At 72.7% G+C, this 226834-nt stretch carries 210 protein-coding genes and 2 pseudogenes (1 of these 212 cut by a window edge); 104 read left to right on the top strand and 108 right to left on the bottom strand.

Going from position 1 to position 226834, the window contains the following annotated elements; translation table 11 throughout:
* From ABD899_RS02545 to ABD899_RS02560, 4 genes are all read right to left on the bottom strand, one after another.
* On the bottom strand, window positions 1-565 hold a 565-nt coding region (locus tag ABD899_RS02545; protein ID WP_345201938.1), incomplete at its 3' end, for a response regulator.
* Window positions 562-2619, bottom strand: a complete 2058-nt coding sequence (locus ABD899_RS02550; RefSeq protein WP_345201940.1) for a sensor histidine kinase — start codon at window positions 2617-2619, stop codon at window positions 562-564. The genes ABD899_RS02545 and ABD899_RS02550, both read right to left, overlap by 4 nt.
* 43 nt (window positions 2620-2662) lie before the next feature.
* Window positions 2663-3343 carry a hypothetical protein gene (locus ABD899_RS02555; protein ID WP_345201942.1) on the bottom strand — a complete coding sequence of 227 codons (681 nt, stop codon included), beginning with the start codon at window positions 3341-3343 and terminating at the stop codon, window positions 2663-2665.
* Window positions 3344-3718: 375 nt separating this feature from the next.
* The gene (locus ABD899_RS02560) at window positions 3719-4153 is read right to left on the bottom strand and encodes a MarR family winged helix-turn-helix transcriptional regulator (RefSeq protein ID WP_345201945.1); all 435 of its coding nucleotides are present in this window, start codon (window positions 4151-4153) and stop codon (window positions 3719-3721) included.
* A 76-nt stretch (window positions 4154-4229) separates the two neighbouring features.
* Here ABD899_RS02560 and ABD899_RS02565 point away from each other — a divergent pair, with 76 nt between their 5' ends.
* The 5 genes from ABD899_RS02565 (at window position 4230) to ABD899_RS02585 (ending at window position 7338) form a co-directional block, all read left to right on the top strand.
* Window positions 4230-4859, top strand: a complete 630-nt coding sequence (locus ABD899_RS02565; protein ID WP_345201946.1) for a mycothiol-dependent nitroreductase Rv2466c family protein — start codon at window positions 4230-4232, stop codon at window positions 4857-4859.
* A gap of 18 nt (window positions 4860-4877) precedes the next feature.
* Window positions 4878-5558, top strand: coding sequence for a maleylpyruvate isomerase family mycothiol-dependent enzyme (locus ABD899_RS02570; protein WP_345201948.1), 681 nt, complete (start codon window positions 4878-4880; stop codon window positions 5556-5558).
* Between the two features lie 207 nt (window positions 5559-5765).
* Complete coding sequence (locus ABD899_RS02575) at window positions 5766-6680, top strand: tyrosine-type recombinase/integrase (RefSeq protein ID WP_345201949.1); 915 nt, start codon at window positions 5766-5768, stop codon at window positions 6678-6680.
* Between the two features lie 74 nt (window positions 6681-6754).
* Window positions 6755-6952 (top strand): DNA-binding protein, encoded by a 198-nt coding sequence (locus tag ABD899_RS02580; protein ID WP_345201952.1) that lies wholly within the window; start codon window positions 6755-6757, stop codon window positions 6950-6952.
* Window positions 6949-7338: a type II toxin-antitoxin system death-on-curing family toxin gene (locus ABD899_RS02585; RefSeq protein ID WP_345201953.1), complete on the top strand. Its 390-nt coding sequence runs from the start codon at window positions 6949-6951 to the stop codon at window positions 7336-7338. The genes ABD899_RS02580 and ABD899_RS02585 overlap by 4 nt, the downstream gene beginning before the upstream one ends.
* 35 nt (window positions 7339-7373) lie before the next feature.
* On the opposite strand, the gene ABD899_RS02590 is transcribed toward ABD899_RS02585, so the two are convergent.
* The gene (locus ABD899_RS02590; protein WP_425474935.1) at window positions 7374-8630 is read right to left on the bottom strand and encodes an IS110 family RNA-guided transposase; all 1257 of its coding nucleotides are present in this window, start codon (window positions 8628-8630) and stop codon (window positions 7374-7376) included.
* A 236-nt stretch (window positions 8631-8866) separates the two neighbouring features.
* Window positions 8867-10201, bottom strand: a complete 1335-nt coding sequence (locus ABD899_RS02595) for an IS110 family RNA-guided transposase (protein ID WP_345201958.1) — start codon at window positions 10199-10201, stop codon at window positions 8867-8869.
* Window positions 10202-10510: 309 nt separating this feature from the next.
* Between ABD899_RS02595 and ABD899_RS02600 the strand changes: the two genes are divergently transcribed.
* A complete protein-coding gene (locus ABD899_RS02600) occupies window positions 10511-11347 on the top strand; it encodes a helix-turn-helix domain-containing protein (protein ID WP_345201960.1) in 837 nt (278 codons plus the stop codon).
* A gap of 68 nt (window positions 11348-11415) precedes the next feature.
* Complete coding sequence (locus tag ABD899_RS18900) at window positions 11416-11844, top strand: SRPBCC family protein (RefSeq protein WP_425474932.1); 429 nt, start codon at window positions 11416-11418, stop codon at window positions 11842-11844.
* Window positions 11845-12109: 265 nt separating this feature from the next.
* Here ABD899_RS18900 and ABD899_RS02605 read toward each other — a convergent pair whose 3' ends face one another.
* Window positions 12110-12967, bottom strand: a complete 858-nt coding sequence (locus ABD899_RS02605) for an SDR family oxidoreductase (RefSeq protein ID WP_345201962.1) — start codon at window positions 12965-12967, stop codon at window positions 12110-12112.
* Window positions 12968-13671: 704 nt separating this feature from the next.
* On the opposite strand from ABD899_RS02605, the gene ABD899_RS02610 reads away from it, so the two are divergent.
* Window positions 13672-14139 (top strand): hypothetical protein, encoded by a 468-nt coding sequence (locus ABD899_RS02610; RefSeq protein WP_345201965.1) that lies wholly within the window; start codon window positions 13672-13674, stop codon window positions 14137-14139.
* A 98-nt stretch (window positions 14140-14237) separates the two neighbouring features.
* Here the strand turns inward: ABD899_RS02610 and ABD899_RS02615 are convergent, their stop codons facing one another.
* Window positions 14238-14867, bottom strand: a complete 630-nt coding sequence (locus tag ABD899_RS02615) for a GNAT family N-acetyltransferase (RefSeq protein WP_345201966.1) — start codon at window positions 14865-14867, stop codon at window positions 14238-14240.
* 178 nt (window positions 14868-15045) lie between these two features.
* On the bottom strand, window positions 15046-15660 hold the full coding sequence (locus tag ABD899_RS02620; RefSeq protein ID WP_345201967.1) for a hypothetical protein: 615 nt from the start codon (window positions 15658-15660) through the stop codon (window positions 15046-15048).
* 362 nt (window positions 15661-16022) lie between these two features.
* Here ABD899_RS02620 and ABD899_RS02625 point away from each other — a divergent pair, with 362 nt between their 5' ends.
* The 4 genes from ABD899_RS02625 (at window position 16023) to ABD899_RS02640 (ending at window position 19836) form a co-directional block, all read left to right on the top strand.
* Window positions 16023-16559, top strand: coding sequence for a SigE family RNA polymerase sigma factor (locus ABD899_RS02625; protein WP_345201970.1), 537 nt, complete (start codon window positions 16023-16025; stop codon window positions 16557-16559).
* Window positions 16556-17764 carry a hypothetical protein gene (locus ABD899_RS02630; RefSeq protein WP_345201972.1) on the top strand — a complete coding sequence of 403 codons (1209 nt, stop codon included), beginning with the start codon at window positions 16556-16558 and terminating at the stop codon, window positions 17762-17764. The genes ABD899_RS02625 and ABD899_RS02630 overlap by 4 nt, the downstream gene beginning before the upstream one ends.
* Before the next feature lie 301 nt (window positions 17765-18065).
* On the top strand, window positions 18066-19199 hold the full coding sequence (locus ABD899_RS02635; RefSeq protein ID WP_345201974.1) for a glycosyltransferase: 1134 nt from the start codon (window positions 18066-18068) through the stop codon (window positions 19197-19199).
* A gap of 184 nt (window positions 19200-19383) precedes the next feature.
* Window positions 19384-19836 carry a hypothetical protein gene (locus ABD899_RS02640; RefSeq protein ID WP_345201975.1) on the top strand — a complete coding sequence of 151 codons (453 nt, stop codon included), beginning with the start codon at window positions 19384-19386 and terminating at the stop codon, window positions 19834-19836.
* A 136-nt stretch (window positions 19837-19972) separates the two neighbouring features.
* Here ABD899_RS02640 and ABD899_RS02645 read toward each other — a convergent pair whose 3' ends face one another.
* The 3 genes from ABD899_RS02645 to ABD899_RS02655 all read right to left on the bottom strand — a co-directional run bounded on the left by ABD899_RS02645 (window position 19973) and on the right by ABD899_RS02655 (window position 22039).
* On the bottom strand, window positions 19973-20233 hold the full coding sequence (locus ABD899_RS02645; RefSeq protein WP_345201977.1) for a GNAT family N-acetyltransferase: 261 nt from the start codon (window positions 20231-20233) through the stop codon (window positions 19973-19975).
* Window positions 20234-20583: 350 nt separating this feature from the next.
* The gene (locus ABD899_RS02650) at window positions 20584-21117 is read right to left on the bottom strand and encodes a GNAT family N-acetyltransferase (RefSeq protein ID WP_345201979.1); all 534 of its coding nucleotides are present in this window, start codon (window positions 21115-21117) and stop codon (window positions 20584-20586) included.
* A 301-nt stretch (window positions 21118-21418) separates the two neighbouring features.
* Window positions 21419-22039 carry a hypothetical protein gene (locus ABD899_RS02655; protein WP_345201981.1) on the bottom strand — a complete coding sequence of 207 codons (621 nt, stop codon included), beginning with the start codon at window positions 22037-22039 and terminating at the stop codon, window positions 21419-21421.
* A 359-nt stretch (window positions 22040-22398) separates the two neighbouring features.
* Between ABD899_RS02655 and ABD899_RS02660 the strand changes: the two genes are divergently transcribed.
* The 3 genes from ABD899_RS02660 to ABD899_RS02670 all read left to right on the top strand — a co-directional run bounded on the left by ABD899_RS02660 (window position 22399) and on the right by ABD899_RS02670 (window position 25253).
* Window positions 22399-22935 carry a SigE family RNA polymerase sigma factor gene (locus ABD899_RS02660; protein ID WP_345201982.1) on the top strand — a complete coding sequence of 179 codons (537 nt, stop codon included), beginning with the start codon at window positions 22399-22401 and terminating at the stop codon, window positions 22933-22935.
* Entirely contained in the window at window positions 22932-24170 is a 1239-nt protein-coding gene (locus ABD899_RS02665) for a hypothetical protein (RefSeq protein ID WP_345201983.1), read from the top strand. The genes ABD899_RS02660 and ABD899_RS02665 overlap by 4 nt, the downstream gene beginning before the upstream one ends.
* 498 nt (window positions 24171-24668) lie before the next feature.
* Window positions 24669-25253, top strand: a complete 585-nt coding sequence (locus ABD899_RS02670) for a dioxygenase (RefSeq protein WP_345201985.1) — start codon at window positions 24669-24671, stop codon at window positions 25251-25253.
* Window positions 25254-25368: 115 nt separating this feature from the next.
* Here ABD899_RS02670 and ABD899_RS02675 read toward each other — a convergent pair whose 3' ends face one another.
* Window positions 25369-25917: a hypothetical protein gene (locus ABD899_RS02675; protein ID WP_345201986.1), complete on the bottom strand. Its 549-nt coding sequence runs from the start codon at window positions 25915-25917 to the stop codon at window positions 25369-25371.
* Between the two features lie 423 nt (window positions 25918-26340).
* On the opposite strand from ABD899_RS02675, the gene ABD899_RS02680 reads away from it, so the two are divergent.
* The gene (locus tag ABD899_RS02680) at window positions 26341-26877 is read left to right on the top strand and encodes a SigE family RNA polymerase sigma factor (RefSeq protein WP_345201990.1); all 537 of its coding nucleotides are present in this window, start codon (window positions 26341-26343) and stop codon (window positions 26875-26877) included.
* Window positions 26874-28112 (top strand): hypothetical protein, encoded by a 1239-nt coding sequence (locus ABD899_RS02685; RefSeq protein ID WP_345201991.1) that lies wholly within the window; start codon window positions 26874-26876, stop codon window positions 28110-28112. The genes ABD899_RS02680 and ABD899_RS02685 overlap by 4 nt, the downstream gene beginning before the upstream one ends.
* 216 nt (window positions 28113-28328) lie before the next feature.
* On the opposite strand, the gene ABD899_RS02690 is transcribed toward ABD899_RS02685, so the two are convergent.
* The 4 genes from ABD899_RS02690 to ABD899_RS02705 form a co-directional block, all read right to left on the bottom strand.
* Entirely contained in the window at window positions 28329-29438 is a 1110-nt protein-coding gene (locus tag ABD899_RS02690) for a hypothetical protein (RefSeq protein ID WP_345201994.1), read from the bottom strand.
* A complete protein-coding gene (locus ABD899_RS02695) occupies window positions 29435-29734 on the bottom strand; it encodes a hypothetical protein (RefSeq protein WP_345201996.1) in 300 nt (99 codons plus the stop codon). The genes ABD899_RS02690 and ABD899_RS02695 overlap by 4 nt, the downstream gene beginning before the upstream one ends.
* Before the next feature lie 400 nt (window positions 29735-30134).
* Window positions 30135-31346 (bottom strand): DUF480 domain-containing protein, encoded by a 1212-nt coding sequence (locus ABD899_RS02700; RefSeq protein WP_345201998.1) that lies wholly within the window; start codon window positions 31344-31346, stop codon window positions 30135-30137.
* Between the two features lie 1046 nt (window positions 31347-32392).
* Window positions 32393-33817, bottom strand: a complete 1425-nt coding sequence (locus ABD899_RS02705; protein ID WP_345202001.1) for a glycosyltransferase — start codon at window positions 33815-33817, stop codon at window positions 32393-32395.
* 915 nt (window positions 33818-34732) lie between these two features.
* Here ABD899_RS02705 and ABD899_RS02710 point away from each other — a divergent pair.
* Both ABD899_RS02710 and ABD899_RS02715 read left to right on the top strand, forming a co-directional pair.
* On the top strand, window positions 34733-35131 hold the full coding sequence (locus tag ABD899_RS02710) for a nuclear transport factor 2 family protein (protein ID WP_345202004.1): 399 nt from the start codon (window positions 34733-34735) through the stop codon (window positions 35129-35131).
* A gap of 284 nt (window positions 35132-35415) precedes the next feature.
* On the top strand, window positions 35416-35844 hold the full coding sequence (locus tag ABD899_RS02715) for a nuclear transport factor 2 family protein (RefSeq protein ID WP_345202006.1): 429 nt from the start codon (window positions 35416-35418) through the stop codon (window positions 35842-35844).
* Window positions 35845-35976: 132 nt separating this feature from the next.
* Here the strand turns inward: ABD899_RS02715 and ABD899_RS02720 are convergent, their stop codons facing one another.
* Entirely contained in the window at window positions 35977-36369 is a 393-nt protein-coding gene (locus ABD899_RS02720; RefSeq protein ID WP_345202007.1) for a hypothetical protein, read from the bottom strand.
* Between the two features lie 152 nt (window positions 36370-36521).
* Window positions 36522-37727, bottom strand: a complete 1206-nt coding sequence (locus ABD899_RS02725; RefSeq protein WP_345202009.1) for a S8 family serine peptidase — start codon at window positions 37725-37727, stop codon at window positions 36522-36524.
* A gap of 154 nt (window positions 37728-37881) precedes the next feature.
* Here ABD899_RS02725 and ABD899_RS02730 point away from each other — a divergent pair, with 154 nt between their 5' ends.
* Together ABD899_RS02730 and ABD899_RS02735 are read left to right on the top strand one after the other, a co-directional pair.
* Window positions 37882-38700: a DUF6299 family protein gene (locus ABD899_RS02730; RefSeq protein WP_345202011.1), complete on the top strand. Its 819-nt coding sequence runs from the start codon at window positions 37882-37884 to the stop codon at window positions 38698-38700.
* Window positions 38701-39180: 480 nt separating this feature from the next.
* Window positions 39181-40476 carry a serine hydrolase domain-containing protein gene (locus ABD899_RS02735; RefSeq protein WP_345202014.1) on the top strand — a complete coding sequence of 432 codons (1296 nt, stop codon included), beginning with the start codon at window positions 39181-39183 and terminating at the stop codon, window positions 40474-40476.
* A 185-nt stretch (window positions 40477-40661) separates the two neighbouring features.
* On the opposite strand, the gene ABD899_RS02740 is transcribed toward ABD899_RS02735, so the two are convergent.
* The gene (locus ABD899_RS02740; protein WP_345202016.1) at window positions 40662-41375 is read right to left on the bottom strand and encodes a hypothetical protein; all 714 of its coding nucleotides are present in this window, start codon (window positions 41373-41375) and stop codon (window positions 40662-40664) included.
* Between the two features lie 150 nt (window positions 41376-41525).
* Here ABD899_RS02740 and ABD899_RS02745 point away from each other — a divergent pair, with 150 nt between their 5' ends.
* Both ABD899_RS02745 and ABD899_RS02750 read left to right on the top strand, forming a co-directional pair.
* Window positions 41526-42704, top strand: coding sequence for a sensor histidine kinase (locus tag ABD899_RS02745; protein ID WP_345202018.1), 1179 nt, complete (start codon window positions 41526-41528; stop codon window positions 42702-42704).
* A complete protein-coding gene (locus tag ABD899_RS02750; protein WP_345202021.1) occupies window positions 42701-43354 on the top strand; it encodes a response regulator in 654 nt (217 codons plus the stop codon). The genes ABD899_RS02745 and ABD899_RS02750 overlap by 4 nt, the downstream gene beginning before the upstream one ends.
* Before the next feature lie 243 nt (window positions 43355-43597).
* Here ABD899_RS02750 and ABD899_RS02755 read toward each other — a convergent pair whose 3' ends face one another.
* A complete protein-coding gene (locus ABD899_RS02755) occupies window positions 43598-44209 on the bottom strand; it encodes a hypothetical protein (protein ID WP_345202022.1) in 612 nt (203 codons plus the stop codon).
* 384 nt (window positions 44210-44593) lie between these two features.
* Between ABD899_RS02755 and ABD899_RS02760 the strand changes: the two genes are divergently transcribed.
* From ABD899_RS02760 to ABD899_RS02770, 3 genes are all read left to right on the top strand, one after another.
* Complete coding sequence (locus tag ABD899_RS02760; protein ID WP_345202025.1) at window positions 44594-45337, top strand: L-2-amino-thiazoline-4-carboxylic acid hydrolase; 744 nt, start codon at window positions 44594-44596, stop codon at window positions 45335-45337.
* A gap of 418 nt (window positions 45338-45755) precedes the next feature.
* Entirely contained in the window at window positions 45756-47306 is a 1551-nt protein-coding gene (locus tag ABD899_RS02765; RefSeq protein WP_345202028.1) for a M20/M25/M40 family metallo-hydrolase, read from the top strand.
* 550 nt (window positions 47307-47856) lie between these two features.
* On the top strand, window positions 47857-49377 hold the full coding sequence (locus ABD899_RS02770; RefSeq protein WP_345202031.1) for a serine hydrolase domain-containing protein: 1521 nt from the start codon (window positions 47857-47859) through the stop codon (window positions 49375-49377).
* Between the two features lie 185 nt (window positions 49378-49562).
* Here ABD899_RS02770 and ABD899_RS02775 read toward each other — a convergent pair.
* Window positions 49563-50254, bottom strand: a pseudogene (locus ABD899_RS02775) (MmyB family transcriptional regulator); the annotation flags it as partial.
* A 56-nt stretch (window positions 50255-50310) separates the two neighbouring features.
* Between ABD899_RS02775 and ABD899_RS02780 the strand changes: the two are divergent.
* Window positions 50311-50418 carry an SDR family oxidoreductase gene (locus tag ABD899_RS02780; RefSeq protein ID WP_345202032.1) on the top strand — a complete coding sequence of 36 codons (108 nt, stop codon included), beginning with the start codon at window positions 50311-50313 and terminating at the stop codon, window positions 50416-50418.
* Between the two features lie 44 nt (window positions 50419-50462).
* Window positions 50463-51038, top strand: coding sequence for a cyclophilin-like fold protein (locus ABD899_RS02785; RefSeq protein WP_345202034.1), 576 nt, complete (start codon window positions 50463-50465; stop codon window positions 51036-51038).
* 15 nt (window positions 51039-51053) lie between these two features.
* Here the strand turns inward: ABD899_RS02785 and ABD899_RS02790 are convergent, their stop codons facing one another.
* Window positions 51054-51980, bottom strand: a complete 927-nt coding sequence (locus tag ABD899_RS02790) for an alpha/beta fold hydrolase (RefSeq protein WP_345202035.1) — start codon at window positions 51978-51980, stop codon at window positions 51054-51056.
* A gap of 106 nt (window positions 51981-52086) precedes the next feature.
* On the opposite strand from ABD899_RS02790, the gene ABD899_RS02795 reads away from it, so the two are divergent.
* Window positions 52087-52710 (top strand): class I SAM-dependent methyltransferase, encoded by a 624-nt coding sequence (locus ABD899_RS02795; RefSeq protein ID WP_345202037.1) that lies wholly within the window; start codon window positions 52087-52089, stop codon window positions 52708-52710.
* Window positions 52711-52865: 155 nt separating this feature from the next.
* On the opposite strand, the gene ABD899_RS02800 is transcribed toward ABD899_RS02795, so the two are convergent.
* Window positions 52866-53504 (bottom strand): transcriptional regulator, encoded by a 639-nt coding sequence (locus tag ABD899_RS02800; RefSeq protein ID WP_345202038.1) that lies wholly within the window; start codon window positions 53502-53504, stop codon window positions 52866-52868.
* A gap of 265 nt (window positions 53505-53769) precedes the next feature.
* On the opposite strand from ABD899_RS02800, the gene ABD899_RS02805 reads away from it, so the two are divergent.
* The 5 genes from ABD899_RS02805 (at window position 53770) to ABD899_RS02825 (ending at window position 58056) form a co-directional block, all read left to right on the top strand.
* Window positions 53770-54540, top strand: a complete 771-nt coding sequence (locus ABD899_RS02805) for a (Fe-S)-binding protein (RefSeq protein ID WP_345202041.1) — start codon at window positions 53770-53772, stop codon at window positions 54538-54540.
* Between the two features lie 95 nt (window positions 54541-54635).
* Entirely contained in the window at window positions 54636-56051 is a 1416-nt protein-coding gene (locus tag ABD899_RS02810; RefSeq protein WP_345202702.1) for a LutB/LldF family L-lactate oxidation iron-sulfur protein, read from the top strand.
* Window positions 56048-56704, top strand: a complete 657-nt coding sequence (locus ABD899_RS02815) for a LutC/YkgG family protein (protein ID WP_345202044.1) — start codon at window positions 56048-56050, stop codon at window positions 56702-56704. Before ABD899_RS02810 ends, ABD899_RS02815 begins: the two co-directional genes overlap by 4 nt.
* A 55-nt stretch (window positions 56705-56759) precedes the next feature.
* The gene (locus tag ABD899_RS02820) at window positions 56760-57698 is read left to right on the top strand and encodes an L-lactate dehydrogenase (protein ID WP_345202045.1); all 939 of its coding nucleotides are present in this window, start codon (window positions 56760-56762) and stop codon (window positions 57696-57698) included.
* 28 nt (window positions 57699-57726) lie between these two features.
* Entirely contained in the window at window positions 57727-58056 is a 330-nt protein-coding gene (locus ABD899_RS02825) for a YciI family protein (RefSeq protein WP_345202048.1), read from the top strand.
* A gap of 86 nt (window positions 58057-58142) precedes the next feature.
* Here the strand turns inward: ABD899_RS02825 and ABD899_RS02830 are convergent, their stop codons facing one another.
* The 3 genes from ABD899_RS02830 to ABD899_RS02840 form a co-directional block, all read right to left on the bottom strand.
* On the bottom strand, window positions 58143-58325 hold the full coding sequence (locus ABD899_RS02830) for a hypothetical protein (RefSeq protein ID WP_345202051.1): 183 nt from the start codon (window positions 58323-58325) through the stop codon (window positions 58143-58145).
* Window positions 58326-58512: 187 nt separating this feature from the next.
* Entirely contained in the window at window positions 58513-61290 is a 2778-nt protein-coding gene (locus tag ABD899_RS02835) for a helix-turn-helix transcriptional regulator (RefSeq protein WP_345202054.1), read from the bottom strand.
* 58 nt (window positions 61291-61348) lie between these two features.
* Window positions 61349-62113 (bottom strand): HD domain-containing protein, encoded by a 765-nt coding sequence (locus tag ABD899_RS02840; protein ID WP_345202056.1) that lies wholly within the window; start codon window positions 62111-62113, stop codon window positions 61349-61351.
* Between the two features lie 291 nt (window positions 62114-62404).
* Between ABD899_RS02840 and ABD899_RS02845 the strand changes: the two genes are divergently transcribed.
* Window positions 62405-63802, top strand: coding sequence for an alpha/beta fold hydrolase (locus ABD899_RS02845; RefSeq protein ID WP_345202058.1), 1398 nt, complete (start codon window positions 62405-62407; stop codon window positions 63800-63802).
* Between the two features lies 1 nt (window position 63803).
* Here ABD899_RS02845 and ABD899_RS02850 read toward each other — a convergent pair whose 3' ends face one another.
* A complete protein-coding gene (locus tag ABD899_RS02850; RefSeq protein WP_345202060.1) occupies window positions 63804-64154 on the bottom strand; it encodes a DUF8058 family membrane protein in 351 nt (116 codons plus the stop codon).
* Between the two features lie 424 nt (window positions 64155-64578).
* On the opposite strand from ABD899_RS02850, the gene ABD899_RS02855 reads away from it, so the two are divergent.
* On the top strand, window positions 64579-65994 hold the full coding sequence (locus ABD899_RS02855; protein WP_345202062.1) for a wax ester/triacylglycerol synthase domain-containing protein: 1416 nt from the start codon (window positions 64579-64581) through the stop codon (window positions 65992-65994).
* A 115-nt stretch (window positions 65995-66109) separates the two neighbouring features.
* Window positions 66110-67141, top strand: coding sequence for a hypothetical protein (locus ABD899_RS02860; protein ID WP_345202065.1), 1032 nt, complete (start codon window positions 66110-66112; stop codon window positions 67139-67141).
* Between the two features lie 121 nt (window positions 67142-67262).
* Here ABD899_RS02860 and ABD899_RS02865 read toward each other — a convergent pair whose 3' ends face one another.
* Complete coding sequence (locus ABD899_RS02865) at window positions 67263-68306, bottom strand: J domain-containing protein (protein ID WP_345202068.1); 1044 nt, start codon at window positions 68304-68306, stop codon at window positions 67263-67265.
* 387 nt (window positions 68307-68693) lie between these two features.
* Here ABD899_RS02865 and ABD899_RS02870 point away from each other — a divergent pair, with 387 nt between their 5' ends.
* Window positions 68694-69596, top strand: a complete 903-nt coding sequence (locus ABD899_RS02870; RefSeq protein ID WP_345202070.1) for a CPBP family intramembrane glutamic endopeptidase — start codon at window positions 68694-68696, stop codon at window positions 69594-69596.
* An 81-nt stretch (window positions 69597-69677) separates the two neighbouring features.
* On the opposite strand, the gene ABD899_RS02875 is transcribed toward ABD899_RS02870, so the two are convergent.
* The 3 genes and pseudogenes from ABD899_RS02875 to ABD899_RS02885 form a co-directional block, all read right to left on the bottom strand.
* The gene (locus ABD899_RS02875; RefSeq protein WP_345202073.1) at window positions 69678-70226 is read right to left on the bottom strand and encodes a flavodoxin domain-containing protein; all 549 of its coding nucleotides are present in this window, start codon (window positions 70224-70226) and stop codon (window positions 69678-69680) included.
* 239 nt (window positions 70227-70465) lie between these two features.
* Complete coding sequence (locus tag ABD899_RS02880) at window positions 70466-70813, bottom strand: J domain-containing protein (RefSeq protein ID WP_345202076.1); 348 nt, start codon at window positions 70811-70813, stop codon at window positions 70466-70468.
* 370 nt (window positions 70814-71183) lie between these two features.
* A pseudogene (locus tag ABD899_RS02885) lies at window positions 71184-71616 on the bottom strand (Hsp20/alpha crystallin family protein).
* Window positions 71617-71767: 151 nt separating this feature from the next.
* Here ABD899_RS02885 and ABD899_RS02890 point away from each other — a divergent pair.
* Window positions 71768-72139, top strand: a complete 372-nt coding sequence (locus ABD899_RS02890) for a MerR family transcriptional regulator (protein ID WP_345202078.1) — start codon at window positions 71768-71770, stop codon at window positions 72137-72139.
* Window positions 72136-72285 (top strand): hypothetical protein, encoded by a 150-nt coding sequence (locus ABD899_RS02895; protein WP_345202080.1) that lies wholly within the window; start codon window positions 72136-72138, stop codon window positions 72283-72285. Before ABD899_RS02890 ends, ABD899_RS02895 begins: the two co-directional genes overlap by 4 nt.
* A gap of 48 nt (window positions 72286-72333) precedes the next feature.
* On the opposite strand, the gene ABD899_RS02900 is transcribed toward ABD899_RS02895, so the two are convergent.
* A complete protein-coding gene (locus ABD899_RS02900; RefSeq protein WP_345202082.1) occupies window positions 72334-72969 on the bottom strand; it encodes a TetR/AcrR family transcriptional regulator in 636 nt (211 codons plus the stop codon).
* A gap of 97 nt (window positions 72970-73066) precedes the next feature.
* Between ABD899_RS02900 and ABD899_RS02905 the strand changes: the two genes are divergently transcribed.
* The 6 genes from ABD899_RS02905 to ABD899_RS02930 all read left to right on the top strand — a co-directional run bounded on the left by ABD899_RS02905 (window position 73067) and on the right by ABD899_RS02930 (window position 79346).
* Entirely contained in the window at window positions 73067-73516 is a 450-nt protein-coding gene (locus ABD899_RS02905; RefSeq protein WP_345202084.1) for a type 1 glutamine amidotransferase family protein, read from the top strand.
* Window positions 73513-74715: a low temperature requirement protein A gene (locus ABD899_RS02910; protein WP_345202087.1), complete on the top strand. Its 1203-nt coding sequence runs from the start codon at window positions 73513-73515 to the stop codon at window positions 74713-74715. Before ABD899_RS02905 ends, ABD899_RS02910 begins: the two co-directional genes overlap by 4 nt.
* A gap of 105 nt (window positions 74716-74820) precedes the next feature.
* A complete protein-coding gene (locus tag ABD899_RS02915; RefSeq protein ID WP_345202089.1) occupies window positions 74821-75990 on the top strand; it encodes a WD40/YVTN/BNR-like repeat-containing protein in 1170 nt (389 codons plus the stop codon).
* Between the two features lie 267 nt (window positions 75991-76257).
* Window positions 76258-77523 (top strand): DUF2786 domain-containing protein, encoded by a 1266-nt coding sequence (locus ABD899_RS02920; protein ID WP_345202092.1) that lies wholly within the window; start codon window positions 76258-76260, stop codon window positions 77521-77523.
* A gap of 102 nt (window positions 77524-77625) precedes the next feature.
* Entirely contained in the window at window positions 77626-78528 is a 903-nt protein-coding gene (locus ABD899_RS02925; RefSeq protein ID WP_345202094.1) for an ATP-binding cassette domain-containing protein, read from the top strand.
* Window positions 78525-79346 carry an ABC transporter permease subunit gene (locus ABD899_RS02930; RefSeq protein WP_345202097.1) on the top strand — a complete coding sequence of 274 codons (822 nt, stop codon included), beginning with the start codon at window positions 78525-78527 and terminating at the stop codon, window positions 79344-79346. Before ABD899_RS02925 ends, ABD899_RS02930 begins: the two co-directional genes overlap by 4 nt.
* Here ABD899_RS02930 and lysA read toward each other — a convergent pair.
* Window positions 79339-80661: a diaminopimelate decarboxylase gene (gene lysA, locus ABD899_RS02935; protein WP_345202100.1), complete on the bottom strand. Its 1323-nt coding sequence runs from the start codon at window positions 80659-80661 to the stop codon at window positions 79339-79341. The genes ABD899_RS02930 and lysA overlap by 8 nt on opposite strands.
* A gap of 13 nt (window positions 80662-80674) precedes the next feature.
* Window positions 80675-81655 carry a GTP pyrophosphokinase gene (locus ABD899_RS02940; RefSeq protein ID WP_345202102.1) on the bottom strand — a complete coding sequence of 327 codons (981 nt, stop codon included), beginning with the start codon at window positions 81653-81655 and terminating at the stop codon, window positions 80675-80677.
* Between the two features lie 184 nt (window positions 81656-81839).
* Between ABD899_RS02940 and ABD899_RS02945 the strand changes: the two genes are divergently transcribed.
* Complete coding sequence (locus ABD899_RS02945) at window positions 81840-83603, top strand: hypothetical protein (protein ID WP_345202105.1); 1764 nt, start codon at window positions 81840-81842, stop codon at window positions 83601-83603.
* A 19-nt stretch (window positions 83604-83622) separates the two neighbouring features.
* Here the strand turns inward: ABD899_RS02945 and ABD899_RS02950 are convergent, their stop codons facing one another.
* Window positions 83623-84852, bottom strand: a complete 1230-nt coding sequence (locus ABD899_RS02950) for a hypothetical protein (protein ID WP_345202107.1) — start codon at window positions 84850-84852, stop codon at window positions 83623-83625.
* 251 nt (window positions 84853-85103) lie between these two features.
* On the opposite strand from ABD899_RS02950, the gene ABD899_RS02955 reads away from it, so the two are divergent.
* Window positions 85104-85955: an alpha/beta hydrolase family protein gene (locus ABD899_RS02955; RefSeq protein ID WP_345202109.1), complete on the top strand. Its 852-nt coding sequence runs from the start codon at window positions 85104-85106 to the stop codon at window positions 85953-85955.
* Window positions 85956-86012: 57 nt separating this feature from the next.
* Here the strand turns inward: ABD899_RS02955 and ABD899_RS02960 are convergent, their stop codons facing one another.
* Window positions 86013-86516, bottom strand: coding sequence for a dsRBD fold-containing protein (locus ABD899_RS02960; protein ID WP_345202112.1), 504 nt, complete (start codon window positions 86514-86516; stop codon window positions 86013-86015).
* Between the two features lie 247 nt (window positions 86517-86763).
* Here ABD899_RS02960 and ABD899_RS02965 point away from each other — a divergent pair, with 247 nt between their 5' ends.
* The 4 genes from ABD899_RS02965 to ppk2 all read left to right on the top strand — a co-directional run bounded on the left by ABD899_RS02965 (window position 86764) and on the right by ppk2 (window position 90654).
* A complete protein-coding gene (locus ABD899_RS02965; RefSeq protein WP_345202115.1) occupies window positions 86764-87819 on the top strand; it encodes an alpha/beta hydrolase in 1056 nt (351 codons plus the stop codon).
* 242 nt (window positions 87820-88061) lie between these two features.
* Complete coding sequence (locus ABD899_RS02970) at window positions 88062-88529, top strand: SRPBCC family protein (RefSeq protein ID WP_345202117.1); 468 nt, start codon at window positions 88062-88064, stop codon at window positions 88527-88529.
* 4 nt (window positions 88530-88533) lie between these two features.
* Window positions 88534-89595 (top strand): serine hydrolase domain-containing protein, encoded by a 1062-nt coding sequence (locus ABD899_RS02975; protein ID WP_345202120.1) that lies wholly within the window; start codon window positions 88534-88536, stop codon window positions 89593-89595.
* A gap of 162 nt (window positions 89596-89757) precedes the next feature.
* Window positions 89758-90654: a polyphosphate kinase 2 gene (gene ppk2, locus ABD899_RS02980; RefSeq protein ID WP_345202122.1), complete on the top strand. Its 897-nt coding sequence runs from the start codon at window positions 89758-89760 to the stop codon at window positions 90652-90654.
* Between the two features lie 95 nt (window positions 90655-90749).
* On the opposite strand, the gene ABD899_RS02985 is transcribed toward ppk2, so the two are convergent.
* From ABD899_RS02985 to ABD899_RS03005, 5 genes are all read right to left on the bottom strand, one after another.
* The gene (locus ABD899_RS02985; RefSeq protein WP_345202124.1) at window positions 90750-91145 is read right to left on the bottom strand and encodes a VOC family protein; all 396 of its coding nucleotides are present in this window, start codon (window positions 91143-91145) and stop codon (window positions 90750-90752) included.
* 224 nt (window positions 91146-91369) lie between these two features.
* Entirely contained in the window at window positions 91370-93013 is a 1644-nt protein-coding gene (locus ABD899_RS02990) for a glycerol-3-phosphate dehydrogenase/oxidase (protein WP_345202126.1), read from the bottom strand.
* Window positions 93014-93254: 241 nt separating this feature from the next.
* The gene (locus ABD899_RS02995; protein WP_345202128.1) at window positions 93255-94166 is read right to left on the bottom strand and encodes an oxidoreductase; all 912 of its coding nucleotides are present in this window, start codon (window positions 94164-94166) and stop codon (window positions 93255-93257) included.
* Window positions 94167-94207: 41 nt separating this feature from the next.
* Window positions 94208-94633, bottom strand: coding sequence for a VOC family protein (locus ABD899_RS03000; RefSeq protein WP_345202131.1), 426 nt, complete (start codon window positions 94631-94633; stop codon window positions 94208-94210).
* 21 nt (window positions 94634-94654) lie between these two features.
* Window positions 94655-96013 (bottom strand): DUF429 domain-containing protein, encoded by a 1359-nt coding sequence (locus ABD899_RS03005; protein WP_345202134.1) that lies wholly within the window; start codon window positions 96011-96013, stop codon window positions 94655-94657.
* Between the two features lie 96 nt (window positions 96014-96109).
* Here ABD899_RS03005 and ABD899_RS03010 point away from each other — a divergent pair, with 96 nt between their 5' ends.
* Window positions 96110-97099, top strand: coding sequence for an NAD(P)-dependent alcohol dehydrogenase (locus tag ABD899_RS03010; protein WP_345202135.1), 990 nt, complete (start codon window positions 96110-96112; stop codon window positions 97097-97099).
* Window positions 97100-97214: 115 nt separating this feature from the next.
* Here ABD899_RS03010 and ABD899_RS03015 read toward each other — a convergent pair whose 3' ends face one another.
* On the bottom strand, window positions 97215-98717 hold the full coding sequence (locus ABD899_RS03015) for a beta/alpha barrel domain-containing protein (protein WP_345202138.1): 1503 nt from the start codon (window positions 98715-98717) through the stop codon (window positions 97215-97217).
* Window positions 98718-99025: 308 nt separating this feature from the next.
* On the opposite strand from ABD899_RS03015, the gene ABD899_RS03020 reads away from it, so the two are divergent.
* Window positions 99026-100654, top strand: coding sequence for a flavin monoamine oxidase family protein (locus ABD899_RS03020; protein ID WP_345202139.1), 1629 nt, complete (start codon window positions 99026-99028; stop codon window positions 100652-100654).
* A 199-nt stretch (window positions 100655-100853) separates the two neighbouring features.
* On the opposite strand, the gene ABD899_RS03025 is transcribed toward ABD899_RS03020, so the two are convergent.
* Window positions 100854-101060, bottom strand: coding sequence for a cold-shock protein (locus tag ABD899_RS03025; protein ID WP_324534528.1), 207 nt, complete (start codon window positions 101058-101060; stop codon window positions 100854-100856).
* A 209-nt stretch (window positions 101061-101269) separates the two neighbouring features.
* Between ABD899_RS03025 and ABD899_RS03030 the strand changes: the two genes are divergently transcribed.
* Window positions 101270-101734, top strand: coding sequence for a PPOX class F420-dependent oxidoreductase (locus ABD899_RS03030; protein WP_345202144.1), 465 nt, complete (start codon window positions 101270-101272; stop codon window positions 101732-101734).
* 34 nt (window positions 101735-101768) lie between these two features.
* Here ABD899_RS03030 and ABD899_RS03035 read toward each other — a convergent pair whose 3' ends face one another.
* From ABD899_RS03035 to ABD899_RS03045, 3 genes are read right to left on the bottom strand one after another with little or no spacing between them, the layout of a single operon-like run.
* Window positions 101769-102632 carry a hypothetical protein gene (locus tag ABD899_RS03035; RefSeq protein ID WP_345202145.1) on the bottom strand — a complete coding sequence of 288 codons (864 nt, stop codon included), beginning with the start codon at window positions 102630-102632 and terminating at the stop codon, window positions 101769-101771.
* A complete protein-coding gene (locus tag ABD899_RS03040) occupies window positions 102629-104425 on the bottom strand; it encodes an NAD(P)/FAD-dependent oxidoreductase (RefSeq protein ID WP_345202147.1) in 1797 nt (598 codons plus the stop codon). Before ABD899_RS03040 ends, ABD899_RS03035 begins: the two co-directional genes overlap by 4 nt.
* A 42-nt stretch (window positions 104426-104467) precedes the next feature.
* A complete protein-coding gene (locus ABD899_RS03045) occupies window positions 104468-104893 on the bottom strand; it encodes a hypothetical protein (RefSeq protein WP_345202149.1) in 426 nt (141 codons plus the stop codon).
* A gap of 127 nt (window positions 104894-105020) precedes the next feature.
* Between ABD899_RS03045 and ABD899_RS03050 the strand changes: the two genes are divergently transcribed.
* Window positions 105021-106040 (top strand): DUF5914 domain-containing protein, encoded by a 1020-nt coding sequence (locus ABD899_RS03050; RefSeq protein WP_345202150.1) that lies wholly within the window; start codon window positions 105021-105023, stop codon window positions 106038-106040.
* A 62-nt stretch (window positions 106041-106102) separates the two neighbouring features.
* Here ABD899_RS03050 and ABD899_RS03055 read toward each other — a convergent pair whose 3' ends face one another.
* From ABD899_RS03055 to ABD899_RS03085, 7 genes are all read right to left on the bottom strand, one after another.
* Complete coding sequence (locus ABD899_RS03055; RefSeq protein ID WP_345202152.1) at window positions 106103-107641, bottom strand: FAD-dependent oxidoreductase; 1539 nt, start codon at window positions 107639-107641, stop codon at window positions 106103-106105.
* Window positions 107642-107742: 101 nt separating this feature from the next.
* Entirely contained in the window at window positions 107743-108498 is a 756-nt protein-coding gene (locus ABD899_RS03060; protein ID WP_345202153.1) for a class I SAM-dependent methyltransferase, read from the bottom strand.
* Window positions 108495-108884: a lycopene cyclase domain-containing protein gene (locus tag ABD899_RS03065; protein ID WP_345202156.1), complete on the bottom strand. Its 390-nt coding sequence runs from the start codon at window positions 108882-108884 to the stop codon at window positions 108495-108497. The genes ABD899_RS03060 and ABD899_RS03065 overlap by 4 nt, the downstream gene beginning before the upstream one ends.
* The gene (locus ABD899_RS03070; protein ID WP_345202158.1) at window positions 108877-109218 is read right to left on the bottom strand and encodes a lycopene cyclase domain-containing protein; all 342 of its coding nucleotides are present in this window, start codon (window positions 109216-109218) and stop codon (window positions 108877-108879) included. The genes ABD899_RS03065 and ABD899_RS03070 overlap by 8 nt, the downstream gene beginning before the upstream one ends.
* A gap of 8 nt (window positions 109219-109226) precedes the next feature.
* On the bottom strand, window positions 109227-110756 hold the full coding sequence (idi, locus tag ABD899_RS03075; RefSeq protein WP_345202159.1) for an isopentenyl-diphosphate Delta-isomerase: 1530 nt from the start codon (window positions 110754-110756) through the stop codon (window positions 109227-109229).
* The gene (crtI, locus tag ABD899_RS03080; protein ID WP_345202161.1) at window positions 110753-112261 is read right to left on the bottom strand and encodes a phytoene desaturase family protein; all 1509 of its coding nucleotides are present in this window, start codon (window positions 112259-112261) and stop codon (window positions 110753-110755) included. Before crtI ends, idi begins: the two co-directional genes overlap by 4 nt.
* Window positions 112258-113370, bottom strand: coding sequence for a polyprenyl synthetase family protein (locus ABD899_RS03085; protein ID WP_345202164.1), 1113 nt, complete (start codon window positions 113368-113370; stop codon window positions 112258-112260). Before ABD899_RS03085 ends, crtI begins: the two co-directional genes overlap by 4 nt.
* Before the next feature lie 174 nt (window positions 113371-113544).
* Here ABD899_RS03085 and ABD899_RS03090 point away from each other — a divergent pair, with 174 nt between their 5' ends.
* Window positions 113545-114828 carry an NAD(P)/FAD-dependent oxidoreductase gene (locus tag ABD899_RS03090; protein WP_345202167.1) on the top strand — a complete coding sequence of 428 codons (1284 nt, stop codon included), beginning with the start codon at window positions 113545-113547 and terminating at the stop codon, window positions 114826-114828.
* Window positions 114829-114970: 142 nt separating this feature from the next.
* Here the strand turns inward: ABD899_RS03090 and ABD899_RS03095 are convergent, their stop codons facing one another.
* Both ABD899_RS03095 and ABD899_RS03100 read right to left on the bottom strand, forming a co-directional pair.
* Window positions 114971-116107: a baeRF3 domain-containing protein gene (locus ABD899_RS03095; protein ID WP_345202169.1), complete on the bottom strand. Its 1137-nt coding sequence runs from the start codon at window positions 116105-116107 to the stop codon at window positions 114971-114973.
* 48 nt (window positions 116108-116155) lie between these two features.
* On the bottom strand, window positions 116156-117124 hold the full coding sequence (locus ABD899_RS03100) for a TerC family protein (protein WP_345202172.1): 969 nt from the start codon (window positions 117122-117124) through the stop codon (window positions 116156-116158).
* A gap of 154 nt (window positions 117125-117278) precedes the next feature.
* Here ABD899_RS03100 and ABD899_RS03105 point away from each other — a divergent pair, with 154 nt between their 5' ends.
* Window positions 117279-117620 carry a helix-turn-helix transcriptional regulator gene (locus ABD899_RS03105; protein WP_345202173.1) on the top strand — a complete coding sequence of 114 codons (342 nt, stop codon included), beginning with the start codon at window positions 117279-117281 and terminating at the stop codon, window positions 117618-117620.
* Here ABD899_RS03105 and ABD899_RS03110 read toward each other — a convergent pair.
* Complete coding sequence (locus ABD899_RS03110; RefSeq protein ID WP_345202175.1) at window positions 117583-118866, bottom strand: endonuclease/exonuclease/phosphatase family protein; 1284 nt, start codon at window positions 118864-118866, stop codon at window positions 117583-117585. The two genes, ABD899_RS03105 and ABD899_RS03110, sit on opposite strands and share 38 nt — an antisense overlap.
* 190 nt (window positions 118867-119056) lie before the next feature.
* Between ABD899_RS03110 and ABD899_RS03115 the strand changes: the two genes are divergently transcribed.
* Window positions 119057-119482 (top strand): VOC family protein, encoded by a 426-nt coding sequence (locus tag ABD899_RS03115; RefSeq protein ID WP_345202177.1) that lies wholly within the window; start codon window positions 119057-119059, stop codon window positions 119480-119482.
* Here the strand turns inward: ABD899_RS03115 and ABD899_RS03120 are convergent.
* Both ABD899_RS03120 and ABD899_RS03125 read right to left on the bottom strand, forming a co-directional pair.
* Window positions 119468-120940, bottom strand: coding sequence for a WS/DGAT/MGAT family O-acyltransferase (locus tag ABD899_RS03120; RefSeq protein WP_345202179.1), 1473 nt, complete (start codon window positions 120938-120940; stop codon window positions 119468-119470). The two genes, ABD899_RS03115 and ABD899_RS03120, sit on opposite strands and share 15 nt — an antisense overlap.
* Complete coding sequence (locus tag ABD899_RS03125; protein WP_345202180.1) at window positions 120885-121706, bottom strand: esterase/lipase family protein; 822 nt, start codon at window positions 121704-121706, stop codon at window positions 120885-120887. The genes ABD899_RS03120 and ABD899_RS03125 overlap by 56 nt, the downstream gene beginning before the upstream one ends.
* Before the next feature lie 223 nt (window positions 121707-121929).
* Between ABD899_RS03125 and ABD899_RS03130 the strand changes: the two genes are divergently transcribed.
* Together ABD899_RS03130 and fumC are read left to right on the top strand one after the other, a co-directional pair.
* Entirely contained in the window at window positions 121930-122415 is a 486-nt protein-coding gene (locus ABD899_RS03130) for an antitoxin (RefSeq protein ID WP_345202181.1), read from the top strand.
* 126 nt (window positions 122416-122541) lie between these two features.
* Window positions 122542-123939: a class II fumarate hydratase gene (gene fumC, locus ABD899_RS03135; protein ID WP_345202183.1), complete on the top strand. Its 1398-nt coding sequence runs from the start codon at window positions 122542-122544 to the stop codon at window positions 123937-123939.
* Window positions 123940-124011: 72 nt separating this feature from the next.
* Here fumC and ABD899_RS03140 read toward each other — a convergent pair whose 3' ends face one another.
* The 7 genes from ABD899_RS03140 to ABD899_RS03170 all read right to left on the bottom strand — a co-directional run bounded on the left by ABD899_RS03140 (window position 124012) and on the right by ABD899_RS03170 (window position 133976).
* A complete protein-coding gene (locus ABD899_RS03140) occupies window positions 124012-127299 on the bottom strand; it encodes a DEAD/DEAH box helicase (protein ID WP_345202184.1) in 3288 nt (1095 codons plus the stop codon).
* 200 nt (window positions 127300-127499) lie between these two features.
* Window positions 127500-128744 (bottom strand): CDP-glycerol glycerophosphotransferase family protein, encoded by a 1245-nt coding sequence (locus ABD899_RS03145; protein WP_345202186.1) that lies wholly within the window; start codon window positions 128742-128744, stop codon window positions 127500-127502.
* A complete protein-coding gene (locus ABD899_RS03150; protein WP_345202187.1) occupies window positions 128744-130117 on the bottom strand; it encodes an aspartate aminotransferase family protein in 1374 nt (457 codons plus the stop codon). Before ABD899_RS03150 ends, ABD899_RS03145 begins: the two co-directional genes overlap by 1 nt.
* Window positions 130118-130249: 132 nt before the next feature.
* Window positions 130250-131731 carry a gamma-aminobutyraldehyde dehydrogenase gene (locus ABD899_RS03155; RefSeq protein WP_345202189.1) on the bottom strand — a complete coding sequence of 494 codons (1482 nt, stop codon included), beginning with the start codon at window positions 131729-131731 and terminating at the stop codon, window positions 130250-130252.
* Window positions 131732-131829: 98 nt separating this feature from the next.
* Window positions 131830-132351: a YbhB/YbcL family Raf kinase inhibitor-like protein gene (locus ABD899_RS03160; RefSeq protein ID WP_345202191.1), complete on the bottom strand. Its 522-nt coding sequence runs from the start codon at window positions 132349-132351 to the stop codon at window positions 131830-131832.
* Between the two features lie 331 nt (window positions 132352-132682).
* Window positions 132683-132958, bottom strand: coding sequence for an HU family DNA-binding protein (locus ABD899_RS03165; RefSeq protein WP_345202192.1), 276 nt, complete (start codon window positions 132956-132958; stop codon window positions 132683-132685).
* A 1-nt stretch (window position 132959) separates the two neighbouring features.
* A complete protein-coding gene (locus ABD899_RS03170) occupies window positions 132960-133976 on the bottom strand; it encodes a small ribosomal subunit Rsm22 family protein (protein ID WP_345202195.1) in 1017 nt (338 codons plus the stop codon).
* A 48-nt stretch (window positions 133977-134024) separates the two neighbouring features.
* Between ABD899_RS03170 and ABD899_RS03175 the strand changes: the two genes are divergently transcribed.
* Both ABD899_RS03175 and ABD899_RS03180 read left to right on the top strand, forming a co-directional pair.
* Window positions 134025-134747, top strand: a complete 723-nt coding sequence (locus ABD899_RS03175) for a response regulator transcription factor (protein WP_345202197.1) — start codon at window positions 134025-134027, stop codon at window positions 134745-134747.
* The gene (locus tag ABD899_RS03180; protein ID WP_345202198.1) at window positions 134744-135856 is read left to right on the top strand and encodes a sensor histidine kinase; all 1113 of its coding nucleotides are present in this window, start codon (window positions 134744-134746) and stop codon (window positions 135854-135856) included. The genes ABD899_RS03175 and ABD899_RS03180 overlap by 4 nt, the downstream gene beginning before the upstream one ends.
* Here the strand turns inward: ABD899_RS03180 and ABD899_RS03185 are convergent.
* Window positions 135835-136581: a DUF2202 domain-containing protein gene (locus tag ABD899_RS03185; RefSeq protein WP_345202200.1), complete on the bottom strand. Its 747-nt coding sequence runs from the start codon at window positions 136579-136581 to the stop codon at window positions 135835-135837. The two genes, ABD899_RS03180 and ABD899_RS03185, sit on opposite strands and share 22 nt — an antisense overlap.
* A gap of 295 nt (window positions 136582-136876) precedes the next feature.
* Here ABD899_RS03185 and trxA point away from each other — a divergent pair, with 295 nt between their 5' ends.
* From trxA to ABD899_RS19015, 4 genes are all read left to right on the top strand, one after another.
* Window positions 136877-137254, top strand: a complete 378-nt coding sequence (gene trxA, locus ABD899_RS03190; protein WP_345202202.1) for a thioredoxin — start codon at window positions 136877-136879, stop codon at window positions 137252-137254.
* A gap of 81 nt (window positions 137255-137335) precedes the next feature.
* Window positions 137336-137596, top strand: a complete 261-nt coding sequence (locus ABD899_RS03195) for a metal-sensitive transcriptional regulator (RefSeq protein ID WP_345202204.1) — start codon at window positions 137336-137338, stop codon at window positions 137594-137596.
* Between the two features lie 16 nt (window positions 137597-137612).
* Window positions 137613-138248, top strand: coding sequence for a class I SAM-dependent methyltransferase (locus ABD899_RS03200; RefSeq protein WP_345202704.1), 636 nt, complete (start codon window positions 137613-137615; stop codon window positions 138246-138248).
* A 60-nt stretch (window positions 138249-138308) separates the two neighbouring features.
* Window positions 138309-138470 (top strand): hypothetical protein, encoded by a 162-nt coding sequence (locus tag ABD899_RS19015; protein ID WP_487249864.1) that lies wholly within the window; start codon window positions 138309-138311, stop codon window positions 138468-138470.
* A gap of 75 nt (window positions 138471-138545) precedes the next feature.
* Here ABD899_RS19015 and ABD899_RS03205 read toward each other — a convergent pair whose 3' ends face one another.
* From ABD899_RS03205 to ABD899_RS03225, 5 genes are all read right to left on the bottom strand, one after another.
* Window positions 138546-139175 carry a class I SAM-dependent methyltransferase gene (locus tag ABD899_RS03205; protein WP_345202205.1) on the bottom strand — a complete coding sequence of 210 codons (630 nt, stop codon included), beginning with the start codon at window positions 139173-139175 and terminating at the stop codon, window positions 138546-138548.
* 14 nt (window positions 139176-139189) lie between these two features.
* The gene (locus ABD899_RS03210; RefSeq protein WP_345202206.1) at window positions 139190-139348 is read right to left on the bottom strand and encodes a hypothetical protein; all 159 of its coding nucleotides are present in this window, start codon (window positions 139346-139348) and stop codon (window positions 139190-139192) included.
* Window positions 139349-139352: 4 nt separating this feature from the next.
* Complete coding sequence (locus tag ABD899_RS03215; protein ID WP_345202208.1) at window positions 139353-140810, bottom strand: NAD(P)/FAD-dependent oxidoreductase; 1458 nt, start codon at window positions 140808-140810, stop codon at window positions 139353-139355.
* Window positions 140811-140909: 99 nt separating this feature from the next.
* Window positions 140910-141965, bottom strand: a complete 1056-nt coding sequence (locus ABD899_RS03220) for an alcohol dehydrogenase catalytic domain-containing protein (protein WP_345202211.1) — start codon at window positions 141963-141965, stop codon at window positions 140910-140912.
* Between the two features lie 370 nt (window positions 141966-142335).
* Window positions 142336-143715, bottom strand: a complete 1380-nt coding sequence (locus ABD899_RS03225; protein ID WP_345202212.1) for an MBL fold metallo-hydrolase — start codon at window positions 143713-143715, stop codon at window positions 142336-142338.
* A 117-nt stretch (window positions 143716-143832) separates the two neighbouring features.
* On the opposite strand from ABD899_RS03225, the gene ABD899_RS03230 reads away from it, so the two are divergent.
* Window positions 143833-144285, top strand: coding sequence for a rhodanese-like domain-containing protein (locus ABD899_RS03230; RefSeq protein ID WP_345202215.1), 453 nt, complete (start codon window positions 143833-143835; stop codon window positions 144283-144285).
* A 78-nt stretch (window positions 144286-144363) separates the two neighbouring features.
* Window positions 144364-145491 carry a LacI family DNA-binding transcriptional regulator gene (locus ABD899_RS03235; protein ID WP_345202217.1) on the top strand — a complete coding sequence of 376 codons (1128 nt, stop codon included), beginning with the start codon at window positions 144364-144366 and terminating at the stop codon, window positions 145489-145491.
* On the opposite strand, the gene ABD899_RS03240 is transcribed toward ABD899_RS03235, so the two are convergent.
* Window positions 145488-146732: a cupin domain-containing protein gene (locus tag ABD899_RS03240; protein WP_345202220.1), complete on the bottom strand. Its 1245-nt coding sequence runs from the start codon at window positions 146730-146732 to the stop codon at window positions 145488-145490. The two genes, ABD899_RS03235 and ABD899_RS03240, sit on opposite strands and share 4 nt — an antisense overlap.
* The gene (locus ABD899_RS03245) at window positions 146729-147058 is read right to left on the bottom strand and encodes a hypothetical protein (RefSeq protein ID WP_345202222.1); all 330 of its coding nucleotides are present in this window, start codon (window positions 147056-147058) and stop codon (window positions 146729-146731) included. The genes ABD899_RS03240 and ABD899_RS03245 overlap by 4 nt, the downstream gene beginning before the upstream one ends.
* A gap of 314 nt (window positions 147059-147372) precedes the next feature.
* Here ABD899_RS03245 and ABD899_RS03250 point away from each other — a divergent pair, with 314 nt between their 5' ends.
* Window positions 147373-149244 carry a putative nucleotidyltransferase substrate binding domain-containing protein gene (locus ABD899_RS03250; RefSeq protein ID WP_345202225.1) on the top strand — a complete coding sequence of 624 codons (1872 nt, stop codon included), beginning with the start codon at window positions 147373-147375 and terminating at the stop codon, window positions 149242-149244.
* A complete protein-coding gene (locus ABD899_RS03255; RefSeq protein WP_345202228.1) occupies window positions 149241-149954 on the top strand; it encodes an exonuclease domain-containing protein in 714 nt (237 codons plus the stop codon). Before ABD899_RS03250 ends, ABD899_RS03255 begins: the two co-directional genes overlap by 4 nt.
* Before the next feature lie 56 nt (window positions 149955-150010).
* Here the strand turns inward: ABD899_RS03255 and ABD899_RS03260 are convergent, their stop codons facing one another.
* The gene (locus tag ABD899_RS03260) at window positions 150011-150178 is read right to left on the bottom strand and encodes a hypothetical protein (protein WP_345202229.1); all 168 of its coding nucleotides are present in this window, start codon (window positions 150176-150178) and stop codon (window positions 150011-150013) included.
* A gap of 80 nt (window positions 150179-150258) precedes the next feature.
* Between ABD899_RS03260 and ABD899_RS03265 the strand changes: the two genes are divergently transcribed.
* Entirely contained in the window at window positions 150259-151173 is a 915-nt protein-coding gene (locus tag ABD899_RS03265) for a LysR family transcriptional regulator (protein ID WP_345202232.1), read from the top strand.
* Window positions 151174-151340: 167 nt separating this feature from the next.
* Here ABD899_RS03265 and ABD899_RS03270 read toward each other — a convergent pair whose 3' ends face one another.
* From ABD899_RS03270 to ABD899_RS03285, 4 genes are all read right to left on the bottom strand, one after another.
* The gene (locus ABD899_RS03270) at window positions 151341-152093 is read right to left on the bottom strand and encodes a sigma-70 family RNA polymerase sigma factor (RefSeq protein ID WP_345202233.1); all 753 of its coding nucleotides are present in this window, start codon (window positions 152091-152093) and stop codon (window positions 151341-151343) included.
* A 31-nt stretch (window positions 152094-152124) separates the two neighbouring features.
* Complete coding sequence (locus ABD899_RS03275; RefSeq protein ID WP_345202235.1) at window positions 152125-152331, bottom strand: YgaP family membrane protein; 207 nt, start codon at window positions 152329-152331, stop codon at window positions 152125-152127.
* Window positions 152332-152445: 114 nt separating this feature from the next.
* Entirely contained in the window at window positions 152446-155088 is a 2643-nt protein-coding gene (locus ABD899_RS03280; RefSeq protein ID WP_345202238.1) for an MMPL family transporter, read from the bottom strand.
* A gap of 106 nt (window positions 155089-155194) precedes the next feature.
* Entirely contained in the window at window positions 155195-155830 is a 636-nt protein-coding gene (locus ABD899_RS03285; protein ID WP_345202241.1) for a TetR family transcriptional regulator, read from the bottom strand.
* A gap of 93 nt (window positions 155831-155923) precedes the next feature.
* On the opposite strand from ABD899_RS03285, the gene ABD899_RS03290 reads away from it, so the two are divergent.
* Window positions 155924-157639 carry an aminotransferase class V-fold PLP-dependent enzyme gene (locus ABD899_RS03290; protein ID WP_345202242.1) on the top strand — a complete coding sequence of 572 codons (1716 nt, stop codon included), beginning with the start codon at window positions 155924-155926 and terminating at the stop codon, window positions 157637-157639.
* The gene (locus ABD899_RS03295; RefSeq protein ID WP_345202245.1) at window positions 157636-158472 is read left to right on the top strand and encodes a GNAT family N-acetyltransferase; all 837 of its coding nucleotides are present in this window, start codon (window positions 157636-157638) and stop codon (window positions 158470-158472) included. Before ABD899_RS03290 ends, ABD899_RS03295 begins: the two co-directional genes overlap by 4 nt.
* A 121-nt stretch (window positions 158473-158593) precedes the next feature.
* Here the strand turns inward: ABD899_RS03295 and ABD899_RS03300 are convergent, their stop codons facing one another.
* On the bottom strand, window positions 158594-159154 hold the full coding sequence (locus ABD899_RS03300; protein WP_345202246.1) for an NYN domain-containing protein: 561 nt from the start codon (window positions 159152-159154) through the stop codon (window positions 158594-158596).
* A 72-nt stretch (window positions 159155-159226) separates the two neighbouring features.
* Complete coding sequence (locus ABD899_RS03305) at window positions 159227-160600, bottom strand: galactose-1-epimerase (RefSeq protein WP_345202248.1); 1374 nt, start codon at window positions 160598-160600, stop codon at window positions 159227-159229.
* 37 nt (window positions 160601-160637) lie between these two features.
* Here ABD899_RS03305 and ABD899_RS03310 point away from each other — a divergent pair, with 37 nt between their 5' ends.
* Window positions 160638-161171: a GNAT family N-acetyltransferase gene (locus tag ABD899_RS03310; protein WP_345202250.1), complete on the top strand. Its 534-nt coding sequence runs from the start codon at window positions 160638-160640 to the stop codon at window positions 161169-161171.
* A 68-nt stretch (window positions 161172-161239) separates the two neighbouring features.
* On the opposite strand, the gene ABD899_RS03315 is transcribed toward ABD899_RS03310, so the two are convergent.
* Both ABD899_RS03315 and ABD899_RS03320 read right to left on the bottom strand, forming a co-directional pair.
* Window positions 161240-163327, bottom strand: a complete 2088-nt coding sequence (locus tag ABD899_RS03315) for an NAD(+) synthase (protein WP_345202252.1) — start codon at window positions 163325-163327, stop codon at window positions 161240-161242.
* A 125-nt stretch (window positions 163328-163452) separates the two neighbouring features.
* Window positions 163453-164427: an NADPH:quinone oxidoreductase family protein gene (locus tag ABD899_RS03320; RefSeq protein WP_345202253.1), complete on the bottom strand. Its 975-nt coding sequence runs from the start codon at window positions 164425-164427 to the stop codon at window positions 163453-163455.
* A 200-nt stretch (window positions 164428-164627) separates the two neighbouring features.
* Here ABD899_RS03320 and ABD899_RS03325 point away from each other — a divergent pair, with 200 nt between their 5' ends.
* From ABD899_RS03325 to ABD899_RS03340, 4 genes are all read left to right on the top strand, one after another.
* Window positions 164628-165854 (top strand): MFS transporter, encoded by a 1227-nt coding sequence (locus ABD899_RS03325; RefSeq protein ID WP_345202255.1) that lies wholly within the window; start codon window positions 164628-164630, stop codon window positions 165852-165854.
* 80 nt (window positions 165855-165934) lie between these two features.
* Complete coding sequence (locus ABD899_RS03330; RefSeq protein WP_345202257.1) at window positions 165935-166732, top strand: crotonase/enoyl-CoA hydratase family protein; 798 nt, start codon at window positions 165935-165937, stop codon at window positions 166730-166732.
* 68 nt (window positions 166733-166800) lie between these two features.
* Window positions 166801-168981, top strand: coding sequence for a molybdopterin-dependent oxidoreductase (locus ABD899_RS03335; protein ID WP_345202258.1), 2181 nt, complete (start codon window positions 166801-166803; stop codon window positions 168979-168981).
* A gap of 70 nt (window positions 168982-169051) precedes the next feature.
* Window positions 169052-169357 carry a hypothetical protein gene (locus tag ABD899_RS03340; protein WP_345202260.1) on the top strand — a complete coding sequence of 102 codons (306 nt, stop codon included), beginning with the start codon at window positions 169052-169054 and terminating at the stop codon, window positions 169355-169357.
* 396 nt (window positions 169358-169753) lie between these two features.
* On the opposite strand, the gene ABD899_RS03345 is transcribed toward ABD899_RS03340, so the two are convergent.
* Both ABD899_RS03345 and ABD899_RS03350 read right to left on the bottom strand, forming a co-directional pair.
* Window positions 169754-170251, bottom strand: a complete 498-nt coding sequence (locus ABD899_RS03345) for a hypothetical protein (RefSeq protein WP_345202261.1) — start codon at window positions 170249-170251, stop codon at window positions 169754-169756.
* 177 nt (window positions 170252-170428) lie between these two features.
* Window positions 170429-171022 (bottom strand): TetR/AcrR family transcriptional regulator, encoded by a 594-nt coding sequence (locus tag ABD899_RS03350; protein ID WP_345202263.1) that lies wholly within the window; start codon window positions 171020-171022, stop codon window positions 170429-170431.
* Window positions 171023-171062: 40 nt separating this feature from the next.
* Between ABD899_RS03350 and ABD899_RS03355 the strand changes: the two genes are divergently transcribed.
* The 5 genes from ABD899_RS03355 to ABD899_RS03375 are packed head-to-tail and all read left to right on the top strand — an operon-like array spanning window position 171063 to window position 176106.
* Window positions 171063-172400: an acyl-CoA dehydrogenase family protein gene (locus tag ABD899_RS03355; protein ID WP_345202265.1), complete on the top strand. Its 1338-nt coding sequence runs from the start codon at window positions 171063-171065 to the stop codon at window positions 172398-172400.
* Window positions 172397-173206, top strand: a complete 810-nt coding sequence (locus tag ABD899_RS03360; protein WP_345202267.1) for an SDR family NAD(P)-dependent oxidoreductase — start codon at window positions 172397-172399, stop codon at window positions 173204-173206. Before ABD899_RS03355 ends, ABD899_RS03360 begins: the two co-directional genes overlap by 4 nt.
* The gene (locus ABD899_RS03365; protein ID WP_345202269.1) at window positions 173203-174363 is read left to right on the top strand and encodes a phosphotransferase family protein; all 1161 of its coding nucleotides are present in this window, start codon (window positions 173203-173205) and stop codon (window positions 174361-174363) included. The genes ABD899_RS03360 and ABD899_RS03365 overlap by 4 nt, the downstream gene beginning before the upstream one ends.
* Before the next feature lie 22 nt (window positions 174364-174385).
* The gene (locus tag ABD899_RS03370; protein ID WP_345202271.1) at window positions 174386-175138 is read left to right on the top strand and encodes an SDR family oxidoreductase; all 753 of its coding nucleotides are present in this window, start codon (window positions 174386-174388) and stop codon (window positions 175136-175138) included.
* Window positions 175139-175140: 2 nt separating this feature from the next.
* On the top strand, window positions 175141-176106 hold the full coding sequence (locus tag ABD899_RS03375) for a 2-hydroxyacid dehydrogenase (protein ID WP_345202272.1): 966 nt from the start codon (window positions 175141-175143) through the stop codon (window positions 176104-176106).
* Here ABD899_RS03375 and ABD899_RS03380 read toward each other — a convergent pair.
* The 3 genes from ABD899_RS03380 to ABD899_RS03390 all read right to left on the bottom strand — a co-directional run bounded on the left by ABD899_RS03380 (window position 176087) and on the right by ABD899_RS03390 (window position 179700).
* Complete coding sequence (locus tag ABD899_RS03380) at window positions 176087-177580, bottom strand: glycerate kinase (protein WP_345202275.1); 1494 nt, start codon at window positions 177578-177580, stop codon at window positions 176087-176089. The genes ABD899_RS03375 and ABD899_RS03380 overlap by 20 nt on opposite strands.
* 115 nt (window positions 177581-177695) lie before the next feature.
* Window positions 177696-178133: a pyridoxamine 5'-phosphate oxidase family protein gene (locus ABD899_RS03385; protein ID WP_345202277.1), complete on the bottom strand. Its 438-nt coding sequence runs from the start codon at window positions 178131-178133 to the stop codon at window positions 177696-177698.
* A 271-nt stretch (window positions 178134-178404) separates the two neighbouring features.
* Window positions 178405-179700, bottom strand: a complete 1296-nt coding sequence (locus ABD899_RS03390) for a saccharopine dehydrogenase family protein (RefSeq protein ID WP_345202280.1) — start codon at window positions 179698-179700, stop codon at window positions 178405-178407.
* A 50-nt stretch (window positions 179701-179750) separates the two neighbouring features.
* On the opposite strand from ABD899_RS03390, the gene ABD899_RS03395 reads away from it, so the two are divergent.
* Window positions 179751-180980 (top strand): glucose-1-phosphate adenylyltransferase family protein, encoded by a 1230-nt coding sequence (locus ABD899_RS03395; protein WP_345202282.1) that lies wholly within the window; start codon window positions 179751-179753, stop codon window positions 180978-180980.
* Window positions 180981-180984: 4 nt separating this feature from the next.
* Here ABD899_RS03395 and ABD899_RS03400 read toward each other — a convergent pair whose 3' ends face one another.
* The 6 genes from ABD899_RS03400 to ABD899_RS03425 form a co-directional block, all read right to left on the bottom strand.
* Window positions 180985-182025, bottom strand: coding sequence for a zinc-dependent alcohol dehydrogenase family protein (locus ABD899_RS03400; protein ID WP_345202285.1), 1041 nt, complete (start codon window positions 182023-182025; stop codon window positions 180985-180987).
* Window positions 182026-182044: 19 nt separating this feature from the next.
* On the bottom strand, window positions 182045-183490 hold the full coding sequence (gene xylB, locus ABD899_RS03405) for a xylulokinase (RefSeq protein ID WP_345202287.1): 1446 nt from the start codon (window positions 183488-183490) through the stop codon (window positions 182045-182047).
* 72 nt (window positions 183491-183562) lie between these two features.
* Window positions 183563-184306, bottom strand: a complete 744-nt coding sequence (locus ABD899_RS03410) for an SDR family oxidoreductase (RefSeq protein ID WP_345202288.1) — start codon at window positions 184304-184306, stop codon at window positions 183563-183565.
* Between the two features lie 55 nt (window positions 184307-184361).
* Window positions 184362-185177: a carbohydrate ABC transporter permease gene (locus tag ABD899_RS03415; RefSeq protein ID WP_345202290.1), complete on the bottom strand. Its 816-nt coding sequence runs from the start codon at window positions 185175-185177 to the stop codon at window positions 184362-184364.
* Entirely contained in the window at window positions 185174-186118 is a 945-nt protein-coding gene (locus tag ABD899_RS03420; protein WP_345202291.1) for a carbohydrate ABC transporter permease, read from the bottom strand. The genes ABD899_RS03415 and ABD899_RS03420 overlap by 4 nt, the downstream gene beginning before the upstream one ends.
* Before the next feature lie 96 nt (window positions 186119-186214).
* Window positions 186215-187567 (bottom strand): ABC transporter substrate-binding protein, encoded by a 1353-nt coding sequence (locus ABD899_RS03425; protein WP_345202293.1) that lies wholly within the window; start codon window positions 187565-187567, stop codon window positions 186215-186217.
* Between the two features lie 271 nt (window positions 187568-187838).
* On the opposite strand from ABD899_RS03425, the gene ABD899_RS03430 reads away from it, so the two are divergent.
* Window positions 187839-189002, top strand: a complete 1164-nt coding sequence (locus ABD899_RS03430) for a helix-turn-helix domain-containing protein (RefSeq protein WP_345202294.1) — start codon at window positions 187839-187841, stop codon at window positions 189000-189002.
* Here ABD899_RS03430 and ABD899_RS03435 read toward each other — a convergent pair.
* Window positions 188924-190399 carry a mannitol dehydrogenase family protein gene (locus ABD899_RS03435; RefSeq protein WP_345202296.1) on the bottom strand — a complete coding sequence of 492 codons (1476 nt, stop codon included), beginning with the start codon at window positions 190397-190399 and terminating at the stop codon, window positions 188924-188926. The two genes, ABD899_RS03430 and ABD899_RS03435, sit on opposite strands and share 79 nt — an antisense overlap.
* A 275-nt stretch (window positions 190400-190674) precedes the next feature.
* The gene (locus ABD899_RS03440) at window positions 190675-191724 is read right to left on the bottom strand and encodes an SGNH/GDSL hydrolase family protein (protein ID WP_345202297.1); all 1050 of its coding nucleotides are present in this window, start codon (window positions 191722-191724) and stop codon (window positions 190675-190677) included.
* A gap of 183 nt (window positions 191725-191907) precedes the next feature.
* Between ABD899_RS03440 and ABD899_RS03445 the strand changes: the two genes are divergently transcribed.
* The 5 genes from ABD899_RS03445 (at window position 191908) to ABD899_RS03465 (ending at window position 197437) form a co-directional block, all read left to right on the top strand.
* Window positions 191908-193098 (top strand): ROK family transcriptional regulator, encoded by a 1191-nt coding sequence (locus ABD899_RS03445; protein WP_345202299.1) that lies wholly within the window; start codon window positions 191908-191910, stop codon window positions 193096-193098.
* A gap of 160 nt (window positions 193099-193258) precedes the next feature.
* On the top strand, window positions 193259-194347 hold the full coding sequence (locus tag ABD899_RS03450) for a substrate-binding domain-containing protein (protein ID WP_345202300.1): 1089 nt from the start codon (window positions 193259-193261) through the stop codon (window positions 194345-194347).
* A gap of 45 nt (window positions 194348-194392) precedes the next feature.
* Window positions 194393-195190, top strand: a complete 798-nt coding sequence (locus ABD899_RS03455; RefSeq protein ID WP_345202303.1) for an ATP-binding cassette domain-containing protein — start codon at window positions 194393-194395, stop codon at window positions 195188-195190.
* The gene (locus tag ABD899_RS03460; RefSeq protein ID WP_345202304.1) at window positions 195187-196485 is read left to right on the top strand and encodes a sugar ABC transporter permease; all 1299 of its coding nucleotides are present in this window, start codon (window positions 195187-195189) and stop codon (window positions 196483-196485) included. Before ABD899_RS03455 ends, ABD899_RS03460 begins: the two co-directional genes overlap by 4 nt.
* 55 nt (window positions 196486-196540) lie before the next feature.
* Window positions 196541-197437 (top strand): ferredoxin family protein, encoded by an 897-nt coding sequence (locus tag ABD899_RS03465; RefSeq protein ID WP_345202307.1) that lies wholly within the window; start codon window positions 196541-196543, stop codon window positions 197435-197437.
* 29 nt (window positions 197438-197466) lie between these two features.
* Here the strand turns inward: ABD899_RS03465 and ABD899_RS03470 are convergent, their stop codons facing one another.
* The gene (locus tag ABD899_RS03470; RefSeq protein ID WP_345202309.1) at window positions 197467-199608 is read right to left on the bottom strand and encodes a DUF998 domain-containing protein; all 2142 of its coding nucleotides are present in this window, start codon (window positions 199606-199608) and stop codon (window positions 197467-197469) included.
* 62 nt (window positions 199609-199670) lie between these two features.
* Between ABD899_RS03470 and ABD899_RS03475 the strand changes: the two genes are divergently transcribed.
* Window positions 199671-200345, top strand: a complete 675-nt coding sequence (locus ABD899_RS03475) for an HAD-IA family hydrolase (protein ID WP_345202312.1) — start codon at window positions 199671-199673, stop codon at window positions 200343-200345.
* An 11-nt stretch (window positions 200346-200356) separates the two neighbouring features.
* Window positions 200357-202030, top strand: coding sequence for an FAD-binding dehydrogenase (locus tag ABD899_RS03480; protein ID WP_345202314.1), 1674 nt, complete (start codon window positions 200357-200359; stop codon window positions 202028-202030).
* A 170-nt stretch (window positions 202031-202200) separates the two neighbouring features.
* Here the strand turns inward: ABD899_RS03480 and ABD899_RS03485 are convergent, their stop codons facing one another.
* The 7 genes from ABD899_RS03485 to ABD899_RS03515 all read right to left on the bottom strand — a co-directional run bounded on the left by ABD899_RS03485 (window position 202201) and on the right by ABD899_RS03515 (window position 208215).
* Window positions 202201-202845, bottom strand: a complete 645-nt coding sequence (locus tag ABD899_RS03485) for a bacterial proteasome activator family protein (RefSeq protein WP_345202317.1) — start codon at window positions 202843-202845, stop codon at window positions 202201-202203.
* A 130-nt stretch (window positions 202846-202975) separates the two neighbouring features.
* Entirely contained in the window at window positions 202976-203677 is a 702-nt protein-coding gene (locus ABD899_RS03490) for a class F sortase (RefSeq protein WP_345202319.1), read from the bottom strand.
* 122 nt (window positions 203678-203799) lie between these two features.
* Complete coding sequence (locus tag ABD899_RS03495; RefSeq protein WP_345202321.1) at window positions 203800-204630, bottom strand: DUF4397 domain-containing protein; 831 nt, start codon at window positions 204628-204630, stop codon at window positions 203800-203802.
* A gap of 146 nt (window positions 204631-204776) precedes the next feature.
* The gene (locus ABD899_RS03500; RefSeq protein ID WP_345202324.1) at window positions 204777-206024 is read right to left on the bottom strand and encodes an MFS transporter; all 1248 of its coding nucleotides are present in this window, start codon (window positions 206022-206024) and stop codon (window positions 204777-204779) included.
* A 322-nt stretch (window positions 206025-206346) separates the two neighbouring features.
* The gene (locus ABD899_RS03505) at window positions 206347-206709 is read right to left on the bottom strand and encodes a DUF1304 domain-containing protein (protein WP_345202326.1); all 363 of its coding nucleotides are present in this window, start codon (window positions 206707-206709) and stop codon (window positions 206347-206349) included.
* A gap of 158 nt (window positions 206710-206867) precedes the next feature.
* On the bottom strand, window positions 206868-207845 hold the full coding sequence (locus ABD899_RS03510) for an NAD(P)H-quinone oxidoreductase (protein WP_345202329.1): 978 nt from the start codon (window positions 207843-207845) through the stop codon (window positions 206868-206870).
* Window positions 207846-207876: 31 nt separating this feature from the next.
* The gene (locus ABD899_RS03515) at window positions 207877-208215 is read right to left on the bottom strand and encodes a hypothetical protein (protein WP_345202332.1); all 339 of its coding nucleotides are present in this window, start codon (window positions 208213-208215) and stop codon (window positions 207877-207879) included.
* Between the two features lie 128 nt (window positions 208216-208343).
* On the opposite strand from ABD899_RS03515, the gene ABD899_RS03520 reads away from it, so the two are divergent.
* Window positions 208344-209822 carry a PhoX family protein gene (locus tag ABD899_RS03520; RefSeq protein WP_345202336.1) on the top strand — a complete coding sequence of 493 codons (1479 nt, stop codon included), beginning with the start codon at window positions 208344-208346 and terminating at the stop codon, window positions 209820-209822.
* 116 nt (window positions 209823-209938) lie between these two features.
* On the opposite strand, the gene ABD899_RS03525 is transcribed toward ABD899_RS03520, so the two are convergent.
* From ABD899_RS03525 to ABD899_RS03535, 3 genes are all read right to left on the bottom strand, one after another.
* Window positions 209939-211525 carry a phytoene desaturase family protein gene (locus ABD899_RS03525; protein ID WP_345202339.1) on the bottom strand — a complete coding sequence of 529 codons (1587 nt, stop codon included), beginning with the start codon at window positions 211523-211525 and terminating at the stop codon, window positions 209939-209941.
* An 83-nt stretch (window positions 211526-211608) separates the two neighbouring features.
* Window positions 211609-212373, bottom strand: a complete 765-nt coding sequence (locus ABD899_RS03530) for an IclR family transcriptional regulator (RefSeq protein WP_345202341.1) — start codon at window positions 212371-212373, stop codon at window positions 211609-211611.
* Entirely contained in the window at window positions 212373-212825 is a 453-nt protein-coding gene (locus tag ABD899_RS03535) for a MarR family winged helix-turn-helix transcriptional regulator (protein ID WP_345202344.1), read from the bottom strand. Before ABD899_RS03535 ends, ABD899_RS03530 begins: the two co-directional genes overlap by 1 nt.
* A gap of 187 nt (window positions 212826-213012) precedes the next feature.
* Between ABD899_RS03535 and ABD899_RS03540 the strand changes: the two genes are divergently transcribed.
* From ABD899_RS03540 to hutU, 3 genes are all read left to right on the top strand, one after another.
* Window positions 213013-214806 carry an ABC transporter ATP-binding protein gene (locus tag ABD899_RS03540; protein WP_345202347.1) on the top strand — a complete coding sequence of 598 codons (1794 nt, stop codon included), beginning with the start codon at window positions 213013-213015 and terminating at the stop codon, window positions 214804-214806.
* Window positions 214807-214974: 168 nt separating this feature from the next.
* Window positions 214975-216669 carry a histidine ammonia-lyase gene (gene hutH / locus ABD899_RS03545; protein WP_345202349.1) on the top strand — a complete coding sequence of 565 codons (1695 nt, stop codon included), beginning with the start codon at window positions 214975-214977 and terminating at the stop codon, window positions 216667-216669.
* 99 nt (window positions 216670-216768) lie between these two features.
* On the top strand, window positions 216769-218424 hold the full coding sequence (hutU, locus tag ABD899_RS03550) for a urocanate hydratase (RefSeq protein WP_345202352.1): 1656 nt from the start codon (window positions 216769-216771) through the stop codon (window positions 218422-218424).
* 121 nt (window positions 218425-218545) lie between these two features.
* Here the strand turns inward: hutU and ABD899_RS03555 are convergent, their stop codons facing one another.
* Window positions 218546-218986: an aminoacyl-tRNA deacylase gene (locus ABD899_RS03555; protein WP_345202707.1), complete on the bottom strand. Its 441-nt coding sequence runs from the start codon at window positions 218984-218986 to the stop codon at window positions 218546-218548.
* Window positions 218987-219285: 299 nt separating this feature from the next.
* On the opposite strand from ABD899_RS03555, the gene ABD899_RS03560 reads away from it, so the two are divergent.
* The 7 genes from ABD899_RS03560 to ABD899_RS03590 all read left to right on the top strand — a co-directional run.
* Entirely contained in the window at window positions 219286-220548 is a 1263-nt protein-coding gene (locus ABD899_RS03560; protein ID WP_345202355.1) for an allantoate amidohydrolase, read from the top strand.
* Entirely contained in the window at window positions 220545-221870 is a 1326-nt protein-coding gene (locus tag ABD899_RS03565) for a formimidoylglutamate deiminase (RefSeq protein WP_345202357.1), read from the top strand. The genes ABD899_RS03560 and ABD899_RS03565 overlap by 4 nt, the downstream gene beginning before the upstream one ends.
* A 179-nt stretch (window positions 221871-222049) precedes the next feature.
* Window positions 222050-223285 (top strand): imidazolonepropionase, encoded by a 1236-nt coding sequence (gene hutI, locus ABD899_RS03570; RefSeq protein WP_345202709.1) that lies wholly within the window; start codon window positions 222050-222052, stop codon window positions 223283-223285.
* Complete coding sequence (locus ABD899_RS03575; RefSeq protein ID WP_345202360.1) at window positions 223282-224292, top strand: DUF2804 domain-containing protein; 1011 nt, start codon at window positions 223282-223284, stop codon at window positions 224290-224292. Before hutI ends, ABD899_RS03575 begins: the two co-directional genes overlap by 4 nt.
* Before the next feature lie 124 nt (window positions 224293-224416).
* Window positions 224417-225229, top strand: a complete 813-nt coding sequence (locus ABD899_RS03580) for an alpha/beta fold hydrolase (RefSeq protein ID WP_345202362.1) — start codon at window positions 224417-224419, stop codon at window positions 225227-225229.
* A gap of 115 nt (window positions 225230-225344) precedes the next feature.
* Window positions 225345-226307 carry an alpha/beta fold hydrolase gene (locus ABD899_RS03585; protein WP_345202364.1) on the top strand — a complete coding sequence of 321 codons (963 nt, stop codon included), beginning with the start codon at window positions 225345-225347 and terminating at the stop codon, window positions 226305-226307.
* Between the two features lie 4 nt (window positions 226308-226311).
* Window positions 226312-226834, top strand: partial view of a WS/DGAT/MGAT family O-acyltransferase gene (locus tag ABD899_RS03590; RefSeq protein ID WP_345202367.1) — the 5' end (the start) only. Its footprint extends 968 nt past the window's final position; 523 of the gene's 1491 nt are visible here — the first part of the coding sequence; its start codon is at window positions 226312-226314; its stop codon lies beyond the right edge, outside the window.

Consider the following 226834-nt stretch of genomic DNA (forward strand, 5'->3'; position numbering starts at 1 on the left):
GGCCCGCCTCATCCCGCGGACACGCCGTAACCCCACCAGTCACTTTCGTAACAGGCCCTAGCTCTCGGGCGATGTCGGTGTTGCTCCGTCCAGCCGCGATGAGGGCGAGGACCTGGGACTCTCGCGGCGTCAGGGTGCTCAGGACACCCAATCGGGGGGCGGTGAGCGCGCGCTCGGCGCCAGCCGTCCCGAGGAGCGCACCTCCCGAAGCCACGGTGCGCAGAGCGGCGAGGACTTCCTCTTGGGCAGCGCCTTTGAGGACGTATCCGCGGGCGCCCATCCGCAGCGCGGAGGCGACGGCGCCGTCGTCATCGACCATGGTGAGCACGAGCACTCCCGTCTGCGGGCGGTCGGCGAGGATGCGGCGGATCGCCTCGAGTCCGGGCATCCCCGGCAGGTTGAGGTCCATCAGGACGACGTCCGGCTCCAGCTCAGCCGCGCGCGCCACCGCGGCTTCGCCGTCGCCCACCGCGTCGAGCACCGTGACGTCCGGGACGGTGTCGAGCAGTCCGGTCAGTCCGTCTCGGAACAGTGGGTGGTCGTCGACGACGAGCACGGTGATCATTCGATGGCTCCTGCGGTCGTGCCGTCGTGGGACAGGGGCAGGCGCATGATCACGCGCGTGCCACGGCCGGTGTCCTGCTCACTGTGGACGGTGAGCGTCCCGCCGATCTCCTCGGCCCGTTCGCGCATGTGGACCAGGCCGAGCCCGCCGACGCGAGCAGCGCCTGGACCGCTCCCGTCGTCGGAGACTTGCAGGGTGAGTGCGTCGTCGTCGACGGCCAGGCGCATGGACGCGCTGACTGCCCCGGAGTGGCGGATGACGTTGGTGAGCGCCTCCTGGGCGATGCGATACGCGGCGACCTCGACCGCTGCCGGCATCGGCCCTGGGTCGTCCACGTCGAGGTGGACCACCAGCCCGGATCCTGCACTGACGTCATCCGCCAACCGGTGCAACGCCCCGTCGAGTCCGTCCTCGTCGATGGCGGGCGGGCGCAACCCTTCTACGATCCGACGGACGTCGATCACGGTCGACTGGATGCCGGAGCGCAGCCTGAGAAGCTCCGCCTCGAGGTCCAGACCGGATTCATCGGGAGTAGCCTTCGCCGTGGTGGCGTCCTGAGCGAGTCGGTTGCGCAGGGTGTCGACCTGCATGGTCAGCGCAGCCAGGGTCGGCCCGAGACCATCGTGGAGGTCCCGTCGCAGCCGTCGCCGCTCCTCCTCACGCGCCAGGGCGAGCCGCTCCTGTCCCTCGCTGATCGTGGTGAGCAGGCGGGCCGAGTCGACGACTCCGCCGAGCTGTCGGGCCACGTCGGCCAGAAGCGCCGTGTCAGACGCCCGCAGCCGCCGCGGGTCGTGCCGCAGTTCGCCGACCGGCACTCCGTAGGCCAGGAGGGGCCACACCACCTCCGGCTCCCCGACGGCCTCCTCGCGCCGCCCCGGCCCACGGCGGGCGAGGGTGCGGCCGTGGACGTCGACGATCTCGACGCGTACCAGCCGCAACCCGTCGCCGATCTGGTTGACGAGCGTGTCCAGCAGGGTCGGCACGTCGGTGGCGTCGGCGAGGCGGCGGCCGCTCTCGGCGAGTACCTCGGCCGGCTGGGACCACTGGCCGTAGGTGAGTCGGTTGACGGCGCGCTGCAGGGCATCGCGGATGGGCAGGAACGCCGCCGCCACCACTCCCGCGGCAACCCAGGGGAGCCAACTGGCGTCACTGTCCCTAAACAGGGCACCCACGAAGGCAACCGTGAGCGCGTACAGGACGGCGACCGCAGCCGAGAGCAGGACGTAGGTCAGAGTTCGACTCACGACCAGCTGAATGTCGTACAGGCGGCTCTGGAGCAAGGCGACCCCGACTGCGATGGGCGCCGGCAGCGTCACCGCCGCGAACATCCATGGCTCGGCCCACGACGTGGCAGCCACGGGGAGGATGACGATCGGTAAGCAGAACGCCACCGCAAACCAAAACAGCTGTTGCTGTAGCAGCTCGTCTCCCAACCGCCAGCGGTGGACCACTCCCGCGACCGCGAGCACGAGAGTGACTGCGGCCAGCACCAGAGCGGCGAGCGCGGCGAGGTCCGCGACGACATGCAGGGACTGAGGCAGTCCCAAGGGGTTGGAAACCGAACTCAGCCGCGTCTCCAGCGGTGTGGGGCTCACCAGGGCCGCCACTGCGAACATCGCGATGCTGGCCACCGCGAGTCGCACCGGGAGCCGGCGGCCCGGCCACGCCGGCTGCCCATCCGGAAACAGCAGTGGCACCAGCAGAGCGAGGACCAGCCAGCCCGCGGCGCGCACCGACGTACCGAGAACGCCAATCCCCGCGGCGTACGGCACGGACCCCGGGTCGCTCACGGCCCCCTGGACCCCGATCGCGAGGAGTCCCTCACCCAGCCCCCACGCCAGAACCCCCAGCATCATGAGGCGACCAACGGTGTTGCCAGGACGCGCAACGAGAATGACGGAGGCGACCACGGCATACGTGAGGATGACGAGCAGGATCGCGAGCCGACCCGGGTGACCCGCCTCCCCGAGTCCGAGCACCACGGACACGACCGCACCCGCCGACGCGGCTGCGCCGGCGAACACCGTCAGTGCGATCCGCCTGTTGCCGCTCACTGCAACCCCACGCCCACACTTTGACTCATGGCGACCCCTCCCGTCAGGCGGGAGCCGGCTTCCCACGCAGCATGGTCACCGCCAGGGCCACGAACCAGAGCATCCACAGCGGGAACCCGACCGTCCCGACCCCGATGGCAGCCAGTGGGCCGGTGAGCAGGGCAACGACACCGACCAGCACCCCAGCCCACCCGACCCAACGCGCCATCACGCCGTCGGCGAGAGCCGCGATCCCCGTCCCAAGGGCATGGACGCCGAGGAGCGTGGCCCCGGTGAAGTAGGTGAAGTTGCGGATGTTGTTCACGGCCAGAGCCGTGTCCAGGTCGAGTCCGTGCGCGGTGCCCCAGGTCGCGGCGGCACCGGCCGCGAACCCGGCGCCCGCGACCGTAACGACGTAGGCCAGTCCGGCAGCGCCCGCGGTCCGCGACGCCCACGCGCCGGCCTCGGTTCTGCCGATCGCGCGGGCCAGGAACACGACCACCGGGAGGAGGACGACGAAGGCCATGAGGTCCACCCACATGCCCGCCAGGACTCGCTCGAGCGGACCGGTCGACCACGAATGCTCGATGCCCTCCTGCCCTGGCACGGTCGTGGGAGCGCCGCGGATGATGATCCCGACGGCGAACAACGCGACGTGGGCGAGTGCCAGCGCCCCGGCGACTCGCCACAACCGTGGCGGGGTGGTCTGGGCCGCAACGGTGGTGGGGTGGGTGATCGCAGTCATGATGCCTCCAGGTGAGTCGCCGCGGCGTCAGGTTGCGTCGCTCCACCACCCTTGCCCGCAAGGCCGCAGGAGTCATCCGGCCCGTTCCCGAGTCACCAGGGAAGATCTCCCGTAGAGCCGGCAATCACCCGACCGGTTCATCCCTAGCATGGCCGGCCAACCCCGCCTCAAAGGTTCCGCTGTCCCCATCGAACTTGGGCCGACTGAGTGGTGTTGCCTGCTGCGCTTGTTGGAGAATGTGACCGGGCGGCGCAGGCCGCTGACCTGGTTGCGGTTGCCTCCACCTGCGTCTCTACGCCGCATCAGCGCAGCCCCGTTGAACGGCGTCCGGCTTCGAGGACCAGTTGCTGTTCTCGACATGTCAGCCGCAGGTGGTCACTGGTAAGAGTCGGTGATCGCTCGTAGGTCGGTGAGGGCCTCGCGGAGTTGCTGCATGCGTTTTGGGCCGAGGTGGGCGCGCCACTCCTGTTCGATGCGGTCCTCCTCTGCGCGGGCGTGTGGGATCGCCTCCTTCGCGCGTGAGGTCATCCGCACCAGGCGTGCGCGGCCGTCGGTGGGGTCGGTGACGCGTTCGACGTAGCCAGCGCGCTCGAGCTTGTCTACCAGAGCCGTCGCCGTCTGCTTGGCGATCTGGGCACGCGCGGCCAGCACACTGAGCCGGGTGCCTTCGGGGTCGACGCCCATCATCAGACGGGCCTGCGCGATCGTCACGTCGTCGAAGCCACGTTGCTGGAGCGCCTCGAAAATGCGGTTGGCGGCCGAGCGTGACGCGATGAACATCAGCAGACTGGCCGGCAGTTCGCGATCCATCGGATCCCTTCACAAAGTCCTACGATCGAACTACACTAGTCCGTCAGTGGGACCAGTTTAACGTGGGAGGCGGACGGTGGACGCGGCACATCACGAGGTGGTCGACTTCTGGTTCGACCCGGTGTGCCCCTACTCCTGGACCGCCTCGCGCTGGCTGCTCGAGGTGGGTGCGCGACGCCACCTGACGGTGCGCCACCATGTCATGAGCCTGTACCTGCTCAACCAGGACCGCACGGACGTCGCGGCGGACTATCGCCGCAGCGTCGAGGGCAGCCGCGGGCCGGCCAAGGTGGCAACGGGCGTGGCGGTGAGGTTCGGACAGCAGACGCTGGCGGACTTCTACACCGCTTTTGGGGAGCGGGTGTTCGACCTCTGGCGTCGACCCACCGCCGCGGAGTACCACGACGTGATCCGTGCCGTGCTGGCCCAGCTGCAGCTTCCCGCTGGCCTGGAGGACGCCATGGAGTTACAGGAATACGACACCCCCATGCGCCTGAGCCACGATGCCGGGGTGGCCTTGGTGGGTGGGGACGTCGGGACGCCGATCACCTCCATCGACGGGGTGGCCTTCTTCGGCCCGGTGCTGAACGAGATTCCGCGTGGAGACCAAGCGGTCGAGGTGTTCGAGGGTGCCCGACTGCTCGCCGGCTACCCACAGTTCTACGAACTCAAGCGAACCCGCACGCGACCTCCGGTCTTCACCTGAAGGACGAACATGCGACATTTGACGACCACCGACACGGACGCCCTATGGGCCGGTATCGACGACCAACGAGCCAGGACCGCCACGCTGCTCGACGGCCTCACCCCCGACCAGTGGGACCATCCCTCCTTGTGCGACGGCTGGACCGTGCGACACGTCGCCGCGCACCTCACCGGGCAGCAACAACGGGTACGTGACGCGTTGGGCTTCATCATCCGTCATCCCCGGATCCTGCGCAGCATGCCGCTGAACACCTTCATCCACGACGCCGTCGTCCTGCAGGCGGAAGAGCTGTCCACCGAGCAGATCGTCACGCGGATCCGGGACGGCATCGGCTCACGTCGACACAACCCAGGGCTCACCCCGCTGGAGACACTGACCGACATCCTCGTGCACAGCCAAGACATCGCCATCCCCCTCGGCATCGACCTGCCCATGCAGCCCTCACTCAGCGCCCTCGCCGCGACCCGACGGTGGGACACCCGAAACACCTGGCTCGCCACCGTCAACCGCCAGCTCCCCCTGAACAACTACCAGCTCACGGCCACCGACGCCGACTGGAGCCGCGGCCAAGGTCCCGACGTCGTAGGCGAGATCGGCGCCATCCTGCTTCTCATCACCGGCCGGACCGCAGCGCTGCAACAGCTCACCGGCGAAGGAGCGGACGCCCTGCGCCACGCCGAGGCCCGATCCGCGCAATAGGACGCCGCCGGCTCACGCTCTCCCGCAACGTTGGCCCCCCGCGTGGAGACCCGGCTCGCATGCCAAGCAACCTGCATTCCGCCGCGTGGTGGTCCACTGTCATCACCCGCAGGATCCGCTCTAACGTCGACAGGTTCGAGTGCCCGGTCGCGCTGGCGGCGGGCGTGGCGTGGGCCTCTTCCTTGGGTCGCCGCATGAGGTGATCCCATGTCCAGTACTACGACGCTGCTGCCGTTCCAGCCGGCCACGATGTCCACGGCCCAGCTGGCGGCGGTCTCCTTCCTGGCTCGCTACTCCGCGAGGACCCACCGCCTGTACCAGTTCCAGCTGCGGGAGTGGTTCGCCTGGTGCGAACGGAACGGGCTGGACCCGCTGGTCGGGGTACAGCGCGCGCATGTCGAGCTGTACATCCGCAGCCTGGGCGAGCGCGGCCTGATGGACTCCAGCGTGGTGTCGATGATGAACGGGGTGCGTGGCTTCTTCCGGTTCGCGCACATCGACGGCCTGATCCCGGCGGATCCGGCGGTGTACGCGCGGCTGCCGAAGGTGCAGCGCGACGAGTCCCGCACGCAGGGGCTGGACCGGCTCGAGCTGATCCGGTTCCTGCAGGTGGCCCAGACCATCACCGTGCACCACGGCGCGCTGGCGTACCTGCTCGGCATCAACGCCCTACGCGCCTCCGAGGCGGCCGGGGTGCGGATCGAGGACTACGCCGACACCCTGCGCGGGCACCGGGTCCTGCGTCTGGTCGGCAAGGGCAACAAGCCCGCGACGATGCCGGTCACCGTCCCGGTCCTCAGGGTCTTGGAGGCCTGCCGTGGGGAGCGCACCGAGGGCCCGCTGATCCTGCGACCGTTGAGCGGCCAACCCATCGACCGGCGCGACGCCTACCGGATGGTCGCCCGCATCGCCAAGGCGGCCGGCATCCCCCGCCACATCAGCCCGCACTCGCTGCGGCACGCGGCGATCACCAACGCCTTGGATGCCGGGGTGCCGCTTCGCGACGCGCAGATCCTCGCCCGCCACGCCGACCCAAGAACCACCGAGCACTACGACCGCGCCCGAGGCAACCTCGACCGGCACGCCGTGCACTTCCTGACCGCGTACGTCGCCGGCGTCTGAACAGCTGCACCCCCCCTGCCGCGTCACGAGCACGCAACCCCGACGGAGTGGTACCGCCGTAGTACCATGGGTGCATGGCGATGAACCTGCGGCTCACGGACTCCGAGAGCGAAGCCCTTCGTGCCAAAGCCGAGCAGGAGGGCCGCTCCATGCAGGAGGTCGCGAGGACCGCGATCGCCCAGTACGTCTCGGAACGCCCGCAGCGACTGCTCCACGCCATCCACCGTGTGCGCACCGAGGACGCCGAGCTGCTCGAGCGCCTGAGCAAGTGACCGACCCAGAGATCGACTACCTCTCGGTAGAGGACCTTCTCGAGATCGCCGCTGGCGTGATGGGAGAGGTTGGGGTCAGAGACGTCGGCTTGTTGGCTGCCGCCGCGGGACGCCCGCGGGTCACTGTCTTCGGTGATGACGCGTACCCGACGTTCACGGACAAAGCCGCGGCGCTGCTCCATTCGCTGGTCCGAAACCACGCCCTGGTGGACGGCAACAAACGGCTGGCGTGGTCAGCCACCCGCATCTTCTGCCTCCTCAACGGCCAAGACCTGACCTACACCGTCGACGAAGCCGAGGACATGATGATCGGCGCGGCATCCGGCCAACTCGACGTACCGGAGATTGCTGACTGGTTGGCAGCCCGCCTTGGACCAGCGTCATAGCGGCTCCCTAGTCCGAAAATGAAGGTGACCCCCCGTCAGGCGACGGGTTCGAGAGTGACTCGGTAGCCGAGGTGTTGGAGTTCGCGGACGTGGTTGCGCATCTTGCGGTTGAGGTTGACGCGGGCGTCGTAGTAGTCGGGGCCAAGGTCGTGGAATGGGGTGTTCTCCTGGCCGAGGAGGTGCCAGATGATGACCAGGATGGATCGGCCGACGGCGATGATGGCTCGTTTCTTTCCGCGCCGTCGAGCGATGCGTCGGTAGCGCTCGCCGAGGAAGGTGTTGGTGCGGCCGGCTGAGACGGCGGCCTCGCCCAGAACCCGCGCCAAATAGTGGTTGCCGTGCCCGGTGGCGCCGTTGCCCTTCTTGCGGCCGGCGGATTCCTTGATCCCTGGGGCGAACTTGGCCCAGGAGGTCAGGTGCGCGGGGGTCGGGAAGCGGGTCATGTCCAGTCCGACCTCGGCGATGATCGTCTGGGCGGCGGTGACGCCGATCCCGGGGATCTCATCGAGGCGGGCGACCGCTGCCGCGAAGGGGGCGATCTGGGTGCTGGTGCGCTCTTCGACGTCGGCGATGTCGGCGCCCAGCTGGTCGATGCGGGCGAGCATCTTGGTCAGCAGGAACGCGTGGTGGTCGTTGAACCGGCCGACGAACGCCTCTCGTAGCTGGGTGGACTTGTTGCGCATCCGACCGCGGGCCATGTCGGCCAGAGAGTCGGGGTCGCGTTCGCCCGCGATCAATGCGGCCATCATCGCCCGCCCGGAGACTCCGAAGATGTCCGAGGCCACGACCGAGACCTTGATCTGGGCGTCTTCGAGCAGCTTCTCCACGCGCTGCTTCTCCGCCGTCCGGGCGGCGATGAGGTCGACCCGGTATCGGGTCAGGTCCCGCAGCATCCGGATCGGCTCCGGTGGCACGAAGCTGGGCCGCAGCATCTGACGCTCGGCGACCTTGCACAGCCATACTGCGTCGAGTCGATCCGTCTTGGGACGACCCGGCAGGTGCTTGACGTCCTTGGGGTTGACCAGCCACGTTTCGAAGGAATCCTCCAGCAGGTAGAACGGCGGCTTCCAGTAGTCGCTGGTGGACTCCATCACCACCCTGGTCACTGCCAGGTCGGCCAGCCAGTCCGACATCGCCAGCAGCGACCGGGTCATCGTGGAGAAGGTGCGCACCTCCTGTAGCCGACGCCGGCCTGGGCCAGGGATCCGCACGCAGCACACCAGTTCGGCCTTGCCGATGTCCAACGCCGCAACCCGCTGGATGATCTCTTGATCGTCATGCTCGACTTCCACCACAGCCACCACCTTCGTCGTGAACTACAACAGGCGGCCGCTCGTAGGAGCTGCAGGGAACGGCGAATCTAGTCCGCGTGCTCGAAGCAACATGGAAGGGCCCACAACACAGCTCCCGGCGCCCCGACTCTGTTACGGCCTCAACAGGACCAAAGGGAGACGACGTAGACGGGCGGCCGGACCCCCATTTTCAGCCCGGAACGGGCTGCCCGCCAGGGCGAAGAATGACTCTGTTGTCAAGGGGCCGGGATCGGCTCTTTGGAGTGTGCGCCGGCGCTTGTCGCCGTCAAGGTCGTTCGTCCGGTGGGGCGCTCCACCTTGACGGCTCCGGCGCGTCGACGCGGCAGCTGGGGAGCCGGCCCCGGGAGGGGGTTCTCAGCGGTGCTGGTCGCGAGTAGCGTCGTGGGTGCGGGTCCGGGAAGTGGCTGATCCGAAGTGCCGGTGAGCGGGTGCGAGCCGGCCGCGCTGGATACAAGTGACGCCCCGCAGTGCCCTCCCGGACCTGCGTTCACGTGTTCGACCGTCGAGACCGTGGCGTCGGCGACCAGCTGTCGGTAGATCGCGTCGGAGATGCGGCGCTTGAGGCACCGCAGGGCCTCGAGGGGTTTCTTGCCCTCGGCTCGCTTGCGCCGGTAGTAGGCCCGCCCGTCGCTGTTCAGGCGGAGCTGGGTGACCGCGGCGATGTGGATGACGTGGTTGACCCGCCGGTTCCCGGCCCGGGACAGGCGGTGCCGGTCGTGCTCCCCGGAGGACGCGTCCAACGGTGCGGTGCCGGTCCAGGAGGCGAACCGGTTGCGGTCAGCGAACCGGGTGACGTCGCCGACGTCGGCCAGGACCCTGGCGGCGACGACCGGGCCGACACCGGGCAGGTCCATCAACGACGAGCCCCGGGCCAGGACGAGGATCTTGAGCTCGGCGGTGGACGTCTTGATCTTGGCGTCCACAGTGACCAGCTCGGCCAGCTCCTCCGCAGCGAGGCGGCGGCGGGTCTTCCCGGCGACGTCGCGGGGGCGGACGCTGGCAAGCATCTTCTTGGCCTGACCTGTGGTGATGTCCTTCTTGCCCTGCCCGGGCAGCAGCTCAGCCAACAGGGCGTGGAGCCGGTTCACGCTCTGGACCCGGCGCCGGCTCAACGCTTGACGGCGGTCGACCAGCATCCGCATCGCCTCGAGCTCACCGTCCACGACCAGCACCCGCAGGGTCTTGGTGCGAACGGCGACGATCGCGATCGAGTGCGCGTCGCGCGCGTCGGTCTTGCGGCCCAGCCCGGTGTCGAACAGCCGGACCCGGGCGGCGAGCTTGGCCGGAACGTCGACCACGTCTTCCCCGTCGGACAGCAACCGCTGCGCCAGCGGCCGGCCGGTGCCGTTCGCGCCCTCGACCGCCCAGGTCCGTCGCGGCCACGACTTGGCGTACGCACGCATCGCCGTGTACCCGGCCCGGTCGGTGCTGAACCGTCCCTGGCCGAGGAGTCTTTCGTGGTCGTCGACGACCTCGATCGTGACCGACAGCTTGTGGGGATCAACCCCGATGATCACCCGCTCCAGGTGCTGCTTCATCTGCTGCGTCATGTGCCGCTCCCGCCTGTGCTCGAACCGATGTGGTCGGCGAGGTGGGCAGTGCTACTGAGAGCAGGGCAGTCCCTTCTTGAGCCACGCCTCGTCACGGCGCCCGGCGGGCTGCAAACCGATGGAGAGCCACACCGGTCACGCTGGTGGGCAGCCGCTAGAAGAGCGTCCCGCCGAGCGCCTGGACCGAGTCTGGCCAGACACCGGCCCTACGACCAGTGTCAAGTAGCCGCCAGCCGCCGCAAGGTGGTTCTCGAGTGTTCTGGCATCGTGCGCGTGCAGCTGTTCGACGCTCGGGGCTACCTTGCATGGGTGTTCGAGTACGTGACACGTGAGCTGGGCGGCGAGACGGGCCGTCGCGTTGAGCTGATCTGGTTCGCCCGAGGCCGCATCACGGGAGTCAGCGAACGAATCGCGCCGACTGGCTCGACGGTCGCCGCAGTCGTTCTCAGGGACCCGATCCGACTGACCCCCAGCGGTGTGGGGTCTTCGTTCCTGGCCGAGCGGGGCTTCCTGATCGGTCCACACGACCGACCGGTCGTCAACGAGCCGCAAGGTGAGACCTACTGCGTGGGGGTCGTGACCACCCCCGTCGGATGCCGACCCAGTTTCGGGATCGCGCCCGCCCCGCTACGGGGGTACGTCGTGGACCTGATGGAGGCCTGGCCCGGTGCCACCTCCCTGAGGCTGGCGCTCGCCTCATGCCAGACACCGGCCGAAGCCCTCGACCTCGTGGAGTCCGCGCTACGCACCCCTGAGCCATGTGATCGCACCGCGTTCGAGCGATGTCATGCGGCGGTGGAGGCCCTCGCTGCGGACCCAGCCCGTCCTGTGGCTGACATCGCAGCGGGCCTCGGCATCAGTCATGGCCACCTCGATCGGCAGTTCACCGAGCAGGTGGGGCTGAGCCCGCGCACCCTCGCCCGCATTCTGCGGATGCGCCGGCTGCTCGACCACATCGACGTCTACGAGACGGTGGCGTGGGCCGACCTCGCTGCCGAGCTGGGGTGGTTCGACCAGTCGCATCTGATCCGCGACTTCCAGCGCCACACCGGAGTGGCGCCGGCCGAGTACGCGGCCGCACAACGGTCTGCGTACGACCGCCAGGAGGCCGCTGCATCCCCCGGCTTCGTCCCCGACAAGATGTGAAGTCCGTCCAATGCCGACCAGCGCATGAGGTGGGAGGGTGAGGCGATGACCGTCGACGGGAGCGCGAGATGACGACCGCATTCACTGCAGAGACCACTGTTGACCATCCCGTTGGCGCAGTGTGGGAACGCCTCGTCGACTGGGACACCGCGCCTCGGTGGATGCCGGGTGTCCAGACCGTGCGCGCGAATGGGCCCGTGGCAACCGGCTCAACCGTGACCTTCACCTCCCGGGGCAAGGAGCGCCTGGCGACCATTGCGGCAGTCGACCCAGGGCGCAGCATCACATTGCGGTCGGTCCAAGGCGCAGTGGTCGCCGACTACACGTACGAGTGCGCGGCCCATGGTCGCGGCACTCGCGTGGGATTGGTGGCCGACTGTTCCACGACCGGGCCAACACGGCTTTTCGCTCCCGTCATCAGATATGCCATTCGCCGAGCCGATGGCGGCCAGCTGGCAGCATTCGCCGCCACATTCACGACCGCTCCGCCTGGATGATCAGCTGCGGGCACCTATCCGGGCCCTGGTCATCTCAGCCTCCTGACGCGATGCCGGGACCATGGCCTCCACGACGCCCAGATGGCGCGAACGCCATCTCGCCAGCTCCCCAGTTCTGCTCGCCACGTCACACGCAGGGCGTGCGGACGGTGTTGCGTCACTACGCCGCGTATCGCGCGCCGTAGCGGTCGCAGAGCCCAGTTCGAGCTACGTGTCGCAGTGCGGCACGTAGAGTCTCGGTGGACGTGTTTCATCGAATGGCCGGTCAGTTCTCGGCGAGGAACTGTGCCAACGACATCGGCGGCTCACCGGTGACCGCGAGGACGTCGTCGGAGGCCGGCCCCATCTCCCCGTTGGCGACGGCCGTGTACGTCGAGACCCATGCCTCGACCTGCCAGTCGGGCGCGCCGTAGGACTCGCGGGACGCATGCGCCTCCTCGATGGTCTCGTCGACGAAGGTCACCTTCCGCCCGAGGTGCTTGCCGAGGATCGTGGCCATCTCGGTGAAGGTAAGCGCTTCCGGTCCGGTGAGGTCGTAGATCCGCCCGGCGTGGGCCGCCGGGTCCTTCAGCACGGTGGCCGCGACGCGCGCGACGTCTCGGCGCGCGATGACGGCTGCGCGGCCCTCGCCGGCCGGGCCCCGAATGACGCCGTCGTCGCCCACCATGAGCGGCAGGAAGTCGAGGTAGAGGCCGTCTCGTAGGAACGTCCACGCCATCCCGCTCGCCTCGATGTGACCTTCGGTGGCGGCGTGGTCGCGGGCGAGGGTGAAGGTGGCGGTCGGACTGGCGCCGAGGAAGGAGGTGTAGACGACGTGCCGGACGCCGACCGCAGCGGCCGCGTCGACGAAGGCGAGGTGCTGCTGGCGGCGGTGCTCGTTCTCGGCCGCCGACACCATGAACAGCGTCTCGACCCCTTCGAGGGCCGCGCGGGTCTGCGCGGTGTCGGCGTAGCTCGCCCGAAGCACCCTCGCTCCGGGCAGGTCGGGTGCGCGCTCGGGGGACCGAGCGAGGAGGCGTTGGGCAAGTCCCGCGTCGGCGAGCCGGCGCGCGACCATCCCACCGACCGCTCCAGTGCATCCGGTCACGGCCAGCGTGGGCAGGGTCGCGCGGTCGGAAGTCATGCGATGGACGGTAGCTGGCAGAAGGTCACGGGTCGAGGACGAGGCGCGGGCGTCCTGCCTCCGCAAGCGAGACGAAGACGAACAGCACGTCGTTGGCGGCTCGCTCGTCCGGTGTCAGAAGGACGTCGCGGTGCTCAGTGCGACTCTCGACGAGCTCGGCCTTGGAGGCCGCGGGTGCCCACGGGCTGGTCGAAGCCGATCACGGCCACCGTATCGATTAGCGGGGCCGGGACCTGCCCCGGCAACGGGACGAAGGTCAGCGGGGGAGCGCCGCTCACCGGATTGATGCTCCGAGGGCCGGGGTGACCCCGACGGCGCGCGCAAACACTTCGGGGTCGCTTCACGACGGGGTAGCCGCCGACCAGGCAGGCAACGCCGACGACCGCCAAGCTTGGAAGGCGCCCCACTTCGCCGCCAGTCGTCGGTCCCTATCAGCAAGGAGACCTGATTGCTGCCAGCGATCGTCGAGATGGTGCTCCCGGTTGTTCCTGGGTGCTAGGAAGAGTCGGTGCGGGCTCGATTGGCGATGGCGGTCGGGAGCTTCACCGCGCTGTTGATCACCCCTGCGTTCGCGTTGTCCTACTTCAGTGCGTACGCCGTGCCGGGCGAGTCCCCGAGCTCGTGGCTCGCTGCGTTGCAGGACCCGCTCGTCGGGGCCGGGCTCTTGGAGCCCGGCTCCACCACCGTTTACGACCGGTACGGGGTTGCTGTACCTCGCCGCTTGGGTGCTGGCCTTGGCCGGCTTGACGGCCCTGGTGCGTCCCCAGCTCCAGCGGGCCACGCCACGTCTGCGGCGTGCATGGGTCGCCGTGTTCGGCTGCCTGACCTTGATCGCGGCCGGGATTCTGGGTGACTACGCGATACCCAACGACATCGTTGGCGGCGTCGGGTTCGTCCTGACCGGCTTGGGATTCCTGGCAGCGGCCGTGGCTTTCGCGCTCCTGGGACACGCTATTCGTCGCTCGCTCGATCTCAGCCGGTGGGTGGCCTGGTCCGTCGGCGTTGTGGGTGTGGTCTCGGTTGTCGGGGGCACGGCCCTGGTCGGCCACGTCCCCTCCGGCCCTGGCTGCGGGTTCGCGCTGGCTGCGCTAGTCGTAGCAGCAAGCCCCAGCGCGAGCCGCGTCGCCTCGGGTAACTCCGGGCTCCTCCGCAACACCGATGGCCGCCCGTGATGCTGCGTCGCAGCCCGGCTACCCCGGCACCGAGGAAGCACGGGCGCGAACGCTGACATGCGTCACAACGCCGCGTGCGCAGGTCGTCGGGTGGGGGCCTACGGCCGCGGAGCGGGCCGAGCGAGCTCGTAAACCTCGTAAGTGGTGGGGTCACTCTCGTGCTGCGTCTGGCCACGGTGGCGCATGCCTAGCTTCTCGAGCGTGCGCAGCGATGCCTTGTTATCCGACGTCGTCAGCGCAACCAGGTGGTTGACTCCGGCTCGGGTGAAGCAATCCGATGCGACAAGGCCCGCAGCCTCGGTGGCGATGCCTTGGTTCCAGTGCGCCGGATGCACGATGAGCCCGACTTCGGTCTCGCCCGGGGAGATACCCGCCCAACCCGCGCCCATCGGGTCGAGCTCCACACGCCCCAAGCGCTCATCGCTGTCTTGATCGAAGATGGTCCAGGTCCCGAAGCCGTGCTCCTGCCACCGCTCGATCCACCCCTGTAGCTGGCGTTCAACCAGCGACCGCGGTTTGGGCTCTTGGTCGGCACGGGCGAGGATCTCGGGACTGTTGCGCATCTCGAAGTAGAAGTTCAGGTCCGATTCGCTCGCCGGGCGAAGCACGAGGCGCTCACTGACCAGTTCCACGCCGTCCACGGTAACGGCACCTGCAGCGGCGACTTCATCGTGCACCCGCGGTGACCGGTTCCGGCTCGCGTCGATCGGGCTCGTTGGTGTTCCCATCGGTAGCTGTCCTTTCCATCACCGTCAGCCGGTCCTGGCGTTTCAGCGCCGCAACCCGACCCTCGCGGTGAGCGATCACGTGGCTGCGAGGATGCATCGCAGCACACGAAGGCCGGTGACCGTGGCTGGCTTCAGGTGTCAGCCCAGCCACGGTGGCACCGGCTGGTTGGTTGGTTGGTTAGCAGCTGACGTCGGGGTTGAAGTCGGCGAACATGCCGGCGGGGTTCTTGGCCCAGATCCAGGCGTGGGTGAGGTAGAACGCGGGGCCGGGGGGTGGGACCAGGATGTGCATGGGCATGCCGAGCACCGACGGGGGCGTGGAGACCCCGGGTGGGTTGGACTGGGCGCTGCGCACGACCCATTCGACGGCGACCAGCTTGAGCCCGTCGGGTGAGGGTGCGTAGACCAGCACCTCGGGCTCCAGCTCGTTCACGGCGTTGTCGGCCATCAGTGCGGCGTTGAAGTAGTGGTATCCCATGGCTCCGGCGGTGGGGCTGGACACGCAGCCGGCGACGATCCGGTTCTCGGAGCCGTTGACCCAGCCGAGCTCGTACCCATCGGCGACGGCCGCCGCGACCCGGTGGTACTTGGCGGTGGCAGCCCGCACCTGGGCGAGCTGTGCGCCCATGCCCGCAGGGTGCGCCCCGTGCTCGTCGACGGGAGCGGTCTGGTCACCGACCGCGATCGTGGGGTGCACCGCCACCGCAGCCAGGACCGGGGCTGCCACGGCCAGTGCCAGCAGTGCCTTGCGGCGGTTCCGGCTGCGGTCCTTGCGTCCTGGTTCCTTCGGCATCGTCGCGCTCCTTCGTCGTGGTGCAGGGCGGTGGATCGGGGAAGGCTCCCCACCTCATTGACGCCGCGAACACCCCGTGGGGTTTAGGCGCCGCACCGGCCGGGTTTCCGACAGTGGGTCGCTGGGGAGGGCTTGATCAGCCCTACCGGCTTGGGACCGCTGGCACCTATACCCGACGTTCAGGGCACAGGCTGCCTGCCTCAACGGTCGTACTGGTGACAGCCAATAGACCTGAAGGTCTGGTTATCCGAAGTTGCCCGGCGCGAGACTAAACCCGGCGGCGCCCTCGATGCGTCGTTGAGGTAACAGACGCCTTCGCGCCGCACCGCTGGTGCGGGCGAGGGGGCGGTCAGGAGGCCGGTGTGCGGGCGCGGGAGGAGGAGCGGTACGTGCGGTTCGTCGCTGAGCGGCACGCCGGCCTGTACCGCACGGCGTTCCTGCTGACCGGCAACCACCACACCGCGCAGGACGCGGTGCAGTCCACGCTGGTGAAGGTGTACACGTCCTGGAAGCGGGTGCGGCGGGCGGACCGCCCGGTGGCGTACGTGCACCGGATGCTGGCCAACGAGGTGGCCTCGATGTACCGCCGCCGCTCCGCGGGCGAGGTCCCCACCGAGCGCCCGCAGGACCTGCCCGGCGCGCGCCGCCACGCGGGGCCGGAGGAGCGGCTGGTGCAGGCACCGGCCCTTTGGTGCGCGCTGCAGGATCTGAGTGAGCGGCAGCGGGCGGTTGTCGTGCTGCGCTATTACGCCGACCTGTCCGAGGCCGAGATCGCCGACACGCTGGGGATAGCGCCCGGCACGGTCAAAGCGCACGCCCATGCGGCGCTGGCCGCGCTGGGCGCCACCTTGCGAGCGACGGACCCGTTCGCGCAGACCCGGGTGGAGGAGGCGACATGAGCACCGAGCGCCTGGTCCGCGAAGCCCTGGAGAACAGCGTCAAGGACCTGGCCTGTCCCGAACCTAAGTTCGAGCAGCTCCTCGCGGCCGGCCGTGCGGCGCGGCGCCGCCGGGTCGCAATGGTCGCTTCGCTGGCTGCTGCGGCGGTGCTGGTGCTGGTCCTGGCCGGGCTCTCCTTCGCCTGGGCCGGGCGGGCCGGGCGAGCCTTGGAACCGGTGCCGGCCAACCCGACCACCACCGCGACGATAGGGGCGCCGCCATCGGAGTTGCACCAGTGGATCGACGCCCTCCCAGCCGGTGCCCCACCGGCAAGCCCCTACTGGCACGACGGAACCCTGTACGTCGACGGTCAGCACATCCCGGCTCCAAACAAACCCCAGAACATCGAGGTCGCCGGTGAAGAGGTTCTGGTGACCGGCGGCGAAACACCGGGGGCGCTGGTCCGAGGCGACCGGCTCGAACCACTGCCGGCGCCGGCCGGCGCTCAGGTGGGGCTGAGCGTAGACGGCCGAATCGCGTACTGGGTGGTGGGGACCAACGCACCTCGCACCAAGCAGTTCTTCACCTGGGACACCCAGACCAAGAGCGCCCTGGCCTCACGAACCGTGCAGGGTAGTCAGGTCGAGCTATGGGGCATCGACGCCGCCGGAAACGGCTACTGGCAGGCAGACGCGAACTCCGGCCCGTTCACCCGATGGGACGTCCGTGCCGACAAGATCACTGCGACCGACCTGTCCTACGACGAGCCTTGGGCCGCGCCGGAGGTGTTTGACGGGTTTGTCCCGTGGATGCACCCAGAGTTCGCGTACCGCTCCCCGGACGGCACCAAGACGGTCATCACTGACTCCGTGCCGAGAGAGAACCCGACGCAAGGCGTCCTGGGCGACTGGCGGCTGCGGGTTCGACGAGTCGGGCCGGACGATTCGGTCGCCCCAGAGGACGTCACCACACTCGCGGTTTCCAAAGAGTTCCCGCAAGATGCGCGCTTCGCATTGGGCGACGGCTTGGTGTGGTGGGAGTCAAACGACTCCGTGCTGTTCACGATTGACAGCGACCTGCGCACCTACCTGTTGCGCTGTTCGGCAAACGGTGACGCCTGCCAGCGCGTCACCGACCTTGGCCCCTGGAACACCCAAACACACCCTTACACCCCCAATTGGGAGAACGGTGCCTGGCAGTTCGCCCGCGCTCCGGTATCGCAGTAGCCAGCTGAGCACAGTCGGGTCGACCAATCCTCCCTGCCGGAGGGGCACGCTTGAGCCAGGGCACCTCGTTTTACGCCCAAGAGCACGAGCTTTGAACCTGCGTCACTACGCCGCATCAAGGCATGCTCGCGAATGTGTCTGCCCGGCACGGATGGCTGGCCTCGTCCCTCCTCGGCGTGCGCCCGACTCGGATCACCGGGTCCTTCGACGACCGATTGGCGACGGGCGCTGGACGCAACTGCTTGCGGCTGGGCTCTCCTTGGCGAAGGCTTGCTCGAGGGACAAGAGACGAGGAGGGCCGATGAAGATCCTCTTCAGCGCGTGGCCGGGGTACGGGCACCTGCTGCCGATGCTGCCGCTGGTTCGTGCGGCCCAGCGGGCTGGCCACGAGGCAGTCATCACAACCGGGCCGGACTTGGCGCCTTTCGCTTCGAGCCTTGGCGTTCGAACCGTGGCTGCGGGTCCCACTGCCGCGGATTCCTATTCGCACCTGCCGGGCGATGTCATGATCAGCCGGATGCCGGCTGCGGAGCAGAACGCGTTCGCGGCAAAGAACCTCTTCGGGGCTGCGGCCGCCGTGCGTGCCCGCGAGCTGGCGCCGTTCTTCTCAAGCTGGAAGCCCGATCTGGTGGTGCATGACCCCCTTGAGCTTGGAGCGGCGGCGGCTGCGTCGTGGGCCGGGACGGCCCACGTCACCCATGGCTACGGTCCCATGCACGCCGAGAACGACGAGATGATCACTGTCATCGGGTCGGCACTGGCCGACGCGGTGGGTGTAGACCCGACCGATTCGGTCTTCGCGGCGCCCTACCTGGACATCTGTCCACCCGCCATGCGCACGCGCGCCCAGATGCCCTGGCGTGACGTGCGTCCTCTGCGCCCATCGGCCGGCGAGCCCGGCGACGGGTCCATCGCGAACTCGATCGCCACCCTGCCCCATCCAGAAACGATCTACTTCACCCTCGGCACGGTCATGAACCAAGCCCGCGGGGTCTTCCGAGCAGTGCTCGAGGCAGCTGACGAACTCGACATCAACCTCGTGATCACAACCGGCCCTGACCTCGACCCAGCCACGATCGGCCCGCTCCGGGAGTCTGCGATCGCGTACCCGTTCCTGCAGCAGGCAGATGTGCTACCCCACTGTTCAGCAGTGGTCTCACACGCCGGGGCGGGAACGATGCTCGGCGCGCTCTGCTTCGGACTCCCACAGTTGTGCCTACCCCAGAGCACCGACCAACCGCTCAACGCTGCCAGCCTGGTCCCCACCGGCGCCGCTCTCTGCCTCCAACCGCACGAGACCACAACCAAGACCGTTGCCGCTGCCCTGCGCAAGCTCCTCCACGAACCGCCGTACCGAGAAGCAGCCACCCGCCTGCGCACCGCCATCGAGGCAATGCCCGACGCCGAGCGTGGGATCGGCGACCTAACGACATAGCCCGCGCATCGCCATCGAGCGACGACGCCCCCAGCACCATCTCCAAGGTGCGTCACTGCGCCGCCTGTCGATCAGTCGGCCCGAGCCTGATGCGGATCCCGCCGCCGACGCCCGGAGCCCGGCACCGTTCCTGGGACCGGACGGCCGCCTACTCCTCGCGCCGCTTGGGGAGCATGATGGAGCCATGACGAGGATCCTGGTCGTGGCCAACCAGACGCTGGGGTGCCCCGAGCTCGAGGAGGCCCTCGCGCCCTACACCGAGGGTGATGCCGAGATGATCGTGGTAGCACCGATCTCGGTCAGTGAGGGGGAGTCCCAGTGGGACTATCCACCCATCGACCGCTACATCCCCAGCGCTGAGCAGATCGCCCATGCGCTGGCCGGAGGCCGCCTCGAGCACGAGCTCGACAGGTTGAAGCGGCTCGGGGTGACGGCGCGTGGAGAGATCGTCGACCACGACCCAGTGGGCCGGGTACAGGAGCTCCTCGGCGAGTCCGAGTTCGACGCCGTCCTCGTCTGCACGCTGCCGACGCGGCTGTCTCGCTGGCTCCGGATGGACCTGCCCGGTCGACTGGCGCGAGCGGCGGTCACGGCCCCGGTCGTCCATGTGCCGGGTTCGGCGGGACCCTCGTTGTAGGCGCGGATCCTGCCCCGCACCGATTGCTGTGGGGCAGCGGCCAACCTCTCCCGCATCAAGCACGAGCGAGCGGATCGCACCAGCGTCACACCGCCGCGAGCCGGTCATCCTCTCGGATCAGCGATCAACACCCAGATCATGACCCGTCTTCTTCGCGGCCCTCGACCGGGGCGAATCCCTCGGCGACGTAGAGCGGGGTGGCGAAGTTGTCGGGCTCGATCGACAGGCTCAACCGGGCGATGCCTCGGTGGCGTGCCTTTGCCTGCAGAGCGCGCAGCAGGCCGCGCCCGACGCCAAACCCCCTGCTGGAGGGCGCGACCCACAGGCAGAGTCCTGGCGTGGCCTCGTCCACGAAGCCGTAGCCGGGATCTTCGGCTCCCAGGTACTGGGCCCACAACCAAGCCGATCGGCTCGTCTGCGCCTTCGGCGACGATGCCGAAATCGCCCCGTTGTGGCATGAGTTCCGTGTAGTGGCGGAGCTGCGGCTGGGTCTGGACGTCGTGCGGCGTGACCTGCTCTCCCGACCAGTTGAGAGGTTCCCCAGCATGGCCTGGGCGACCAGGGCCTCGTCCTGGGTCGAAAGAGGCCGCAACGTCCAACTCGTGCTCACTCCGGACAGTATGTCCGCAGCCTTCGGCACAGGACAGAGGCACCCGACGGCCCTGCAGCAAGGGTGAGGCCAGATCGTCACGTCGCCGGACAAGATCGGCGTCATCCGCGCGATGCGCAAGCCGCTGGGTGGGCTACCTACGGCCGCGGAGCAGGCCGAGCGAGCTCGAACACCTCGTACGTCGTGGCGTTACTCACGTGCTGGCTCTCGCCACGGCGGCGCATACCTAGCTTCTCAAGCGTGCGCAGCGACGCCTTGTTATCGGACGTCGTCAGCGCGACCAGTCGAATGAGTCCGGCTCGAGTGAAGCAATCCACCGCGACAAGGCCCGCCGCCTCGGTCGCGATGCCTCGGTTCCAGTACGTCGGATGGACGATGAGCCCGACTTCGATCTCACCCGGCGAGATGCCCGCCCAACCAGCGCCCATCGGGTCGAGCTCCACACGCCCCTGTCGCTCATCGCTCTCTCGATCGAAGACGGTCCAGGTTCCGAAGCCGTGCTGCTGCCACCGGTCGATCCACCCCCGGAGCTGGCGGTCAACCAGCGACCGCGGTTTGGGCTCCTGGTCCGGATGCGCGAGGATCTCCGGCCTGTTGCGCATCTCGACGTAGAAGTCGAGGTCCGATTCGCTCGCCGGGCGAAGCACGAGACGCTCACTGACGAGTTCCACGTCATCCACGGTACGGCAGAGGCCGCGGTGACTTGATGGTGCGCCGCGGGACCGAGTCCGGCTCGCGTCGATCGGACATGTTCGGGTTCCCATGGAGAGCACCCACCCATCACCGGGCAGCCGGTCTCGCGTCAAGGAGCCCCCCAGCGGTGCGTCGCACCGTCGGCAGTGGACCGTGGCGCTGAGTCCGACGTGGCTCACGAGTTGGTCCCATTGACTCGTCGCCGTTACGACGAATCCCCATGTCGTGGCGGACTCTCGGGCATTCGGCCTCCCGCGATGGCAGCCACCGGCCTGGCGGTCAGCAGCTGACTTCGGGGTTGAAGTCGGCGAACATCCCGGCGGGGTTGTTGGCCCAGACCCAGGCGTGGGTGAGGTAGAAGGCCGGGCCGGGGGGTGGGACGAGGATGTGCATGTCCATCCCGAGGACCGAGGGCGCTTCGGAGACGCCGACGGGGTTGGACTGTGCGCTGCGCACGACCCATTCGACGGCGACGAGCTTGAGCCCGCCGTCGGGTGCGGGGGCGTAGACCAGGACCTCGGGTTCGAGGGCGTCGACGTCGTTGTCGGCCATCAGGTCGGCGTTGAAGTAGTGGTAGCCCATGGCTCCTGCGGTGGGGTTCGAGATGCAGGTGTCGACGATCCGCTTGTTCAGGCCGTTGACCCAGCCGAGCTCGTAGCCGGCGGCTTCCGCCACCTCCACCCGGTGGAACTTGGCGGTGGCCGCACGGACGCGGGCGAGCTCGTCCTGAAGTCCCGCAGCATGGGCTGCGTGCTCGTCGACAGCGGGCGGGTCCTGGTCGCCGACGGCGGTGGGTGGGAACAGCGCCACCGCGGCAATGAGCGGTGCTGCCAGGGCGAGTGCGAGTAGTGCCTTTCGGCCGTTCCGGTTCTGCTGTGTGAGTTCTGCTTGGTTGGGCATGTCCGCGCTCCTGTCGTGTTGCAGGCCGGCTGCATCGGGGACGGTTCCCCGCCATCTAGACGCCGCGAAGCCACCCCGGGGTTTAGGGTCCCGTGCCCAGACGTTCTCGAGCAGGGTCGGACGCTGGTTCGGCGTGGCCGCATCCTGCTCGCCTCCACGGTCACGCCGGGTGGGCGCGATGGCACGATCGCGGCAGCAGCGCGCTTGTGGGCGACGGGTTCGGGAGCGTGGATTCGCTGGCGCGGGGAAGTTGGCCGGCGCGAGACTAAACCCAGCGGCGGTGTCGATGCGTCGTTGAGGTAGCAGGCCTTGATGCCCGCACCGGTGGTGCGGGGCGAGGTGGTGGTCAGGAGGCTCGGGTGCGGGCGCGTGAGGAGGAGCGGTACGTGCGGTTCGTGCAGGAGCGGCACGCCGTCCTGTACCGCACGGCGTTCCTGCTGACCGGGAACCACCACAGCGCGCAGGACGCGGTGCAGTCGACGTGGGTGAAGGTGTTCGCGTCGTGGTCGCGGGTGCGGCGTGCGCAGCGGCCGGTGGCGTACGTGCATCGGATGCTGGCCAACGAGGTGGCCTCGATGCACCGCCCACGTCGTGCGGGCGAGGTCCCCACCGACCGGCTGCAGGACCTGCCCGGTGCGGACCGGCAGCTCGGGTCGGAGGAGCGGGTGGTGGACGCGCAGACGGTGTGGAACGCCTTGGCGACGTTGAGTGAGCGGCAGCGGGCGGTGGTGGTGCTGCGCTACTACGCCGACCTGTCCGAGGCGGAGATCGCCGACACCCTGGGGATCGCCCCGGGCACGGTCAAGGCGCACGCACACGCCGCGCTGGCCGCACTGGGCGCCACCTTGCGAGCCGCCGAACCGCTCGCGAGCGACCGGGCGGAGGAGGCGACATGAGCACCGAACGCCTCGTACGGGCAGCGTTGGAGGACAGTGTCAAGACCCTGACCTGCCCCGAACCCGACCTCGACCAGCTGCTCGCGGCCGGACGTGCGGCGCGGCGGCGCCGGATGGTCTCGGTCGCGGCCCTGGCCGCCGCGGCTGTGCTGGTGCTCGTGTTGGCCGGGCTCTCCTTCGCCTGGGCCAGCGGGGCCGGGCGGGCGCTGGAGCCGGTGCCGGCCAACCCGTCCCCCACCAGTGCGACGACCCCGCCGGCGATCAGGTCGGAGCTGCAGCGGTGGATCGACGCCCTCCCGGCCGGCGCGCCACCGGCCACGCCGTACTGGCACGACGGGACCCTGCACGTCAACGGGGAGCGCATCCCGGCCCCATACAACGCGGTGGACATCGAGGTCGCCGGTGACACCGTCCTGGTGGGCGGGCACGAGGGCGACCCCAAGGACGGGGCCACGCCCACGACGTGGGCACTCGTTCGAGGCAACCAGCTCCAACCGCTCCCGGTCTCGGCCGACACCGGCGACGTGGGGTTGAGCGTCGACGGAAGGATCGCCTACTGGGTGACGAGCGTGCCAGGCACCAAACAGTTCTTCACCTGGGACACCGAGACGAACACCGCCCTGGCGTCGCGCACGGTGAGCGGCCGTCAGGTCGAGCTGTTGGGGATCGACGAGTCCGGAAACGGCTACTGGCAGACCGACGCGACCCAGCCGATCGACCCCGAGATCACCCGTTGGGATGTCCGCGCCAACACGGTTCACCCGAGCGACCTGACCTACGGGGCCCAGGCACCCGAGACATTCTTCGACGGGTTGCCACCGTGGATGCACCCAGGTGACTCCTACCGTTCCCCGGACGGCACCAAGAGGGTGTTCACCAACTCCGGCCCGTCGGACTCGCCGTCGGACTGTTGCACCTCCCAGTTGCGGGTGCGACCCGTCGGGCCGGACAACTCAGTCGAACCCGAGGACGTCATCACCTTGGCGCTGCCCAAGGCAGACTCCGTCACACGCATTCTCGGCGAAGGTGACGGGTACTGGGTGTGGTGGGAGTCCAATGAGTCGCTGCTCTTCCCCGTCGACGGCGACCTCCACACCTACCTGCTGCGCTGCTCGCCGACGGGCGGGGCGTGCCAGCGTGTCGCCGACCTCGGGACCGACACCGCCCCAACGGACTCGTCCTTCAAGGACTGGATGCGCGGCTGGGGATTCGCGCGCGCCCCGGTAACCCAGTAGAACGACCTGAAGTCATCCTCGACCGCCAACTGGTGACAGAGCGAACCTTCGCCCTATCGAGTTGATCACTGGCCTTGACGGGCGGGGTGGCGTGGCTGGCCAAGGTCGTGAACCGCCCCGGGTCAACTCCGAGTTGATGCTGAGAAATGCGGGGGGTTCTCTGGCCCCGATCGGACAGAGGCACCGTCTGTCGGCGGTGCGTCATAGCGCCGCGTATCGCTCGGTCGGCCGGACGGTGCCTCCACGACGGCGAGCCGTCGGTGGGGGCCGACCTCGGCATCCAGTGACCCGATCATCTCCGACCGGGCAATCGCGGCCCCCGCGACGACCCGTGTCCGTGTGTGGCCTGGGGGGGTGAGCCCGATGCGCGTTGACGCCAGAGTGTGACCAGCCGAGGAGCCCCTCGGCACCAGACCGCACCAGTCCTCCGGAGTGCGTTGGACCGGCCGGGCCCTCCCCGGCGCACCCCGGCGTTCCCGTCGAGCAGAGCAGGCCCCGATGACCTACGCCACCGAAGACAACATCACCGACCTCGCCGTCGACCGATGGGCGACGGCCCACGACCCCCGGCAGGCAGAGGTGCTGACCAGCCTCGTGCGTCACCTGCACGACTTCGCACGCGAGGTCCGACTCACCGAGGACGAATGGATGGCCGGGATCCAGTGGCTGACCCGCGTGGGCCAGATCAGCGACGACAAACGCGAGGAGTTCATCCTCGCGTCGGACGTCCTCGGGATCAGCATGCTCGTGGTCCAGATGAACAACCGCTTCGGACCCGGCGCCACGCCCGCGACGGTCCTCGGGCCGTTCCACATCAACGGCTCACCGCCCGCGCCCTACGGGTGGAACATGTCCGACGGGATCGAGGGGACCCCGTTCTTCATCACCGGCACCGTGCGGTCAGTGACCGGTGAGCCGATCGCCGGGGCCGTGCTCGACGTCTGGCAGGCCGACGCCGACGGCACGTACGAGGCACAGCTCGACGTCGACGAGGCACGGCTGCGCGCGAAGTACCACACTCGCGAGGATCCGCAGCATCGTCCCGCTCGGCTACGCCATCCCCATGGACGGCCCCGTCGGTGACCTCACGGTGAGTGATCATGTGGCTGGGTGGGTGGGGTCGCCGTCCACGAAGGCCGGTGACCGTAGTCGGGTTGAAGGGGTCAGCCCAGTGACGGTGGACCGACTGGTTCAGTGGTTAGCAGCTGACGCCAGGGTTGAAGTCGGCGAACATGCCAGCCGGGTTCTTGGCCCAGATCCAGGCGTGGGTGAGGTAGAACGCCGGGCCGGGGGGTGGGACCAGGATGTGCATGCGCATCCCGAGCACGGAAGGGGGCGTGGAGACCCCGGGCGGGTTGGAATCCGCGCTGCGCACGACCCATTCGACGGCGACCAGCTTCAGGCCGTCGGATGAGGGTGCGTAGACCAGCGCCTCGGGCTCCAGGGCGTCGACGGCGTTGTCGGCCATCAGTACGGCGTTGAAGTAGTGGTAGCCCATGGCCCCTGCGGTGGGGTGCGAGACGCAGCCGGCGACGATCCGGTTCTCGGAGCCGTTGACCCAGCCGAGCTCGTACCCGTCGGCCACAGCCTCCGCGACCCGCTGGTACTTGGCGGTGGCAGCCCGCACCTGGGCGAGCTGGGCCCCCATGCCCGCAGCGTGCGCCCCGTGCTCGTCGACGGGAGCGGTCTGGTCACCGACCGCGATGGTGGGGTGCACCGCCACCGCAGCCAGGACCGGGGCTGCCACGGCCAGAGCTAGCAGTGCCTTGCGGCGGTTCCGGCTGCGGTCCTTGGGTTCTTCGGCATCTCGCGCTCCTTGTCGTCGTGCGGGGCGGTGGATCGGGGAGGGCTCACCAACACATTGACGCCGCGAACACTGAGGCGTGGGGTTTGGGCACCGCACCGGCCAGCGTCGGGCAGCGGGTCGCTTGTGGGCCGTACGGGTCGACCTGGCGGGCGTGGGACCGCTGGCACCCGGACCTGGCGTCGTCCTTGGTGAAGGTGGCACGCGTCAATGCCTGCGTGGCGGGCGACAGATGCGCGGAGTGCTGGTCATCCGAAGTTGCCCGGCGGGAGACTAAACCCGGCGGCGCCCTCGATGCGTCGTTGAGGTAACAGACCCTTTGCGCCGCACCGCTGGTGCGGGCGAGGGGGCGGTCAGGAGGCCGGTGTGCGGGCGCGGGAGGAGGAGCGGTACGTGCGGTTCGTCGCTGAGCGGCACGCCGGCCTGTACCGCACGGCGTTCCTGCTGACCGGGAACCACCACACCGCGCAGGACGCGGTGCAGTCCACCCTGGTGAAGGTGTACCTGTCCTGGAAGCGGGTGCGCCGCGCGGACCGCCCGGTCGCGTACGTGCAGCGGATGCTGGCCAACGAGGTGGCCTCGATGCACCGCCGCCGCTCCGCGGGCGAGGTCCCCACCGAGCGCCCGCAGGACCTGCCCGGCGCGCGCGACCAGGCCGGACCCGAGGAGCGGCTGGTGGAGGCGCAGACCGTGTGGCAGGCGTTGGAGACGTTGAGTGAGCGGCAGCGGGCGGTGGTGGTGCTGCGCTACTACGCCGACCTGTCCGAGGCCGAGATCGCCGACACCCTCGGGATCGCGCCCGGTACCGTCAAGGCCCACGCCCATGCGGCGCTGGCCGCGCTCGGCACCACTTTGCGAGCGACGGACCCGTTCGCGCAGACCCGGGTGGAGGAGGCGACATGAGCACCGAGCGCCTGGTCCGCGAAGCCCTGGAGAACAGCGTCAAGGGCCTGCCCTGTCCCGAACCTAAGTTCGAGCAGCTCCTCGCAGCCGGCCGCGCGGCGCGGCGCCGCCGGGTGGCAACGGTCGCCTCGCTGGCCGCCGCGGCGGTACTGGTCCTGGTCCTGGCCGGGCTCACCTTCGCCTGGGTCGGGCGGGCGGGGACAGCCCTGGAGCCGGTGCCGGCCAACCCGACCACCAGCGCGACGATCGGGGCGCCGCCGTCCGAGTTGCAGCAGTGGATCGACGCCCTCCCGGCCGGGGCACCGCCAGCGACCCCGTACTGGCACGACGGAACCTTGTACGTCAACAGTGAGCAGATTCCCGCCCCGTACGCCGCGGTTAACCTCCGGGCCGCCGGTGACACCGTCCTGGTGGCCGGCTACGACAGCGAAGCCAAGGATGCTGGGCCGTCGCAGTGGGGGTTAGTCCGGGGAGGCCGGCTCGAACTGCTTCCGGTGCCGTCGGGTATTTTCGAGGCGGACCTGAGCGTCGACGGCCGCATCGCGTACTGGGTGACTCACGTGCCGGGCACCACGCGGTTCTTCACCTGGGACACCGAGACCAACACCGCCCTAGCTTCGCGCACAGTGAACGGTCGCCAAGTCGAGCTGTGGGGCATCGACGCCGCCGGGAACGGCTACTGGGCCCCGGAGGCCGACCCCGTCCCCTACAACACCCGGTGGGACATCCGCGCCAACACGGATACGGCGACCGACCTAACCTTCGGGCCCTGGGACCCGCCGGAGTCGTTTGAGGAGTTCATTCCGTGGATGCACAACGAGGACCCGTACCGTTCCCCGGACGGCACCAAGGTCGTCGTCACCGGTTCCGTCCCATCGGACTCACCGTCTGACTGCTGCTTGGACCAGCTGCGGGTGCGACCGGTGGGGCCGGACGCCTCGCTCGAACCCCAAGACGTCACCACGCTGTCCCTCTCCCAGGTGCTGCCCTCCTACAACTCGATCCACTTGGACGACTCGAACGGGTACTGGGTGTGGTGGGAGTCCAACGACTCCGTGCTGGTGAGCGTCGACGGCGATTCCCGCACCTACCTGGTGCGCTGCCCGGCCGACGGCGGGGACTGCCAACGCGTCGTAGACCTCGCCCCCCGGACCGACACCCCCCACCAGGCGGATGGCTCGTACTACCCCCACTGGGATGGCTGGGCGTTCGCCCGGGCGCCGGTATCGCAGTAGTCCTCCCGACATATCAACGCCGAAGAAGGCGACCCCACGGACTCACCCTCGGTATCCGCGCCAGATTTCAACATGCGTCAAGTAGCCGCCTGTCGGGACGACATGCTTCGGGCGACGATCGTGCGCGTCACCAGTCCGTTACACAACGTTCCTTTCGGTGAGGGCCTCCACGTGGAGCGCAGGGATTTCCTCCGCAAGCGCCCGTCGATCGGACTGTCACCTACGGGCCAAGGCCTCGACGATCTCGTCGATGGCTGACCTCCACGTGATGCGAAGCGCCATGGCGTACGTCTCAAGGTAAGCCGACGTGACGTCGCCGAAGGCGCGGGAGATCAGGTGGCCGCTCGACTCCGGATCAGGCGGCCTGAGGTACAGGAGCGTTCTGAGAATCGCGAGTCTGAGGGCGCCTTCTCCGAGGTGATCTGTGGAGGCCGCCGCGGACTCAGCGGCGTAAGAATCCAATTGCTTGATAGTGGCGAGATGTATGAGGGCAAGTCCGCACGTGGCGAGGCCAATCGGGTACGGCGTCCAGTGCAGCATTTCCGCTGCAGTCGCCCGTGCGGCTAGCCAATCGCAGATGACCTCCTGCCGGAAACGTGGTTCAGAGAGGCGAACCGAGGCCATCTCTGTCAGGGCCGACGCCGTCTGTCGAGGTTCCTGCGTGCGATCACCATGCGCATACGCGAAGAACCGCAGGATCGGCTCGCGCTTGAGCGAGTCGTTGGCGGCCGGGACCCAGTTTCCTAGTTCTATTAGAACTTGCGACTGAACGCGCCCGAGTTCGTCGTCCAATTGGTCGAGGAAGTTCGCGTGGTGCAGGAGCGCGTGCACCAGTTCATGCGCAGTGGTGAAGAGCCATTGCCCACGAACCAGCATGTCACCTTGCTGCCACGCCCCCCGCGACAGCGCGGTGACGTCCCGGAAGTCCTTCTGGGCGGCGTTGAAGATCTCCACGAAGGCGTTGGCTACGGCATTCCTGCCAGCCAGCGAGAGCCTCTCCGCCAGCACCATCCCCATGTACGCGGCTGCCAGCTCCTGCGGACAGGAGGGGATGACCATCGGCCGCGTCATGTCCTCGAAGATGTCGATTAGATGTTGATCGAGCACCACCGAGACCGCCTGTGACGTCCAGCGAGTATGCGGAAAGGCGCGAGACGTGCGGATAACCTCCGGGCGCGAGCGGACGGGAAGATCCGCGTCCAGGTGCTGACCTATGTGATTCCAAAGTGCGCTGACGCGAAATTCATTCTCGGTGTCCATCAATGGTTCGACGCCTGCGTAGCAATCGTCGCCGAACTCGATGGCCAGACGCTGCTTCAAATTCACTGAGACTCCGGGGCTACGACCCGTATGATCCGCTCAACCTCGTCAGCCGTGTACCCCCGCAACTCCCTTCCGTCGTGCACGACGACAAACCCCTTCCGTGCCTCCACGCGGGCATTCGCCCAGATTCGGAAGAAGGGCAGCGTCGCCGTGGATAGTGCAACGAGCACCTGCGCGACGGTCGCGCCGTCAAAGGGATGAACCATCTCGACGTCCTCGTCGCTGTGGATGCTCTGAACGAGAGCAGTCAGCTCCTGCGCGTCGCTAGCGGGCAGCCGGACGATCACATGGACAGTCATGGCTCGAGTGTGACATGGCGCCAGACGCACGTAGGCGTTACCCGCGCGGACCACCTGCCGCGGGCTGGGCCCGTTCGATAATCGCATCAGTGCGTTGGGACACATACCGGGGAACTCCCGCCCTTGGGGACACGATGAGCAGCCCCGGGGAGAAGCAAGACACAAGCCACTCTCCGCAGGCTTCACATGTCGAACATCGACGTGCGTCATAGCGCCGCCTATCGCCAACTTAGGGACGACACCGTCCAGCCTTGTCTCGGATTGTCCAGGCTCGTGCCGCCGCAATGGCACATCGTGGGTCGTCACTGTGGACGCGGCCGCAGAAGGAGCCGCGCTGCTGAAGTGCTCGCCGACCGAGGCGGTTCCTGACAGCGTGGGCTCCAGGCTGGGTTGCCTGGGGTCATCGGCGCCGACCGATGAGGTAGAAGCGGTGGACCGGCTCGCCCTCACTGGGCACGACACCGCGCTGGTACCACTCCAGGTCGGTCAGGCCGGCCGCCTCTGCAGCTGCGATGACGGTGGCTGGGTCGTGGTGGAGGAAGTCAAGATCGATCGGGATGTCCCATAGCTCGGCGACGTGCCTGATCGATGGACCGGCGAACAGACTGAGCACCAGGTGGCCGTCCGAGCGCAGCGGGCGAACGAGGGCGACGATTGCCTCGCGAAGCTCGGACGCGGCGAGGTGTAGGAGGGAGTACCACGCGAGCACCACGCCCCACCCATCCGCATCGACGGGGCGCATCAGGTGACGCAGGTCGCGCACCTCGAACGTGATGTCGCGATGGGCGCGCCGAGCTTGCGCAACCATCTCGGCACTCAGGTCCGATCCCACTACCCGAGCACCGTGGTCGCGCAGGTAGGCGCTGATCAGGCCGGGGCCGCAGCCGACATCTGCCACGGGGTGGCCGCCCGCCAGATCGACGACCCGCTCCAGGAGCCACCGCTCGAAGGGTGTGTCGTCGAGATCCGAGGCGAGCCTGGTCGCATAATCGCCGGCGAGCGAGTCGTATGCGGCGCTCACCTTGGCGTCACGAGCCTGCGACCCCTCGGCAAGGATGCTCTCCAGGTCGACCGCCTCGGAGGCCGCGTGCGCGTCCGAAGGCAGCTCCACCGGCCCGAGCAGGTGGATCCAGCGCGGGTCCTGCCGGCCGGGGAGCCGGGCGAGTTCCTGGACGAGCGGCTCCTCCCGGCAGGCGAGCCTGGTCAGGCAGTCCTCGACCGCAGCCCGGTCAGTGAACCTGTGCAGCCGCTCAGTGCGGGTCCTGAGCTCACCTGCGGATTGTGGGCCGCGCAGCAGCAGCACGGTGATGAGCGCACGCTCGCCGGGATCAAGACTGAGCGCCTCGTCCAGGAGCTGGTGGAACTTCAAAGTCCGCTGGCCGCGCCCGTCCCAGACCACCCGCACCAGCCCTTTCGCCTTGAGCGCGCGCGCACTGGACTCGACCGTCTGGTCGCCGTACTCAACGACCGGGTCCCGGCTGGTGCTCTGGTTGCACGCCGTGCGCAGCGAGTTGACGGTGAGGGGATAGCCGGTGGGCACGGTGACCTGCTTCTCCAGCAAGGCCCCGAGGACCCGCTGCTCGGTGGGCTCCAGGTGTGGCAGGGGCGGCATGCCTTCTCCTTCCGACCGTTAGCTCAGTGTCTTCTCGGCACGGCCGAGCGTGCCTCGGTGCTGCTAGTCATCGGGCGGGCTCTGGTTCGTCATCTCGCCTCGCCCCGGCGACGGTAGAAACCGACCTCCCACTCGATCCGTTCCTCGGCCCGGCCGAGGACCGGCGCCATCAGCCAGCCAGGCCGCCACGCCCAGACCCCCCGCTTCACACGCCGGATACCCCGACCGAGCACCGGCCCCATGACAGCCCAGCCGGGTCTCGAAACCGTCGGCCTCGTCGCTCACGCACTCAGCGTAGGCGTCAGGGCAAAGCGCCCACCCTGTCTTGAGTGCCTCCGTCACGCGCGCCCAAACGGTGCTGCAATTCGCGGCTGTCGACCTCCTCTCCTCCCAACGGCCTGCCGCCGATGACGAGCAGCCGCACAGTGCCCCCTTTCGCCGCGCATGACGAGTGTCCCTGCAAAACGGGGAACGAGCCAATGTACGCAGGGGTCAGCCCTTCATGCGGCGGGCGCTCACTTCGGATCCCGGTCCATACCGAGGGCGCGTCGGTCATCGTCGTCGAGGTACAGGCTCACCTGTCTGAGTCGTTCTGGAACCTCGACTTTGACGAGAACGAGTGGACCCGGGAAGTGCCCTGCGTGTGGCGCGGGCGGTGTCTCGCGACTCCGCGCGGAGAAGCGTGTGGAGAAGGGCAAGTTCGGCCGAACGCGAACGGCGCGCGGCTATAAGGCGATTGACTTTCGCTGTCACATCTGCAAATTGGTCCTTGAGACAGAGCAGCTGGTGGACGCCACCCCCGATTTTGAGAGTTGGGAAGAAGACCACACGTTGGACTTTTGGGGTCAGGATGTCGGACACGAAAAGAAGTAGGTCGATCAGCTCCCCTCCCGTCACCTTCCGAGAGTGCGTCATTTCGCCAGCCGACCTTGCTCACCGCGGCACATCCGGTATTCGCCAGGCCCCTTTCGGTGCTGAGCGTGGACCAGCCCAACCGTCGCGCGACCCTTGGCGGGAGGACCCACCCTCAAGGACGGGAGTTCGGGCTACTCCGGCAGTAGCTCGCTGAACAGCTCCACGTACTGGATGAGGTGCCGGTCACCGAGGAACTGGTCACGCACTCTCTTGCCGGCGGCATCACCCAGCCGCTGTGCGAGGTCGTCATCATCGAGCACGCCAGCGATCAGGTCCGTGAAGCCACCCAGGTCCGATGGGTCGGCCAGCATCAAGCCACTCTCCGCGTCGACGATCTGATCCTGGATGCCACCGACGGCGGTGGCGACGACGGGACGGTTCTTCCACATCGGCTCGGTCACCGTCAGCCCGAAGCCCTCGACGAGGCTCTTCTGCACCACGACAGTGGCGTGCCGCTGCAACGCGTTGACGAGGTGGGCGTTCTCGTCCACGTCGTCCATCGGCAACGACATCAAATGTACGCGTTGCCTCGCCTGAATCGGCAGCGCCTTCCAAAGGTCGACGCACTCGAAGAGCACCTCGGCACCCTCGGGGTCGTCGCTCACCCCCAACACATCGGGCCCCGCCAGGCAAAGGTGCGTATCGCTCGGCAGTCTGGACAGGTTGGTGGCGAAGGCGGTCAGAACCCCGGCCATGTCCTTGAGCCGGTCCCAACGGCTGACCTGTAGCACCACGCGCCCGTCCCTTGGCACCACGTCGCCGGCGACCACGAGGTTGCCATGGGCGCGCACCGTACCAGTGGAGCCGTCGCGCCGGCCGAAGGCGAGGCTGCCTTGCTCTGCGGGCCTGTCGACAAGGCCGGCGTAGCGCAGCGTCGCGTCGACATCGGCTGGTGGCAGCATGACGTTCTTGGTGCTGAACGGGTCCAGCGACGGAGGGATGATCCGCGAGCGTCGCCGATCAAGCCAGCGGGGACCGTAGGCTTCGCGGGAAAAGACGGTGGCCTCCGCCCGACTCACGTAGGGCCTCAAGAAGTCCCAACCCGCGTCGGTCAGTTCGGTCGGTGTGTCCCGGCCGATGTGACACCGCCACACAACATGCGCGCCTGCCGCACGTAGCCCATCCGCCATCCCTGCTGCCTGCGGGTCATGCAAGAGCACGATGTCCCCAGCCCGCACCAGGGACAACATGTTGTCCAGGTTGCCGGCGAGGACCGACTCGTACTCCGCTCGCTCCGCTTCACCCAGTGAGCCACCGTCACCAGGTGAGCCGTGCAGGAAGTTGTGCAGGCGCTTGGTGATCCGGAAGAACCTCGGGTTTCCGTCCAGGACCAGCCACCGGGCGTCGACCCCCGCCCCGCGGGAATAGGCCAACAGCGTCGTGAGCATCTCCGCGACCCCCCCACCGGAGGCCGTCGCGTTCACGTTCCACACGACCCGACCATCCAGGATGCGCCGTGCCAGCGCCACGTTGTTGTTGAGCCGCCCAGCACGCTCCGCGTCCAGAAGCCGTGCCAGCCGGTTCAGCGATACCGGGTCGATGCGAACCTCACGCATACCCCACTCTCCCACCTGAGAGCCCGGCCTGCTGTCGACGTCGCTCGAGTCGGAGGCGGGTCTGAGTTCCTACGGGTTGTCAAGCGGCGTTGAGCGGACCCGGGAGGCCACGGCGACGTCGTCACCTCTTCGCCACGCTAAGCGCCTATGACAGGCAGCCATTGGCATGGGCAGAACCTCGACGAAGCCGAGGACATGACGCTCAGCGCGGCGGCTGGCCAGCTCGACGTGCCGGAGATCGCTGACTGGTTGGCAGCCCGCCTAGGACCCGCGTCAAAGCCCCGCTTGGCGCAGTGTGACGCCAAAGGGGGTGCACTGCAGTCCGGGCGCGAAGCAGAATCCATGGCGCTGGCCCACGAGCCGGCGCGCGCCGCGAACTGCTCATCGACGGTGACCGGATCGCCTGCCACACGGCGCCCCACCCACCCGTCGGAGCGGGGCCCTGGAACGGTACTCAGCCGACAAGAGGTCCCTTGAAGGAGGGGTTGCCGCCCTCGTAGGACTTCTTCTCCCGGCCGCAGTGGGAGCACAGGTCGTACCCGCCGCCAGGCCCGCTCTTCTCCCGGTTCACGTGGTGCTCCCATTGGTGGAAACCGACCAGACACAGGACACGGCGCATGCTGCACCTCCAGCGCGACGAAGATCCCATCATCATCCACCGCCGTACAGCGACAGGCAATCCTCCGGTCATCGCCGGCGTCCGAGCCCCTCGTGGGCAACCCAACCCTGCGATCCGTCGGTAAACACCCCGCTCGACAGCTTCCCGGCCGTGACGCCGACACGAACTCGGCCAGTGATCCGATCCGTCCCTACCTTGAGGGACACCGAAGTGCGTCATTGCGCCGCGTCCGGGCGTCAGCGCCCCAACTCTCCTGCGCCATAGCCAGCGGCGGCTGCGAGGTGAAGCATGGAGAGATGACCGAGCACGAGGACTTCATTACTTGGGTGAACACTGTCCTTCTGGACGCCGAAGTGGCAGTGCACAACGGTGATGCATCCTTGCGACGCGCCATCTGGTCACGCAACGATCCCGTCACTGTGCTGGGCGCCTGGAGGAATGCCAACGGTCAGACAGAGCTCGATCAGCTGTTCGCCCACCTCGCCGACAACTTCTCGGATTGCACGTCCTACCAGTTCGAGCTCATGGCGGCGGAGGTGGTGGGCGACGTGGCCTATACCGCGGGCTTCGAGCACACGGCGGCGTCGGTCGACGGGGTGCCGCGCGCCTACTCCGTGCGGGCAACGCAGATCTATCGGCGAGAGCATGGACAGTGGAAGGTGGCGCACCGGCACGGGAGCGCACCACCTGACTGACCCAGGAGACGCGGAGGCGCTGCGCGTGTTACCTCCGCACGAAGACGCTCGGGTGCAGGAAGCCGAAGGCGAATGTTGCCTCGAACATGCCAACTGAACCATTGCCTGTCAGGGGCCACGGCGGGACGATGGAACGTCCCTTCGTGACGCTCCAGGTGGCACGCGGCACGTTGCCCGTCCCTGACGTTGGCCGCCTGACCTGATTCCGTCCGGATGTGGTGGGGTGCGGCCCGATGTGGGCGCTTGTTAGCGGGGGCGAGTGACTGAGGACTAAGGAGCGAGACGTGGCAGCAACCGGTTTGGCGGTCATCCGCCAGATGGTCGAGCGGACCAACGCCCACGACCTCGAGGGTATGTCGGCCTTGATGCATGAGGACTACCAGAGCGAACAGCCCTTTCATCCGGCCCGCGGCTTCGGCGGACGGGCGCAGATGAAGGCGAACTGGGGCGCAATCCTCACCGGCGTGCCCGACTTGCGCGCCGAGGTCCCTGCGTCGGTGCAGGACGGGGACATGGTGTGGAGCGAGTGGCACTGGTGGGGCACGACCGAGCAGGGTGAGCCGTTTGACCTGCGCGCGATCACCCAGTTCACGGTCCGGGACGGTCTCATCGTCCGTGGCCGGCTCTTCGCGGAGCTCGTCGAGCAGGGCGGAGCCGACATCAACGACGCCGTCGAGGCCGAGTCCGGCCACCGCCCACAACTGAAGGACTGAGCCGGCTCAACGAAGCCGGGTTCCTGGTCAAGCCTTGGCCGTCCCGCCAGGAGTCCACGACCATAGCCCCACCCAACGTTTCCGAGGGAAGCCGCGTGTTCGGCGGGACGCGGCCGGAGAGAGCCGACAAGATCAACGCGGATCGACGTGCGTCGCTACGCCGCCTGGCGACCAGGTTGCCCGTGCCCCGGTGCCGTCCAAGACGGCAATCATCTCGGGTGAGTCTCCGGCTTGGCCGGGGGTGAGCGTGAAGGACAGAACCCCGCGACCGGCGTCGATGGCGGCGTGGGTCTTGGTGCCCCAGCCGCCGCGGGAGCGTCCCAACGCGTGGTGATCCGGCTCTCCGGCAACGGAACCGACGCTGTCGCGCCGTGCCCCGGCGGCGTGGATGTGGGCGCGAGCAGTGGTCGAGTCCACCGACACCTGCCAGGACAGCTTCCCGGTGGCGTCGGCGGCCGCGCGCAGCGCGTCCTCGACCAGGGACCACACCCCGAAGACCTGCCAGCACGCGAACAGCGCACACACCCGCCACCACGGCCCGTACCGGCCCGGGACGTCCCGCCCACGGACACCCGGCTCGGGTGCGGTGACGGACACCGTCGACCAGAGCTACTCCGGGGGGCCCGCCTCATCCCGCGGACACGCCGTAACCCCACCAGTCACTTTCGTAACAGGTCCTAGAGGCTGGCGACGTTGAGGAGGGGTTCCTGGGTGGTGTCGGGGTCTCCGACCCAGTTGGTGGTGCCGGTGTCACGCAGGGCGGCGCGCACTTGTGCTGGGGTTGCCCCGGGGTGGGTGGACAGGAAGAGCGCCGCCGCGCCGGCGACGTGGGGGCTGGCCATCGAGGTGCCCGAGATGGACCGGTAACCGCCGCCGCGCCAGGTCGAGGTGACGCACACCCCTGGTGCGGTCAGGTCGACGTCCGGGCCGTAGTTGGAGAAGTTGGCGAAGGTGTCGTCGTAGCCGATTTGGCAGGTCGGGGTGCCCACACCGCCCGGCTGTCCGTCGAAGTCGGTGATCGCGGAGACGGTGATGACCTCCTCGTAGGTCGCCGGCACGAACCCCGCGGCGTTGGTGGCGGCGTTGCCTGCCGAGACCACGTAGGCCACTCCTGCCGAGGTGGAGCGGCAGATCGCCTCACGTAGGCCGTGGTCCGTGCACGACCCTTCACCGCCGGACCCACCCAGGCTCATGTTCGCCACCTCGATGGTGTCGGCGTGGGCCGTCACCCAGTCAATCCCGCAGATGATCGAGGACCACAACCCGCTACCGCCGGCGTCCAGGACGCGGACCGCCCACAGGCGGGCGCCGGGGGCCACACCGACCACACCAATGTTGTTGTCCTTGGCGGCGGCGGTGCCGGCCACGTGCGTGCCGTGCCCGTTGAGGTCGAGGTAGGAGTTGTTGCCCTGGATGCAGTTGACACCGCCGACGACGTTGAGGTCGCGGTGCTTGGGGTCGAGGCCGGTGTCCAGGACGGCGATGTCGACGTCGACGGCGCCCCGGCCGTCGCCAGCGACCGCTGAACTGTCGTCGGCCCCGACCCGGTCGATGCCTGGCGGGACGCTCTGCGCGCTCATCCGCACCACGCGGTCGGGCAGGACCGCGGCCACCCGCGGGTCCGCGCTCAGGCTGGTCGCGGCTGCTGGAGTCAGCGACGCCGCGTACCCGGTGAGGGCGTGCCGGTAGACATGGGTCACCGACGCCCCCCGCGACCGTTCGTGGTCTGCCGCGACAGCCCCAGGATCAGCGCTCGGGTGCACGGCGACGATGTACTTCGCGGTGGGGCCCGGTGCCGCGGCCGCGGTCAGGGCGGGGACGACACCACCCGACAAGGCCAGTGACGCGGCGAACGTGACGACGGCGATCCGGGTGCCTCTCACGGGTCCCTCCCCTTCCGCAGCCGACGCACGCCGGATGCCCCAGCAGTAGCGTAGACCCTGTGACGCACGCCACACTACGGGCAGCCGACCCCTACGGCGGCCCACCTGGGCTGCATTGACGGTGGGCCGGCCCGGACCGAAAAGGGGTAGGTCAGTGAAGGTCTCACAACGTCTCGCAGCAGCGGTCGCCGCCGCCCTGACCATGGTCGCGATCACCGGCACGCCGGCGCTCGCGGCCCCACCGAGCAACGACGTCTACGGCGGGGCTGAGGTCATCGCGGCCGTCCCGTTCAGCACCTCGCTCGACACCAACGAAGCGACCACCGACGCCGACGACGCCGAGATGAACGCCACCTGCGGCGCACCGGCCATGGACGCCAGCGTCTGGTACACCTTCACCTCAGCCACCGACCAGGCCTATTTGGCCGACGCCTCGGCATCCAACTACAGCGCAGGCGTGTTCGTGGCCGTCGGCGCCCCGGGAAGCTTCGAGGTCCTGGCCTGCGGGCCCGGTGGCGCCGCCTGGGAGGCGACGGCCGGCCAGACGTACTCCATCCTGGTCATCGACGACCAGGACGACGGTGGGGGCAACGGCGGCCTGATGGAGCTGACCGTCGGCGTGGCGCCCCCGCCGCCCGCGCTCGACGTCACGGTCAACCCGACCGCCCAGTTCGACTCCAAGACCGGATCGGCCATCCTGTCCGGGACCATCACCTGCGGGGCCGACGCCGAGTTCGCCTTCCTCGAGGCCCAGCTCACCCAGCGCGTCGGACGACTGCTCATCCGCGGCTTCGGCGGCACCGAAGTCACCTGCGACGGCACCACCCGACCGTGGACCATCGAGGTGCTCGGCGACAACGGGCTCTTCAAGGGCGGCAAGTCCGCCAGCGCGACCTTCGCCGCGGCCTGCGGCGCGGCCTTCTGTTCGGAGTACTTCAACGAGTCCACCATCCAGCTCAAAGGCAAGCGGTGAGAGCCACGGTCTACTGCTGACCCACCACCACCGGATGGTTCGCCAAAGGTAGGCGGCCCCGGGGATCCTGTCGAGACTCTCGGGGCTGGATCCTCGAGCGAGAGGTAGGACGTCACCGGCCGAGGCGCTCGAGCACATCGGCGTAGCGAACACGGGCCGCGGCGGACAGTTCCCTCACCCGGTCCTGGTGAACACGACGAGCGGCAGCGTCGCGGATTGCGCGCACGGTTGCCTCCTGCTTGCGGACGACGTTGCCCAACGGTTCCAGGGAGACCAGCGCGAGCCCCGCCCCGGTCCCATGACCGCTCCAACCTGCAAGCGGGTGCCCCTGCGGTCGGGTTGTGTGCGCCGTCGTAACCGGCGCGTGTGCCGGCGGGTACAGACGGCAATCGTCTCGGGCGGCAGAACTGGATAGTCCGATTCGTCGGGAGTCTCTCCCGTGGGCTGCCGTCCTCGGCGGTGCGAGCAAAGGAGTATCCGATGTGGTTCTGGATCGCTGGGATGGCCGCTTTCCTGATCGTCTTCCTGCTGACCAAGGGGGTAGCCTCCCGCCGGGGAGCCTTCCCCAAGGTGCGCACGGAGAGGTTGACCGGTTCGGGCGCGGTACTGATCCTCGGCCTCGCGCTCGCCGCCTGCACCGGCTCGGGGCAGGGTGCAGACCCGAGCGGGACCATCTCGTCGGCGACCGCGCCTTCGCTGTCTCCGGCGGAGTCCTCTACCGGTCTGCCATGGCCAGCGGCGCCGACCTCCGCGCTGCTGCCCGAGCGAGCCACAACGATGCTCGCCGAGATGCAGCGCTGGGTTGACAAGGAGTTCATGCCCGGCGCGACGGCAGCCGTGGTCTCACCCGACGGAGTGTGGACCGCGGCCGTCGGCGTCGACGGGCAGGGGGCCCGGCTGCAGTCCGCCTCGGGCATGTCGCTGGGCCAGGTGACCCAGACGTTCGTGGCATCGCAGGCGCTGCTGCTGGCCGAGCAGGGCAAGCTCGACCTGGACGCCCCTGCCTCGAGGTACGTGCCCGTGCCGCAGCTGGCCAACGGCGCCACCACCCGCCAACTGCTGGGCCACCGCGCCGGGATCCCCGACCCCGGGCAGGAGCCGTACGCGACGGTGTTCACCGCCCCCGAGGCCCATTGGTCGACCGAACAGTTCCTCGCGCCGGTGCCGAAGGCGACCGCGTCGCCGGGCGAGAAGTTCTACGAGGACACCACCAACTACGTCCTGGCCGGGCTCGTCGTCGAGAAGGCCTCCGGGCGGAGCATCGCCACCGCGATCGACGCCGACCTGTGGACGCCGCTGGGCCTGGAACGGCTGGCCTACCAGGACGAGCAGGCCCTGCCCGAGCCGATCGCCGCTCCCGGCCAGGACGAGGGCCTACCGCAGGGGCAGACCGGCCGGCCCTACCTGCCCTTCCGCTCCATTGCCAGCGCCATTGCCGCGTCCCACGGCGCCGCTGGCGACGCGGCATCGGTGGCCCGGTGGGGGTACGCGCTCTATGGCGGGCAGGTGCTCACCCCGGACAGCGTCGCCCAGCTGACCGACTTCGACCAGGACGTCGGCCCCGGGTACGGCTTGGCCACCATCGACTTCACCCAGCCCTACTGGTTCAAGTGGCACATCGAGGGCCACGGTATGCGAGGTTCGCTCGTCGGCTACCGCAGCGTCCTGGCCGTGTACCCCGAGCACCACCTCAGCGTCGCGATCCTCACCCCCTCCGCAGTCGACGTCCTTCCCTACGTGCGCTACATCGTCAACGCCGGACGCCTCTTGGAATGAGGAGCCAGATCAGCAGTGGAGGGCGGTGCACACCACAAGGATCACGACGGGAGGGTCGACAACCGTCTGTGGAAGCACATCAAGCCGCCCGGATCCGCCAGCACAAGGGCACTTGATGGGGTGCGTCACCCACGCCGGCGGCCCTCTTCCTGATGGGCGGTATCGACGGCGCCTCGGGCCGTGTTCTATCGACTTCTGAACCAGCGGATGGCCGAGGCGGTGCCGATCATGCCTGGCCACAGCCACCAGCCGAAAAGCGGGAAGAGGAAGGTGTCGAGCTGGAGGGTGGGGACGATGTGGGTGATGGTGGTGAGTGCGCCGGCTGCGGCGATGGTGAAGCCGGCCCAGCAGACCCAGCGGGTGATCAGTTGGCATCGCAGCGCCAGCCATGAGTAGGTGGCGATCAGTGCCATGCAGGGAACCAGGATGGTGAGGGTGTAGAGCCACTCGGCCACGGCGGTCACCTGGTAGAGGGTGGCGACCGTCTCGTCGGTGGCTCCAGCGAGCTGCTCGGGCCGGGCGAAGAGGGACGAGACCGCGGTGAGGAACAGGCTCTGCGTCGCGATGACCCCGGCCAGGCACACCATCACGGGGGGCCCGATCGAGGCGGGTCGTGCCTGACGCACCTGTTGGGCCAGGATGGCCACGAAGATGACCAGGAGCATGATCGTGGCCAGGGCTGCCAGCGTGTTGACCTGAATCGTGCCGGCGTTGTCGATGGCGAAGCGGCGGACGACGGTGGCCGTCGCGGTGCCGGGGTCGGGTGCCGACTCCGGTGCGAAGGTGGCGAGGCTGGCCAGGAACATCGCCAGGCCGAGCAGTGCTGCGTGGCCGGTCAGCCGGCGCTCACGTGCGGGGCTGTCCCGCAGCGTGAGAGTGGGTCGTGGGGTCGTTGTCATCGTCTTCCTCCTGGTGCAGGGGTGTCAGCCCACCGTGCTCCCCACCGGTGCCGCAGTGCGTCCACCCTGGGTCGCGATGCGGTCAGCCTCAGGTCGCGGCCACGGTGGGACCTCTACACCTGGTCCTTGCGCGTGGGTACCGTCGTTGGGATGAACCGTTGGCATGCTGTCCGTCCCACGCGGGCCGAGTCCGTGCTGGCGGTGGTGCTCCTGTGCGTGGCGCTGGCCGAGGCGGTGTTCTCCGACGAGCAACCGGCTCCCACGCTGGTTCGCGTGACTGCTGCGGTGGTGCCCCCGGTCGCGGTCGCGTTCAGCCGGACGTGGCCCGAAGGCGCCGCAGCTGCCGTGGTGGCCGTATTCCTGCTGGACTCCATGACACCGTCGCCGGCCGGGACGCTTGGCGCCGGATTCGCCTGGCTGGCCGTGGTGTTCGCCGTGGCGGCGTGGTCGCGTCAGCCCGGGCCGTGGCTGCTGGCGCTCGTGGTCGCCGGCACGATGCGTGACCTTCGCGCCGCCGACTTCGAGGCCTCGGACGTGGTCATCGACTGGGCCTTCTTCGCTGCTGCGGCCGGTGTCGGTCACCTCGTACGTCGCCGCACGGCGCAGGCCGAGATGCTGGCCACCCGACTCGAGATCGCCGACGCCGAGCGTGAGGCCGAGACCGCGCAGGCGGTCACCCGCGAGCGAGCCGCCATCGCCCGGGAGCTGCACGACGTCGTGGCGCACGCTGTGAGCCTGATGGTCGTGCAGGCCGGCACGGCACGGCCCATGGCTGAGCGGATCGACCGCGAGCTCGCCGGCGTCCTGGAGACCATCGAGAACACCGGACGCGAGGCCCTCACCGAGCTGCGCCGCCTCCTCCACGTCCTGAGGACCACGGACGAGGCCGACGTGGCGCCTCTGCCGGACCTGCACCGAGTCACCGAGCTCGTCGACGGCATCCGCCGTGCGGGTGTACCAGTTCGCAGTGCCCTCGTCATCCCCCCCGATGTTCCCGCCGGCGTCGCCCTGTGCGCGTACCGCACCGTCCAGGAGGGGCTGACCAACGCGATGCGCCACTCGGACGGGTCCCCGATCGATGTGGAGGTGAGCAGCGACTCGCGGACCTTGAGGGTGCGGGTCCGAAGCCGCGGCGGCGCCGCTACGACAGAGGCGCTCGGGACCGGAACGGGCCTGATCGGTCTGCGCGAACGGGTGCTGCTGTGCGGCGGGCGCCTGAGCGCCGGCCCCGATGCCTGCGGGTACCTGCTCGATGTCACCCTGCCGCTGTCCGCGGGCTCGCACGTGACGGATGACCCGCGAACACCCCCCATTGGCGCGCCCTCATGATTCGGGTCCTGCTCGTCGACGACCAGCACCTGGTCCGCGAGGGCATCGCCCGTCTGCTGCGTGACGTGCCCGACATCGAGGTCGTCGGCGAAGCTGCCGATGGCCCCTCAGCGGTGGAACAGTCCCTGGCTACCCTGCCCGACCTGGTCCTGATGGACGTGCGCATGCCAGGAATGGATGGCGTGGACGCCACCGCGCACATCGTCCACGACCGGCCCGACGCGCGAGTCCTGATCCTGACGACCTTCGACCTCGACGAAGCCGTCCACCGCGCTCTGCAGGCAGGGGCCAGCGGCTTCTTGCTCAAGGACACCCCCTATGACCAGCTCTTGCATGCCATCCGAGTCGTCGCGGCCGGCGACTGCGTCCTGGCACCGTCGGTCACCCGCCGGCTGATCGAGCACTTCGCCCCGCAACCCACGCCGACGTCGTCGGAGGCCGCCCTCCTCGATCGGCTCACCAACCGCGAACACCAGGTCCTGCAACTCATCGCGCAGGGACTGTCGAACGCCGAGATCGGACGAGTCATCTTCCTGAGCGAAGCCACCATCAAGACCCACGTCGGGCGGGTCCTGAGCAAGCTCGGCTGCAGAGACAGAGTCCAAGCCGCCATCTTCGCCATGCGCACCGGCCTCGCAGACCGAGCCTGAGGCCGCCCGCCCGTGCAACCGCCCTGACAACACGAACGAGGCCCGGGGTGTGGTGGCATCCGCCGGCCGACACACGGTGAGGACCTCTCGCCGAGCTGGCCTCAAACCGACCGCAGACTTCACGATGGGTCACTTCGCGCGAGATGCTCTCGCGGGGTGCTGTCGCACGGGCGCGCGGTAGTTCGGCTCGCCGCGTCTTCAGACCCGCGGCCACTGCCTGCGACATGATCTGCCCAGACAGGGTCAGCGGTGCCGGGAAGGCCGTGCCGGCAAGTGCTCGACGACGACTCGCCCCGGTTTCCAGGTGATCCCGGCGATCGAGCGCAGCGGCGCATACGGGTCGACTGCCTGCTCCCAGGCGACCGCCAGGCTGGCCGAGATCTCCGCTGCTCGGTCCGGGCAGGCCCGAGCAGCCAACCGGCGCAACTCGTCGACGTCGGTGAGCTTGGCCGTGACCCTCCACGTGGCCGTCCCGTGATCGACGGACTCGGACGTGGCCTCGCTCTCCACCGACAGGATCCGCAGCGCGCCGGCGTCGAGCGCCTCCTCCAGTCCATCGGTGGGCCAGATCAGCCAGGCCAGTGCGTCGAAGACATCATCGCCGGGCACCGCATCCGGTGCCTCAGGCTCGACGTCCTCGACGCCCAGGTCAGCGCCCGGGAGAGTGATGACGAAGCCCTCGTTCGCCCGCGCCGCGGCGTGCAGTGCGGAAGCATCGGTGATGGCCACTTCCGCGGTGGCGGTCAGGGCCCACACCTGGCGGTTCCTCCCGCGTTGGGGCCGCTCGGGCAGAGCCTTCGGCTCCTGCGGCTCGCGGTCGGGCAGCTCGAAGAGGCCAAGCTGGTCGGCATCCATGTCCACCGATCCTATGGCCCGTCAGCCCACTGGTGAGCCACACCGAACCCACGTGATGGGCGGCCGCTTGGAGAGATTCCCACCGATCACCGGACCGAGCCCGGCCGGACGCCGGCTCTGCCGACAATGCTCCAGAAGCCGCCAGTCGACCCTCCGCGCGACGGCACCAGGCATGGGTGCGATGGCGGGGTTCGCGCTGGTCCCCGATCCCCGGTGGGCCACCTCACGGGGCAACCGCTTGGTTCACAGGTGCTCCGATGCGCTTCGGCGCCCGCGTCGCCCCGGCTTGAGGAACGTCACACGGATGCGGGGGCACGCGGCGGTACAGTCAAGCAGGGCTGCGGTTGTCGGCTCAGCGGGGCCCCCGCCGTCCGGGGAGGCGCTATGGACGCCACGACCAGAATGCGCGTCGACCCCTCAACCCGATGGAAGCTGCGCCGGTTCGAGCGGGTCCTGAACCATCACACCGGCACGTTGACCAAGCGGTTCGGCGCTTCCGAGGCCGACAGAATGCGACGAGAGATCCTCGCGGAGTACCGCCCCCTGATTCCGCAGGTCCCCTACGTGGGCGGACGCCGCAACCGGTACACCCCAGCCCTCGCGATGTCTGCGTGGGCTCTGGCGATCTATCGGGTGCTGCTGAGCCACGGTGGATCGGTGCAGGACGCCGGCGAGATCCTGCACAACTACGCCCAAGCCACCTATGGGCGCATCCCGGGGCCGCTGCGCGCCCGGATGCTCAGCCCGCGGATGAAGCGAGCAGAAAAGCAGGCGAGGTGGACCCAGCAGCGGCGCTACCCCGGCGACTGGCTCAACAAGGTTCTCCAGGGCGACGGCCGAACCTACGACTGGGGAATCGACATCACGCAGTGCGGCATCGTGAAGTTCCTGCACGCGCAAGGAGCTGACGAGCTCGCCCCCTATCTGTGCGACCTCGACTATGTGATGGCCGAGGCCGCACACGTCGGCCTGACCCGCACCAAGACCCTCGCCTGGGGCTGCGACTGCTGCGACTTCCGCTGGACCATCCCCGGAGACACCAAAGCCGCGTGGCCACCCACTTTCGTGGAACAGAGCTGCGGCCTGACCACGAACGCGGTGGCCCAGATACCGAACGCCCCGCTGTGAACGGTGACAGGTCGCCGGTACTGCCACATCAGCCGCCATGTCTGCCCTCGCCACGAGGGGGCGTGACCATGGTGCACGAAGTCAAGGCCACAGCGTCGTCCTCAACTCCGAGGACAACCAGCTCGGCCTCTGCAGCGACCAGGTCCTTGACGTCGCGGCGGAGCCGACCGTGAAGGGATCAGGGCATCACCGAACCTGACACCGAGTCAGGCAACGCCGTCGACCGACTGCTCCGCCCGCTTCTCCCGGGTGTCGACGAGGCAGCACGCACTCAGCGATTGCCGACGAGGACCGCCGGGGCGGGTGTCTCCAAGGCGTGTGTCTTGACGGTCCGCAGGCCGGGGGGCGATGCTGAGGGGCGCGATCCTGGGGGTTCGAGATGGGTGCTTGGAGGCGGACGATGAGGCGATCACGGACGATGGGTGGCACCTTCGTGGTCGTCGCCCTGTTGGTGGCTGGGGCCGTGCCCGCCGCCGCCGATTCGAACAACAACAACTCCGCCAAGCTCCGTCGGGCCGTCACGGTTGCCGGGATCGTGGAGCATCAGCAGGCCTTCCAGGCGATCGCCGATGCCGAAGCCGGGAATCGCCTGTCCGGCTCACCGGGCTACGACGGCTCGGCCGACTACGTCGCCGAGCGCGCCGCGGCTGCCGGGTTCGACGTCGAGGTGCGCGAGTTCGACTACGCCCTGGGCTTCCTCGCCGACTATGAGGCCCCGGTGCTGCGCATCGAGGGTGGCACCGAGTTCATCGGCGGGATCGCCGGGGCCAGCCTCGGCGGGGACTTTGGCTCGATGTTCAAATCCACGCCCTACAGCGTCGACGTCACGGCGCCGGTGTGGGCGATCGATCTGGCGCTTCCGGCGACCGGCCCACCCAACACGAGTACGAGCGGCTGCCAGGATGCCGACTACGCCGGTATGCCACCGGGTGCGATCATCATCGTCCAACGAGGTACCTGCACCTTCGCCGACAAGTTCCTTCGGGCTGACGCCGCTGGTGCCGCAGCGATGGTGTTCATCAACGAGGGGCAGCCGGGGCGGACCGAGCCGTTGTGGTTCAACTTCGACGGCATCAACATCCCGACGTTCGCAGCGACGGTGGAGACCGGGACGGCACTGGCCAACGGTGTGCTCTCCGGGGAGACCGGGGTCACCGCTCGGTTCAAGATCGACTGGCGCCCGGGCAACTACACGACCAGCAACGTCATTGCCGAGACCACCGGCGGCGACCCCGACAACGTGATCGTGGTCGGTGCTCACCTCGACTCGGTGGGCGTCGGGGCGGGAATCAACGACAACGGGTCGGGATCGGCGACGATCCTGGAGATCGCCGAGCAGTTGACGAAGGTGACGCCGCGGAACAAGGTCCGCTTCATCTGGTTCGGCGCCGAGGAATCCGGGTTGCTCGGGTCCGAGGCGTACGTGGCAGGCTTGTCGGCCCAGGAACGGTCACAGATCGCTGCCATGTTGAACTTCGACATGGTCGGGTCGCCGAACTTCGTGCGCTTCGTCTACGACGGTGACCTTTCCGACTCCTCCCCGCCGCCAAGCGGTGCCCCGCCGGGTTCGGACGCGATCGAGACGTTGTTCCTCGAATACTTCGCCAGCCAGGGTCTGGCCACCGAGCCGACCGCGTTCGACGGGCGATCGGACTACGGGCCGTTCATCGAGGCCGGCATTCCCGCGGGGGGGTTGTTCACCGGGGCCGAGGGCATCAAGTCGGCAGAGCAGGCCGCCACCTATGGCGGTGAGGCCGGCGAACAGTACGACCCCTGCTACCACCTTGCCTGCGATGACATCGACAACCTCAGCGTCGCGGCCCTGGACCAGATGAGCGACGCCGCCGCGCACGCCACCATCTCCCTCGCCCAGAGCACCCAGGCGATCAACGGCCAGCGGGGCAAGGGTAACTTCAACGTCAAGGACGCCGCACCCCCGACACCGATCGCGATCACCTCGCGAAGCTGAATCACAGAGCGGAACCCCCGCCGTCCGAAGGTCGGCACTCGATCCCGGGCCTTGCGAAGACAGCAGGACCAGCAGGTCGCCCAGAGCCTCACCGTCCGCCACGGCGCCTTGGCCCACCCGCGGCACCAACGTCCTAGGCGAATCCGAGGCCGCTGCGGTTCGGGTCGAGGACTACGCGGAGCCGCCGCGGGGGCACCGCGTACTGCGGCTGCTCGGCAAGGCACCAAGCCGGCCATGATGCCGGTCACCGTCCCCGTCCTCCGCGTGCTCGGGGCCTGCCGCGGTGAGCGGACCCAGGGGCCACTCAGCGCCCCGATGCCCGACCAGTAGCACCCGCTCGCCGGGAGCGACCGACCCCACCACCCAGGCGTGAGAAGCCCTGTCGTGCGCCCACCGTGCCGGGCACGAACCGTCCCGTTCGTCACCTGTCCGTCCACGTGGGGAAGGCGGATTCGCACCCATGACAATGCAATTGTCGCCCCGTCGGCTGGGGTGTCATGGGTCGCTGCGCCGCCGACCCCGCGGCGCCTTGTCGGCGTAGGGTCGGTATGTGGACGTGGGTGACGGGAGTCTCCGGGCGAGCGTCGAGGCCGGACTGTGGCCTCTGATCGAGACCTTGCTCGGCTCGCACGAGGTGGCGGGCCTGGCCGTTGCGGTGGTGCGCGACGAAGAGGTTGTCTCGCGTGGGTTCGGTGTCCGTGACGTCGGCACCGGTGAGTCGGTCACACCGGAGACGATGTTCCACCTGGCGTCGGTGTCCAAACCCTGTGTCGCGACCGCGATCGTGTCGCTGGCGACCGCTCGGGACGGCAGCGGGCCGGTGCTCGACCTGGATGCCCCAGTTGCCGAGTGGGTGCCCGAGTTCACGCTGGCCGACGGCCGGGAACGCGAGGTCACCGCTCGGCATCTGCTGAGCCACTCCAGCGGCCTCCCGGACGTCGCCGAGTACGGCTGGCACGACCCGCAACTGGGCGATGAAGCCCTCAGCGAGTTCGCAAGCAGCCTGTCGGGCTGGCGGCTGCAGGCAGAACCCGGCTCGACGTTCTCCTACTCCAATGCCGGGTTCGAGCTCCTCGGGCTGCTGCTGGCCAGGGCCACGGGCACGACGTTCGAGAACGCCGTCCGGCGGCAGGTCCTCGCGCCGATGCGGATGCGCAACAGCACCTTCCTGCGCGCCGAGGTGCCCCTGCACCTGGCTGCCTCGCCACACGTGGGGATGCCGCTGTCGGTTCCCCAGAGCGCGTACCCCTACACCCGGCGTCACGCACCCAGCTCGACCCTGCACTCCAACCTGGTTGAGATGTGCCGCTGGATGGTGGCGCACTTCGAGCCGGCCGAGGTGGTGGCTGGGGGTTCCGACAACCAATGGGTGCGCCTGGACGCCGGGCTGCTCGACCTGATGTGGCGGCCTGTGGTGCAGGTGGGTCGCCCACCGTGGGATGAGGCGGCCGCCCTCGGCTGGGCCGTCGGGAGCTACCGCGGGCATCGAACGCTGAGCCACGGCGGGACTGACCCCGGCTTCGTCTCCAGGCTCGTGCTGGTGCCTGAACGGCGGACCGGGTTTGTCGCGCTGGCCAACTCGAACACCGTCCCCACCTCGACCATCGCCGCGGCAGCACTCGACATCGCCCTCACCGATGTCGGCCACACGGTGGACTCCGATGTGAGACCTGATGCGCTGGGCGAGGGGGTGGCGGCCATGCGCGCCCTGCGTCCCGCGGTCGTCGGCCCCGTCGCCAGGACGCTGTCAAGGTCCGGTCCGGAGGCCGCAGCATCGGTGTTCCACCGACTGGCCGCCCTCGAACCACCCGAGTTCGACCTCGGCGACGATGGGTTCACCGACGCCGTGTGGGGGGCGATCGAGCTGCACCGCACAGGCCTGGCCTGGCCCCTCCTCAGACTGTGGACCGAGCTGCGTCCGGACTCATCCGCTGCCTGGACGATGACCGGGTGGGCGCGCCACGTCGACGGGCAGGCCGACCTGGCCAGGCCGGTCCTCCAACACGCCCTCGATCTCGACCCCCACAACGTCGATGCCGCGCTGATCATGAACGGTCTCCCCTCGACGTGACCCGAGGGGGCATGCGCCCCGCCACACGCACTTGGCCCGCCACGTCGCGGACACCAACGCACGGGATGCCGGTGTGCCCCTTCGTGACGCGCAGATCCTCGCCGGCCATGCCCACCCGCGGACCACCGAGCACGACGGCCGCGCGCGAACGGACCGTGCGAAGCGCCGCGACCGTGAAAGCCTGGCTACCGCTCCGCAGTCCGTGCGGGCGCTGAGCCTGGGGCTGCCCAGGACGCGAGCAGCTGGAGGGCTTCGGCGGACGCCGAGCCCGGTTCGGCGGTGTAGACCATCAGGACGAGGCCCGGTTCGGCGGTGACGGCGAGCTCCTCGTAGGCAAGGCCAGCTCGCCGACCACGGGGTGGTGGAAACGCTTGGTGCCGGCGCCGTGGGTGCGCACGTCATGGGCTCCCCACAGGGTTCGGAAGGTGTCGCTGCGGGTGGACAGCTCGCCGACGAGGTCCTGCAGGGCGCGGTCGTGGGGGTCGCGGCCGGCCTCGGCGCGCATGATGGACACGCACATCTGCGCGAACAGGTCCCAGTCGGGGTAGAACTCGCGTGAGGCGGGGTCGAGGAACTGGAACCGGGCGAGGTTCGGGGTCAGCCCACCGTCGCCGATGACCGGTGCGTAGAACGCGCGCCCGAGGGCGTTGGTGGCCAGGAGGTCCTGACGAGGGTTGCGCACGAACGCGACACCCCCGGTGATCGCCTCGAGGGTCCACTGCAGCGTGGGTCGGGAGGCCGCCTTCTTGGCCGGCCGGCGCCGCGGTCGGCTCGACAGGGGGATGCCGTCGGCGGCGCGGGCGAGGTCGAACAGGTGGGTGCGCTCGGTGTCGTCGAGCTGCAGGGCGCGCGCGATGGCGTCGAGCACCGAGGACGACCGGCGGCACCCCCGAAGGCCGGCAACGCGTCATCGACCAGGAGCCGATCGGACGGATGGGCACTCCGGAGGAGATCGCCGGCGCCGTCGTCTGGCTCTGCTCGGACGCCGCCGGCTTCGTCGTCGGGCACGCCATGGTCGTCGACGGCGGCCAGACCGCCTGAGGGCCACGCCCCAACCCCCCAGCCCCCATGGCGAAGGAGCCGCGATGACCCCTGACGAGCACGACACCAGGCTGGGACGGGGACTCGCCACGACCGCCCTCGTGGCCGCGACAGCCGCCTGGTCCCTCGTCGCGTGCACGCCCGGTGCCAGCTCTTCCGACACCCCGACGAGCGCCACCCGACCGACCACGGCGACCGGCAGTCCGGCCCCGAGCCAGCCGAGCACCGCCGCCACGCGAACCCCCGTCCGGGAGGACACCATGAGGATCGAGGTCCGCATCGACGGCCAACGCTTCCAGGCCACGCTCGACGACAGCGCAGCCAGCCGGGACCTGGTGGCCCAGCTTCCGCTGACCCTGGAGATGACCGACCACGGCGGCGTGGAGAAGACCGGCGCGCTCCCGTCACCGCTGTCCCTGGACGGTCAGCCGGCCGGGGCCGACCCCGACGTGGGTGACGTCGGGTACTACGCCCCGGGCAGCGACGTCGTCCTGTACTACGGCGACCAGTCCTACTACGACGGAATCGTCGTGCTGGGCCGGCTGGAGGGCGACGCGGCCGAGCGCATCGCCGACATGCCGGGCCCCATCACCGCGACGGTCGCGGCCCTCGACGACTGAGGCGGACGACGGCGGTCACCTCGGCTGGGAGAGGAAGGCCCGGACGGCATCCTGGGTCTCATCGACACGTCCGAGCTGGAGGTGTCCGCCACTGTCGTGGGCGAGCAGCCGGGCGTGCGGGATGCGTTGGGCCGCGGACTCGGCGGGCGCGAACGATGCGAGGGTGTCGTCGCGGGAGTGGACGATGAGGGTCGGCACGGTGATGGTCTCGAGGGGGTAGGTGTCGACGTCGGGGTTGCCGGTGTAGGCGTCGAAGATGGTCCCCGTCGAGCGCTCTCGCACCGGGAAGATGCTCTCGATGAGCTCGCGGACCTGGGCCCGGTCCTGCTGCGTGAGCGGGAAGCCCTTGGGGATGCCGGCGACAAGACGCAGCAGGGCCGGTCCGGCAAGCTTCGTGGCCAGCCACATCACGAGGTCGCTCTGGTAGGCCAGCTTCTCCGCGGGCCTGGGGGCCTTGGAGAAGGCGCCGGGCCAGTCGCCGCTCAGCACCACGAGGTGGCTGATGCGGTCGGGGTGGCGCAGGGCGACCTGGAGCGCGGACGTCGAGCCTGCGGAGAACGCCACGATGTCGACCTGGGCGATGCCGAGCGCGTCGAGGAGGTCGACGACGGCGTCGGCCTGCATGGCGGGGGTGGCCGCCTCGGGCAGGGACGAGCCGAGGTAGCCGAAACGTGACGGTGCGATGACCCGCCGGTGCGGAACGAGGTCGCCGAACGACAGCAGGCCGGCGTCGCAGCCACCGAAGATCCCGTGGACGGCCAGGACGGGCTCTCCGTCGCCGACCTCGGCGTACTCGAGCGTGCCGATGTCCGTGTCGATGACCCGGCGCGGCACGGCATCGAGGCGAGCGCGGGCAGCGGTGTCATCGCGTCGGAACTGACGGGTGACGGCTGCGATCACCACCGTCGCGGCACTGAGGAGGACGAGGGCGGACTTCTTCATCGTTCCCTCCTCGTGCCGTGGCACGGTGACCGGAGCGACCGGCCCGGTGCAGCCAGACTAACGGCCCTCGGCCGGCAGTGCCGCCACCGGCACTAGGGTCGAACGCATGCACGAGCACAGGCGGTTCGATGAGCAGGCAACGACCTGGGACGACACCCCGGGTCACGAGGAGCGGCAGGTCGCAGTGGCCGAGGCGATCGAGCAGGCTGTCAGCCTCAACCCCGGGATGCGTGCTCTCGACGTCGGCTGTGGCACCGGTCGCCTGAGCATCCTGCTCGCCGACAGGGTCGCCTCCGTCGTCGTGACCGACCCCTCCGCCGGCATGGTGCAGGTCGCCCGGGAGCGGATCGAGGCGGCCGGACTCGGTGACCGGATGCGGGCCGTCCAGGCAGACCTCACGACGGACTCGGTCGATGGCGACTTCGACGTGGTGTGGAGCTCGCTGGCGCTGCACCACGTCCAGGACCTGGACGGGTTGCTGCGCTCCGTGGCGGGGCTCCTCGTCGACGGTGGCGTGCTGGCTGTCGCGGACCTCGACGAGGACCCTGACGGCGCCTTCCACGCCGAGAAGGTCGACTTCGACGGGCATGACGGATTCGACCGGCGACGCCTGGCCGAGCAGCTGGGCCACGCGGGATTCGTCGAGATCAGCTTCACGGACGCGACGACCATCCTCAAGGGCGACCGCACGTTCGGCGTGTTCCTGTGCACGGCGACCAAGGGTGCGTGAGCCCGGCGGAGACCGCCGAAGGGGACGAGACGACCGTGCGCGAGCAGCGCCCGACCCAGGGCTTCGGTGCGGGCGCCACGGCATCCGCGTGGTGAGGGGCCCCTTCCGCCGCCGCACCCTTCACGGAGGACGAAGCGAAGGACGCGACCTGGGGGTCACTGCTCGTCGCGTCGGTCCATTCCGAGGCTGGCGAGGAGGTCCTCGTGCAGCTGCATCCACACAACGTGGCATGAGTCGATGCCCAAGCCGTCCACCCACCGGTTCTCACCTGCCGTGACCCGCTCCACGGCAGCGTTGTAGCGACTGGTGTATCCGGCGAACCGCGCGAGAGCAGTGACCAGTTCGGCCTCCAAAGGGCCGAGCCGCCGTCCGATGGAGCTCAGCGACTCGATGACTCGGTCATCCCATCGGACGTCCCTGTGATCGTTGGCGGCCATCGGATCGCCCGGTAGCGGACGTAGCTGCCACCGGGTCGCCGCATCCTGCAACCGGGCGTTGAGCGGCACGAATCGCTGGTGGACCTCGGCCACCGTCGAGCGCACCGCGAAGTGGTCGAGTTCCGCAGCGAGCTGACGCTCGTTCTCGGCACGGCCACGGTCGGTCAGGGACCACCCCCGGGTTCCGGCGAACTGTGAGCGGAGGACCCAGCCGCAGGCCTCGAAGTCCAGGAGGTGCTCCTCCACGTCGGCGCGATCCAGGCTGAAGCGGGACGCGACGCGGTCGGTCTCGGCGAAGCCCAGGAGGCGCACCGCGTGGAGTGTCAACGTGGCGGGATCGGACACTCGCTGGGGCATGTGCCCATTGTCGTGGCAGCGGACCAGGAGTCGCTGGCTTGCGTTTCGGACTGTCTCCCTCGCGCGCCGGTGACGTAGGGCCCGGGTGGGCAGCGAGGTGGAACTGCCTCGAAGGCGCCGGGAGGACGAGGACGCAGGTTCGGCACATGCTTGCGGGCCCAGCCGACGACATCCTCCGTAAGGTCCTGCCATGGAGCATCGGACCGAGCATCGCCACGTGCCTCCTCACGGGACTGCAGTCCACCGTCCTGACCCCGATGCTGCCGTGAGCGCCCCGCCCCGGCCCTGGACCGACCTCAGGGTCGCGCTGTTCGCGACGTGCTTCAACGACACGATGTGGCCCGAGACGCCGAAGGCGACGGTGCGCCTGCTGGAGCGTCTCGGCTGCCGGGTGGAGTTCCCGACGGAGCAGACGTGCTGCGGGCAGATGCTGACCAACACGGGGTACGGCCGGCAGGCGCTGCCCCTGGTGCGCCGGTTCGTCGACGTCTTCGAGGGCTACGACGCCGTCGTGGCCCCGTCGGGGTCGTGCGTGGGGTCGGTGCGCGAGCAGCACCGCACCATCGTCGCGCTGGCCGGTGACGAGCGGCTCGCCAGCCGGGTCGAGCACGTCGCTCCGAGGGTGTACGAGCTGTCGGAGTTCCTCGTCGACGTGCTCGGCGTCACCGACGTCGGGGCGTACTTCCCGCACCGGGTGACCTACCACCCGACGTGCCACTCGCTGCGGATGCTGCGGGTCGGTGACCGGCCGCTGCAGCTGCTGCGGGCGGTGCGTGGCATCGACCTCGTCGACCTGCCCGGCGCGCAGGAGTGCTGCGGGTTCGGTGGAACGTTCGCGGTGAAGAACGCAGACGTCTCCATCGCGATGGGCTCGGACAAGGCCCGGCAGGTCGTGCAGACCGGCGCCGAGGTGGTCGTCGCCGGCGACAACTCGTGCCTGGCGCACATCGGCGGGATCCTGGACCGGCAGCGATCCGGGGTGCGCCGGATGCACCTGGCCGAGGTCCTCGCCTCCACTGAAGAGGACCAGGCGTGAGCACGCCACCCACCCCCGCCAGCCGGATACCGGCAGCCGGCTCACGGCATCCGGTGCCGGGACCGCTGCAGGAGACCTCGCCGACGTTCGTCGGCATGCCCTCGTTCCCCGACGCCGCGCGCACCGCCCTGGCCAACACCCAGCAGCGCAGGAACCTGCGACACGCCACGCACACGATCCGGGACAAGCGCGCCCGGGTCGTCGCGGAGGTGCCCGAGTGGGAGGCCCTGCGGGTCGCCGGAGCCGAGGCCAAGGACGAGGTGCTGACCCACCTGGGTGACTACCTCGAGCAGCTCGAGGCGAACCTCACCGCGAACGGGGCAACGGTGCACTGGGCGCGCGACGCCGCCGAGGCCAACCGCATCGTCGTGGACATCGTGCGTGCCAAGCACGCCGACGAGGTCGTCAAGGTCAAGTCGATGGTCACCCAGGAGATCGAGCTCAACGAGGCGCTGGAGGCGGCCGGCATCCACGCGTGGGAGACCGACCTCGCCGAGCTCATCGTCCAGCTCGGCCACGACCGCCCGAGCCACATCCTCGTCCCCGCGATCCACCGCAACCGCAGCGAGATCCGCGAGATCTTCCTGCGCGAGATGGGTGCCGTCGGACGCGCTGCACCGGCCGACCTGACCGACGACCCGGCCCGGCTCGCCGAGGCCGCCCGGCTCCACCTGCGCGAGAAGTTCCTGCGCGCCAGGGTCGGTGTGTCCGGGGCGAACTTCGCCGTCGCCGACACCGGCGCCCTGGTCGTCGTGGAGTCCGAGGGCAACGGGCGGATGTGCCTGACCCTGCCCGAGACGCTCATCTCGGTCGTCGGCATCGAGAAGGTCCTGCCGACCTGGGAGGACCTCGCCCCGATGCTGCAGCTGCTGCCCCGCTCGAGCACCGGTGAGCGGATGAACCCGTACACGACGATGTGGACCGGCGTCCACGACGGCGACGGCCCGCAGGAGGTGCACGTCGTCCTGCTCGACAACGGCCGCAGCCACGTGCTGGCCGACCGGGTCGGGCGACAGGCGCTGCGCTGCATCCGCTGCTCGGCGTGCCTGAACGTCTGCCCCGTCTACGAGCGCACCGGCGGGCACGCCTACGGCTCGGTCTACCCCGGACCGATCGGCGCCGTCCTCAACCCGCAGCTGCGCGGCACGGCCAGCCCGGTCGACACGTCCCTGCCCTACGCCTCCAGCCTGTGCGGGGCCTGCTTCGACGCCTGCCCGGTGCGGATCGACATCCCCGAGCTGCTCGTCCAGCTGCGCGGCACGGTCGTCGACGACGCCGGACCGACGGCCGAGTCCGCCGCGATGCGCGCCGCGGCCTGGGTGCTCTCGGACCCCAAGCGCCTGGCCGGCGCCCAGAAGGCCGCCACGACCGCCGGCCGGGTCATCGGCACCCGCACGATCCGCTCCGTGCCCGGACTGGGCGCCTGGACCAACGCCCGGGACCTGCCCACTCCACCGACCGAGACGTTCCGCCAGTGGTGGGCTCGTGAACGAGGAGGGGATGACCGGTGAGCGCGCGCGAGGAGATCCTGGCCCGGGTCCGGGGGGCGACCACCGACGTCACCACCACCCCGGGCGACCGTGCACGGGTGGCCGTCGTCGAGGAGACCTCCCCCGGCATCGTCGAGACCCTCGAGCTGTTCGCCGAGAACGTCGCCGACTACCGGGCACAGGTCGTGCGGGTCGCCCCCGACGGCGTCGGCGGTGCCGTGGCGCAGGCGCTGCGCGAGCACGGATGCCGCACCGTCGTCGTCCCGGCCGGGCTCGACCCGTCGTGGGTCCACCCCGCATCGGGTGCCGTCCGGGTGCTCTCGGAGGCCGAGGCGCCCACCCACCGCGAGCTCGACGCCGTGGATGCCGTCCTCACGGCCTGCGCCGTCGGCGTCGCCACGACCGGCACGATCGTCCTGGACCACCGGTCCGACCAGGGCCGGCGCGAGCTCACCCTCGTCCCGGACACCCACGTGTGCGTCATCCGCGCCGACCAGGTCGTCCACGACGTGCCCGAGTCGGTCGCGCGGCTGAGACCCGGCCCCGACGGTGCCCGCCCTCTGACCTGGGTCAGCGGCCCGAGCGCGACGAGCGACATCGAGCTCGAACGGGTCGAGGGGGTGCACGGCCCGCGCACCCTCGTCGTCGTCCTCGTCCAGGACGCGGACGGGTGAGCGCGTGAACGGCGGCGCGCCGCGGCTGCGGCGCTGGGTGTGCCACAGTGGGCACATGGCCAAGGTTGCGGTGGTGGGCGCGGGCGCGGTGGGAACGGCGATCGCCTACGCGGCCCAGATCCGAGGGGTCTGCCGTCAGCTCGCGTTGTTCGACCTCAATGCCGACAAGGTCCGGGCCGAGGTGCTCGACCTGAACCACGGCATGCAGTTCACCCCGATGGCCCAGATCACCGGGAGCGACGACCTTCGGGTGTGCGCTGACGCCGACGTCGTCGTGATCACGGCCGGAGCGAAGCAGAAGCCGGGTCAGACCCGCTTGGACCTGGCCGCCGCGAACGTCGCGATGTGCCGCGACCTCGTCCCGGCACTGGTCGGCCTGGCACCGGATGCCCTGCTGCTGGTGGTGACCAACCCGGTCGACGTGGTCACGTATGCCGCCCAGCAGTTCTCGGGACTGCCGCCGCACCGGGTCTTCGGCTCGGGGACGGTGCTGGACTCCTCCCGGTTGCGGTTCCTCATCGCCGAACACACCAAGGTCGCCGTGCAGAACGTCCATGCCTACATCGCCGGGGAGCACGGCGACTCCGAGGTGCCGTTGTGGTCCACCGCGACGATCGGCGGTGTGCCGGTCCAGGACTGGGGCTCGGCGGGGGAGAACCCCCTGGACGAGGCCGCCCGGGCCCGGATCCACCACCACGTCGTCCGCTCGGCCTACGAGATCATCGCCGGTAAGGGCGCGACGAGCCTCGCGGTCGGCCTGGCCGTCTCCCGCATCCTCGAGGCCGTGCTCAACGACGAGCACAGGGTCCTGCCGGTGACGTCGCGGCTCGAGGACGTCCACGGGCTGACCGACGTCTGCCTGTCCATGCCGTCGGTCGTCGGGCGCACGGGGGTCCAGCGCGTCCTGGCCACTCCGCTGTCCGCCGACGAGCTGGACCAGCTGGTCGAGTCGGCAGCCACCGTCCGGGCGACGGCCCGCAACCTGGGGCTGTAGCACGGCCGGCGCACGGCAGGATGGGGCGATGGCGAAGTACCTCATCTCCTTTCCCAGCGCCACCATGGTCGTCGCCGATGCGGACCTTCCAGCCGTCGCGGAGGCGTCTCACGAGGTGATCCGGGAGGCCAAGGCCGCCGGCGTGTACGTGTTCGGCGGCGGCATCGACGAGCGCGTGGCGCCCGTCCTCGTCCACGCTGACGGCTCGGTGACGCCGGAGACGTCCCGACTCGACGGCGGCTTCTGCGTGCTGGAGGTACCGTCGCGGGCCGAGGCCGAGGGGTGGGCGGCCCGCCTCGCGGCCGCGTGCCGGACACCTCAGGAACTTCGCCAGTTCGGGTACGACCCGGAGTCCTGACCGCGATCCACGACCCTGACCCGCCGGCGAGCGGCAGGCTGGGGTGCAGGCGCCCCGGGTGCCTTCGGGATGCGGATGTGGATCGGTCAGCCGAAGGTGCCGCCGATTCCACCGAGCAGGTCTGCAGGGTTGATCCCGAGCTGGTGCAGCACGGCCGCGTGCTCGTCGGTGTCGACCTGCTCGGGCAGGTCGCGCTCCGCGCGGTCAGCCAGCTCATCCTCACGTCGGCCGCGAAGCTGGTCCACGATCTCCTGGCGATCGACCTCCACCTCGGCACCCCCTTCGGACGCTCCCGATCTCGGGTCCAGCCTGCCCCATCCTCCGGGAGGAGTCCAGAAGGGCCCAGAGAGGGCCAGGTTCCAGCCGAGCAGGGTCAGTCGCCAACGACCATCGCGTGGAAGGCGTCGTACCCGGGATGCCGGGCCGCGCCCGCAGGAGAAAGCGCCGGGCGCGGAGTCAGCCGACGTCGAGGCGGGCGAGCTCGGTGCGCGAGCTGATGCCGAGCTTGGTGAACACGTTGCGCAGGTGGAACGCCACGGTTCGCGGCGACACCCAGCACTGGGCCGCCACCTCCTTGTTCGACAGCCCGGTGCCCACCAGCTGCGCGACCTTGCGCTCCATCGGCGTGAGGTCGAGCAGCGTCGACGGGTCCCGCTTGCGGGCCGTCTCGCCGGAGGCTCGCAGCTCTTCCGTCGCGCGGGCCGACAGCGGCGTGGCGCCCAGGTCGTCGAACGTCTCCACCGCCGAGCGCAGGTGGCCACGGGCATCGACGCGGCGGTTGTGGCGGCGCAGGAACTTCCCGTAGGCGAGTCGGGCGCGAGCCAGGTCGTACGGGCGGCGGGCCTGCTCGAAGTGGTGCAGCGCGCCGGCGAAGGACGTCGCGGCCGTGGCCGGATCCGTCGCCGTCAGGGCGCGACCCAGGTCGACGTCGGCCAGCGCCCACGAGCGGTTCGTCGCCGTCGCGAACGGTGTCAGCTCGGCCACCCACGCGAGGGCCTCGTCGCGGGCGCCGGCGCGCACGGCCGCCTCGATGCGGTCCACGGCGGCCATCCGCTGAAGGGCCGGCACCCGGATCGCGGACAGGTGGTGCAGTGCGGCCGGCGCGTCCCCGGAAGCGGCAGCCCGGGTGCCCCTGGCCCAGCGGATCAGGTCGTGCACCGGGTCGGTGAGGATGCCGAGGGGGTGTTGCTCGGTGACCTTCTCGGCCTCGACCAGGTGCTGGTCGAAGGCCTCGCTGCCGGTCAGGGCGGACAGCAGCGTGAGCCACGCGAGCGGCGCCGCGGTGAGGGTCGGCTGTCCGACGCTGCGCGCCAGGGTGAGGGCCTCGTCCACGGAGCTGCGGACCGCGGTCCAGCTCGAGGCGGGGAGCTGGGCGAAGGCCAGCCTTTCGAGGCCGTAGATGACCACCATGCCGGCACCGAGCTCTCGGGCCACGGATACCATTGTGGCGTAGGCGAACTGAGCGCCATCGTCGGCTCCGAGGCTGAGCGCGGCGTTGCCGAGGTTGCCCAACACGTCGAGGTCCTCGAGCTGGCGCCCCGCATCCAGGGCCTGGTCGAGGGTGGCCGACGCCCGAGCCCATTCGTGGTCGGCGGAGGCGGTGAGGGTGGCCAGCAGCAGCCGGAGGCAGGTGGTGCGGGTGGTGTCTGCCGGGGTCGGCGCCAGAAGACGCGCCAGCACCGCCTGGGGGAGGCTGGCTCCGCTGTCGCCGCCGTAGGTGCGGGTCAGCGCGGCTGCCGACGCCATCTCGAGGGCCCGGCCGTGGTCGAGGTCGGCGACGGCCCGCGCCCCTACGGTGAAGATGCGGTGTGCGTCGGCCGCGGAGCCCACGTTGATCTCGATGCGGGCCCGAAGCCGGTCGATGTCCGCCCGCAGTAGCGGGTCCAGGGCGAGGCCCCTGGCCGAGGACGCCAGCGCTCGCGCGCGGACCGCCTGCCCGCTCGCCCAGGCGGTGCGGGCCGCCCCGAACAGTCGCGCCGCTCGCGTCCCCTCGTCCGTCGTCAGCGCCGCGGCGCGCTCGAACGCGTTCGACGCCGCGACGTGGCCGCCACGCTGCTCGGCCCGCAGCGCAACCTGGTCCAGGTCATCGGCGAGGTGGGCGTCGGGTCCGGCTGCGGCTGCGGCCCGGTGCCACGTGGCCCGGTCCGGGTCGTCGTGCCCGACCGCGCTCGCCAGCGCCCGGTGGGCCCGTCCGCGCTCGAAGCTGGTGGCCGCCTGGTAGACGGCCGACCGGACCAGGGGGTGCCGCACAGCGACGCCTTCCCCCGTCACGCTGAGCAGCCCCGCGCGCTCGGCGTCCTCCCACGCATGCATCGCAACGCCCAGGGCGGCGGCGGCCCGGCGCACGGTGTCCACCCGGCCGGTGGCGTCGACAGCCGCGACGAGGAGCAACGTCTGCGCGTCCTCGCTGAGCCGGCGGCAGCGATCGAGGAAGGCGCGCTCCACACCCGCGGTGAGGGTCAGCTGCTGCGGCATCGGCGCCGTCCCGTCCAGCTGGGCGGGGCTGAGCTCGGCGGGCAGCTCGAGCAGCGCGAGCGGGTTCCCTGCGGTCTCGCGCACCAGCCGGTCGACGACGTCGCCGGGCAGCGTGGCGTCGCTGAGCTGGTTCAGCAGCTGACGTGCGGGCTCCTCGGTCAGCCCGCGGACGTGGAGGACCGGCAGCCCGTCGGCGGCGAACCCCGCGACACCGGGGCCCTCTGCGCGAGCGGCGAACACGATCGCGACCGGGTCGGCGGACAGCTGCCGGGCTGCGAAGAGCAGCGCGTCCGCGGACGCGGAGTCCAGCCACTGCGCGTCGTCCACCACGCAGAGCAGGTGTCCGTCGTGTGCGGCTGCCTCCGTCAACGCGGACAGGGTCGCGACCCCGATGAGGAAGGGTTCGACCGCGGGGCCGTCCTCGAGGCCGAAGGCGATGCGCAGGGCCCGCGCCTGGGGAGCCGGCAGCTCGCCGAGGGTCGCGACCGGGCGCAGCAGCCGGTGCAGGGCGGCGAACGGCAGCGGCGACTCGGACTCCACGCCGGCGGTCCGGAGCACGCGCGCCCCGCCGGGGCCCTGCTGCGATGACACCAGGTCACGCAGGAGTGCGGTCTTGCCCACGCCCGGTTCCCCCACCACGACCAGGACGTCAGCGATCCCGGCGCGCGCCTGCGCCACCGTGGCGACAAGGAGCGCGCGTTCCCGCTCCCGGCCGTGCAGCACGAGCCGACCGTACCGCCGCACCGTGGCGGCCTGCACGCACGAGGTCCCGGCTGCCCCGTGGCCGTGACCGTGACCGTGGCGGTGCCCCTCACGCTCATTCGTCGAACGGGGCCAGGGCGACGGCGACCGCGAACGCGCCGTACCTCTGCAGCAGCCGCGCCCGGCCCTGCGGGACCCGGGCGGCCTCGTCGGCCCAGGCGTTGCTGAAGAACCTCTTGAAGTCCTCTCGCGGGTGGGCGGCGACGGCGCCGGCCACGGTGGACCGCGGCAGCTGCCAGCACCGCAGGCCGACCACGTCGACACCGGCCCCGGCGGACAGCAGGTAGGCGACCGGTCCCGCTGCGAGGGTGACGCGAGGGCTGTGGTGCATCGTGATGGCCGTCTGGAGGGTCTGGGTCGAGGCGGTGGACAGCCCGACCTGCTCGGCCACGTCCCCGGCCAGCCGCGCGGACACGAGGGTGAAGTCCTCGCGACCACGCGCATGGAGCAGGCCGGTGTCGTGCAGCAGTGCGGCTGCGTAGAGCAGTTCGGCGTCCACCTCGACCTCCTCGAGCTCGCCGAGTGCTCGGCCGAACAGGTAGGTGCGGTGGCTGTGGTTGAGCAGGGTGGTCGGGAGCGCGTGGCAGGCTGCCTCACGCGCCGCCCGTGTGAGTGGTGAGTCCGGGGGCACGAGCCGCTCTGCGGGAACGTGGGCCCTCCTCCCTGGATCGAGGCGGACGACGACGCTCAACCGGCCGACGACGTTGTCCACGTGCACGCGGGCCAGGTCAGCGACGAGGCGACGCCGCTCGGCAGGTTCGAGGCGCCCCCCGGTGCGCATCGCCCACTGGACCGTTCCGACTGTCGTCGCATCGCTCATGTCCGTCTCCTCGGTCATCGTCGTCGGGTCGTCTCCGACCTTGGCGTGGCTGGCCCGGGATCGCCCCGGCCATCCGACCGGGATGCCGTGTGCCTCCGCCCACGGCGAGGTCACCGAGCCCGTCGTGCCTGTCGCAGCCCGCAGTGGCCAGGAGGCGGCCTGCCGCCGGGAAGGTCATCGAAGGGGATGGCGCGGCTGCGTGCGATCCCGGTCAATCGACCGGGGCGATCCATCGCACGTCCGAGGAGCGTGGTCGCTCCACCCACTCGTCACCACCCGTAGGAGCCCGCCATGACCATCTCGACCCACGGCATCCAGGATCTCGCAACCGCACCCGGCGCCTCCCCGACCACACCACCGGCCGGCAAGCCGTCGCGTCGTCGCCTTCCGATGGCCGCGGTGGTCGCCGGGTCACTGGTCAGCGGGCTCCTGACCGCGTTCGCGCTCGTGGCGGCGCCCGTCGTGCCGGCCACGGAGGCGTCTCTCACGGGGGCGGTCCTGTGCGGGTTCGCGGTCGGCTGGGTCGTCCTCGCCGTGCTCTCGGCGCGGTTCACCGCGCAGCCGCAGCGTTGGGCCGTGGTGCCCGCCGTCGTGCTCGGCGCCGGGAGTCTCGTCCTGTGGGGCCTCGGGGCCTCGGCCCACCCCGGCGCCGACTGGGTCTGGCCGCCGATCCTGCTCGCACTCGCGGCCTGGATGGTCACGCGGGTACGTCGCCACCTGGACAGCCGTGGCTCACGCTGGCTCCTCTACCCGGTCATCGGGACCATGGGCCTGGCCGCCATCGGCGGCGCCTACCAGACCCTCGGCACCGCGACCGCCCCGACGACCACCATGCCGGGCCGGTTGGTCGACGTCGGGGGGCACCGCCTGCACCTCAGCTGCACGGGGTCCGGCGCCCCGACCGTGGTCGTCCAGGCCGGGGGCGGCGAGATGGCTGCCAGCCTCGGCTGGATCACCCCGGCCGTCGCCCGGGACACGACGATCTGCGTGTACGACCGCGCCGGCCGCGGCTGGAGCGAGGATGCCGGGAGCCCCCAGGACGCCGTCGCGATCTCCACCGACCTGTCCACCCTGCTGCACCGCGCTGGTGTCCCGGGCCCCTACGTCGTGGCCGGCCACTCCTTCGGCGGCCTCTACACGCTGACCTTCGCCGCCCGACACCCCCAGGACGTCGCGGGCATGGTGCTCATCGACTCCACCGCCCCCCACGACGTCGACCCGATCGACGGTCCTGCGGCGACCGGTGCCTACGACGTCGCAGGCCGGGCCGCGGCGTTGGTGGCGGGTGGTGCGCGGCTGGGCCTCGGCCGGCTGTACTCCGCCATCGCCACCACCGACCTGCCTGCCCGGGAGCAGGCCCAGCACCGGGCCAGCACCGCGACGGCGGCCACCCTCGGCAGCACCGTCGAGGAGTACGCGCGGGCGAACACCTCGATGGAGCAGGCGGCCTCGCTGCGCGACTTCGGCGACAAGCCGCTCATGGTGCTCAGTGCGACCGTCGGCAACGGGGCCGGCTGGGAGGGGAAGCAGGAGCGGCTGGCCGCACTGTCGACCGACAGCGTGCACCGTTCCGTCGACGGGGCGAGCCACGACGCACTGGTGGGGGACGAGACGCACGCCGCCACGACGAGCCGGGCCATCCTCGAGGTCGTCGCCGCGGTCCGCCACGGGCAGCCGCTGTCACGGTGACCTACAGCGTGGCGGTGGCCACGATGGCGCCGATGGTGAGCAGGGCGAGGACTGCGAACATCACCACCGGCGCCAGCTCGTGTCGCGCCACGAAGTAGCCCGGACTCTGGATGACGGTGTAGAGCAGCATTCCCAGGCCCACGAGGGCCACCCACCGCGAGCCGCCCCCGCCGAGCACGATGCCCCCGATCGCCAGGAGGAGCACCGTGGCCGACTCGGCGGCCAGGTGCAGCGCGATCTCACCGCGGCTGCGATCCGGGCGACTCACTGCGCCGTTGCGGATCTCGACTCCCCACCACAGTCCCATGAGTGCAGCCACCGCCAGGCAGTAGGACGCGACGGCAACCTGCACATCGCCACCGTACGGCTCGCTGCTTCGCGGCAGTCAAGGGCGCGTGAGCCGATCGTGGCAGCGGGTGGGTCACTCCGCGGGCGTGAGACGATCAACCCCGGTGATCCGGTGGCCGGACAGTGCGATCGACTCGAAGGGGTCCCGGATGGCGGTGGAGCGAATCGTGGACGACGCGGCGGCGGCCGCGGCGGCGATCGCGTCCGGCGGCCACCTGGCGCGTCACTCGGTCGTGGTGGTCACCCGGCGCAACGCGTGCACGAACGAATGGGCTTCCGCGTCACCGCCGAATCCTGGCGGATCGAGACCGACGGCTGACGGAGGTGGCCAGATCCACCGATGGCGCGGTCCGAGGGGGATCCGACAACTAGACTCGCGGAGCGCGGCGTCGACGCGTACGCCGACAATTGAGATGGATGTGGTCGCGGTGGATGAGCGCGTCGAGGTTCACATGCGCGACACCAACGCGTTCGCCTGGTACATGGAGCAGGACCCACTGCTGCGCTCGACGGTCGTCGTGGTCCTCATGCTCGGGGGCGCGCCGGACTGGGATCGGTTGACCGAACGGCTCGAGCGCCTCACTCGAGTGTCCCCCGCGTTCCGTCAGAAGGTCGTGCAGCCGCCGCTGCGGCTGGCCACGCCGCGCTGGGTCGTCGATCCTGACTTCGACCTGTCATGGCACATCCGCCGCTTCGAGGCCGCGCAGCCGCGGACGCTGGCGACGGTCCTGGAGTTCGCGCGCAAGACCGGGATGGCGGGCCTGGATCGGGACCGGCCGTTGTGGGAGGTCACGTTCATCGAGGAGCTCGACGGTGGCCAGACGGCCGTCGTCGTGAAGCTCCATCACTCGTTGACCGACGGCATCGGTGGCATGGACCTCGCTCGCCTCCTCTTCGACGTCGAGTCGGATCCGGGGGATCCGGGACCGATGCCCGAAGCGCCCCAGGGCGAGACCCTCGGCACCGTCGACCTGGTCCGCGATGCGCTCGGCTACGGCTGGTCCCGGCTCTTCGACCTCTCGAGGGAGGTGCTCACCTCGGCACCCGCAGAGGCGGCACACGCGATCCGGCATCCCCGCCGGACCCTCACCGAGACGGTGACGACGGTGCAGTCGGTCGCGCGGTTCCTCCAACCCGCCTCCGACACCCTGTCTCCCGTCATGACCGGGCGCCACATGGCCTGGCACTACGACGTGCTGCAGTTCCCGCTGGCGGACATCCTGAACGCGGCGCATGCCGCAGGGGCCAAGCTCAACGACGCGTTCCTGTCCGGTGTCACGGCGGGCTTGCGGATGTACCACGAACGGCACGGGGAGCAGGTCGACGAGCTTCGGGTCACCATGCCGGTCAGCATCCGCAAGGACGGGGACCCGATCGGAGGCAACCGCATCACGCTCATGCGTTTCAAGGTTCCCGTGAGCATCACCGACCCGGGCGAGCGGATGCGGGAGACCCATGACCGCTGCGAGCCGATGAAGGCCGACCGGTCCCTGCCGTTCACCGACCTGCTCGCGGGCGCCCTCAACCTCCTGCCACGTGCCTACGTCGGCGGGATGCTCAAGCACATCGACTTCCTCGCCAGCAACGTGCCCGGGATACCCGTCCCGCTCTACCTCTCGGGGGCACCCGTCGACGGCTTCTACGCCTTCGGCCCCACGATCGGGGCAGCGTTGAACATCACCCTGATGTCCTACTGCGACACCTGCTTCGTCGGGATCAACACCGACACCGGTGCGGTTCCGGACCCGGACGTGCTCATGGAGTGCATGCGCGACGGCTTCGACGAGGTCCTCTCCGTTGCCGGCCGGGCCGGGCACGCCGTGCTGCCGAACGGGGCCTCCTGACGCCCCCACCGTCTGCGGTCCGGCATCCGGGCGGGAGGCGCGGCTCGAGAACGCACCCGGCGACCCGGCATCCGGGCCCCGTCTCCCCAGGTCACGCCTCCAGTACCGTGACGACGTGGCCCACCCCCGCTCGCGAGCTCCGTCCCTGGCCCGGGCGTTGCTCGACGCGCAGGTGGCCTACCACCTCGAGCGGTGGAGTGGGGACCAGCTCGCCGGGACCGTCACCGCGCTCGCCGACGACATCCTGGCGGCGGGAGGGCGTCACCAGATCGAGGACCTCGTCGACCGGGAGGCGGTCAAGCTGATCGCCGCCCGGGCGCTGGCGACCATGCCGGCCAGCGCCGCGGCGCGCGGCATCCTCGAGCTCGTCACCGCGGTGGTCGTCGAGGGGCCTGCCGAGCCGTACCCCCTCGGGGAGCTCGTCGACCGAGGTCAGGTGGCAACGCTCCTCGACAGCGTGCTGGCTCTGCACCCGGTCCTCGAGCGACTGGTGGAGGCATCGGCGGAGGTCCCTCTCGTGGGGACCACGGCAGCGCGCTTCATGGGCCGCATCGTGGGAGAGGTCGCCCAGGCCAACAAGACCGTGGCCGACAAGGTGCCCGGGCTGGGGTCGTTGGTGTCGTTCGGGACCAGGTCGGCGTCCCGGGTGATGGGCGCCGCGGACCGGCAGTTCGAGGCCCTCTTCGGCGACACCATGGGCAAGGGCGGCGCCTTCGCGGTCCGTCGGCTCAACCGGGTCGTCATCGACACGGTGCTCGATCCCACGACCCGGCTCGCGGTACTGCAGACCTGGGACCTGCTCGCACGGGAGCAGGTGGTGGGTCTGAGCCACCACGCGACGCAGGGGCAGATCTCCGATGTGGCCGACGCCCTCCACGACGTCGTGATCACCGTCCTTGCCACCGACCAGGCGGCAGACCTGGCCGAGGTCGTCATCGACGGACTCTTCGACGGGTTCGGTGGCTACACCCCCACCGAGCTGCTCGACCAGCTCGACCTGAGGCGGGAGGACGTCGTGCACGACCTGGTGAAGCTGGCCGTCCCCATCGTGGATGCACTGCGCGAGTCCGGCGACCTGGAGCAGCTGCTGCGGGCGCAGCTCGAGCCGTTCTTCACCTCCGCCGAGGTCACCCGCCTGCTCGGCTGACACACCTCCGCTGCCTGGCCTGGAGCGCGGCGCCACGGTGGAGGCTGATCACCGCGATCCACCTGCTCGTCCACTCCGACGACGCTGCCGCGACTCGGCGCCCGGCGGGCATCCAGCGCCGTCACCCCCTGGCGGCGACGAACGCCAGGACCACCACGAGGACGAGGAGGACCGCGGCCAGCCCCGCCAGCACGATCAGTGCCCACTTGAGCAGGGTGCCGACGAGCCTGAGGGCGGTACCAGCGACGGCCAGTGGGCCCGGCCTCCCACGCGAGGCACCGGCACGTTCCACCGGCGGTTCGGCGGTCTCATCGCGGATCGGCACCCGCCGGTCCGGAGCGCGAAACCCTCCAAGGACCGGCTGGCCGAACTCGTCGACATGCACCACCGTCACGTAGTGGTCACCGCGCGGACCCCCGTAGACCCCGTGCATGCCGCGTCCGCGGAAACAGTAGGTGGCCGGCCCTGAGTGCTCCAGACCCACCAGGGGCAGACCGTCGATGCCCGAGGTCCACACCGCCCCGGAGGCCCACTGGTCCCTGGTCACCTCGATCGTCTCGTGGACGTCCTGGCCAGGCCGCGGGGCAAAGAGCTCCCACAGCTCGTTGAGCAGCTGCTCCGTGACGACGGGTCCGTCGAAGCGCACCTCCTCGCGGAAGCCGGTCCCACCGTCCGTGAACTCGCGCACCCAGGCCGCCTCCCGGTAGCGGCGCTCGTCGTCCCGCCGCCGCTGGGCCGTGCGTCGTGCGTGCTCCTCGGCCTGTCTCCTGACGCGTTGCAGACGTTCGCGTTCCCGCGCCGCCTCCCGCCAGGCCTGCGCCACTCGCTCCCGGTCCTCGGCCTCATGGGCCCGACGCTGCGCGGCCTGCCAGGCCGCCGCCTGTCTGGCCTGCTCGTGCTTCAGCCGCTGCTCGCGGGCCGCCTCGGCGACGCGTTGCCGACGCAGGTCGGCATCCAGTGCCTCGCGTCGTGACCCGGTGAGGGACTCGAACGCCCAGTTGACCTCCACCATCCGCTCTTGCAGGACGTCGCGTTCCGCGTCGGAGACGTCCGGATGGATGTCCACCGCCGCGAGGCGCATCTGCCGCCGGTACGCCTTCTTGATCTCCTCCGCGGATGCATCCTCGGGAACACCCAGGATCGCGTAGGGGTTCGCGGGGCTCATGACGACCCAGTGTCCACCCAGCCGCTGTGAGATCGACCCGGTCGTCAGCAGGGCGGCCACACCGGGACGGTGCGGCCGGCATCCGTGACGGAGCGCGGTGTCCGTGCGGCTTCGCCTTCAGCGCTCAGGTGACGGTCGGCTCGGGAGTGGTGCGCTGTCGGGCCTGTCGGCGCTGTCGTCACGTTCACCTGCTCGTCGTCTCGCGTCGATGCCTGGGTCAGCGTGAGGTCGGTCTCGGTTTCCGACTGTCACCGGTGGGCGGAGGACGATGGAGGGGAGGCCGTTCGCGGCGTCGTCGGGACGCCGACGAGTAGGGCACTCCTCGGGAGTGTGATCTCGATGGCCGTCACCCACGAACCAGCGACGCGCCCACGCAGTGCTCCGCGCGTGTCGACCCGGACGCTCGTCTGGTTCCTCTTCTGTGTACTCGCCCTGCTGGGACTTGACCTGGTGGACCTGCAGGTGTGGGCGAGCGTGGTCGTCCTGGCCGCTCTCGTGCTGGCCGGGGTTCCCGCGCTGCGGCCCCACGCGTCGGCGCGGGTGGACCGTACCGACCTGGTGGTCCTGGCCGCCATGTACGTCACAGTGGTGCTCCTGTTCCGCTTGGCGTTCCAGGTGTTCACCACCGACAACGTGCTCGGCCTCTTCCTGTGCTTCGCCGCCGGGTTGCTGCTCGGCGTCGTCGGGCCGGTGGTCTACTCGGTGTGGGGCCGGCACCGTCCCCTGCGTTCGCTCGGTCTGGGAGCCCACGAGCTGCGCCCGACGCTGGCCATGGGGGTGGTGCTCGCGGCCGCGCAGTTCCTCGTGACGTTCCAGGGCTACACCCTGCCGGCACCCGCGAAGTGGGTGCCCCTGCTCGGGATGTCCCTGGTCGTCGGGCTGTTCGAAGCGGTCTTCTTCCGCGGGTTCGTCCAAGGCCGGCTCGAGGCGAGTTTCGGAGCCGTCCCGGCGGTGGCCGGGGCCGCCGTCCTGTACGCGCTCTACCACGTGGGGTACGGGATGGGCGTGTCGGAGATGTGGTTCCTGCTGGCGCTCGGCGTGGTCTACGCGGTGGCGTTCCGGCTGACCACCAACGTGCTCATCGTCTGGCCGTTGCTCACTCCGATGGGGGCGTTCTTCAACAACCTCACGGGCGGCGACATCGACCTGCCCTGGGCTTCGCTGCTCGGCTTCGCCGACGTCGCGATGCTCATGGCGGCGGCGATCTGGGTCGCCCACCGCAGGGAGCGCAAGAACCACACGAGGGCTCAGGCCAGCCACGAGGTGGCTGAGGCCAGCCACGTCACATGAGGATGCTCGAGCGGCAGTTCTCACGACCCGTCACCCGAGCTGCCATCGCGAAAGGTCAAGCGACGTGCGGCGCTGCCGTGGCTACTCGGGCTGGCGGCCGTGGGTGCCCAGTGACTCGGCGATGCCGCGTGCCCAGGCCTCGATGGCGTCCCAGTCCCGGAAGTCACCGGCGGGCAGGGCGTCCTGGGCGGCGGGCATGTGCCGCACGAGGCGTTCACCCAGACCGACGGGCTCGGCCTCCGGGTCGTAGGCCCCGAAGAAGACCTGCTCACCCCGGGGGTGCAGCAGCTCGGTGAGCTCGTCGAACTCCTTGGGTCGAGTCGACTGCAGGACGTCCTGACCGTCCTTGTCGACCAGGTCCGTCCCGAGCGGGCCGCTGCTGAACAGCCAGACCGGGCGGCCGGCCAGCGCCGCCCGATGCCTTCGGGCGAACTTCACCGCCGGTTTGAGCCAGTGGAGCATGTACGCCGCGCCGCCCAGGATGACGGCGTTGTATCCCTCGACGTTCGTGACGTCCTCGACGGGCCGGGCCTCGGCCGGCCGGCCCGTCTCGGTCAGGACCGCGGCGATGCGTTCGGCGATCCCGGCGGTGGCGCCGTGCCGCGTGGCGTAGGCGACCAGGATCCTCATGTCGTCCCTCTCGGTTCGTGGCCCCGTCCGGGATCCGCACCCGTCTGCCCTGACCACCAGCACGGGTGAGGGCTGGCGATCGTGCTGCGCCGTGCGTTCGGCCCCCGGCATCAGGCGTCGTCGAGGGCTGCCGCGTCAGACGCCGCTGCCTCCCGACCTGCCGCAGCACGGCCCACGGTTGACGCGCGGCGCGGACGACGGTTCGTCGTCGTCACCCTGCAGAGGGTACTCGCGTCGGGTCACCGGCTGGGGCGCCAGTACACCGGCCCGACCCGGATCGTCGGTTGCGGTGGATCTGCGTCCACGGGGCGCCGCACCGGTCGAGTCCGCCTCGGGGAGGCGACGGGTTGGGGAACCGTGCGGCGGTCGTATCCCGCGCGTTGAGCGGGGTCACCGAGGATCGTGTACGCGGCCATCGCCTGCTGGAGGATGGTGGTCGCCACCGCCTCGTCGTCGGGGTCGCCCGCGGATCGCGTGTCGGGGTGGTTCTGGCGCACGAGCACGCGGTAGGCGCGGCGGATCTGCTCCTGGGTCGCCTCCGGGCTCAGGCCCAGGACGGCGTACAGGTCGCACGGCTCAGCGGTCATGGCCACCCGCGGTCCTTCCTCGTGATGCCGGCGCCGCTGCGGGTGGTGGGCGCGGTCCGCGCTGGAGCCGGGGTCGACGGGGCCTCGCCTGGGCCGCGAACCGGTACGCCGTCAAGGCGTGGGCGTCGCGCGGCACTGCGTCGGACGCGATGCGTGAACGCGACCCAGGCGAGAGTCGTGCGGTCAGGTGCCTCGGTGTCGGATCGTCGGTCTCGGGTGATCACCTGCCCTTCGTCGATCGGGTTTCCTCGGCCGTGGGCGGGCGGGTGCCCGGACGGTCACGGGGGAGAGCGTTGCCGCCGCCACTGCGGTCCGGGCGGATGCCGTGGCTCACCTCGGGCGCCGCGGGCATGAGCCTCACCACCACCGATCACGCGCTGATGGCCTGCCGACCCTCGTGGGCGCTGGTGATCTCGATCCTGCGCGGCTTGGCGTGATCGGCGACCGGGATCCTCAGCGTGAGGACGCCGCTGTCGTAGCCCGCCTCGATGCGCTCGGTGTCGAGGTTGTCCCCCAGGACGAGCTGCCGGCTGAACACCCCGCGAGGGCGTTCCGCGGCGAGCAGCTCTGCATCGCTCGCCCGGGCCGGACGTTCGGCCCGGACCGTGACCACGTTGCGTTCCACGTCGATGTCGATCGAGTCCGGGCTGACCCCAGGGAGGTCGAACTCCACGAAGAACGTCTCACCCTCGCGCCAGGCGTCCATCGGCATCGCCGACGGCCGGGCCAGCGTGCCGTCCGGGCCGAAGAACTGTTGGGTGAGTCGGTCCAGTTCACGGAAGGGGGTCGGTACGCATGAGCATTGTCATCACCTCCATGTGCGGTGTCACCTGTCGTTGCGAGCGGTCCCATCGAGCGAGGATCTATGGCGACCGCTATAGATTTCTTGTAGCACCAACGGCATACTCGTGCAAGAGGCGAGCTGAGGAAATGCCGGAGGGAGGACGCACCAGCATGACCGGCCCCACTCCCGGCGGAGACCGCGGCGTCTACGGCATCTCCGTGGCCGCCGAGCTCGTCGGCATGGGCGTGCAGACCCTTCGCCTCTACGAGGCCCGCGGCCTGCTCGAACCCGATCGCACGGCTGGTGGCACCCGTCGCTACAGTGCGAACGACCTGGACCGCCTTCGTCGGATCGCGGCCCTGCTCGACGCCGGGCTGAACCTGACCGGCATCGGCATGGTGCTCGACCTGGAGGCGGAGAACGCCCGGCTGCGTGAGGAACAGGAGGCCCCGACATGGCTCGCGGTCATGACGACGACATCGGCAGCGCGATCCCCGAAGCCGACCGGCTCGAGCAACAACTGGACGCCGACCCCGCCGTGACTCCCGACGACGCGGTGGCTGCCGCCGGGGGAGTCTCCCTGAGTCCACCGCGGGAGCCTGGCGACGCAGACGACGCCGACCGGCTCGACCAGCTCCAGGACGTGGCCGTCGACCCGGACGAGGAGTACGCCCCGGACCCACCCTGAGACCGCCCTCGCCGTCAGGCTGAGACGGGCCGTCGGGGCGCCATGAGGTCACAGGCCGCCATCGCCCGGGTGAGGGGTGAGGGCTCTCGGGTCCCCTCCGCACGCCGTCCACACGAGCGTCGCCACCCGCCGGGACCAGTCCCGCGGGGGTTCGGCGCCCACGAGCGCGAGCGAGTACCACGAGCCGGTGAGGAACGAGGCCGCGACGAGCAGGTCGGCATCCTCGGGGATCTCGCCGCGTTCGACGGCTGCGCCCAGGCAGGCCCGGATCCGGGCCCGGCGGGGCGCGACGATCTCGTCCGTGTACGTCCGGCGGACCGCCGGGGAGACACCGTCGCCGAGCATCAGGCCGACGAGGGGCAGGGCTGCAGCCTCGCTGATGCAGTGGCGGAAGTGCTCGAGCTCGGCGACGAGGTCGGGGAACGGGGCGCCGGTGACCACCGGAGGATCGACGTTGGCCAGGTGGGCGACCGCGTCGACCACGAGCTCGGTCTTGTCCTTCCAGCGACGGTAGAGGGCGGGTCGGGTCGTGCCGGCGTCGGCAGCGACCGCCGCGAGCGACAACCCGCCGAAGCCGTCGCGGGCGAGGTGTCGCAGCGTGGTCTCCAGCACGGCGAGGTCGATCGAGGCGTCCCGCGGCCGGCCCTGGGTGGCGGGCGGGTCTGTCGTCGGGGTCGCGTCCACCCGACGCATTTTACGTGACATCCATGTATTGAAATCAAGGCGGACCGCCCCGTACCCTCTCCATTACGTATCTGCCGCGTAACGTAAAGGAGGACCCATGAGCGCCACGGTCGACACCCGCGGGCGGCCCATGCGGGTGCTGATGGTCGTGTCCAACCCCGGGATCTCGGACCGCACCGGGTGGCCGGTCGGGTTCTGGTGGGCCGAGCTGACCCACCCGTACTGGGAGTTCGTCGAAGCCGGCTACGAGGTGGTGGTCGCCAGCCCGGACGGAGGAGCCGTGCAGGCGGACTCGTGGTCGGACCCCGCCGACCCCTCGGGGTACTCCGCGCACGACCTCATCAGCCGGGGCTTCATCAGCAGCCCGCCCCATGCGGCCCTCGTCGAGGGCACCCCGGCCCTCGCGTCCTTGGACCTCGACACCTTCGATGCGTTCTTCCTCGTCGGGGGCCAGGCGCCGATGTACACGTTCCGCCACGACCAGCGGGTCAAGGAGGCTCGTCGGCAGCCGCCTGGGCCGGGGGCAGAGGAGATCCGACACCCATGACCACGCCACCGCTGCGTCGTCCTCGCACCCTCCGGCCCGCCACGATGCGCGACCACGACGTCCACGAGCGTCCCGCGACACCCCTGGAGCTCCTCTTCGACCTGTGCTTCGTGGTCGCCGTGGCGGTCCTGGCCGCCCAGCTCGACCACGGGATCGTCGACGGCCACGCACTCGAGGCGGCGATCGCGTACGCCCTGCTCTTCATCCCGATCTGGTGGGCCTGGATGAGCTACACGTGGTTCGCCACGGCCTTCTCCCACGACGACCCTCTCACCCGACTGCTGACCCTGCTCCAGATGGGCGGCGTCCTCGCCGTGGCGGCGGCCGTCCCGGCGGCCTGGGAGGGCGAGCTGCTGGCGTTCGCGCTGGCCTACGCGGTGATGCGCCTGCCGCTCGTCCTGCAGTGGCTCCGGTCGGCCCGTGACGACGCCCTCCACCGGGGCTTCGCGCTGACCTACGCCGTCGGCTCCGTGCTCGCCCAGGTGCTCTGGGTGGTCGGCGCACTGGCGCCGACGGCCGCGGGGGCCGTGGTCTTCGTCGTCGCCCTCGCCACGGAGCTGACCACGCCGGTCCTCGCGGTGCGCAGGTCACCCGACCGGGTGTTCCATCCCGGGCACATCGCGGAGCGTTACGGCCTGTTCACGATCATCGTCTTCGGCGAGACGATCCTGGCGGTCTCGGTCGGGCTGCGCGACACCCTCGACGGCGACGGCGACCTCGGAGCCGCTCCGGCGGTGGTGACCGCTGCGCTCGTCATCGCGTTCTCCCTGTGGTGGATCTACTTCGACACGCTCGGCCCGGAGGCGCTCACCCGCAACCGGGCCGCGGCGTTCCGCTGGGGCTACGGGCACTACGTCCTGTTCGCCGCCATTGCGGCGGCCGGGGCAGGCGTCCAGGCCCAGCTCCACCTGGCCCACGCCGACGACAGGGGAGGGAACCTCGTCGCAGCCGCTGCTCTCGCCGTCCCGGTCGCCATCGCGCTGGCCTCCATCGCATGGCTCCACCGGACGTCGAACGGCGCTGCGGCGACCGCCGTCCCGCTCTACGTCGGTGCCGGGGCCGTGCTGGTGCTCCTCGTGCCGGCCGGCTCCCTCCCGGCGGCAGTCGTCGACGGGGCGATCGCCCTCGTCGTCGCCCTGCTCGTCGTCCGTGAGGTGGTGTCACGGGCACGGTCCGAGCGACCGGACCCGACGCCATGACGTCCCGGACCGCTCCTCTGTTGCCGGATCGCGCCGTCGCTCGCGACACTGGGGGGCGGCCCACCCGCGACCACGGGTCGGGTCACGGCGAGGAAGGGGACCCCCATGGCCGACCCGGCGATCCACCTGCTGGTGGGCACGACGAAGGGCGCGTTCGTCATCGACGGCGACGCCGACCGCACGCACTGGAGCGTCCGAGGTCCGTACTGCGACGGGTGGCCGGTCAACCACGTCGTCGGTGACCCGGGCACGGGGATGATGTGGGCGGGCGGTGGCGGGGACTGGTCCGGGGCGGGGGTGTGGTCCTCCGCCGACCGCGGGCACACGTGGTCGCTGGCCCGCCTGACGACCGGCCAGCTCGACGCGTGGGCGGCGGACGACCCGGACTTCGCGGCATCCATCGGGTGGACCGACGGCCCCGCTCCGTTCGGCGAGGGCTTCAGCCAGGTGTGGTCGCTCGGCCGGGCCGGGGATCGGCTCTACGCGGGGACGAAGCCGGCGACCCTGCTCGTGAGCGACGACGACGGGGCGACGTGGTCGGAGGTCAAGGGCCTCACCGACCACCCGTCGGCCGACGGCTGGAGCCCGGGCGCCGCGGGGCTCGTGCTCCACACGATCGTCGCCGACCCCGAGGACCCCGAACGGATGTGGGTCGGCATCTCCGCCGCCGGCGTCTTCGTCACCGAGGACGGCGGGGTCACGTGGGAACGGCGCAACGACCTCGCCGACCCCGCCGACGGCGAGGGAGACGGCCATCCTGCGGCTGCCAGCGACGGTCACACCGGCTTCTGCGTGCACCACGTCGCGCTCGCGCCGGGGGGTGGCGACGTGCTCTACCAGCAGAACCACCATGGCGTGTGGCGCTCCTCCGACGGCGGTCTCACCTGGCGGAACATCACCGCCGGCCTGCCCTCGACGTTCGGGTTCCCACTCCGGGTCCACCCGCGCGACGGGCAGACGATCTGGACGGTGCCCCTCAACGGCGACACCGAGGGCCGGTACCCGCCGGATGCCGCGGCGGCGGTGTGGCGTTCACGCGACGGTGGAGCGTCGTGGCAGGCGCAGCGAGCGGGGCTCCCGCAGCAGTCGTGCTTCTTCACCGTGCTGCGCCAGGGGATGGGCGGGGACCGCCGCGATCCCGCCGGGGTGTACTTCGGCACGAACACCGGGTCGGTCTTCGCCAGCCGCGACGAGGGCGAGACGTGGGACGAGATCGCCCGGCACCTCCCCACGGTGCTCGCCGTCGAGGTGCTCGAACCGGACGGGAACGGTTGAGGGAGCGGGAGGTGGCGTCCGGGCCCGGGCGCGGTCGGATGCCGCGCGCCCGGCATCCGCGGTCGGCTGCCGTACCGCTGTGTGGAGACCGCCACGACTGCCGCTGCGGGGGTGTCGGTGCCTCCTGCAAGGCTCCCGCCCAGGACACATCCGAGGGGGAAGACGATGGGACGGGACACGAGGCGGCGTCGGGCGGCGAGGGCCAGGCAGCGGGCAGCACGAGGCAGCACCGGTCCGGCGGAGCCGGAGCACACCCTCGAGGGCCGCGTGTCCCGAGAGGTCCTCGACGCCGTCGAGCGGCTGCGCTCCCGGGGTCACGAGGCCGACCGGGCGGTGGCCCGCGTCGTGGGCCTGGCGCAGACCCCACGAGGCCGCCGCCTCGTGGCCGCCCGGCTCACCGCCCTGCTCACCGACTGCGTGGCCATGGCGTGGGAGCGCGGCTGGCAGCCCGCTGACGTCCACCGCATCGTGGGCCGCAGCCTCGACGAGCGTGCGCAGCTCGTCGTGGGCGACGCCATGGCCCACCAGCTCGGCCCCTTCGCCGAGACCACGATCGCCGAGCGGTGGCACCTCCAGCTGCGCGACCTGGGAGCGACGAGGTGGTGGCCGGGCCACTCCGACCCGGTCACGGCCCGCGCCGACACCGCGGGCTTCGGCACGGAACGGGCCGTCGCGGCAGCCCTCGCGGTGATCGCCGTCCTGGCCGGCCTCCCCGCGCTCGAGCGGCTCGACCCGCTGCCCGGTCGGGCCCGATCCACGACGGACGCCCGAGCGCAGCACGTCGAGGAACGCATCCTGAGCCGGGTCCGGGCCCTCCTCGCGAAGGCGGAGTCGACGCCCTACGAGGCAGAGGCCGAGACGTTCACCGCCGGAGCGCAGGCCCTCATGGCCCGGCACAGCATCGACGCCGCGATGCTCACGGCTGCCGAACGGCGCCCGCACGACCGTCCCGCTGTTCGACGCATCGGCGTCGACCGGCCGTACGAGTCGCCCAAGGTGCTCCTCCTTGGCGTCGTCAGCCGCGCCAACCGGTGCCGCACGGTGTGGAGCAGCGGCCTGGGCTTCGTCACCGTCATCGGCTTCGAGGCGGACCTCGCCGCGGCGGAGACGATCTTCACCTCGCTCCTCGTCCAGGCCACCCGAGCCATGGCGGGAGAGGGCAGCCGAGTGAGCGGCACCGGTCGGTCCCGGACCCGCGCGTTCCGCCAGTCCTTCCTCACCGCCTACGCCCACCGCATCGGCGACCGGCTGCGTGAGGTGACCGAGCACGAGACCCGGGAGGCCGTGGGCCGGGCGAGTCCGACCCCCGACGAGGTGGCACCCGGCCAGATGCCGACCGGCGTGCTCGTCCGCGTGCTGGCCCAACGAGCTGGCGAGGTCGACGCTCGGGTCGACGAGCTGTTCCCCCGGGTCGTCAGCAAGCCCCTCGGCAGCGCGACCGACCTCGAGGGCTGGTCGGCGGGGGTGCACGCCGCCGACCGTGCCACCCTGTTCGGCTCGGGGCACACCCTCACCGAGACCCGGACGGGGTGAGGAGCCGGGCGACGTCCCCCATCCCGCTCAGGGTCGCGTCAGGGTCGGGCTCAGGTGGCTCCCCGATGTGCGCGACCCCGCCGTACCGACACGATGCTCCGCATGATCACTGTCGAATCACTCACCAAGACCTACGGGCGCGGCTTCACCGCCGTCGACGACGTCTCCTTCTCCGCGGCCACCGGCCGCGTCACCGGCTTCCTCGGCCCCAACGGGGCCGGCAAGTCCACGACGATGCGGATCATGGTCGGGCTGACCCCGGCCACGGCCGGCACCGCCACCATCGACGGGCGCCGGTTCACCGACCTGCCCAACCCGGGCCGGGAGGTGGGCGTGCTGCTCGACGCCTCCGCGCAGCACGCCGGGCGCACCGGCCGCGAGATCCTCACCGTCGCCCAGCGCACGATGGGTCTGCCGAGGGCCCGGGTCGAGCAGATGCTCGAGCTCGTCAGCCTCACCGACGAGGAGGCCGACCGCCGGGTGCGCAACTACTCCCTCGGGATGCGCCAGCGGCTCGGCATCGCGACGGCGCTGCTCGGCGACCCGCACGTGCTCATCCTCGACGAGCCGGCCAACGGCCTCGACCCGGCCGGCATCCGCTGGATGCGCGACCTCCTGCGCGGCTACGCCGACCGGGGCGGCACGGTGCTGCTGTCCTCCCACCTGCTCCACGAGATCGAGGTCATCGCCGACGACCTCGTCGTCATCGGCAACGGCCGGATCGTCGCCCGGGGCACCAAGGCCGAGCTGCTCGAGGCCATCGGCACCGTCGCGCGGTCCAAGGACGCCCCCGCCCTCGCCCGGGCCATGGAGGAGGCCGACCTGGCCTTCACCGTGCACGCGGACGGCAGCGTGCACACCGAGGTCGGCCCCGAGCGGGTCGGCGAGGTCGCCCACGCCGCCGGGCTGGCGCTCACCGAGCTCCGGCACGCCGACGGAGCCGGGCTCGAGGAGATGTTCCTCGAGCTCACCGCAGACACGCAGCGCGAAGGAGCCGCAGCATGAGCACCACCGTCCTCGACCCCACGACACCCGACACGGCCACGCACGCAGCCCGCGCGCGAACGTCGTCCGCCCGGATCCCGCTGACCCGGGTCATCGGCGTCGAGCTGCGCAAGATGTTCGACACCCGCTCCGGCTTCTGGCTCATGGCGAGCATCGTCATCACGAGCGTGCTCGCGACGGCCGCCCTCATCGTCTTCGCGCCGGACGACGCGCTGACCTTCGACAACTTCGCCGCCGCGATCGGGGCGCCGATGACGGTCATCCTGCCGATGATCGGCATCCTCGCCGTGACGAGCGAGTGGAGCCAGCGCAGCGGCCTCACGACGTTCACGCTCATCCCGCACCGTGGGCGGGTGCTCGGCGCGAAGCTCGTCGGCGCGCTCGTCGTCGGGGTGGTCGCGATGTTCGTCGCCCTCGTCGTCGGCACGCTCGGCACCCTGCTCGGCAGTGCCGTCACCGGCCTCGACCCGGTCTGGAACGCCACCGTCACCGAGTTCGCGCTCATCGTGCTCGGCAGCGTCCTCGGAATGCTGTTCGGCTTCATGCTCGGCGTCGTCATCCGCAACTCCGCCGGCGCCATCGTCGCCTACTTCGTCTACACGCTCGTCCTCCCACCGCTCCTCGGCCTGCTCGCCGCCAACCAGCAGTGGTTCGCCGACCTGCAGCCGTGGGTCGACTACAGCTTCGCGCAGATGCCGCTCTTCGAGGGCAGCATGTCGAGCGAGCAGTGGCAGCAGCTCGCGGTCTCCGGCACCCTGTGGTTCCTCGTGCCGCTGGCCGTCGGCCTCGTCCTCGTCCGGCGCGCCGAGGTCAAGTGAGCGAACCGGTCGGGCGGGTGCCGCGTGCACCCGCCCGACCGGCGTCGTCCCCAGGCCAGTCGACGTCGCGGGCGAGCAGGTCGTCCCACGTCTCCCGCCGCACGACGACCCGCCAGGAGCCGGCGCGGGCGAAGACGACGGGGATGCGGCGGTTGCCGTTGTAGTTGTTCGACATCGTGTAGCAGTAGGCCCCGGTCGCCGGGACGACGAGCAGGTCGCCCACCGCGGGGTCGACGAGGGGGGCGCCGCTCACGAGGACGTCCCCGCTCTCGCAGTGCCGGCCGACGACGTCGCAGGCCGAGGTCGCCCCCTCGAAGCGCCCCACGACGCCGGCCTCGAAGCGCTGGTCGTAGAGCGCGACCTCGAGGTTGTCGCCCATGCCGCCGTCGACCGCGACGAACGTGCGGGCCCCCCGCTTGACGGTGACGACCCGGTACAGGGTGCACGTCGACTCCGCGACCATGCTGCGCCCCGGCTCGATGACGATCTCGGCCTCGGGGGGCAGGTGCGCCCGGGCCGCGTCGACGAGGGTGTCGAGGTACTGCGACACCGACGGCCGGTCATCGGCCCACGTGTACCGGGCCCCGAGCCCGCCCCCGAGGTCGTACACCGGGAACTCGCCGAGTCGCGCGACGGCCGCCACGGCATCCGCGAACGGCTCGGTGCTCAGGATCTGCGAGCCGACGTGGGAGTGCAGGCCGCGCATCCGCAGCACCGGCGACGCCTCGATCCGGGCGATGAGGGGCGCCGCGTGCTCGGGCGCGAGCCCGAACTTGCTGTCGTCGTGCCCGGTGAGGACGCTGGCGTGCGTGTCCGCGGTGACACCGGGGATGACCCGCACGAGCACGTCGACCGAGCGTCCCCGGGGGATCGCCGACTCGAGCCGGTCGACGTCGTCGCCGTTGTCGACGACGACGAGCCCGAGACGATGCTCGACGGCCAGCGCGATCTCCTCGTCCAGCTTGGCGTTGCCGTGCAGGACGAGGGATGCCGGGTCGGCGCCGGCCTTGAGGGCCGTGATGATCTCGCCGCCGCCGGCGACGTCGAGGCCGAGGCCCTCCTCGACCATGACTCGCTGGACCGCGGTGCAGGGGAACGCCTTCGACGCGAAGACCACCCTGCTGCGGGGCCACCGGGCCGCGAGCCCGTCGACGTACTCACGCGCCCGCGCCCGCAGGGCATCCTCCGCCACGACGAGCACGGGGGTGCCGGCCCCGGCGGCGACGTCGTCGATCCGGCAGCCGCCCACGCGGGCGACGCCATCGGCATCCACGGTGGTGCCGGGCGGCATCAGGTCGACCAGGGCGCTCGCCATCGGGGTCCTCCGCTCAGCCGGGCAGGTGGGTTCGGCGGGCCTCGAGGGCCTCGCGGCGGTGGGCGTTGCCGTGCAGCCCGACATAGGCGTCGCCGAACCGGGCGAGCAGGTCGTCGTCGAGGCGCCGCACCGCACCCGGCGGGTAGCGGTAGCCCATCGCCGCGGTCACGGCGGCGCTGTCGACGTCGCGCAGCGTCGCGCTCAGCTCGTCGAGCGAGGCGATGCCGAGCTCGAGGAGCAGGCCCGAGATCCACGCGTAGTGCTCGGTGCGCGACCACCCGGCGCTCGAGTAGCGCCCGGCGAGGAAGGTCGCGAGCTCCTGGGCGCTGATCCGGGGGTCCAGAGCGTCGCCGGCGTCCACACTGCTGTCGCCGAGCCCCGCCTGCAGCCGGTCCCGGATCGCCTGGAACTCGCGGTCGGCCAGCTCGATGAGGCCGGCGGCGAGCGTGAAGCGGCGGTCGAGGTCCGGCACCTGCTCAGGCGGCACCGTGCCCTTGTAGCGGATGTCGTGCTCGAACTCCGCCCACGCGTGCTGGAGCACCGTGCGCAGCTGGACCGACGCACAGAACTGCGGGTCGTACGCCGTGGGCTCACCGTCTGCCCGCGAGACCAGCAGGTGCCGGCTCGCGTAGCCGAAGCGCCCGGCGGCGGCGGTCTCCTCGCCGAGGTCGCGGTCGTCGAGGACGGTCAGCTGCTCGGCGAGCAGCCCCGCGACGGCGTCGATGTCTCGCTGGACGTAGGTGATGACGCGCACCCCGACCTGGTCGGTGACGGCCCGCAGCGGGTCGGCGGACGAGTCGGCGGTCAGCACACCGCGGACCTTCGCGGCGAACGACCCGACCGACTTCGTGCGGCCCGTCACGCTGAGGTAGTTGATGCCCGCGTCGTCGATGATTCCGGTGACGAGCTCGACGAACTCGTCGGTGGCGGGCAGCAGCCGCTCCCTCAGCGCGGTGTAGTCCGCGACGGCGCGGTCGATGCGGCGCATGGACATGGGCCCACTGTCCCACGCGCCGTCCGGGAGGCCGACGCCCCGCGGCCGGCGGTGGTTCGATGGGGGCATGGCACGTCGAGGCGGAAGCCGGGGTCCGCGGAGCGGACGACACGAACCGAACCGGAACGCGACGCGGGCTCGGCGCCGGTCCGAGCCGGGGGGCCCGGGGTCCCCCGGTGCGGGCGTGGGCGACGGCTCGGACGGCGGTGACGGCGGTGGGCTCGTGCCGCAGGTCGTGCGTGACGCGCTCCGTTCGCCGGACCCGACGGCATTCACCGTGCTCGTGTCGAGCGCGCTGTCCGCGACGAGGGAGTGGGACCCGGACGGGGGCTCGCTCCCGGCCGGGGGCTGGGACACGGACGACGAGGAGCCCGACGAGGACGACCTGTCCGTCGACGACCTCGTCACCTCGTTCCTGTCGGTCTCCTATGCCGAGACCACGGCCGCGCTGCACGTCATCGCCGCGATGCTGCCCGACGAGCTCGACGCGACCCGGCTGCGGCGTGCCCTCGCCGAGCGGCACCACCCGCTGCCCGACCACGTGACCGGCGTGCGCGACATCGTCGTGACGCGGGCGGCGCACCTCGGCGACGAGCTCGGCGACGGCGACAACCTCATCCTCGGGCTCGAGTGGCCCGGTACCCGCGGGGTCACGGCCGTCGTGTACGTCGACGAGTCCTTCGGCACCCGCGTCAAGGACGTCTTCCTCGTCCCCGAGCCCTTCGACGTCGTCGTCGACCAGTACCGCGCGATCACGGAGGAGGAGGGCGACCCCCGCTCGGCACTCGTCGCGATCGACCCGGCCGATGCCCGGGCGAGCCTGCGCCTCGCGATCGACCGTGGCGACGCCCCCGACGCGCCCGCCGTCCCCGAGGACTGGACCGGGCCCGACGGGGAGCCGCTCGGGTGGCCCGCCGCGCGGCCCTTCCTCGAGATGCTCCTGCGCCGGATGCCGCCCGGCGGCTCGCCCGTGCTCACCTCAGCCGGGCTGCCCGAGCTCTCGCCCACCGAGGCGGTCGAGGCCTTCCTCGCGTCCCCCGAGTCGGCCGGGGTGCGCGACCTCCCGGACGCCGACGCCGCGGCCGCCCTCATCGCGACCGACATGGCCGAGGCGGGCGGCCACCCGCTGCGGCTGTCGCCGGTGCAGGTCGAGATCGCGCTGACGCAGCGGCTGCCCTGGGCAGCGGGCGCGAGCGACGCCGTGCTCGACCGGGTCGGTGACGTCCTGCCGGCCTACGTGCGCTTCGCCCATGCCCGGCTCGGGGTCGCCGAGCCGGGGACGAGCGAGACGCTGGCGGTGGTGGCCGCATGCCGTGACGTCTTCGACGCCCTGCGCCACAGCGCAGCCGTCGCGGACTGGCGTGAGGTCGCGCCACTCATCGACGCCTTCGAGCACGGTGACCCGTCCCCGTTGGTGCTCCACACCCTGGCCAGGGAGGTCGGGGGAGCAGACGCGCTCGACCGGCTCGACACCGACCCGCTTCCCGACGAACCGCTCGACACCGCACGTGTGCCCGCCGACGTCCGCGACGGCGTCGCCGCCGTCGGGGCCGCGATCGACCGGTGGCTCGAGACCTCCCCCCGGGTCGAAGCCCTCGGACCGGTCCGGGACGAGTGGCGCACCGCCGCTCGGCGCCTCCTCGTCGGAGCCGCGGTGCGGGACCCGGGCTGCGTACGGCGTCGGGCCTCGGTCGAGGGGCGGGCCTGCGGCGTGCTGTGGGCGACCGGCGTGGAGAACCACCTCGTCGGCCCCGGCGGTGTGCTCCTCGTCAAGGACCTCGCCGCCGACTTCGGGGTTCGTGGTGCGCCGTCGGCGAAGGCCGCCACGATGCTGGCCGCGTGGACGGACGGGCGGTGGGCGGAGGGTGGCTCGCTCGGGGACCCGGGCCTGCTCGTCTCCACCCGGCGCGCGGAGATCATCGAGGCCCGGGACCGCTACCGCACCTGACCCGCCGTGGCCGCCCCGCTCAGGCCGGGGGCGGCGTCGGCGGGGTGAGCGCGCGCCGGCGCACGAGCGACTCGAGCCGGCTGCGGGCCGAACGGGCGTCGCCTCCGCGACCGTCGGCGCCGGGGGGTCGCTCGGGCACGGTCGTCAGGCTGACGGCGACGAGGTCGGTGTAGGCGTCCTGGCGCAGCCGGGTCAGGAGGCGCTGCGCCGCGCTCTGGCCGCGGGCGAGCAGGCCGGCCGCCACGAAGACCCCGAAGCCGCTCGTCGCGAGGAGCGAGGTCACCCACGTCGGTGCGGACCCCCCGGACACCGTGAAGAACCCGGTGACGAGGGCGAAGGCGGTGATGAAGAGCACGGCCTGCGGCCAGAACAGCCGGGCTGCCCGCCCGATCCCGCGCACCCCCGTGAGCTTCGCGTACGGTCGGATCAGGGTCGTCGGGTCCTGCCCGAGGATGATGAGCTGGTACCACCGTCGCACCTGCTCGTAGAGCGTCACGCGCAGGTCGGGGGCTCGGTGCCAGTGCTCGTCCTCGGCCACCGCCCCCCACGCCTCGAGGCTGCCCGAGATGGCGGCGGGCGTCGTCTCGTGGGTCATCGCCGGGTCGAGGCGGCCGAGCATCCGGCTCAGCTCGCGTCGCCGGTCGGCCCCGAGGAGGAAGGCCGGCGAGACCGCCGAGGGTCCCGAGGCGGTGGACCACGCCGCCTCCGACCCCAGGCCCCAGTAGCACTCGGCGAGGCCGCGACCGAGCAGGTAGGCGTTCGCGAGCGCCTCGTCGCGCTGGGCGAGCTCGTCCTGGAACCAGGCGTCCCACGAGAGGAAGAACCCGGCGGTGGCGGCCCACGGCGGCGGCCCGGCATCCGGTGCGTCACCCGGGGCGGATGCCGGTGCGTCACCGGGGGCGGATGCCGATGCGTCACCCGGGGCGGTTGTGTCACCCGGGCCGGATGCCGGCGCCTCGCGCGAGCCGGGACCGGCACCGTCCACGGGGAGCACTGCCGCCAGCTCGTCCGCGAAACGGTGGTGGCGGTCGAGCCGCAGCCGCTCGACACCGGTGAGGAGCCCGCGCAGCGCCTCGCGGTGCGCGTCGGAGGGGCGGCGCTGCGAGCGCAGCGGCAGGACGTCAGGGGGGTCGAGCGGCGGCACGGCCCGACCGGGGCGGGGGCCGTCGGGCCAGGCCCGGCCGCGCACCTCGGCGACGGCCCAGCCGAGCCGCAGCGCGGCGCCCACCTCGGCTCTGCTCGACGCCATCGCCAGCCTTCCGACGGGAGGGCGCCCGGACCGTCGGCCCGTCGACCGCACCTCGACCCGTCCACGCTAGCCGACCGCCCGCCCTCGGCGCGGGCGCTCCGCCACGCCGGCTCCTGCATCCCCTCGCCGGTGCCCGCGACGCGCATGGCGCGCGAGTAGGGTCACGGGGTGCCGTCGACCGATCCCGACCGGACGCGGACCGCCGGCCGGGTCGACACCGCGTCGAGCGCCCGGACGTCCGGGGGCGCACGGTGCTGACCGGCTGCGCTCCCGCCACCCCGACCGCGGCCGTCGTCGGTGCGCTGGCACTCCTGCTCGGGGCGTGCACCGCCGGGTCGGGCGCCGAGGGTGCGGACCCGGCATCCCACGAGTACCGCCCCGGTCTCTCCGCCCACCCGCACGTCCCGGCCGACGTCACGTCGGCCCCGGTCGTCGTCATGGTCCCGGGAGGCTCGTGGCGATCGGCCGAGCCCGCCGGCCTCGAGCCGCTCGCCGAGGCCTTCGCCGACCGTGGGGTCTTCGCGATGCCGGTCGTCATCCGGGCGGCGCAGGACGACGTCGTCCACCCGACCCCCGTCGAGGACGTCCTGTGCGCGCTGGCCGACGGGGCCGCGACCGCCCGCGACGAGGGCATCGAGCCCGAGCGCCTCGTGCTGCTCGGTCACTCCTCGGGAGCGCACCTGTCCGCCCTGGCCGCGCTCGCGGTCGACGACTACGCCCCCCGGTGCGAGGACCCGCTCGTCGTCCCCGACGCCGTCGTCGGGCTCGCCGGTCCGTACGACATCCGGCGGTTCGCGGATGCCGCGTCCGTGCTCTTCGAGGACGGCGCGGACCGCGACCAGTGGGACGCCGCCAACCCGGTGCTGCGCGCGGGAGAGCGACCCGAGGTCCCCTTCCTCCTCCTCCACGGCGACCTCGACGACGTCGTCCCCCCGTCGTTCAGCACGCAGTTCGGCGCAGCCCTGCGCGCCGGGGGCCACGCCGCGACGGTGCAGGTGCTCCCGAGGGAGGACCACGGCAGCATCTACTCGGCCGAGGCCGCCGCCGAGCCGGTCGCCCAGTGGCTCGACGGCCTCGACGGGCCGGCCTCGGACGAGGGCTGACCGCGCGCGGGCGTTCGGGAGCGCGGTCGGGAGCGTCGTCGGGAGCGCGGACGCCCGTCAGCGGGCCCGGACGACGACGTCGACCTCCCCCGTGGCCTCCTCGATGTCGTGCTCGGCACTGGCGAGCAGGTGGTCGGCGAGGCGCCGCAGCGCCCGGGCCACGGCCACCTCGTCGCCGATGTGGGCGGCGTCCGGGTCGGCACTGCTGCGGTGGCTCGTGCCCTTGGCGGTGAGCGCCTCGGGGGAGTCGGCGAGCAGTGCGACGGTGGCGGTCGTGTCATCGCCCTTCTCGAAGATCGTCACCCGCACGCTCCACTCGCGCAGCGTCCCGAGCTCGGGGCGTGCCACGACCTCCGTGTGCTCCGCCGCACCTGAGCTCTCGGTCACCTTGAGCACGGCCCCCGGCCCCGGGAACATCGTGCTCGTGTGCCCGTCCTCCCACCGCACGACGTAGGGCGGTCCGCCCTCGGCGCCGCGCGCCTCCAGCACCTCACCGGCGCGGGTCGGCTGGTCGACCAGCTCTCCGGCCAGGATGATCCGGTCACCGGGCTTGGCTCTCATGGCTGCTCCTCACGTGGGTCGTCACCGTGCCACGGGAGGGTGCCGGGGCGGTGGCGACGGCCACGGCACCCACCTCCGATTCTGCCCGGTCGCCGCACGGGCGGCCAGAGCTGCGCGGGTGGTGAGCCTCACCGCGAACGGGCGAGGCCTGACCCTCCTCCTCCGGCGCGGTGGATGCCGACCCGGGCGGCCACCAGCCCGCGGCCGTGCGTGCCATGCTCGTCACCACCTGACCCCGGGAGGACCCATGGCCGACCGTCCCCGCACCGCCCTCGTCGTGGGGGGTGTCGCGACCGCCGCCGTCGCGCTCGCGGCCCGCGCGGTGCGCCGCCGGCGCGCGGCGCTGGCCGGCATCCCGACCGAGCTGCTCGCACCGATGGCGTGGCTGCCGCTGCCGGTCGGCCCCGCCGTCGTGCGGGTGGCCCGGCGCCTTCCGGCGCTTCCGACGCCGGTGCGCCCCGGGGTCGATGCCGAGCGTCGAACCGTCGCGGCCGTCGGGGACACCCCGGTCGACGTCATCGTCTACCGGCCGGCCGGGCGTGCGACGCCGAGCGGCGCCCTCGTGTGGATCCACGGGGGCGGCCTCGTCATCGGCGACGTCGAGGGCTACCACGAGACGTGCAGCGGGCTCGCTGCCGACCTCGGCATCCTCGTCGTCAGCGTCGACTACCGGCTCGCCCCCGAGCACCCCTTCCCGGCAGCGGTCGACGACTGCTACGCGGCGCTGAGGTGGGTGCACGAGACGGCCGACGAGCTCGGTGTCGACCGCAGCCGCATCGCCGTCGGCGGGGACAGCGCGGGCGGTGGGCTCGCGGCATCCCTCGCCCAGGTCGCCCACGACGGCGGCGAGGTGCCGGTGTGCTTCCAGCTGCTCGTCTACCCCATGCTCGACGACCGCACCGTGCTGCGGCACGACCACGACGGGCGCGGCGTGGCCGTGTGGACCCCGTCGGCGAACCGGTACGGCTGGACCGCCTACCTCGGGCACCCGCCGACGGCCGGGCCGGAACGGCCGTATGCCGCGGCCGCCCGCCGCGACGACCTCACCGGCCTGCCCCCGGCGTGGATCGGGGTGGGTGAGCGGGACCTGTTCCACGACGAGGACGTCGACTACGCCCGGCGGCTGCGTGAGGCCGGGGTCGCGTGCGAGCTGCACGTCGTGCCGGGGATGTACCACGCGGCCGAGCGGTTCCGTCCGCGGGTGCCGAGCATGGCCGAGTTCACCCGCCGGCTGGCCGAGGCCCTGCGGGCCGGTCTCGCGGAGCGCGCGACGCCGACCGCGGACCCGCGTGCAGGCGGCTGACCGGTGTCGCGTCGGACACCATGGCCGCCCGGGCTCGGCTCGGCCGCCATAGCCTGACGGCGAGGGCGGCACGCCCCGCCCAGTGGGCTGCGCGACACCTCCGTCGCGGTCACCGCCGTCCACCCGGGGGCACGGCGACCGAGGATGGCCGCGCTGCTCACCGGATGAGGTCCTCCGGGCCGGAACCGACCGGGAGCAGGTGATGTCTTCTCGGCCGGAAGCCACCGGGAGCACACTGGGGCATGGCCAAGCCCTACACCGTGACCCGCACGACGACCGTCGACGCCCCGCCGCACCGCGTGCGCGCACTCGTCCACGACTTCCACGCCTGGCCGCAGTGGTCGCCCTGGGAGGACCTCGACCCCGCGATGCGCCGCACGTTCACCGGGCCGGATGCCGGGGTGGGTGCGGCGTACGCGTGGGAGGGCAACCGCAAGGCCGGCAAGGGCTCGATGACCGTCACGGGGGACGAGCCCGAGCGGGTCGACATCGACCTGCGCTTCGAGAAGCCGTTCCCGGCGCACAACCGCATCGAGCTGCTCATGACGCCCCTCGGTGAGCAGTCGACCGAGATCGAGTGGCGGATGCACGGCGAGCTCTCCGGGGTCATGCGGGTGCTCGCCCTCATCCGGTCGATGGACTCGATGATCGGCCCGGACTTCGACAAGGGGCTCGCCCGGCTCAAGCGGGCCGCCGAGTCCTCGGGCTGAGCGGGTGTCCACCCCGGACTGGGCGGCCCTCGGCGAGCGGGCCGCGCGCCTGGAGCGCGAGCAGGAGTTCTCCGGCATCCTGCGTGCCACCCGCGGGCACGACGTGCTCTGGGAGTCGTGCCATGGGCTGGCCAACCGGGCGGACGGCGTCCCGGTCACCCCGAGGACGAGGTTTGCGACCGCGTCGCTGAGCAAGCTGTTCACGGCCGTCGGTGTGCTCGAGGCGGCCGGGCGCGGTGAGCTCGCGCTCGACGACGCCGTCGTCGACCTCCTCCCGCCGCACCGGCGACCGGGCACGCTGCGGGCCGACGTCACCGTGCACCACCTGCTGTCGCACACGTCGGGCATCGCCGACTACTACGAGGAGGACGAGGACCTCCCGGGCCACCGCGCGGACGCCGACGAGCTGTGGGCCGAGCTGCCCACCTACCTCGTGCGCGACTACACCACGCTCCTGCCGCTCTTCGCCGACCTCCCACCGATATGCCCTCCGGGCACCGCGTTCCACTACAGCAACGCCGGCTACGTGCTCCTCGGCATCCTGCTCTCGCACGTGTCGGGGATGCCGTTCGCCGAGGTCGTCGGCACGCGCGTCCTCGCTCCGGCCGGCATGGCCGACAGCGGGTACCCGGCACTGGACGAGGTGCACCCGAACCTTGCCACCGGGTACCTGCGCCCGCGGGAGCCCGGGGGACCGTGGCGCACGAACATCTACTCCGTCCCGGTCGTCGGTGGTGGCGACGGAGGCGCCTTCGTGACGGCGGCCGACGTCGACCGCTTCCTGTGCGCGGTGCGTGACGGAGGCGTCTGGCCCGGTGTCACGCCGCAGCAGCTCCTCACCCCGCGGTTCCCCGCCGGCGGCCGGTGGTCGGCGGGCTACGGGGGGATGCTTCGCGACGACGGGGTGCTCTTCAAGGACGGCGGCGACCCGGGCGTCTCGACCTTCGCGCGCTTCGACCCGACGACGGACACCCGGATCGTCCTGCTCGCCAACGTCGACTGGGACGAGACGGACGGCATCGCCGAGCTCGTCCGGCTCCTCGTCGAGACCGCCGGTCCGCCCTGACCGCGGGTCCGCCCTGAGCGCGCGGTCCGGTCCGTCGGGCACGATCCTGACCCGACCCGGACCCGAGCCGGACGACGCCACGGGGTGCCAGGTGCCGCACCGGCCGGTGACGCGTGCCACGAAACGCTGGCGCGACGCGGGCCGGGCCGATGGAATGGGCCCATGCCCCAGAAGATGGCCCTCCGCGCGTACATCGATCAGCTGCGCACCGAGGGGTACACCGTGCGCGACGACCACGGCGACGACCCGATCCTCATCACCCCCGACGGCCAGGCCGTCGAGACGTGGCGCGAGGACTACCCCTACGACCACCTCATGTCCCGCAACAGCTACGAGGTCGAGAAGTACCTCCTCCAGATCGAGCTGCTCAAGTTCCAGTACTGGACCATCGACAGCGGCGCCAGGCACGTCGTCGTCTTCGAGGGCCGCGACGCCGCCGGCAAGGGCGGCACGATCAAGCGGTTCACCGAGCACCTCAACCCCCGCGCGGCCCGCGTCGTCGCGCTGACGAAGCCGACCTCGACCGAGTCCGGCCAGTGGTACTTCCAGCGCTACGTCACCCACCTGCCCACCGCGGGGGAGATCGTGCTGTTCGACCGCTCCTGGTACAACCGGGCCGGCGTCGAGCGGGTCATGGGCTTCTGCTCCGACGAGGAGCACGCCGTCTTCACGACGCAGGCACCGATGTTCGAGCGGATGCTCGTCGACTCGGGCACGACGGTCACCAAGCTGTGGTTCTCGGTGACCCAGGACGAGCAGCGCACCCGGTTCGCCATCCGCCAGATCGACCCGGTGCGACGCTGGAAGCTGTCGCCGATGGACCTCGAGAGCCTCGACCGGTGGGATGCCTACACGGCGGCCAAGGAGGAGATGTTCGAGCACACCGACAAGCGGTACGCCCCGTGGATCACGGTCAAGAGCAACGACAAGAAGCGGGCCCGGGTCAATGCACTGCGGGCCTTCCTCCACCAGTTCGAGTACGCCGACAAGGACCACGAGGTCGTCTTCGCACCCGACCCACTCATCGTCGGGCGCGCCAAGCACACGACCGGCGACTGACCGACCCGTTCCGAAGCCGACCGGCGCGGGCCGACCCGCCTCGGCCTCGACCCGGCGGGGCGGGGACGCGCCTTCGGGACGCGCCGCCGGCTCGGTCAGGCCGCGTTCTCGTCGGGCTGGTGGATGCCGAACGTGTTGCCCTCGGTGTCGAGGAAGTAGCCCTGCCACGCCATGCCGGTGAGGGCCATCTTCGGCAGGGCCACGACACCCCCGGCGGCCTCGATCCGGGCGGCGGTCGCGTCGAAGTCCTCGACCCCCATGGTGAGCACGGCGGCGTTCGTGCCCTGGCCGGGGCCCGGAGCCGGCGCCGGCCGCGGGAGCAGGCCGCCGTTGATGCCGGGCGAGTCCTCGGCGCCGGTGACGACGCCCCAGTACGGCGAGCCGGTGAACTGGCCGTAGTCCTCGAAGGTCCAGCCGAAGACCTCCGCGTAGAAGGCCTTGGCGCGCTCGAGGTCGTCGGCCTGGATCTCGAAGTGGATGGGTCGGGACATCGGTCTCCTCCTGTGCTGCCTGCTGTCGGTGTGCTCCTCCAGCGTGGCACCGACCACCGACGGCCGACACCCGGACGTGCAGCGTTCGGTGGGCCGGCGCGGCATCCGCGCAGGACGTCGTGCGGGTCGGGCCGGCTGGCGGCCGGCCCGGTCGTCGCGGCGCAGTCGCGGCCAGTGCGCCCGCAGTCGCGGCCAGGGCGCCCGCAGTCGCGGCCAGGGCGCCGTCAGTGCGCCGGCGGTGCGTGCTGCCCGGTCTTGGCGAGGACGTAGTCGGCGAGCCGACGGTCCGCCTCGTCGCCGAAGAGGATCTCGGCGACCTCACGCAGCCCGGGTGAGCCCAGGATGTCGCGGTCGCGGACGACGAGGTCGATCTTGCTGCGGCGGCGCATGAAGTCGTCGAGGGTCACGACCATCTCGTGCTCGGCCGCGGTGTGCAGCTCGGCCCGGAGGTAGTCGGCCGAGCCCATGACGTCCGTGCCCATCGTCGGGTCGGCACGGATCGACTCGAGGAGGTCGAAGGCCCGGCGACCGTAGCGACGCCACAGCCGGTCGCTCAGGGGCTCGGTGCCGGGCTTGGTGCGCAGCGAGTCCAGGCGCATGAGGCGGGCCTGGCGGAAGAACTCCTTGCGCGTCGCGGCGGCGGGCTCGCCGTACCAGTTGCGCAGGTCCTTCTCTAGGGGGACACCGAGGTGCTGGACGTGCTCGGCGACCTCCTCGCCGACGTTGAGGCAGTCGGTCAGCTTGCCACCGAAGATCGTGACGACCGCCCGGGCGTCGTCGCGCTCGATCTCGTGCTTGCGCGACAGCGAGGTCCAGTCGGCGTCGGACTGGTCACCGGCCTCGCGACGCACGACGAGCGGCCGCACCCCGGTGCGCTCGGCGATGACGTCGTCGTGGGTGAGCGGGTCCGGCAGGTCGAGGCGCGCATTGATCTGCCCGAGGAGGAAGTCACGGTCCTCGTCGGTGACCTCGGTGTACGGCGTGTCGACCCGGGTGTCCGTCGTGCCGATGACGGAGCGGTGACCCATCGGGATGACGTAGAAGAGGCGCTGGGTGTCGTCGAAGAACGCGAGCACCCGGTCGTGCCGGGTCGTCGTGATCCGGGGGACGATGAGGTGGATGCCCTTGGAGTAGACGATGCGGTGCGCCGTCGTCAGGCCCCAGGCGGAGTTGAGCTCGTCGACGAAGGGCCCGGCGGCGTTGACGACGACGCGGGCGGAGGTCGTCACCTCCTCGCCGGTGTCGGTGTCGCGCAGCAGGCACACCCACCGGTCGCCGACCCGCTCGGCCGAGACGAGCTCGACGTAGTTGGCGACGGCGGCCCCGGCCTCGACCGCCGAGCGGACGAAGGAGAAGACGAAGCGCGAGTCGTTGTCGACGAGGTAGCAGTCCTGGTACTGCACGGCGCCGCGGGCGGTGCTCGTGTCGACGACCGGCTCGACGGACTCGAGTTCCTCGGCGTCGTAGAGCCGGGGCCGCTTCGTGCCGAACAGGCCGATGCCCCAGTAGGCGGTCGCACCGAGGGCCGCGAACCAGGGGCGGAACGGGGCCGTCTCGTCGAGGGTCGCGAGGAAGGAGATCTCCTTGATGTTGTCCGGGTAGGCCTTCATGAGGCGGTTCCGCGACCGGCACAGCCCGAAGACGAGGGGCAGCTCGTAGTTCTCGAGGTACTTGAACCCTCCCCACACGAGGTTCGAGGACTCCTGGCTCACGAACCCGCCGAAGTCACCCCGGTCGATGAGCGCCACCGAGGCGCCACGCCCGGCGAGGGCGGCCGCGGAGACCGCGCCGTTGATCCCGGCGCCGACGACGAGGACGTCGAACAGGCCGCCGGAGATGCGTGCGATGTTGGCTCGGCGCAGCGTCATGGGTCCAGCGTCCCAGACGGGTCGTGGGCCCGGTACGGGGGTTCGACACGGCACGGGTGCCGGCCCGCGTACCCACCGACAGGCAGTGCACCGCGGCGGGGGGTTCGCCGAGCGTGCCGCCCGTGGCGGGCGGGTCGCACTGCCTGTTCTCCGGTGCGCTCCAGGGCCTCTCCAGGGCTCTCCGGGTGCGCTCCAGGGCTTCTCCGCTGCGCGGGCGGTGGCCTGAAGGCGCGATCCCCGGTCAGAACCGGTAGGTCACCCCGGTGAGCTCCTCGCTGCGCTCCCACAGCCGGGCGGCGAGCGCCTCGTCCTGCGCCCACCGGCTGCGCCCGGCCTCACCCACCGGGCCACGGGTCTCGCCCAGCCCCGTCGGGCCGGTGTAGGAGCCCGGCTCGGCCACCGTCGCCGCGTACAGCACGGCCTCGGCACCCCGGTCCGGCCCGGGGAAGAGCAGCCGCACCCCCCACTGGCCGAGGGTGCCCACGACGGGGATCGAGCCCAGGCCGTCCGGGCTGGCGACGAGGTTGGTCGCCGAGACCCCGGGGTGCGCGGCGGTGGACGTCAGGGGTGCGGTGGATGCCGTGGCGCGCCGCTGCAGCTCGCTCGCGAAGAGCAGGTTGGCCAGCTTCGAGCGCCCGTACGAGGTCTGGGGGTCGTAGCCCTGCGCCGGGTTGCCCTCGCACACGGCACCGTCACCGCGGCGGTGGGCGATCGACGACACGGTCGTGACGCGGGGTGCCGGGGTGCGCAGCAGGTGGGGGAGGAGCAGGCCGGTGAGCGCGAAGTGGCCGAGGTGGTTCGTGCCGAACTGCAGCTCGAAGCCGTCGGCTGTCTCCCGGCGTCGCGGCGGGGACATGACCCCGGCGTTGTTGACGAGGAGGTCGAGCGGCCCGTCGAACCGGGCGGCCAGAGAGCGCACCGACTCCAACGACGCGAGGTCGAGGCTCTCGACGGCGACCGATCCCGGCGCACCGGTCGCCCGGATCCGCTCCGCAGCCGCCTCGCCGGCCGCGGTGTTGCGCACCGCGAGCACGACGTCGGCGCCGTGGCGGGCCAGCTCCCGGGCGGCGACGAGCCCGATGCCGGAGTTCGCGCCGGTGACGAGGGCGCGTCGGGCGGTGAGGTCGGGCAGGTCGTCAGCGGTCCAGCGCATGAGGGGTCCTCGGGGGTTCGGGTCGGCCGGGTGGGTGGAGGTCAGGAGCCCTCGACCGTGCCGTCGACGGAGGCGGCGGCCTCGCGCTCGGCGAGGGTGCGCAGGATGCAGAACTCGTTGCCCTCGGGGTCGGCCAGCACGACCCAGCCGGTGCCCGGGCCGTACTGGCCACGACGGTCGGCCACCTCGACGGCCCCGTGCGCCAGCAGGCGGGCGAGCTCGTCGTCGCGTCCGCCCTCGACCGGCTCGAGGTCGAGGTGCACGCGGTTCTTGACGACCTTGTCGTCGGGCACCTCGATGAAGAGCAGCCGGTGCGTGCCGTCTCGGCTGACGATCATGCACTCCTCGTGCCCGGGCAGGTTGGGGTCACCCTCGATGTCGACGTAGTCGAGCACCGCCTTCCACCACTGCGACAGGGCGTACGCGTCGTGGCAGTCGATCGTCGTGTGGGCTACCCGTGCGGTCATGCGCCCAGCCTGCCATGCGGCTCACACGTGGATGGCAGCGCGGATGCCGTCCGAGAAGACCTCGGGCGGGTCCGGCATAGACCGGCCCACCCTGGTGGCGCGCCGGTGGGCGCTCCACGCGACAGCGCACGCGTCGAGGACGTCGTCGGCCGCGTACCCGCGGCCCTCGAGCACCGACGGGCGGGCGATGCCGGCCGCCGCCAGGGCCTCGAGCCGCGCCGCCCGCCCCTCGTCCGTGCGCTTGCGGGGGAGCACCGTCCCGGCCATGACCGCGAACGAGACCTCCGGGTGCACCTCGACGACGTCCACCGTGGGCCGCGAGCGCAGCCACGCGTCGACCTCGAGGATCTTCGCCCGCAGCGCGAACGCCTGCGAACCCACCCCCTGACCGCTGAGGCCGCGGTTCACGGCATCCGCCTCGACCCGGCTGCCCGCGAGGTAGGCCGGCCTCGTGAGGGTCGTGAAGACCGAGCTCGCGCGGCCGGGAAGCTCGCGGCGGGCGAGCACGTCAGCTTGTCGGATTCCGATGTCCGGCAACCCGATCGGGATGTCGATGCCGACGACCTCCACCGCCACCTCGGTTCGGACCGCCTCGACGAGCTCGCCGATGGTCGGCGCGACGACGACCCGCGGACGGGGTGCGCCCGGGACGAGCAGGGCCCCCACCCAGCCGCCGGGGCACCCGTCGACCCCGAGGACCGGCACGGTGACCTCGAGGCGGGCCGTCGAGGCGGTGGCCCGCAGGCCCTCGACCGCCCCGAGGAGGAGGTCGAGGCCCACCTCGAACTCGTCACCGAAGGCGTACCCCGGCCGCAGGGCGTGTCGCTCGGCGAAGGCGGTGAAGTGCGGGTAGGCGGCCCGCACCTCCGGCCCGAGCACCTCCGCCCCCAGTGCGGCGAGGTCGTCACCGCCGTCGAAGGGCAGGGCGAGCTCCTGGAGCATGAACCCGTACAGGTGGGCGTCGAGCAGGGCCACCGCGGTGCCCGTCGCCGGCAGTGCGAACCCCCCCGCCCGCAGGCACCCGATGACGGCGTCGTGGTGGGCCAGGGTCGCGGGCCCGGGCCGGCGCCGCGAGTCCATGAGGCCGACGGCCCACCGGTGCCGCGCGAGGGCGGCGCGCCCGGACACCGAGCGCTCGCGCAGCTCCCGTCGCCAGTCCTCCCCGCTGACGGGGAGGTGGATCTCGGCGAACACCGCGTCGACCATGGCGTCGAGCAGCGCCTCCTTGCCCGCGACGTGGTGGTACAGCGACATCGCCTCGACGCCGAGTCGGGCCGCGAGCGCCCGCATCGACAGCGCGGCCAGCCCCGACTCGTCGGCGAGGGCCACCGCCTCGGCGACGACGCGGTCGGCGGACAGCGGGGGGCGGGCGGACGGCATCCGGACTCCTGCGCTCGAGGTGGTTTGGCTTGCCGCATCTTACGGCGTAAGGCTACGGTTGCCCTGTCCTGCCAGGCTTACGGCGTAAGGAAGACCATGCGAGCGATCGTCCAGCACCACTACGGCACGAGCGCGCAGCTGCGCCTCGACGACGTCCCCGACCCGGTACCCGGCGAGGGCGAGGTGCTCGTGCGCGTCGGTGCGGCCGGCGTCGACCGCGGCACGTGGCACGCCATGACCGGGCTGCCCCTCGTCGCCCGCCTCGGCCTCGGCCTGCGCCGCCCGCGCGACCGCACCCCGGGCCGTGACGTCGCCGGCACCGTGGAGGCGGTCGGCCCGGGTGTCACCGGCTACGCCGTCGGGGATGCCGTGTACGGCACGGCCCGCGGGTCGTTCGCCGAGCTCGCCCTCGTGCCGACGACGCGACTCGCCCGACGCCCGGCGGCCCTGTCGGTCGAGGAAGCCGCGGCCGTGCCGGTCTCCGGGCTGACCGCCCTGCAGGCCCTGCGGGCGGCGCGGGTCGGCGCCGGCGACCGGGTGCTCGTCATCGGCGCGTCGGGCGGCGTCGGCTCGTTCGCCGTGCAGCTCGCCGTCGACCTCGGAGCCCACGTCACGGCCGTCTGCGGGCCGGCGAAGGCCGACCTCGTGCGCTCCCTCGGCGCCGAGCGGGTCGTCGACCACACGACGACCTCGCTCGACGGCCTCGGTGAGCGGTTCGACGCCGTGCTCGACATCGCCGGCCACCGCCCGGTGCGCCTCCTGCGGCGCCTGCTCACGGAGCGGGGCACCCTCGTCGTCGTGGGCAGCGAGCACCGCGGCCGGTGGCTCGGCGGGCTGCAGCGCTCGGTCGGCGCCGCGCTGTTGTCGCCGTTCGTGCGCCACAGGCTCGTCATGCTCGTCGCGACCGAGGACGGCGCCGACCTCGCGGCTCTCACCGACGTCATCGAGCGGGGCGGGCTGCGGCCCGCGGTGGAGCGGTCGTTCGCCCTGTCGGATGCCGGCGCCGCCGTCGACCACGTGGCCGCCGGGCGGGCACGGGGCAAGGTCGTCGTCGTCCCGGACGGAACCGACCACCCGACCACCTGAACGGGCACGGCATCCGGCCACGAGGTCGGAACTGGTGACCCGGCATCCGGCCTCGAGTGCGGAAGTGGAGGTTCTGGCGACCACGTCCGCCCTCACCGCGAGGGCTGTCGGGCCCTCAGGGGCCGGCATCCCCCGACACGGCCTCCATCAGGTAGACGAGCGCCTGCACGGCGGTCCATCCGTCGGGGTGGCGGGCGAGCAGCTCGCGCGCCCCCTCGAGGTCCTCGCCGAGGGTGACGATCCGGTCCTCGACGTAGCCGTCCTTGCGGTGCTGCGCCATGCCGACCGTCGCGACCAGCCCGTTGCACAGGCACTTGCGCCCGACCGTGTCCTCGACACTGCCGCCCTTCTTCTCGAACATGTGCACCGGCTCGGCGGCACAGCGATAGCCCACCGTGCCGTCCGCGCGCTCGTAGGGCTGGCGGAGGTAGGACAGGTCGCACAGGCGGGGGCGGGCGGCGTACACCTCGTCGTCGCTCACGGTGCCCTCGGCGCTGACGACCTTGAACGGGAAGCCCGTCGGGCTGGCCCGTGGGTCGTTGCGCACGGCGAGCTCGCCGGACCGGAGCCCGTCGAGAATCGTGGTGCGACCGGCGCGGGTGAGGCCGGAGTCCGACGAGAGCGCGAACAGGGTGCCGACCTGGACCCCGACCGCGCCGGCGCGCACCGCGGAGGCGACCTGGTCCGGGGTTCCGTAGGCGCCCGCCATCCAGAACGGCAGCCCGATGGCGGCCATCTTGCCGAGGTCGGCCTCGTCGCGGGCGCCGTAGACCGGCGCCCCCCGCTCGTCGAGCTGCATCCTGCCGCGCGGCGGGGCCGAGTGGCCGCCGGCGGGGGGACGCTCGACGATGAAGCCGTCGGGACGGATCTCGGGGTCGCGGTGGAGGTAGGACGCCAGCTGGTCGAGGGAGACGATCGCGAGGAAGTCGGGGCGGGTCAGCGGCGGCAGGTCGTCGCCGAGCAGGGCCACGGGGTCGACCTCGACGAAGCGGTGCACGGTTGAGCCCGAGACGTCGACGGGGATCCGGCCGACCTCACCGGCCGCGAGCGCACGGAGCAGCTGGGGGACCTCGCGGGGGATGCCGGCCCCCATGAGCACGTAGTCGACGCCGGCGAGCATGGCACCGAGGATCGCGGTCGGGGTCGCCATCTGGATCTTCTCGAGGCAGTTCGTGCCGACGACGCCGTCGTGGCCCTCCTTGGCGAGCCAGACCTCCGCGAAGTTCCCGACGACGGCGAGCTCCTGGCTGGCGCGGGCGGTGTCGATGGTGAGCTTGGGGAGGGGCTTGTAGGGGGCGTCGGGGTGGCGACCGCCCTCGATGAAGTAGCGACGGAGCACGCGCTCGGCCATCGCCGGGCTCGGGAAGTGGGCCAGGGCGCGGCGGTAGTGCCCGCCCTCGTCGCCGTCCTGGAGGCGGCGCGCGAGCACGGCATCCATCGCGGTGCCCGAGATGACGCCGAGCTGGCCGGCGCGGGAGACCTCGCGGGCCAGGCGCCAGCCGGAGACCGCGACGCCCATGCCGCCCTGGATGACCGTCGGCCGGGTGCGGTTCGCCCGCTCGGCGCTCGACGGGGCGTGCGGCGCGCGGCGGAGGGTGTCGGTCAGGGCTGCGGGCATCGGGTCAACCTTCGTCGGGGGGAACCTACGGTCTCGTAGGTTTCGCTACCGTAAGTTACGGTAGCGTAGGTTCGGTCCGCCTGTCATCTCGGCTGGTCGCCCCCCTGTCTTCTCGCGATGGGTGCGGAGATGGCTGCCAGGGCGACCGCTTCCGCACCCACGGCGAGGCGGGGGCCGGCCCGGACCACTCGATCCCGGCATGGACACCCGGCCCCACCGACCGCCAGACTCGAGACCCTGGCCCACGGCATCCGGGCTCCCCACCGGGGTCGCCCCACACCGTGGCTCGACGGGAGGCAGGCACGGCGATGGCAGGTCGAGGACGCACCCCCCTGACGACCCGGCTGCGGTGGACGCTCGGTGCCCACGAGGAGGCCACGCGTACTGGCGTCCCGGTCGCGGAGGTGCTGGGCGGCCGGGCCGAGGCCGCTCGGCAGGAGGCCGACCGGCGCGAGCTGACCCGACGGGATGCCGTGCGCACGGCGGGGCTGCTGGCCGCCGGTGGCGTCGTGGCGGCCGCGGCCGGTGCGCCGACCCGTGCCGGAGCCGCCGAGCCGGACGTCGTCGTCGTGGGTGCGGGGCTGGCCGGGCTGCGGGCCGCGCACTGGCTGTGGAAGGTCAAGGGGATCGCGGCGGCGGTCTACGAGGGGTCGACTCGCCTCGGCGGGCGCTGCTGGACGCTGCGCGACCACTTCCCCGGGTACGTCGTCGAGCACGGCGGAGCGCTCATCAACACCGACCACAACGCGATCCGCAACCTCGCCCGCAGCCTGGGCCTGACCCTCGACACGGTCAACGGCGGCAGCTACGCCGGCTGGGTCGACACGTACCGGATCGACGGCGCCGACTACCCGTACGACGTCGCCAACGCCGACTGGGGCCAGGTCTGGCTCGCCGTCAAGAACGCACTCAAGGCGGCGCCCTACCCGCAGACATACGACACGTGGACCCCGGCCGGCCGTGCCCTCGACGACATGACGGTCGACGAGTGGCTCGACGCCAACGTCCCCGGAGGCCTCTCGAGCCGGTTCGCCCGGCTCATGCAGAGCAACGCGGTCGCCGAGTACGGCCTCGACCCCGCCGAGCAGTCGGCACTCAACTTCGTCTACCTGCTCGGCTGGAACGGCCAGAACAGCCTGTCTCCGCTCAACGGGTCCGACGAGAAGTACTCCGTGCGCGGCGGCAACGACCAGCTCGTGACCCGGATGGCGGCCGAGCTGCCCGCCGGTTCCGTGCACCTCGGCCACCGGCTGACCGCCGTGCAGGCGCTCGCCGACGGACGGGTGCGGCTCTCCTTCAGCACGGGTGGGGGTCCCGGGCTCGAGGTGACGGCGCAGCGGATCGTGCTCGCCCTGCCGTTCACGACGCTGCGCGACGTCGACCTCTCGCAGGCGGGGCTGCGCCCGGCGACCCGGCAGGCGATCGCGCAGCTCGACCTCGGCGCGAACGCCAAGCTCCACCTGGGGGTGCGTCGCCGCCCGTGGGTCGAGCAGGGCTACGGCGGAGCGTGCTACACGCACCTCGAGGGGTTCCAGTGCGGGTGGGACGACACCGCCGACCAGCCGCTGCCCGGGGGCGTGCTCAACCTCTTCCCGGGCGGCAGCCAGGTGAGCGACGGCTGGTCCGGTCCGGCGTTCGGGGTGCCGACGGCATCCCAGGTGCAGTCCTACCTCGCCCAGGTCGAGCCGATCTTCCCCGGCACGACGGCGGCCTACACCGGGGTGGCCTACCGCGACTTCTGGCACGCCAACCCGTGGAGCCGCGGCGCCTACACGGCCCAGCGGCCGGGGCAGTACACCCGGGTCTTCGGGGCCGGGTCGACGCCCGAGGGCAGCATCCACTTCGCCGGCGAGCACACGAGCACGTACTACTACGGCTTCCTCAACGGTGCCGTGGAGTCGGGGGAGCGGGCCGCCAAGGCGGTCGCCCTCTCCTGACGCTCGCCCCTCACCTCGCCGAGGCGGTCGCCCTCTCCTGACGCCCACCCCTCACCTCGCCGACCAGCCCTGAGTGCGGAAGCGGCTGCCGGCGCGACCGCTTGGGCACCCACCGCGGGGACGGCGGACGGACACGACCGCCGCCCGGTGAGCCGGACGGCGGTCGTGGGTGCGCCTCGCGGCGCGGGGTGGGGCGTGGTCAGCCGATGACGGTGATGTTCGCCGCCTGCGGGCCCTTCGCGCCCTGCTGGGTCTCGTACTCGACCTTGGCGTTCTCGTCGAGCGAACGGTAGCCGTTGCTGTTGATCGCCGAGTAGTGGGCGAAGACGTCGGCGGAACCGTCGTCGGGGGCGATGAAGCCGAAGCCCTTGTCGGCGTTGAACCACTTCACGGTGCCAGTAGCCATGGGGATACCTGCTTTCTGAGAGAGGAGCACCACCCGCTCGTCGGGGGACTCCGCGTTGGTGATGCCTGTGTGACCTCTGCTCAGAAAGTGCTCAGCCCCGGCGGGACGTTCTGCGACTACTTCACAACGGAAAGCTCAACAACTGCCCACCACCCTACCGGTGCGACCCCGTCATCGCCGCATCGGGACCCACACCTACGCTGGCGCCCATGGACCAGCCGGATGCCGGTGGGCCGGCCGTGCGCGCCGCCGACCACCCCCTCGCCACCGCGAAGTACGTCGAGCTCACGACGTTCCGGCGCACCGGGGTCGGTGTGCCGACACCGGTCTGGTTCGCACCGTCGCTCGACGACCCGACGCTGTTCGCGGCCATCAGCGTCGACGACACGGGCAAGACGAAACGACTCGGGCACACCCGCCGCGTCGAGCTGCGGGCGTGCGACCTGCGGGGGCGGGTCGATGAGGGGGCTCCCACCTACGCGGGGACGGCGCGGGTCGTCCGGGATGCTGCGGGCGTCGCCTCGGCGCGGCGCGCGGTCGTCGCCAAGTACGGCTTCCCCGCCCGGTTCTCCGACCTCGTCGACTCCGTGGGGTCGAGGGTGGGGCTGCGACGGGCGGCGCGGGCCGGCATCCTCGTGCGGGTCGACCCGGAGCCGCTCGATCCCCGCGGCTGATCGGACCCCCCGCGGTCGTGGCGGGCGCCGGTGCTCAGTCGGGTGGTGCACCCCGTGCCGCGACGAGGAGCCAGGCGCCGACCGCCCCGATCGCCGCGACGACGACGACGTAGCCGACCGCGGCCGGGCTCGACCAGTCGAGCTCGGACCCGTAGCGGGCCAGGGCGAGCGCCTGGAGCACCCCGAACAGCACCCCCGTGACGCCGATCGGCCCGAGGGAGCGGGCGTCGTCGACGAGCCGCGCGTGGCCGGCCGCGACGCCGAGCCCGACGCACCAGGCGCCCACCGCCCGGGCGGTCAACGGGGTGAGCGGCCACGGCCACGCGGCATCCGCCCACCCCGGCGCGACGAGCAGCGCGACTCCGAGCCCGACGAGGACGACGGCGAGCGCGACGAGGGTGAGCCGCACCGGCGTCGGCAGCCCGGCCGGCGCCGGCACCGCGGTGCCGCTGCGGGCCTGCGCGACCCACGCGAGGACCATGAGCACCGGCACGACGGCGTACACCGCGATCCACCCCCACGTCACGGCCCGGGTCGTGCCCGGCAGGTCCGCGGCGAGGTGGAACCTGTCGAGGTGGACGACGGTGACGACGAGCGTCAACGTCGTGAACACGAACACCGCGGGGACGGCCACCCGCGCCACCGACCACCGGCGGGCCAGGGCCCCGCTCAGCTCGAGCCCGACCGCTGACCAGTACGAGGCGCCGAGGAACACGGCGGTCATGGGTGACGCGATCGTCCAGGCGAAGTGGGTCGCCGTGTCGTGCGGGAAGACGAAGAGCTGCAGCCCGGCGAGGAACACGAGCACGGCCGCGACGGCGAGGAGCCGGCGGACCGCGGGGACGGCGAGGTCGCCGGCGTCCGCCCCGGCACCCGGGCCGCTCACCCGGGCGCTCACCGCGGCATCCGGGCCGTGAGGTGGGCGTGCACGGCGGCGACGACCGCGGCCCCGTCACCCACGGCCGTGGCGACCCGCTTCACCGAGCCGCGACGGGTGTCGCCGATCGCGAAGACGCCGGATGCCGTCGTCTCGAGCGGGTGACGGGCCTCGCCCCCCGTCGTCCCCGCGGCCGCCGACCCGGCGGCATCCGCCCTGCCCGCCGCCGCCGTGGCGTCCGCCCCGACGAGGACGAAGCCCTGCTCGTCCCGCCCGACCGCCCCCTCGAGCCACCCGGTGTGCGGCGAGGAGCCGATGAGGACGAACAGGCCGTGGCACGGCATCCAGGCCGCCTCTCCGTCCCCGCGGTCGGTGACCTCGACCTCGGTGAGCCGGCCGTCGACGGAGCGGGCTCCGGTCACCTCGGCACGGTGCCGGATCTCGACGACGGGCGTCGCCCGCAGCTGCGAGACGAGGTACTCGGACATCGTGTCGGCGACCTCGGCCCCCCGGACGAGCAGGGTGACGTGGGAGGCGTACTTCGCGAGGTGGATGGCGGCCTGCCCGGCCGAGTTGCCCCCGCCGATGACGTGCACCGGCAGGCTGGTCATCGCCCGGGCCTCGGTGACCGCCGCGCCGTAGAAGACGCCGCGACCGATGAGGTCCTCGACCTCCGGCAGGTCGAGCCGGCGGTAGTCGACCCCGGTGGCGACGACCGTCGTGCGGGTGCGCGCCGACGACCCGTCGGACAGCAGCACACGCTGCTCCTCGCCGTCGACCTCGAGCCCGGTCGCGGCGCGGAAGAAGTGGAACACGGTGCCGAACATCCAGGCCTGATGGAAGCACCGGAACGCGAGGTGGTTGCCGCTGATCCCGCGAGCGAAGCCCGGGTAGTTGCGGATGAGCGAGCTCGTGCCGGCCTGGCCACCGATCGCCTCCCGCTCGACGACGAGGGTGGACAGACCCTCGGATGCCGCGTAGACCGCCGCGGCGAGCCCCGCCGGTCCCGCCCCGATGATGACCGTGTCCCAGACGACGTCGGGGTCGAGCTCAGTGGTCAGCCCGAAGGCCTCGACGAGCTCGGTGTCGCTGGGGTCCTGGAGGGTGCGCGGGGGCGTCGTGAACTGGAGGTCGAGGACCGGGAGCCGAGGGTCGTCGATGCCCAGGCCGCGCAGGATGCGCCGGCCGCTCTCCTCGTCCGCCTCGTAGAACCCGATGGGGATGTGGTTGCGCGCGAACGCGTCCCGCAGCAGGTGGGTGCGCTCGTCCTGGTGGCCGACGAGACGCACCGCCTCGAACCCGCTCGTGCCCTGGGCCCAGTGCCAGTCGTGGAGGAGGTCCCCGATGCCGCCGTGGAACTCCTCGTCGCGAGGGCGCTCCGGGCGGATGAGGAAGTTCTCGAGGTGCCCCGCGGCGATGGCCCGGAAGACCGGCCCCCGGCTGTCGAAGTCGCCCCACTGGAGCACGACGACGCGCTTGGCGGACGGGTGGACCGACCGGGCCCGCCGCAGGAACGCCAGGCCCTCGGCATCCTTCGGCCCGTAGAACGACACGATGAGGGCGACGTCGCGCTCCCAGTGGCGCAGGCCGTCGAGGATCGCCGTCGCGTGGGCGTAGCGCCGACAGGTGACGACCTCGTAGTCGGTGCCGTAGCGACGGCGCATCTCGGAGTCGAGCACGGCGCGGGTGTCGTCGTCGGAGGTCGCGACGAGGATGACGGGCAGGTCGGGGACGACGGGGCCGCCGACAGCGGCCGACGAGCCTTCGTTCGTCGCGTCGCCGGCAGGGGTGTCACCGCCCCGTCGCCCGGACATGGCTCAAGGGTGGCAGAGCGCGCCCGCCTCGAACAGGGGTTTTCAGCCGGTGACGAGGCGCTGGAGCGACCAGCGGGCGACCGGGGCGTACCCGAGGGCGACCGGCCACAGGGCCCGGGTGACGAGCCAGGCGGTACAGCCGAGCGGGTGGCCGGAGCCGGGGTCGGGCGGGTCGACCCCGTGGTCGAGGGACACCCGGACCGGCCCGCTGCGCACGCTCCACGACCAGGTCCGGGCCTCGTGGTCGACGGCGTCGATGCGGAAGACGGCGACGACCCCGCCCACCCCCGTGACCCGGCCGGTCGTGCCGGGCGAGATGACGGCATCCGGGTAGTGCACCTCGCGCAGGTGCGGCGCCCACACCGGCCACCACGCCGGGTGCGTGTAGCGCTCCCACACGGCATCCACCGGGAGCCGCCCCGAGGCGGACAGCCGCAGGCTGCCGCTGGCGAGCGAGGTGAGGTCCACGACGCCAGTGTCCCAAGCCGGGCCGCGTGCCGGCCACCGCCACCCCGGACGCCCTCCGGTCGAACGTGGCCTTCGACACCGTGGGCCGGATCTGGTCTGCCCCGGCGCGGCGGGTTAGCGTTGCCGGGTGAGCCTGCTGCGCACCGACCGGTCCTTCCGCGAGGAGGTGCGACACCGCGTCCCGGTGCGCTACCTCCCGCAGACCACCCCTGACCACCTGCGGGGCACGTGGCGCGACGCCCGCCCCGCGAAGATCGACGCCTCGCTCGCCGCCGCGCTGCGCCGGCCGACCCACGGCTGGCTCGTCGCGGCCGCCTCGGCCGACGTCCCGGCCGCCCGCACCCTCGTGCGCACGGTGGCCGGGCGCGAGGTCGTCCTGTGGCGCGACACCGACGGCGCCGTCCTCGCCGGTCCCGGTGCCTGTCCCCACCTCGGGGCCCGCCTCGACGCGTGCGACGTCGTCAAGGGCACCGTCCTGTGCCGCTGGCACGGGATGCCGCTCGGACGGCACAGCCAGCCGCCGTGGGCGACCTTCGCCGCGCACGACGACGGCGTCCTCGTCTGGGTGCGGGTCGGCCCGGTCGAGGAGGGTGTCGAGCCGACCGACCGGCCGGTGCTCGCGACCCGCCCGCCGCTCGAGGAGTCGATCGCCTCGGTCATCTCGCTCGCGGCGACCTGCGAGCCCCGCGACATCATCGCGAACCGGCTCGACCCCTGGCACGGCGCCTGGCTGCACCCCTACGCGTTCAGCGACCTGTCGGTCGACGACGACGAGTCGACCGACGACCGGCTCGTCCTCGACGTCGCCTACCGCCTCGGGCGCACCTTCGCCGTGCCCGTGCGCGCCGAGTTCACCTGCCCCGACTCGCACACCATCGTCATGACGATCACCGACGGCGAGGGCACCGGCAGCGTCGTGGAGACCCACGCGACGCCGCTCACCGCGGCCGGGGTCCACCCCGCCCGCACCGTCATGACCGAGGCAGTCGTCGCGACGTCCGAGCGCTTCGGGTTCAAGGTGGCCCGCGGCCTGTCCGCCCTCGTGACGGTGGGCATGCGCGCGTCCGCGACCCAGCTGTGGGCCGACGACCTCGTCTACGCGTCCCGCCTCTACGAGCTGCGTCGTCGCGCGGCCGCCGGGCGTTAGGACGCTCGCGTTCGGGGAGGCGTGGGCCCCGGCGGTCGCCCGCCAGGGGCGGCCGCCCGCTCCTAGCGGTCGCCCGCCCCGCGCCTGCCCCGCGAGCGGAAGGCGCGGATGCCGCGCCGCGCGAGTCGCGGCACCGGCCCCATCCGCGAACCCATCGGCACCGACCACACGCCGTGGCCGGGCAGCCCCCAGCCGGTGAGCAGCCGGTCGGCCGCCATCCAGCCGGTCGTGGCCGCCCGCTCCATGAGCGCGACCGGCAGGTCGCAGCGCACGGCGTCCCCCGCGAGCACGACCGCCGGGTCGGGAGTGCGCACCCCGGGGCGTGACCGCCAGGGCTCGAGCCCGACGAGCACGCAGTCGCGCTCGAGCACCCACTCGTCGTGGACGACGTCGAGACCGGCCGTCTCCGGGTGGACCCGGTGCAGCTCGGTGAGCATCCGCTCGCGCAGCTCGGCCTCGGCGGTGCCCTCGGGCAGGGCGTAGGCGTGCAGCTCGACGACGGACCCGCCGTGCTCGGCGCTCCACCGGGTCGCGTGGTCCTCGAAGCGCTCGAGCACCGAGATGTTGTCGAGCGGCCCGTAGCCGCTCGTGCCGAGGAAGGGCGGCCGCTCGGGCGCGACGAGGCCCGAGAACCACAGCCGCCACACCGCGAAGGCGGGGGCGGACCGGATGCCGGCCACCGCCTCGCGCCACGCGGCCCCGGCCGCGTCGTCACCACCGAGCCCGGGTGAGGAGTGGACGACACGGCGCAGCCCGACCGGGTCGAGGGCGAGCACGACCGCGTCGGCGTGCTCCCACTCGGTGGCGTCCCCGTCGCGGGGGGTGTGCAGCACCGAGACACCCTCGGGGGTCTCGGTGACGGCGTCGACGGTGCGCCCGGTGCGCACGGTGACGCCGAGCCGGTGCAGGTGCGCCCCGAGGGGGGCCCACAGCGTGGCGTCGTAGTCGTCGGCCGGGACGTCGAAGAGCAACCCCTCGGCCGACCCGACGAAGTACATGTGGAACATCGCGACGAGCTCGGCCCCGGAGAACTCGCGGGGATCGGCGAAGAAGCTGCGGGCGAAGACCTCGAGCGCGAGGTGGCGCGCCTGCTCCGGGAAGTGCAGCCGGTCGAGCACCTCGGCGGCGCTCACCCCGTCGAGCGCCGAGTAGGTCGCGGGGAAGTCGACGTCGAGCAGGCCGAGCGCCGCCTCGACGTCGACGGCGGCCAGGCCGGCGAGGTCGAAGCTCGGGCTGCGGGCGACGAACGCCGCGAGGTTCCACGGCGGGGTGCGCGGGATCTTCGCGAAGGAGTCGCGCCCACCGCCGTCGCGCACGAGCGGGTAGTCGTCGAGCGGTCGCAGGCGCGACAGCGTCGGGTCGGTGCGGCGCAGCACGGCGCGCAGGTTGTAGTACTGCCGGAAGAACGCGTGGAACCCGCGGCTCATCTGGGCGGTCCCCCCGTCGGGCAGCTCGACGGGCCACGACCGCACGCGACCGCCGAGCCGGTGCTCGCGCTCGAGCACGGTGACCCGCACCCCCCGCTCGGCCAGCCCCAGCGCCGCCGTCAGGCCGGCGATGCCGCCACCCACGACGACGACGTGCCGCTCACCGGGCGCCACGTCGCCCTCGAGCCCACGGCGGGGTGCCGGGGCCGGCGGCGGGTGGAAGACCGCCCGCCGGTCCCGCCCGGGCCGCCACCGCGGCGTGCTCCGTCCGGGGATCACGACGGCGCGGACCCGGCGACGGTGTGCACGAGGCCGTGCTGCCACCCGCCGTAGGTGCGGTGCCGCACGTCGACGAGCCCGGCGGCGAGGAGCCGGTCGCAGATCGCCGGCACCGAGTCGAAGTCGCGCACGCTCGTGTACAGGTAGCGGTGCAGCGGCACGTCGGACCCCTTTGCGGCGGCGAGCGGGATGATGACGCCGTGGCAGACCGCGGCCCACACGGCCTTGGCGCGTGCGCTGCCGGCGACGGAGTAGTCGTGGACGACGAGGGCGCCGCCCGGGCGCAGCACCCGGGCCACCTCGCGCACGAGGCGCTCGCGGTCGGGCACGTTGCGCAGCAGGTAGGCCGCGAGGACGCCGTCGACGCAGCCGGCGGGGAGGGACTCGAGGTGCGCCACGGCATCCGAGACGACGAGCTCGACTCCGTCGGGCCACGGCTTGGCGTGGGCCTGCGCCACCATGCCCACCGACGCGTCGACGCCGGTGACGCCGAGCCTCGTGGGGGCGCCGCCCCGGGCCTGCCACGCGTCGACGAGGGCGCGGGTCGACGCCCCGGACCCGCAGCCGAGGTCGAGGACGGTCAGGGTCGAGCCGTCGGGGGCGGGCAGCCGTTCGAGGAGTGCGTCGGCCGCGGTGCGCAGCTGCGCGTGGTAGCCGGGGGACAGGGCGACCATGGCGTCGTAGCTCGGCGCGGCCCGGTCGAACGCGTCCGCGAGCACCCACTCCCCGGTCGACGGTGCGGACGTGGTCAAGGTGCCTCCTCGGGCGTCGGGCGGGTCGTGGCGGGCTCGGCGTGCTCGGCCTGCGCGGCCGCCCCCGGGGGGTCGGGCGGCCCGGAGCGCTCGCCGAGGCGCAGCCACACGAGCAGGGTCAGGGTGATCATGCTGAACCCGAAGAGGTAGTCCTCGACCGGGATGTCCCACGGGACCCGGATGCCGGTGATCTGGTCGCCGGCGTAGATGACGATCGGCGCCGACAGCTTCGTGAGCCACCCGTCGACGAGCACCATGAAGAAGTAGACGATGCCCATCGCGATCCAGTACTGGGGCCGGCGGAAGACCCCGGTGCGCAGCCAGAAGCGCTCCACGGCCACCGTTCCCAGGACGGACAGCACGGCGAGGGCGGTGTACTCAGGCATCGCGGCCCCGCCACTGCCGCAGCCAGCCGAGCACCGTGCCGACCGCCTCGTACGTGAGCAGCCCGCAGATCGGGATGACGAGGAAGAAGACGAGCTCCTCGATCGGCACGTCGAGCGGGAGCAGGATGCCGGTCGTGTACTGCTCGCTGTACCACCAGTGGCCCCGGACGATGCCGACGACGTCCCACGCGATGAACACGGCGAGCATCGGCAGCAGCGCGAGGGCGAGCCGCACCGGCTGGCGGTAGACCCGAGCGCGCAGGAGGAACTCGAGCGGGAGCGTGATGAGGAGGCACCCCGCCATGAGCAGGAGGTACTGGTACCGGTCGTCCACGGGCTACCTCATGCCGCCTCGGCGGCGGGCCCGAGGGCGGCAGCCGGGGGCAGGGCGTCGCGGGCCCCGGCCGGCCAGGCCCGGGGGTCCGGCCCGAGACCCGCGAGCAGGGGAACCTGCTCGGTGGCCCACGGTGAGACGGTGCGCCTGCCGGCGAGCACGTCGTCGCGGAACTCCTCCCACGGCACCCACTGCACGTCGTCGACCTCGGCAGGGTCCGGTGCCACGGCGTCGCCGTCGGCCCAGCCGACGAAGACGGGGCACAGCTCGTGCTCGACGAGCCCGTTCATCTCGGCGCGGTAGCGGAACCCGGGCAGCACGAGCCGCAGGTCGTGCACCTCGACCCCGAGCTCGCTGCGCGCGCGTCGGCGCACGGCCTCGGCGAGGTCCTCGCCCGGGCGGGGGTGGCCGCACACCGTGTTCGTGACGACGCCCGGGAAGCTCGGCTTGCTCGCGGCCCGGGTCGTGACGAGCAGCCTCCCGGCCGGGTCGAGGACGTAGCACGAGAAGGCCAGGTGCAGTGGGGTGTCGTCGTGGTGGATCGCCGACTTCGGCGCCTGCCCGACCGGTGAGCCGGTGTCGTCGAGCAGCACGACGGGGTCGTCCGAGACCCACGTGCCGCCGAGGGGGTCGAGGGCCGCGCGGTCGCGGTGCACGAGGCGCATCGGTTCGCGGGAGGTGACCATCCGAGCCGCGAGGGCCGCCTTGCGGACGGTGGGAACCCGTGCGCGAGAGGCGAAGACGTCGTAGTCGGCAGCCTCGATACGCTCGAGGATGCGCGCGTAGAGCACTCGAGCGGTGGCGACGCACCGCCGTGACGCGCCCGGCAGGGCCGGGATGCCGTCGTCGGCCTCGCGGTACAACCGCCGGTTGCGCTCGATCTCGAAGGCCATGAGCGCCCGCCACTCGGGGGTGACGACGCGGGCGTGGGGGTCGGCCCCGAAGCGGCGCAGGTCCTCCTGGGGGAGGTACACGCGCCCCCGGTCGAGGTCCTCGCCGACGTCGCGCAGGAAGTTCGTGAGCTGGAAGGCGAGGCCGAGCGCCCGAGCCGGCGCGACGGCATCCGTGCCGGGACGCAGCACCGGGAGCATCATCTCGCCGATGACGGCGGCGCTGCCGTCCATGTACCCCAGCAGGTCGCCCCACGTGTCGTAGGTACGGCGGGTGAGGTCGGTGCGCATCGCGCCGAAGAAGCGGGTGAAGCACTCGTCGTCGATGCCGCACTCGCGCACCGTCGTGGCGACGGCCGCCATGACCGGGTCGGGGGAGGTGCCGGTGTCGACGGCGTCCCAGAAGGAGGCCTCGAAGGCGTCGAGGGCGGCGGCCGTCGCGGGACCGGGGTCGGGGCCGGCGAGGTCGACGATGTCGTCGGCGAGGCGGGCGAGCGTGTAGACCGCGTGGACGTGCCGGCGGGACTGCTCCGGGAGCAGCCGGGCGCCCCAGTAGTACGTCGTGCCGTGCTCGCGGGTGACCTGTGCGCAGCGGGCATAACCCGCGGCCAGCACCTCGGGGGAGGTGGCGGGGGCGCGTTCGTTCACCGGACCACCGTACGGGGTCGCCGTGGGACGGGTCGGGCCGGGCCGGCGTACTCCTGCACCCGCTGCGCCGCGAGCCGGCCGCTCACGAGAACCATGGGGATGCCGACGCCAGGCTGGGTGCCCGAGCCGGCGAAGAACAGGCCGGGCACGCGGCGGTCGACGTTCGAGGGGCGGAACGGCCCGGACTGCAGGAAGGTGTGCGCGAGGGCGAAGGGGGTGCCCAGGTGCATGCCCTGGGCCCGCCAGTCGTCGGGGCCGACGAAGAGCTCCTCGCGTACGTCGGTGGGGTAGCCCCCCGCCTCGAGGAAGGCGTGCAGGCGCTCGCGCATCGGCCCGGCCTCGCGGGACCAGTCGATGCCGGCGCCGGTGTGCGGCACCGGCTCGAGGACGTACATCGCCGTGGACCCCTCGGGCGCGGCCGTGGGGTCGGTGACCGACGGGACGGTGACGAGGCGCGACGGGTCGGGCATGAGCTCGCCGCGGTCGATGATCGCCTCGAACGCGCCGTCCCAGTCGGTGCCGAAGTGGATGTTGTGGTGGCGCAGGTGCGGCGCCGGCGTGCCGGACGCCCCGACGTGCCACACGACCGCGGACGGGGAGTACGCCCCGGTGCGGACGGTGCGCGGCGCCCGGACCCCGGGGAGCAGCCGGTCGTACACGATCGGGAGGTCGACGGTGGCGACGACGGCATCGGCCGCGAGGCGCTCCCCGTCGGCGGTGGCGACCCCCGCGACGGCGCCGTCACCGCGCCGGAGGATCTGGCTCACCTCGACGCCGAGGTGGACGGTGGCGCCGGCGTCGGTGAGCGCCTGCGCCATCCCCCGCGGGACGGCGTGCATCCCGCCCTCGGGGTAGAACACGCCGCGCACGGTGTCCATGTAGGTGATGACGGCGAGCACGGCGCGCGCCCTGGCCGGGGCGATGCCAGCGTACAGCGCCTGGAAGCTGAAGATGCGGGTCAGCCGGTCGTCGGTGAAGAACGAGTCGACCGCCGGGCCGAGCGCGCCGAGCCCGCCGAGGCGCAGCAGCCGCAGGGCGGTGGCCGGCGAGCGGAGCAGGTCGAGGGGGGAGGAGTAGTTCGTGTCGATGAAGGTGTCGAACTCGACCTCGTGGAGCTGCTCGAGCCAGCGGAGGAAGCGGTCGAACCCCGCCGCGTCGGCCTCGCCGATCGTGGTGCGGATCTCCTCGCGCAGCTCGCCCATGTCGGCGCGGATGTGCAGCTCGCTGCCGTCGGGGTAGACGGCCCGGTAGGCGGGGTCGAGGCGACGCATCGGGACGAGGGCCTCGGGGTCGCCGCCGACGGCACGGATCGGGTCGTGGAGCAGCTCGGGCATCGTCATGACGACCGGGCCCGGGTCGAGCCGGAAGTCGCCGAGGCGGAGCAGACCGGCCCGACCGCCGACGACGTCCTCGCGCTCGAGGACGGTGACGTCGTGGCCGGCCGCTGTGAGGTGGCAGGCGGCGGCGAGGCCGGAGAGCCCGGCGCCGATGACGAGGACCCTCACGCGGACCGCCAGGCGATGGCGTCCGCGAGGCCGCGCAGCGCGGCATCCGCCGCGGGCTCGGGTGCCAGGTCGTCGAGGGCCCGGTGCGCGCGGTCGACGAGGCTGGCGACGGCCTGCTCGGCGCGCTCGCGGACCCCGGCGACGACCATGGCGTGCTGGAGCGCCTCGACCCCGGCGTCGTCGAGCTCGCCGGCGTCGCAGGCGGCGAGGAGTGGCCGGTCGCACTCGGGGAGCAGCTCGGCGGCCCAGCTGAGCAGCACCGTGGGCTTGCCGGCGCGCAGGTCGTCGCCGGCGGGCTTGCCGGTGCGGGCCGGGTCGCCCCAGACGCCGAGGACGTCGTCGCGCACCGCGAAGGCGTCGCCGACGAGGTCGCCCCACGTGAGCAGCCTGTGGACGACGTCTGCGTCGGCGCCGGCGACGAGCGCCCCGAGCTGGAGGGGTCGGGTGATGGTGTAGCGCCCGCTCTTCAGGCGTGCGATGCGGCGAGAGGTCGCGTGGTCGCGGCGGCGCCCGGCCGTGTGCGTGACGTCGAGCAGCTGGCCCTCGACGAGCTCGACCGCCATGAGCCGCCAGGCGGCCCGCACCGGCGCGGGGGTCGGGGCGACGAGCAGGCTCGCCTCGCTGAGGGCGAGGTCGGAGACGAGGGTGGCGACGCTGTCGCCGAAGAGGCAGTCGTCGCCCAGGCCCTGCGCCTCGCGGTGGCGACCGGCCGCGACGACGTGGAGCGTCGGCCTGCCGCGCCGCGAGTCGGAGCGGTCCATGACGTCGTCCTGGATGAGGGCGAAAAGGTGGAGCAGCTCGAGGGCGGCGGCAACCCGGACGACGTGATGGTGGGTGCCGGCGTCGCCCCCCGCGACGACCCAGCCCCAGTGCGCGAGCATGGGGCGCAACCGCTTGCCGTGGTTGCGTGAGCGCTCGGCGAGCTCGCCGACGAGGTCGACCCCGAGCGGGCCCGGGTCGTGCGCGGCCCGGCCCGGCGCGTCGGAGGCGGCCAGGTCGAGGGCCTCGGAGAGCTCGAGGAAGGTCGACTCGAGCAGCGCGTCGGCCTGTGTCAGGGTGCTCTCGACGGGCGCCGTGAGCCGGCAGGCGTCGAGGTCGATCGTGGTCACCTCGGCACTCATCGACGCACCTTCCTCCCGTCCTCGCTCGCGGCCCCGTCCGAAGCCAGACGCCGGTGTGGGGCAGAGCCTAGACAACGAAGGCGCCGATGCGCCATCCAACATTCGACAAACACTGGTCATCCGAGATGGCTGCGGACCGGAGCCACGCGTAGGGTCGAGGCCGTGGACTGCGACGTCGTGGTGGTCGGGGCCGGGTTGGCCGGGCTTCGCTGTGCCCTGACGCTGGCGGAGGCCGGGCGCTCGGTTCTCGTGCTCGAGGCGGCCGACGCCGTGGGCGGGCGCCAGCGCACCGACGAGGTCGACGGCTTCCTCCTCGACCGGGGCTTCCAGGTGCTCAACCCGGCGTACCCCGCCGTGCGGCGCTGGGTCGACCACGACGCGCTCGACCTGCGCAGCTTCGGTGCCGGGCTGCTCGTCCGCCGCGAGTCCGGACTCGCCGAGCTCACCCATCCCCTGCGGTCGCCGCGCGGCATCCCGAGGACGCTGCGCAGCGGCCTCCTCGCGCCCCGTGCGGTGCTCTCCCTCCTGCGTTGGGCGGGCCCGGCCCTCGTCGCCCCGCGGCGGGTCATCGCCGGGCCCGACCGCACGCTGCGCGCGGGGCTCGACCGCGCGGGAGTGCGCGGGCCGCTGCGCAGCGAGGTGCTCGAGCCGTTCCTCGCCGGCGTGCTGGCGGAGGACCGCGGCGACACCTCCGACGCCTTCGTGCGGCTCCTCGTGCGGATGTTCGCCCTCGGGCTGCCCGGGGTGCCGGCGCGCGGCATCCGCGCGCTGCCCGAGCAGCTCGCGGGGCGGGCGGCCGGGCCTGGCGTCGGGGTGCGGCTGGATGCGCCGGTGAGGGCGGTCGGGGCAGCGGTCGGGGCGGCCGGCGGAGTGGGCGTCGACCTCGCCGACGGCGGCCGCGTCACGGGTCGCGCCGTCGTCGTCGCCGTCGGGCCGGATGCCGTCGCGGGTCTTTTGCCGGTCCCCGTCCCGGCCACGAAGGGGCTGCGGACCTGGTGGTTCGCCGCACCCGAGGCGCCCACGACCTCGCCGATGCTCGCGGTCGACGGGCGCCGGCCCGGCCCGCTCGTCAACGCCGCCGTCGTGAGCAACGCCGCACCGTCGTACGCACCGCCGGGCCGGCACCTCGTGCAGGTGACCTGCCTGCTCGACCGCGCGTCGGCCGGGGCCCCCGGGTCGGCGGGCGCCGAGGCGGAGGCGGAGGTCCGCCGCCAGGCCGGCGAGGTGTTCGGGGCGTCCACGACGGGGTGGGAGCTCGTCCGCCGTGACGACGTCGAGCACGCCCTGCCCGCCCAGCCCCCGCCCCTGCGCACGGTGAGCGAGCCGCGGGTCTCACCCGGCGTGTACGTCGCCGGGGACCACCGCGACACGGCCTCGATCCAGGGCGCCCTCGTGTCGGGCCACCGAGTCGCCCGGGCGGTGCTCGCCGACCTCGCCGGGTCGTGACGCCACGGCGGGTGGAGGACGACCCGCGCGCGCGGAGGGCGACCCGGTCGCGGAACGCGATGGTTGCCGCCCGGCGCGAGGCGCTGACCCGCCGGGGTCGCTCGGTCATCGAGCGACTCTGAGCCCGGGGGCGGCGGCGCCCTCACCGTGGACGCACGGTGAGGACGATCCGCTCGGTCGCGCTGAGCGCGCCGTCCCGGACGAGCGCCACCCAGCCCCCACGTCGCAGCACGGTCTCGATGACCTCGTCGACCGCGTCGTCGATGACGTCGGGGTGCTCGAGGTCGTGGGCGGGGGTGATGAGGTCCCCGTCGCGGCTGACCCGGGCAGGGTAGAACAGCCCCTCCTCGACGGCGAGCATCTCGGGGCGCTCGGCACGCGAGGCGAGCCAGACGGCGGGCATGCCGGTGGCGACCGTGCCGGTCCTGCTCCGCCGGTCGAGCAGGGCGAGGGCCTCGCCCTCGCGGGAGCGGAGGTAGTCCTCGAGGACGGGGCGGATGAGCCGCGCGAGCGTCGGCAGCGGGGTTCGGGCATGGCTGCCCTGCACCGAGCCCGCGAGGCGTTGCAGGTTGGTGGAGATCCGGGTGAAGCGGGTCAGCGTCCGGCCGGCGCCGACGAGGACGAGGGGGGCGGGGTGGAGGCTGAGGTAGGTGCCGAGGGCGCGGTCGACGGTGCGGAGGAAGGTCTCCGTCCGGCGGTGCTCGTCGTGGCCCCTGGCGGGTCGTCCCTGCGGGCGCCCTCGGCCGCGGGGGGTGCGGTCCACGAGGGGGAACGGACCCCCGAAGGGCGGGAGCAGGGTGTCACCGGTCCCGTCGAAGAGACGGGCCTCGCCCTCGGTGAGGACGAGGACGACGTGCCGGGGGGTGCGGTGGAGGGACCGCACGAGGTCGCGGGTGGCGAAGGTCGGGTCCACGACGGCTCGGTCGATGACGGGTTGCGGCAGGCCCCACGCGGACACGTGCCTGCTGCTGACGTAGAGCGCGACCGCGGCCCGGGTGGGCCGCTCCTTGACGTCGTCGACGAGGTGCAGGAGGTCGTCCCGCAGGGAGGCGGCCACCGGCCCGCCGAACTCCCGGCGCAGCCGGCGGGTGGCGTCGTCGACGAGCTGCTCGAGGCGCGCGACGGCCGTCGTGGACATCGTGGGTGCGGTGTCCGTCGTGCACAGGACGGAGATGGCCGGGTACTCCCGGACGGCTTGCAGGGCCAGGACCTCCGCGGCCGTGGGTAGCGGCAGCGGGGCGGCCCGGCGGGGGGCTGCGTCGATGGCGGTCGCGGTCATGGGGGGGCTCCTTGGTTGGGGTTGGGGTTGGGGCTGGGGCTGGGGTTCTCAGAGGGTGCGGCCGGAGGTGGACGCGGTTTCCCTGCGGTCGGCGCCGCGGGTGGCCCACAGGCTGCTCGCGATGCTGACGGTCAGGGTCGCGACGATGACCCCGAGGGTGACCGGGATCGGGAGCTTGCCGACGGGGGTCTCGGAGAGGATGAGCTTCAGGCCCGCGAAGCCGAGCAGGAACGCCAGGCCGTAGTGGAGGTGGACGAACCGGGCGAGCAGGCCCGCGAGGCAGAAGTAGAGGGCGCGCAGACCGAGTACGGCGAAGGCGTTGGCCGCCCAGACGAGGAAGGTGGTCGTCGTGATGGCCAGGACGGCGGCGACGGAGTCGATGGCGAAGACGAGGTCGGTGGCCTCGACGGCGACGAGCGCGACGAAGAGCAGGGTGGCGGTGCGGCGCCCGTCGATCCGGACGAAGAACCGGTTGCCGTGGTACTCGGGCGTCGTCGGGATGACCCGGCGCACGAGGCGGACCATGATGTTGCGGTCGGGGTCGACGTCCGTGGAGTGCTTGAAGGCCATCTTCCAGCCGGTGTAGAGCAGCAGGGCGCCGAGCAGCACGGCGGTCCACGACAGCGTCTCGAGCAGGGCGACCCCGGCGAAGATGAAGACGAGCCGGAACACGAGCGCGCCGACGACGCCCCAGAACAGCACCTTGTGCTGGAAGGCAGGGGGGACGGCGAAGGCGGAGAAGATCATCGCGAAGATGAAGACGTTGTCGACCGAGAGCGCCTTCTCGATGAGGTAGCCGGCGTAGTACGTGCCGGCGACCTCGCCTCCCTGCCAGGCCCACAGGACCACACCGAAGCCCAGGCCGACGGCGATCCAGACCCCGCTCCAGACGGCCGCCTCGCGGAAGCCGATCTCGTGCCCGTCGCGGTGCATGAACAGGTCGATGGCCAGCATCACGACGATGGTGACGGTCAGGGCGGCCCAGGCCCACCAGGGCACGACGAACGCTTGCTCCACAGAGGTCTCCTTCGACGGCGTCGAAGGTCTCTCCCACCGCGGTCCTCGCGGACCACCGGTCGGCTGCGCCGGGTCGGGGACCGACCGAGGTGACGACGCGCCGTTCGAGGGATACTCCCCTTGTGCGACGTGAGATTAGTGAAATACTTGTCGTATGTCAAGCCACGACTGGACCTTCCTGTCGAACCACACCCACGTGCTGGTGTGCATCGCCCGGGACCCCTCGGCACGCATGCGGGAGATCGCCGGCCAGGTGGGGATCACCGAGCGGGCCGTGCAGCGGATCGTGGCGGACCTCGTCGAGGGTGGGTACCTCGTGCGCCACCGTGAGGGGCGCCGCAACACCTACGCGGTGCGGGCCGGACGTCCGCTGCGTCATCCGCTCGAGGGCGGCACCGACGTGCGGGCCCTGCTCGACGTCCTCAGTGAGCCGGTCGGCCGGGCCACCGCCCGCCGGGCTAGCGGCGGCCGAGCCCAGCGGCCCCCGGCACGGTGACGTCGACGTGGACGAGCCGGTGGTCGCTCGGGAAGGAGCCGGTCGTGAGGTGGGAGAGCGGGTCGCTCGAGGGCTTCCAGAACACGGCCGAGTCCGTGATCCTCAGGTTGACGCTCGGCAGCACGTAGTCGGCGCGCAGGTTGCCCGGGGGCTCGGAGAAGTCGGCGGTGTCCTGCGCCGCGTCGCTGCGGTGGGTGAGGTTGACAGCCCCCTGGAGGAGGCTCGCCTCGACGGCGCCCTCGCTCTGCGGCACGGGGGAGTCCTGGACGCGGGGCAGGTCGAGCAGCTGCTGGATGGCGCCGGGGATCGAGTCGCCGTCGAGCGGGTCCGAGTTCTGGTCACCGGCGATGACGAACGACGATCCGGGCCGCAGCCCGCCGCTCGCGCCGGCGTCGTCCGTGATCCATGCGGAGGCCCGCGGGCCGGACACGTAGTCGGCCCACAGCCGGATCTCGTCGTGGTTGCGCGTGCCGTTGCGGTCCTCGGGACCGTCGAAGACCGGCGGTGTCGGGTGCGACACGAGGAAGTGCACGGTCCGTGCGCCCACCCGCACCGGCACGTCCCAGTGCGACTTGCTCGACAGGCGCACCTGCTCGAGCTCGGCCGCCGAGAACCAGTCGGCGGGCCGCGGTGTGCTCGGGTCGTCGGGCAGCAGGGCCCCCGGCATGTCCTTCCAGAGCAGGTGCTGGAAGGTGCGCACCGCGTCGGTGTCGATCGGGTGCTTGGAGTAGACGGCCATGCCGTACTGCCCGGGGTAGAACCCGAAGCCGAAGGCGTCGTTCGGCCCGGCCACCACCCCGTTGTTGTCGAGGTCGAGCCCGCTCGGCACGCCCGTGTTGACGGGGGCGACGAAGTGGTACGGGTAGTCGACCGGGTCGGCGCCGTTCTGCGAGCGCTCGAGGTAGTTGTCGCGGAACAGCTCCGCGGCCACCCCGCCCTCGACGTAGTCGAACTCGTTGACGAGGAGCAGGTCGGGGTCGGTGCGCTGGATGACCTCGGCCACGGCCTGCGCCTGCGCGTTGTCGGGCGTCGACAGGTCGCTGACGAGCGCGCCAGCGGCATTCCGGTTGAGCGACGCGTTGAACGTCGCGACGCGCAGCGTGCGGTCCGGGGCGGATGCCGTGGCACCGGCGGGTGCGGCCGGCGCGGCACTCGCGGTGCCGGGCGCTGCAGCCGTCGTCACGAGGGCGGCCGTCGCGAGCGTGGTGACGGTGAGGGCCCGGCGGGAGGTGGTGGTCGTGGCCATGGGTTCGACGGTATGCCGGTGGGCGGCCCCGTGGGGCGAACGGTGCGAGGCGATGGGGTGACGCGACGGTGGCCGGGGTCGGCCGCTGGCCGGGACCGACCGCTGGCCGCTGTCGGCGCTCGGGCGTAACGTCGCGCGGCAGCGGGCGACCACCGCGTCCGCGACACCACCACGGTCACAGGAGCCCGTCATGGCAGTCACGCTCAACCCCTACCTCAACTTCCCCGGCACCGCCCGCGAGGCGATGACCTTCTACCAGTCGGTGCTCGGGGGTGAGCTCACGATGAACACCTTCGGGGAGTACGGCGCCGAGGGCGCGGAGGCCGACGGCATCATGCACGCCCAGCTCGAGACCCCCGACGGCCTCGTGCTCATGGCGTCCGACCTGCCGCCAGGTCAGGAGGGCAGCCACGAGCCCGGCACCAGCATCACCGTCTCGCTCAGCGGTGACGATGCCCGGCTGCGCGACTACTGGTCCGCGCTGTCGGAGGGCGGCGAGGTGCAGATGCCCTTCGAGAAGCAGATGTGGGGAGACGAGTTCGGCGCCCTCACCGACCGGTTCGGCATCCCGTGGATGGTCAACCTGCGCGGTGTGCAGGAGTCAGGGGCGGGCTGACACCGCGGCCTCCAGCTCCTCCAGTGCCTCGCCGGTCCGCACGGCCAGGCGCTGGAGGTGCGGCAGGGCCTCGCGGTCGCCGATGAAGCCGAGGTCGAGCCGGCCGGCGTACGAGTGCGCCGTGATGTTGAGCGCCATCGAGTGGCCGGGGATGGAGATGGGGTAGGTCGCCTCCATCCGGGCCCCTCGCAGGTGGAGGTGCTCCTTGGGGCCGGGCACGTTCGAGATGCAGATGTTGAGCGTGTGCGGCACGGGGGCGGGGATGCCGCTCATGGCCTTGACGACCTGCAGCGCCGCGGGGGCGAGCAGCAGCGCGCTGTAGGCCATGACGGCATCCGCGCTCATCCCGCGCATCCGGGCCTTCGCCGCCCGCGAGGAGGCCGTGACGGCCGAGAGCCGCGCCAGCGGGTCGTCGAGGTCGGTGGCGAGGGAGACGAGCGTGGCGCCGACCGCGTTGCCGCCGCCCTCGCTCTCCGGGGCACGCACGTTGACCGGGATGAACGCGATGAGCGGGCGCTCGGGAAGGGCGGCCTGGTCGTCGAGCCACCGGCGCAGGCCCCCGGCGCAGATCGCCATGAGGACGTCGTTGAGGGTCGCGCCCCGGGCCTTGGCGATGGCACGCAGCCGGGTCAGGTCGTACTCCTGGGTCGCGAAGCGCCGCGACCGTCCGGTGCGGGAGTTCAGGATCGAGTCGGGGGCTTGGTAGCTCGTGATGGCCTTCGTCGGCGTGCGACCGCGCCGCAGCTGGGTCTCGACGAAGGTCCTGAGCACGGCCGGTGTCGACCCCACCGACGACGTCAGGCTCCGCAGGATCGACGCGACGTCGCCCACCGGGTCGACCTCGTGCCGGGCGCCCTCGGGGCGGGGTGGCTTGCGGGTGCTGAAGAAGAACGGGTGGTCGCGGTCGGCGGGATCGGGCGACAGCCCCCGCTGGAGGATGCGCATCCCGGTGAAGCCGTCGACGAGCGAGTGGTGGATCTTCGTGTAGATGGCGAACCGGTTGCCGCCCAGCCCCTCGATGACGTGCATCTCCCACGGCGGGCGGCGGAAGTCGAGCTGGTTGGAGTGCAGCCGCGACACGAGCACGCCGAGCTCACGCTCGCCACCGGGGGAGGGCAGGGCGGAGTGCCGCACGTGGTAGTCGATGTCGAAGCCGTCGTCCTCGACCCAGCGGTGCACCGGCTGGCGCATGAACATCCGGGTCTGGAGCCGGAAGCGCCACGGCTCCTCGATCGGCGCCGCCCGCAGGTCGGTGATGAGGCGCCGCAGGAAGGTCGAGCGCGTCTCGCCCTCGGGGTAGGTGAAGTACAGCAGCGACGCGACGTGCATGAGCGTCTCGGGCGTCTCGCCCATGAGGAAGATCGCGTCGAGGGGAGAGGCCCAGCGGGACCGGCCCACCGGCTCAGACCGCCCTGCCGCGACGGGCCGGCTCCTGGGCGGTGTACGGCCGCCAGGCACCCTCGGGCTGGGCGAGCCGGTCGGCGATGACGCGCAACGTGTGCATCTCGTGACCGTAGCCGAGATGGCTCGCGTGGACCTCGACGTTCTCGGTGAGCGGTGCCGGGTCGGAGAGGCAGCACTCCCACGCGACGATGCCGTCGTTGCGGGAGTAGATGCACGTCGTCGGCACCCGGAGCGGGGCGGCGCGCGTGGCCAGGGCCTCCTCGGTGAACATCTTCTCGAGGTTGTGCCTGTTCATGACGCGGTACATGCGCCAGGCGCGGGTGGATGCCGGGTGGCCGCGGAACGGACTGCCCAGGGTGATGACCGAGCGCGTGTAGTCGGGCAGCGCCCGGGCCATCTCGCGGGCGTAGATGCCGCCGGCGCTCCACCCGATGAGGCTGACGCGGCGCTCGTAGCGGTCGTGGATCTCGAGGAGGAGGTCCTCGAGCCGCTCGGCCAGCTCGGGGCTGGCGCCGAGGTTGCGCCCGTGCCGCCAGTCGTGGACCCGGTAGCCGAGGCGGCGCAGGTGCCCGCGCAGGAACACCGTGGACTCGGGTCCGGCGAGGAAGCCCGGAAGGACGATGACGGGGTGGCCGTCGCCCTGGGGCCACGCGTGCAGGTCGCGGGTGCGCACCGCGGCGGTCGCGAGCTCGAGCGCCATCCGCCACTCGCGGCGGGCCTGCCAGGCGGAGGGCATCGGGACGCCCTCGGCGGGTGGGACCCCCTCGACCGGGCCAACGGGGACGTCGGGGAGCGAGGGGAGGGCGTGCGGCTCGGTCACGGCATCGCTCCTCGGGACCGGGCGCCGCTGAGCCGCCTGCCGGCTCGCGACGCTGCGAAAGGGGGCAGGTTCGCAGTGTGGCAGATGGGCCGGGGTCAGGGTGTGCCCTGAGCCGTCCCTGAGGTCGCGCGTCGGGGGAACACCGGATGGGCGCCCGGGGGTTGAGGATGGTGGACCGGGGTGAAGGACTCCCGGCCGATCCCGCACGAAGGGGGACCCCCACATGACCACCACCGACACGCTGCGCGGCGTGATCCGCGACCTCGAGGCCAAGGCCAGGGAGCTCGAGCTCGACAAGAAGCTGACGAGCTTCGCCGACCAGGCCGACCACTTCCTGCGGGTCGCCGCGACGCGAGCCGGCGAGTACGCCGCCGAGAACCGGGACCGGGTCGAGGCCACCCTCGACAAGGCCGGCGCCACGGTCGACGAGAAGACCGAGGGCAAGTACCACGCCTACGTCGGCAAGGTGCGCGCGGGCGTGCTCTCCGGCGTCGACTGGGTCGTCGAGCAGCGCGAGACCGCTCCCGGCGACGCGACGACCACCGCCGGCGCAGCGGCCGCCGGCGACGGCACGCCGACGGCCGGCGAGCCGGCAGCGGCGCCCGGTGCCGCGGCATCCGCCGAGACCGCGACCGACTCGTGGGCCGACGTCGCGGACACCCCCGACACCCACCACCCTCGGACCGAGGGCCCCACCGACGCCCGCTGACCTCGTCGCACGGTCCACCCGCTCGAGGTGGTGCCCCGACCTCCGGGCGGGCACCACCTCGAGCGCTCTTCGGGGGGCTGGGGCTCGGCCGGCCTCCTGCGGGGCAGATCGGCATACCGTGGGGTGATGACGCACACCCGCACCGAACGCGACACGATGGGCGCCGTCGAGGTGCCCGCCGACCGCTACTGGGGCGCGCAGACGCAGCGCAGCCTCGAGCACTTCGACATCGGGCGCGACACGTTCGTGTGGGGCCGGCCGATGGTGCGCGGACTGGGGCTGCTCAAGAAGTGCGCGGCGCTCGCGAACGCCGACCTCGGGCTGCTCGACGCGGAGGTCGGCCGCGCCGTCGTGCGAGCCGCCGACGAGGTGGTACGCGGGGACCTCGACGACCACTTCCCGCTCGTCGTCTTCCAGACCGGCTCGGGCACCCAGAGCAACATGAACGCCAACGAGGTCATCGCCAACCGGGCGATCGAGCTGCTCGGCGGCGAGCTCGGGTCGAAGACGCCGGTCCACCCGAACGACGACGTCAACCGCAGCCAGTCGAGCAACGACACCTTCCCGACGGCGGTGCACGTGGCGGTCCTCCTCGAGCTGTCCGAGCGGCTGCACCCGGCGGTCGACGCGCTGTGCGCCGCGCTCGACGCCAAGGCCGACGAGCTCGGCGACGTCGTCAAGGTCGGGCGAACCCACCTGCAGGACGCGACGCCGGTGACCCTGCGCCAGGAGATCGGGGCCTGGGCCGCGCAGGTGCGCGACGCGCAGGCCGACGTGGCCCACGCCGGGGAGCGCGTGCGCGCCCTCGCCATCGGCGGCACGGCGGTGGGCACCGGCCTCAACGCGCCGGAGGCCTTCGGGCCACTGGTGGCGAGGCACCTCACCGAGCAGACGGGGATCGAGTTCCACCAGGCCGGGAACCTGTTCGTGCAGCTCGCGTCGCACGACGCCCTCGTGGCCGTGTCGTCCGCGCTGCGCACGCTCGCCGGCGCGCTCATGAAGCTGGCGAACGACGTGCGGTGGCTCGCGTCGGGGCCGCGGACGGGGATCGGTGAGCTGCGGATCCCGGAGAACGAGCCGGGGTCGTCGATCATGCCGGGCAAGGTGAACCCGACCCAGTCCGAGGCCCTGACGATGGTCGTCACCCGGGTCTTCGGCAACGACGCGACCGTGGGCTTCGCCGGGACGCAGGGGAACTTCCAGCTCAACGTCTTCACGCCCGTCATGGCGCACGCCGTGCTGGAGTCGATCCGGCTCGTGGCCGACGCGTGCCGGTCCTTCACCGAGCACTGCGTCGTGGGGCTGTCGGCCGACCGCGACCGGATCGCGGACCACCTCGCGGCCGACCTCATGCTCGTCACCGCGCTGGCGCCGCACATCGGCTACGACGCCGCCGCCGCGATCGCGAAGCAGGCCCACCGCGACGGTTCGACGCTGCGCGAGGCGGCCCTGGCCTCGGGCGCGGTGACCGCCGACGACTACGACCGCTGGGTCGACCCCCGCGCGATGACCCGCCCGGACTGATGCGGCACGTGCGCCGGCGCCGGCGCCGGCACCGGCGCTGCAGGCGCACGTGCGGTCGACGGGATGCCGGCCCTACCGTTCGAGGAGCTCGCGCAGGTCGTCGGCCGTGAGGGTCGCGGACAGCGCGCCCCCCTCGTCGACGACCCGGGCGAACAGGTCGCGCTTGCGCTGCTGCAGCGCCACGACCTTCTCCTCGATGGTCTCGCGCGAGACCATCCGGTAGACGTTGACCGGCCGGGTCTGGCCGATGCGGTGGGTGCGGTCGATGGCCTGGGCCTCGGCGGCCGGGTTCCACCACGGGTCGAGGACGAACACGTAGTCGGCCTCGGTGAGGGTCAGCCCGAAGCCACCGGCCTTGAGCGAGATGAGGAACACCGGGGCGTCGCCGGTGCGGAACGAGGCGATCCGCGCCGCGCGGTCGCGCGTGGACCCGTCGAGGTACTCGTAGCCGATCCCCTCGGCCTCGAGCCGGGCCCGGACGATCGCGAGGAACCCGGTGAACTGGGAGAAGACGAGGGCCCGGTGCCCTTCCTCGGCGAGCTCCCCGAGCTGCTCGACGAGCGCGTCGACCTTGGCCGAGGGCGCCAGCCCGGCATACGACGCGTCGACGAGCGAGGGGTCGAGCGACATCTGCCGCAGCACGGTGAGGGCGCGCAGGATCGCGATGCGGTTGCCGTCGACGTCGTCGATGAGCCCGAGCAGCCGCTGCCGCTCGCGCTGGAGGTGCCGGTCGTAGACGGCCCGGTGCCGGGGGTGGAGGTCGACCGTGAGCACCTGTTCCATCTTCGGCGGCAGCTCCTTGGCGACGGCCTCCTTCGTGCGCCGCAGCATGAGCGGACGGATCCGCCGCCGCAGCGTCGCGAGCAGCTCGGGGTCACGACCGGTCTCGATCGGCCTGGCCCAGTGCTCCTTGAACAGGGCCGGCCGCGGGTGCAGGCCGGGGGCGACGATCGACAACAGCGACCACAGGTCCATGAGCGAGTTCTCGAGCGGAGTGCCGGTGATCGCGAACTTGGCCCGTGCGGTGAGCCGCCGCACCGCCTGGTAGGTCTTCGCCTGGTGGTTCTTGACGAACTGGGCCTCGTCGAGCACGACCGCCCCCCAGGCGCGGGACCGGAACGCGACCTCGTCGATGCGGGCCACCGCGTACGACGTGATGACGAGGTGGGCGTCGCCGACGGTGTCGTCGAGGTCGCGGCGCGCCTTGGCCCGGGTGCGGTCGATGACGACCGTGCGCAGGGACGGCGCGAACCGGGCGGCCTCGCTCTGCCACGTCGCGAGCACGGACGTCGGCGCGACGACGAGCACCGGGTCGTGCAGCTCGCCGCGCTCGTGGGCCCGCAGCACCATCGCGAGCATCTGCAGGGTCTTGCCCAGGCCCATGTCGTCGGCGAGCACGCCGCCGAGCCCGGTGTCCCACAGCAGCGACAGCCAGCGGAACCCGTCGACCTGGTAGGGCCGCAGCGTGGCGTCCAGCCCGACGGGCACGGATGCCGGCTCGACCGAGTCGAGGTCGAGCAGGGCACCCACCGTCTGCGCCCACCGCTCGCTCTGCTGCTCGACGACACCCAGCGCCGCGAGCTCCTCCCAGAGCCCGGCGTGCACGACGGAGATGCGCAGGGGGTCGCTCGGCCGGTCCTGGAGGGCGCGGGCCTCCTCGACGAGGGCCCGCAGCGCCTCGAGCTCGGGCCGGTCGAGCGCGAACCACGTGCCGCTGTCGAGGATGAGGTGCTCGTGCCCGCGCGCGAGCGCCTCGATGAGCGGGGCCAGCGGCACGTCCTCCCCGGCGACGGTCACCGAGATGCCGAGGTCGAACCAGTCGGTCGGGGCGCCCTCGCCGGCGTCCGACGTCGAGACCTGGATGAGTGGCGCGTCGACGGCCTCGCTGTAGGCGGCGGGCTCGCCGACGACGGTCAGCTCGAGGTCGGGGACCTCTTCGAGGATCGGCACGAGCTCGGCGAACGCCACGGTCGCGAACCCGTGGAGCCGGGTCTCGGGCACGAGCCGCCGGGAGCGGGCGACGACCTGCCACAGCGCGTCGAACCCGGCGACCTCGTCGACCTCGAGCAGCGACTCGACGAGGCCCCGCTCGGCGGCCCGGTCGCGCATCGGGTCGGGCTCCTCGGAGGCCAGCGGGACGAGCACGCCACCGTTGACCGTGCCGTACCGGAACCCCCACTCCAGGTGTGCGCGGTGACCGGGCTCGAAGGTGGCGGTGAGCGCGAGCCGGGGCGCGACGGCATCCGGGAGCTCGAGGTCGGCGGACTGGCTGCGCACCCTGGCCTTGCGCCTCAGCCCGGGGAGGTGGGTGACCGTGAACCGCGCCCAGTCCTGCTCGGGCACCTCGACGACGCCGAGGTCGAGCAGGCGCTGGCGCGTGGCGTCGAGCGGCTCGGCGAGCGCGCCGAGGACGAGCGTCGTGCCGTCGCGCAGCCAGAACCCGGTGGCCGGCTGCCCGACGAGGTGCGTCTCGCCGGAGGGCAGCGCCGGGAGGTCGAGGCGCGGCCGCAGCTCGGCGCCGTCGTCGGTACGCACGATGTCGACGACGAGCTCGGCGGGGTCCGGGGCGAACGCGACGCCGCCCTCACCGGTGAGGTCGGTGAGCAGGCGCACCCCCGCGCGGTCGGCGGCGCGCAGCAGCGCGACCCAGTGGGGGCCGAGGTGGTCGAGGAGGATGGCGTCGGGCATCCGGCCGTAGCCGAACGCACGCACCGAGCGGCGGTGGGCGTCGGCGATGGCGGTGAGGGCGTCGCGGTGCTCGTCGTCGTAGGAGACCCGGCCGAAGCCGTAGTAGCCGCCGGCGAAGGTCTCCCAGGAGACACCCGTGCGGATCCAGTTGCCGCGGGCCCCGGGCACGACCGGGCGCACCCGCAGCTGCTCGCGCCCCGAGGCGGCGGCCTGCCTCGCGGTGAGCGGTTCGATGAGGATGCCGACCGGCGTGTGCTCCGGTTCGAGCTCGGCCTCGCCGAGCAGGCCGCCGAGGGCGCGCTCCCACGTGGGGCGGGCGGGTGCGCTCGCCCGGCCGGCGAGGCGGTCGAGCACGGGCTGGCGCTCGCGCACCGTGACCACGACGGCGACGGTGTGCTTGCAGTCGCCGCCGACCGGGCACGAGCAGTCGCTCGTCCAGCGGGTGACGGGCGCGGTGACCGGGGTGAGCGAGACGTGCGTCGTGTAGGTCTGGCCGGCGCTTCCGTCGACCCACCCGGTGGCGTGGCGACCGTCGTCGGACACCTCGAGCTCGACCACCTGGCCACGCTTGGCGTAGGCGAGACCGCGGGCCACGGTCACCGTGCCGCAGACCTCGTCGAGCTCGCGGTTCGTCAGCTCGGCGATGCGGTCGACGCTGAAGAGGCGACCCACCACACGACCTCCGCACCACGTCCTCGAGGCCCTGGAGGGCCTGCCGTCCTGACGCACCCACCGTATGCCGTGGGGCCGACGGTCCCGGCCCCGTCGTCCACAGGTGCCTCCCGGAGGCTGCGACGCCGGCGGGGGGTCGAGCGCCGGGCCGTCGAGCGGAGAGGACACGCCCCGCACGCCGACCCGGGACGGCGTGTTCTCTACCGTCGACCGGTCGTCGGGCGGGCCGCACGCTCCACGAGCGCCTCCTCCCGCCCTCGGATGACCGCGTCGCACGCGTCGAGGAAGCGCCCCATGCTCGCCCCCGGCGTGGTGTCGCCGAAGTAGCGCTCGACGAGGGCGGCGTGCGCGTCGCCCGGGTGCCGGACCGCCCCGTCGACGACGTCGGCGGCCCGGCCGGCGTCGGCGGCGTCGAGGAGCTCGATCTCCTGCACGAGGCCGACCTGCGGCAGCACGGCCCGCGGCTCCGACGGGCGGGTGACGACGAGGGGCTTGCCGGTCGCGAGCCAGTCGTAGGCGACCGCCGAGACGTCGGTGACGCACACGTGCGCGGCGTCGACCTGCCAGCCGAAGGGGCCGCTCGTGTCGGCGACGTGCCGCGCGCCGGCATCGGCCCGGTTGGCGGCGTCGATGAGCCGCAGGACCTCCTCGTGGGCCTCGCGGTAGGCGGGCACGGTGAGCCCGAGGCGCGGGTGCGGACGGTAGACGAGCCGGTGCCGCCCCGACGCGAGCAGCGAGCGCGCCAGGGCGACGCCGTGCCCCGCGACCGACGAGTAGCGCATGCTCGGCACGTCACCCTCGGTCGTCGGCGCGTACAGGACGACCGTGCGGCCGTCGTCGGGCAGGGCCACCGGGCTCGGCTCGTGGACGTCGACCTGCGGGCGGCCGACCTCGACGAGGTGCGTCTCGTCGAAGCCGATGAGCTTGGCACGGATCCGCTCGCGGGCGGCCCGGCCGGCGACGAACACGTGGTCGTAGGCCTTGAGCTGGTTGCTCGACATGTAGTCCTTGTCGGACTCGCCGTGGCACACGAAGACGTGGGCCGGGTCCGCGAAGCGCATCGCCGGGAAGTTCTGCTGGTTCTGGTTGACGTAGAACACGACCCGGACCCGCTGCCGGTCGAGGAAGCGCTCGACCGCCTCGATGGTGTCGCAGTGCACGACGGGCACCGGGCAGTCGGGCAGCACCCGCGCGGTCGAGCCCCACTTGCGGGTCACGACGACGACGCGGTGCCGCTCGTCGAGCCGGCGCATCGGCTCGTACCACTGGTCGACCTGGTAGAGGTTCTCGGGGAGGTCGGGGAAGTAGACGACCGCCTCGACGGTGCCGTCGGGCACCGTCGGCCGCTCGGCGAGCAGCGCCCGCGCCGCGCGGCGCCCCCGGAGCGAGTCGAGGGCGCGGGCCCCGATCGCCCGGGCCTTCGCGGCGTCGGCGGCCAGGCCCATCAGGTGGCGGACCGGTCCGCGACCTCGAGGGCCCGGTCGAGCATGTCGAGCCCCTCGGCCATCTCCTCCGCCGTCGTCGTGCACGGCGGCACGACGTGGGTGCGGTTGAAGTGGACGAAGGGCCACAGACCCTCGGCCCGGCACGCGGCGGCGAAGTCGTTCATCGGGCCGGCGGCCGCGCCGGAGGCGTTGAACGGCACGAGCGGCTCGCGGGTCTCGCGGTCGCGCACGAGCTCGATCGCCCAGAAGAAGCCCAGGCCGCGCACCTCGCCGACGCTCGGGTGCTTCTCGGCGATCTCGGCGAGGCGGGGTGCGATGACGGTGTCGGACACCTTGCGCACGTTCTCGAGGATGCCCTCCTCCTCGAAGATGCGGATCGACGCGACCGCCGACGCGCAGGCGAGCGGGTGTCCCGAGTAGGTCAGGCCGCCGGGAAACGCGCGCTGCTCGAAGGTCTGCGCGATGGGCGCCGAGATGACGACGCCGCCGAGCGGCACGTACCCGGAGTTGACGCCCTTGGCGAAGCAGATGAGGTCGGGCGTGACCCCCCAGTGGTCGACGGCGAACCACTCGCCGCACCGCCCGAACCCGGCCATGACCTCGTCGGCGATCCAGACGATGCCGTGCTCGTCGCAGATCTCGCGCACGCCGGCGAGGTAGCCGTCCGGCGGCACGAGGATGCCGTTCGTGCCGACCACGGTCTCGAGCATGACCGCCGCGATCGTCGACGGGCCCTCGACCATGATGAGGTCGCGCAGGTGCTGCAGGGCCCGCTCGCACTCCTGCTCGTCGGTCGTCGCGTGGAACGGCGAGCGGTAGGGGTAGGGACCCCAGAAGTGCACGACGCCCGGCATCCCGGGCTCGTTGGCCCAGCGGCGCGGGTCGCCGGTCGCGGTGATCGAGCCGGCCGTCGCGCCGTGGTAGCTGCGGTAGGTCGCGAGCACCTTGTGCCGCCCGGTGTGCAGGCGGGCCATCCGCATGGCGTTCTCGGTGGCCTCGGCGCCACCGTTGGTGAAGAAGACCCGGTCGAGGTCGCCGGGCGCGCGCTCGGCGATGAGCCGGGCCGCCTCGGAGCGAGACTCGTCGGCGAAGCTCGGCGCGATGGTGCACTGCCGGGCGGCGGCCTCCTGGATCGCGGCGACGAGCTTGGGGTGCTGGTAGCCGATGTTGACGTTGACGAGCTGGCTCGAGAAGTCGAGGTAGCGGTTGCCCTCGTAGTCCCAGAAGTGGCTGCCCGAGGCCCCGGCGACCGGCACCGGTGCGATGAGCGCCTGCGCCGACCACGAGTGGAACACGTGGGCGCGGTCGTCCCGCGCGACGGCCGCGCCGCGCTCGGGGTCGGGGTGGACCTGGGGCTCGGGGAAGCTGCTCATCGGGCGGGCCTTTCGTGTGCGCGGTCGCGGTTCAGCGTAGTCGCGGGGGTCTGGGGCGGGGGCGGGGCGGATGCCGGCTGCGGATGCCGGGCGTACGGCATCCGCTGCACGTCACGCCGGGTGCCCTGCGGGTCAGCCCGGCAGGGTGAAGATCGTGCGGTGCCACGGCTTGTGCGCCACGGCCGTGGTGTCGTGCATGACGTGCTTGACGTTGGTGTACTCGTCGAAGGAGTAGGCCGACATGTCCTTGCCGAAGCCGCTGTGCCCGTAGCCGCCGTGCGGCATCTCGCTGATGATCGGGATGTGGTCGTTGACCCACACGCATCCGGCCCGGATCTCGCGGGTGGCGCGTCCGGCGCGGTAGGTGTCGCGGGTCCACGCCGAGGCGGCCAGGCCGAATGCCGTGTCGTTGGCCAGGCGGATCGCCTCGTCGTCGTCGTCGAACGCCACGACGGCGAGCACCGGACCGAACACCTCGTCGCGCCAGAGCTCGGAGTCGAGCGGGACGTCGGAGACGAGCGTGGGCTCGTAGTAGCAGCCGCGGGCGAGGTCGCCCGCGTCCGGGGCGCGGCCCCCGGTGACGACCTTGGCGTACCCGCGAGCGCGCTCGACCATGTCGGCGACCTTGGCCTGGTGGGCCGTCGAGCTCAGCGGGCCGAGGTCGGTGTGCTCGTCGGCCGTCGGCCCGGTGCGGACGGCTGCCATGAGGTCGGCGACCCCGCTGACGAAGTCGTCGTGGAGCGAGCGGTGCACGATCGCGCGGGTGGCGGCGGTGCAGTCCTGGCCGGTGTTGATGAGGGCTGCCGCGACGGCGCCGTGGACCGCGGCCTCGAGGTCGGCGTCGTCGAAGACCACGAACGGGGCCTTGCCCCCGAGCTCGAGGTGCACGCGCTTGCCGGTGGCGGCGGCGGTGGCCATGACCCGCCGACCCACCCCCGTGGACCCGGTGAACGAGACCATCGAGACGTCGGGGTGGCCGACGAGGTGCTGGCCGGCCACCGGCCCCGAGCCCGTGACGACGTTGACGACCCCGGCGGGGGCGCCCGCCTCGGTGAAGGCCTGCGCGAACAGCAGGCTCGTGAGCGGGGTGATCTCGGCCGGCTTGAGGACGATCGTGTTGCCGGCGGCGATCGCGGGCAGCACCTTCCAGGCGGCCATCTGGAGGGGGTAGTTCCACGGGGCGATCGAGCCGACGACGCCGATCGGCTCGCGGCGGATCGAGGACGTGTGGTCGCCCGAGTACTCGGCGCTGGCCATGCCGTCGAGGCGCCGGGCGGCGGTGCCGAAGAAGGCGGTGTTGTCGACCGTGCCGGGCACGTCGAACTCGCGCGCGAGGCGGATCGGCTTGCCCGCCTGGCGGCTCTCGAGCTGCGCGAGGTCCTCGGCGCGCTCGTCGAGCAGCTGCGCGGCCCGCAGGAGGACGCTCGAGCGCTCGACGGGTGTCGCGCGGCTCCACTCCCGGAAGGCCGAGGCCGCCGCGGCCACCGCGGCGTCGACGTCGTCGGGCCCGGCGAGGGTGACCGTCTCGACCGTCTCGTTCGTGCTCGGGTCGAGGACGTCGAAGCTCTCGCCCGTCGTCGCGTCACGCCGCTGGCCGCCGATGTACTGGTGCATGGGCGCGAGCATACGCACCACCTCGGACCGATGAAAAGTGCACCAGCAGCAGCAGCAGGCTACGGAATCCGTCGCAGGTGCCGCGACGGCATCCGGTCTCAGTACTGGTACGTGCCGTGGAGCACGGCCCTGCCGAGGGTCTTGAACGCCAGGTTGAAGGACACGACGGCCGGGCTCGCGTCGGCGTCGACGCCGAGGGTCGGGGCCCCGACGGCGTGGACGACGAAGTAGTAGCGGTGCACCTGGTCGCCCTGCGGCGGCGCCGCCCCCATGAAGCCGTGCTGGCCGCCGTCGTTGCGCACGTGGAAGGCCTCGCCGGGCAGTTCGCCGGCGGCCGCGCCGGTCGCCAGCTCGGTGACGTCGGCGGGGACGTCGACGAGCACCCAGTGCCAGAAGCCGGAGGGGGTGGGGGCGTCGGGGTCGAAGCACGTGACGACGTAGCTGCGGGTGCCCTCGGGGGCGCCGCTCCAGGACAGCTGGGGCGAGGTGTTGCCCTTCGCCGCGACCTGGTCGTCCTTGAGGGGGGCGCCGTCGGTGACGTCGGCGCTCGTCACGGTGAAGGAGGGGACCCGCGGCAGCAGGTCGTAGGGGTTCGGGGCGACCGGGCGGTCGAGGCTCATCGTGGTCCTCCTGCGTCGTCGGGGCGTACGCCCCGACGCTAGCCCGCACCCGGCATCCGCGCGACGACGCGTGGCGCACACCATGCCGGCGGACGGTCCGGCCGCGAGGGTGCCGGCCGTGCGCGGACCCTCACGGGGTCGGGCTCTTCGCGGGCTCAGGTGCACTTCGTCCACTCAGGAGCGCAGGCGGCCCTGAGCGGGCGGAGTGCTCCTGACTCCGCAGGTAGGGGGAGCGTGCGTCCGTGGGGACGAGGACGGGGCGCCGACCACCGTGGTGGTCGACGCCCCGTGGCCCGGCTGCGTACGCCGGATGCCGTCGCGGGTGTCGGCGTCAGCCGTTCACCGCGCGCTTGAGCTGGGCGGCCGCCTTGAAGCCGACCGAGGTCGACGCGGCGATGGCGATCTCCTCGCCGGTCTGCGGGTTGCGGCCGGTGCGGGCGGCGCGCTCGCGCGTCTCGAACGAGCCGAAGCCGGCGAGACGGACGTCGTCGCCCTTCGCGAGCGTCTCGGCGATGACGTCGAACGCGGCGCCGATGATCTCCTCGGCGGCCGAGGCGGAGACGTCGGTTCGCGCGGCGACGGCCTGGGCGATGTCCTTCTTGGTCATGTCACTCCTTGGGACTGGTGATCGTTCTCGTCGACGCTATCACCGGGGGCCGGTCCGACCAGGTGCTCCCCCAGGCAGCGTCCCGGGCAGCACGGTAGGCCATCGGGTCGCGTTTCGTGACGACCGCCCGCCGGACGGACCCGTCGGCGTGGCACACCTGCAGCTGGACGAGGCCCTTGCGCGTCACCGGGTGGCGCAGCACCCGCCCCGTCGCCGGCTGCACCGGCGCGCGCGACGCGACGACGTACGAGAACTTCTCGTCCTCGTGCCCGAGGCGCCCACCCTTGAGCCGCCGGTGCAGGGCCGTGCGGTCCAGGCGCACCGAGAAGTGACACCAGTCGCCGAGCGCCGCGACCGGGCACGGCCCGTCCTGGGGGCAGGGCGCGAGCACGTGCCACCCGGCGGCCGTGAGCCGGGAGCGCGCCGCGAGCACCGCCGCGAAGCCCCGGGGCGTCCCCGGCTCGACGACGAGCAGGAGCGCGGCGGCCGCCGTGGCCGCGGCGTCGACGACCGTGGCCTGCAGCGCGTCCGGGAGCTCGCCGAGCAGGTAGCTCACGACGGCCAGGTCCGCCTCGGGCACGACGGTGCCCGCCCGCAGGAGCGTGCGCGACCAGGTGGCCCGGGTGACGACCGGCGGGCCGTGGGCCGCGATCCGGCGCCCCAGCGCGAGGGCGTCGGCCGAGCCGTCGAGCACGGTCGCCGTGGCCAGTCCCGGGAAGGCCTCGGCCACCGCCCACGTCGCCGCACCGGTGCCACCGCCGACGTCGACGAGGGAGCGCACCGACACGTCGGGGGCCAGCTCGGTGGCGTGCCTCAGGGCCCGCCCGACGGCGGCGTGCGTCGCCGGCATCCGGTACGCCGCGTACGCGGCTGCGGTGCCGGGGTCGCGCAGCACCTGCTCCGCCGGCGGGGCTCCGCTGCGGTAGGACTCGATGAGGGATGCCGTCGCGCGGCGCAGCGTGTCGGCGGGCAGCCCGTCGAGCACCGCGTCGAGCGCGGGTGTCAGGAGCGTCGGCACACAGGTCATCCTCCTACGCTGGGGGGCACCGAACGAGGAGGACGCCGCGTGACCCGACGGGTGCTCGTCGTCGACGACGAGGTCGAGATCCGCGCTGTGCTGCGCGCCTACCTCGAGCACGACGGGTTCGCCGTCGCCGAGGCGGGTACCGGTGCCGAGGCGCTGCGCCGGGCGCTCGCCACCGACGGCACCGCGCCCGACGTCGTCCTGCTCGACATCGGGCTGCCCGACCTCGACGGCCTCGACGTCCTGCGCACGATCCGGCGCTCCTCCGACGTCTACGTCGTGCTCGTCACCGCGCGCGCCGACGAGGTCGACACCCTCGTCGGGCTCGGTGCCGGCGCCGACGACTACGTGACGAAGCCCTTCAGCCCCCGCGAGGTCGTCGCCCGCGTCGGCACCGTGATGCGGCGCTCGGCGTCGCGGGGCCCGGCCGCTGCGGTCGACGACCACGTGCTCCGCTTCGAGGGCCTCGCCCTCGACCCGCACCGGCGCGAGCTCGTCGCCGGTGGTGACGAGGTGCACCTGTCCACGCTCGAGTTCGACCTGCTCCGCGCGCTCGCCTCCTCCCCGGGGCGGGTGTTCTCGCGCGCCCAGCTGCTCGAGGAGGTCTGGGGCTACGACTTCTTCGGGGACGAGCGGGTCGTCGACGTGCACGTGCGCAGCCTGCGACGGGCGCTGGGTGACGACGCCACCGACCCGCGCGTCATCGGCACGGTGCGCGGCGTGGGCTACAAGTTCCTCCTCGACCCGATGGATGGTGCCCCGTGAACCGGCTCGCGGTGCGGCTCGTCCTCTCCCACGTGCTCGTCGCCGTGCTCGGTGGCCTCACGACCTTCCTCGTCGTGCGCGCCCTGACGCCCGAGCTGTTCGACCGGATGATGGGCCAGGGGCCGATGATGGGGCGCGGCGGCGGCGGGTCCCTGCGGGGCCAGGTGGCGGACGCCGTGACCCAGGCGCTCCTCGTCGGCACCGTCGTCGGCGTCGCCGCCGCGACCGGGTTCGGCGTGCTCGCGGCGGGGCGCCTCGTGCGTCCGCTGCGCCGACTCGGCGAGGCGACCCGCGAGATCGCGGCCGGCCGATACGACGTGCACGCCGTCCGGCCCCAGGAGCACGAGCTGGCCGTGCTCGCCGACGACGTCAACACCCTCGGCGCGGCCCTCGCCGAGACCGAGGCGCGGCGGGTCCGCCTCCTCGGCGAGGTCGCGCACGAGATGCGCACCCCGCTCACGGTCATCGACGGCTCGGTCGAGGGGATGATCGACGGCATCCTGCCCGCGACCCCGGAGCGGCTCGGGGTGGTGAGCGACGAGGTGCGCCGGCTCCGGCGCCTCTCCGACGACCTGTCGACCCTGTCGCGCACCGAGGAGGGGCGGCTCGGCCTCGTCCCCGTCCCGGCGGACCTGCGCGAGGTCGTCTCGGGTGCCGTCGAACGGCTGCGGCCGCAGGTCGAGGATGCCGGGCTCGCCCTCGGCGTGCGGATGCCGCCGCAGCCGGTCGTCGTCGTCGTCGACCCCGACCGGGTGGCGCAGGTCGTGCGCAACCTCGTCGGCAACGCCGTGCGGGCCACGCCGGCCGGGGGGCGCATCGACGTCGAGGTGGCCGTCGGCCCGCGCTCCGCGACGGTCGCCGTGCGCGACACCGGTGAGGGCCTGGCCCCCGAGGACCTCGAGCGGGTCTTCGAGCGCTTCTACCGCGTGCCGGACCGGCGCCGCGACGTGGCCGACACCGGGTCCGGCATCGGGCTGACGATCGCCCGCGGCATCCTGAGGGCCCACGGGGGCTCCCTCGACGCGCGGTCGCCGGGCCGTGGTGGCGGCGCCACGTTCACGGCCCGGCTACCCCTCGGGGAGGGCGCTCAGTCGTCGGTGTCGGTGTAGGGGCAGTCGCCCGTCCCGGGGCCGTTGCCGGACCCGGGGCTGCCGTTGCCCGGGCCGTTGCCCATGCCCTTGCCCTGGCCGTTGCGGCCGTTCATCATCCCCGGGGCGCCGTTGCGCGGCGTGCCGTTCGGAGTGGCGTCGGTGTCGCCCCACCGGCCACCGGTCCCCGTGCCGAGGTCACCGGCGACGGCGCGCTCGTAGGCGGCGAGGTGGTGCTTCGAGCCCTCGAGGAGGTGCCCGAGGACCACGTCGACGTCCGAGGGGAGGTCGTCGGCGATGCTCTTCTCGAGGTCGTCGATGTCCCGCTGCTCGAGCTCGACGCCCACGCGGTACGCCGCGTCGAGGGAGGTCCTGCCCTCCTCGAGCCAGCCGTCGTAGAGGTCCTGGACGGCCTCCACGGCGTAGCTGCCGGCGGCCTTCCCTGCCGAGGGGTCGGTCACGTCGTAGCGGTCGAGGAGGGTCCCGATCGCGTCGAAGTGCCGGTCCTCGCTGCGGGTGATGGTGCTGAAGGGGCGCGCCCCGTCGTACTCGGCGGCCAGTGCGGCGTAGAGGTCGCGGGCCATGCGCTCCTCCTCACGGGCGAAGGTGAGGGCGGTGGCCACGTCGCTGTCGGACGCGGCCGGGGTGGTCGTGGTGGCGCCGAAGGCGGAGCCGGCAGCGATGCCGCCTCCCAGGAGGGCTGCCACGCCCAGGACCGCGGCGCTCGTGCGGATCCTCGTCGTCATGATCGGCTCCTTGGTGCTGTTCGAAGGGATGGGTGGCCTCGGTGTCCACGTCCGAGGCAACCAACCCGGCGTGAAGCGACCCCAGCGGCCCGTGTGAAGCCTTCGTGAAGACCGCCGACGGGGCCGGGGACCGAGGTCGTCACCCGGGACCGGGACGCCGACCTCACCCGCGGTCCGGGATGAAGTGCGACCTGCCCGGTGTTCTCCCCGTGTCGCCGACGGTGCGGAATATACCCATGGGGGTATAGTGTTGACGTCGGCGGACCACCACCGACCACGAACGAGGAGTCTTCCCATGGCCACCGTCGCGCTGACCGCCGACACCTTCGAGCAGACCATCACGACGAGCGACATCGTCCTCGTCGACTGGTGGGCGGCCTGGTGCGGCCCGTGCCGCCAGTTCGCCCCGACCTACGAGAAGTCGAGCGAGAAGCACACCGACGTCGTCTTCGGAAAGGTCGACACCGAGGCCGAGCAGGCGCTCGCCGGTGCCGCCCAGATCACCTCGATCCCGACGATCATGGCCTTCCGCGAGGGCATCCTCGTCTTCCGCCAGGCGGGCGCGCTTCCGCCGGCCGGTCTCGAGCAGGTCATCGAGGGCATCAAGGGCCTGGACATGGCCGAGGTCCGCGCCCAGGTCGAGGCCCACCAGGCCGCCACGCAGCAGGCCTGAGTGGCTGCGGCGTCCGGCACCCCGCGGATACCCACCCCGGTATCCTCGGCCCGTCAGTCCCCATCGGCAGGAGGCCGCAGCATGGAGCTCAACCCCGACGAGATGCAGGCCGTCGTCAAGCGCCTCAAGCGGGCCCAGGGCCAGATCGGCGGCATCCTCAAGATGATCGACGAGGGCCGCGAGTGCCAGGACATCGTCACCCAGCTCGCCGCGGTCTCCAAGGCCCTGGACCGGGCCGGGTTCGCCGTCATCGCCCTCGGCCTGCGGCAGTGTATCGCCGACCCGGAGTCGCACGAGATGGACGTCGACTCCATGGAGAAGCTGTTCCTGTCCCTCGCGTGACGGCGCAGCCGTGACCATGGACGCGTCCGCCTGGGACGCCCGGTACGCCGCGGCCGACCTCGTGTGGTCCGCCGAGCCGAACGTGTGGGTCCGCGAGGTGTGCGGCCCGCTGCCACCCGGCCGCGCCCTCGACGTCGCGGCGGGCGAGGGCCGCAACGCCCTGTGGCTCGTCGAGCAGGGGTGGCGCGTCCTGGCCACCGACTACTCGCCGGTGGCCGTCGCGCGGATGGTCGACATCGCCGACCGCCGCCTCGGAGCCCGGCGCGCGGAGCTCACGGCCCGCGTCGCCGACGCGACCCTCCCGCCGCCCGTGGTGGACGGGACCGCGCCCGGTGGCACGGCATCCGACCTCGTCCTCCTCGTCTACCTCCACCTCCCGCGCGAGGAGTGGAGGGCCGCGCTCGCGGCGGCCGTCGGCGCCGCGGCTCCCGGGGGTGTCGTGCTCGTCGTCGCGCACGCGCTGCGCAACCTCCACGAGGGCGTCGGCGGTCCCCAGGACCCGGCCGTCCTGCTCGACCCCGGCGACGTCGTCGCCTCCGCGGCCGGCCTCCCGGTCGACGTCGACCTCGCCGAGCTGCGCGAGCGCCCGGTCGAGGGCGCGGACCGCCCCGCGCTCGACACGGTCGTGCTCTTCCGCCGACGTGCGTCTTGATACCCCCTGGGGTATACTTGTCGAGACGGTGTCACGACGACCTCCAGGAGAGACCGGACCATGTGCCGAGCAGTGAACTGCCGCAAGTGCGGGAAGACGACGTGGGCGGGCTGCGGCCAGCACGTCGACAGCGTGATGCGGGGCGTGCCCTCGAACGACCGCTGCAGGGGTCACGAAGGAGAGCCGAGCACCGGCTTCCTGTCCAAGCTCTTCGGTCGCTGACCGCCCCTCGAGCGACCCCGTCGCACCCGGGACCCCTCCACGGGTGCGACGGGGTCCTCGCGTGTCCGGGGTGCGTCAGGCGGGCACGGCGACGCCCGTGACGAACCAGCTCCACGGCTTCGCGGCGCCGCCCTGGATGAACCCGTCGTGGGTGAGCTCGACGCGGTAGCCCGCCTCCCGCATCAGCCCGGCGATGTCGCGGTCGACGTGGCAGCCGCCGGAGACCGGCCCCCACACGGGCTGGATCCGACGCTGCACGCCGGCGACCGCCCCGACCTGCGCCAAGGAGTGCTCGACGAAGCGCAGCGCTCCACCCGGTCGAAGCACCCGCCGGGCCTCGGTGAGCGCCTGCTCGACCTCGGGCACGGTGCACAGCGTCCACGTCGACACGACGGTGTCGACGGACGCGTCGGGCAGGGGCAGGCTCGCGCCGTCGAGCCCAACCCGCTCGACCGGCATCCCGGATGCCGTGACGCGCGGCTGCGCGCGCCCCCAGGCGACGTCGGCCGGCTCCACGGCGAGCACCCGGGTCACCGTCGGCGGGTAGAAGGGCAGGTTGCGCCCGGACGCGAAACCGATCTCGAGCACCTCGCCGGTGGCGCCGCCGCACACCGTCGTGCGCCACGGGCCCGCGGTGGCGTCGGCAAGCACCGCGTCGACGAGGCGCGGCAGGACCTGCTCGTCCCACCAGTGGAGCACACCCATGCGGCCAGTGTCGCTCAGTGGTCGCCCTTGAGGACCATCCGCATGATGCGCAGGTTGAAGACGGCGAAGCGGGTGGCTTGGTAGGGCAGGTTCCTGCGCAGCCGCAGCGTCCGCTCGGTCGGCAGCGGAGCGCCGGAGAGGTCGGCCACGGGGGGGTGCGCGTCGTCGGTCATCTGATCACTCCGGGATGAACTGCCAGCCGAGGCGGCCCTTGGCCTTGTGGATGAAGAGGTGGTGCAGCATGAGCTTGACCCAGTGCCCGCTCAGGCCGATCTCACCACGGGTGTCGCCGAGGTCGCGGCCGGTCGGGTAGCGCGAGTAGTCGGGCACGACCGGCATCATCGTCATCGCCGCGGCCGAACCGCGCCGCATGCCGGCCCCGGCGGAGGCCACGCACGCTGCTCCCATGTTCGCCATCGACGCCTCGTGGGCGGGCCGGTCGGACCCGTGCCTGATCCGGTCGACGATCGTCAGTGCCGCCGTCTTGCCCATGACCCCGGACGGCATCCCGGTGCGCGGGGGTGACGGGGCGATGACCGTGCCGTTCGGGCTCGTGCGCGGCCGCGAGATCTGGTGCGGGGGGGCGAAGGCGATGCCGACGGCGAAGATGTTGTCGTGCCCCGGGGCCAGGTAGGTGCGGGGCCAGTCCTCGCCGCGCCACTGCTCGTACGGCTTGGGCGTGTAGTCGGCATCGACCCGCATGAAGCCGCTCGGCGCGAACAGCTGCGCGGTGATGTCGGTGCCGTCGCGGTCGTAGGCCTGCAGGGGCACGCCGCCGAACGGGGGCAGCAGCATGCCGAAGTCGAAGGGCAGCTCGTGAATCTCGCCGTCGAGGGTCTCGTAGTGCACGACCCCGGGCTCGACCCGGTGCACGTGCGCCCCGAGGATCGCCTCCACCCCCCGCTCGCGGTACAGGCTCGAGGTCCACAGCTGCGAGGTGGTCTGGAAGCCGTGCTCGGCGAACGTCATCCCGTCGACGCCGAAGTCGCCGAGCTGGGCCTCGTTCGTGAGGTAGACGAGGCGCGCGAGGTCGCGCACCCCCGCCTCCCGCAGCTCGTGGTCGACGTTGAAGACGTACTCGAAGGCGGCGCCCTCGCACGTGCAGGTGCCGTGTCCCATGCCGACGACGAGGGTCTGCCGCTCGCCGGCCCGGAGGCGATCGATGGTCTCGCGGAGCCGGGCCGAGGCCTCGACCGCGTGGTCGGCGGTGCACACCGAGACGGTGTGGCCACCGTCGGGTCCGAGCCCGGGGGTCATCGCGAACCTCAGCTGGGGGCCGGTCGCGTTGACGAGGAAGTCGTAGCGCAGTCGCTCCTCCTCGCCGGCCCGCCCAGGGCTCGTGTGGACGATGTCGACCGCGCCCCGGGGGCTCTCGGCATCCCCGTCGGGGCGGATCGCGACCGCCTTGGCCTGCCGGAAGGTGATCCCCTTGCGGGAGTACACCGGTGCGAGGGGGAAGACGACGTCCTTCTTGCCCATCTTCCCGACGCCGACCCAGATGTTGCTCGGGATCCAGTTCCACTGGGAGTTCGGTGACACGACGGTCACGGTGTTGCCCCGGGGGAGCAGGCGGCTCAGGTGGAGTGCGGCGGTGTGCCCGGCGACCCCGGCCCCGAGGACGACGACGTCGGCCATGGCGTCTCCTTCGACGTGGGTGCGGCTACCCTCGACTGTATACCCATGGGGGTATGGCGCGCCTGTGGTGGTGGTCACGGCGCCGCTCTGCGGGGCCGCTCAGCGGGAGGGGTCGACGAGGAGGATCCCGCGCGAGGGGGTCGACCCCATCGCGACGAGGGCCGCCCCGGTCTCCTCGAGGCCGAGCGGCTCCCCGGGTGCGAGGAGGTCGTCGAGCGCCAGCCGGCCGCTGACGACGTCGCCGAGCAGGGCCGGGTAGTCGGCGGCGGCCATGCCGTGGCTGCCGAGCACGTCGAGCTCCCAGCCGATGACCCGCTCCATGGGCACGTCGGCGCGCCCCGCGGCCGGCGGGAGGAGCCCCACCTGGACGTGCCGCCCCCTCCGGGCGAGGGCGAGGATGCCGGTCCGGCACGCCTCGGGGGACCCGAGCGCGTCGATGCTCACGTCGGTGCCGCCCGCGGACCAGTGGGTCACCGCGGCCACGACCCGGTCCGGGCCGATCGAGGCGTCGACGACCTCGTCGGCGCCGTGGAAGAGGGCCCGGTCGAGGGACTGCGCCGAGATGTCGACGGCGCACACCCGGGCCCCGCGGCTGCGGGCCACCGCCACCGCCGCGAGGCCGACGCCCCCGGCCCCGATGACGACGATGCTCTCACCCGGCGCCACCGCGGCCCGCGCGACGACGGCGCGGTACGCGGTGGCGACCCGGCAGCCCAGGCCGGCCGCGAGCCTCGGGTCGAGCCCGTCGGGCAGCGCGACGAGGTTGGTCCGCGCCGCCTGGACGACGACGAGCTCGGCGAAGGAGCCAGGGTCGGTGAAGCCGGGCTGGCGCTGGTGGGGGCAGACCTGTCCGGCACCCTTGCGGCAGACCTGGCACGTACCGCACGCCATGACGAAGGGGGCCGTGACCGGGCGACCCCGCCACGCGGCATCCACTCCCTCGCCGACCGCCTCGACGACGCCGGCGAACTCGTGGCCGGGCACGTGCGGGAACGTCGTGATGTCGCCGTCGTGCCCCATCCAGCCGTGCCAGTCGCTGCGGCACAGGCCGCTCGCGACGACGCGAACGACGGCGCCACCGGGCGGCGCGGTGGGGTCGGGGACGGAGGCGACCACGGGGGTGGCGCCGAACGCGGCATACGTCAGGGCTCGCACGCGCCCAGCCTGCCACCCGCCGCGAGCCCTTCATGACGGCATCGTCCGCCGAGGCCACTGCCACGCAACCCTTGGGAGAACTGCTTTCACCGCGAAAGGAACTCCTTCCGGGGCGAGAGCAGTTCCGCCGAGGCCACTCTCACGCAACCCTCGGGAACTGCTTTCACCGCGAAAGGAACTCCTTCCGCGATGAGAGCACTGTCGGGCGGTGATCGTCCCGGGCCGCGACCTGGACCGGACGGCCCGGGACAGGTCGGCCAGGACGTGGGTCAGGACTTGTGGGTCAGGACTCGTGACCCCGGACCTCGTGGCCCCGGACCTCGTGGGCCCGGACCTCGTGGCTCAGGACGGGTGGGTCCGGATCCGTGGGTCAGGACGCCGTCGCGTGGGCTCGCTCCCAGGCCCCGTAGCCGCCGAGGATGTCGGAGACGTCCGCGAAGCCCTTGGCCCGCAGCAGGCTCGAGGCGACGCTGCTGCGCCACCCGCCCGCGCAGTACGTGACGACCGGACGCTTCGGGTCGAGCTCGCCGGCGCGGCGGGCCAGCTCGGCGAGCGGGATGTGCACCGCACCGGGGACCCCGCCGTCGGCGAGCTCACCGGCGTTGCGGATGTCGACGACCTGCACCTTGTCGCGCGAGAACGCCCCGTCGGCCTCGGCCACGGTGAGCCGGCTGGCGTGCGCCACGTCGTCCTCGTGGGCGAGGAAGTAGGCCTCGGGGTCGGCGACGTAGCCGATGACATGGTCGAAGCCGATCCGGGCGAACCGGGTCGCGACCTCCTGCTCGACGCCCTCGGGGGCGATGACGACGACCTGCTGGTCCGGGGAGAACACCATGCCGACCGTCTCGGCCATCCGGCCGTCGGCGGGCACGTTGACCGACCCGAGCAGGTGCGCCGCCGCGAACTCCTGCACGTCGCGGGCGTCGTGGACGACGGCCCCCGCGGCCAGGGCCGCCTCGACCTGCTCGGTCGTGAGGGCCGGCACGGCGGCGTCGAGGTCGCGCACGCCGCGCTCCTGCTTGTTGAGCGTCGCGTTGTAGAGGAAGTACGCGGGGGCGCTCGGCTGGCCCTCGGTCACGACGGCGAGGAACTCCTCCTCGGTCATCGGCTGGCAGGCGTAGTTGAACGCGCGCTGCTCGCCGATCGTCGACTGGGTCTCGGTCGAGAGGTTCTTGCCGCAGGCGGAGCCCGCGCCGTGGGCGGGGAAGACGCGCACGGCATCCGGCAGGCCCATGAGCCGGTGCTGGATCGAGTCGTAGAGCATCCGGCCGAGCTCGTCGGCCGTGACACCGACCGACGCGAGCAGGTCGGGGCGGCCGACGTCGCCGATGAAGAGCGCGTCGCCGGTGAGGACGCCGTAGGCCACCTCGTCGTCGGCGTGCTCGAACACGAGCAGCGAGATCGACTCCGGGGTGTGGCCGGGGGTGGCCATGACCTGCAGGGTGACGTCACCGAGCGAGATGCGCTCGCCGTCGGCGAGGTGGCGCACCGGGAAGTCGGCGACCGCGGCCTCGCCGTAGCCGATCCAGGCTCCGGTCTCGCGGGCCAGCTCGAGGTGGCCGGACACGAAGTCGGCGTGGAAGTGGGTGTTGACGACCCCGACGATGGTCAGGCCCTTGGCCCGGGCGTCGTCGAGGTACTCCGCGACGTCGCGGCGCGGGTCGACGACGACGGCCTGGCCGGTGACCTCGTCGGCGACGAGGTAGGAGGCCTGCGAGAGGCAGTCGAGGTAGTACTGGGTGAAGATCACGGATCCTCCAGGAGGCGTCGGACGGCTTGGTCGAGATGCTCAACGTATACCCTAGGGGGTATATTTCCACCGAGCAAGCCGACCGACTCCTCCCCCACGACCGACCAGGAGAGCCCCATGACGCACCGCCCGACCGCCCTCGCCCTCGTCGCCGCCCTCGCCGCGGCCGCGCTGGCCCTCGCCGGCTGCTCCGGTGCCGGGTCGGAGGCCTCGGTGACCGCCGCCCCCACCGCCGCCACCGCACCCGCGAGCGGCGCCGAGCTCGACGCCGCCGCGTTCGCCGCTGCACTCAAGCGCCCGGGCACGACGGTGCTCGACGTGCGCACCCCCGCCGAGTTCGCCGAGGGCCACCTGCCCGGTGCGGTCAACATCGACGTCTCCTCGCCCGACTTCGCGGCGCAGGTCGCAACCCTCGACCCCGCTGCGCCGTACGCGGTCTACTGCCGCTCGGGCAACCGCTCGGCGGCGGCGCTCGCCACCATGGCCGGGCAGGGCTTCACGGGCGCCTACCACCTCGGCGGCGGCATCGGCGCCTGGCAGAGCGCCGGCGGCGAGGTCGTCACCGGCTGACACCCGTCCGGGTCACGGTTGGGACACGACCCGCCGAACCGCTGGACGTCGCCGCCGCGCCTGTGACCAGAATGGGGCGTGGTGGATGGGAGCGCTCCCACGGAGCGTGCTGCGGTCGGGCCCACGGCCCCGCCCACCCGTCCCGACCCGTCTGGCACCCGTGCCGCGGCCGTCCGGGAACCCGGCCCCGGCACGGGAGCCAGACGGTCCCCCACGATCGAGGAGGTCGCCCGCCGCGCGGGCGTCGGCCGGGGCACGGCATCCCGGGTCGTCAACGGCTCGCCGCAGGTCTCCGAGGCGACGCGCGACGCCGTGCTGCGCGCCGTCGCCGAGCTCGGCTACGTGCCGAACCGGGCGGCCCGGTCCCTCGTGACCCGCCGCACCGACACCGTCGCCCTCGTCGTCTCCGAGTCGGGTGACCGGGTCTTCGGGGAGCCCTACTTCGCCGCTGTCGTGCGCGGCATCGGCGAGCGGATCGCCCGCTCGCACGTCCAGCTCGTCCTGACGATGGCGGGTAGCCGGCGCGACCGCGAGCGGGTCGCCACGTACCTCACCGACCAGTACGTCGACGGTGCCCTCATGCTCTCCCTCCACGCGCCCGACGACCTGCCCGACCTCGTCGAGTCGGGCGGCGTCCCCACCGTCTGCGGGGGGCGTGCGGCCGGCGCGTCCCCGCGGTGCGTCGTCGACGTGGACAACCGGTCCGGCGGACGGGCGGCCGTCGCGCACCTGCTCGCGACCGGCCGCCGTCGCGTCGCGGTGCTCACCGGGCCGCAGGACATGTCGTCGGGTCGTGACCGGCTCGCCGGCGCGCGGGATGCCGTCTCGGATGCCGGTCTGCCACCCGAGGCCCTCCTCGTCGAGCCGGGGGACTACAGCGAGGCGAGCGGCGAGTACGCGATGCGGCGGGTGCTGCGGTTCGGGCCACCCCCCGACGCGGTCTTCGCGGCGTCGGACCTCATGGCCGTGGGCGCCATGCGCGTGCTGCGCGAGGCCGGGCTGCGGGTGCCCGACGACGTCGCGGTCGTCGGGTTCGACGACTCTCCCGTGGCCCGGCACACCGAGCCCGCGCTCACGAGCGTGCACCAGCCGGTCGAGGAGATGGGCCGGGTCATGGCGGACCTGCTGCTCGCCAGGATCTCCGGGGAGGACGTCCCCGCACGAACCGTGCTGCCGACCCGGCTCGTCGTGCGGGCTACCGCCTAGCCGCGACGAGGTTCGCCGCCGGTGTCGTCGGGCACGACGATCCCCGCGAGTGCGAGGCGACGCAGCACGCGCTCGGGGAGCCGCCCGGGCTCCACCTCGTGCGCGAGGACACCACGCACGGCGCCGCGGTCCGCGTCGGGCACCGCGACGCGGGCCACCCGGGTCACGAGCGTGCCCCCCTCCCACCGTGCAGCGAGCCCCTCCCTGACCCGCCACCCGTGCAGGCCGGTCCGCTCGCCGGCCGCGTGCTGCGCCAGGACCCCCAGCGGCGCGGCCCGCTCGGCCGCCCGGGCACGGCCCGCGAGGAGGCGGGCGAGCTCCTCGTCGGGCACGGCGTCCAGGGCTGCGACGACCGCGGCCCGGGCCGCGCCCCGCCGGTCGGCCGTCGTCCCCGCGTCGAGCACGTCGACGCCCACGGGGAGCGAGGCGCGCACGGCCGGGTCCGCGTCGAGGTGCGTCGCCGCCGCCCGAAGCAGGTCGTCGACGAGGTGGCGCACCGTCCACGGGTGGACCCCGAAGGTGAGGTGCGTGCTCACCTCTTCCGTTGCGGTGGCCGAGTGGAGCCACCCGCGGGGCAGGTAGAGGCAGTCGCCGGGGCGCAGCGTGGCGTCGATGACCGGCTCGGCAGTGGCGGCGGCGGCGACGGCCTCTCGTCGGTCGGTCCAGGGTTGGGTGCGCAGCGGGGCGTCGAGCACGGGGGGACGTACCTGCCAGTGCTTCTCACCCGTGACCTGGACGACCATGACGTCGTGGACGTCGTAGTGGTCGTCGAAACCCCGGTTCGCGGGTGGCGTGACGTACGCGTTGACCTGGACGGGGTGCCCGAGGTCGGCCGCGAGCTCGCGGGCGCTGGCGCCGACCGGGCCCCAGGTGCGGTGCAGGGCCTGCAGGACGATCGTGGCGCCGGCGGCGAACTCGCGCAGGACCTTGTCCTCGCTCACCTGGTCCCCGATGGTGGCGCCGACGCCGCCGCCGAGCGTGTAGGCGGACGCGTCGAGGGTCGCCCCGGCGCGGGCCATCCGGAGGAAGGGCGTGCGCAGGGCGCGGGAGGAGAGGAGCTCGTCGACCGCGTCCGGGCCGAACCCGTGCGTCGGTGGCGGGAGGTCGTCGGCCCGGCTCAGCAGGGGCGCCCGCCCCCAGTGGTCGCGGGAGAACACCTCGCGGGGGACCGTCGCGAAGGCAGCCAGCCCACGACCGGCGCGCCGGGCGCCGGTCGCCGGCTCGGCCCCCGGTGACGTCACGACGTGGCGTCCGCCCCGCCGTCGGCGCCACCGTCCTGCGCGCCGGCGGTGCCGGCGTCGCCCGCCCCGCTGTCGGCGGGGCCTTCCGCGGCACCGTCGGCGCCGCCGTCGCTGTGCTCGGGAACGGTGGTGTCGCCGGCGCCGCTGTCGGCCGGGCCCTCGACCGAGGTGTCCCCGCGGCCCGGCAGTCCGCCCGCCCCGCCGTCCGCCCCTCCGTCGTGCTCGCCGGGGAGGCCCTGACCGGCCCCGCTGTCCGCCGGTCCTTCGGCGTGGCCCAGCTTGCCCGCGCCGTCGTCCAGCTGCTCGTCCATGGGGAAGTCGCTCATGTCGGGACCTTTCAGTGGGGCGGCCGCCGGTGCGCGCCGCGGACCCCTCATGCAAGCAGCGCCGACGGGGTGCGCGGGGCTTTGCGCGCAGGCGGAGCGAACCCCCGGCCACCCCCGGACCGCAGCGACCCGACCGGCGCAGTGCCGGCATCCGTCCGCGCCTGCGAGCCGACCGGCGCAGTGCCGGAATCCGTCTGGCCCCTGCGACCCGTCGACGGCGCCGTCGGGGCCGTTCGGCGCCAGCGCCCGCGCGCTGGTCGCACCGGCACCCGGGGCGGCGCTCGCCGGCTCGTCGCCGGTGCCACGATGACCGCATGGCCCTCGACGTCGAGCTGTCCGAGACGCGCGAGTTCCTCGCGCAGCACGAGCCCTTCGACGCGTTGCCCGCCGGCGTGCTCGACCGGCTCCCGGCCGGCCTCACCGTCGAGTACTTCCGCCGGGGCACCCGGCTCATCGAGCGCGGTCGGGACAACCACCACCTCTACGTGCTGCGCTCGGGGGCCGCCGACGTCCACGACACCCAGGGCAGCCTCGTCGAGCGCGGCGGCGAGGGCGCCTGCTTCGGCTCGATCACCCTGACCCAGGGCAACCCGTCGACGTTCGACGTCACCGCCATCGAGGACTGCCTCGCCCTCCTCCTGCCCGCCGAGGACTTCCACCGCCTGTGCACGGACCACCCCGCGTTCGCGGCGTTCTTCGACGCCCAGCGCGCGAGCCGGATGAGCGGCGCCGTCGCCTCGCTCCAGCTGTCGACGACCGGGAGCGCCATCCTCAAGACCCATGTGCGCGAGCTCGTCGGGCGCGAGCCGATCGGCGTCGACGGCGCCGCGACGGTGCGCGAGGCGGCGCAGGTCATGTCCCGCAAGGGGGTCTCCGCCCTCCTCGTCATGGAGGGTGAACGGCTCGCCGGCATCCTCACCGACCGCGACCTGCGCACCCGCGTGCTCGCCGCGGGCGTCGACCCCGGCATCCGGGTCAGCGAGGTGATGACCGCCGACCCGGTGACGGGGGACGTCGACGCCCTCGCGTTCGAGGTGCTCCTCGAGATGGTCGGGCGGCACATCCACCACCTGCCGATCATTGACGCCCACGACCGCCCGGTCGGGCTCGTGACGACGACCGACCTGCTCCGGCTCGAGCAGTCCAACCCCGTCTACCTCGCCGGCGACATCGCGAAGCAGCCGGACGTCGACGGGGTCGCGCGCGTCTCGAGCCGGCTGCCGCAGGTCGTGCTCAGCCTCGTGGAGCAGGACGCCTCGGCCGACGACATCGGCCGGGTCGTCACCGCGGTGGGGGATGCCGTGGAGCGGCGCCTCCTCGCGCTCGCCGAGGCGGACCTCGGCCCCGCCCCCGTGCCCTACTGCTGGGTGGCGCTCGGGTCGCGCGCCCGGCTCGAACAGGCCCTGGCCGCCGACCAGGACACGGCCATCCTCATCGACGACGCCGTGCAGCCCGAGCACGCGGGCTGGTTCGAGGCCCTCGCCGGGCGCGTCACTGCCGACCTCGTCGCCTGCGGCTACCCGCGGTGCACGGGAGACGTCATGGCGACCAACCCTCGCTGGCGCCAGCCCCTGGCGCAGTGGCGGCGCGAGTTCTCGACGTGGCTGACCGAGCCGGTGCCCGACGCGATCCTCGGGGCGAGCATCTTCTTCGACATGCGGGCCGTCCACGGCGACGCCTCGCTCCACGCGCGCCTCCAGCGCCACGTCCTCGCGACCGCGCCCGGGGCGCGCCTCTTCCTCGCGCACCTCGCGAAGCAGGCCACCGCGAACGAGCCCCCGCTCGGCTTCTTCCGCGGCTTCGTCCTCGAGAAGGCCGGCAGCCACAGGCACACCCTCGACATCAAGCGCGGGGGCATCGGGGCGGTCGTCGAGCTCGCCCGGGTCCACGCCCTGTCGACCGGCAGCCCCGCGGTCAACACCCGGTCGCGCATCGAGGCGGCGCGCGAGGCCGGCATCCTCGGTGACGACAAGGCCGCCGACCTGCGCGACGCGTTCGAGTTCATCTCCTACGTCCGGCTGCGCCACCAGGCGGCCCAGGTGCGACGCGGCGACCTCCCCGACAACCACGTGTCCCCCGACGACCTCTCGAGCTTCGACAAGCGGCACCTGCGGGAGGCCTTCTCCATCGTGCGCCACGCGCAGTCCACGCTCGCCCACCGGTTCCCGATGCACTACATCTCGTGAGCCTGTTCCGCCGCAGCCCCGACGAGCGCCGCGTCCGGGCCCTGCGCGACGCGCCGCCGGGGCCGTTGCGCGACTACCTCTCGGTGCCCCTGCCCGCCCCGTCCGTGCCGCTCGGGCAGCTGCGCCTGCTCGCCGTCGACATCGAGACGACCGGCCTGGACCCGGGCACCGACCGCATCCTGTCGATCGGGTACGTCCCCGTCGACGGGGGGTCGGTCGTGCTCGGTGGCGCCGGGCGGGCCGTCGTGCGTGGCGGGGCCGGCGCCGCGGGGGAGGACGGGGTGGGCCGCAGCGCGACGGTGCACGGCCTCACCGACGACACCCTCGCCGGGGGCGAGCCGCTCGAGGATGCCGTCGCCGACCTCCTGCGCGCCCTCACCGGCCGCGCGCTCCTCGCGCACTTCGCCCGCATCGAGACCGGCTTCCTCTCCGCCGCGTGCGAACGGCTGTGGGGGGTCGGGATGCCGTGCGCCGTCGTCGACACCCTCGCCCTCGAGGAGCGGGCGGTCGCCGGCCGGTGGCGGCACGAGGCCCCCCGCGGGGCGCTGCGGCTGTGGAGTGCCCGGGAGCGGCACGGGCTGCCGGTCTACCGTGCCCACGAGGCGCTCACCGATGCCCTCGCGTGCGCCGAGCTCTACCTCGCGCAGCGGGCCGAGCTGGAGGCGGGCTCGCCGGGGACGACACTGACCCTCCGCCAGGTCATGGCGTGAGGGTCAGGGAGGGTGCCGCGCCGCCCGCGTGAGGGCGGGTCGGGGCCGGGGTGGCCTCAGAACATGCGCGGCGCGCGGCTCTGCGCGAGGAGGTAGAGCTCGTGGGACTCGCGCACGAGGTCGCGGTCGACGTGCTCGGACCGGCCGCTGCCGTGCCGGCGGTTCGTGTGCAGGGCCGAGGCGAGGGAGCGGACCTTGTCGAGGGAGTAGGTGGCGATGTTCATACCCCCATCCTGCGCCGCTCCACTATTCAGCACAACGCGACTTTGCTTAGTTGTCGTGCAGTTCCACTTAACATTGGAGCATGCTCGACCCACACCGACTCCGCGTCTTCCGGTCCGTCGTCGCGAGCGGCTCCGTCCAGGCCGCCGCGGACAACCTCGGCCTCACCTCGTCGGCCGTGAGCCAGCACCTGTCCGCCCTCCAGCGCGAGACCGGCCTCACCCTGTTCCACCGAGCCGGCCGGGGCATCGTGCCCACCGAGGCCGCGCTCGTCCTCGACGCCCGCACCGACGACGCCATGAGCCGGTGGGACCAGCTCGACCAGGTCGTCGCCGACCTGCGCGACGGCCGCTCGGGGCGGCTGTCGATCGGGTACTTCGCGTCCGCCGGCGCCGTGTGGATGCCCTCGCTCGTCCAGCGCCTCAGGAAGGAGTTCCCGGACCTCGTGCTCGACCTCGTGCTCACCGAGGTCGAGCAGCACGGCCCCGCCCCGGACATCGACCTCGTCATCGACCCGCCGGACCACCCGTTGCCCGGCGGCTACCGGCGCACCGAGCTCACCGAGGACCCGTTCGTCGCGATCGTGCCGCGGGGGCACCACCTCGCCGAGCGGGGCTCGGTCGCCCTGGCCGAGCTGCGCGGCGAGACGTGGGTGAGCAACGACTATCCCCGCTCGGCCGGGCACCGGCTCGTCGTCGCCGCGTGCAGCGCGGCCGGCTTCCGGCCGCGCTTCACCGTGCAGGCCCAGGACCACCACACGGCGATCGGGTTCGTCGGGGCGGGCATCGGGGTGTCGGTCCTGCCGGGCCTGGCCGCCCGCAGCCTCCCCGCGACCGTCGTGCGGCTGACGCTCGAGGCCCCGGCGCCGGTGCGCCACCTCGCGGCGGTCGTCCGGGACCTCGGTGCACCCCACCCGGCGGCCGAGCGGGCGGTCGCTCTGCTCACCGACCTCATCCACCACCCGAGCGCCAGGATCCGTCGCGCCGTCCCGGGGTGACCCCGGAGCCGGGCGGCGAGCGAGGCACCCCGACGCCCCAGCCCCCTGACCTCGTGCGACCTGTGCGCGGTTCCACCCACCTGCCCCTGCGAGAACCGCGTGTAAGCCGCACGAGGTCGGGTGAGGTGGGCGCCCGGCCGGTGGCACGGCATCCGGCGACCGCACGCCTACCGGTCGAGCCGGGCGGCGAGGTCGGGCGGCACGACCGAGTCGGGGTCGCGCAGGCGCCCGACCGCTGCGGACACCCCGACGATGCTCGCGTACAGCCCGGGGCACGTCGGGCACGCGGCGAGGTGCCCCTCGAGGAGCGCGCGCTCGCGTGGCTCGAGCTCGTCGTCGAGGTAGTCCCCGACGAGTGACCGGGCCTCCCAGCAGCGCATGGGCACTCCCTTCATGGCGCGCCGACGGTCGTCGTCGTCCGCGAGCAGGCTGACGAGCAGCGCCCGGCCGCGACGCAGCCGCTGCTTGGCGGCAGGCACCCCGATGCCGTGCACCGCCGCGATCTCGGCCGAGGTGAGCCCCTGCATGTCGTGCAGGACGACCGCCGAGCGCAGGATGACGGGCACGTGGACGAGCGCGTCGCGCAGCCGGTCGCGGACCTCCGCCCGGGCCAGCACGACCTCGGGGTCGACGGTGTACGCGTCGTCGCGCCAGGCCGCCTCGACCCGGGCGAGCAGCTCCTCGTCCGGGGTGGGCTCGGGCGCGCGCCGCCGCACCGTGTCGAGGAAACGGCGGTGCATGATCCGGTGCAGCCAGGTCGCCGGCGAGCTGTCGCCGCGGAACGTGTCGCCCCGCGCGAGCGCCCGCTCGACCGTGTCCTGGACGAGGTCGTCCGCCGCGGCCGGGTCCCGGGTGAGGTGGACGGCATACCGGACGAGGCCCGGCAGCTCGGCGGCGAGGACATCCGGGTCGAGGGCCATGCGTCGACTGTAGGTCCGGCCGTCGCGCCGCTCAGCGACGGGCGGGGCACGTACTCAACCCGAGCACGCGGTAGAGCGGGCAGAACCCCGTGACGGCGGTGACGGCCAGCACGGCGGCCAGGACGAGCAGGAGGATCCCGGCGACGGTCGTGAAGCCGGCGACGAACGCGCCGACCACGGCGGCGAGGGCGAGCACGAGGCGGATCACCTTGTCGGTGGAGCCGACGTTGGCGGTCATGGCTGGTCTCCTTCGGTGGGCGACCCCCGGTCGGGGCCGGTCACTCCTTGGACGCGCATCCCCCGCCGAGGGATACATCGCCCCGTGAACGAGCCCTCCCGGCGGACCGGCGGGTCACGGGGTGGTGACGCGGTCGCCGTCCGGTGCCACGGCACCTCGCCCGCCGGTGCTCGGCCCACGCGTCCCCGGGGCTGGGGCGGCGGATGCCGGGGACGCACCTCCCAGCGCCCCCGACCGGAGCCGCTCGGCGAGGCGGACCCCCTCGACGTCGAGGTCGGGCAGGACCCGGTCGAGCCACCTCGGGAGGTACCAGGCCCGGTCGCCGAGGAGGTGCATGAGCGCGGGGGTGAGCGTCATCCGCACGAGGACGGCGTCGAGGAGCACCCCGACGGCGAGCCCGAAGCCCATCGGGCGCACCATCGCCAGGTGCGAGAAGGCGAAGCCGAGGAAGACCGACGTCATGATGACCGCCGCGGCCGTGACGACCTTGGCGCCGTGGACGAAGCCGCTGCGCACCGCGGTGCGGGCGTCCTCGCCGTGCGAGCGGGCCTCGTGCATGCCGGAGACGAGGAACATCTGGTAGTCCATCGCCAGGCCGAAGAGCACGCCGATGAGGATGATCGGCATGACCGAGAGCAGCGGCCCGGGTTGGTTGACGCCGAGGTAGTCGCCGAACCAGCCCCACTGGTGCACGGCGACGGTCGCGCCGAACGCGGCCGCGATCGACAGCAGGAAGCCACCGGTCGCGATGAGCGGGACGACGACCGACCGGAACACGAGCACGAGGATGAGCAGCGAGAGCCCGACGACGACCGCGAGATAGCCCGGCAGGGCGGCCGCGAGCCGTTCGGAGACCTCGATGTTCGCGACCGTCTGGCCGGTGAACCCGAGCTGGATGCCGTCGTGGCGCTCGAGCCGGCTTGCCGCGAGCTGGACGCGGTGGAAGGTCTCGGCGGTCTCGGGGTCGGCCGGTCCGGTCGTCGGCACGACCTGGAAGGCGAGGGTGGCCCGGTCGGGGCTCACCCCGAAGGGCACGACGCTGCGCACCCCCTCGACGTCCTTGAGGTCGGTCGCGATGCGGGCCTGCGCGTCGAGCAGGGAGGCGTCGTCGGTGGGGCGCTGCTCCTCGGGCAGCGTCGTCACGGCGACGATCGGCCCGTTGACGCCGGGTCCGAACTGCTCGCCGACCGTCCTGTACGTCGCGTAGGCGCTGGAGCCGCTCGGCTCGCTGCCGCCGTCCGGGAGGCCGAGCTGGATCTGCGTCGCCGGGATCGCCAGCACGCCGAGCACCCCGACGACGGCCAGCACGGTGAGCCACGGGTGGGTCGTCACGAGCCGGACGTACCACCCGCCGTGCTCCTCGTCGCGCCCGTCGTCGGCGACCTCACGGCTCGCGGCGTCACCCGGGGTGGCGAACCCGGCGACGTTCCAGGCCCGACGCGAGACGACGCGCACACCCATGAGCCGCAGGACCGCAGGGCTCACGGTGACCGCGACGAGGACCGTGACGAAGACGGTGGCGGCCGCGACGAGACCCATCTCGGCGAGGATCGGCAGGCCGGACAGCACGAGCGCGGTGAGCGCGATGACGACCGTGGCGCCGGCGAACACGACGGCGCTGCCGGCCGTGCCGACGGCGCGGGCGATCGACTCGACGAGCTCCTGGCCGTGGAGCAGCGAGGCCCGGTGCTTGTTGACGATGAAGAGGGAGTAGTCGATGCCGACCGCGAGCCCGAGCATGAGTGCCAGGGCAGGGGTCATCTGGTTGAGCTCGGTGAACGCCGTGAAGGCCATGGCGCCACCGAGGCCCACGCCGACGCCGAGGAGGGCGACGAGCAGGGGGAGCCCCGCGGCGACGAGGCTGCCGAGCACGACGACGAGGACGATGAGGGCGACGGTCAGGCCGATGACCTCACCGGGGCCGACGAGGGCGGTGTCCTGGGTGATCTCGACGCTGTACGTCGCGGTGACGCCGGCGGCGGCGAGGGCGGCTGCGGCGCGCTCCGGGATGAGGGCGCGGTCCTCGACGGAGACCGCCTGGGCGTCGACGTCGAACTGCACCTGGGCGACGGCGGTGCGGCCGTCCTCGCTGACCAGTCGGGTGCCCTCGGTGGCGCGGTTGACCGCCGCCCCGTCCTCGTACTGCGCGCGCCCGGCGGCGAGCTCGGCCTCGCCCCTGGCCAGCTCGGCCCTGGCGGCCTCGATCTTCGGTCGCCCGGCCTCGATCTGCGCGCGCGCGGCGGAGATGGCCGGGTCGTCCGGGTTGTTCTCCACGAGCAGGTCGAGGAACCACTCTCCCGAGCTCAGCTGACCCTCGGCGTCGCGGAGCTGGGCGCGGCCCTCGTCGAGGGTCGCCCGGCCCTCCTCGAGACGGGCCCGGGCGTCGGCGAGCTGCTCTGCGCCGGCGTCGAGCTCGTCCTGGGCCTGGAACGGGTTGATGACCCGCTTGACGCCGGGCACGTCGGTCCACGTCGCGAAGACCTCCTCGACCTGGGCCCGCTGCGCCTCGGTGAAGGGCACGTCGTCGCTCGTCAGGACCACCGTCCCGAAGCCGCCCGAGGCCTCGGGGATCTCCTCGCCCAGCTGCTGGCGCACCGTCTCGAACTCCGCTCCGGGGATGGTGAACCCGTTCCCGAGCGGCGTGCTCACGGTGGCGGCGAGGACGCCGACCCCGGTGAGCAGGACGAGCCAGGTCGCGAGGGTGCGCCACGCGTGCGTCGCGCACCAGCGGCCGAGGCGGTAGAGGACTGTGGACATGGGGTCCTTCTCGGTGCGGGGCGGGGCGGGGCGGGCCGCGGGCGGGTTCGAGGGCGGGAGGCGGGTTCGGGGCGGGAGGGCGAGGTCTGGGGCGGGTGGCCGCGGGTCAGGGACGGCCGGAGTCGAGGCCGGTCCGGAGGTGGCCGAGGGTGACGGCGAGGGCGGCGCGCAGCGAGGGGTGGTCGGCCGCGCCGCCGTCCCGCGCCCCACGGGCCCAGACCCGGAAGGCCGCCTCGGCGGCCCCGACGAGCGTCGAGGCGTACGTGGCGACGAACAGGTCGCCGGACCCGGGCGGCAGGCGCTGGCGCAGCCAGTCCTCGAGCCAGTCGAGCCACGCGTGCACCTCGACGAGGATGAGCCCGCGGGCGTGCGGGGAGGACTCGCCGGCGGCGGCGATCACGGCGATGCGCTCGACGAGCTCGACGTCGCCGGGGTCGCTCACGACCGCGAGCGCGCTGTCGAGCACGTCCTCGCCGGCCGGGCGGGCCTCGAGGCGCTCGCCGACGGAGACGAAGAACTCCGCGATGCTCGCCGTGAGGACCGACTCGACGGACGGGAAGTAGTTGAAGAACGTGCGCCGCGAGACGCCGGCGCGGTCGGCGACGGCCTCCGCGGTCACGGCGTCGAACCCGACGTCGCGCACGAGGGAGTAGGCGGCACCGGCGAGCATGCTGTGGGTCTCGGCGCGCTTGCGGCTGCGCAGCGAGCACCCGTCGGACGGGAGGGGACTGCGCGCGGCCACCCGTCCACGGTAGGTCGCACCTGCACGGGCGTGCAAATCTGCACAGGGATGCACCCGCAACCTTCGACGGTCGGTGCGTGAGACCCTGAGCCCATGGCTGAGCGCACGACACCGGGGCCGCGCGAGGAGGCGCTGCTGCGCCGCATCCGCGAGTCCGTCATCGGCGAGGACCACGTCATGACCACCCCCTACGGACGGCGACGGGTCACGTACGCCGACTACACGGCATCCGGTCGGGCCCTGACCTTCATCGAGGACTTCATCCGCGACGAGGTGCTGCCCGGCTACGCCAACACCCACACCGAGTCGAGCGGCACCGGGCTGCAGACGACGCGGCTGCGCGAGGACGCCCGGCGGATCATCCGCGATGCCGTGCACGGCGACGACGAGACCGTGGTCGTCTTCGCCGGGTCGGGGTGCACGGGGGCCATCGACAAGCTCATCGGCGTGCTCGGGCTGCGCATCCCGTCGGCGCTCGAGGACCGGTGGCACCTGTCCGACCGGATCCCGGCCGAGCAGCGGCCGGTCGTCTTCATCGGCCCCTACGAGCACCACTCGAACGAGATCCCGTGGCGCGAGTCGATCGCCGACGTCGTGACGATCCGCGAGGACGCCGACGGCGGGGTGTGCCAGGACGACCTGCGGCGCCGGCTCGAGGAGTACGCCGAGCGGCCGCTGCGGATCGGCTCGTTCAGCGCCGCGTCGAACGTCACCGGCATCGTCTCCGACACCCACGGCGTCTCGGCCCTGCTCCACGAGCACGGCGCGCTCGCGTTCTGGGACTTCGCGGCGGCGGCGCCCTACGTCGACATCGAGATGGCGGCGCCCGAGGACGGTGACCCGCTGGCCTACAAGGACGCGATCTTCCTCTCGCCGCACAAGTTCATCGGCGGCCCGGCGACCCCCGGCGTGCTCGTCGCCCGGCGCGAGCTGTTCACCAACCGGGTGCCGGTCGTGCCGGGCGGGGGCACGGTGGCGTACGTCAACCCCGAGGACCACGCCTACGTCACCGACCCGGCCCACCGCGAGGAGGGTGGCACCCCGGCGATCATCGAGGCCGTCCGGGCGGGGCTCGTCTTCCAGCTCAAGGAGGCGGTCGGCGTCGAGACGATCCGGGCGCACGAGGAGCGGCTGCTCTCGCGGGCCGTCGCGGCGTGGCGCGAGGAGCCGGCGATCGAGGTGCTCGGCAACCTCGAGGCGCCGCGGCTGTCGATCGTCTCGTTCGTCGTCCGCGCCCCCTCGGGCCACTGGCTGCACCACAACTTCGTCGTCGCCGTGCTCAACGACCTCTTCGGCGTCCAGTCCCGCGGTGGGTGCTCGTGCGCCGGGCCCTACGGCCACCGGCTGCTCGGCATCGACCTCGAGCGCAGCCACGAGTTCGAGCGCGAGATCACCGGCGGGTGCGAGGGCATCAAGCCCGGCTGGGTGCGGGTCAACTTCAACTACTTCATCTCCGACACCGTCGCCGACTACGTCATCGAGGCCGTGCGGCTCGTCGCCCGCGACGGGTGGCGGCTGCTCGGCGACTACGTGTTCGACCCGCTGACCGGGCGCTGGCGCCACCGCGACGGGGTCGTCGAGCCGCCGATCCGCCTCGACGACGTCCACTACGCCGACGACGGCTCGATGGTCGTCCCGCGGGCTGACGCGCGTGGCGGTGAGGAGCTGCTCGCCGAGCACCTGCGCGACGGCGCGGCGATCCTCGCCGCCGCGACCCCGCCCGACCTGGGCTCGCACGCGGCCGGGCTGTCGGCGGACTTCGAGCACCTGCGGTGGTTCGACCTGCCGACCGGCGCACTGGGGTCGTGACGGCCGGGGTGGGTGCCGGAAGCGGGTCGGATGCCGTGAGCGGTGGCGGGAGCAGGCCGGATGCCGGGAGCAGGCCGGATGCCGGGAGCGGTGGCGGAAGCGGGTCGGATGCCGGGAGCGGTGGCGGCACCCGGCATCCGGTGCTGCCGGTCGGCGACCCGGTGCCCGACTGGCAGGCGCGTCCCTGGCCGTCGGGAGCCACGCTGCGCGGCCGGACCGCGGTGCTCGAGCCGTTGCACGCCCGGCACGTCGAGGACCTGACCGCGGCGTGGGCCGGCACCGACGACGCGCACTGGACCTACCTGCCGATGGAGCGGCCGGACGGTCGGGCCGCGGTGGGGGACGTCGTCGCGGCAATGGTCGAGGACCCCGGCACGGTCGCGTACGCGGTGATCGTCTCGGGCCGCGCCTGCGGCGTCCTGTCGCTCATGCGGATCGACCCGGACCACGGCGTGGTCGAGGTGGGCGCCGTCGTCTTCGGCACCCCGCTCGTGAGGACGATCGCGTCGACGGAGGCGCACCGGCTCGTGCTGGGCCACGTGTTCGACGACCTCGGCTACCGGCGTGTGGAGTGGAAGTGCGACGCGCTCAACGCCCCGTCGCGGGCGGCGGCACTGCGGCTCGGCTACACGTTCGAGGGCGTCTTCCGGCAGGCGGTCGTCACCAAGGGGCGCAACCGTGACACGGCGTGGTTCTCGGTGGTCGACGTCGAGTGGCCGCGGGTGCGGGCCCGGCTGGATGCCTGGCTCGACCCGGCGAACGTCGACGCCGCGGGCCGTCAGCGCCGGCCGCTCGGCGAGATGCCGCGAACCCTGGCCGAGCCACGCCCGTGACAAGGACCGGGCGAATCCGAGATGCCGCGAACCCTGGCCGAGCCACGCCCGGGACAAGGGTCGGGGGAACCGGGGTGATGACCCCGGTTACCCCGACCCTTGTCGCCGAGGGCGCTCTGCATCAGAGGAACTGGGCCGGGTCGAACTCGTCGATCGCGATGATGCGCACGCGGGGCAGCTGCTCGTTGAAGGCGCGCACGTCGTACTCGAGGTCGAAGGACTCCAGCCCTCGCTCGGCGAGCTGGGCGAACGCGTTGTTGCGGAACTCGACGAACCCGGCGACGCCGACCCGACGACCGTCGAGGAGGTCGCCGACCTGTCCGACGAAGTCGCCGTCGTTGCTCACGAGGAGCACGTCGGCCTCGCGCCGACCGATCTCGACGAGGGTGCGCTGGATGGCGATGTCGACGACCTTCTGACCGGGCGCGCCGGACAGCGGGATCGGCTTGTAGCCGATGGCGAGCAGGGCCTGCACGAAGGTCATCGGAAGCTCGGTGTTCGCGGCGAGGAAGAAGAGCCCGACGACCGGCTGGTCCCACTGGTCGCGGGTGAACTGGAGCAGCCGCTCCCACCTCGGCCGCTCCTCGGGCCGGGGCCGCCGCCCGAGGATCGAGGTGCCGAGGGTGGCGTCGATGTTCTCGCCGTCGACGAGGAGGTAGGTGGTGCGCGCTGGCTCGCCCATGGGGGTGAGACTACGGGTGCCGTCCACTCCCGGGCCGACGTTCGCGCCGTCAGGGGCCCGGTTCCGTGGGGATCACCCTCCGCGGTCGGTTCGCAGGCGCCACACCGTGGTCGAGCGGAACGGCACCTCCGGGCGCAGCGTGATGTCCGGGAACGCGAGGTGGTTCGGCGCGTCGGGGAAGGCCTGGGTCTCCAGGGCGATGCCGGCCCGCGGCCCGTAGGTGCCACCGGACAGGCCGGTCGTGGTGCCGTCGAAGTGCGCGCCGGTGTAGACCTGCAGGCCGGGCCGGTCGGTGTGCACCTCGAGCACCCGCCCGCTCGCGCCGCGCAGCCGCGCCGCGAGGCGCAGACCGTCGCCGTCGCCGTCGAGGACGAGGTTGTGGTCCAGGCCCCGGCCGTGGCGCAGCTGCTCGTCGTCGACTGCGAGCAGGTCGCCGATCCGGCGCGGGGTGCGCAGGTCGAAGGGGGTGCCGTCGACGGGTCGCACCTCGCCGGTCGGCAGGAGGTCGGCCCCCACTGGGGTGAAGGCGGATGCCGTGACCTCGAGCACGTGGTCGTCGACCGGGCCGCTGCCCTCACCGTCGAGGTTGACGTAGGCGTGGTTCGTGACGTTGAACGGCGTCGGTCGGTCACTCCTCGCGGTGTACTCGATGCGGACCTCGCCCGGGGACACGGTGTACGCCACGGTGACGTCGACGCGCCCGGGGAAGCCGTTGTCGCCGTCCGGGCTGGTCAGGGCGAGGCGCACGTGGCTCGAGCCGACGCTCTCCACCCCCCACGGCATCCGGTCGAAGCCCTCGAAGCCGCCGTGCAAGATGGTGCCGTGCTCGTTCGTCGCCACGGCGTGGTCGGCGCCGTCGACCGTGAACCGGCCACCGGCGAGGCGGTTGGCGACCCGGCCGACGACGGCGCCGAGGTAGCCGCCGGCGAACCGGTAGGTCATCGGGTCGGCGTGGCCGAGGACGACGTCGACGGCGGTCTCGGGCGGGCCGATGCGCAGCCGTCGCACGGCGGCGCCTGCCGTGACGACCTCGAGCTCGATCCCGTTGGCGCGCAGGGTGATCGACTCCGGCGGGGCAGCGTGAGGTGGCCGGAGCACGCGGGTCGCGACGACGGCATCCGGCGTGATCGGTCCGTAAACGTGGGGGAACTCCTCACCGGTCCCCGGGTCGGCCGCCTCCCACTCCAGCGGGGCCGTGAGGCGGGCCGGGTCGATGGTCAGGAGCACGAGGTCACGGTCGTGATCGGCGTAGTACCGCCCGAGGACACCCGCGAGCTGAGCCGCGGACGAGCAGTGGACGAACCCCTCGTCGTCGAGGGACCGGCCGAGGGTCGACCAGCGGTATTCGCCGGTGCGCAGCGCCTCGTGCCAGGCGTGGGGCTCGGCGAGGTGGTGGATGGGCGCCGTCCCGGCGGGACGAGGAGCGGTCCGCCGGCTCGTGGTCATGGGCGCCATTGTCGGGGGCCTGCGTACATTGCGGGGTATGCCGTCCACGGTCCCCTCGTCGTCGACGTCGTCCCGGATCCGTCCTGCCACGGCCGCAGACGTCCCCGTCATCGTGCGGCTCGTGCGCGAGCTCGCGGAGTACGAGAAGGCGCTGCACGAGGTCGACGCCGACGAGCCCCACCTGCTCGCCGCCCTGTTCCCGGTGGGTCGCGAGCCGGCGGCGTTCGCGCACGTCGCGGAGGTCGACGGCCAGGTCGTGGGGTGCGCGATCTGGTTCCTGTCGTTCTCGACGTGGACGGGGACGCACGGCATCTGGCTCGAGGACCTCTACGTCACGCCGGCCCACCGCGGGTCGGGGCTCGGCCAGGAGCTGCTGCGCACGCTCGCGGGCATCTGCTCAGCCCGCGGCTACCACCGGCTCGAGTGGTGGGTGCTCGACTGGAACACCCCGAGCATCGGGTTCTACGAGTCGATCGGCGCGGTGGCGCAGGACGAGTGGACGCGCTTCCGCCTCGACGGGCCGGCGCTCGGTGCCCTCGCCGGCGGGCCCGAGGTGGCACCCGCGCGCTGAGCGCCGTGACGGGATGCCGGGAGCGCGTGGGATCGCGCCTCCGGCACCCCCGGGTGGCCGGGCTGCGCTCAGGGTGCGGCCGTCGGGACGTTCGCTTCGATCTCGGCCAGCCACGCGCGCCCGCCGGCGTCGGACGGCATCCGCCAGTCCCCGCGCGGCGACAGCGACCCGCCGGCGACGACCTTCGGCCCGTTCGGGAGGGCCGAGCGCTTGAACTGGTTCTGGAAGAAGCGCCGCACGAACACCTCCATCCAGTGCCGGATCGTCGCGAGGTCGTAGGCCGGGCGCTCGCCCTCGGGGTAGCCGGGAGGCCAGGCCCCCTGACCGGCGTCCGACCACGCGTGCTCGGCGAGGAAGGCGATCTTGCTCGGCCGGTACCCCCGGCGCAGCACGTGGTAGAGGGTGAAGTCCTGCAGGGCGTACGGCCCGACGGAGTCCTCGGTGGACTGGATCCGCTCGCCCTCCTTGGTCGGCACGAGCTCGGGGCTGATCTCCTGGTCGAGGATCTCGAGCAGCGTGTCGTTGACCGGGCCCTCGAACTGTCTCGACGACACGACCCAGCGGATGAGGTGCTGCATGAGCGTCTTGGGGACACCGGCATTGACGCCATAGTGCGACATCTGGTCGCCGACGCCGTACGTGCACCAGCCGAGCGCCAGCTCGGAGAGGTCGCCGGTGCCGACGACGAGGCCGCCGCGCTGGTTCGCCGCGCGGAAGAGGTAGTCGGTGCGCAGCCCGGCCTGGACGTTCTCGAAGGTCACGTCGTAGACCTCCTCGCCGCGGCCGAACGGGTGGCCGAGGTCGGCGAGCATCTGCCGCGCGGCGGGCCGGATGTCGAGCTCCTCCCACGTGATGCCGAGGGACTCCATGAGGTGGATGGCGTTGGACTTCGTGCCGGCGCTCGTGGCGAAGCCGGGCATCGTGAACCCGAGCACGTGGGTGCGTGGCAGCCCGAGCCGGTCGCACGCCTTGGCCGCGACGATCAGGGCGTGGGTGGAGTCGAGCCCGCCGGACACGCCGATGACGAGCCGCGGCATCCGCGCCGGGTCCCCGCCGCCGATCGCGCGCATCCGCTGCTCGAGCCCGGAGACCTGGATGTTGTAGGCCTCGTAGCAGTCGAGCGCGAGGCGGTCGGCGTCGTCGGGCACGAAGGGGAAGCGGTCGACGGCCCGTCGTAGCCCGAGGTCGCCGGTGCGAGGACGCAGCTGGAACGGGACGACGCGGAACCCGCCCTGGTCGGCGGCGTACGCCTCGGCGTTGTCGTCGAAGCTGCCCTGGCGGACGCGCTCCTGGCGCAGCCGGTCGAGGTCGACGTCGACGACGGTGCGCCGCGGCCCGTCGGGGAAGCGCTCGGACTCGCCGAGCAGGTCGCCCATCTCGTAGACCATCGTCATGCCGTCCCAGGACAGGTCGGTCGACGACTCGCCCGCGCTCGCCGCGGCGTACAGGTAGGCGGCGTTGCACCGGGCGCTCGCCGAGCGGGCGAGCAGGTGCCGGTCCTGCGCGCGGCCGACGGTGATCGGGGATGCCGAGAGGTTGAGCAGGACGGTGGCGCCGGCCAGGGCGGCCTCGTGGCTCGGGGGCACCGGCACCCACATGTCCTCGCACACCTCGACGTGCACCGCGAGGTCGGGCAGGTCCTCGGCGGTGAAGACGAGGTCGGGTCCGAAGGGGACCTCGCCGTCGACGTCGGCCCCGGGCCAGCCCGGGCGCACGAGGAACTCGCCCTGGTGGCCGGCCCCCGAGGCGAACCAGCGCTTCTCGTAGAACTCCCGGTACGTCGGCAGGAACGACTTCGGTGCGACGCCGAGCACCTCACCACGGTGGATGACGACGGCGCAGTTGTAGAGCCGGTTGCCGTGGCGCAGCGGGGCCCCGACGACGACGACGGGGACGAGCTTGGCGGTCGCCTCGGCGATCGTCACGACCGCCTCGTCCACGGCGTCGAGGAGGACGTCCTGCATGAGCAGGTCGTCGATGGCGTAGCCAGAGACGGACAGCTCGGGGAAGAGCACGACGGCGACGCCCTCGTCGTGGCAGGCCCTGACCTCGGTGAGGATCCGCTCGGCGTTGGTCGCGGGGTCGGCGAGCGCCACGGGCAGGGTGCACGCGGCGACCCGGCCGAAACCCTGGGCGTACACGTTCCGGAAGTCCATGGCGCGAGCCTATTGGCCCGGATGCCGTGCCGGGCCGGCTCGCGTCGTGCCCGCCTCCCCGCGTCGGGTGCGGACGTGGTCGTCCTGGCGACCGCTTCGGCACCCGACGCGACGTGGAACGGGGGTCAGGGGGTGAGCAGGATCTTGCCGGTCGCGCGCCGCTCGTCGACCGCGGCGAGGGCGGCGACGACGTCGTCGAGGTCGCGCACCTCGCCGACGACCGGGTCGACGGCGCCCGACTCGAGCAGCGGGAGCAGGTCGTCCCACTGCCGGCGCAGGTACGCCGGTCCGGGCCCGCCGCGGCCGGACCACCAGGCGCCCCACCCGACCCCGACGACCGAGACGTTGTTGAGGAGCAGGCGGTTGACCCGCACCTCGGGGATCGACCCGGAGGTGAAGCCGATGACGAGGTGGCGCCCGCCCGGCGCCAGGGCGCGCAGGGAGTCGGTGAAGCGGTCGCCGCCGACCGGGTCGACGACGACGTCGACACCGCGACCCCCGGTGAGCTCACCGACGGCCTCACGGAACCCGTCGGCGAGGACGACCTCGTGCGCCCCGGCATCCCGCGCCACCTCCGCCTTGTCGGGCGACGACACCACCGCGACGACCCGGGCACCCCACGCCGCCGCGAGCTGCACGGCGGCGGTCCCGATGCCTCCCGCCGCACCGTGGACGAGCACCGTCTCGCCGGGCGCCAGCCGCCCCCGCTCCCGGAGCGCGAAGTGGCAGGTGAGGTAGTTCATCGGCAGGGCCGCCCCCGACTCGTAGGTCACCGCCTCGGGCAGCGGGAAGACCATCGCCGGGTCGGTCTCGACGAGCTCGGCGAAGCCGCCGAGGAAGGGGAACGCCGCGACGCGGTCACCGACGCCCCAACCGCTGCCGACCGGCGCCGAGCGCACCCGCCCCGCCACCTCCGAGCCCGGGACGAACGGCAGCTCCGGCGTCACCTGGTACTGCCCGCGGGTGAGGAGCACGTCCGGGAAGCAGACCCCCGCGGCGGCGACCTCGATGACCACCCCGGTGTCCCCGGTCGGGTCCGGGAGGTCGACGACCTCCACCGCGGACGGTCCGTCGAGGCTGCTCACCCGGGCTGCGCGCATCCGCCCATCGTAGGCGCGGGCGACGAGGGCCTCATCGGACGTCCGGCAGGTTGGGTGCTGGGCACCCCAAGGTGCCGGACGTTGCGAGAGGCAGGTGACCTGCGTCCGGCAGGTTGGGTGCTGGGCACCCCAGGGTGCCGGACGTCGCGCGAGGGGGCGTGCGCGGGAATGTCCGCGGGTCGCGATGCGCTGCACGTCCAGTGCCCCAGCCCCGCCACGCCACCCTCGCCACCGTCGCCCTGATCCTCGGCGGTGTCGCCATCGGGACGACCGAGTTCGTCACGATGGGGCTGCTCCCCGAGATCGCCGACGGGGTCGGCGTGAGCATCCCCTCCGCCGGCCACACGATCTCCGCGTACGCCGCGGGCGTCGTCATCGGCGCCCCGCTGCTCGCGGTCATCGCCGCCACCTGGCCGCGCAAGGCGCTGCTCGTCGGGCTCATGGCCGCCTTCACCGTCGGCAACGTGCTGTCCGCCGTCGCCCCGGACTACGCCCTCCTCGTCGGCGCGCGCTTCCTCGCCGGCCTGCCGCACGGAGCCTTCTTCGGGGTCGCCGCGCTCGTCGCCGTCGACCTCGCCCGGCGCGGGCAGGCCGGGCGCGCGGTCGGCCGGGTCATGCTCGGCATCCCGATCGCCAACGTGCTCGGGGTCCCCGGTGCCACGTGGCTCGGCCAGGCCCACGGCTGGCGCACCGCCTACCTGCTCGTCGCCGTCATCGGCGTCGCGACGATGGCCCTCATCGGGTATGCCGTGCCGCACCTCCCGGCCGACCCCACCCGCACGGTCCGCAGCGAGCTCAGCGCGCTGACGAGCCTGCAGGTGTGGCTCACGCTCGGGGTCGGCGCGGTCGGCTTCGGCGGCATGTTCGCCATGTACTCCTACATCGCCCCGACGGTCACCGAGGTGACCGGCCTCCCGGCATCCGCGGTGCCGCTCTTCCTGCTCGTCTTCGGCGGCGCCGGGTTCGTCGGCAACCTCGTCGCCGGGCGGATGGGCGACTGGTCGGTCATCCGCTCGGTCGTCATCGGACTGGCCGGCCTGGGCGTCTCGCTCGGCCTGTTCGCCCTCGTCGCGCCGTACGCCGTGCCGGCGCTCGTCGTCCTCGCCGTCGCGGCGATCCTCGCGTCGGTGCTCGTCATCAACCTCCAGCTGCGCCTCATGCAGGTCGCCGGTACGGCCCAGACCCTCGCCGCGGCGAGCAACCACGCGGCGCTCAACCTCGCGAACGCCCTCGGCGCCTGGGTCGGCGGCGTCGTCATCGCCGCGGGCTACGGCTACCGGGCCCCGTCGGTCGTCGGCGTGGGGCTCGCCGCGCTGGGACTGGTCATCCTCGGCATCTCGCTGCTCGTCCACCGCCGCGACCACCCGGAGCGGGCCACGCTGCGCCCGCTCGGGCCGGCGCCGGTCGAGGCGCTGCGGCGGTCCTGAGGCGTCCGGGTGGCGGTCGTCACCCCGGCTCCGCCGGCTCCCCGGGCGCACGGGGCCCGGGCCGTCCGTACGCTGGCCGTATGCCGAGCACCCTCACGTGCCGGGTCGAGGGCGGCGTCGCCCAGGTCCGGCTCGACCGTCCCGACAAGCTCAACGCGCTGACCCTCGACACGCTCGAGGACCTCGTCACGGCGGCGCGGGGCCTCGCCCGCGACCGCACGCTGCGGGGGGTGGTCATCGGGGGTGAGGGTGAGTCCTTCTGCGCCGGGCTGGACTTCGCGACGGTGCTGAAGAACCCACCGCGGGTCGCGCGGTCCTTCGTGCCGCACCCGTGGCGGGGGACGAACCTGTTCCAGGAGGCCTGCTGGGCCTGGCGGCGCCTGCCCGTTCCCGTCGTCGCCGCCGTGCACGGGCACTGCTACGGCGGTGGCCTGCAGATCGCCCTTGCCGCCGACCTGCGGATGACGACGCCCGACGCCCAGTGGTCGGTCATGGAGGCCCGGTGGGGGCTCGTACCGGACATGAGCGGCATCCAGGCCCTGTCGCAGCAGGTACGCATGGACGTCGCGAAGCGGCTCGCGATGACCGGTGAGGTCGTCAGCGGTGAGCGGGCGGTCGAGCTCGGCCTCGCGAGCGAGGTGCACGACGAGCCGTTCGTCGCGGCGACCCGCTTCCTCGAGCAGGTCGCGACCCGGTCGCCGGATGCCGTCGCCGCGACCAAGCGGCTCTTCGGCCGCACGTGGTCGGCGTCGGACCGGCGCACCTTCGCGCGCGAGCGCCTCGAGCAGGCCCGGCTGCTCGCGACGAGGAACACGACGATCGCGCGCGAGGCCGCCATGAAGCGTGTCGCCCCCCCGTTCGAGCCGCGCCGCCGATGACCTCCACCCCCGCCTCCGCACCCAGGGCACATGACCCACGTCAGGAGGCCGTGCAGGAGCCGTCGGCCGTGGGTGACGTGCCACCGGTCGCAGCGGTGCGGCACATCACGTGCACCCTGTGCGAGGCGATGTGCGCCCTCGAGGTGCGCCTCGACGCCGCCGGCACCATCGCCTCGGTCCGCGGGCACGAGGCCGACCCCCTGTCACGCGGGCACATCTGCCCCAAGGCGCTGGCCCTCCAGGACGTGCACGACGACCCCGACCGGCTGCGCAGCCCCGTCGTCCGCACGCCGGCCGGCACGTGGCGCGAGGTGTCGTGGGACGAGGCGGTCCGGTACGCCGCGCAGGTCCTCACCGCGGTGCAGCGCGAGCACGGCGACGACGCCCTCGCCGTCTACCTCGGCAACCCCAACGTGCACAGCCTCGGGGCGCTCACCCACCACCCGACGCTCGTGCGGCTGTTGCGCACCCGCAACCGGTACTCGGCCACGTCGGTCGACCAGCTGCCGCACCACGTCGTCGCGTGGGCGCTCTACGGGCACCAGTTCCTCCTCCCGGTGCCCGACATCGACCGCACCGACCTCCTCGTGCTCGTCGGGCACAACCCGATGGCGTCGAACGGTTCGCTGTGGACCGTGCCCGACTTCCCTCAGCGCCGTCGTGAGCTCGCCTCTCGCGGAGGGCGACTCGTCGTCCTCGACCCGCGCCGCACCGAGACCGCCAAGGTGGCGGACGCGCACCACTTCGTGCGCCCCGGCACCGACGCCGCGGTCCTGCTGGCCGTCGTGCGCGAGCTGCTGACCGACGACCTCGCGGACCGCCCGGGCGGGCCCGCGGCCTACGTCGACGGGGTGGACCGGGTCCGGGACGCCGTCGAGGGGTTCACACCCGAGCTCGCCGAGGAGGTGAGCGGAATGCCCGCGGATGCCGTGCGCGGCCTCGCGCGCGACCTCGCCGCCGCGTCGTCGGCCGCCGTCCACGGACGGATGGGGGTGTCGACGCAGGCGCACGGCGTCGTCTGCCAGTGGGCGATCCAGGCGATCAACGTGCTCACCGGGAACCTCGACCGGCCGGGCGGGACGATGCTCACGACGCCGGCGGCCGACCTCATCGGGCGCGGGGTGCTCTCCCCGGGCGGCCTCGGCAAGCGCCGCACGCGGGTGCGGGGCCTCCCCGGCTTCGGCGGCGAGCTGCCGGTCTCGGCCCTCGCCGAGGAGATCACGACCCCCGGTGAGGGCCAGGTGCGCGCGGTGCTGACGATCGCCGGCAACCCGGTGTCGTCGACGCCGTCCGGGCACCTGCTCGACGAGGCGCTGTCCGGCCTCGACGCGATGGTCGCGATCGACTTCTACGTCAACGAGACGACCCGGCACGCCGACGTCATCCTGCCGCCCGCGAGCCCCCTCGAGCGCGACCACTACGACCTCGTCTTCCACATGCTCGCGGTGCGCGACACCGCCCGCTGGTCGCCCGCCCTGTTCCGGCCCGGTCGTGACACGAAGCAGGACTGGGAGATCGCCCGCGACCTCGGGGTGGCCGTGCTCCGCGCCCGCGGCGGCGGTCTCCGCGCGCGGTGGTCACGGGCGACACTGCGGACCGAGGCCCGGCTGCGGCTCGCCCCGCGCCGCCAGCTCGACGCCCTGCTGCGGTCGTCGGGGGCCCGGCTGTCGGTCACCAAGCTCGAGACGATGGCCGCCGGGGCCGACCGGGGGCCCCTCAAGCCCCGCCTGCCTGAGCGGCTCATGACTCCCGGAAAGCGCATCGACCTGTTGCCCGCGGTCGTGGCCGACGCCCTGCCGGCCCTGCTCACGACGCTGTCCGGCGGGTCGGCCCTCGCCGAGGGCGAGCTGCTCCTCATCGGGCGGCGCCACCAGCGCGACAACAACTCCTGGCTGCACAACGCGCCGCGGCTCACCCGCGGCCGGGCCCGGCACGCCCTCCTGGCCCACCCCGACGACCTGGCCGTGCGCGGCATCCGCGACGGCGACCAGGTCATCGTGCGCTCGGCGGTGGGGGAGGTGCGCGTCGAGGTGTCCGCCACCGAGGACCTCATGCGCGGCGTCGTGTCGCTGCCGCACGGGTACGGGCACGCCCGGGACGGGGTCCGCCTGCGGAACGCGACCCGGCTGCCGGGGGTGTCGATGAATGACCTCACCGACCCGTCGGCCGTCGAGTCGGTCTCGGGCAACGCCGTGCTCAACGGCGTGCCGGTGACGGTCGCGCCGCTCGAGGTCGGGGTGTCCCCGTGACCCCCTCCTCCGCGGTGGGTGCGGGCGTGGCCGCCCGCGCAGACGGGTCCGCACTCAAGGTCGGGATGCCGTGACGCCCGAGGATGCCCGCCGGCTCGCCCTGGCCCTGCCCGACGTCGTCGAGCGGGACCACCACGGCTTCCCGAGCTTCCGGACGGGGCGTCGCGGCCGCATCTTCGCGACCCTGCCGACGCCCGAGGTCCTGCGGGTCATGCTCGACGAGGGCCCGATCCGCGAAGCCGTCGCCGAGTGGCCGTGGTGCCGTGAGGGCTGGTGGGGGCGGCGTCTCATGACGGTCGAGGTCGTGCTGGCCGAGGCCGAGCAGGATGCCGTGGCCGAGCTGCTCGCGGAGGGTCACGCCCGCGCCGCCGGGTGACGGGGCAGCCGCCACGGTGGGATCATCGAGCGGTGACCGTTGCTCGGACCGCCTTCCTCGACGGCGCGCTCCGCTGGGTGTACGACGGGGAGCCGCCGGGCGCGTGCCCGGCGTGCGGGTACTCGTGGGCGTCGTTGCCCGAGGTCGCGACGGCGACCGTCGTCGGCAGCGTGCCGCGGCTACCGCTCCCTGCCGACGTCCTCGGGGCTCTGGGCGCTGGGTCGGTCGGTCGACGCCCTCGTCGAGCAGACCGGGCGGGTCGGGTACGGCGGCCGGTTCCACCACGTGGACTGGGGCCCGGGGACGGTCGGCGACGCCATGGTGTGGCTCGGGCACGAGTTCGCCCACCATGCGCAGGACGTCGAGCACCGCGCGCGGTGACGATCAGGCTCGGGGTCAGGCCGGGACGCGGTCGACGTCCTCGGGCGTCGTCCCCGCGGCGCCCGCTGTCGGGCAGGCGAGCTGCCCGCGCAGCCGGGCCCGCAGCGTCCAGGCGAGGAGCGCGACGCCGGCGGCGGCGAGGAACGGCTGCACGGGGGCGAACCACTGCAGCGCGCCGGCGTACCCGAGGGCGACGAGCGCGAGCTTGTTGCAGACGGGGCAGCCGACGGCGAAGAAGGCGAGCAGCCCGCCCGCGGCCCCACGGCGGTCGATCGTCGCGCCGCTCGGCTCCGGGGTGCCCGGCTCCCGGACGTAGGTCGCGAGGAGCAGCCCGCTGAGCACCGAGGTCACGGCGAGCACCGGCCAGGCCCACCACGTGGTCGGGATCTCGCGACCGAAGACCGGGGTCGGGACCATCGCGGTCGGCAGCGCGATGACGAGAGCGGTCACGACGGCGGCCAGGGCGGCAGCAAGCCACCGGCGGGCGGTCCAGGTTCGAAGGGCGTCGAGCACGGGCAGACCATACCCCACCGGGTATCACTTCCCGGCCGTGAGAGGGGACGTGGTCCCCCGGGGCGGCGCGGGCAGGGCGTGTGTGCACCTTCCTGAACGAAGGAGTTGGTCATGGCTCGTCCGAATCGACTGGGTCGAGGCGTGCCGCCGGGGCAGGTTGGGGGGCCGTTGCTGCGCTCAGGGGAGGTCGGCGAGGTCGGTGAGGAGGGCCAGGGCCCGGGTGCAGTGGTCGACGAGGGCGGTGCGACCGACCTCGCGCTCGTCCTCCGGCAGGGCCGACCACTGGAGCGCGCGGTCCTCGAGGTAGGCGACCCACCCGTGGACGACGGGCAGCGCGCCGTCCGGCAGGCCGCAGGCCGCGGCGACGAGCCCGGCGACGTGCTCACGCACCCCGTCGACACCGGCGTCACCGGCCGAGCGGGCGATGGGCGCCTGGCCGAGCACGAGGGCGACGTAGCTCTCCCGTCGCCGCGCGACCTGGTCCAGGAAGCGCTCGACGACCTGGCGCACGGCCGCCGGCCCGACGGCATCCGGGTCCGGCGCGACGTTGCGACCGACCCGCCGCCGCGCCGCCTCGACGACCTCGCGGTGGTAGTCGGTCTTCGTCGCGAAGTAGTGGAAGAGCAGCCCGCGCGACACCCCGGCCTCCGCGGCGACCTCGTCGAGCGAGAGCTCCTGCACCGGTCGTTCGACGAACTTGCGGAGCCCGATGCCGACGAGCTGGCGGCGTCGCTCCTGCGGGGTCATCCGCACCCGTGATGTGGCCTCCACGCTATTGAGCATTGCTCAACAACCCTCTAGGGTCAAGGGCATGGACTTCGCACCGTCGCCCCGGGCCGCCGACCTCGCCGAGCGCGTCCGCACGTTCGTCGACACCGAGATCGAGCCGGTCGAGCCCGAGGTGCTGCGCGACATCGCGGCCCGCCGCGCCCGCGGAGAGGACTCGTGGCCGCCCGCGCCGGTCGTCGGGGAGCTCCAGGGACGGGCGCGCGCCCAGGGCCTGTGGAACCTCTTCCTCCCGGCGGGGCACGGCGACGGGTATGCCGCCCGCTTCGGCACCGACGGCGGCGCCGGCCTCACGAACACCGACTACGCGACCGTGGCCGAGCAGATGGGTCGCTCCCCCCTGGCGCCGCTCGTGTTCAACTGCAACGCGCCCGACACGGGGAACATGGAGGTGCTCCTCAAGTACGGCAGCGCCGAGCAGCAGCAGCAGTGGCTCGAACCCCTGCTCGACGGACGCATCCGCAGCACCTTCCTCATGACCGAGCCGGACGTCGCGAGCTCCGACGCGACGAACATGCAGGCCACGGCCGTCCTCGACGGCGACGAGGTCGTCCTCGACGGACGCAAGTGGTGGTCCACCGGGGCCGGCCACCCCGACTGCCGGGTCGGCGTGTTCATGGGGCTCACCGACCGGGGCGCACACCGGCACCGCCAGCACTCGATGGTCCTCGTGCCGCTCGACGCCCCCGGGGTGCGCATCGAGCGGATGCTCACCGCCCTCGGCCAGTACGACGAGCCGCTCGGTCACGGCGAGGTGAGCCTGGATGCCGTCCGCCTGCCGACGAGCAGCATCCTCGCCGGGCCGGGGCGCGCGTTCGAGATCGCCCAGGGCCGCCTCGGGCCGGGTCGCGTCCACCACTGCATGCGCCTCATCGGCCTCGCCGAGAAGGCACTCGAGCTCGCCTGCGAGCGGTCGACGAGCCGGGTGGCCTTCGGCAAGCCGATCGCCAACCTCGGGGGCAACCGCGAGCGCCTCGCCCGCGCCCGGATCGCGATCAACCAGGCCCGGCTGCACGTGCTGCACGCCGCGTGGAAGCTCGACACCGTCGGCATCGCCGGGGCGCAGTCGGAGGTCTCCGAGATCAAGGCGGCCGTGCCGCAGATGGCCTGCGACGTCATCGACCTCGCGATCCAGCTGCACGGTGGGGGCGGGGTGAGCGAGGACTTCCCGCTGGCCGCCGCCTACGCCGGGGCCCGGAGCCTGCGGCTCGCCGACGGGCCCGACGAGGTGCACCTCGGGGTCGTGGCCCGGCACCTGCTCCGTCCGTACGCGGCGCCCGCCACGGCATCCGTGACGACGCCCGGGACGACCTCCGGGACGACCTCCGGGACGCGAGCCGCGGAACGCGAGGCATCCCGATGAGCCGCCGCGTCCTCGTCACCGGAGGTGCCTCCGGCCTCGGCCTGGCCCTGACCCGGCTCATGGCCGACCGGGGCGACACCGTGCTCGTCGTCGACCTCGCCGACGAGCGGCCGGGCGGCCTGCCCAGCGGCGTCACCTACCGCCGGCTCGACGTGCGCTCGCAGCAGGACTGGGATGCCGCGTTCGCCTGGGTGCGCGAGCACTGGGGTCGCCTCGACGTGCTCGTCAACAACGCCGGGGTCGCGACCGGCGGGCGCATCGACGTCGAGGCGATGTCGGACTGGGAGCGGGTCGTCGACGTCAACCTGCTCGGGGTGGCCCGTGGGTGCCACACGTTCGCCGGCCTGCTCAAGGCGCAGCGCAGCGGTCACATCGTCAACGTCGCGTCCCTCGCGGGGCTCGTCCACGGCCCCGGGATGTCGAGCTACAACGCGACGAAGGCCGGCGTGGTCGCGCTGAGCGAGACGCTGTCCTTCGAGCTCGCCCCGTGGCACGTCGACGTCTCGGTCGTCTGCCCGGCGTTCTTCCGCACCAACCTCCACGCCTCGTTCGCGGGCAAGGACGCGGCGATGCAGGAGGCCGGGATGCGCCTCATCACCCAGGCCACGGTCGATGCCGACCACGTCGCCGCGATCGTGCTCAAGGGGGTCGACGCCCGCAAGCGGGTCATCCTCACCGACCGCCTCGGCCGCCGGGCCTGGTACTCCAAGCGGCTCGCCCGACCGCTGTACGACCGCATGCTCACCGCGCAGGCGAGGCGGCTCGCGCGCAGGGCGGGCGCCGACCCGGACGACCTCTCGTCGTGAGCGGCACGGGCGGGGGGGCCGCGGCGGAGCGGCCGCCGGGCACGAGCACCGAGCCCGCCGACGTCCCGGACGTCGGCGGTGCGGCCCCGATGCGCCCCGAGGACCGCTTCGACGTCGACCGCGTGGCGCGGTGGCTGAGCGAGAATGCCTCCGGCACAGCCGGGCTCGACGGAACGCCCGACGTCCGGCAGTTCCTCGGCGGCGCCTCCAACCTCACGTACCTGCTCCGGTACGGCGGCGGGCCGGCATCCGGCGGGTGCGACCTCGTGCTGCGCCGCCCGCCTACCGGCACCAAGGCGAGGGGTGCCCACGACATGCGGCGCGAGCACGACCTCCAGGCGGCCCTGGCGCCGGTCTTCCCCCTCGTGCCGACGATGGTGGCGTACTGCGGCGACGAGGCCGTCATCGGCTCCGAGTTCTACGTCATGGAGCGCATCGAGGGCACGATCCTTCGCCGCGACGTCCCACCCGAGCTGGGGCTTGACCCCGCCGGCGTGAACGCCCTGTGCCGCAAAGCGATCGACACCCTCGTCGCCCTGCACGACGTCGACCTCGAGGCTGCCGCGCTGGGCCGGCTCGACCGGGGTGAGGGGTACGTCCGCCGCCAGGTCGAGGGGTGGTCGGGACGCTACCGCCGGGCGCGCACCCCCGACGTCGGCGACTTCGAGGCGACGATGGCGTGGCTCGCCGCCCACCAGCCGCCCGACCTGCCGCACGTGCTCGTGCACAACGACTTCCGGTTCGACAACCTCGTGCTCGACCCGGCCGACCCCACCCGGGTCGTCGGCGTCCTCGACTGGGAGCTCGCGACGGTCGGTGACCCGCTCATCGACCTGGGGTCAGCCCTCGCCTACTGGGTGGAGGCGGACGACGACCCGGCGTTCCTCGCGATCCGGCTCCAGCCGACCCACGCGCCGGGCATGCTGACCCGCGCCGAGGTCGTCGAGCGCTACTGCGCGGCGCGCGGGCTCGACGTCACCCCCGAGCAGTGGCTGTTCTACGACGTCTTCGGCGCCTTCCGGCTCGCCGGCATCGCCCAGCAGATCTACTACCGCTTCCACCACGGCCAGACGAGCAACCCGGCCTACGGGCGGTTCGGCGACGTCGTGCGCATCCTCGACCGGCGCTGCACCACCCTCATCGACCGCCAGCCCTGACCCGGACGGAAGGAACCCGCCCATGCCCACGACCCTCATCACCGGAGCGAGCTCCGGGCTCGGCGCCGAGATGGCCCGCCAGCTCGCCGACCGGGGCTGGGACCTCGCGCTGGCCGCCCGCCGCACCGAGCGCCTCGAGGAGCTGCGCGACGAGATCCTCGCCCGGCATCCCGGCCGTCGTGTCGAGCTGCGCGCCCTCGACGTCACCGACGACGACCAGGTGTTCGAGGTCTTCCGGGCCTTCCGCGACGACTTCGGCACGATCGACCGGGTCATCATCAACGCCGGCCTGGGGAAGGGAGCCCCGCTCGGCACCGGCCGCTTCGACGCGAACCGGCAGACCGCGATGACCAACTTCGTCGCCGCCCTGGCGCAGGCGGAGGCGGCGATGGAGATCTTCCGAGCCCAGCAGCGGGGCCACCTGGTGATGATCTCGTCGGTCACCGCGATGCGCGGCATGCGCAAGACGATCACGACGTACGCGGCGACGAAGGCGGGTGTGGCGTCACTCGCCGAGGGAGTGCGCCACGAGATGCTCGGCGAGCCCGACCTCGACATCCGTGTCTCGACGATCTACCCGGGATACATCCGCTCCGAGATGAACGAGCGCGTCAAGAAGACGCTGTTCATCGTCGACACCGTGCCCGGAGTGCGCACCATGGTGGACGCGATCGAGAAGGAGAAGGCCAACGCGCTCGTCCCGGCGTGGCCGTGGGTGCCGCTCGGCATGGCGTTGCGCCACCTGCCGCTGTCGCTCGTCCGGAAGATCATCTGACCGTGGCCCGCGTGCTCGTCAGCGCCCGGGTGCCGGGGGATGCCGTGGCTCGCCTGCGCGCGGCCGGCCACGAGGTGACCTCGCGGGACGTGGACTCCCCGATGCCGCGCGAGGAGCTGCTGGCCGCCGTGGCCGGGGTCGACGCCCTCGTCGCGATGCTCGTCGACCGGGTCGACGCCGAGCTGCTCGACGCCGCCGGGCCCGGGTTGCGCGTCGTCGCGAACGTCGCGGTCGGGTACGACAACGTCGACCTGTCCGCCTGCCGGGAGCGCGGGGTCGTCGTGACGAACACCCCCGGCGTGCTCACCGACGCGACGGCCGACCTCGCGATGGCGCTCGTCCTCATGACGACCCGGAGCCTGGGCGCCGCGGAGCGGAGGGTGCGCACGGGCGAGCCGTGGCGCTGGAGCCTCACCGGCCACCTCGGCACCGGCCTGCGCGGGAAGACCCTCGGCATCGTCGGGCCCGGCGCGATCGGGATCGCCACCGCGCGCCGCGCCCTGGCGTTCGGGATGGAGGTCGTGCTCACCGGGCGCTCCGAGCCCGACCCCGCGGTCGTCGAGGCGCTGGGCGCCCGGGTCGTCGACCTCGCCGAGCTGCTGGCGTGCGCCGACGTCGTGGCGCTGCACTGCCCGCTGACGCCGGCCACGCACCACCTCGTCGGGGCCGAGCAGCTGCGGGCGATGAAGCGGACCGCGCACCTCGTCAACACCTCGCGTGGGCCGGTCGTCGACGAGGCGGCGCTCGTCGCGGCGCTCGAGGCGGGGGAGGTGGCCGGCGCCGGGCTCGACGTCTTCGAGGACGAGCCGCGGGTCCATCCGGGGCTGCTCGCGCGCGACGACGTCGTCCTCCTCCCGCACGTCGGGTCTGCCACGGTCGAGACGCGGACGGCGATGGCCGACCTCGCCGTCGCCAACGTCGTCGCCGCGCTCGGGGGCGACCCGGCCGTCACGCCGGTGGGCGGCTGAGCCACTCCCGGGCGATGCGGGCCCCGGTGCGGTGCAGCAGGACCCGCGCGTCGCGCACCGACCTGGCGGGGTCGGCCTCGAGGTCGGACAGCGGGTAGGCGGCACGCACCCCGAGCGCCGTCAGCCCGGCCTCGTCGAGCGCGAGGAGCCCACAGACCGCGACGGCGGGGATGCCGTGCGCCGTCGCCCGGCGGGTGACGCCGGCGACCGCCTTGCCCATCAGGGTCTGGGGGTCGAGTGAGCCCTCGCCTGTGACGACGAGGTCGGCACCGTCGAAGGCCCCCTCGAGCCCGACGAGGTCGAGGACGACGTCGACGCCCGAGCGGCGCTCGGCCCCGAGCACCGTGAGCAGGGCGAACCCGACCCCGCCCGCTGCGCCGGCCCCCGGCATCCCGGCCAGCGCCGCCGCACCGGTGGGTCCCGGGGCGCGGGCCGGTCCGCCGGCCGACCTCCTCGGGAACGCGCGGAGGGGCGTGGCTGCGACGACGTCGGCCCACCTCGTGAGAGCGGCCTCGAGCACCGTGACGTCCTCGGGGCGTGCACCCTTTTGCGGTCCGAAGACCACGGCAGCGCCCGCAGGCCCGAGGAGGGGGCTGTCGACGTCGGCGGCGAGGACGAGCCGGGTGCCTTCGAGGCGGCGGTCGAGCCCGGTCACGTCGAGGTGGGCCAGGCGGGACAGCGCGGCCCCGCCGTCGGCCAGGGGTGAGCCGCTCTCGTCGAGGAGCCGGGCGCCGAGCGCGGCGAGGGCTCCCGCGCCGCCATCGGTGCTCGCCGAGCCGCCGACGCCGACGACGACCTCCGTCGCGCCGAGGTCGAGCGCGCCGCGGATCGCCTCCCCGAGACCGCGACTCGACGCGGTGAGGGGGGCGGGGACGCCACCGGGCAGGCGCCCGAGCCCGCAGGCATCCGCCAGTTCGACGAGGGCGGTGACGTGCACCACCGCCGGCCGGTGGGCCGCCTCGCCCGCCCCGAAGGGTGTCGCTCCCGCCGTATCAACACTGCTGCGCCGTTGGTCAGCAGTGTTGATAGCAGTGCGGCGCCGGGTGTCAGCAGTGTTCGCGACGCTGCTGAGTTCCTGGTCAGCAGAGTGATCGACAGTGCTGCGCCGGTGGTCAGCAGTGCTATCGACGCTGCTGTGCCGGCGGTCAGCAGTGCTGTCGACAGTGCTGAGTTCGTGGTCAGCAGTGTTGATAGCGGGGGATGGACCCCTTGGGGCGGGGCGGAGCGCCACTGTCGCGACCACGGCCTCGCCGGTCGGGCCGTGGACGTCCACGGGCACGGGAGACCACCCGCACGCTAGGGCCGCGGCCACGGTCCCCTCACCACCGTCCGCAACGGGCAGGACGACGACCCGGGCCTGCGGCACGACGTCGAGCACCCCCGAGCGCACGGCATCCGCGACATCGAGGGAGGAGAGCGAGCCCTTGAAGGCGTCGCTCGCGACGACGACGCTCGGAGCGCCCACCCGGGTCACCACGACGGCCTCAGCGGTGTCGGTGGCCGGGCGCGACGGCGCAACCGGAGGGGCCAGTCGTCGCACCACTCAGCCCGCGCGCAGGGCGTCCGCGGGCCCGCGTGGCCCGCGCGGCTCACTCCTCGTGCGGCGGCCTCATGTGCAGCCACGGGCGGGTCAGGCCGAACTGGCGCCCCGTGATCTCGTCGACCTCGATGACGATGACGTTGAACTTCGCCGTGTTGACCCAGGGTCGCAGCGGCAGCAGCTCGGTCTCGTCCTCCTCGTGCCCCTCGAGCTGGCGGGCCCGGCCGCGGACCACGACGCTGCGCGCCACCTCCTCGGTGAACTCGTCGATCTCGAAGGCGACGTCGGCGTTCATCGTGAGCCCGAGCAGCTTGCTCCCCTCGGCCGTGCGGAAGACGATCCGCCGGTCGGCGTCGATCGCGTAGTTGATCGGCACGAGGTGCACCTCGTCGGCGAGGTGGAACGCGAGCCGACCGAACTCCTGGTCGTGCAGCATCTGCCAGCAGTCGTCCTCGGCGAGGGTGGTGACGGGCGAGTGCTCTGACATGGGGCCTCCTGCGCGCGGGTACCTGCCCCGAATCTAGCCACTTCCGCCGCAGCAGGCACCCGGTCGAGACAGTTCTCACGCAATTCCCCCGCAGCGGTTCCCGGTTCGGCCGGTGGTGATGGCGTGCGGCGTGGCACGCGTACCGGCCGAGGAGCCGCCGGGGTCGCCCGGCCGCTCAGCCCGGCAGGCGCGCGGCCGCTCAGCCCGGCAGGCGCGCGGTCGCTCAGCCCGGCAGGCGCGCGGTCGCTCAGCCCGGCAGGCGCTCGGTCGCTCAGCCCGGCAGGCGCTCGGTCTCGAGGGTGAAGCGGTGCTCCCGCAGCCGCTCGACGAGCGGCATCCCGATCGCCGTCGCCGGGGTGAGCACCCCGGCGGCGTCCGGCAGCCGGTCGCGGTCCTCGACGAGGGCGAGGGCGGCCTGGCCGAGCATGACGGCCGTGCCGCCGTAGCCCGGGTCGTAGGGCGCTGCCACGGTCGTGCGGTAGCGCGCGCCGCTCGTCGCCGTGCCGGTGACCTCCATGCGGAACCGGCCGTTGGCCTGGGCCTGCTCGCTCGGCCCCTCGCCGGGCCTGGGCAGCACGCGGTCGAGGAGCATCCGCGTCGGCCCGAACGCGAGCCCGGCCAGACCGGCCCCGAGGACCGCCGACGTGGCGCCGGCCCGGACCGCGCCCACTGGGCCGGCGCCGTAGTCGGAGTACTCGGCGTAGCGGAACTGCGGGCCGTAGCCGAGCAGCGACGCCGAGCGCGCGACGATGCGGGTGTTGAACATCGCCATGACGAACGGCCCGGTGAAGTGGCCGTTGTCGGCGTCGCGGCGCACGGGGGACGCCTTGGCGACGCGGTCGAGCGCCCCGGTCACCAGGGACGTCAGGCCGGATGCCGTGTCACCGGTTCCGTTCTCGCGCCGCGGTTCGCGCGGGGGCCGGGGACCGTCCGCGAGCACGAGGGGGTCGCGGACGACGCGCCGTGCCCCGGGATCCGCCCGCAGCTCGTCGACCTGGAGGCGCGCCGAGTCGATCGTCCCCCCGCTGAAGCCGCCCCGCATGCTGCGGACCGCGAGGTGGGTGCGGCCGAGCTCGGAGCCGTCCGTCCGGGCGGCCTCGACGGTGAGGAGCACCCCGAGGTCGCTGGGGACCGAGTCGAAGCCGCAGGCGTGGACGATGCGCGCCCCGGTGCGCAGCGCGTCCTCGTGGTTGGCGGCGATGCTCTGGTGCACGAAGATGACCTCTCCGGTGAGGTCGCAGTAGTCGGTGCCGGCGCGCGCACACGCCGCCGCGAGCGGGCCGCCGAGACGCAGGTACGGCCCGACGGTCGTGACGACGACGCGCGCGCGGGCGGCGAGGTCGGCGACCGCGGCCTCGTCACCCGCGTCGACCTCGAGGAGCGGCCAGTCGCGTGCCGGCCCCTCGAGGCCGGCGGCCACCTCCTCGAGACGGGGGAGGGAGCGGCCGGCGAGCGCGACCCGCATCCCCGGCGCCGCCTCCGCGGCGAGGTGCCGGGCGGTGAGGCGCCCGACGAACCCGCTGGCGCCGAACAGGACGATGTCGAACTCTCGTGTGGGGGCGCTCATTGCTCCACCCTAGGCCGCCGCGCGTCGCCGGCATCCGGCACAGTGTCCCCATGGTCACGCCCCCCAAGGTCCTCGCCGTCGTCCAGGCCGGCGGGCAGGGGGCGCGCCTCGACGTCCTCACCCGCGAGCGCGCCAAGCCGGCGCTCGCGTTCGCAGGCTCCTTCCAGCTCATCGACGTCGCCCTGTCGAACTGCGCGAACAGCGGCATCTCCGACGTCTGGCTCTCGGTGCAGTACCAGGCCGGCTCGTTGCACCGGCACCTCGCCGCCGGCCGCCCCTGGGACCTCGACCGCACCCGTGGGGGCCTGCGCTGGCTCATGCCCGAGGAGGGCGGCGGGTCGGCGGCCCAGGACGGCTTCTCCGACGGCAACGGCGACGACCTCTACCGGTTCGCCGACGCCATCCGGGAGTTCGCCCCCGACGTCGTCGTCGTCATGAGCACCGACCAGGTGCTCGCCCTCGACCTGCGCCCCGTCGTCGCGGCGCACCTCGAGCGCGGGTCGCACTGCACCGTGGTCACGACCGAGGTCAGCCCGACGCAGGCCGCCGACAAGGCGGTCATCACCGTCGGGCGCGGGACGCGGGTCACGGCCGTCGACTACAAGCCCGACCGTCCCCGGGGCACGACGATCTCGGCGGAGGTGTTCGTCTACGACCCGGAGGCCCTCTTCCGCACCCTCGACGAGCTGCGACGCGAGCTGTCGCACACCGACGACGGCAACAGCGGCATCGGCGACTTCGGTGAGCACCTCCTGCCGCGGCTCGTGCGGGACGGCACCGTGCACGCGTGGCCGCTCGAGGGCTACTGGGCCGACCTCGGGACGCCGGCCGCCTACCTCTCGGCGCACCGCGACCTGCTCGCCGGGCGGGTCGACGTGCTGACCCGCCCGGGCTGGCCGCTGCTCACCCGCTGGCCCGAGCTGCCGGCCTCCCGGGTCGACACCGGCGCGGTGCTCGAGGACGTCGTGCTCAGCGCGGGGTGCCACGTCCGGGGCACGGTGCGGCGCAGCGTCCTCGGTCCGGGTGTCGTCGTCGAGCCGGGTGCGGTCGTCGAGGATGCCGTGCTCCTCGCCGGCGTCCACGTCGGCCGCGACGCGCACGTCGTCACCTCGATCCTCGACGACGAGGTGCGCGTCGGGTCCGGGGCCCGGGTCGGTGAGGCCACCCGCGCCACCCGGGCGCACGACCGCCACATCGCCGTCGTCGGCCGGGACTCGGTCGTCGGCCCGGGCGCCACCGTGGCCGCCGGCGCCCGGCTCGAGCCCGGGACGACGGTGTGAGCGGTCAGGGGACGACGACGACCTTGTGGGCCGTGCGGTCGGAGCGCAGCGCCTCGAGGGCCAGGCCGTAGTCGTCGAGCCCGAAGCGGTGCGTGACGAGTCCGTCGGTGCGCACCCGGCCGGAGCGCATCGCCGCGATGGCGGCCGGGAACGAGCTGATCTCGGCGAACGAGCCCTTGATCGTCAGCTCCCTCCGGAAGACGTCGTACGGGGACACCGCCACCCGGTCCTCCTCGTCGGTCACCCCGTAGAAGACGGCGGTCCCGCCGCTGCGGGTCAGCGGCACGAGCACCTCGGCGACGACGGCCGCCCCCGTCGCGTCGACGACGACGTCGTACCCCGAGCCACCCGAGCGCCTGAGCAGCGCCTGCACGTCGCCGGCGAGGTCACCGCGGTCCATGAGGTAGGTCGCGTCGACGCCCAACGCCGTCGCCCGCTCGAGCTTGAAGGCCGTCGGCGCGGCGACGGTCACCTTCGAGGCGCCACTGCCCCGGAGCAGCTGGGCGAGGAGCACCCCGGTCGGCCCCGCCCCGATGACGAGGGCGGTCGACCCGTGCCGGGGGGCGATGACGTCGACCGCGTGCGCGGCGCACGAGGTCGGTTCGGTGAGCACCGCCGTGTCGACGTCGAGGCCCTCGACGGAGAAGACCTGGGCGGCGGGGGCGACGACGTGCTCGGCGAAGCCGCCCGGCAGGTTCGATCCGATCCCGGTGAGGGCGTCGCAGAGCAGGGCGCGACCCTCGCGGCAGTACTCGCACGTGCCGCAGGCGGCGTTGGGGTTGACGGCGACGAGCTCGCCGACGGCCACCCCGGCCACCCCCTCCACCCCGTCCACCCCGTCGCCGAGGGCGTCGACGACCCCGACCACCTCGTGGCCGGGGACCATGGGGTAGGCCGCCATGAACCGTCCCTCGTGCAGGTGCAGGTCGGTGCCGCACACTCCGGTCTGCACGACCCGCACCCGCACCTGGCCCGCGGTCGGCTCGGGTGTCGGCACCTCCCGGACCGCGAAGCTGCGCGGCCCGTCGTAGACGACGGCCCTCATGCCCGGGTCCCGGTCACGGTCACGTGCGGGCGGGGGTGGTGGCTGCGGTCGACGGGTGGGCGACGGCGAGCCGTTCGGCGTACCGGGCCCTGGCCTCGGCCCCCCGGCCCCGGTCGTCGTGGGGGTCGACGGTCACGTCGACGTCGACGTCCCACACCGGTGGCCGGTCGCCGCCGAGCCGGGCCCACGCCGCCTGGCGGGCCGCGCCGACGGCGACGTACTCCCCGGGGCTCGGGACCGCGACGGGCACCCCGAACAGGTCGGGGGCGATCTCCTGCACGGCGGTCGACTTCGCCGCCCCGCCGATGAGCAGCACCCGCTCGACGGGGCACCCGACCGAGCGCACGGCATCCACCGCCGCGGCGAGGCCGAGGAGCATGCCCTCGACGACCGCCCGGGCGAGGTTCTCCGGCGTCGCGTTCGTGCGGGTCAGCCCGTGGAGCGAACCGCTCGCCGTCGGGAGGTTCGGGGTGCGTTCGCCGTCGAGGAAGGGCAGGAGCGTCAGCCCCCCGGCGCCCGGCTCGGCGGCGAGGGCCAGGCGGTCGAGCGAGTCGACGTCGGTGCCGAGCATCGCCGCCCCCGAGGTGAGCACCCGCGCGGCGTTGAGGGTGCACACGAGGGGGAGGAAGCCCCCCTCGGCGTCCGCGAAGGACTGCACGGACCCCGTCGGGTCGGCGGAGGGCCGGGAGTGCCGGGCGAAGGCCGTGCCGCTCGTGCCGAGCGACACGACGACGTCGCCCGGCTCGAGCCCGAGCCCGAGTGCGGCCCCCATGTTGTCGCCGGTGCCGGGGGCGAGGGCCAGGCCGGATGCCGTGTGCCCGACGACCTCGCTCGGCGCCGCGACGCGCGGCACGGCGAGGGAGGCGCCGCCGGTCGCGAGGCCGAGCAGGTCGGTGCGGTAGTCGCGGGTGCCCGCGGACCAGTAGCCGGTGCCCGACGCGTCGCCGGCGTCGGTCGACCACGCGCGCGTGCCGGGAGTGCCGTCGGCGAGGATCCGTCCGGTGAGCCAGTCGTGGGGGAGCACGCAGGTGCGGGCCCGCGCCAGCCGCTCGGGCTCGTGGGTGGCCATCCAGCGCAGCTTGCTCACCGTCGTCGCGGCGACGGGCACGACCCCGGTCGCGTCGGCCCAGGCCTGCGCCCCCAGCTCGGCGACGAGGTCGTCGGCGGCGCCGGCCGACCGGGTGTCGTTCCACAGCAGGGCGGGCCGCACGACCTCGTCGTGCTCGTCGAGCAGCACCATGCCGTGCTGCTGCCCGCCCACGGCGAGCGTGCTGACGCCGTCGAGGATTCCGTCGCCGCTCGCCTGCTCCCAGGCCGACCACCAGTGCCGGGGGTCGACCTCGGTGCCGTCCGGGTGGCTCGCGCGCCCCGTGCGGAGCACCGCACCGGTCTCCGCGTCGCACACCACCACCTTGCAGGACTGGGTCGAGGTGTCGACGCCGGCGACGAGCGGACGGTCGGGCATGGGGTCTCCTTCGCGGTGGGTGCGGTGGGGGCGCGGTGGGTGCCGCCGACCTGGCGGCGGCACGACCCCGGCTCAGTGCTTCTCGGCGAGGCTCCACATCGTCCACAGCTCGGTGCGCATCCGCCGTGGCTGGGAGAGGGTGTAGATGACCGCTCCACCGATGTCGGCCGGCTCCATGAACGGGCCGTGGGCGGGGTCGCCGCTCCCGAACCGCCCGTCCGCCGCGGCGAAGGGGGTGTTGACACCGGCGGGGGCGATCACGGTCGTGCGGATCCCCTCCTCGCGCAGCTCACGGTCCATGGCCGTGCCGAGGTTGATCTGGGCACCCTTGGACGCCGCGTAGACCGCCTCCTTGCCGCCGCCGATGAGCAGGCCGGCGACCGAACCGATGACGACGATGTCGCCGCCGCCGCCCTGGGCCCGGAACTGGCGGACCGCAGCCCGGGAGAGCCAGATCGTGCCCTTGAGGTTGACGTCGATCATGAGCTCGATCTCGTCGGGACCGACGTCGAGCAGGCCGCCGTAGAAGCCGATCCCGGCGTTCGCGACGACGCTGTCGACGCGGCCGAAGGCCTCGACGGCCCCGGCGACGAGGGCGTCGCCGGTCGCCTCCTCGCGGACGTCGCCCCCGACGACCGCGACCCGGTCGGTGCCCCACTCCGCCTGGAGCGGGCGCACGGCATCCTCGCGCAGGTCCCCGACGACGACCTTCGCACCGGCCTCGAGGGCGAGCCGAGCGGTGGCGCCCCCGATGCCGCCACCCGCGCCGGTGACGACGATGACGGTGTCCTGCAGGCTGCGCGACGGGGCGCTCATGGGACGGCTCCTTCGGTGGTGGGGGCGTGCGGGTGCGCGTGCGGGTGCGCGGGCGTCACTTGACGGCGCCCATGGACAGTCCGCGCACGAGCTGCTTCTGGGCGATCCAGCCGGCGGCGACGACGGGCAGGACGGCCAGGGTGGCTGCGGCGGACAGCACGGCGAGGAACTGGCCGCGGCCGTCGACGAAGCTGCCGAGGAAGGGTGGCGTCGTGCGTGCCTCGGAGCTCGTGAGCAGGGTCGCGAGGAAGTACTCGTTCCAGGAGAAGATGAAGCAGATGAGGGCGGCGGCGGCCACGCCGGGGATGACGATGGGCAGCACGACGCGCACGATCTCGCGGAACAGGCCGGCGCCGTCGACGCGGGCGGCCTCGACGATCTCGAAGGGCACCTCGAGGAGGAACGAGCGCATCATCCACACGGTGATGGGCAGGTTGATCGAGGCGTAGATGATGGCCAGGACCCAGATGTTGTCGAGCCCGCCGAGGTTCTTCAGGATCATGTAGATCGGCAGGACGACCGCGGCCACCGGCATGAAGCGCGTGGAGATGAAGAATGACAGGGCGCTCTCGACCGCCTTGACCTTGCGCAGGCTGAGCGCGTACGCCGCCGGGATGGCGAGCACGACGCAGATGACCGTGGCGACGGTGGCCGCGATGAACGAGTTGCGCAGGTAGTCCATCATCCCGCGGTCCATCGCGAGCTCGTAGCCCTCTGTGGTCGGGGTGAAGAACAGCACCGGGTCGATCGACGAGGCGACCGACTCCGGCTTGAAGCCGTTGAGGACCATCCAGAACACCGGGAAGAAGAAGGCCAGGACCATGACCCAGGTCACGAGGTTGACGAGGGAGTTCTTGACGGTGGTGCTCATCGGCTTCCTCCAGCCATGAAGACCTTGAACGTGGTCTTGAGTGCGATCGTGGCGACGATGATCGTCAGGATGACGGTGACGACGCCGTAGGCGGCGGCCTCACCGACGTTGAGGCCGATGAAGGCCCGCTCGTAGAGCAGGTAGGCCAGGGTCTTCGTGCCGCCGGTGCCCTTGGTGAGGATGGCGATCGGGTCGAAGACCTGCAGGATGATGACCGAGCCGAGGAGGGTGCCGATCTCGATGTACATCCGCAGGTGCGGCAGGGTGATCCACGTGAAGGTCCGCCACGCGCCGGCCCCGTCGACCTGGGCGGCCTCGAGCACCTCCTTGGACTGGCCCTGCAGGCCGGCGAGCAGGATGAGCATCATGAACGGGGTGAAGATCCAGGTCAGCACGATGACGACGGTGGCCATCGGGTAGTCGGTGCTCCACGAGACCGTCGGCAGGCCGAGCGTGTTGAACAGCCAGTTGAGGATGCCGATGTTGGTGTCGAACATCGAGTACTTCCAGATGAGCGACGCCGCGGCCGGCATGATGAGGAACGGGGTGATCATGAGCGTGCGTGCGATCGCCCGGCCGGGCAGGTTGCGGTCGAGCAGCATCGCGAAGAGCAGGCCGAACAGCAGCGAGAGCACGACCGAGAACGCCGTGATGAGCACCGTGGCCACGATCGAGGGCCACAGCTCACCCGAGGTGAGCGCGGTCTGGTAGTTGTCGAACCCGGTGAACCCCCGCTCCTGGGGGTAGAGCAGGTTCCACTCCATGAGCGAGAAGCCGATGGTCGTCAGGAAGGGGATCTGGGTCAGCAGGATGAGGAAGACGAGCGCGGGCATGAGCAGCCCACGACTGGTCCAGGCGTGCCGCGACTGCACGCGGCGCTTGTCCTTGGCGGCCTTCGCCTCGACCTCGTCGAGCTCGGTCGGTGGGGTCATCGTGGTCATGTCGGCACTCCCTTGTGCGACTGGTGGTGCTCCGGGTGTGGGGACGGGTGCCGGGTCCGGCTCTGGGGCCGGACCCGGCACCCGCGACAGGGGGCGTCAGCCCTTGTGGGCGTCCCCGCCCTTCTGGGCGATGTCCTGGCACTTGGCCAGCGCGTCGTCGACCGACGTGCGGTTGGCGAGGTAGTCCGCGACGAGCTGCGCGCACTGGTTCCCGACGTCCTGGAACTCGGGGATGGAGACGTACTGGATGCCGACCCACGGCTGCGGGCTCACACCGGGCTGCTTCGGGTTGACGGCCGTCATGACCTCGAGGGTGATCGGGGCGAAGGCGGCGGCGGCCTCCTTGTACTCGGGGATCTCGTACGTCGAGGTGCGGGCGCCCGGCGGGACGTTGCTCCAGCCGATCTTCTCACCGACGAGCTTGTGGTAGTCCTTGCTCGTCGCCCACTTGACGAAGTCGATCGCCGCGTCCTTGTTCTTCGTGGATGCCGGGACGGCGAGGTTCCAGCTCCACAGCCAGCCGGACTCCTGGGTCTTGGTCACCGGCATGTGCGAGTAGCCCATCTTGCCCTTGACCGGGGAGTCGGCGGCCTCGAGCATCGAGGCTGCGACGGAGGCGTCGGCCCACATCGCCGACTTGCCCTCCTTGAGGGCGGTGAGGCACTCGTTGAAGCTGTACGACACCGGGTCGGCCTGGCCGGACTCGTCGAGGAGGGTCTTGTAGAAGGTCACGGCCTCCTTCCACTCCGCGGAGTTGACGGTCGCGTTCCACTCCATGTCGTACCAGTTGCCACCGAAGGTCTGCACGACGGTCGTGAGCGGCGCGAACAGGTCGCCCCAGCCGGGCTTGCCGCGCATGCAGATGCCGGACATGTCGGCCGTGTTGACCTTCTTGGCCGCGTCGGCGACCTCCTGCCACGTCGGGTTGACCGGCATGGTGACGTTCGCCGCGTCGAGGACCTCCTTGTTGTACATGAGGATCGAGGACTCGCCGTAGAACGGCACCGCGTACAGCTTGCCCTCGTAGCTGTTGACGTCGCGCACCGGCGGCAGGATGTCGTCGACGTCGTAGGCCGTGTCGGCCTTGAGGTCCTCGGTGAGGTCGACGAGCCACCCGTTGGCGCCCCACTGCGGCGTCTCGTAGGCGCCGATGGTGACGATGTCGTACTGGCCGGCGCCACTCGCGACGTCGGCGGTCACGGCGCTGCGGAGGTCGCCCTCCTCCATGACCTGGAAGTTGACCGTCGTGCCGGGGTTGGCCGTCTCGTACTCGGTCTTGAGCTGCTCCATGTCCTTCATCTGGCCGTTGTTCACGGTCGCGAGGTTCAGGGTGACGTTGCCGCCGGCGTCGCCGCCCTCGTCCGAGTCGTCGGACGAGCAGGCGGTCAGCACGAGAGCCGAGGACAGCGCCAGGACACCGACAGTCAAAGCGCGCTTGTTGCGAAGCATCCTAACTCCTTTGGTAGGGGTACCACGTGTCCTGACCGGGCTGCCGCGTCGGGCGAAACCCTTGCGGAACGTCGCACGATTTGGTAGTGCGTCCCTGCCTGGAACTACCGCCAATGTAGGGAGGCGGCGAAAACCGCGACAAGCCTCCTGCGCCCCCGCTATCGGTACTATTATTCCGACGTCGGACAGCGCGGTCCCCCGGACCACGGGCCCGGCCCGCTGTCCACCGCCCTGACAACCATGTCAACGGGGGTGCGTCAAGAGGGAGGCGATGACGATTTCGTATCGATCCGCGCCCCCGCGAGTCGCCGGCGGTCGTGCTGCCGGCGAGTCGGCTGAACGCGTCGTCCCGGGCTCCACGGCCCCGACGAGCCCCTACGCCGAGGCGATCCCGCGCCGCGAGGTCATCCCGAAGCACCCCCAGCACTCGGTGCGCGCCATGACCCACGACTTCCCGAGCGAGATCTGCGGCTGGAACGCCCACCCCGAGTACGAGATCCACCTCATCACGAAGACGCACGGCAGCTTCATCGCCGGCGACCACATCGGCACCTTCACCCCGGGCCACGTGAGCATCATCGGGCCGAACCTCCCGCACGACTGGGTCAGCGACCTCGAGCCCGGTGAGGTCGCCCATGACCGCGACGCCGTGATCCAGTTCTCCGACGAGTGGATCCGGCAGTGCATGCGGCTCATGCCCGAGCTCCAGGAGGTCGGCGAGGTGCTCGAGCTGTCGACCCGGGGCCTCGTGTTCTCCGGGGCGACCGCGTGGCGGGCCGCCGACACGATCCTCGCGGTCGTCGGCTCCCGCGGGCCCGAGCGCGTCGCCCACCTGTTCCGCCTCCTCGGCCTGTTCGCCGAGGCACCGGACGGCGAGCGGGAGACGGTGGCGAGCCCGTGGATGGGCCAGGCCTCCGACGAGAGCTCGCGCACCGCAGGCGAGGCGGGGCTCAACTACATCTTCTCCAACCTCACCGGGGACATCCGCCTCACGACGGCGGCGCGGCTGGCCTACATGTCGGAGCCGACGTTCTCCAAGTACTTCAAGCGGGCCACCGGGCTGACCTTCAGCAACATGGTCAAGAAGCTGCGGGTCGCGCACGCCCGGCGGCTCCTGGACACGACCGACCACCCCATCTCCCGGGTGGCGTCGCTGAGCGGCTTCCACAACATGGCGAACTTCAACCGCCAGTTCCTCGCCGAGGTGGGCGTCACCCCGACGGCGTACCGGCGCCTGGAGTCCTCGCAGAAGCCGCCCAACGAGGTGATCAGCCTCGGGCTCAAGGCGGTCCGGGCCGCCGAACCACCGGGCCCGCCGGACGGTGTCGAGCCCCGCCGCACGGCCGACCCGGTCGGTCAGCCCGCGGAGGCGAGCAGGTCGTCGAGCGTCGGGTGGACGCCGCGCTCGACGAGGGAGCGTCGTGCCGCGAGGTAGGCGTCGACGAAGGTGCGGCGCTCGGCGAGGTCGCCGAAGAGCAGTGCGATCCGCACGAACGCCTCCGGGTCGGGGTCGAGGGCCGCGGTCGTCATCGCCGCCGTGTGGACGTCGTCCGGCACCTCGGGCGGCGTGATCTCGCCGCGCCCGATGAGCGCCCAGTACTGAGCCCACGCCGCCACCATCGCCGCTCCGAGCGTCACCGGCCGCCCGGCATCCAGGTTGTCCCGGACCGCGGGGAGCGTGAAGGTCGGCATCCGGTTCGAGCCGTCGGTCGCGAGGCGCACGAGCGTGTCACGCATCCTCGGGTTGGAGAAGCGCTCGAGGAGGGTGGCCATGTAGGCCTCGAGATCGATGCCGGGCAGCTCGCCGAGCGTGGGCGCCGCCTCGTCGGCCATGTAGCGCTCGAGGTAGGTGCGGATCCGGGTGTCGCGCATCGTCTCGTCGACGAGGCTGTAGCCGAGCGGGGCGCCGAAGTACGCGAGGGCCTGGTGGCTCGCGTTGAGCAGGCGCAGCTTCATGAGCTCGTACGGCTTGACGTCCTCGACGAACTGCACGTCGACGGACTCCAGTGCCGGTCGGCCCGTGGGGAACTCGTCCTCGACGATCCACTGGGTGAACGGCTCGGCCGGGACCGGCCACTGGTCCTCGACGCCGAACTCACGGGCCAGCGCGGCCCGGTCGTCGTCCGTCGTCGACGGCGTGATCCGGTCGACCATGCAGTTGGGGAACGCGACCTCGGTGTCGATCCAGGCCGCGAGGTCGGGGTCGCGAAGCCGCGCGAAGCCGACGACGGCCTTGCGGGCGTAGTCGCCGTTGCCCTGGAGGTTGTCGCAGGACAGCACGGTGAACGGCGCGAGACCCGCCTCACGGCGACGTCGCAGGCCCTCGACGAGGTACGCGAAGGCCGTGCCCGGGTTCTCGGGGTGGGCCAGGTCGTGGACGACGGAGGGGTGCTCGGCGTCGAACTCGCCCGTCGCGGGGTTCTTGAGGTACCCGCCCTCGGTGACGGTGAGGCTCGCGATGCGCACGGCGGGGTCGAGGAGTCGCTCGTGGATCGCGGCGGCGTCGTCGGGGCCGTAGAGGTACTCCAGGACCGACCCGACGACCCGGGGCTCGAGGGAGCCGTCGGGGTGGCGGAGCACGAGCGTGAACAGGCAGTCCTGGGCCCGCATGGCGTCGCGCATGGCGGAGTCCTGGGGGAGGACCCCCACGCCGCAGATGCCCCAGTCCAGGCCGTGGCCGGACTCCATGAGCCGGTCGACGTACATCGCCACGTGGGAGCGGTGGAAGTTGCCGAAGCCGAAGTGGACGATGCCCACGGCGGCGGCCCCACGGTCGTAGGACGGGGTGGACACGCGCAGCGAGGGGAGCGCGGCGGCGGTGAGAGCGGTCACGAGAGGTGGTCCTTTCGCTCGAGGCGGCACTGACTCCACCTGTCATGGAACCAAGAACGGCCTGCCACGGACAGCCTCGGACCGCTTCGAGGAGGAAAAGGATCGGGGGGCGGTGGGATTGCATCGACAGGGCCGCCACCGCACGCGGGGGCGGGGTGGCGGCCCGGCACCTCGACGGGCGCCGGGCGTCGGGCGCCGTGCGCCGCGCCGGGCGTGGGGTGCCGTGCGTCGAACGCCGCGCGTCGGGCGCCGGGTGCCGTGCGTCGGACGCCGGGTCAGCGTGCCGCGAACTCGGCGGCCTGGCGCGCCGCATGGACGCGGTCGACGGCGTCGATGCTCGCCCGGCTCGAGAGGTCGACGCCGGCCTTGCGGGCCGCGGCCCGCGCCTCGGGCGTCGTGAGGTCGGGGGCGGCGACCATCTCGGGCTCGATGAGCCGGTCCGCCGCCGCGTACGCACGCTGCTGGTCGGCGAGCCGCTGCTGGGACGCCTTGGCCTTCGTGAGCACCGCGGCGGTCACCGTGACGGTCGATCCGGTGACGAACGGGCTGACGGTGGGGGTGTAGCCGCTCGCGTGGCCGGTGCGGTTCGGGTGGTAGGACTCGACGATCGGGTTGGACAGCCCGTTGATCCACTCCTGGCTCGAGCACACGGCGTGGCCGACGAAGGGGGTCGTCGGGTTCGCGAAGGAGAACTGGGCGGCCGAGGCCCGCGCGGACGTCGTCGCGTTGAGGAGGTCGGCGGTGGCGTTGAGCCTGGCCATCTCCGTCGAGGAGAACCAGGTGAGCAGGTTGCAGTCGACGCCGTTGAAGATGCGCGGGTAGCCGACGACGGTCACCTTCGCGTTCGGTGCCTTGGCCCGGATGCCGGCGTAGAGGGTGGTGAGCGCCCCGGGCAGGGTGGTGCGGATGTAGGACTCGGCGCGGTCGATGGCCCCGTTGCAGTTGCTCAGCCAGGCCGGCTGGGCGCACGTCGTGAGCACGTCGGCGAACCCGGCATCGTTGCCGCCGACCGAGATCGTGACGTAGGCCGTGCTCGCGGTGAGGGCGGAGAGCTGGGTGTTCGTGACGTCGGCGATCTTCGCCCCGGAACAGGCGCGGAAGTTCAGCGCGTAGCCCTTCGCCGAGGCGATGAGGGTCGGGTAGGCGTGGACCGACCTCAGGCAGCTCGTGCCGTCGGCGAGGTAGGTGCGGGTTCCGGTGCCGGAGGAGTAGCTGTCGCCGAGGGCGACGTACGAGGGCGCGGCCGCGTGCGCGGGGGCGGCCGAGACCACGAGAGCCGTCACCGCGGCGAGTGCTGCGGCGACCGGGGCACGACGTCGGGCCATGGGTCCTCCTCGGGAGCAGGGTGTGGTGTGGCTCACACTAGGACCCTTCACCGCGACCCGCCCGGCGAGCGGGGGATCCGCGCGGATGCCGTGGAGTGCCGCCGAACCGGCGGGCGAGGCCGCGGGTGGGGGAGTCACGCACCGATCCTTCCGCCGGGGCCGCTGAGGTCTTATGTTTATCCCGTGAACTCAACGGGTCCGGCCCCGGGCTCACAGGCGTCGCTCCGGGAGATGAACCGCCTGCGGGTCCTCGACGCCGTGCGTGAGCACGGCGCCCTGACCCAGGTCGAGATCGCCGGGGTGACCGGGCTGAGCGCGGCGACGGTGTCGAACCTCGTCAAGGAGCTCGACGCCGCGGGGGCCGTGCAGCTCACCCCGAGCATCCGCAACGGGCGCCGGGCCGTGCAGGTGTCGGTCGCCGCGTCGCACGGGCTCCTCGCCGCCGTCGTCTTCGGGGACCGGGACGTGCGGGTCGCCCTGGGTACGGGCGGGCCGGAGGTGCTGAGCCAGAAGCGGATGCCGCTCCCGGCCGACCACGCCGCGGACGAGGGCGTGACCCGCGGCGCGCGGCTCGTCCACGAGCTCGTCGCGACGAGCGGGCACGACATGGGCGAGATCCGGGCGGTCGGCATCGGCCTCCCGGCGCCCATCGACACCGTCTCGGGGCAGGTCGGGTCGGAGGGAATCCTCCCGGGCTGGCGGGGCGTGCCCGTCGCGTCGGACATGGCCGAGGCGCTCGGCACCCCGGTGCTGCTCGACAACACGGCGAACCTGGCTGCGCTGGGGGAGTCGAAGTTCGGTGCACTCCAGGGTGTCTCGACCGGCATCTTCATCAAGGCCTCCTACGGTGTCGGAGCGGGCCTCATCATCGGTGGCGAGCTGTTCCGGGGCAGCGCGGGTACGGCCGGCGAGATCGGCCACGTGACGATCGACGAGGACGGCCCGATCTGCCGCTGCGGCAACCGGGGCTGCCTCGACACCTTCGTCGGCGCCCAGGCCGTGCTCGGGGCACTGCGCGACTCGCACGGGGCACTGACCCTGCGCGACGTCATCGCGCGGGCCCGCGACGGCGACCCGGGGTGCCGGCGGGTGCTCGAGGACGCCGGCCGGCACATCGGGGTCGCGGTGGCCGGGGTCGTCAACCTGCTCAACCCCGAGGTCGTCGCCCTCGGGGGCCAGGTGGCCCGGGTCGGTGACCTCGTCCTCGACCCGATGCGTGAGGCGATCGAGCGGTGCGCGATCCCGAGCGCCGCGGCGTCGGTCGACCTGCGGCTCGGTGCCCTGCGCCCGGAGGAGGCGGACGTGCTCGGTGCACTGGTGCTCGCCGACCAGGTGCGCGAGGATGCCGACCGGGCCGCCCTCGCGACCGTCTGACCGATCGACCGAGGGCCCGTCGCACCGACCGTCCACCGACCGTGACCGAATCGTTGTCTCAAAACGTTGTATTCAAGGCTTGACGTCAAGCGTCCGAGCGAGTTGAATCCGATCGACCGCACCAGAGAGGTTGCGGACGTCATGGCATAGGAGAGACCGCATGACCACTCGAACCTTCCGGATCGCCGGCGCAGCCCTCGCGCTCGGACTCACCGTCTCGGGCCTCTCGGCCTGCGGCAGCGACGACACCTCGGACGCCGGCGCCACGAGCGCCGCGGCCGGTGGCGAGGCGAAGCAGATCGCCCTGCTCCTGCCCGAGAACAAGACCGCCCGCTACGAGGCCTTCGACCGGCCCATGTTCGAGGAGGCCGTCAAGGCGGGCTGCCCCGACTGCGAGGTGCTGTACAGCAACGCGAACCAGGACGCCGCGAAGCAGCAGCAGCAGGCCGAGGCCGCCATCACCCAGGGCGCCGACGTCATCGTCATGAGCGCCGTCGACGGCCAGTCCGCCGTCACCATCGTCCAGAACGCCAAGTCCCAGGGCGTCCCGGTCATCGCGTACGACCGGTTCATCGCGGGCGCCGACTACTACGTCTCGTTCGACAACAAGAAGGTCGGTGAGCTCCAGGGCAACGGGCTCGTCGCCGCGATGAAGGAGGCCGGCAAGGCCTCCGGCGACATCGTCATGATCAACGGCTCCCCGACCGACGCCAACGCCGCCGACTTCAAGGCCGGCGCCCACAGCGTCCTCGACGCGAGCGGCTACAAGATCGCGGCCGAGTTCGACACCCCGGACTGGAGCCCGGACAACGCCCAGGACTGGATGGAGAGCCAGCTCGGCAGCGTCCAGGCGAACCTCGTCGGTGTCTACGCCGCCAACGACGGCACCGCCGGTGGCGCCATCGCGGCCCTCAAGGGTGGCGGCGTCGACCCGCTCCCGCCGGTGACCGGCCAGGACGCCGAGCTCGCGGCCATCCAGCGGATCATCGCCGGTGACCAGGCGCTCACGATCTACAAGGCCATCCAGCCGCAGGCCGAGGACGCCGCGAAGAACGCCATCGCCCTCGCGAACGGCGAGAAGCCGATGTCGAGCACCGACAAGGAGGGCGTCCCCGCGACCCTGCTCGAGCCGGTGATCGTCACCGTGGGCAACATCAAGGACACGGTCATCGCCGACAACTTCTACACCGTGGCCGACATCTGCACGCCGGAGTACGCCGACGCCTGCAAGGCCGCCGCGATCGGCTGACGCACGGCACACCCCGCCCCACCCTCACGAAGGAGTGAGCAGAGCATGACGACCGCCACCTCCCCTGCCCCCGTCCTGTCGATGACCGGAGTGTCCAAGCGCTTCGGGGCCGTCCAGGCCCTCAAGGACGTCGACTTCACCGTCGAGGCGGGGGAGGTGGTGGCGCTCGTCGGCGACAACGGCGCCGGCAAGTCCACCCTCGTCAAGGCCATCGCCGGCGTGTACACCCCCGACGAGGGGGAGGTCGTCTTCGCCGGCAGCCCCGTGAGCATCACCTCGCCGGCACAGGCCCAGGAGCTCGGCATCGCCACCGTGTTCCAGGACCTCGCGCTGTGCGACAACCTCGACGTCGTGAGCAACCTCTTCCTCGGCAGCGAGGTCGTGCGCGGCCGCACCCTCGACGAGGTGACGATGGAGAAGGAGTCCTGGCGGCTCCTGCGCGAGCTGAGCGCGAAGATCCCGAGCGTGCGCATCCCGGTGGCGAGCCTGTCCGGCGGCCAGCGCCAGACCGTCGCCATCGCGCGCTCGCTGCTCGGCAAGCCCAAGGTCGTCATGCTCGACGAGCCGACCGCCGCGCTCGGTGTGGCCCAGACCGCCGAGGTGCTCAACCTCGTCGAGCGGCTGCGCGAGAACGGCCTCGGCGTCATCCTCATCAGCCACAACATGTCCGACGTCATGGCGGTCGCCGACCGCGTCGTCGTCCTGCGCCTCGGTCGCAACAACGGCGAGTTCCGGGTCAGCGACACCAACGTCCAGGAGATCATCGCGGCCATCACCGGCGCGACGACCAACGCCGTCTCGGCCCGCGCAGCGCGCAAGGCCCCCCAGGAGGAGCAGTCGTGAGCACCCCCGAGAACCCGACCCCGGCGCCGGCCGCCTCCGGTCCCACCGCACCGGCCGCGGACCAGGCCGCCCTGCCGGCCGACCTGCAGGACGAGCGGCTCATCGCGAGCCAGGGCGTCGGCGGGTGGGCGTCGGCCCAGTGGGGCCGGCTGCGCAGCGGCGACCTCGGCTCGCTGCCGGTCGTCGTCGGCCTCGTCCTCATCTGGGGCGTCTTCTACGCCCTCAACCCGGCGTTCCTGTCGAGCCGCAACCTCGTCAACCTCACCCTCCAGATGGTCGCCGTCGGGACGATCGCGATCGGCGTCGTCCTCGTGCTCCTCCTCGGCGAGATCGACCTGTCGATCGGCTCGATGTCCGGCCTCGCGGCCGCCATCGTCGCGGTGATGTTCGTCGGCAAGGGCGTCCACGTCGTCGTCGCCGTGCTCGCCGCGCTCGGCGCCGGGGCGCTCGTGGGGCTGGTCTACGGCACCCTGTTCAACCGCTTCGGCGTGCCGAGCTTCGTCATCACCCTCGCCGGGCTGCTCGCCCTCCTCGGCCTCCAGCTGCGCGTCCTCGGCAACCAGGGCACGATCAACCTGCCCTTCGAGTCGGCGCTCGTGCGCTTCGCGTCGCAGCAGTTCCTCCCCGCGTGGCTCGCGTACGTGCTCGCCCTCCTCGCCCCGGCCATCTACGCCATCGCCGCGATCCGCCGCAACGCCCGCCGCGCCGAGGCCGGCCTGTCGACGGTCCCGGTCACCCGGCTCGCGCTGCGGGCCGGAGGCCTCGCGGCCGTCCTCGTCGTCGTCGTCGTCCTGCTCAACCGCGACCGCGGCGTGTCGTACATGTTCCTCACCTTCCTGCTCCTCGTCGTCGTCATGGACCTGTTCATCCGCCGCACGACGTGGGGTCGCTCGGTCCTCGCCATCGGCGGCAACGTCGAGGCGGCGCGCCGGGCCGGCATCAACGTCAAGCGGATCTACCTGTCCGTCTTCGCGCTGTGCTCGACCTTCGCGGCGCTCGGCGGCATCTTCGCGGCATCCCGGCTCGCCTCCGCGAACCAGAGCAGCGGCGGTGCCGACACCAACCTCAACGCCATCGCGGCCGCGGTCATCGGCGGCACGAGCCTGTTCGGTGGGCGCGGGTCGGCCTACTCGGCGCTGCTCGGCATCCTCGTCATCCAGTCGATCTCGAACGGCCTGGACCTGCTCGCCGTCGAGTCGAACGTCAAGTTCATGGTGACCGGCGCCGTCCTCCTGCTCGCCGTCATCATCGACAGCCTGAGCCGCCGCAGCCGTGCGGCCCACGGCCGGGCCTGACGACCCGGGCCGACACCCGGCATCCGGTCGGGGCCACCGCGCGTAGCATCGCGGGGTGGCCCTGACCGATCTCTCGCGCTGCTCCGCCGCCTCCCGCCACCGCGGCGACCCCCAGGCCGGCTCCGCCCCCGTCGCCTCCCGCTGGCTGCTCATCGAGCACCAGGGGCCGTGGTCGAAGAAGCCGCTCACGACGCCACCCCTGAGCGGGCCGATCGGCGCCGCGGTCGAGAAGGCCTGCGCGTCGCACGGGGGCCGCGCGCTCCTCGTGCGGCGTCCCGGCCGGCGCCTGCCGGGCGAGGACGAGGACCCCCGCTCGTGGTACGCGATCGACACGATCCGCCGCACGAGGGTCCGGGGCACGTGGCGCACCGCCGAGGACCTCCTCGGCGCGGCGCACGCCCTCGGGGTCCGGCTCTCGGCGAGCGACGAGGACGCCGACCCGATGGTGCTCGTGTGCACCCACGGCACACGTGACGCGTGCTGTGCCGTGCGCGGGCGGCCGATCGTCGCCACCCTCGCCCGCGCGCTGCCCGACGAGGTGTGGGAGTGCACGCACCTCGGCGGCCACCGGTTCGCCGGCACCCTGCTCTCCCTGCCCGACGGTGCGTGCTTCGGCCGGCTCGACCCCGACACCGCGGTGCGGGTCGTCACCGCCCACCGCGCCGGCCGGTCGGAGGCTGCCTCGCTGCGCGGCACGACCCGCTGGGAGCCCGCGGTGCAGGCGGCGCTCGTCGCCGTCCTCGGCAGGTACGGCCCCGCCTCGGTCGACGACGTCGTCCCCGGAGCGACCGACACCGACGGCGACCACACCCGCGTCGAGGTGCTCGGCAGCGGGCCCGTCCCGGACACCGTCGTCGTCGACGTCGTGCGCGAGGCCCTGCCCGACGCGCCGCTCAGCTGCGGCGACGTCCCGAAGGCGCACGTCGCCTACCGCACGACGATCCGGGGCTGACCCCGTCGGCGGGTGGGCGGCCGGTGACCTCAGCCCCCGCCGCCGGATGCCGGCGTCGCGCCGACGGCGTCCGGCACACCGACCGTCGTCAGCAGGCCGTCGGCCGTGCAGGTGCGCCCCGGGTCGGCCTCGCGGCGGTCGATCCGCCGACCGTTGACGAGCGAGACGTCGTCGTAGGCCGGGCGCCCCACGATGACGTCGCGGAACCGGTACCGGGTCAGCGTTGCGAGCCGGCAGTCGGTGCCGAACGTGAGCACGTCGAACGCGGACGGCTGGCCGACGAGCTCCTCCCCGGCGGAGTCGGCGAGGAAGTGGGTCAGCGGCCCGCCGCCGGTGAAGGTCCCGGCCTGCACCCGGTTGCCCTCGAGGTCGACCGAGTGCATGTGCCCGTGGACGAGCACTCCACCCTCGACCTCCTGGACGGCCCACGGCTCGTGGCTCACGACGAGGTCGGCCGCCGGGCGCCCGGCGTACGCCGCGACGAACGCCTCGCGCGCGGGAACCTGCTTCGCCGGCGAGCCGGTGCCCGAGTCCCCGAACCACCGGGGGTCGTTGAAGCCCGCGATGCGCACCCCGCCGACCGTCACCTCGGCGTACCCACCCCCGGGGGGCTCGAGGAGCACGACGTTGGGCACCTGCGCCATCCGCTCGAGCACGGCGGTGTCGGTCGCGCTCGTCGCGTCGTGGTTGCCCCGGACGAACAGGTACGGCACCCCGACCGACTCGATGCCCTCGAAGATCCCGGCGGCCTCGCCCTCCTCGACGGTGCCGAAGTTGACGAGGTCACCCGCGTCGACGACGAGGTCGATGCCCTCCTCCTCGACGACCGTGCGCATGAGGGGGTACTGGTTGCCGCCGTGGACGTCGCTCACGAGGAGCACCCGCAGCGAGGTGTCGGACTCCAGCGGCGCCACGGCGTACTTCTGCTGGAGGGCCGTCGAGAGGGCGATGACGTTGCGCAGGTAGGGCGTGACCTGCGTGGCCCGGGCCTCGACGTCGGAGAGGATGCCCTGGTTGCGCTGGAGCGTGCCGAGCACCCCCGTCGAGGTGAACGTCTCCTGCCGCTCCGGCTGGTACGTCGACCACAGCGACGCCGCGGTCGCTCCGGTTGCGAGGAGCCAGCCGACGGCGCCGGCGACGACGAGGGTGGCCGGCGGGCGCCGGCGGCGGAGCACGGCATCCGCCGCGAGGACCAGGACGACGACGAGGAGCCCGCCGACGGCGAACCGCAGGAGCACGTCGGCCGCGACCTCCCGGATGGCGGAACTCAGCTCCTCGGGTCCGGGCCGCAGCGTCGACAGGGTGACGCCGGGGCGGGACAGGACGTCGGCGATGCTCGCCTTGACCTGGGGGACGGTGCGGATGCCGGGCGCGACGCCGGCGAACCCGACCTCGAGGTCACCGAACGCCGTGGTCGCCACGATCCGCCCGGTGTGGAGCGGGTCGGGGTCGAGCGACACGGTCGCCCGGTAGTGGCGGGTCTCGGCGGTGGCGGGCACGACGGCCGTCGCCGAGACGCCGGCCGCGATGCACGCGAGGGTCAGCCCGACGACCGCCAGGCCCTGCCGCACCCGGCGGGGCCCGACCCGGTGTCCCGCCCACCACCACGTGCCGAGCGCCGTGACGAGCGGCCACCCGACGGTGAGGACGGCGACGACGCGCTCGTGGAGCCCGAACGAGGGGCCGCCGAGCCCGAGCCCGAGGGATGCGACGGATGCCGTGAGCACGGCCGCCGCCGGGCGTGCGACGCGGGACTCGAGCACCGGGGGGCCGCCCGGCCGCGCGGCGAACCACGGCCACAGGCCGAGCAGGAGGAAGGATGCCGTGGCGACCGCGGTGTGCGCCGCGGAGGACTCCGCGCGCGACGGGAGCGGCACGGCGGCGACGGCCAGGGTCGCGAGCCCCGCCGCGGCGAGCAGCCACCGGCCGGTGCGCCGGGCGGGCGACAGCGCCCAGGCCGTGACGACGTGGGCCACGCCGGTGACGACGAGGGCCGCCGTCATGACCCCGCGGTGGGGCGTCGCCGCCGCGGCGAGCGCGCTGATCGTCTCGGTGCGTGCGTCGAAGTCCGGCTGCAGCGCCGCGGCCCACGTCCAGCCGCCGACGAGCGCGACGACCGCGACCGTCGCGCTGAGCACGGCCGTGCGGGGCCGGCCGGTGGGCTGCGACATGCGACCAACCCTAGGTCGGGCCCGGGGCGGCGTCGTCCCTCCGCCCGCCTAGGGTTGGCCGCATGCCGTCCGCCGCCTCCCCGTTCGACACCCCCTTCGCGGGCGTGCTCCTCGACATGGACGGCACGCTCATCGACTCCATCGCCGCCGTCGAGCGGTCCTGGCTGCAGTGGTGCGCGGAGTTCGGGGTCGACCCGCTGCGGCTGCGCGGAATGCACGGCGTCACGGCGGCCAACGTCATCGCCGGGCTGCTCCCGCCGGACCGTCGCGCCGACGCCCACGCGCGGATCCGCGAGATCGAGGTCGCCGACGTCGAGGGGATCGTCGTGCTCCCCGGTGCCGCCGAGCTGCTCGGGGCGCTCGCCGACGGCAGGGTGCCGACGGCGATCGTCACCTCGGGGACGCGCGACCTCGCCGAGGCGCGGATCGCCGCGACGCGGCTGCCCCACCCGCCTGTCGTCGTCACGGCGTCGGACGTCGAGCGGGGCAAGCCGTTCCCGGACCCGTGGCTGCTCGGGGCACGCCTGCTCGACGTCGACCCGGCGGAGTGCCTCGTCGTCGAGGACTCGATGGCGGGCCTGCTCGCTGCCCGCGAGGCCGGCTGCCGCGGTCTCGTCGCCGTGACGAGCACGTCGACGCGCGAAGAGCTCGAGACGGTCGCCGACCTCGTCGTCGACGACCTGTCGAACCTGTCGACGGTCGTCGAGAGCGGCCACGTGCGGGTCGTCGGGGTCTAGGGTCGGTCCCCATGGATGCCGACGTCGTCGTCGTGGGTGCCGGCCTCGCCGGGCTCGTCGCCACGTGCGAGCTCGCGGATGCGGGCCGGTCGGTCGTGCTCCTCGACCAGGAGAGCGAGGCCAACCTCGGCGGCCAGGCGTGGTGGAGCTTCGGGGGGCTCTTCCTCGTCGACACGCCCGAGCAGCGCCGGATGGGCATCACCGACTCCTTCGACCTCGCCTGGCAGGACTGGGAGGGCACGGCCGGCTGGGACCGCCTCACCAACTCCGACGGCAGCCCCGGGCCCGACCACTGGGGCCGGCAGTGGGGGCAGGCCTACGTCGAGTGGGCTGCCGGCGAGAAGCGGGCCTGGCTGCGCGAGCGCGGCATCTCGTTCTTCCCGGTCGTCGGGTGGGCCGAACGCGGCGACGGCACGAGCGGTGGGCACGGCAACTCGGTGCCGCGCTTCCACATCCCGTGGGGCACCGGCACCGGCGTCGTCGCGCCCTTCGAGCAGCGGGTGCGCGCCCACATCGCCGCGGGCCGGGTGTTCTACCGGCCCCGGCACCGGGTCGACCAGCTCGTGCGCTCCGGCGCGGTCGTCACCGGGGTGCGGGGGGCGGTCCTCGCGCCCGACCCGTCCCCCCGGGGCGTCGCGAGCAACCGTGAGGTCACCGGCGAGTTCGAGTACGGCGGTCAGGCCGTCGTCGTCACGTCCGGCGGCATCGGGGGCAACCACGACCTCGTGCGCGCCAACTGGCCCGAGCGGCTCGGCACCCCGCCGCACGACCTGCTCACCGGCGTGCCGGCCTACGTCGACGGGCGGATGCTCGCCATCGCCGAGGCGGCGGGCGGCGCCGTCGTGAACCGCGACCGGATGTGGCACTACGTCGAGGGCGTGCGCAACTGGGACCCGGTCTGGCCCGGTCACGCCATCCGGATCCTGCCCGGGCCGAGCGCGATGTGGTTCGACGGCGCGGGCAACCGGCTGCCGGCCCCGTACCTCCCCGGCTTCGACACCCTGGGCACGCTGGACCACCTGCGGCACACCGGTTTCGACCACTCGTGGTTCATCCTCAACCGCTCGCTCGCCGGCAAGGAGTTCGCCCTCTCCGGCTCCGAGCAGAACCTCGACCTCACCGAGCGGCGGTACCGCGACGTGCTCCGGCGCCCGGTCCGGAGGGTGACCCCCTCGGTGCAGGCCTTCCTCGACCACGGTGAGGACTGGGTGACGGCCACGACGATCGGCGAGCTCGTCGCCGCCATGAACGCCCTCACCCCCGACGCGCCGCTCGACCCCCGGCACATCGAGCGCCAGGTCGTCGAGCGGGACCGCCAGGTCGACAACCGCTTCACCAAGGACGTCCAGGTCGCGGCGATCCGGGTCGCCCGCGGCTACCGCGGCGACCGGCTCACCAAGCGGGCCTTCCCCCTGCACCGCATCCTCGACCCGAAGCACGGCCCGCTCGTCGCCGTGCGGCTGCGGGTGCTCTCGCGCAAGACCCTCGGCGGCCTGCACACCGACCTGGCCGGCCGGGTCCTGGACCCCGCCGGCCACCCGGTGACCGGCCTGTACGCCGCGGGCGAGGTCGCCGGGTTCGGCGGTGGCGGCGTCCACGGCTACCGCGCCCTCGAGGGCACCTTCGTCGGCGGCTGCCTCTTCTCCGGCCGGGCGGCGGGGCGTGCCGTCGATGCCGCGCTGTGAGGCGCGGTGGTCTCGGCGAGTCCACGAACAGGCAGTCGACCGTGGCGGGCGGTCCGGGCTCGCGTGGGGGGCGACGCTCACGGGTGCACTGCATGTCCTGAGGAGCACCTCGGCGCGGTCAGGGCGGGAGCGCGGCGCGGTCAGGGCGAGAGCACAGCGCCGACGAGGCGTCAGAGGTACTGGCCGGTGCCCTCGGTGTGGGCCGGCTCGCCGTGCGGACGTGGGGCGTGCGTGGGGGTCGGGCCGCCCGCCGGGGGCACCCCCGGGTGGCTCGTGCCGGGTGGGAGGGCCCGCATCTGCTGGAGCTGCGCCTGTGCGGCCATCTGCTGGGCGACGAGCGCGGTCTGGATGCCGTGGAAGAGGCCTTCGAGCCAGCCGACGAGCTGCGCCTGCGCGATGCGCAGCTCGGCGTCGGACGGGGAGCCGTCCTTGAACGGCAGCGCGATGCGGTCGAGCTCCTCGACGAGCTCGGGGGCCAGCCCGTCCTTGAGCTCGCCGATCGAGCGCGCGTGGATCTCGGCGAGGCGGGCGCGGCCCTTCTCGTCGAGCGGGGCGCTGCGCACCTCGTCGAGGAGCTGCTTGATCATCGACCCGATCCGCATGACCTTCGCCGGCTGCTCGACGAGGTCGGCAGGGTTGGCCGAGCGCTCGCGGGCCGGCTCCCCCGGCTCGTCGCGGGTGTCGTCGTGGTGGGCGACGCCCATGCCGTCGGGCGTCACGACGACGAGCCGCTCGCCGTCGTTCGTGACCGTGGCGGGCACGGTGCGGCTCCCGGTCTCGTCGGGGTCCTGCTCGTGGCGGGGTTGGTCGCTCATGCCTCCCATCCTGCCCCACGGCATCCCAGGGCCGGCTTTCGGTGCATCCTCCGCGAGGATGCCGTGGAGCGCCCGCCGTCGAACGCTCGGTGCTCGAGAACGACGGCGGCCGAGGCGTCTCGTCCAGCCGTCATCCGACCGGGGTGGCCGTGACGACGATGTTGTCCCGATGGCTGCGCAACTGCGGGTTGTACTCCCCGCCGCAGGTGATGAGCACGAGCAGCGGGCGGCCGTCCCGGGCGAAGATCTCGTCGACGGGAAGGGCCTTCTTGACGATGGCCTCGCGACCCCTGACCTCGTACTCGTGCTCGGTGCCGTCGGCGGTGGTCACGGTCAGACGCATCCCCGGCTCCGCGCCGCGCAGCGAGGCCAGGGCCCCTGGCCCGTCCTCGCGCGTCGCGACGTGGCCGGCGATGACGGTGTTGCCACGGTCGTCCTCCGGAGCCGAGCCGTAGCGGTACCACCCGACACTCGTCGGCTCGGCCGGGATGACCATGGCGCCGTCCTCCTGCACGCCCACGTCGTCCACCGTCGCGTCGACGCCCAGGTCGGGGATGGCGATCCGGGCCGGAGGGCTCGCGGCGGAGGCGTCGAGGGAGGCGAGCGACGCGTCCCGCGCCGTGGCCCGGGGCAGGGTACGGGCCGTGCTCGAGGCGGGTTCCGTCACCGTCGGGGTGGGCGAGGCGGCCCGGACCTGCGACAGGTCGGCGCCGGAGGAGTCCCCCGGCTGGCCGAGGACCCAGAAGCCGAGTCCCACCAGCGCGGCCGCCGTCACCCCGGCAGCGGCGGCCGACGTCCTCCGCCATCCGCTCGCCGGGCTGTGCTCGACCATGTCCTGGTCCTCCGTCCTGTCCTCGGTCGTCGTGGTTCGGTGGTTCGGCAGCTCGACCGACCCCCCTCGAGACCGGGGGCCCGCACCTGGCGGGCCCCCGGTCTGTGCTGGGCGGTTCTTCCTCAGGCCCGCACCTGCCGGGCCCGCGCGGCCGACCCGGCGGCGACGAGCGCGCCGGCGAGGGCGATGCCACCGAGGGCCAGCGGGAGGCTGCTGCCGCCGACGTCGGCGGTGCCGGAGGGGACGCCGGAGGGTGAGCTGTGCAGCCCGTCGATCGTCTGGACGGCCACGTCGAGGTTGTCCTCCTCGAGGGAGCCCCACGCGTAGACGATCGTCGCGGAGCCCTCCTTGACGGTGACGTCGGCCGGCCCGATGACCGGGTCGGTCGTGCCGGCGGCAGCGACGGAGGCGGACACGGTGCCGGCGGCCAGGTCGGCCTTGGCCTCGTTGGGGTTGGTGAGGTTCTCGAACACGGGCTCGCCACCCGCGAGGACGTCGACCGCGGGGGCGGCCGCGGTGTGCCGCACGATGAGGCGACCCTCGCCGGCATCCACCTTGGACACGTCGTTCACGAACGGGGTGAGGACGGGCGTGCCCTCGGCGTTCAGGTGCGCGGCGACGGTGATGTTGGCGCCACCGGGGACCGTGACGTCGTTCGCCTCGATCGCCGGGTCCCCGGAGGGGTTGGCGTCCTTCGCGAAGACGGCGAGGTTGTAGGTCCCCTCGGGGATCGCGACGGGTTCGGTGATCGTGCCGGGCTCGAAGTCGGTGAGCAGCGCCTCCTCTTCGGTGTAGGTGTCGTCCGCGCTGGCGTAGACGTCGACCGTCAGGCCGGGGACTCCGTGGAAGACGACGACGGAGGCGTCGGTCGCAGCGGCGGCGGGCGTGGCGAAGACGACGAGCGGCAGTGCCGCGACGGTGAGGGCCGCGGCTCCCGCGAGGGCTGTACGCATGATGGGGTTCCCTTCAGGTGGAGTGGGTGTGTCAACACCACCTCTTCCGTCGAGGGGGACGCCCAGATGCGTATGTCGAAGGTTTGTCTACTGATGCCCTGCCGCGGCGAGTGCGCGGGCGGTCGTCCCGGCACGCGTGTCCGCCCTCACCGCAGGGCAGCGACGGGCTGCGTGGCGGGGCGGGGGTCCGGACCGCCGATGCGGCGCACCACGGGCTGTGCCACGACGGCCAGCACGGCAGCGCTCACGCCGGCACCGACGGTGACCGTGAACGCCCCCGGGTGCCCGTGCACGTCGGCGAGGCGGCCTGCCACTGCGGAGCCCACGGCGTACCCGATGCCGGTCGCGCCGGCGAGCAGCGTCATCGCCGCCCCGACCCGTTGCACGGGGGCGGACCGCTCGCCGAGCATGAAGACGCTGATCATGTAGGGCGCGACGACGAAGCCCAGCACGAGGACGACGACGAACAGCGTCGCCAGGGTGTCGGTGACGAGGAGCGGCAGCGAGAGCAGGGCGAGGCCGAGCGCGGCGACGAGCACGCGCGAGGCGTACGTGAAGCGGGGAGGGAGCGCGGCGACCGCCAGGCCCGCGACGACCGAGCCGACCCCGAGGGAGGCGTGCACCAGCCCCGCGACGCCCGCCTGCCCCGCGACGGTCGCGAGCACGGTCGTCCCGGTCTGGATCGAGCCGAAGACGACACCGATGAGCAGCTGCGCGACGAGGAGGACGACGAAGGCCGCGGTGAGGAGCCGGACGCCGGCGTGCGGTGCGGGGCGGTGGGCGTGGGTGAGGCGTGCGGTGTGGTGGAGCGCGAAGGCGCAGCCGAAGACCAGCAGGACCGACGCGGCGATGACGAGCGCCAGCTCGGGGCTCGCGACGACGACGAGGAGTCCGAGCAGGGCCGGGCCGAGGACGAACGACGCCTCGTCGGCGGCACCCTCGTACGAGAAGGCGGCCTCCATGAGGCGCGGCTGGTGGTGCGCCTGCTCGCGGGTGATCGGGCGCCAGCGCACCCGCGCCAGGGGGCCGATCTGCGGCATCGCGGCACCGGCAAGGCCGGCCGTGGCGACGACGAGCCACGGGACGACCTGCGCGTGCGCCAGCACGACGAGGGCGATGAGCCCGAGCCCGCCGAGCACCGACTGCACGAGCACGACCGAACGCTGCCCGACGCGGTCGGCGAGGGACCCGGCGACCGGTGCGCCGACGGCGTTCGCCACCGCGAGTGCGCCCGCCGCGCCGCCGCCGACGCCGTAGGAGCCGGTCGTGCCGGCCACGAGCAGGAGGGTCCCCATCTGGGCCATGGCCAGCGGCAGCCGGGCGACGAAGGCGACGGCGACGTAGAGGGGTCCCGCGAGGGAGAACAGTCGCCGGTAGGAGGCGATGGGGGACATGCGGGGCTCCTGGTCTGCGCCCGGGGAGGGCGGAGCGGGCGTGCGCCGAACCCGCCTCCAACGACGCACCAGGGACCCTGTGCACCGCACAGCCTAGCGGGTGCCACCGATGTGCCAGACTCACGCCGGTGAGCCCAGTTCGTGTCCGTCCGGTCGGGGGTGCGGCCGGCTGCCTCGTGATGATCCTCGTGTCGGTCGTGCTGTCGGTGCTGCTCACGCTGGGGCTCAACCTGCTCCTGCGCTGACGCGTGCCGGCCGGCCGCAGAACGACCGTGACGAGGCCCTCGGGGGAGTCTGCGGGGCGGGTCGCGCGCCGCGTCGCTCAGCGCGCGAGCACCTGGGCCGCGAGGGCCAGGGCCGCGGGGACGGCCTGCACCCACAGGATGCGCCGGCTGGCGGTGACGGCCCCGAACACCCCGGCGACGACGACACAGCCGAGGGTGAAGGCGGCGAACGCGAACCGGTGCTCCTCCGGCCCGACGAGGGCGAGGAGCAGGCCCGCGACGAGGAAGCCGTTGTACAGGCCCTGGTTCGCGGCGAGGACCGTCGTCTGGGCGGCCAGCTCGCGGGTCGTCCCGAACGCGGCCCGTCCCCGAGGGGTGTTCCACAGGGCCATCTCGAGGATGACGATGTAGACGTGGATGAGCGCCACGAGGGCGGTGAGCACCGTGGCGGCGGTCGTCATGGTGGGTGTCTACCGCACGGGGGAGGGTCCCGTCACGGGTGACGGCGCCGCAGCGCCGCCGCATCGCCGCGCCGGCTCCTGCCGGTTCGCGCCGGTGGCGCGCGCGTGCGCGCCGGGGTGCGCGGGTGTGCGGGGTGACGGCGCCGCGCACGGGTGGGTCAGGTCGTGAGCAGGATCTTCCCGACGTGTGCGCTCGCCTCGAGCTCGCGGTGGGCGTGCGCGGCATCCGCGAGGGGGTGCCGCGACTGGACGACGGGGCGGACCCGGCCGGCCGCGAGGAGCGGCCACACGTGCTCGCGGACCGCGGCGACGATCGTCGCCTTCTCCGCGACGGGTCGTGCGCGCAGCGAGGTGGCGATGACCGCACCGCGCTTGCGCAGCAGGGTCGCGATGTCGAGCTCGGCCCGGGTGCCGCCCTGCATCCCGATGATGACGAGGCGACCGTTCGTCGCGAGGACGTCGACGTTGCGGGCGAGGTACTTCGCCCCCATGTTGTCGAGGACGACGTCGGCGCCTCGCCCGTCGGTCGCGGCCCTGACCCGCTCGACGAAGTCCTCCTGGCGGTAGTTGACGAGCACCTCGGCGCCGAGCCCCCGGCACGCCTCGAGCTTCTCTGCCGAGCCCGCGGTCACCGCCACGCGCGCGCCGACCTCGTGCCCGAGCTGGATCGCCATCGTCCCGATCCCGGACGACCCACCGTGCACGAGCAGTGTCTCGCCGGGCTGGAGGTTCGCGGTGAGGAAGACGTTGGACCACACCGTGCACACGACCTCCGGCAGGGCGGCCGCGTCGACGAGCGAGACCCCCTCCGGCACGGGCAGCAGCTGGCCCGCGGGGACCCGGACCTGCTCGGCGTACCCGCCGCCGGCGAGGAGCGCGCACACCTCGTCGCCGACCGACCAGCCCTCGACCCCCTCGCCGAGCCGCGCGACCGTCCCGCTCACCTCGAGCCCCGGGACGTCCGGCTCCCCGGGCGGTGGCGGGTAGTGCCCCTGGCGCTGCAGCACGTCGGCGCGGTTGACCCCGGCCGCGGCGACGCGCACGAGCACCTCTCCGGCGCGGGGCAGCGGGGTGGCGACGTCGGCGAGGACGAGCGCGTCGGGCCCACCGAACTCCGGGATCGTGATGGCCTTCATGGCGCCACCGTATGCCGTGCGCGAGGTTTCCTCAGCGGCGACGGAGCGCAGCGCCGACGCCCACCGCCGTCACCACGAGCGCTGCCGCACCGAGCGAGCGCCGGAAGGGGTTGACCCCGCGGGCGAGCTCGTCAGTACCCCACCACGTCGAGGCGACGACGGTGGCCAGGCCGGCGGCCGACCGCAGCCGCGAGCCCCGGGGGGCCACGACGGTCGCGACGGCGGCCGCCTGCGAGAGCAGCGAGGGGAGGTTGGGGGCCTGCCACACGACGACCTCGCCGGACTCGCGGCTGAGCAGCGCCCACCCGACCGGGTCCTCGCGGATGCCGGGTGTCACGGTCGCGGGCGGGCTCGTCGTCGTGGTCCTCACGTCACCACCGTAGGCGCGCAGGAGGCATCGGAGGGGCGGGCGAACCGGCCGGTCACCAGACCCCGACAGCGGCCGTCGCGGTCCTACGGTGGGTCGATCCCCACGCCCTGACCACGATGGAGGCTCACATGTCGATCGAACGCCGCACACTGCTCAAGGGAGGCGCCGCCGTCGCCGGTGGTGCCGTGCTCGCCGGCCCGTTCCAGGGGCTGGTCGCCGGTCCGGCCGCCGGTTTGGGCGCCCCGGCGTTCCGGGGGCTGCGCCCCATCCCCGACGAGCGTGACGGGAAGGTCCGCCTCCACCTCCCGGAGGGCTTCCGGTACCGCTCGTTCCACGACACGGACACCGCCGCCGACGAAAAGGTCGTCCTCGACGACGGCACCGTGCTGCCCGGCCGGCACGACGGCATGGCCGCCTTCCCCGGGGCCGACGGGCGGGTGACGCTCGTGCGCAACCACGAGGTCAACAACCCGGGACCGGCCTTCGGCCCGACCGGCGACCACACCTACGACGAGGAAGCCAAGGGTGGCTGCACGGTCATCGACGTCTCCCTGCACGGCGAGGTCGAGGAGGCCTGGACCGGCATCAACGGCACGATGATGAACTGCTCGGGCGGGCCGATGCCGTGGGGCACGTGGGTCACCTGCGAGGAGACGGTCAACGGTCCGGACGTCGGCGCCGACTTCACGGGCGTCTCGAACGTCCCGTTGACCAAGCCGCACGGCTACATCTTCGAGGTGCCGACGACGGGCCGCGCCGATGGTGAGCCGATCACCCGCGCCGGACGCTTCGCCCACGAGTCGGTCGCGTTCGACCCGCGGGGCGGCGCCCTCTACCTCAGCGAGGACAACTTCGCCTTCCCGTCGGGCTTCTACCGCTACACCCCGCGCACCTCGCCGATGAGGACCGGCCGGCTCGACAACGACGGGCACCTGCAGATGCTCAAGGTCAAGGGGGTCGACAACGCCCACCTCGAGGCGGCGCAGAAGAAGGGCACCAGGTACCACGTGGAGTGGGTCGACATCGACGACCCGGACCCGACCTTCGACCACACGCCCGGCCAGCCCGCGCCCACGACGAACGACGAGGCGATCACGTACGTCGGTGACCAGGGGCGCGCCCGGGGCGCAGCCGGGTTCTCGCGGCTCGAGGGCACGGTCTTCCACAACGGCGTCGTCTACTTCACCTCCACGCAGGGTGGCGGTGCGGCGATGACCGGGCCGAACAACAGCAGCGGCTACGGCAACGGCTTCGGCCAGGTCTGGGGCTACGACACCAGGTCCGAGACGCTCTTCCTCGTCTACCAGTCGCCGGGCAAGGAGACCTTCGACTTCCCGGACAACATCACCTCGAGCCGCCGCGGCACCCTCGTCGTGTGCGAGGACAGCACGGGCGACAACTACCTGCGTGGCCTGTCGCGGGGCGGGCAGCTGTGGGACATCGCGCTCAACCGGCTGCGTCGGGCGAGCGACGGCGCCCCGCGCTTCGGCGAGGAGTTCGCCGGGTCGACGTTCAGCCCCGACGGGCACACGCTGTTCGTCAACATCCAGGCGAGCGCCGGGCTGACCTTCGCGATCTGGGGCCCGTGGGAGCGCATCGGCGTGTGACCCCGGCCGCCCAGCGGCAGGTCGAGAGTGGAGAACACGCCGAGTCCGCGAAGAGACACCGGCGTGTTCTCTGCTCTCGACCTCTGCATTCGCGACCGGGCGGGTGTGGCGGCGGCTCAGGGTTCGGCGCGCGCCTCGCGGCGGGCGGCGCCCATGATCGTGGGGAACCCCTTGGCCCCGATCACCGCCCCGGCCGCGAAGACCCCACCCATGAGCGCCCCGGCCACGCCGGGTGAGCAGGCGTCGGCCCCCGCGATGTACAGCCCGTCCACCTCCGTCGTGGCCGGGACGAGGTGGTCCCTGATCCGCTGCGGGGTCGCGGCGAGACCGTAGATGCCGCCCTCGCGGTGCCCGGTGAAGCCCTCGACGGTGAGGGGGGTGGAGAGCTCGCTGAAGACGACGAGGTCGCGGAACCCCGGGTGGTGGCGCTCGACGACGTCGAGCAGGCCCTCGCCGATCCGCGTCTTGAGGTCCTCGTAGGCCGGTCCGCGCCGCATCCACGCCTCGTCACGCCACGGTGCGAAGGCGCCGTACCCGACGAACGCGATGACCTCGGCGGTGTGGCGGTGCGCCTCCGAATCCTTGAGCGACGGGAACGACAGGTACGCGCCGGGTGGCCGACCCTCGAGGACGTCGCCCCACCGGGCGCGGACGTCGTCGTGGTCGAAGGAGTCGAAGTACCAGTGGTTGGCCCCGGTGAAGCCGAGCGTGGCCGGTGAGTCACGCAGGCCGAGGTACAGGGTGACGGTGGAGGCCGACGGCTCCGCCGCGGCGACCGCCGCGGTGAGCCGCGGTGCCCTCCCGGCAGGCAGCAGGCGGGTCGCCGTCGTGTGCGCCCCGGCATCCGAGATCACGACCGGGGCGTGGAACGTCGTGTGCCGGGGACCGCGTCCCTTCTTGTAGCTCACCGACACCCCGGTGACCCGGCCGCGCTCGACGAGGATCTCCTCGACCGTGTGGTCGACGAGGCACGCCCCACCGCGCGACTCGATGACCTCCTTGGCGCCGTCGGCGATCGTCCGCGAGGTGCCCACGGGGTACCAGCCACCGTGGAGGTAGTGCTGCACGACGAGGGCGTGCACCGAGAAGGCGCTGCGCGACGGGGGCAGCCCGTAGTCGCCCCACTGCGACGCGAGGACGGCCCGCAGGCGGGGGTCGGTGAGGTGCTGCTCGAGGTAGTCCTGCGTCGTCATGAGTGCCAGGCCGCGGTCCCTGAGCCCGGCCAGCCCCATGCCCGCCCGCAGCACGCCGGGGGCGGACCAGCGGTAGGTCTCCCGCCCGTACCAGTCGGAGGCCCGGCGCACGTCGGAGAAGTACCGGGCGATCCCCTCGGCCTCGTCCGGGAACGCCGCGACGAGGGCAGCGGCGTACTCGCGGGGGTCGCTCGGCACCTCGAAGGTCAGGTCCGGGTAGTGGAACACCTCGAGCACGTGGGGCATCTGCTGCCACTTCACCCCGCCCCCGGTGACGAGGTCGAACAGCCCGCGCAGGGTGCTGCCCTGTCGCAGGCCCCCGAGGTAGTGGATGCCGACGTCCCAGTGGAAGCCCTTGCGCTGGAAGGTGTGCGTGAAGCCGCCGAGCTTGAAGTGGGACTCCAGCACGAGGACCCGCTTGCCCTCGAGCCTCGCCAGGATGCCGGCCGCCGCGAGGCCGCCGATGCCCGAACCGACGACGATGACGTCGTACTCCTGCGTCACGTCCATGGTGCGCTCCGCTCAGCCGTGCAGTGCTCGCAGCCTAGCGAGGGGGTGTGCGGCGGAGCGGCGTGCTGTGAGCAGTTCGTGGGTCAGCGAGCCGCTCGACCCAGCCGGGCGCTGAGGCTGTTCGCCGCGCGCCCGACCGCAGCGACGAGCGCGGCGGCCGTGACGGCATCCACGTCGTCCTTCGGGTACGTCACGGCGACCCCCGCGACCGGGTAGTCGTTGTGGTCGAGCACGGCGACGGCCACCGAGCCGAGGCCGGGCGTGACGAGCCCGTCCTCGACGGCGTGGCCGCGCTGGCGAACCGCCTGCAGCTGCGAACGGAGCCGGGTCGTGGATGCCGGCCCGCGCCCGTCGCGCTGCACGAGGGCGGTGCGGTCGGGGTACAGCGCGCGGACCTGCGCGGGAGGCAGTGCGGCGAGCATCGCGAGCCCGGATGCCGTGAGCACGGCCGGCAGGCGGACCCCGACGTCGGTGACGAGGAGCGGCCGCCCGGGGGCGCGCTGCTCGATGACGTAGAGGACGTCGCGCCCGTGGAGCACGGCGAGGTGGGCGTTGTGGCCGGTCTGGTCGACGAGTCGGTCCATGACCGAGCGGGCCATCCGCTCGAGCGGGGCCTGGCGCTGGTAGGCCGAGCCCAGCTCGTACGACGCGAGTCCGAGGCCGTAGCGGCGCTCCTCGGGCAGGTGGCGCACGAAGCCGCGCTCGACGAGCACTGCGAGCAGGTGGTAGACGCTGGAGCGCGGGAGGCCGAGGTCGCGGGCGATGGCCGCCGCGGGCACCGGCTCCCCGCGCCGGGCGATGAGCGACAGCACGTCGAGGGCGTGCCCGGCCGCCGGGGCGTTCGACATCAGCCCTCCTCGGCGTCGAGGACGAGCAGGATGCGGCGCAGGGTCGCCCGGTCGCGAGCGGTCAGCCGGCCGAAGAGCGCCTCGGCGTCGGCCCGCCGGGCCGCGTCGACCTCCGCGACGAGGCGGCGACCGGATGCCGTGAGCGTCAGCACCATGGCGCGGCGGTCGCCCGGGTCGGGGTGGCGGCGCACGAGTCCGCGGTCCTCGAGGGCGTCGAGCACGTCCGTGACCGACCGGGGTGCGACCCGCAGGTGGCCGGCGAGCTCGCCGGGTCGGATCCCGTCGTGGCGGGCGACGGTGCGCAGCGCGCGCGCCTGGTGGGGTGCGAGGTCCCAGGGAGCCACGACCTGCGCGCCGCGCTGGCGAAGCCCCCGGGCGACCCGCACAATGAGGTCGCCGAGATCCGGTTCGCCGGGGCTGTCGCGGGTACCCGAGGGGCCGGAGAGAGGCATGAGGGAATGGTAGGGCGTCGTCCTGTGTTGGGCTCATTGTGAGGTTACCTCATGATTTCTGAGGCGCGAGGAGATGCCGGTGACGGTACGCCCCACTGACTACCCGGATGCGGCTGCGCCGGCGGGCGCGGCGCCCCCGCCCACCGAGCCGGTTCTCACCGGCCGCGGTGGGAAGGGTGGTGGTGCGATGACGATCGACCCCCGCGACCGCGTACAGCTCGCCGAGGCCCCGGTGCCGCTGTCCCGGGTGCTTGCCCTCTTCCGGCCCCACCGGGTGCGGGTCGCCGTCGTGATGGCGCTCATCGTCGCCTCGAGCATCGTGGCGCTGGCCCAGCCGTTCCTCGTCCGCGAGGCGGTCGACGTCGCGATCCCCGAGCAGGACGTGCGCCTCCTGCTCCTGACCGTCGGGGGGATGGTCGCGGTCGCCGCCGTGACCCAGCTGCTCGGGGTGGTGCAGACCTGGCTGTCCACGGAGGTCGGCCAACGGGTCATGCACGAGCTGCGCACCGCGGTCTTCACCCACCTCCAGCGCCAGTCGCTCGGCTTCTTCACCCGCACCCGGGCCGGCGAGGTCCAGTCCCGGCTCACGAACGACGTCAACGGCATGCAGGGGGTCGTGACGTCGACCGCCACGACCATCGCCGCCAACCTGACGACCGCCGTCGCGACCTTCGTGGCCATGCTCGCCCTCTCGTGGCGGCTGTCGCTGCTCTCGCTCCTCGTCATCCCGCCGGCCTTGTGGCTCACCCGCAGGGTGGCGCTCGTCCGCCGGGCCATCAAGGCCGCACAGCAACGGCACCTCGCGGACCTCAACCACCAGATCCAGGAGGGGCTCTCCGTGAGCGGCGTGCGCCTCGCGAAGACCCTCGGCACGAGCGAGCGCACGGCGGAGCACTTCGAGGCGACGTCGCACGACCTCGTCCACCTCGAGCTGCGCTCCCAGCTGGCCGGTCGGTGGCGGATGGCGACCATGCAGATCGTCTTCGCCGTCATCCCGGCCCTCATCTACCTCGCCGCGGGGCTGCCGGCGACCTCGGGCGGCATGACGATCGGTACCCTCGTCGCGTTCACGACCCTGCAGGCCGGCATCTTCCGCCCGCTCCTCGGCCTGCTCAACATGGGGGCCCAGTGGGTGGCGTCGATGGCGCTGTTCTCCCGGGTCTTCGAGTACCTCGACCTCGAGCCCGACCTCCCGGTGCCGACCCGGCCGGTGGCGCTCGACCCCGCGCGGGTCCGCGGTGACGTCCGGCTCGAGGGCGTCACGCTGCGCTACACCGGCGCCGACCACGACGCGGTCCACGACCTCTCGCTCGACGTCCCGGCGGGGTCCACCCTCGCGCTCGTCGGGCCGACCGGCTCCGGAAAGTCCACCGTCGCGTCGATGCTCGTCCGCCTCCAGGACCCGGATGCGGGGCGGGTGACCATCGACGGCATCGACGTGCGTGACCTGGAGCAGCCCGTGCTCGCATCGGTCGTCGGCATCGTGTCCCAGGAGAGCTACCTCGTGCACACCACGGTGCGCGAGAACCTGTTGCTCGCCCGACCCGACGCGCCGGAGGCGGAGCTCTGGCGGGCGTTGGCGGCCGCGCAGGTGGCGGACCTCGTCGCGTCGCTGCCCGACGGCCTCGACACGGTCGTCGGCGCGCGGGGCTTCCGGTTCTCCGGCGGTGAGCAGCAGCGACTCGCGGTGGCGCGCACCATCCTGCGCGACCCGCCCGTGCTCGTGCTCGACGAGGCGACGAGCGCCCTCGACACCCGTACCGAGCGCAGCCTCCAACGGGCGCTCGACGAGCTGGCCCAGGGGAGGACGACGATCACCATCGCCCACCGGCTGTCGACCGTGCGCGACGCCGACCGGATCGCGGTGCTGGAGCGCGGCCGGCTCGTCGAGTCAGGCACGCACGACGAGCTCGTCTCCGCGGGCGGGCGCTACGCGGAGCTCGTCGCCGTGGGGGAGCCCGTGCAGGCGCCGGTGGGGTGACGCCGGAGGGGATGCCGGGGGCGCGGCGGGGTGCGCTCGTGGCACCCCACCGCGCGTGGCGACGCACCGCAGGATGCCGGCGCACGGGACGGGGGAGAGCCACACCGTCTCGCACCCGAGACGGAATGCCGTCCTCGCCCCTGCCGCCGGCGTCCGGCGAGCGCTCCAATGGACGACATGAGCAGCGCAGCCACCACCCCCGGCTCCTCGCCGGGCCCGTCGCGGGGCATGCCCCCGGTCTACGCCGGGTCCGACCCGGCCGGTGCCCAGCGAGCCGACCTCGCGCGCGGCTCCGAGCCCGCCCCGGATGCCGTCCCGGGCCTCGAGCCGGTCACCGTGGGCGTCGGCCCCCTGACGATCGACGACGTCGTCCGGGTCGCCCGGCACGGCGCACCGGTCCGCCTGGCCGAGGACTCCCTCGCCGAGGTCCGGCGCACCCGCGAGGTCATCCGCGGGCTCGCCGACGACAGCGAGCCCCACTACGGCGTCTCGACCGGCTTCGGAGCCCTCGCGACCCGACACATCCCGGTCGACATGCGCCGCCAGCTGCAGCGCTCGCTCGTCCGGTCGCACGCCGCCGGCTCCGGCCCCGAGGTCGAGCGCGAGGTCGTGCGGGCCCTCATGCTGCTGCGCATCTCCACCCTCGCAACCGGGCGCACCGGCATCCGGGAGGAGACCCTGACCACCTACGTGGCCATGCTCGACGCGGGCATCACCCCGGTCGTCCACGAGTACGGCTCGCTCGGCTGCTCCGGTGACCTCGCCCCCCTCTCGCACTGCGCGCTCGCCCTCATGGGCGAGGGCCTCGTGCGCGACGCGAACGGCGAGCGGATGCCGGCCGCCGACGCCCTGGCCGCGGCCGGCATCCGGCCCGTCGAGCTCGAGGAGAAGGAGGGCCTGGCCCTCATCAACGGCACCGACGGCATGCTCGGGATGCTGTGCCTGGCCATCCACGACCTGCGCGAGCTGCTCGTCGTCGCGGACGTCGCCGCCGCGATGAGCGTCGAGGGACTGCTCGGCACCGACGACGTCTTCGCCGCCGACCTGCACGCGCTGCGCCCCCAGCCGGGGCAGGCCGTCTCGGCGGCCAACATCCGAAAGGTGATGGCGCACAGCGGCATCCGCGAAAGTCACCGCACCGAGGCGTGTACCCGCGTCCAGGACGCCTACTCGCTGCGCTGCGCCCCCGTCGTCGCCGGCGGGGCCCGCGACACCCTCGACCACGCCGTGCGGGTCGCCGGCTGGGAGCTCGCGTCGGCCGTCGACAACCCCGTCGTCACGCTCGACGGCCGGGTCGAGAGCAACGGCAACTTCCACGGCGCACCGGTCGCCTACGTGCTCGACTTCCTCGCCATCGTCGCGGCCGACGTGGCCTCGATGTCCGAGCGGCGCACCGACCGGTTCCTCGACACGGCGCGCAACCACGGACTGCCGCCCTTCCTCGCCGACGACCCCGGTGTCGACAGCGGCCACATGATCGCGCAGTACACCCAGGCCGCGATCGTCTCGGAGATGAAGCGGCTGGCCGCCCCGGCATCCGTCGACTCGATCCCGAGCTCGGCCATGCAGGAGGACCACGTGTCGATGGGCTGGTCCGCCGCCCGCAAGCTGCGGCGCGCCGTCGACGGTCTCGCGCGTGTGCTGGCCGTCGAGGTGCTCACCGCCGCGCGCGGCATCCAGCTGCGGGCGCCGGAGGCCCCCGCGCCCGCCACCGCCGCCGTCGTCGCCGTCCTCACCGCCGCGGATGCCGGCCGGCCGGGTCCGGACCGCTGGCTCGCCCCCGAGATCGAGACCGCCCACCGGCTCGTGCTCGACGGCAGCATCCGCCGCGCCGCCGAGTCCGAGGCCGGACCCCTCACCTGACGCCCCGCCCCGCCCGCCCACCCGGCCTTGGGTGCTGAAGTGGTCGCCAGGGCAGCCGTTTCAGCACCCACCGCGAAGAGAACCACAAGGAGAACCGACATGGACGGCGCCCGCCCCGTGCGCAGCCCCCGCGGCACCACCCTGACCGCCCGCCAGTGGTCGACCGAGGCCCCGCTGCGGATGCTCATGAACAACCTCGACCCCGAGGTCGCCGAACGGCCGGACGACCTCGTCGTCTACGGCGGCACCGGTCGGGCGGCTCGGGACTGGCGCTCGTTCGACGCGATGGTGCGCACCCTGACGACGCTCAAGGCCGACGAGACGATGCTCGTGCAGTCGGGCCGACCGGTCGGGGTCATGCAGACCCACGAGTGGGCCCCTCGGGTGCTCATCGCCAACTCCAACCTCGTCGGCGACTGGGCGACCTGGCCCGAGTTCCGCCGGCTCGAGCACCTCGGGCTCACGATGTACGGCCAGATGACGGCCGGGTCGTGGATCTACATCGGAACCCAGGGCATCGTCCAGGGCACCTACGAGACCTTCGCGGCGGTCGCCGAGAAGCGTTTCGGCGGCACCTTGGCCGGCACGCTCACCCTCACCGGCGGGTGCGGCGGGATGGGTGGCGCACAGCCGCTCGCGGTCACCCTCAACGGCGGGGTCTGCCTCATCGTCGACGTCGACCCGGCCCGTCTGCACCGCCGGGTCGAGCACCGCTACCTCGACGAGGTCGCCGACGGTCTCGACGACGCCGTCGAGAAGGCCCTACGGGCCAAGGAGGAGCGTCGGGCCTGGTCGATCGGGGTCGTCGGCAATGCGGCCGAGGTGTTCCCCGAGCTGCTCCGCCGCGGGGTGGCGATCGACGTCGTCACCGACCAGACCTCGGCACACGACCCGCTGAGCTACCTGCCCGAGGGCGTCGCGCTCGAGGAGTGGGCCGACTACGCCGAGCGCAAGCCCGAGGAGTTCACCGACCGGGCCCGGGCCTCGATGGCCAGGCACGTTCAGGCCATGGTCGAGTTCCAGGACGCCGGCGCCGAGGTGTTCGACTACGGCAACTCGATCCGCGACGAGGCCCGGCAGGGCGGCTACGACCGGGCGTTCGAGTTCCCGGGCTTCGTGCCGGCCTACATCCGGCCGCTCTTCTGCGAGGGCAAGGGCCCGTTCCGCTGGGCCGCGCTCTCGGGCGACCCCCGGGACATCGCCGCCACGGACCGGGCCGTGCTCGACCTCTTCCCCGACAACGACCGCCTCCACAAGTGGGTCCGCGGGGCGCAGGAGCGCATCGCCTTCCAGGGCCTGCCGGCCCGGATCTGCTGGCTCGGTCAGGGCGAGCGCGACAAGGCCGGCCTGGCGTTCAACGACCTCGTGCGCACCGGCGCGGTGCAGGCGCCGATCGTCATCGGCCGCGACCACCTCGACACGGGCTCGGTCGCGAGCCCCTACCGCGAGACCGAGTCGATGCTCGACGGCTCCGACGCGATCGCCGACTGGCCGCTGCTCAACGCACTCGTCAACACGGCATCCGGCGCGAGCTGGGTCTCGATCCACCACGGCGGCGGGGTCGGCATCGGGCGCTCGCTGCACGCCGGGCAGGTCTCGCTCGCCGACGGCACCGACCTCGCGGCGCAGAAGCTCGAGCGGGTGCTGACGAACGACCCGGCGATGGGCGTCATCCGGCACGTCGACGCGGGGTACGAGGTCGCCGAGCGCACCGCGCAGGAGCAGGGCGTCCGCATCCCGATGCGCGAGGCCTGACCGCCCCGCAGCCAAGCCCCGCCACACCCCACCCCGACCTCGTGCGACTTGGGTGCGGTTCTCCCGGCGATCCAGGCCGGGAACCGCGCCCAAGTCGCACGAGGTCGGTGAGCGGGGAGGGTCAGGAGGGGTCGGTGACGTCCGCGACGTCGGCGCCGAGGGCGTCCATCGCCTCGTTCGCGTCGACCGTCGCCGCCACGCCGTGCGCCCCCGCGCCGATCGACACGGATCCCCGGGCCGCCAGCGTGGCGTCGGCGAGCACCGGCCACGCCGTGCTCGACCCGAACGGCGTGATCGTGCCCCGCTCGTACCCGGTCACCTCGAGCGCGGTGGCGGCGTCCGGCATCGACACGCGGTTGACTCCCAGGTACGCCCGCAGCTTCGGCCACGAGATCTCGCGGTCGCCGGGTACGAGCACGAAGAGGAAGCTCCCCTCACCGAGCCGCACGACGAGCGTCTTGACGATGTCGCGCGGCTCGACCCCGCGCGCCGCCGCCGCCTCGGCGAGCGACCCGACCCGACCGTGCCGGGTCACCGTGAAGGCCAGCCCGGATGCCGTCAGCGCGCCGAGCGCCCGCGCCTCACCCCCGGTGCCGCCGCCACCTCCGCTGGCTCCGCCGGTCGAGCCGGTCCCGCCGGCTCCGCTGGTCGAGCCGGTCCCGCCGGTTCCGCCGGCGCCGCTGGTCGAGCCGGTCCCGCCGGTTCCGCTGGCGCCGCCGCCAGCTCCCCCCGCCCCGTCGCCCGCTGTTCCGCCCGTCGTCATGCCGCCAGCGTAGGGGCCGGTGTCCAAGGTCTGGCACCCGAGACAATCTGCCGGTCCGTTCTCCCCCGGCGGGCCCCTGCGGTTGGTCCAATGGACCCATGTCCACGACGTCGAGCCGAGGCGGGGCAGCAGACGCCGCCAACCCCGCTGCCAGCGGCTTCCGACGGATGTGGCACGACCTCGAGGCGATCGGCCTCGACCCCGGCACGGGTGGCTACAAGCGCCTGGCGTGGACCCGCGAGGACAGCGACCTGCGCGAGTGGTTCGCCGGCCAGTGCGCCGAGCGCGGCCTCGACCTCACGACCGACCGGATGGGCAACCAGTGGGCGTGGTGGGGCGACCCCGACGCCGCCGTCGCCGCCGGGGACCCGGGGGTCGTCATCGGCTCGCACCTGGACTCGGTGCCGAACGGGGGAGCCTTCGACGGGCCGCTCGGGGTGGTCGGGTCGCTCGCCGCGGTCGACGTGCTGCGCGCGCGGGGCTTCGCGCCGGCGCGACCCATCGGCGTCGTGAACTTCGCCGACGAGGAGGGCGCCCGGTTCGGGGTCGCCTGCGCCGGTTCCCGGGTCATCACCGGAGCCCTGGGCCCCGACCGGGCCCGGGGCCTCACCGACCGCGACGGCGTGTCGATGGCCGAGGCCATGCGCCGGGCCGGCCGCGACCCGGACCGGATCGGGCGCGACGACGAGGCGCTCGCCCGGGTCGGCACCTTCGTCGAGCTGCACGTCGAGCAGGGCCGTGCCCTCGTCGACCTCGGCCACGCCGTCGGGGTCGGCAGCGACATCTGGCCGCACGGCCGCTGGCGCTTCGACGTGCCCGGCCAGGCCAACCACGCGGGCACGACCCGCCTCGAGGACCGCGAGGACGCGATGCTCGGACTCGCCGCCGCCGTCATCGCTGCCCGCCGCGCCGCGCAGGCGCACGGGTGCGTCGCGACGGTCGGCAAGGTGCACGTCGAGCCCGGCGGGGTCAACGCCATCGCGAGCTGCGCCACCGGCTGGCTCGACGCCCGCGGTCGGGACGCGGAGGCCGTGCTCCGCGTCGTCTCCGACGTCCGGACCGTCGTCGACGAGTTCGACGGCCTCGTCACCCAGGAGTCCTGGACGCCGACGACCGACTTCGACGCCGCGCTCGTGCGCCGGATGGCCACCCGGCTCGGCGGTCTGCCCGTCATCGGGACCGGCGCCGGCCACGACGCCGGCATCCTCGCGAACGACGGCATCCGCACGGCCATGCTCTTCGTGCGCAACCCCACCGGGGTGTCCCACTCGCCCGACGAGTGGGCCGCGGCCGACGACTGCGTCGCCGGCATCACGGCGCTCGCCGACGTCGTCACCGACCTCGCCGGGGCCGGTGCATGACGACCTACTGGTGCGAGCACGCGGTGCTTCCCGGCGGGCTGCGGCACGCGGTGCGGCTCGGCGTCGACGGTGGCCGGATCCGTGAGGTGCTGCCCGACGAGCCGGCGCAGCCCGACGACCACGTCCTGGCCGGGGTCGTCCTCCCCGGCTTCGCGAACGGCCACAGCCACGCCTTCCACCGGGCGCTGCGCGGGCGCACCCACGACGACGGTGGCAACTTCTGGACGTGGCGCGAGGCGATGTACGGCGTGACCCACCGCCTCGACCCGGACAGCTACCACCAGCTCGCGACGGCCGTCTTCGCCGAGATGGTCCTCGCCGGCTACACGGCGGTCGGCGAGTTCCACTACGTCCACCACGCCGCGGGGGGCCGCCGGTACGACGACCCCAACGCGATGGCCCGGGCCGTCCTCGCAGCCGCGCGCGAGGCCGGCATCCGGATCACGCTGCTCGACACGTGCTACCTCGAGGGCGGCCTGACGGCCTCGGGGCACCTGCCCCTCGACGACGTCCAGCAGCGCTTCTCCGACGGCAGCGTGCAGGCGTGGGCGGAGCGGGTCGCGCTCCTCGCCGACGACGACACCTCGCGGATCGGCACGGCGGTGCACTCGGTGCGGGCGGTGCGCCGCGAGGACCTCGCCGACGTCGGCCGGTTCGCTTCCGACGGTGACCGGCCCCTCCACGTGCACCTGTCGGAGCAGCCCGGCGAGAACCTCGCCTGCGAAAGCTTCCACGGGTGCACGCCGACGGCGCTGCTCGCGGGCGAGGGGCTGCTCACCCCGTCGACGACGGTCGTCCACGCGACGCACCTGTCCGACGACGACATCGCCCTGCTCGCCGCCGCCCGCTCCACCGCGTGCTTCTGCCCGACGACCGAGCGTGACCTCGCCGACGGCATCGGCCCGGCCCGGCGGCTCCACGACAGCGGCGTCCCCCTGTCGCTCGGGTCCGACCAGCACGCCGTCATCGACCCCTTCGAGGAGGCCCGTGGCGTCGAGATGCACGAGCGCCTCGAGACCCTCGAGCGGGGCCGGTTCAGCCCGTCGGACCTGCTCGGCATGGCCACCCTCTACGGCTACCGCTCGCTCGGCTGGGACGACGGCGGGCTCATCGCGACCGGTCACCTCGCCGACCTTGTCGCCGTGCGGCTCGACAGCCCGCGCACCGCCGGGTGCGGGGCCGACCAGGTGCTGTACGCCGCGACGTCGGCCGACGTCACGGACGTCGTCGTCGGCGGTGAGCCGGTCGTCACCGGGGGGCGACACCGCGTCGGCGACGTCGGGGCCCTGCTCGGTGACACCATCGCGGCGGTGCGGCGATGACTGCCACAGCCCCCGACCGGTCGAGAGGAGAGAACTCGCCGCCCCCACCCCTGACCACGCCGCGTGTTGTCCACTCTCGAGCGGTGCCCCAGCGCGGCGAACCGAGCGGCACGGCATCCGGCTCGGTCCTCGTCACCGGCATCCGCGAGCTCGTGACGTGTGCCGGGGCCGACGGGCGGATGCCGGTGCTCGGCCCGGTCGTGCCCGCCGACGAGCGCCTCGGGGTCGTGCCGGATGCCGCGGTCGTCGTCGAGGACGGGGTCGTCGCCTGGGTGGGCCCGGCGGCGTCGGCGCCCGGGGCCGACCGGCGGGTGGACCTCGGCGGGCGCGCGGTGGTGCCCGGTTTCGTCGACAGCCACAGCCACCTCGTCTACGCCGGGGACCGCGCCGCCGAGTTCAGCGCACGGATGGCCGGCAGGCCCTACGACGGTGGCGGCATCGGGGTCTCGGTGGCTGCCACCCGAGCCGCCTCCGACGACGAGCTGCGTGGCCTGCTGCGCGCCCGCGTCGCGCAGATGCGTGCGCTCGGCACGACGACGGTCGAGGTCAAGAGCGGCTACGGCCTGAGCGTCGCCGACGAGCAGCGGTCGCTGCGCCTGGCCCGCGAGGTCACCGACGAGACGACCTTCCTCGGCGCGCACGTCGTGCCACCGGAGGCCCGCGGCGACCGGGCCGCCTACCTCGACCTCGTGTGCGGGCCGATGCTGCGGGCCTGCGCTCCGCACGCCCGCTGGGTCGACGTCTTCTGCGAGCCGGCGTCGCCGCACGCCTTCACCGGCGACGAGGCGCGACGGGTGCTCGAGGCCGGGCGGGATGCCGGGCTCGGCCTGCGCGTGCACGGCAACCAGCTCTCGGCCGGGCCGGGAGTCCGCCTCGCCGTCGAGCTCGGTGCGGCGAGCGTCGACCACTGCACCTTCCTCACCGACGCCGACGTCGAGGCGCTCGTCTCGGCGGCCGGGACGACCGTGGCGACGCTGCTGCCGGGTGTCGAGTTCTCGACCCGCTCGCCCTACCCCGACGCCCGGGCCCTCGTCGACGCCGGGGTCGACGTCGCGCTCGCGACCGACTGCAACCCCGGGACGTGCAACACCTCGTCGATGCCGTTCGTCGTCGCGCTCGCGGTGCGCGAGATGCGGATGACGGCGGCCGAGGCGCTCGTCGCGGCGACCGTCGGCGGCGCCCGGGCGCTGCGGCGCCCGGACGTCGGCCGGGTGGCGGTGGGGGCCCGGGCCGACCTCGCCGTGCTCGACGCGCCGTCGTACGAGCACCTCGCCTACCGGCCGGGGATGCCGCTCGCGCACGCCCTCGACCTCGGCTCCGGGGCGGGTTCCGTCCCCGACGCCGGTCCCGGCCCCGACGCTGGTCCCGGCCCCGACGCTGGTCCCGGCCCTCACGCGGAACGGGGGGTGCGATGAGGGTCCCGGAGCGGGAGATCACCTCCGAGGTCCCCCTGTGCCGGCCCGACGGACGGCTCGACCCGGCCGCGGTGGGCTGGACCCGGCATCCGCTGCACGACACGAGCCGGCTCGGCACCGGCCGGTACGGCTGGGGGCGCACCAAGCGGTGGGAGTACTGGGCCGTCACGACCCCGACCCACCTGCTCGGCGTCACCGTCTCCTCGCTCGACTACGCCGGCGTGTACGCCGCCTGGGTGCACGACCGGCGCAGCGGTGAGACGGTCAGCCACGACGCCGTCGACCCCCTGGCCCGGGGTGCCACCCTCCCGGCCCGCCTCGGGGCGGGGCCGGCGCGGGCGAGGTCGGGCGCGCTGTCCATCGACGTCGAGGAGGTCCCAGGCGGCACCCGGCTGGGTGTCGCCGCCCCGCGGGTGCGGCTCGACGTGCTCGCGGAGCGACCCCCCGGGCACGAGGCGATGGGCGTCGTCGTGCCCTGGTCGCCGCGGCTGTTCCAGTACACCGTCAAGGACGTCGCCCGCCCGGCCGTCGGCACGCTGTGGGTCGACGGCACCGAGCATGCCGTGGCCGCAGGGGAGTGCTGGGCCGTGCTCGACCACGGCCGGGGCCGCTGGCCCTACCGGGTGCGGTGGAACTGGGGCGCCGGGTCCGGCGTCGTCGACGGGCACGTCGTCGGGGTCCAGGTCGGGGGGCGCTGGACCGACGGCACCGGCTCGACCGAGAACGCGCTCGTCGTCGACGGCCGGGTGCACAAGGTCAGCGAGGAGCTCTCCTGGGACTACGACCCCGGCGACTGGCTCGCGCCGTGGCGGGTCCGCGGCGAGCTGGCGGACCTGACGTTCACGCCGTTCTGGGACCACGCGTCGTCGACGAACCTCGGGGTGCTCGCCCAGCGCGCTGACCAGTGCTTCGGCCACTGGAGCGGCTGGATGTGCGACGACTCGGGGGAGCGGGTGTGCGTCGACGGCGTGCTCGGCTGGGCTGAGGACGTCCACAACCGCTGGTGACGGCGGGGTGACGGCGGGGTGACGGCGGCGTCGGATGCCGGCCCGGGCCTCCCGGGCTTCCCGGGGCTTCCCGGGGCGGCCGCGGATGGGCCATCGTGGGAGGCCTCGAGGTGAGGTGGGTGGCGTGGAGGTCCGCACGGGCACGGTCGGTTCCGGGATGGAGCACGCCTGCTGGGGCGGCGGGCCGCGGACCCTGCTCTTCATCGGGGGTGGCCCGGGCAGCAGCGTCCCGAGCGGGGTGGCGCTGCGGATGTCGCGGCGGTGGTTCGAGCCGTTCACCGCGGCGGGCTACACGGTCTGGTACGTGACCCGCCGGCGCGGCATGCCACGGGGGCACACCGTCGCCGACATCGCCGACGACTACGAGCAGGTGGTGGCCGACGAGCTCGGCGGGCGGGCGGACCTCGTCATCGGCGTGTCGTTCGGCGGGATGGTGGCCCAGCTGCTCGCGGCCCGGCACGGCGAGCGGGTCGGGCACGTCGCCGTCGTCGCCGCGGCGGCCCGGGTCAGCCCGTGGGGCCGGGAGGTCGACGCCCGGCTCGCGGATGCCGTGGCGCGCGGTGAGCCCTCGGCTGCCGGCGCCGCCTTCGCCGAGTACGCGGTGCCGGGCCACCGGGCGGCCTGGGCCCGCCGCCTCCTCGGACCGCTCGTCGGGCGCACGATGATCTCGGGCGCGAGCTACCCGGCATCCGACGTCCTCGTCGAGGCCGAGGCGGAGCTGTTCGTCGACGCCCGGCCGGCGCTGCCCGGCATCCGGGTGCCCGTCGTCTTCCTGTGCGGCGACCGGGACCGGTTCTTCCCGTGGCCGGCGGTCGAGGAGGCCGCGTCGCTCGTGCCGTCCTGCGAGGTGGTGCGCTACGAGGGCCGGGGCCACATGTGGGTCGCCTCGACGCGCCGGGTCCCCCCGGCCGTGCTGGCCTTCGTCGAGCGCACCTGAGTCCGGTCGGCCGCGAACGGGGGAACACCCGGGCCACCGGACCGTGGCGCGCGTCTCCCTGCGGGGTCGGCCACACCTGCCCGTCGCCCGGCCGTCGCGGACCTACATTCGGGGTATGGCAGCTGCCGTGCCGGAGCAACCCCTCCTCCCCGAGTCACGGTGGACCGACCTCGACGGACCGGTGCACTACCTCGACTTCGGGGGCCCCGCCGACGGCCCGCTCCTCGTGTGCGTCCACGGGCTGGGAGGCTCGGCGCTCAACTGGGCGGCGGTCGGCCCGACCCTGGCGCAGACCTGTCGGGTCGTGGCGCCCGACCTCGCCGGCTTCGGGCACACCGTCGGCGGCGGGTCGAGGTCCACGACGGTGCAGGCCAACCAACGACTGCTGCACCGCTTCCTCGTCGAGGTTGCCGGCACGCCGGCGATCCTCGTCGGGAACTCGATGGGCGGCCTCATCTCGATCCGCCAGGCCGCGCAGCGGCACGACACGACGGCGGGTCTCGTGCTCGTCGACCCGGCCCTGCCGCCGGAGCCTCGGGCCCTGCCCGACCCCCGCGTCATGACCGTGTTCGCCGCGTTCATGGTGCCCGTCGTGGGGCGTCGGCTGGTCAGCCGTCCGCGCGACGAGGCCTCGGCCGAGAAGGCCGCGCACGACCTCATGCGGCTGTGTTGCGCCGACCCGGCCCGGGTGCCGGACGAGGTCGTCGAGCTCCATCGCGAGCTCGCCGGCCAGCGGCTGGACTACCCGGACGTCGACTCCGAGCTGCTCACGGCGGCACAGTCGCTGTTCTGGGTGCTCGCCGACCGTCGCCGGTTCGCCGCGATGCAGCGGGCGATCGACGTTCCGGTGCTGCTCCTCCACGGGGACCGGGACCGCCTCATCAACATCGGGGCCGCGCGCGCAGCGGCCCGGGCCAACCCGCACTGGCAGTTCGAGGTCGCCGAGGGCGTCGGGCACGTCCCCCAGCTCGAGGACCCGGAGTGGACGATCGAGAAGATCCTGGGCTGGCTCGCCGCCCACCCGGACGCGGCCGACGTGGCCGCACAGGCTCGGCCGTCGGTGCGTTTCCGGAGGTGAGGCGGTGGTGGCCGGGGAGCGGCTGAGCGCGCTCGACGCCGCGTTCCTCGACCTGGAGAACGACCGGCAGCAGCTGCACGTCGGGTCGCTGCTCCTGTTCGAGGGGCCGGTGCCGTCGTTCGAGGACTTCTCGGCCCACGTGGAGTCCCGCCTCGGCTCGATCCCGCGATATCGCCAGCGGGTCCAGCGGATGCCGCTCGCCCTCGCGCGACCGGTGTGGGTGGACGACCCGCACTTCCTGCTCGCCCACCACCTGCGGCACGCGGCGGTCCCGTCACCCGGGGGCGGTGACGAGCTCCGCGCCTTCATGGCCCAGGTCATGTCGCAGCGGCTCGACCGTCACCGCCCCCTGTGGGAGCTGTGGCTCGTCGAGGGGGTGAGCGAGGAGCGCTGGGCGGTCATCACGAAGACCCACCACGCGATGATCGACGGCCTCGCGGGTGGGGAGGTCATGGAGCGGCTGCTGGACCAGCGACCCGAGGACCCGCGGAACCTCGACGATCCGCGCGACTCCCCGGTCCCCCGGG

The organism is Fodinibacter luteus, assembly GCF_039541575.1.
GTDB classification, from domain to species: domain Bacteria; phylum Actinomycetota; class Actinomycetes; order Actinomycetales; family Dermatophilaceae; genus Fodinibacter; species Fodinibacter luteus.

Bases quoted from the DNA above. Each gene is read 5' to 3' on its own strand.
- ABD899_RS02555 (WP_345201942.1), bottom strand. From the start codon at position 3,343: ATGACTGCGATCACCCACCCCACCACCGTTGCGGCCCAGACCACCCCG.
- ABD899_RS02560 (WP_345201945.1), bottom strand. From the start codon at position 4,153: ATGGATCGCGAACTGCCGGCCAGTCTGCTGATGTTCATCGCGTCACGC.
- ABD899_RS02575 (WP_345201949.1), top strand. From the start codon at position 5,766: ATGTCCAGTACTACGACGCTGCTGCCGTTCCAGCCGGCCACGATGTCC.
- ABD899_RS02580 (WP_345201952.1), top strand. From the start codon at position 6,755: ATGGCGATGAACCTGCGGCTCACGGACTCCGAGAGCGAAGCCCTTCGT.
- ABD899_RS02595 (WP_345201958.1), bottom strand. From the start codon at position 10,201: ATGACGCAGCAGATGAAGCAGCACCTGGAGCGGGTGATCATCGGGGTT.
- ABD899_RS18900 (WP_425474932.1), top strand. From the start codon at position 11,416: ATGACGACCGCATTCACTGCAGAGACCACTGTTGACCATCCCGTTGGC.
- ABD899_RS02605 (WP_345201962.1), bottom strand. From the start codon at position 12,967: ATGACTTCCGACCGCGCGACCCTGCCCACGCTGGCCGTGACCGGATGC.
- ABD899_RS02615 (WP_345201966.1), bottom strand. From the start codon at position 14,867: ATGGGAACACCAACGAGCCCGATCGACGCGAGCCGGAACCGGTCACCG.
- ABD899_RS02620 (WP_345201967.1), bottom strand. From the start codon at position 15,660: ATGCCGAAGGAACCAGGACGCAAGGACCGCAGCCGGAACCGCCGCAAG.
- ABD899_RS02630 (WP_345201972.1), top strand. From the start codon at position 16,556: ATGAGCACCGAGCGCCTGGTCCGCGAAGCCCTGGAGAACAGCGTCAAG.
- ABD899_RS02635 (WP_345201974.1), top strand. From the start codon at position 18,066: ATGAAGATCCTCTTCAGCGCGTGGCCGGGGTACGGGCACCTGCTGCCG.
- ABD899_RS02640 (WP_345201975.1), top strand. From the start codon at position 19,384: ATGACGAGGATCCTGGTCGTGGCCAACCAGACGCTGGGGTGCCCCGAG.
- ABD899_RS02655 (WP_345201981.1), bottom strand. From the start codon at position 22,039: ATGCCCAACCAAGCAGAACTCACACAGCAGAACCGGAACGGCCGAAAG.
- ABD899_RS02665 (WP_345201983.1), top strand. From the start codon at position 22,932: ATGAGCACCGAACGCCTCGTACGGGCAGCGTTGGAGGACAGTGTCAAG.
- ABD899_RS02670 (WP_345201985.1), top strand. From the start codon at position 24,669: ATGACCTACGCCACCGAAGACAACATCACCGACCTCGCCGTCGACCGA.
- ABD899_RS02685 (WP_345201991.1), top strand. From the start codon at position 26,874: ATGAGCACCGAGCGCCTGGTCCGCGAAGCCCTGGAGAACAGCGTCAAG.
- ABD899_RS02695 (WP_345201996.1), bottom strand. From the start codon at position 29,734: ATGACTGTCCATGTGATCGTCCGGCTGCCCGCTAGCGACGCGCAGGAG.
- ABD899_RS02700 (WP_345201998.1), bottom strand. From the start codon at position 31,346: ATGCCGCCCCTGCCACACCTGGAGCCCACCGAGCAGCGGGTCCTCGGG.
- ABD899_RS02705 (WP_345202001.1), bottom strand. From the start codon at position 33,817: ATGCGTGAGGTTCGCATCGACCCGGTATCGCTGAACCGGCTGGCACGG.
- ABD899_RS02710 (WP_345202004.1), top strand. From the start codon at position 34,733: ATGACCGAGCACGAGGACTTCATTACTTGGGTGAACACTGTCCTTCTG.
- ABD899_RS02735 (WP_345202014.1), top strand. From the start codon at position 39,181: ATGTGGTTCTGGATCGCTGGGATGGCCGCTTTCCTGATCGTCTTCCTG.
- ABD899_RS02740 (WP_345202016.1), bottom strand. From the start codon at position 41,375: ATGACAACGACCCCACGACCCACTCTCACGCTGCGGGACAGCCCCGCA.
- ABD899_RS02745 (WP_345202018.1), top strand. From the start codon at position 41,526: ATGAACCGTTGGCATGCTGTCCGTCCCACGCGGGCCGAGTCCGTGCTG.
- ABD899_RS02750 (WP_345202021.1), top strand. From the start codon at position 42,701: ATGATTCGGGTCCTGCTCGTCGACGACCAGCACCTGGTCCGCGAGGGC.
- ABD899_RS02755 (WP_345202022.1), bottom strand. From the start codon at position 44,209: ATGGATGCCGACCAGCTTGGCCTCTTCGAGCTGCCCGACCGCGAGCCG.
- ABD899_RS02760 (WP_345202025.1), top strand. From the start codon at position 44,594: ATGGACGCCACGACCAGAATGCGCGTCGACCCCTCAACCCGATGGAAG.
- ABD899_RS02765 (WP_345202028.1), top strand. From the start codon at position 45,756: ATGGGTGGCACCTTCGTGGTCGTCGCCCTGTTGGTGGCTGGGGCCGTG.
- ABD899_RS02780 (WP_345202032.1), top strand. From the start codon at position 50,311: ATGGGCACTCCGGAGGAGATCGCCGGCGCCGTCGTCTGGCTCTGCTCG.
- ABD899_RS02785 (WP_345202034.1), top strand. From the start codon at position 50,463: ATGACCCCTGACGAGCACGACACCAGGCTGGGACGGGGACTCGCCACG.
- ABD899_RS02790 (WP_345202035.1), bottom strand. From the start codon at position 51,980: ATGAAGAAGTCCGCCCTCGTCCTCCTCAGTGCCGCGACGGTGGTGATC.
- ABD899_RS02795 (WP_345202037.1), top strand. From the start codon at position 52,087: ATGCACGAGCACAGGCGGTTCGATGAGCAGGCAACGACCTGGGACGAC.
- ABD899_RS02800 (WP_345202038.1), bottom strand. From the start codon at position 53,504: ATGCCCCAGCGAGTGTCCGATCCCGCCACGTTGACACTCCACGCGGTG.
- ABD899_RS02810 (WP_345202702.1), top strand. From the start codon at position 54,636: ATGCCCTCGTTCCCCGACGCCGCGCGCACCGCCCTGGCCAACACCCAG.
- ABD899_RS02820 (WP_345202045.1), top strand. From the start codon at position 56,760: ATGGCCAAGGTTGCGGTGGTGGGCGCGGGCGCGGTGGGAACGGCGATC.
- ABD899_RS02825 (WP_345202048.1), top strand. From the start codon at position 57,727: ATGGCGAAGTACCTCATCTCCTTTCCCAGCGCCACCATGGTCGTCGCC.
- ABD899_RS02840 (WP_345202056.1), bottom strand. From the start codon at position 62,113: ATGAGCGATGCGACGACAGTCGGAACGGTCCAGTGGGCGATGCGCACC.
- ABD899_RS02845 (WP_345202058.1), top strand. From the start codon at position 62,405: ATGACCATCTCGACCCACGGCATCCAGGATCTCGCAACCGCACCCGGC.
- ABD899_RS02865 (WP_345202068.1), bottom strand. From the start codon at position 68,306: ATGAGCCCCGCGAACCCCTACGCGATCCTGGGTGTTCCCGAGGATGCA.
- ABD899_RS02875 (WP_345202073.1), bottom strand. From the start codon at position 70,226: ATGAGGATCCTGGTCGCCTACGCCACGCGGCACGGCGCCACCGCCGGG.
- ABD899_RS02880 (WP_345202076.1), bottom strand. From the start codon at position 70,813: ATGACCGCTGAGCCGTGCGACCTGTACGCCGTCCTGGGCCTGAGCCCG.
- ABD899_RS02890 (WP_345202078.1), top strand. From the start codon at position 71,768: ATGACCGGCCCCACTCCCGGCGGAGACCGCGGCGTCTACGGCATCTCC.
- ABD899_RS02905 (WP_345202084.1), top strand. From the start codon at position 73,067: ATGAGCGCCACGGTCGACACCCGCGGGCGGCCCATGCGGGTGCTGATG.
- ABD899_RS02910 (WP_345202087.1), top strand. From the start codon at position 73,513: ATGACCACGCCACCGCTGCGTCGTCCTCGCACCCTCCGGCCCGCCACG.
- ABD899_RS02915 (WP_345202089.1), top strand. From the start codon at position 74,821: ATGGCCGACCCGGCGATCCACCTGCTGGTGGGCACGACGAAGGGCGCG.
- ABD899_RS02925 (WP_345202094.1), top strand. From the start codon at position 77,626: ATGATCACTGTCGAATCACTCACCAAGACCTACGGGCGCGGCTTCACC.
- ABD899_RS02930 (WP_345202097.1), top strand. From the start codon at position 78,525: ATGAGCACCACCGTCCTCGACCCCACGACACCCGACACGGCCACGCAC.
- lysA (WP_345202100.1), bottom strand. From the start codon at position 80,661: ATGGCGAGCGCCCTGGTCGACCTGATGCCGCCCGGCACCACCGTGGAT.
- ABD899_RS02940 (WP_345202102.1), bottom strand. From the start codon at position 81,655: ATGTCCATGCGCCGCATCGACCGCGCCGTCGCGGACTACACCGCGCTG.
- ABD899_RS02950 (WP_345202107.1), bottom strand. From the start codon at position 84,852: ATGGCGTCGAGCAGAGCCGAGGTGGGCGCCGCGCTGCGGCTCGGCTGG.
- ABD899_RS02960 (WP_345202112.1), bottom strand. From the start codon at position 86,516: ATGAGAGCCAAGCCCGGTGACCGGATCATCCTGGCCGGAGAGCTGGTC.
- ABD899_RS02965 (WP_345202115.1), top strand. From the start codon at position 86,764: ATGGCCGACCGTCCCCGCACCGCCCTCGTCGTGGGGGGTGTCGCGACC.
- ABD899_RS02970 (WP_345202117.1), top strand. From the start codon at position 88,062: ATGGCCAAGCCCTACACCGTGACCCGCACGACGACCGTCGACGCCCCG.
- ppk2 (WP_345202122.1), top strand. From the start codon at position 89,758: ATGCCCCAGAAGATGGCCCTCCGCGCGTACATCGATCAGCTGCGCACC.
- ABD899_RS02985 (WP_345202124.1), bottom strand. From the start codon at position 91,145: ATGTCCCGACCCATCCACTTCGAGATCCAGGCCGACGACCTCGAGCGC.
- ABD899_RS02990 (WP_345202126.1), bottom strand. From the start codon at position 93,013: ATGACGCTGCGCCGAGCCAACATCGCACGCATCTCCGGCGGCCTGTTC.
- ABD899_RS02995 (WP_345202128.1), bottom strand. From the start codon at position 94,166: ATGCGCTGGACCGCTGACGACCTGCCCGACCTCACCGCCCGACGCGCC.
- ABD899_RS03000 (WP_345202131.1), bottom strand. From the start codon at position 94,633: ATGACCGCACGGGTAGCCCACACGACGATCGACTGCCACGACGCGTAC.
- ABD899_RS03005 (WP_345202134.1), bottom strand. From the start codon at position 96,013: ATGCCGTCCGCCCGCCCCCCGCTGTCCGCCGACCGCGTCGTCGCCGAG.
- ABD899_RS03010 (WP_345202135.1), top strand. From the start codon at position 96,110: ATGCGAGCGATCGTCCAGCACCACTACGGCACGAGCGCGCAGCTGCGC.
- ABD899_RS03015 (WP_345202138.1), bottom strand. From the start codon at position 98,717: ATGCCCGCAGCCCTGACCGACACCCTCCGCCGCGCGCCGCACGCCCCG.
- ABD899_RS03020 (WP_345202139.1), top strand. From the start codon at position 99,026: ATGGCAGGTCGAGGACGCACCCCCCTGACGACCCGGCTGCGGTGGACG.
- ABD899_RS03025 (WP_324534528.1), bottom strand. From the start codon at position 101,060: ATGGCTACTGGCACCGTGAAGTGGTTCAACGCCGACAAGGGCTTCGGC.
- ABD899_RS03030 (WP_345202144.1), top strand. From the start codon at position 101,270: ATGGACCAGCCGGATGCCGGTGGGCCGGCCGTGCGCGCCGCCGACCAC.
- ABD899_RS03040 (WP_345202147.1), bottom strand. From the start codon at position 104,425: ATGTCCGGGCGACGGGGCGGTGACACCCCTGCCGGCGACGCGACGAAC.
- ABD899_RS03065 (WP_345202156.1), bottom strand. From the start codon at position 108,884: ATGCCTGAGTACACCGCCCTCGCCGTGCTGTCCGTCCTGGGAACGGTG.
- ABD899_RS03095 (WP_345202169.1), bottom strand. From the start codon at position 116,107: ATGACCGCGACCGCCATCGACGCAGCCCCCCGCCGGGCCGCCCCGCTG.
- ABD899_RS03105 (WP_345202173.1), top strand. From the start codon at position 117,279: ATGTCAAGCCACGACTGGACCTTCCTGTCGAACCACACCCACGTGCTG.
- ABD899_RS03110 (WP_345202175.1), bottom strand. From the start codon at position 118,866: ATGGCCACGACCACCACCTCCCGCCGGGCCCTCACCGTCACCACGCTC.
- ABD899_RS03115 (WP_345202177.1), top strand. From the start codon at position 119,057: ATGGCAGTCACGCTCAACCCCTACCTCAACTTCCCCGGCACCGCCCGC.
- ABD899_RS03130 (WP_345202181.1), top strand. From the start codon at position 121,930: ATGACCACCACCGACACGCTGCGCGGCGTGATCCGCGACCTCGAGGCC.
- fumC (WP_345202183.1), top strand. From the start codon at position 122,542: ATGACGCACACCCGCACCGAACGCGACACGATGGGCGCCGTCGAGGTG.
- ABD899_RS03145 (WP_345202186.1), bottom strand. From the start codon at position 128,744: ATGGGCCTGGCCGCCGACGCCGCGAAGGCCCGGGCGATCGGGGCCCGC.
- ABD899_RS03150 (WP_345202187.1), bottom strand. From the start codon at position 130,117: ATGAGCAGCTTCCCCGAGCCCCAGGTCCACCCCGACCCCGAGCGCGGC.
- ABD899_RS03155 (WP_345202189.1), bottom strand. From the start codon at position 131,731: ATGCACCAGTACATCGGCGGCCAGCGGCGTGACGCGACGACGGGCGAG.
- ABD899_RS03160 (WP_345202191.1), bottom strand. From the start codon at position 132,351: ATGAGCCTCGACCGCCCGGTCGCCCCGAACCCCTACGACCTGCTGCCG.
- ABD899_RS03165 (WP_345202192.1), bottom strand. From the start codon at position 132,958: ATGACCAAGAAGGACATCGCCCAGGCCGTCGCCGCGCGAACCGACGTC.
- ABD899_RS03185 (WP_345202200.1), bottom strand. From the start codon at position 136,581: ATGACGACGAGGATCCGCACGAGCGCCGCGGTCCTGGGCGTGGCAGCC.
- trxA (WP_345202202.1), top strand. From the start codon at position 136,877: ATGGCCACCGTCGCGCTGACCGCCGACACCTTCGAGCAGACCATCACG.
- ABD899_RS03195 (WP_345202204.1), top strand. From the start codon at position 137,336: ATGGAGCTCAACCCCGACGAGATGCAGGCCGTCGTCAAGCGCCTCAAG.
- ABD899_RS03200 (WP_345202704.1), top strand. From the start codon at position 137,613: ATGGACGCGTCCGCCTGGGACGCCCGGTACGCCGCGGCCGACCTCGTG.
- ABD899_RS19015 (WP_487249864.1), top strand. From the start codon at position 138,309: ATGTGCCGAGCAGTGAACTGCCGCAAGTGCGGGAAGACGACGTGGGCG.
- ABD899_RS03205 (WP_345202205.1), bottom strand. From the start codon at position 139,175: ATGGGTGTGCTCCACTGGTGGGACGAGCAGGTCCTGCCGCGCCTCGTC.
- ABD899_RS03210 (WP_345202206.1), bottom strand. From the start codon at position 139,348: ATGACCGACGACGCGCACCCCCCCGTGGCCGACCTCTCCGGCGCTCCG.
- ABD899_RS03215 (WP_345202208.1), bottom strand. From the start codon at position 140,810: ATGGCCGACGTCGTCGTCCTCGGGGCCGGGGTCGCCGGGCACACCGCC.
- ABD899_RS03230 (WP_345202215.1), top strand. From the start codon at position 143,833: ATGACGCACCGCCCGACCGCCCTCGCCCTCGTCGCCGCCCTCGCCGCG.
- ABD899_RS03245 (WP_345202222.1), bottom strand. From the start codon at position 147,058: ATGAGCGACTTCCCCATGGACGAGCAGCTGGACGACGGCGCGGGCAAG.
- ABD899_RS03250 (WP_345202225.1), top strand. From the start codon at position 147,373: ATGGCCCTCGACGTCGAGCTGTCCGAGACGCGCGAGTTCCTCGCGCAG.
- ABD899_RS03260 (WP_345202229.1), bottom strand. From the start codon at position 150,178: ATGAACATCGCCACCTACTCCCTCGACAAGGTCCGCTCCCTCGCCTCG.
- ABD899_RS03265 (WP_345202232.1), top strand. From the start codon at position 150,259: ATGCTCGACCCACACCGACTCCGCGTCTTCCGGTCCGTCGTCGCGAGC.
- ABD899_RS03270 (WP_345202233.1), bottom strand. From the start codon at position 152,093: ATGGCCCTCGACCCGGATGTCCTCGCCGCCGAGCTGCCGGGCCTCGTC.
- ABD899_RS03275 (WP_345202235.1), bottom strand. From the start codon at position 152,331: ATGACCGCCAACGTCGGCTCCACCGACAAGGTGATCCGCCTCGTGCTC.
- ABD899_RS03280 (WP_345202238.1), bottom strand. From the start codon at position 155,088: ATGTCCACAGTCCTCTACCGCCTCGGCCGCTGGTGCGCGACGCACGCG.
- ABD899_RS03290 (WP_345202242.1), top strand. From the start codon at position 155,924: ATGGCTGAGCGCACGACACCGGGGCCGCGCGAGGAGGCGCTGCTGCGC.
- ABD899_RS03300 (WP_345202246.1), bottom strand. From the start codon at position 159,154: ATGGGCGAGCCAGCGCGCACCACCTACCTCCTCGTCGACGGCGAGAAC.
- ABD899_RS03305 (WP_345202248.1), bottom strand. From the start codon at position 160,600: ATGACCACGAGCCGGCGGACCGCTCCTCGTCCCGCCGGGACGGCGCCC.
- ABD899_RS03310 (WP_345202250.1), top strand. From the start codon at position 160,638: ATGCCGTCCACGGTCCCCTCGTCGTCGACGTCGTCCCGGATCCGTCCT.
- ABD899_RS03315 (WP_345202252.1), bottom strand. From the start codon at position 163,327: ATGGACTTCCGGAACGTGTACGCCCAGGGTTTCGGCCGGGTCGCCGCG.
- ABD899_RS03320 (WP_345202253.1), bottom strand. From the start codon at position 164,427: ATGCGCGCAGCCCGGGTGAGCAGCCTCGACGGACCGTCCGCGGTGGAG.
- ABD899_RS03330 (WP_345202257.1), top strand. From the start codon at position 165,935: ATGCCGAGCACCCTCACGTGCCGGGTCGAGGGCGGCGTCGCCCAGGTC.
- ABD899_RS03355 (WP_345202265.1), top strand. From the start codon at position 171,063: ATGGACTTCGCACCGTCGCCCCGGGCCGCCGACCTCGCCGAGCGCGTC.
- ABD899_RS03360 (WP_345202267.1), top strand. From the start codon at position 172,397: ATGAGCCGCCGCGTCCTCGTCACCGGAGGTGCCTCCGGCCTCGGCCTG.
- ABD899_RS03370 (WP_345202271.1), top strand. From the start codon at position 174,386: ATGCCCACGACCCTCATCACCGGAGCGAGCTCCGGGCTCGGCGCCGAG.
- ABD899_RS03385 (WP_345202277.1), bottom strand. From the start codon at position 178,133: ATGTCAGAGCACTCGCCCGTCACCACCCTCGCCGAGGACGACTGCTGG.
- ABD899_RS03390 (WP_345202280.1), bottom strand. From the start codon at position 179,700: ATGAGCGCCCCCACACGAGAGTTCGACATCGTCCTGTTCGGCGCCAGC.
- ABD899_RS03395 (WP_345202282.1), top strand. From the start codon at position 179,751: ATGGTCACGCCCCCCAAGGTCCTCGCCGTCGTCCAGGCCGGCGGGCAG.
- ABD899_RS03400 (WP_345202285.1), bottom strand. From the start codon at position 182,025: ATGAGGGCCGTCGTCTACGACGGGCCGCGCAGCTTCGCGGTCCGGGAG.
- xylB (WP_345202287.1), bottom strand. From the start codon at position 183,490: ATGCCCGACCGTCCGCTCGTCGCCGGCGTCGACACCTCGACCCAGTCC.
- ABD899_RS03410 (WP_345202288.1), bottom strand. From the start codon at position 184,306: ATGAGCGCCCCGTCGCGCAGCCTGCAGGACACCGTCATCGTCGTCACC.
- ABD899_RS03415 (WP_345202290.1), bottom strand. From the start codon at position 185,177: ATGAGCACCACCGTCAAGAACTCCCTCGTCAACCTCGTGACCTGGGTC.
- ABD899_RS03420 (WP_345202291.1), bottom strand. From the start codon at position 186,118: ATGACCACGATGACCCCACCGACCGAGCTCGACGAGGTCGAGGCGAAG.
- ABD899_RS03425 (WP_345202293.1), bottom strand. From the start codon at position 187,567: ATGCTTCGCAACAAGCGCGCTTTGACTGTCGGTGTCCTGGCGCTGTCC.
- ABD899_RS03430 (WP_345202294.1), top strand. From the start codon at position 187,839: ATGACGATTTCGTATCGATCCGCGCCCCCGCGAGTCGCCGGCGGTCGT.
- ABD899_RS03440 (WP_345202297.1), bottom strand. From the start codon at position 191,724: ATGGCCCGACGTCGTGCCCCGGTCGCCGCAGCACTCGCCGCGGTGACG.
- ABD899_RS03450 (WP_345202300.1), top strand. From the start codon at position 193,259: ATGACCACTCGAACCTTCCGGATCGCCGGCGCAGCCCTCGCGCTCGGA.
- ABD899_RS03455 (WP_345202303.1), top strand. From the start codon at position 194,393: ATGACGACCGCCACCTCCCCTGCCCCCGTCCTGTCGATGACCGGAGTG.
- ABD899_RS03470 (WP_345202309.1), bottom strand. From the start codon at position 199,608: ATGTCGCAGCCCACCGGCCGGCCCCGCACGGCCGTGCTCAGCGCGACG.
- ABD899_RS03475 (WP_345202312.1), top strand. From the start codon at position 199,671: ATGCCGTCCGCCGCCTCCCCGTTCGACACCCCCTTCGCGGGCGTGCTC.
- ABD899_RS03480 (WP_345202314.1), top strand. From the start codon at position 200,357: ATGGATGCCGACGTCGTCGTCGTGGGTGCCGGCCTCGCCGGGCTCGTC.
- ABD899_RS03485 (WP_345202317.1), bottom strand. From the start codon at position 202,845: ATGAGCGACCAACCCCGCCACGAGCAGGACCCCGACGAGACCGGGAGC.
- ABD899_RS03490 (WP_345202319.1), bottom strand. From the start codon at position 203,677: ATGGTCGAGCACAGCCCGGCGAGCGGATGGCGGAGGACGTCGGCCGCC.
- ABD899_RS03495 (WP_345202321.1), bottom strand. From the start codon at position 204,630: ATGCGTACAGCCCTCGCGGGAGCCGCGGCCCTCACCGTCGCGGCACTG.
- ABD899_RS03500 (WP_345202324.1), bottom strand. From the start codon at position 206,024: ATGTCCCCCATCGCCTCCTACCGGCGACTGTTCTCCCTCGCGGGACCC.
- ABD899_RS03505 (WP_345202326.1), bottom strand. From the start codon at position 206,709: ATGACGACCGCCGCCACGGTGCTCACCGCCCTCGTGGCGCTCATCCAC.
- ABD899_RS03510 (WP_345202329.1), bottom strand. From the start codon at position 207,845: ATGAAGGCCATCACGATCCCGGAGTTCGGTGGGCCCGACGCGCTCGTC.
- ABD899_RS03520 (WP_345202336.1), top strand. From the start codon at position 208,344: ATGTCGATCGAACGCCGCACACTGCTCAAGGGAGGCGCCGCCGTCGCC.
- ABD899_RS03525 (WP_345202339.1), bottom strand. From the start codon at position 211,525: ATGGACGTGACGCAGGAGTACGACGTCATCGTCGTCGGTTCGGGCATC.
- ABD899_RS03530 (WP_345202341.1), bottom strand. From the start codon at position 212,373: ATGTCGAACGCCCCGGCGGCCGGGCACGCCCTCGACGTGCTGTCGCTC.
- ABD899_RS03535 (WP_345202344.1), bottom strand. From the start codon at position 212,825: ATGCCTCTCTCCGGCCCCTCGGGTACCCGCGACAGCCCCGGCGAACCG.
- ABD899_RS03540 (WP_345202347.1), top strand. From the start codon at position 213,013: ATGACGATCGACCCCCGCGACCGCGTACAGCTCGCCGAGGCCCCGGTG.
- hutH (WP_345202349.1), top strand. From the start codon at position 214,975: ATGGACGACATGAGCAGCGCAGCCACCACCCCCGGCTCCTCGCCGGGC.
- hutU (WP_345202352.1), top strand. From the start codon at position 216,769: ATGGACGGCGCCCGCCCCGTGCGCAGCCCCCGCGGCACCACCCTGACC.
- ABD899_RS03560 (WP_345202355.1), top strand. From the start codon at position 219,286: ATGTCCACGACGTCGAGCCGAGGCGGGGCAGCAGACGCCGCCAACCCC.
- ABD899_RS03565 (WP_345202357.1), top strand. From the start codon at position 220,545: ATGACGACCTACTGGTGCGAGCACGCGGTGCTTCCCGGCGGGCTGCGG.
- hutI (WP_345202709.1), top strand. From the start codon at position 222,050: ATGCCGGTGCTCGGCCCGGTCGTGCCCGCCGACGAGCGCCTCGGGGTC.
- ABD899_RS03575 (WP_345202360.1), top strand. From the start codon at position 223,282: ATGAGGGTCCCGGAGCGGGAGATCACCTCCGAGGTCCCCCTGTGCCGG.
- ABD899_RS03585 (WP_345202364.1), top strand. From the start codon at position 225,345: ATGGCAGCTGCCGTGCCGGAGCAACCCCTCCTCCCCGAGTCACGGTGG.